Source organism: Candidatus Pseudothioglobus sp. Uisw_041 (genome assembly GCF_048087625.1).
Lineage (GTDB): Bacteria > Pseudomonadota > Gammaproteobacteria > PS1 > Pseudothioglobaceae > Pseudothioglobus.
Genome location: NZ_CP159805.1, coordinates 576716 through 807401 on the forward strand (window position 1 = coordinate 576716; position 230686 = coordinate 807401).

Genomic DNA, 230686 nt, shown 5'->3' on the forward strand with positions numbered 1-230686 from the left:
AGTTGATGGTGATAAGATTTTTGTGCCACTTTGTGGTAAGAGTGTTGACATGATCTATCTATTAAAAAGAGGCCTTAAAGTTGTTGGTATAGAGATGAGTGAGATTGCTATTGAGCAGTTTTTTAGTGAGAATAAATTAGAATATTCTGTTTCCAAAGTTGATGATTTAATGCTTTATGAGGGTGATGGAATTCAAATATTCTGTGGTGACTTCTTCACGTTAAAAGCAAACCACTTAGTTGACGTTAAAGCAGTTTATGATCGTGCATCACTTATTGCCTTAGATAAGGCGTTAAGACAGAAATATGTTAATCATTTAAATGATATAATATTAAAAGATGTCAGGGTGTTATTGTTAACTTTAAACTATCCTCAACATCAATGGGTTGGCCCGCCTTATGCTGTAAGTAAGTTGGAGGTTGACTCACTTTATGGTGGTTCGTTTCAATGTCAAGAACTTCAAAATATTAGTGATATTGAAAATGAGCCAATGTTCCTACTTCAAGGAGTAGATTTTGTTGAAAAAGCAGTATATTGTCTGCAAAAAGTGAGAATGTAATGGCTAAAAAAATGACGGGCATAGTCGCCCAATTTGGTACAAAAGGTTATGGATTTATTACGGGAGATGACAATGAAAAGTATTTCGTTCACCAGAAAAATGTTTTTAATAAATCACGTTTAAGAATTGATACTAGGGTTAAATTTAAAGTTGAAAACTCTGATAAAGGTTTAGTTGCTATTGATGTTAAGTTAGAGAAGGTTGTTGAAGAGTCAGAACCTTTAACTGACAATGATATTAAAGCAATGTTTGGTGTCTTATTGGTTTTTCAGTTGATTATTGCTTATTTTGTTTTTATTGCTTAAATGAAAAAACTGTTTGTCCTAAGTTTGTTAGTTGTAATTTCTGTTTCTGGGTGTTTTTCAACGCCTGCTAGAGAAGTTACTAACATCTGTAATTTGCTTGATGAGAAGGTGAGTTGGTATCGAGCAGCTAAGCTCAGTGAGGAGAAATGGAAAGTGCCGATGCATTTGCAGATGGCAATCATTCATCAAGAGTCTCGCTTTGCTTCAAAAGCAAAACCACCACGAAATAAAATTTTTGGAATCATACCTGGCGCAAGGCCAACAGATTCATTTGGCTATACCCAAGCTAAAAAAGCGACTTGGGACTGGTATCAACTTAAAACTGGCAACAAGACTGCTAAAAGAGATGATTTTGCTGATGCGATTGATTTTGTTGGCTGGTATGCTAACCAGTCTTCATTACGCTCTAAGATTAGTAAAACAGATGCATATCGCCAGTATCTTGCATATCACGAGGGACATGGTGGCTTTAATAAGAAAAGCTATGAAAGTAAAGCTTGGCTGATTGATATCGCAAAAAAAGTTGAAAGTAAATCTAACACCTACAAGACTCAGCTCTCCCAGTGCAGAGATGAGCTCGATAGTAATAGAATATGGACGCTTTTCTAGATCACATTGCTAAGGCGGCTTAATACATTAAAATCCCCACCGCTACTTAATCTCATAGAAGAGATTTATCAGACGCACTAGATCGAATAAAAGACAATGAAAGTTAGTTTATTAAAGTTGCTGCTGGTTAAGCTTTGCATATTCCCCAGAGGCCTTAATGAGCTCTTTATGAGAGCCTTCCTCAATAATTTCACCCTCCTTTAAAACGATAATACGATCTGCATTTTGAATTGTGCTTAATCGATGAGCAATAATGATTGTGGTTCGTCCTTTCTGCATTTTAGTGATTGCTGACTGAACAAGTTTTTCAGTTGCAGAGTCGAGCGCTGAGGTTGCCTCATCAAGAATTAAAATAGCACTGTCTTTTGCAATTGCCCTAGCAATGGAAAGCCTTTGGCGCTGACCACCTGATAAGGTTACGCCGTCTTCACCTATGTCAGAGTCAAATTTATTAACTAGTTTTTCAATGAACTCAATTGAATTGGATACGTTTGCTGCATTAATAATTGAATCCATAGACATCTTATCTTTCTGTCCAAAGGCGATATTACCACTAATAGTGTCATTAAATAGTCGTACATTCTGATCGACAAAAGAAAAGTTTGATCTATATGACTCTAAATCGAAGCTATTAATATCTTCATTATTTATAGCAATTTTGCCTTTGGTTGGGCTATAAAAGCGAGTTAATAGATTAACCAAAGTTGTCTTTCCACTTCCTGTGGAGCCAACGAGTGCAACTGTCTCACCTTGCTTAATACTTAAAGTGATATTTTTCAATGAGGGTTTATTGTTGTCATAAGAGAAACTTACATTATCAAAATAAATATCTCCAGTTGTTTGATCCATTTTTTTATTACCAATATTAGCTTCAGGTTTTTCATCAATTAAATTAAAAACACTAACTCCAGCTATAATTGCTTGTTGTAAAGGTTTGTTAATATTTATAAGTGTCTTGGCAGGTTTAATTAGCATACCCATTGCAGTAAAGTAAGCTAAAAAATCACCTGCACTCATGATTAGGTAAGTGGATGATAAATAAACAACACAGCCTAAAGCTAGTCCAATTAAAGCGTTTACTATCGAAGTATTAAGACCGCTTGCCATATCAACTTTAAATCTTTGCTGGCGAATCGTATTAATAATATTAAAAAAATTGTTTTGCTCACTTGCTTGGGCGTTATATATTTTGATTAGATCATTTCCTGAGATATTTTCATCAAGAAGATGTGTCATTTTGCCCATTGATTCTTGAACTTTTTTTGAACCTTTTCTGATTCTAGCGGTAGATAGCTTTACTGCAAAATATACAAGCGGAAGAAGGATTAAAAGAATAAGGCTTAGTAGAGAATTTTTATAGAATAGATAAGCTGTTAATATTACAACAGTAAATGAAGACTTTATAAATTCTAGCCAAATAGTTGATGCTGCAGCAGAGATTTGCTCAACATCAAAGGTTAACTTAGAAAGTGTCTCTCCAGTTGTATTGTTATCAAAGTAAGACTTTGGAAGTTTAAGAAGTTTTTCAAACATATTAACTCTCAGGTCTAATATTACTTTGTTAGAAATCCAAGAGCTTGCGCTAATTGATATCAAGGCAAATATAGAGCTAGTTGCTATAACAGTGAATAGAATTAATGAGTATGAAAACGCAGCATCACTCGAACGATTAGAAGAGAATAATGTATCAACTATTTGGCCAGTAATCTCAGGTATTGAAGTCTCCAATACCGTAGCAAAAACCATCATTATTGAAGTAAAGATAAGTTTTCCAATGTGATCTTTTAAATATGGAAACAGTCTCTTTACAAATTGTCTATAACCCATCGTGATTTGTTTGTTTGGATGTGACCATATTCTACCTAATTTTGTGTATCATAACTATTTCAAACTTTGTTAGTTTTACATGACAAAATACATCTTTATAACTGGTGGTGTTGTGTCTTCTTTAGGTAAGGGGATAGCTTCAGCATCTTTGGCTTCAATTCTAGAAACTCGAGGCCTCAACGTTACCCTTCTTAAATTAGACCCTTATATAAATGTTGATCCTGGAACAATGAGTCCATTTCAGCATGGTGAGGTTTTTGTTACCAATGATGGCGCTGAAACTGATCTAGACCTAGGTCACTATGAGCGATTTGTTCGAACTCAACTTGGGAAAAAGAATAACTTTACAGCTGGAAGAGTTTATCAAAATGTTATAGAGCGAGAGAGAAGAGGTGATTATCTTGGCGCAACGGTTCAAATCATTCCTCATATTACTGATGAAATAAAAAAATTAATGAAGGAAGGTGTTGAAGATGCAGATGTAGCCCTTGTAGAAATTGGCGGTACGGCAGGCGATATTGAGTCTCTTCCATTTTTAGAAGCAATTCGGCAGATGAGCTTAGAACTTGGTCGTGAGAATACCTTATTCATCCATTTAACGCTTCTTCCTTATATTAAAGTAGCAGGTGAGCTAAAGACTAAACCAACTCAGCACTCTGTAAAAGAGCTTCGTGGGATTGGAATACAACCAGACATCCTTATTTGTAGATCAGAATACCCACTTGAAGATTCAGATCGTAAAAAAATTGCCTTATTTACAAATGTTGCTGAAAATTCAGTTTTCATGTCTTTGGATAAAGACACCATTTATAAGGTTCCTGAAGACCTTCATGAGCAGGGTCTTGATGACGTTGTTGTATCAAAATTAGGACTTAAATGTGGTCCAGCAGATTTATCAGAATGGAAGAATGTTGTTTCTAGACTAGAAAGACCTAACCATAGTGTTGATGTTGCGATGGTTGGAAAATACATGGATTTAACAGAGTCTTATAAATCGCTTTCAGAAGCGCTAATTCATGCTGGAGTCCATACCCAAACCAAAGTAAATATTCATTATTTTGATTCTGAAGAGATCGAAAAAAATGGTGCTGGCGCCTTAAGTAAAATGAGCGCAGTATTGGTGCCTGGTGGCTTTGGATTACGCGGTATAGAAGGAAAGATTAAAGCAGTTCAATTTGCTCGTGAAAATAATATTCCTTTCTTAGGAATTTGCTTAGGCCTGCAAGTTGCTGTAATTGAGTTTGCTAGAAATATGGCACAAATGGACGGAGCAAATAGTACAGAATTTGATGAAAACACAGATTATCCTGTTATAGGACTTATTACTGAGTGGCAAGATGAAAATGGAGAAACTCAAAAACGTGATTCAGAGTCACACTTAGGCGGAACTATGAGGCTCGGTGGTCAAGAGTGTGAGCTAGTAAAGGGTACTCATTCTCAAAAAATTTATGGTTCAGATAAGGTAGTTGAAAGGCATCGCCATAGATACGAAGTTAATAATAACCTTATCTCTAAAGTTGAAGAGGCTGGCCTTAAAATTTCAGGAAGGTCTTCTGATGGCCTGTTAGTTGAAATGGTTGAAATTAAAGACCATCCTTGGTTTGTTGCTTGTCAGTTTCATCCAGAATTTACTTCTACGCCAAGAGACGGCCATCCTTTATTTGAAAGTTTTATCAAGGCAGCAAAGCAAGCTCATAATCTAATACTCTCTTAAGTTTTATTTGTATTAAACATTGTTAATCGTTATTAAAATCTTGTCCAATGCTAAAAACTGATGTAGTTATTTTGGGTGGAGGAGTAATAGGCTTATCCATTGCCCTAAAGATGCTAAATGCTGGTAGAGAGGTAATTCTTTTAGATCCTGAAGAGCCAGGAACTGGAACCTCGTACGGTAACGCTGGAACAATAGCTGAATATGCGGTTCTACCCATTGGCTCTCCTGAAATTATAAAAAAAATACCATCTTTATTGTTTAATAAAAATAGCCCTATTTCTATAAAGCGCTCTGAAATTCTCTCATTAGCACCATGGCTGATTAGATTTTTGTACCAATCCATGCCCAAGCAAGCTGCTAAAAACGCCCAGGCAATTACAGATCTTTTAGCAAATTCACGACTTCGTTGGGAAGAGCTTGCAGATCAGATAAATGGCAAATCTTTATTAAATAGGAATGGTAATATCTACTTATATAAAACAGATTCTTCCTATGAATCTGGCTTGAAGGATATTAATAATCGGAAGAAGTATGGTTTAAATGCCGAAATGTTAAACCCATCAGAACTTAATAAGCTAGAGCCAAATTTGAATTTTTCTGAGGGCGGCGCATCTTATTTCCCAGATGGATCTTATATGAGCGATCCTGGAAAAATGACAAAACTATTATTAGATGCAAGTGTTAAAAAAGGATGTCAGGTTATTAAGAAAGCAGCCAATGGAATTGAGAGGACTAGTGAAGGGGTTAAGGTAACTTTAGCAGATAAATCAGAAGTTATATCCAAACATCTAGTCATAGCGGCTGGTGCATACTCCAAGAAATTTGCAAAACAGGTTGGGGACAATATTCCTTTAGATGCTGAGCGTGGATATCATGTTGAATATGACATGAAAGATCCATTATTAAATAGACCTTGTTGCTCTGCAGAGAGTGGTTTTTATATGTCTCCAATGACTGGAAGATTAAGAGTTGTTGGTACTGTTGAGCTTGGAGGGCTCAGTCCAGAAATCTCTAGGCATAGAGTAAACCACTTAGAAAAAGGAGCTTTAAGTTTTTTTCCAGACTTAGGAAAACCAAGTAGGGAATGGCTGGGTTTTCGTCCATCAATTCCAGATAGTAAACCAGTTATTTCTCAATCTAGTAAAGGTAATGATATTATTTATGCCTTTGGACATGGTCATATTGGGCTAACTTTGGCGCCAGTTACCGCAGAAATTGTTGAGTCGATTATTACCAAGTCTAAGCCCCCAATTCCAATTTCTGAATTCTCAGTCAAAAGGTTCTAATAATAATCACACCTTTAACTTTGTTACATTTCAAGTTTTTATTTCTTTTTTACGAATCTCATTAGGCGTTTCTTTTTTTGGACTTGTCGGGCTGAAAGAATATTCTTCCTATCTTTAAATGGATTTTCACCACTCTTATACTGGATTTTTACAGGTGTATTTGTAAGCTTTAAAGATGTAATAAAGAAATTCTTTAAAAAACGTTCATAGCTACTTGGAACGCTATCAACATGATTCCCATGAAAGGTAAAAGTTGGTGGAAAAACATCTGATTGATTTACAAACTTTAATCTAAGTCGTCTGCCAGCAACAGGAGGAGGAGAGTGGGCTTTATTAGCCTGTTCTAGAATTCTATTAAGTTGTGAAGTTGGGTGTCTGCCTCCAGCATGCTCAAAAGATCTTTTAATGGGTCCAAATAATTTTCCAACACCAGATCCATGAAGGGCTGATATATAATGAACTGAGGCATAATTTATAAATGAAAGCTTTATATCAAGTTTTCTTTTTACTTCACTTTTTTGATAATCATCCAAACCATCCCATTTATTAATTACTATTAAAAGTGCACGACCTTTGTCGGCTATCATTCCTAAAAGAGTAGCATCTTGTTCAGTCACGCCTTCGTGTGCATCTAAAACTAGAACCACAACATGTGAATCTTCAATTGCATCTTTAGCTTTAATAATACTAAAAATTTCAACTTTATGGCTGACACTTCTTTTGCGCCTTATTCCAGCTGTATCAATTAAGGTGTACTGCTGACCTTCTCGCTCAAAAGGGATAAAAATCGAGTCACGAGTTGTTCCAGGAAGGTCAACCGCCATAACCCTTTCTTCACCCAATATACGGTTTATGAGTGTTGATTTACCAACATTAGGTCTGCCCAAAACAGCTACTGCAATTCCCTTAACTTCTGGGATTATGTCTTCTGTTGCAGCGGGAAGAAGAGGAATTGTTTTTTCAATGAGATCTGGAATTCCTTGATTATGCTCAGCTGATATAAGGCAAGGATCCCCTAGTCCGAGTTCATAAAATTCTGCAGCTGAACTTTTATTTAACCCTTCGGCCTTATTGCATACTAAGATAATGTTTTTTCGGAGTTTTCTCAGCTGAGAAGCAATATCTAGATCAAGAGAAGTAACACCATCTTTATTGCTGACAATAAAATAGATTACATCTGACTCATTAAGTGCATTGAGTACTTGAGCATGTATCCCAGAATCAATAATTGATTCTTCGTGTGTCATACCGCCAGTATCAACAATTGTGCAATGAATGTCATCTTCAAGCTCGATATTCACGTATTGACGATCACGCGTTAGACCTTCAAAATCAGAAACAAGCGCCTGACGAGACTTGCTAAGACGATTAAATAGTGTCGACTTGCCTACATTAGGCCTGCCAACCAATGAGATGATGGGGTAGCTCACAATTTTCTAAAAAATTTATATTAATTCAGATCGTCTAACTTAATCTGAATTAGTTGGGTAAGGCTTGAGTTAGCAGTAATATTTTCGATTGCAAGGCTATAGTATTTTTTAGCTTCTTCTTTGTTACTAAGATCTAAATAAATATCACCAGTGAGATTGTAAAATAGACCAGAAAATCCTTCCCCAGCATCAACATCAAGAATTGTAAGTGCTTCATTATGTTCACCAAGCTGCAAGTGAAGTGAAGCTGATCTTAAAATGGCAGTTGAAGCTATAACAACATTTTCACGACTTATTAAAGGCTTTAGAGCATCAAGAGCAAGAGCATAATTACCAGCTTCAAATAAATATTTAGCCATTAAGAACGTTGCTTGATCAGCATAACTGCTTGAAGAGTGGTCCTTAATAAGCTTATCGTAAGCCCCAATATTAGTGGAATCTGAAGCATAACTTAAATATAAAGTTCTAGCATTCAAAGCCTGATTATCTTGATAATCACCATATGAATTCCAGCCAAACACTCCTGCAAGACCAAGAACAGCTCCACCAATAATTTGCTTGCCGTTACTATTCCACCATTTTTTAATTTTGTCGACTTGCTCTTCTTCCGTGTCGCTAATTTCTATAAAATTTTTCATAATATCTCCTGAAGATGCTGAATGATACCCTCAAGCTCAATCGATTGCTGTACTCCTTGGCCTTTTAAGGGCTTAATACTCAACTGATTATTTGATAACTCCTCTTCTCCAAGAATTAAAGCAAAGTCAGCATTAGATTTATCTGCTTTTTTCATTTGGCTTTTCAAGCTCCCCATGCTTAAGTCATTACTAAGTGTGATGTTAGGGAGTGCCTGAAGAATTTTTTTGGACAGCTTCATTGACTCAATCTGCGCTTTATCACCTAGGGTAACAAAATAGAGTTGACATCTCTTGATAACAATCTGACTTTTTTTGTCTTGAATTAGAAGAGCTATTCTCTCTAAGCCCATTGCAAAGCCAATTGCTGGTGTAGGACTACCACCCATTTTTTCAACTAAACCATCATATCTCCCACCACCACAAATAGTGCCTTGTGACCCTAAATCGTTTGAAATCCACTCAAATACAGTTTGATTGTAGTAGTCTAATCCCCTTACAAGTTTTGGGTTAACCTCATAAGGAATATCTAGATTATCTAAATAGGTTTTTAAAATAGTAAAGTGCTCTTTAGATTCATCATCTAAATGATCAATCATTTTGGGGGCATTTGAAATTAATAACTCAAGGTCTTTATTCTTACTATCCAAAATTCTTAAAGGATTTGTTTTTAATCGACGCAAACTATCTTCATCCAGTTGGCTTATATTTTCATTAAAAAAGGCTGTAAGAATATTTCTATAAGCAGATCGACTTTCTTTTGAACCTAGTGAATTAATTTCTAATCTTGCATTGATTCCAAGAGATTTCCAGAGTGAATCTGTAATAGATATTAATTCAGCATCAATTTTGGCATCAGAAGCTCCAAAAACTTCTGCCCCTACTTGGTGGAATTGTCGGTATCTTCCCTTTTGAGGTCTTTCATGCCTAAACATTGGGCCATTATAAAAAACCTTTTGTATTCCTTCGCGCGGCAAATTATGCTCAATCATCATTCGAACTACGCTAGCTGTGCCTTCAGGCCTTAAAGTTAAAGAGTTACCATTATTGTCTTCCCATGTGTACATCTCTTTTTCTACAATGTCTGTAACTTCTCCAATTGCACGAGAAAAAGTTTCAGTACTTTCAACAATTGGAGTGCGGCAATATTTATAGCCGTAAGAGATAAGGAGATTACTAATAGTTTCATCCAAAGAACTCCAAAGGGTGGAGTCTGCTGGCAACAGATCATTCATTCCTCGAATGGCTTGGATTTTATTTGACATCAGTAAACTTTAAATAATAATAATTCGTATTTTACCAATTAAATCTCATGGTGAGTTTAAGCAATAATTAAGTTCTATTTAAAATGCTATAAATTTTTAATTCCACTTGGGACATGACCAGTAGAAACATACTGAGATGCTGAGTCACAATGCTGCTGCTGATCATCAAAAAAAATATCTGCTCCAAACTCTCTTAGAAAGACACCTTTTTCAAGACCACCAAGAAAAAATGACTCATCTATGCGTATCCCCCATTCTCTCATAGTGTGAATAACTCTTTTATGTGCTGGGGCCGATCTTGCAGTAACTAATGCAGTTCTTATAGGATTATTTTCTTCAGGAAATGTTGATTGAATTTTTTGTAAAGAGACCAGAAAAGATTTAAATGGACCAGCTTTTAATTTAATTTTTTCAGACAGGACTTCATTTTCATGAAAAGCTTCAAGACCCTTCTCTTGAAATATTTTTTCAGATTCATCCGAAAAAATAACTGCATCCCCGTCAAAGGCAATTCTGAGTTGTGAGGGATGACTATGGTTTGATTTTGACTCAATAATTGATGCAGCTGCATAGCCTGACTTTAAAGCTTTTTGAACATCATTATAGTTACTAGACAGAAACAAGTCCGCTTCAAAGGCACCAACAAAAGGGTGGGTACTTTCACCACGAGTAAACGCTGCTCTTGAAATATTTAAACCATAATGCTCGATTGAGTTAAAAATTCTTAGGCCTGTATCAGCACTATTTCTTGAAAGTAAGATGACATCAATTGGCGTTGTTTTACTATTTAATTTAAGTAATTTTTTAACCAAAGTAAACCCTACGCCTGGTTCAAGAACTACTTGCTCATTTTCTTGTTGGTGTTTTGCGTATGCCTTGATGCCTTCATTTTTAAAAATTTGGTGTGAGTAATCAAGATTAAACAATGCCCTTGAGGAGATTGCAATGACTAATTTCGTGCTTTCAGTTTTTATTTGCTTTTTGACCATTCAGCACCATTGTACCTTTCCAAACAATAATCTAGCCACCTTAGCATGAAGAGATTAAGCTCTAATTGAAAGGCTAAATCACTACAGTCAGTAATTAAAGGATGAGAGTCATTAATTCTTGTTTCTTTGCAGATTGAGGTAACCTCTAAAAGTCTTGCATCAAAATAAATTTTGAAACAAATATCTGGCCGGTTAATAATTACCTCTTGAGACTTAATCTTGTGAGTTAAAGTATATGTACCAGTATACGGGGCCTTATCATGACAAAGTAAAAACAGGTAATTAGATGGTTTTTTTATTCCAACAAAGTCATCCTTAATAGAAGGTAGAAGAGGTATAAGTCTAGAAATTTTTTTAAAGTTAAGTTCAAAAATGTCAGATATATTTGAGTAAGTTACTTTTTTTTGGTTATAAATTAATTTATTTAGTATTTGATCGTTTGTCATAGCCACACTGTCTCACAATTAATCTCACCTTTATCACTCAAATTGAAGTGGTTATAGCCAATCATTTCAGGACCATTAAATTGAAGAGTAGTCGATGGACATGAAAAGAGTTTTACATTATTCCTATTAAATTCAGAGCTTTGATGAGCGTGACCCCATATAACTGCCTTAATTTTACTAAACTTATCTATAGTATGAAAAAAATCATCTGAATTTTCTAAGGATTTTTTATCATCCCAATCACTTTCCATAGAAATTGGTGGATGATGAAGGCAAAGAACAATAAATTTTTTAGTTGAAGATAAAATTTTTTTAGTTAGTAATTTAAGTTTTGCTTTATTTAAAAAACCACTAGTTTTATTTTCTTGAACAGAATCTATAGAAATTATTTCCCAATCAGCAATTGTTAGTTTTGGTAAATAATGCTCACTAAATACTGAGGATAAATTTAATTTATTATCATGATTTCCTGGGAGAATAAATAGATTATCACTGATTGGCTGGATTATGTCTTTAAGTGTTGAGTAGGAAGAGGCAGTTCCATTATGAGCCAAGTCACCACTAATAATTAGTGCGTTATAATTTCTTTTAGAAATACTTTTGACTATAGTGCTAAGATTTTTTTGAGAGTCAGTACCCCATACATTTTTTTCATCATCTATGTGACAATCACTGATTTGAATAAAGGAGTAGTTCATGGAATCTAGTTTGAAAGGTTTTTTAAAGATGCTTTAGAAGTCGCCTTGATCAAAATTTGTCATATTTTTAACATAGGATGCGTCCATTTGATCATCACTTACACCCTGAAATCTATCTTCAAAAGCTAAATCTTCAAATTTAGAATACTGTCCTACAAAAGCTAGTTTTATATTACCAGTCGCACCATTTCTATGCTTCGCTATTCTTAAGTCAGCCTTTCCCACTTCTTCTGGATTAGTATAAGCATCATCATGATAAACTTCATCACGATATATAAATCCAATAATATCAGCATCTTGCTCAATGGAGCCAGATTCACGTAAATCAGCCATTTGAGGTATTCTTCCTTTACCAGTTTTTGTGCGCGACTCTACACCTCGATTAAGCTGAGAGAGTGCAATCACTGGAACATTAATTTCTTTAGCAAGTGCTTTTAATGAGCGTGAAATTTCTGAGATTTCTTGAACTCTATTTTCTGATTTTCCATGAACAGTCATTAATTGTAAGTAATCTATCATGATCAAGCCAAGGTCAGGATATTTTCTTTTGAGTCTTCTACATTTTGCGCGAATTTCAGTTGGCGTGATTGAAGGCGTTTCATCAATCAAAATTGTATTCTCTTCAAAGGCCCTTACTGCATGATTAAAGCTATTCCAATCAATTTCAGACATATCACCATCGCGTAACTTACTTGAGTCTATTCGTCCAAAAGATGAAATCATCCTTATTACTAATTGTTCCATCGGCATCTCAAGACTAAAAACCGCTACAGGCGTTGAATTATGAATAGCTACATGCTCTACAATATTCATTGATAATGCTGTTTTGCCCATACTTGGCCTTCCTGCAATAATAATAAGATCACCATTTTGAAGTCCTGATGTTAATTTGTCTAATTCAGAAAAACCCGTCTCAGTTCCCTTAAAGCCTTTCTTTTCTTGCATTTCATGAACGCGATTAACCACATCTTTAATAATATCTTTTACATTTGTAATTTCTTGTTTGTTACGACTTACCTGCTCTGCAATTTCAAAGATTTTTCTTTCAGATAAATCTAGTAAATTGTTTACTTCGATATCTTTTGGATGGAAGGCAGTATCAGCCAGCTCTCTTCCAATCTTGATTAATTGTCTAAAGATTGAAAGCTCTCTTACATGCTTAGCATAAGCATCAATGTTTGAAACGCTTGGCGTGTTTTCTGCAATTTGAGCTAGATAAGCAAAACCTCCAATAGATTCTTCATCATGTGTCTTAATAACCTGCTCTTTAACGGTAAGAATGTCTGCGGGTTTGTCATGCTCAAGAAGGATGACTATTGCGTCATAGATGATGCGATGAGAGGCTTGATAGAAGTCATCGGAGCTAATTATGTTAACTACATTGTCCCAAGAATCATTATGCAATAAAAGACCACCCAGAACTGATTGCTCAGAGTCAATTGAATTTGGCGGTATTTTTGGGTTTTCAATATCCATTAGCGCAGTTTAGAAAAATAAAAAGCCCTCAAAAAGGGCTTTTTATTTTAACTTACTTATGTGATTTGAATTAACTTATTCTGATTCGGTCGCAGCGATAACTATTACTTTAACTGTTACAACAACTTCTGCATAAAGAGAAACTGTAACTTCATATTCACCTATATTTCTTATGGCTTCAGGCATATTAATGTCTCTTTTTTCAACCTCAAAGCCTTGTGCAAGAAGATTTTCAGCAATATCGGCCGGACTAACAGAGCCGTAAAGTTTTCCTTCTTCACCTGCATTCGCTGTAATTGTACATACAACATCTGACATGGCAGTTTCTTTTGATTGAGCATCTGTCATTGCTGCAAGTTCTTTAGCTTCAAGATCTGCACGTATTGTTTCAAAAGTAGCCATATTAGCTTTATTTGCTGGCTTAGCTTTTCCCTGAGGAATTAAATAGTTTCGGGCATATCCAGACTTAACGTTTGCAATATCACCAAGGCTACCTAATTTTTCATTTTTTTCTAATAAAATTACTTTCATAAGGCCTCCTATTTTTTGTGTTTATCAGTGTATGGAATTAACGCCAAGAATCTAGCTCGTTTAATTGCAGTAGTAAGCTGTCTTTGGAATCTAGCGGTTGTGCCAGTTATTCTTGATGGAGTTATTTTTCCACTCTCGTCAATGTTTCTTAGTAAAGTTTCAACATCTTTATAATCGATTTCCTTAACACCAGCTTTTGTAAAACGACAAAAACGGTTGATAGGGATTTGAAATTTACGTCTTTTAGTTACTTGTTTTTTAGCCATTACAATCTCCTATTTCTTGTCAGCAACACGATCTTTGGTTTTGTCTTTACCATGATCTTTATCTTTGTCAGATTCTGTAACCATAACTGATGGTTCAGTGATAGCCTCTTTTTTAGAAATTATTAAGTTTCTAAGAATAGCATCATTGAATCGGAAGTTATAGTTCAATTTATCGAGAGTATCTTTGTCACACTCAATATTCATCATTAAATAATGTGCTTTATAGATTTTATCGATTGGGTAGGCGAGGTGTTTACGACCCCAGTCTTCATCTCTGTGAACCATGCCACCACCTGAAGTGATTAGTTCTTTGTATTTTTCAATCATTGTCGTTACCTGAGAGCTTTGATCAGGATGGACAATGAGGGTTATTTCATAATGTCTCATTACATCTCCTTATGGGTTAAAAAAAGCTTGCCAACGTAAGCTGATCAAGCAAGGAAGGGAGTATTTTATACTACTTAATCTATATTTATCAATTATTTGTTGTTGTTATCGTATTATGTAGGCATTGAGATGAACTGTTTAAAATAACTCTATTTATATTTGACTATATGGAAACTAAACTGGAAGTTTGCATTGATAATTTAGCTGGTTTAGAGGCCTGTATTCAGGGCAATGCCGATAGAATAGAGCTATGTAGCTCTCTAATTCATGGCGGACTAACTCCAGAAGCTAATTTAATGAAGCATGCTTCAAATGCTGAAATTCCTGTGCGTGTTATGGTTCGCCCAAAACGTGGTAATTTTCATTATTCATCCATAGATTTAAGACAAATGAAAAATGATATTGATATGGCTCGTTCTTTTGGCTTTGAAGGTGTTGTTTTTGGGGCTACGTTAGTCAATGGGGAGATTGACCAAACTTTTCTAGAGAAGCTTATCAAGCATGCCTTTGGATTAAAAAAGACTTTACATAGGGCTATTGATACAGTAGCTAATCCAGTCGCAGCAGTAAACATTGCTACTAATTTAGCTTTTGATTGTATTCTATCCTCAGGAGGTTTTAAAACGGCTAATGAAGGTCTATCAGTCCTCAATGATATGCACATAAGAGCTCTGGGTAAAATCGAAATTATGCCTGGCTCTGGTGTTAATCCAAAAAACGCTCACAAGATTGCTAAGAGCTCTAACTTTAAGTGGCTTCATTCTTCTTGCTCGAGCTTACTTGAAAATAGTGCGTTTACTGACGCTAATAAAATTATAAGTATAAAAAATGAAACCAATTACTAGTTCATGGATTAAACGAATACTTTTATTGTGTTTGGTCATTTTTATTTCGTATACTTTGTATTTAAATAGTTTAGTTAAGGCTGAATTTTCTTCAGATATAGAATCAATAGAGGATGTAATTCAAGCTCAGTATTCTTTTGATGATTATCCTAAAGACTTGGTTAATATGCTTTTATTGGTTGAGGATCAATCATTTTTTAATCATCACGGTGTTGACTTTAAGGAAATATTAAGAGTTTTATACGGGTATTTATTCGATGAAAAAGAGCTTAGAGGTGCAAGTACAATAACCCAACAGCTGATAAAAAATTCACTACTCTCAAGAGACCAAACATTAACAAGAAAAACTAAAGAGTCTTTGATGGCAATCTTATTAGAGCTCTCATATGACAAAAAATTCATTCTTGAAAGATATATGAATACTGTATATTTAGCCCAACAAGGCTCCACTGCTTTTCATGGCTTTGCTAGTGGAAGCTTGCACTATTTTAACAAAGATATAAGTAGCTTAAATTTAAAGGAAATGGCAACGCTTGTTGCCTTATTAAAAGGCCCTTCTTATTACAATCCTGCGAATTTTCCTGATCGCCTTAAAAAGCGTGTTGAAATGATTTTGTCCATGCATAAAAACTATAAAAAAATAATTTGATGAATATACTTGCTATAGATACTTGCACTGAGGTGGCATCGGTCACATTATATTCTTCTGGAGTAAGGATCAGTAGAGTCCTAACAAACGTTGAAAAAAGTTCTGGACACATCCTGAAACTCTGTGACGAAGTTTTTCATGAATCAGGAAGACAATTAAAAGAAATCGATTTAATTGCATATTCAAAAGGTCCAGGTGCTTTTACAGGCGTGAGAATGTGTATTGGCGTTGTGCAGGGGCTTTCGCTTTCTTGCAGTATTCCTACCATTGGTTTTTCAACACTTGAATTATTAGGATTTAGGGCATCTAAAATACTTAAAAAAGAGAAAATTGCCATTGCGCTTGATGCTCGTATGGGAGAGGTTTACTGGGCAGTTTATGATCATGGTGCTATTAATAAAATGAAAATTTGTGGCCCTGAAGATGTTGATTGCTTAGGAGATGATTTTGTGGGGGTAGGGACAGGATGGGCAGTTCATTATGATCAATTACATACAGCCTCTAATGTTGAGGTAACTGACCTTACTATATGCCCCGAGGCATCCGAATTGGTAGATTTGTCGATTCATGCAATTGAGTCGGGTCAAAACCCAACATTTGAACTCCCACAACCAATATATTTACGAAACAACGTCGCTCAAAAATCATTAAAATAAAATCTTTTTTTTAGCTTTTTTTAGTTATGTGGAAATGGATTCAAAGACAGTCTTCTCCTAAAATTTTTTACCAAACCTGCTCCAACTTAACCCCTTGGTTTTTTTGGCCATTTATTGGTTTTTTAGTTATTGGTCTATACTGGGCGCTTATCGTTTCTCCTGCCGATTATCAACAAGGAGATGGCTACAGAATTATTTTTATTCATGTACCTAGTGCGATTTTATCAATGATGGTTTATGCAATTATGGCTATTGCTGGAGGTATTGGACTTATCTGGCAGATTAAGATGGCTGAAGTAGTTGCAAAGGTTTCAGCCCCTATTGGTGCTGCCTTTACAATTATTGCATTAGTGACAGGAGCTGTCTGGGGAAAGCCAATGTGGGGAGCTTGGTGGGTTTGGGATGCAAGGCTAACCTCAGAGCTTATCTTGCTTTTTTTATATTTGGCTTATATGTCTCTAAATAATGCGTTTGATAACCCACGAACTGCGGCTAAATCAAGCTCAATCCTAGCGTTAGTTGGTTTGGTAAATTTACCCATTATTCATTACTCAGTTAAATGGTGGAATACACTTCACCAGGGTTACTCAGTTGGTACTGGTGGTTTAAAAGATCCTGATATGCAAATTGCTCTAGCGCTAATGTTCATTGCCTCTATATTCCTTTATGCATTATTAGTGGCTATTAAAGCTAGAACTGAAGTTTTAATTCGTGAGCAAAATTCGCGGTGGGTTCAAGAAGAAGTTACTGGAGCAGTCTCATGACAATGGTAGAGTATTTTTCCTTTCTTCCTTATGGTAAATATGCATTTTATGTGTGGCTAGCATATGGCGTGTCTGCTATAACAGTTATTACTCTGTTCTTAAGTGCGAATAGGAATCATAAAAAAGCCTTAATCAATCTACAAAATAAGTATTCAAGAAAATAATGACTCGAAGACAAAATCGTATGCTTCTTGTTGCACTTCTTTTATTTGGCGTGTTTTCAGCTGGCTATTTAGGAATCAAAGCGTTTAATGAAAATCTTTTATATTTCTATACGCCAACTGATGTAGCTAATGGGAAGGCGCCAATTGGAAAAAGTTTTAGAGTGGGTGGGCTCGTTGAAAAAGATAGTGTTCAAAGACGAGACATGATGGTAAGCTTTGTTGTGACAGATAATAATAAATCAATTGAAGTAAACTATCAAGGCATTCTGCCTGATCTTTTTAGAGAGGGGCAGGGGGTTGTTACGAGTGGATCATTGACTTCAAAGTGCGTTAAAAATTTGCTTGATAAGGAATGCAAATATACATTTCTAGCGACAGATGTATTGGCTAAGCACGATGAAAACTATATGCCGCCTGAAGTTGCCGCCGCATTACAATCGATTGAGGCAAAAGAATGAAAAAACTAATTCCATTAATTGTATTTATTATTATTGCAGTGTTTTTGTTTTTGAGTCTTAATTCAGATCCAAGCAAACTGCCTTCTCCACTTCTAGGAAAAATGTTTCCCAGTATTCAAGGTAAAGATTTTTACACAGATGAGACTATTGAAGTTTCAGATCTGCTAGCTAGTAATATGACTTTAGTAAATGTTTGGGCTTCATGGTGCACTACCTGTCGAAAAGAGCATCAAATGATTATGAATATTGCTGAAAATACAGACTTACAAATGATAGGTATTGACTACAAAGACACCAGGGAAAATGGTGCAAAGTATTTAGAAATTATGGGCAATCCTTTTGATGAAATTATATTTGATCCAACTGGTAAGATTGGAATGGATCTTGGAGTTTATGCAACGCCTGAGACTTTCTTAGTTAATGAAGAAGGCGTTATTCTGTATAAGCATATTGGTGAAATTGACCAAAATGTTTGGGATGAAAAATTTGCTATTCACTTGAAATCCATTGAAAGTTAAAGTATTTTTATGAAAATTGCATATTATGCAATATTTTATTTGTATTTTATTGCTAGATATGGCTTGAGACAGGGGTTTAATGATGTATAATCCATTTTGAACGCCATAATATATTTTGGTTTTTGTTAAATTTATAAACATATAAGGATTATGAAAAATGAATAAATCAGATTTAGTTTCAGCCATTGCTGACAACTCAGGTTTATCTAAGGCAGACGCAGCTCGCGCTTTAGATGCAACAACTAGCGCTATTACTGGTGCATTAGCAAAAGGCGATTCAGTTGCTATTACAGGTTTTGGTAGTTTCCTAGTTAGAGCGCGTGCAGCTCGAAGTGGCCGTAACCCACAAACAGGTGCTACGATTCAAATTAAAGCTTCAAATGCTCCAGCATTTAAAGCAGGCAAATTATTAAAGGAATCTGTTAACTAGATAGATTTTTGTCAGTATAATATGCCCGATTCCTGAAGTGATTCGGGCATTTTTTTTGGGCGCTTAGCTCAGTTGGGAGAGCATCGCCCTTACAAGGCGAGGGTCACAAGTTCAAGTCTTGTAGCGCCCACCAAAAAATTGGAGCGGTAGTTCAGTTGGTTAGAACGCCTGCCTGTCACGCAGGAGGTCGCGGGTTCGACCCCCGTCCGCTCCGCCATTTTTTAATAGATTACAAGCTCTAATTACTTTGAGTAAATTGTGTGAAAATGGCATTCAATTAAAACATAGATTCGAATTCCAATGAATGCTGATTTCAGTAAAGATAATGACGCTCTTAATGGCGAGATTTTCCCTACGTTCGTTAGGTATCTGATTCCTTCTGTTCTCGGCTTAATTGCCATGACATCTTCCTCATTGGTGGACGGCATTTTTATTGGAAACTATGTGGGTATTACTGCTCTAGCTGCAGTTAATCTTATTATTCCAATAATTACTCTGCTATTCGGCGTTAGTATGATGATGTCGATTGGTGGCTCAGTTCGAGGTGGAAAATATCTTGGCGAGGGAAATAAGTCAGCTGCATCTTCAATCTTCAGTAAGTCACTCATTTTTATGACTCTCTATGGTATTGCGTCTATTACTCTGACCTTAGTATTTGAAGGGCAGATATTTGCGAGTCTTGGTGCTACTAAAGAGCTGTTTCCAGTGATGAGTGAGTATTACCGCATCATCATGCCATTTGTCATTTTTCAGTTGATTATTATCCCTCTGTATTTCTTTATCCGTTTGGATGGCTTGCCAAATCTTGCGGCCATTGCGCTCGGAGTTGGTGCAGTAGTTAATATCGCACTCGACTATTTATTTATTGCAGTTTATGATTGGGGATTAGCTGGCGCAGCGTGGGCAACAGGTATATCAGAAGTTTTATCGCTATTAGTTATTCTGTTTTATTTTTTCATGCCAGAGAGGACCTTAAGTTTTAGTTTTCGACAGAACAAATGGATGGAAGTATTTCAGGCAGCATACAACGGCATTTCTGAATTTATTAATGAAGTTTCTGGCGCTATTATTGCCTTTATTTTTAACTGGATGCTTATTCAGAGGGCTGGAGTTGATGGCGTTGCTGCGATTACTGTTGTAAACTATATGTTGATGACAGGCTTTATGATGTTCTTTGCCATCGAGGACACAAGTCAGGTGATGATTTCTCAAAATTATGGAGCTCAAAATGCACAGCGCACTCGAGCCTTTCTTAAAACTGCTTGCGTTATAGTTGCCTTATTAAGTTTATTTTTTATAACTATATTGCTTACAGCAAGTGAGCCTTTGATTTATCTATTTGTTAATGAGAAGGATAGCGATCAGACTGTAGCATTGGCTTTGGAATTTGTGACTTATGTTTGGCCAATTTTTATTTTTGCTGGCTTTAATATGATGATAACTGGCTACTTAACGGCTATTCATTTGCCTTTTCAGTCTGCGCTTCTAGCTATGAGTCGGGGATTGATTCTTCCAACTGGTCTTTTAATACTTTTTTATAGCTTACTATCCGATTTCCGTTTTATTGCCGCTCTTTCAATTGCGGAAGGTGTTGCTTTTATCCTTGCTATAGCTCTATTCCTTCGATACAGTCCTCAAAAAGCAATCTCAGCTCCCAGAGGTTAAGTATTTGAAAAGAGTTTAGACTTTGTTCAGATTTATCTAAATAGTCATCTTTATCTAAATAACTCCTAATCTTCATCTATCATTTATATGTTCCATTTAGAATAATCACTATGAAAAATAAACTACTATTATTATTGTCTTCTCTAATACTCTCATTTAATGCTTATGGTGAGTGGACAACTGTTCTGCCAGGTAATAATTCCTCTTTATATATCGACTTTACAACACTGGAAGAGCGAGAAGGCTTCATTTATTGGCTTTATATGGATTCATGGACTGATGGGAGTGCTAAATCTAATGCTCAGGGTGATTGCAATTTAAAGGGGTTTAAAGTTAATAAAAGAGTTAATTTTTCAATGCCTATGGGAGAGGGTGAAGGCATTGAAAATAATATGATTAGTTCTTGGGAATACTATGAGCCAAACACTGGTTATGAAATCTTATTAAATTTCATATGTCAAATGTCAAAGCTAAATCCTGAAGAACAAGCAATTCGTATTGAGGCATTAACAAAAAGAAATGAAGAGTTTGAAAGACAAAGGAACAGCCTTAATAAAGATTCTGAAGTAGAACAAAGCTCATCTCAAATGAGTACTTTAAAGTCACCCTACATTAAGAGTGTTGAAGCAAATATAAAACAATTTTGGCGCTATGAAGGTGCAGAAGACAGTTGGAGTTGCGATGTTCTAATTAATCAAGCTGAGAATGGTGCTGTAGAGAGCGTAAAAATTCTAGGGTGTGCTTTACCTTTAATTTCAAAAAGCAATGCACAAGAATTTGGGGCGTCCATCAGAAGAGCAGTCTTCAAATCATCGCCTCTTCCACTTCCTCTAGATGAGAGAGCATTTGATAGAGAGATTGTATTTAAATTTAATGTTAAATAATCTTTAATCGCTTATTCATCAAGTGAAAGTAAGCTTCTAATTCGTTTGTCTGAACTGGTTTATTAAGTTAGTTTAGGCTTGGTTAGGAAAGTTTTTAAGGCAAGTATTATTCCAACAAGGATGATCAACCAAGTCAGGCCTGACATTGTCAATTTAAATATGTTAAGTCCAGAGCCCAATGAAACCAGTGTTTCAGATATTGCGCCTGAATTTGAATAAGTTTTTAACATCAATAATTCAAGAAAATTCTCAGACCAATCGGCGATCATACCAAGGACAGTAGGAGCTACTAATAATAGACGCTTGCTTTTAAAGAAATACACAATCCAAGAGCCAAACATCGCAGTAGAAATAACGGCAAAAATTACGTCCCAAAACTTAAGGAATTGGCTATAGCAAAAAAGTTGAGCCTGGTCCCTTGCCTGAAAAAAACCTTGAACCATCTCTATATTATAATTAGCAAGACCAAGTGATTTTATCCCAATATCTATGCTGAAGCAGCTACTTAGAGGCACCCAAACAAATGATATGTACAAGATAAATACTAAAGTAAATCCTATAGCAAAATATAGATTTTTGTGATTCTTTGGATTAATTATTTTGTTCATATTCTTACCTATTAATGAGAATAGTTAATGTCAGCGCTCAATCTGACTTAAGGTAAATATACGCTATAACAATCTCAAATTTTTAATTTTTAGACACTATCAGAGGACATTAATCTGAGTAATCAACAATAACTTATTTCTCAAAAATTAAACTAAATTTTAAATCTAGTCCAAGTTGGCATATAATCCTATTTTTTCTAGGAAAGACTTGAGTGATGCGATTTGCTAAATATGAACAACAGTTGAAGTGGTTAGCATTATTCCTAGGCATTCTCAGTACAATTGCAATTATCAATGACTTGTATCCTTACACAATGTTTATTGGACTTCCTTTTTGCTTAATCTGGGTTTACTGTGCTTGGCTTCATACTGAAAAACAACTGAAATGGATTAATATAATCTTTACTGGGCTTTATACATACGGCATAGCTAATTATTATTTCTAGCATTGACAAATTTCCCCCTAGCTATAAGTTAGAGGGAAATTCGATGTTAATTAGGCTTAAACTTATTCTACTATCTTCACAATAACTTTCCCTTTGGCACGACCTGTTGATAGATACTCAAGCGCTTGGATGCTACTCTTAAAATCATACGTTTTGTCTATCACTGGCTTGATTAAGCCAGACTCATATAATTGCGCTATCTTTTTCAGCTGAGCGCCACTCGATGACATGAATAGAAACCGATACATTGCGTTCATTTTTGCAGCCGCCTTGGTAACTTTTCTAGCTTGAAAAGCTAAAATTAAACGTACAAACTTGTTTAGGCCAAACTGTTTTGCAGTAATGCTATCAAGAGCTCCTGATATAGATACTACCCGACCACCATCTTTTAAAACTTTAAATGCGTTAAGTGTGTGTTCGCCTCCCAAAGTATCAAACACAACATCAAACTTAGCACCTTCATCAAGGTAGTTGTGTTTGGTGTAATCAATAACCTTATCTGCACCTAAATCCTTCACCAATTTAACATTTTTAGTGCTTGTGGTAGAGGTCACATTTGCCCCTAGATGTTTTGCCAGTTGAATGGCAATAGTGCCAACCCCTCCAGATCCAGCGTGTATTAAAATACTTTCTCCAGAAGATAGTTTTGCCACATCTACAAGCGCCTGATATGAGGTAAGACCAGCCAAAGGTATACTAGCTGATTCATTAAAGCTAAGATTTGAAGGAATGAGGGCAGCGTCGTTGTCATTTGAAATCACATACTCTGCCATAGTTCCAACAAAGTCCTCTGCTATTCTTGAATATACTTTATCTCCAGCTTTGAAGTTTTTTACATTTTTCCCAACTTTTTCAACAATACCGCTGACATCTCTTCCAATGCCCTTGGGAAATTGTATCTTTCCCATAGCCTTAAAGTCACCTCTAAGAATCTTATAATCAATTGGATTAAAGCTTGCAGAATGAGTTTTAATAAGTATTTGATTTTTACCAAAATTAGGAATAGACACTTCTTGCACTTTTAAGCTTGTGCTTGCATCGCCATATTTTGTCATCATTAGTGATTTCATTTTTTATACCCTTATGTGTTGAATAAATTGTAAGATAGGTATTTTAGTGGTATATTACAAATATACAAGTACACATATTTTTAATACTACTATATAAAATCATACTAATATGAGTAAAAATATAAATAATGAATCTCCTACAACCGTTGCTATCAAGTTAATTGGTGGCAAATGGAAGCTTTGTATTCTATGGCATTTATCACAAAAAAAAATGCGTTTTGGTGAACTTCAAAGATCAATTGGGGGCATTACTCAGCAAATGCTTTCTAAGCAATTGAAGGAGATGGCAGAAGACAATCTTGTTAATCGTAAGGTTTATGAGGTTATCCCTCCAAAAGTAGAGTACTCATTAACCTCTTATGGAAAGTCGGGTATTCCAGTACTTACAAATCTTTGTGAATGGGCGAATAAATAACCCATCTAAAAGGTCTAGGCTTTAGTGGTGATAATTTGGTTTGTGCTGATTTAGGTAGCAATAACCTTCCTTAATAAATAAGGAAGGCTAATAAAAAAACTAATTAACTCTTTGCAGAATCGCCTAACTGATCTCTATAAAAATAAAGAATATAGGCAGCTAAAACCCCAAGTATGACAGGTGCAAATGCTCCAGGCATGCTTAACACAATGTGAGTAATAAAACCTCCAATCATGGTGCATACAAGAAGTGCCGCTCCAAAAACTTGTTTGTTTGGAAGCCATATCAATACAACTGCAGTAACTTCGATTAAACCTGTTACATACCTGAACCATTGACCCCACCCGATCATCTCATACATACCAACCATTTGCGCATCGCCCATAATTTTAAACGCGCCTGCACTTAAAAAGGCCAGCGACAAAAGAATTTTTACAAGCGGTATTAAATATTTATTTAATTTATTCATAATTTACTCCTATGATTTATAGAAAAAACTCTCTAAAAAGAGAGCCGTGTTATTTTTGATTAGTGCCTTTATTCAACCAGTGATGTGATTTTTAACGAAGCGTGATTAACGCCAGCATTCTTTCTACTTTCAATCATATTAGGCTCTTTTAATTGCTTATCCTCGATTGAATTCATTTCGACAACTGTATATACATTACTTTCATTGCCCTTTTCATGACCGTAGGCTAAAACTTTAACGTTATTTTTTTGTCTCGTAGCCTCATTAGATTCGAATGCTTTCTTCCAGACCTCATAACCTTTAGTCACTTCAAAGTTTGATATTACTTTCATATATCCCCTAATTTTTTATTAATAGCCCTCAAAAGAGGGCTACACTATATTTACTTACTTTGAGTCACCAAACATCGCCTCTTTATCAGCATCAGTTTTTGCCTCATATTGCTCTGGCGTTAGCTCATGCCAACCAACACAATCTCCAGTTGGTGATCTACCGCATCCACACGTACCATTTTCTTTTTTAACGTTATCCATCATTTTTTCCTTTAATGTTATAAAAACCAGATTGTGATTATCAGTTCTGGCGGACTAATTAAAGAAGATGCCTGCGCGCATAAATAGCATCTAATCGTGTCAATTCTTTATTTACTTATTATTTATTGTTTCTAATAAATAAACAATATAGTAAAATATTAAAACAATGTTTTTATATGTAAACAATAAAATAGGCTATGGATTTAAATAAACTACTAATTTTTGCAAGAATAGTGGAGCATAAAAGCTTCACTAAAGCTGCGCATCATCTAGGTATGGATAAATCCACTATCAGCACAAAACTCTCACAGTTAGAAAGCCATCTGGGTGTTCGGTTATTAAATAGAAGCACTCGAACGATTACACTGACTGAGTCTGGTGCAAAATACTATGAATATTGTAAGCAGGTAGTTGAAATAGCAGAGGAGGCTGATAGATTTTCATCGTCTTTGGGGGTTGAGGTGTCAGGTACTCTTCGAATTTCAGCTACAAATACTTTTTCTCAAACATTAATCGAGTCAGCAATAAAACCATTTATGGATACACACTCAAAGATTAGTGTTGAATTGGTTATTGAAAATCGAACTACTGACTTTTATAAAGATAACATTGATGTAGCATTGAGATTGGCAATTGGACCTTTACAAGACTCATCTTTAATTGCAATAAAAATTTTTACTGGAGATATTGGACTTTATTGCTCCCCATCCTTTATAAAAGAGAATGGAATAATTCATAATTTAGATCAAATTGATCACGCAAATATGCTTGATCTTAATGTGCCTGGAAGACCTAAGATAACAGTTTCAAAGAATGGTATTTCACACACAATTCCCAATAAAAATAATCGGTTTAAAGTAAACGATGGACAGGTTATTAAGGAGGCTGCTATTGCCGGTATTGGTATTTGTTTTTTACCAAAAAATAGCGCATCTAACGCAGTAAAAAATAAAGAACTTGTGGAGATTTTTTCAGACTGGAAAATTGAGCCAGTCTCGGTTTATGCGGTCTATGCAAGTAGAGAGTGGATGCCTGAAAAACTCCGCGTATTTTTAAAATACTTAAAAGAACTTGATCAAAATTTATTGAAATAATTAGCTCTCATTAAAACAATTATTTCAATAAATTATGAAAAAAACACTCCTACTTCTACTCTCACTATTCTTTCTTAATTCTCCTGCAGTTTTTGCAGACCATTTTGCAAATTTCCAAGTTGTAGATATAAGACTTGGGGATAGTTTGCTAGTATTTGGAGTTATTGATGCGCCTTAACAGCAATATGAAAGGCGCTGCTCTGATGACGGCCTGTGTATCTGCATATGTTATCAATGATGCTTTTATGAAACTTCTATTTTCTGAGATTGCTTTATTTCAGGCAGTATTTCTACGAAGTATAATTACTATTCCACCAATTTTGATCATGGTGTGGATCACCAAAGTGGCGATACGCAATCTTTCAAAACAGGATAAGCGTCTCATATTGGTGCGTGTGGGTGCTGAGATTTTTATAACAATCACCTTCCTGACGGCCCTCAAGCATATGCCGTTAGCCAATGTCACCGCAATTTTACAGGCTTTACCGCTTGCTATAACAATGGCTGCCGCACTTTTCCTTGCAGAACCAGTTGGGTGGCGACGCTGGAGTGCCATACTTGTTGGCTTTGTTGGCGTTCTAATTGTTGTCCGGCCCGGTCTGGAAGGTTTTAATATTTATTCGCTTTCAGCTTTTATGGCGATTATTTTTCTTACTGTAAGAGAAATTGCCACCCGTAAACTAACAAGCGAAGTCCCGACCATCACCGTGGTTTTATCAACGGCTGTTGGCAGTGCCTTGTTTGCTGGAATTATGATGATTGGTTCAGAGTGGGATACTGTTAGCGCAGTGTCATGGTTGCTCATTCTTGGTGCGGCTGTTGCCATTTTGATCGCTACTTTATTGAGTGTCATGGCTATGCGAATTGGCGACATTGGCTTTGTTTCTCCTTTTCGGTATACCTCTATGCTTGGAGCGATTGGGTTGGGTATTTTGATGTTTGGCGATTGGCCTGACCAACCGACTTTAGTTGGAACCGTTATTATAGTCAGTACAGGCATTTATACTTTTCATCGAGAACAAAAGGTTAGTAGAAAAGCAACAACACAATAAATTGCTTTCCAGGTTTTGAAATATAAAAGAATATCACGTAATGAAACTGTTAAAATAGTTAGTAATTAACATCCAATGCTGGTTGTTAAGCAAGAACAATGACGTTTATTTGGGTTTATTCCTAGGTAAGCGTTTTTTTTCGTCAGCTTAAAGTTGAGTTGAACTGGTATAGAAGCCCACTTTCTTTTTTTAAGGAAGTGGGCTTTTTTGATTTTATTATATGGAGTATTAATATGAAAATGGTAACAGCGATTATTCAGCCAAAGCGATTAAGTGACGTAAGAGAAGCTCTTTCTGAGATAGAAGTAACTGGAATTACTGCAACTGAAGTTAAAGGTTTTGGTAGACAAAAAGGGCACACAGAGCTCTATCGAGGGGCAGAGTTTGTGGTTGAATTTTTACCCAAAGTAAAACTAGAGATTGCCATCACTGATGAGCAGCTCGAGCAGGTCATTGAAACCATCATTAAAGCATGCAAGATCAATGGTGGAAAGATTGGCGACGGTAAAATTTTTGTATCAAGTCTAGAGCAGGTCATCCGTATCCGTACGGGCGAAACTGGTCCTGAAGCGGTATAGGGGGAGGTAGCTATGGAAAATCAAATATTAGAATTACAGTATGCTATGGATACTTTTTATTTTTTAGTCATGGGTGCTCTAGTCATGTGGATGGCTGCGGGTTTCTCAATGCTTGAGGCTGGCCTGGTTAGGAGTAAAAATACAGCAGAGATCTTAACTAAGAATATTGGTTTATTTGCTATTGCATGTACGATGTACATGGTTTATGGCTATGACGTAATGTATGGCGGTGATGCATTCTTATCAGGGATTAGCGGGCAAGGTGAGTCCTACTCAAACGCAGCAGATTTTTACTTTCAAGTAGTGTTTGTTGCAACCTCAATGTCAATCGTCTCTGGAGCAGTGGCAGAGAGAATGAAGCTATTTGCTTTCTTTGCTTTTGCAGTAATTTTTACAACAGTCATCTATCCATTAGAAGGTTCATGGACATGGGGCGGAGCAAGCGTTTTCGGTCTATATTCATTAAGTGACTTTGGATTTTACGACTTTGCCGGTTCTGGAATTGTACATATGGCAGGCGCTTCAGCAGCACTTGCAGGCGTTCTATTGCTTGGGGCGAGAAAAGGTAAGTATGACAAAGATGGAAAATCAATGCCAATTTTAGGTGCAAACCTACCTTTAGCAACTCTTGGAACATTTATTTTATGGATGGGTTGGTTTGGCTTTAATGGTGGCTCGGTATTAGCAATGGCGAGTAAAGAGAGTGCAGATGCAGTTGCAATGGTATTTGTTAATACTAATGCAGCAGCAGCTGGCGGAGTAATTGCAGCGCTTCTTTTTGCGAAATTGTGGTTTGGAAAAGCAGACTTAACAATGACACTAAATGGAGCCTTGGCAGGGCTTGTAGCAATTACTGCTGGTCCAGATACGCCGAGTGTTTTAGTGGCAACATTCATTGGAGCTGGTGGTGGAGTAATAGTCGTCTTGTCAATTGTCTGGTTTGATAGAAAACTCAGAATTGATGATCCAGTTGGCGCAATTTCAGTTCATGGAGTTGTTGGTTTGTTTGGTCTATTAGTAGTTCCACTTACTAATAATGATGCGACATTTTCTGGACAGTTGATTGGAGCACTAACCATTTTTGCCTGGGTATTTATCTCCTCTGGAATTCTTTGGTATGTTCTTAAGTCTATTATTGGAATTCGTATTAGTAAAGAAGATGAAGATGAGGGCGCTGATATTTCTGAGTGCGGCTTAGAGGCTTACCCAGAGTTTGTAACTAAGTAGAGGAGTTTTAAAAACTTGCCAGTGGATTTTTTTGTCCACTGGCTAACCGCCACGCAAGATTGATAATATTAAAGCGCTCTAGTACAATGACGCTATATTATTTTTTACATCTTAATTAGACATGAAAGATAGTCCAATAAGTTCAACCGTTGACTTTGAAAAAGATGGGGTTCAACATGGCTTTCTAAAGCTTCCGCATTCTCATGACGATTCTGCTTGGGGGTCAATTGTAATACCTATAACGGTTGCAAAAAATGGCCAGGGTCCAACCATTCTTTTTACTGGCGCAAATCATGGCGATGAATACGAAGGTCCAATAGCTCTGTTTGATTTAGCGAGTCAAATCAAAGCTGAAGATATTTCTGGGCGCGTCATCATTGTTCCTGGAATGAACTATCCTGCTTTTCAAGCAGGCAAGAGGACATCCCCAATTGATGGCGGTAATATGAACCGAGTTTTTCCTGGAGATCCTGAGGGTACTTTTACTGAGAAAATTGCGGACTACTTTAATCGCAACCTTCTTCCGCTTGCTGATTTTGTTCTAGATTTTCATTCTGGGGGAAAGACGCTTGATTTTCTGCCTTTTTGTTGTGCTCATGTATTGGAGGACAAAGAGCAGCAGTCTAAATGCATCGCAGCTATGAAAGCCTTTAATGCCCCACACTCAGTAATGCTTTTAGAGATAGATGCGGTTAATATGTACGACACCGCAGCTGAAAATATGGGTAAAGTTTTTATTAGTACCGAGCTGGCTGGAGGCGGAACGACCTCTGCCTATACTGTCGGTATTGCTAAAAAAGGAATTCGAAATATTCTTCGTCATGCCGGCATTACTAAAGGCGAGATGGAAGTTGATGAAACGCTGAATTTAGATATGCCTGATGAGCGCTGTTATGTTTTTAGTGAAACAACGGGACTGGTTGAGCACTGCGTTGATCTTGGTGATAAAGTAAAGAAAGGTCAGCTTGTCGCTAAAGTCCATAATATAGAGCGAACAGGAACAGAGCCTGTTGAGTATTTTGCTGGAATTGATGGCATATATACGGGCCGTCATTTTCCAGGACATGTTGTTAATGGAGACTTTCTTGGTATCGTTGCAGTGCCTGTCTAGGACTTATTCATCTCAAGTAATAAAAAACATTTTTATGAATTACACTTTAAGGAGTTTTGAATGAATGCATTATTTGCATCCGATAACGTAACGAGCGCTTGCCCTGAGGTCATGGACGCCGTCATAGCTGCTAATTCAGGAATTGCTGGATCTTATGGTGATGATGAATGGTCTCTCGCATTAAAAAATAGATTGTCAGAGATTTTTGAAACTGAGGTAGAGGTTTTTCTTGCGGTGACTGGAACAGCCTCAAATGCCTTAGCGCTCTCTGCTCTTGCACCAGTCTTCGGAAAAATTTATTGCCATGAGCTATCTCATATTAATACGGATGAGTGCGGCGCGCCTGAGCTTTTTACGGGCGGCGCTAAGTTAATTCCTATGCGCAGTAGTAATGGAAGAATTGATGCCAGTGATTTAGCCGAAACCATAAGAGGGTCTGGCAATGTCCACGTTACGCAGCCTTCTGTGGTTAGCGTTACTATGTCCTGTGAAACGGGTACTGTATATCAGCTGGATGAAATAAAAGCTATTTCTAAAATAGCCCATGACAATAAAATGAGCGTGCATATGGACGGCGCTCGATTTGCCAATGCTCTGGTCTCTCTTGACGTAAGTCCTGCAGAGATGACCTGGAAATCTGGAGTGGATGTTCTTACGTTAGGCGGCACAAAAAATGGCTGCCTCGCTGCTGAAGCGGTTGTATTTTTTAAACCTGAGATGGTTGGTAATTTTCCATTTCTTCATAAGAGGTCAGGTCAGCTGCTTTCAAAGATGCGTTTTATCTCTTCACAGCTTGAGGCTTACTTAACCGATGACGTATGGCTTAGAAATGCTCGCCACGCCAATGCTATGGCAAAAATTCTGAGTGAGGGTTTGGATTCATTTGCAAATATTAAGCTGGCATATCCAACTCAGTCCAATGAGGTTTTTGTTCATCTTCCCCGTGATGTTATAGATTATTTAAATAGTGCTGGTTACGATATTAATGAAGAGGAGCTTGATGGTAAAGCGGTTCGGTTTGTAACTGCGTGGAATTCTGAGGTCAAGGATATTAATGATCTTTTAGATACTTTAGCTCAAAAATACTGAAATTGATAAAGGATTAAATCTTTTATAGATAAAGAGCCTAGCCTTGTATAATGCATCTGAACAAGTTTAGAGAGATGGGTAATATTGTAAGTTCCTCCTAGCTAGTAAATTAATAATTAAGGGTTAACTATTAACTCTTTAAAGGGAGCTCAATTTGTTTTTTTGAGTTAAAGTTTAAATGTTTGATGGCGTTATGTCTCAACACTATTGGTAGATAAAATAATTATGTTAAGTGCAATAAGAAACAAATCTAAAGGTTGGGTCGCGTATCTCATAGTAGGTCTTATAACAGTTCCATTTGCGTTATTTGGCATACAGGACTATGTAAGTAGCTCTGCGAATTCGTCGATTGCAACAGTTGACGGTGAAGATATTGACGTAAATGTTTATTATCAAGAATTAAATACACAGCAAAGAAACCTACAGCAGCAACTGGGCGCTGCGTATTCGCAAGAGATTGATAATGCGATCAAGCAGTCACTTCTTGATTCAATGATTAACGAAAAACTCATTGAGAATTTTGCGAATTCTTTAGGTATTGTGACTCTAGATGATGAGGTTCGCTCTGTTATTGAGATGAACCAAGCATTTATTGTTGATGGTAAGTTTTCTGAAGACCGTTATAGTCAGCTTTTAAGACTAAATAGTTATTCACCAGCTGGCTATGAAATTGCTCAATCAAAGGCGCTAACGCGTGACCAAATTAAGCGTAATCTGAGCGGCTCTGCGTTTATTTCAACAACTCAAATTAAGCAGCTTGATAATCTTGCATCTCAGGAGAGAGAGGTTTCATATATTGCCCTTAATACTTCAGATTTTGAGAGTCAGGTTTCTGTTTCAAAAAGTGAAATTTCAGACTATTTCAACGAAAATCGATCAAACTTTATTGAAGGCAAAAAAGTCAAAGTTGATTTTGTGGAGCTTTCATTAGGAGACATGGAGGAGCCTGCAATACCAGACGAGGAAACACTCCAAAGTCTTTACGATGATAATGCTGAGCTTTATACGAATCCAGAAAGAAGGCGCACCCAACATATACTTGTTGAGAGTGAGGATCTTGCGAATGATTTACTAGAGCAAATCACTCAGGGCGCTAATTTTGATGAACTTGCAGCTGCTAATTCAGTAGACACCTCTTCTAATGAAAAGGGCGGTGATCTTGGATTTAATGAGAAAGGCCTAATAGGCGCTGAGTTTGATGAGGCTGCATTTTCTATGAATATAGGAGATGTCAGTGAGGTTGTCGCTACGGATTATGGTTTTTTCCATATCATTAAACTTACTGATATTGAGGCCGAAACAGTCCAGTCTTTTGACGCTGTTACCGAGCAGTTAGTAGCTTTAAATAAGAACAATGTTAGTAAAAAAATGTTGTTTGATTTATTGGAAGAATTTACAAGCCTAGCTTATGAAGAGTCTCTTGATATGGTTGCTGATCAGTTTGGCCTAAAACTTCAAACAAGTGACTACTTTGCAAATGGCAGTCAGGCTTACGATGATGCGTTTGTATCTGCTGCGTTTAGTGAGGCGGTTATTGATGAGGGCGAGAATTCAGAGGTAATTGAGCTTAGCGCTGAAAAGTTTGTCGTTCTTGCTCTTTCATCTTTGCAGCCTGAGCGCGAAAAAGAATTAGATGAGGTTGAGGATCAAGTTGCATTGATTTTAAATAACATTGCTGCAAAAATATTGATTGAAAATTTATCACTTTCAATTGCCACTGCGCTAGTGAGTGGTGACGAGTTGATGACTAATAAGTTATTAACTGATAATGGGCTAGAGTGGAATAACGAGGGCTGGATTTCAAGAGCTACAGAGCTGCCTTTTAACGTAACAAGTTTCGCTTTTTCAATACCTAAACCTATTGATTCAGAGCACACTTATAGTGCTCGAAATGTTAATAATTTAACTTCTTTAGTTATTGATGTAAGTGGTGTTAGACTTCCAGAAGAAGTTGCAGATAGCGGCGTTGCAGAGCTTTACCTTAGTCAAGAAAACAGTGAAATGTTTGCATCTTTGATTGAGCAGCTAAGAGAGAGCGCTGAGATAAGAATATTTTCTGATCTTCTTTAAATTATCTCTATCAATTAAAGCTTGATCCTTTAAAGGTCAGGCCCTTTTTCGTAAAAGTTGTAACCTGCATCAACATAGGTGACTTCACCTGTGATTCCAGATGCAAGGTCTGAACATAAAAATGCAGCAGCATTTCCAACCTCTTGAATACTTACATTTCTTTTAAGGGCAGAGCTTTCAGCCGCGTGATCAAGCAGCTTACCAAAACCCTTAATGCCGCTTGCAGCAAGCGTTTTTATCGCGCCAGCAGATACTGCATTAACCCGAATGCCTTTCTCACCACCCAAGGCCGCAGCCATGTACCTAACGTTAGCTTCAAGTGATGCCTTTGCAACGCCCATGACGTTATAGTTTGGAATTGCCCTAAGAGCACCTAAATAGCTAAGTGTTAATAACGCGCCATTTTCATTAAGCATTGGGAGGGCGGCTTTTGCAATAGCCGTAAAGCTGTATGATGAGATTTCATGAGCCTTAAGGAAGCCTTCACGCGTTGTCACTTCAACATAATTACCATCTAGCTCTGCTCTATCTGCAAACGCAACTGAGTGAACGATGATGTCAAAATTAGCCCAAGACTTCTTCAGTTCAGCAAAGGTCTCATTAATTTGTTCATCACTAGAGACATCACAGGGAATGACAATTGAGGAGTTACAGATCTCAGCGCATTTTTCGACGCGACTTTTGAGTTTGTCAGTTTGATAGGTAAAGGCAACTTCACAGCCATTTGCCGCCATAGATTCAGCAATACCCCATGCAATTGAGCGATTAGATGCAACGCCAATGATTAGTGCTTTTTTACCCGTTAAAAACCCCATAAAATCTCCGCAATATTTATAATACAATTACTGATAAATTATAAACACATTGATTACAGTGGTGATGTTTACTTAGCCATTGCTGGTCAAGATTTAAAGTAAACTTTTTAATAAATCTATTTTTTTTTATGTTATTACTAATGAAGCACAAACTTTACTACCTCTTATTCCTAGTATTAGTATCGCTTGATCAGATTTCAAAACAAATTTTTATGTCTTCTTATGATTTAGGGCAGTCAGTTGCCGTTAACTCATATCTTAGCTGGACGTATCTTCAAAATACAGGCGCCGCTTTTAGTATTATGGCTGATGGCGGAATTATCCAAAAAACCTTTCTGCTGTCGGTATCTGTTTTAGTTTCTATTTGGGTCATTTTTTGGATTCAAAGAACTTCAAGCTCTCACCTGCAAAAATTATTTGGTCAGTTTCTTTTGCTATCTGGAGCCGTTGGAAACCTAATCGACAGAGCCCAGTTCGGCTTTGTTATTGACTTTATTGATGTGCACGTGAATGGCTTCTACTGGCCGGTCTTTAATCTAGCGGATAGCTTTATTTTCCTGGGCGTTATACTTCTTTTATTTGAGAGGAAATCACCTGCTTAGGGGGATTATCTTTGGGTAATGATCTTAACTGGTAGAATATTAACTTACGTTTTATGCAAACTACTTTTTCATGAAGACAGGCCTCCTACTTTCATTACTTTTGCTCACCAGCATTTCTGTAAGTGCAGAACTTCAGAAGATGTCTGATGAAGGAGAAACCTTAAAGTCTGACAGCTCAGAGTGGTCATGCGTGCTGGATGATAAAAACTCCCTAGTCTGGGAAGTTAAAAGTGCAGACGAGGGATTGCAATACGCACTTAATTCCTACACTTGGTTTGATGGACAGAGTGGAAGAGATAGCGGAACATTTACTAAGAATTGTTATTGGGGTAAAAACTGCAATACAAAATCTTTTATCGAGGATATTAATAAGCGTGAGCTTTGTAGCTTTTCTGATTGGCGCCTGCCAACCAGAAGTGAATTAAACTCGATCGTTGATTATTATGGCGATAGCGATGCGCTCATAAATACTGATTTTTTCCCAAACACTCAAATAGATACTTACTGGACTTCAACCTCGTTAAAAGATAATCCATCGCTTGCTTATGAGATCCCCTTCTTTTTTGGCGGCTCAACAGCTCGAGATAAAACAATCGATACTTTTGTAAGACTTGTAAGAAGTGCTGACTAGAGAGCTTGATAACGAACTGTTTGAGTCGTACTCTGACGACATACCTCTAATTCTGAAGAGGGTCTATGCAGCTAGGTCTGTCTCTGAGTCACAGCTTTCAATGGCGCTTCCAGGACTCCTTAAGCCGAGCTTTGATCAGTTAAACATTGCGCTCGACCTTCTTGAGAAATGCATTCTTGAAGACCGCCGTATTCTCATCGTTGGAGACTTTGATGCCGACGGCGCAACAGCAAGTGCTGTAGCAATTAAGGCTCTGCGCTTAATGGGAGCAAAGCATGTTGACTTTTTAGTTCCGAACCGCTTTAAGCATGGATACGGTTTAAGCCCGGAGATTGTTCAGGAGGCAAAGACGGACAAAGGCCCAAATCTAATTATTACTGTTGACAACGGCATATCCAGTAATGAGGGCGCGGCGCTCGCAAGGTCACTTGCTATTGATGTCATCATTACCGATCACCACCTGCCGCCTAAAGTTCTTCCTGAAGCCAACTCAATCATTAACCCGAATTTAAGGGGCTGCGACTTCCCTTCTAAAAACTTAGCGGGCGTTGGCGTTTGTTTTTATTTGTTTTCAGCGCTTAAGACTCACCTGGTTGCTAAGGGTTATTTTGAAGCGCACAACATCCAAATTCCAGACCTTCGTGAACTTCTTGATCTTGTTGCTCTTGGAACCGTTGCAGACGTTGTGAAACTCGATCAAAACAATCGAATTCTAGTGAACGAGGGAATTAAGCGCATTCGCCAAAAACACTGCTCAAAAGGCATTCTAGCGATACTTGAGCTGACCAAGCGTCCTATTGAAACCTTGCAGGCTTCAGACCTTGGATTTACAGTAGCTCCCCGAATTAATGCAGCAGGTCGCTTAAGTGACATATCACAGGGAATCCGATGCCTCTTATCTGAGGATATGAATGATGCCAGAAGGTATGCCCAAACGCTTGAAGAGTTTAATATTAAAAGGCGTGAGGAGCAGACCCGAATGCAGGATGAGGCGCTAGCCATTGTTGAGGGCCAGACCATCGATGAGAGTCAGTTTGCAATCGTTCTTTATGACGAGACTTGGCATGAGGGAATTGTCGGTATCGTTGCGGGGAAGCTCAAGGAAACGTATCAGTGCCCGTGCGCCGTATTTGCAAAATCAGGTAGCGTACTAAAGGGCTCAATCCGCTCAATACCTGACGTACACATTAAAGATTTACTGGATCTAGTTGATCGCGATAATCCAGGACTGATTGATAAGTTTGGGGGACACGCGATGGCCGCCGGTTTGGCACTCTCATCAGAGAACTTTGAAAGCTTTAGTGAGGCCTTTTCAGAGGCGATTAAAAAACATCTCGAGGGTAAGAAACCAATTATTGAGCTGATGACCGATGGCGAGCTTGAGGCTTCTGAGATAACGCTTAAGAACGCAGAGCTTCTTCGTAGCGCTTCTCCATGGGGTCAAGGATTTGAAGAACCAATTTTTTATGGCGACTTTGAGCTTATAGATCAAAAAATTGTTGGTGAAAAACATCTCAAGTGTTCTCTAAAACTTGTAGGCGCTAGTTCGATTTTTGAGGGTATTGCTTTTTTTCAAGGCAAGCTTGAAACGAAGCAAGTTAAGGTTGCTTATAAGTTAAATGTTAATTCATTTAGAGGCAACGAATCCCTTCAGCTTATGATTGAGTCAATCGCCAATTAATGGCTAAAAATTCACAACCACAAATTCCCCCCATAGCGTTCAAAGTCTGAATAAATATCCGAGGGATAGTAGATATTAATGAACAGATATGCTGTCTATTTAGCTATCGATCAACATTTGATTTAAGGTAAGAGGTAATACTTGAAGAGGCAGAAAGGATTGCTCTATATAAATTTTTGGCTTCTGAGTTGGTTATGTTGTTAAAAAAATCAAAGTAACATTTTTGTGTTTTAGCGATTTCAATATCAGTAGTCGAGACGACAAAGGATAATTTGTCCCACCAAAAACCTGGAAGTTTGCCGCAATATTCAATGGCAGGCTTTGCAAATTCTTTTAATGGATCCATTTGCACATCCTCATCTTCAGCTACGCTAACCACTAGGGTTAATTGATTATCATTTTCACGCATTGATACGAGTGTTTTAAGCCCAATACTTTGATCTAATGAACTAGTGTTGATTGTTCCATTTATGTGCGCTTTGTGAAGTTCATCATCATGAAGTTTTTTAGAGTCCTTGGGAGTAGACTTTGCTTCAAAGACTCCATCTAAATAGTTGATTGAAAAGACTATATCTGGCCCTGCAACTTTTGATTCATATATCTTACCAATAAGTTTTAGCTCCATTTTATTTTTGGCCAGAGAATCTTTATATAGTTTTTCAGCTTTTTCTTTGGCGGACTTATTTATTTGAAGCTCTTCATTGTCTTTACAGTTAAAGACATACATGATGCCCCCAGCCCAATCTTCAACATCAATCCAGAATTCAGCAGAATTATCAAGATTAATATTTTTATAATTTAATGGCTTTGTTTTTGGGTGCTTTCTAAGCTCTATAAACAAAGGCCTTCTAGGAGCTTCATCGCTACCGATGGTGTGAGTAAAGTAAGCCATCTTTCCTATAAGATGACCGTCTTTTGTAAGCTTTATATTGATTTCATCGTTAAAATATCTGGAATCACTTGAGAGTCCTCCCATACTCTTTGACCAGGTGCCTTTGAAGTCAGTAAGTAGCCCCCTAAAAGTTATTGAGCCATAGGCCATATCCCAACTTTCAATCTCTCCTTCGGCTTTACTCTCATAGACAACTCGCTTAAGATTAAAGCCACAAATTATTTCATCTTGAATAAAGGCTAAGCGATAATTTTTAAAGTTTCTAGTAAAGTCTGAAGCCTTCTCTTCTGGAGATATTTCCAGAAGCTCTTGCAAAATCTCATCACTAAATATAATGTCATAAATTTCAATGCTAGGAGTTGAACTCGACTGCACATTTTCAATTAAATGTTTTGATGCAACTTCTCCTGGACAGCTGATACCTCTTTTATTGGCTTCCTCAATAATATGTTCAGGTGGAGAAGCACTGTCAAGCCATCCACACAATGCCTCATCTGGCCAGTCATCAAGATACCCAGCATTGACATTACCAATAATACAGCTGAGTATTAGAAAACTAGTAAGGATTTTGATTATTGTCATTTAGTTAAATGAATATAAGACTCTTTAAATCTCTTTGAGAATCACGAAAAGAGATAGTCAAAAACTCTTGGCAGTTTTGGTTCAAAGAATACCTTGCTTGCAATGAGGTCGTGATCCAGCCCTAAAGATTTTTCAATGCAGGCAGCACACACCGATCGGTAATCAATTGTTGACATTAAATCCCTCTGCTCATACTGCTCATTTTTTGCAAGACCCGGCCAGTCACATATAACTCTTGATTTAGAGATTGCACCACCTGCAATTATTCCAGCAGAGCCGTACCCATGATCTGTTCCCCTTGTACCGTTGACAGCAACCGTCCTTCCAAACTCAGTGATAGTAAGAATAATGCTATTATCCCATGCGCCTCCGAGTCCTCTTTTGTAAGCGGCAATAACCCCGTCAATTTTTGCTAAATCAATCCCATGGTCATTACCGTTCCCGTCATCTTGAGAAGCGTGCGAGTCAAATCCACTCAACCTAATAACTGAGGCTGTAGGTCCATCTTTTTTTGCCATAGCCTTGCCCGCATACTCCGCTAAACTTTGAGGATCTCTTGGCATATTTTCTAAAGTTAGTAAACTTTTTTGCTTAACTTTTTCAAATACATCACTTCCCAGCTTTCCATGCGCCGCAGTCAGTTTTTCAACTAAATTAATATTTATTTTGCTAGAATTATTAATTTTTGCTGGAAAAAAATTATCGTTTTCACCATATCCTCTAAGTATCAGCGGCATTTCTAGTGAAAGGGCTCTACCTGGAATCTTTGCAAGCTCCAAAGATCGTCCAAGCCAGCCTGTCTTTTCAGAAAACGGAGTCAAGCCGCCTCCTTGAATTAAATTCTGACCTTCAAAGTGCGATCTTTTTTTATACGGGAAAGAGGTTGCATGAACAATTGAGGCGTTATTGGATGCCATCAAGGAGGAAAGATTTTTGAGAGAGGGGTGTAGGCCAAAAAATGAATTCAGTTTTAAATAATTTTCAGGGACAAGTATACCTCTCACCTTTTCAAAATTTGGGTCACCAAAGGCAGGAACAGCACTTAAACCGTCCATCCCACCTTCAAGAATAATGATCGAGATTTTCCCGGGTGGCTTGTCTTGAGTAAATCCTTGAAGTGGAATACCTGCTAAGAACAGAGACGCTCCAGAGGCCTTTAAAAAATCTCTTCTTGTTAATTTATAGTTAGGCATTTTCAAGTCCCATGAGTTCAGGGCTACACATTAGTGCAATAAATTGATTCTTTTTAGACCTTGAAGACATTCCATGAAGACTCTCAACTAGCTTCCGTGTCTCTTTACTTGCTCCAATTCGATCCATAATGACACTCGTTGATTGTATTTGGCTATCCGAAGTCCAAATAGAGTCAGCAAACCTAATTCGCCGCTCAAACATTTCGCCAGACATCCATTCCTCTTTTTTACTTGAGTAACCATTGGGCTGTCTTTCTGCCCATAAATTTTGTCCTAGCTCATCAAATATTTGCATAGGCTGCATATTAAACTTCAAGCTATTATTTGAAGTATTAATCTCATTCCAGCCCATAAAGTATGTGGCATTGCTCAGCCTTAAGACTTGAAAAAGCCAAGTCATCGGCAACTGAAATTTTGGCTCCTTTGATGCAAAAGCTCTTTCTATAACCGCTGTATGGATTTGGTCTAGGTTGCCATTGCTCTGTCTCCAGGCGCTTGCAATGTAATTGACATCCTTTTTATTGGGAACATCGCTAACAAAATGCTCGGCTAACTTTGTTGAGAGATGCATTACCGTATGCTCATGAGCGGCCAGGAAATCTGTCAACTGTTTGAGGCCGCCTTTTCCTGTACCTATCGTTTTTCCAAGGACCATCTTATTGCCTGGCTCGGCCCAGTTCCTTTTATACATATCCCAAAGGTTAGTTGTACCACCTTGCTCCATTAAAGAACTTAAAGGATTACCTTTAATGTCAATGCCCCAACCAGCTAGAACCTTCGCTGCATTTCTAATATCGGTCTCTGTATAGTTTGCGCTTGGTGAAACGGTGTGAAGTTCTAGTAGCTCTCTTCCAAGGTTGTCATTGAGACCAGCCTGCTCTCCGTTTGCTTTGGCCCACCTAACTTGATTTGAATTGGGTCCGGCACTAATATGGTTATCCAGGTAGCTCAACATTCCTGGATGCGTGGTGACCTTGTATAGCATGGTTGAAAACGAGTCATTAAAATTTGCTAATATTGCCTCCTCCATTGCATGCCCAATTACTTCCCTAGAATCAAAACTACCTATTGTAAAGTGGTTTGCCCAGAACGTCATAAGACGAAGGCGAAGCTGGTCAGAGCCATAGACATTGCGATGTGAGAATCTAAGAATGTCTTTTTTATACATTAAGTTATCCCTATCATTTGCTCGTTGAGCAGCTTCGGTGAAGCCACCTTCTTTCTTTCTTTCTCTTTTGGTTGTTTCCCAGTGGATTCTTAGTTTTACTGCTTTCTCATCTAGGCTCGGTTGGAATATTTTTGGCCAGGGCTTAATGTCAGATCCAACATTACCAATACCAAGGGAGGGGGAGGGGAATTGGAGCTGTTTAATTGCCCATCTTTTAATGTCTGTAGGCAATGTTTCTTCTGGCCGAAACATGAGTCCAAGTTTTTGGGCAATTCTAAAGTGTTCGTTCATTTAATTTTCACTAAGTACTAGAATCCTTATAAGAGAAGCAAGATAGAATTAAAAAGTAAGAGTAGTTTTTTATACTGAAATTATAGCTCAATATTAACTAAGGTTAAAAATTTTAAGAGAAGAATTTTTTAGTCAATCTTAAATAACTTTATTACATTATTTCAACAGCATCAACTCTAAATTCAAATATGATTTGTTCACTAAATGCATCCTCAGAAAGTGCTAAAGGAAGTGGAGACGCGTTATAAACAGCTTTTTCAATTGAGTTTTTAAATGAGTTTAGTTTTGGATTGGCATCTATATTCATTATCGAATCTCCACAGTTATCAACATCTACAGTATTGACGTTTCCATTTCTATCTTGAGTGATAAAAACGTAACAAGACCAATCACTTCTTGCGCCTGAGTAACGCCAGTATGTGTTTATTTTTGTAATAACACTTTCAACCCAAGTATTTCGTGAGATGTTTAACTGATCGTCAAGCATTAACGATTCATTACTATCAGCTTGGGCATTTAGAATAAAGACAAAGCATATTGTTAGGAGTATTTTTTTCACTAATTTATTATATGGCAAATTAAACTAAAAAATAGCTATAAAAAAAGGTCCTAAGATTAGGACCTTTTTTGATCTAAACGACTTTTAGTATCAGCGAGATTTCCAGAAGAATAGAGCTCCCAGAATTACATCTGGCCCTAAATTAGCAATAAGATTTACTGCATCTGAAGGAAATGCACCAACACTAATTTGGTAGCCACTTACAAGTGCGTATATTAAATGCCATACGGCAAAAAATTTACCCACATTTTTAAGATTATCACCAGCCCAAGTTGGCATCTGCCAGCTTATATATGCAACCGCAATCACCATTAATGACATGCCTCGCATTATATCAACTGCCCCAGCAGTAGCCTCAACATTAAAGCCTCCCATCATTGAAGCAGGAGCCAATAAAGCAGCTGCACCAAATATTCCCATTATTACAGCTTGAATTCTAAATACTAAAGATAAAGTCATTTTTCTCTCCGTAAAATTTTAAAAAACTACTATAAAAGTATATCATTTTGAACTATATAGTTCAAAATTATTTTATAAAAAAATAAGTTATTAGGAAAATTTACCTAATAACACTTCATTACCAGCTGCTGGTTTAGCCGGCATATTTAGAGCAAGAAGTAGTGATAAGATTGCCATTCCAGCGCCTGCAAGAAAAACTAGGGATGGCGAATATAGCCAGATAAGGCCAAATACAACTGGTATGAAAACGGCCGCTATATGATTGATTGAAAAGGACACTCCTGCGCTTGATGCAAAATCTGCAGGGTCAGCAATTTTTTGAAAATAGGTCTTAAGGGCAATAGCGATAGAGAAGAATAAGTGATCAGCAATGTATAAAAATACTGCAAAGGTACTACTTTCAACTACTGCATATCCAATAAATATAAAAACCAGTCCAATATACTCAAAAATTAGAGAATTTCGCTCACCAAATTTATGAATCAGCCTTCCAATCTTTGGAGCCAAGACTACATTAATTGCTGCATTTGCCAATAATAGTAATGATATTTCACCAACACTAAATTCAAATTTCTCGACCATTAGAAAGGCTGCAAAAACGACAAAAATTTGCCTTCTTGCGCCTCCCATAAATTGAAGGGCATAGTAAAGCCAATACCTCTTCCTCAAAACAATTTTTTTGGTTTGGGTTACCTTTTGTGGAAAGAAAGGAAAGTGCTGCCAACAGAAAAGAGCTCCAATTACTGCAAAACTTCCACCAACGATATAAAGCCAAAAATAATCAATATTGAACTGTTCAAACATAATCCAAACTAAAGCAAATCCCGCAATTGAGGCAGCTGAGCGCGTAGCAATGACCCTGCCTAAAAACTCCGCGGTCTTATCTTTGTCAATCCATTGAAGGGTCAGTGAGCTAGAGATTGTCTCAAAGTAATGAAAGCCAATTGACATGACAATCGTTGCTAAATAAAAGGTCATATTTATTTCAACCAGACCCGTTACCATAACTCCAAAACCCATTAAAGCTATAGAGATATAGGCTAGTTTTTGCTCTCTGACAAAGGCTAAAACAAAAATGACAGTAAAGGCTAGAAACCCTGGGACCTCTCTTAGACTTTGCAATATCCCCATCTCTGCACCATTGAAGTCGATTTTTTCTATGGCAAAGTTATTAAGCAGGTTGAGCCAGACAGCCCAACTTATTCCTGCACCAATGGTCATAATGAGGATCAGTAATTCGGGAGATTTGCGAGCAATTTTCATAGCGTGTTAATATACCTTTAAAGTAAGCTTTCAAAAGTTATTTAAAGTCTTAATTTTGACTTAGACAACGGCGCTATCAAGGTAAAATTGATTTTTTTGTTTTTAATATTGTAGTATGCCAAACGTAACTCTGCCTGACGGCACAGTCAAATCTTACGAGCAAGCGCTTACCGTTGCTCAGGTTGCATCTTCAATAGGCTCTGGTCTCGCTAAGGCTGCTATTGCTGGTGAAATTGATGGCCAAATGGTTGACATGTCTTTCCTTATTGAGAGCGATGCAGCGCTTGCAATTATTACTAATAAAGACGAGAGGGCGCTTGAAGTTATTCGTCATTCTACTGCCCACCTATTAGCGCAAGCCACTCAGCAGCTCTATCCAAAGGCCCAGGTAACTATTGGCCCTGTCATTGATAATGGGTTCTATTATGACTTTGCTTATAAAGATGGTTTTTCAGAGCAAGACCTTGCAAAGATTGAAAAAAAGATGAACGCGATTGTTAAGCAAAACCTACCGATTGAGAGAATGGAAATGAGCCGTGAAGAGGCGGTTAAATTTTTCAAGTCAAAGGGTGAACTTTATAAAGCAGAGATTATTGAATCGATTCCTTCTAATGAGGCTTTATCGCTATACAAGCAGGGTGACTTTGTAGACCTTTGTCGCGGCCCTCATGTACCCTCAACCAGTAAACTTAAAGCGTTCAAGTTAATGAAGCTCGCTGGCGCTTATTGGCGTGGTGACTCGAACAATGAAATGCTTCAAAGAGTTTACGGAACGGCTTGGGAAAATAAGGATGACCTAGAAACTCATCTGCATCGTTTGAAAGAGGCTGAAAAAAGAGACCACAGGAAGATTGGTAAGACTCAAGATCTTTTTCATACTCAGGAGGAGTCCCCAGGTATGGTTTTTTGGCACCCTAAGGGATGGACTCTGTATCAAATAATTGTCCAGTATATGAGCCAAGTTTTCAAAGACAATGATTATCTTGAGGTTCACACACCTGAGGTGATGGATAGATCAATGTGGGAAAAGTCAGGCCACTGGGATAAGTTTGGTGATGCAATGTTTACAACGCACTCAGAGAATCGTGACTACGCGATTAAGCCAATGAACTGTCCTGGCCATGTCCAGATTTATAAGCAAGGTCTTAAGTCATATCGTGATCTACCGTTGCGCTTAGCTGAGTTTGGGTCGTGTCATCGCAATGAGCCTTCTGGAACACTTCACGGACTTATGAGGGTTCGAAATTTTGTTCAGGATGATGCTCATATTTTTTGCACAATCGATCAGATACAAGACGAAGTCTCTAAATTTATTGATCTTACGTTTAAAGTTTATAAACAGTTTGGTTTTGAAAACATTGATATTAAACTCTCAACCAGACCCGAAAAGCGAGTCGGCTCTGACGAGGATTGGGATAAAGCAGAAGCATCATTGTCTGAAGCATTAGATGCAAAAGGAATAAATTGGGAACTTCAAGAGGGTGAAGGCGCCTTTTATGGCCCTAAAGTAGAATTTGTTTTGAAAGACTGCTTAGATCGTGAATGGCAGTGCGGCACAATACAGGCTGACTTTTCCATGCCAGGTAGGCTTGATGCTCAGTATATTGCTGAAGATGGTACTAAACAAGTACCCGTTATGCTTCATAGAGTAATTGTTGGCTCAATTGAGCGATTTACAGGAATGTTAATTGAACATTACGAAGGTGCATTTCCATCATGGCTTTCGCCAATTCAAGCTGTTATTCTTAATATTTCTGAAAAACAAGAAGAATTTAGTAAAAATGTAGAGAAGAATCTAAAAAAACAAGGACTTAGAGTCATTTCAGACTTGCGTAATGAGAAGATAGGCTTTAAAATACGCGAGCACTCGATGCAACGCTATCCTTATATTTTAGTTGTTGGCGATCGAGAAGTAGAAAATAACCAGGTGTCTGTTCGCCGAAGGGGTGGAGAGGATCTTGGTTCAATGTCTTTAGAGGCGTTGATTGAATTAATAAATCAGGAGTAATTATTAAAAGACCAAATAAGGTAACGACAAGGATTAACGAAAAAATTGTTTCACCAACACTCAGAGTCATCAATGATAAGGGTGAACAAATGGGAGTCCTTAGTAACGTAGAAGCTCTTGAATTAGCAGTAAGCGTAGGTTTAGACTTAGTTGAAGTTTCACCAAGTGCAGATCCACCAGTTTGTCGTGTTATGGACTTTGGTAAGTTTCAATATGAATTAAAGAAGCAAAAGAATGACGCTAAGAAGAAACAGAAAAAAACTCAAGTTAAGATGATTAAGTATCGTCCAGGAACTGAGGAAGGAGATTATCAGATCAAGTTTAGGAACTTGACAAAATTTTTAGGAAACGGAGACAAAGTAAAGGTCGTTATTTGGTTTCGTGGACGAGAAGTGCAGCATAGAGAGATTGGTGCGCTTATGTTAGATAGAATTGAAAAGGATACTGAAGAATTTGCCGTTGTAGAACAGCGTGCAAAAATGGAGGGTCGCCAGCTTGGCATGATGCTAGCACCCATATCGAAGAAAAGTAAGGCGCCTGTCGCCCGAAAAATTGAACCCGAAAAGGGTGAAGGAGTAAATGATGCCGAAGTTAAAGACAAATAGAGGTGCTGCAAAGCGCTTCAAAAAGACCGCTAGCGGTCAGTACAAAAGTAAACACTCGCACTTGAGGCATATTCTGACCAAGAAGAGTACTTCTAGAAAACGCTCATTGCGTTCACCAGACTTCATTGAGAAGGCTGATGTTCCAATGGTCAAAAGAATGTTACCGTACAGCTAAACTAGGAGTATTACTATGGCAAGAGTTTCAAGAGGTGTGCAGGCGCACGCCAAACATAAAAAAATATTAAAGAAAGCCAAAGGTTACTATGGCGCTCGTTCAAAAGTCTATCGCGTTGCTAAGCAGGCGGTAATTAAAGCTGGACAGTATGCCTATCGTGACCGTCGTCAACGTCGTCGTCAGTTCCGTAGATTATGGATCGTACGTATCAACGCTGAGGCAAGGAATAATGGCTTAAGCTACTCACAATTTATCAATGGCCTTAATAAAGCTGGTGTTGAGATTGATCGTAAAGTTCTTTCTGATATTGCCATCTTTGATAAAGATGCCTTTGCAAAAATTGCAGATCAAGCAAAAACTGGTTTATCTGAGTAGTAAAATCTTACTAAAAGGCTGTAACTTAGGTTACAGTCTTTTAAACCGAATAACAAAGCAGGCATTTTGATTAAGAAGATTATCACCGACGCCAAGAAAGCTATAGCTGATGCTATGGACTTAAAGGCTCTTGACGATTCAAGAGTACTCTATCTGGGTAAGAAAGGTGCACTAACCGACCTATTGAAAGGATTGGGTAAGCTCTCTAAAGAAGAGCGTCCAGTCATGGGTGAGGCAATCAATGAAGCCAAAGTTCAAATTCAAAAGCTTTTAGAAAGTCGTAAGAGCGAGCTTGAAGAAATAGCTCTAACGAAACGACTTCTTGATGAAAAAATTGATGTCACGCTTCCAGCAAGAAATTTTGAAAAAGGAAGCCTACATCCGATTACTCAAACACTAAACCATATACAAGACATTTTCACAAAGGCCGGCTTTGAAATAGAAATTGGCCCTGAAATTGAAGATGATTTTCATAACTTTAGTGCACTAAATATTCCAGAGCATCACCCTGCAAGGGCAATGCATGACACGTTTTATTTTGATTCAAATACCGTTTTAAGGACCCACACATCACCCGTTCAAATAAGAACTCTAGAGAGGCAGCAGCCTCCCGTTAGAGTTATTGTCCCGGGCAAAGTGTATCGTAATGACTCGGATGTGACCCATACTCCTATGTTTCACCAAGTAGAGGGCCTCATTGTAGACAAAGAGGCTTCTTTCTCTCAGCTCAAGGGTTTATTGATTGACTTTTTAAGAGCTTATTTCGAAAAAGATGACCTTAAGGTTCGATTTCGTCCATCATACTTTCCATTTACAGAGCCTTCGGCTGAGGCAGATATTGAGTGCGTAATCTGCGGCGGAGAAGGGTGTCGCGTTTGCAAGAAGTCAGGGTGGCTTGAAGTTCTTGGTTGCGGCGTTGTTCATCCAAACGTTCTAACTGCAGTTAACATAGATCCAAACGAATTTTCAGGACTGGCTTTTGGAATGGGCGTTGAAAGATTGGCGATGCTAAGATATAGCGTGAACGACTTAAGATTATTCTTTGAAAACGATGTTCGTTTTTTAAATCAATTCTAGTGCAAAGGAATAAAGTATGAATATTTCAACTAGATGGATAAGAGAGTGGGCTAACCCAGACGTTAGTGATAGTGAACTTTCTGAGAAGCTAACTATGGCAGGTCTCGAAGTAGACAGGATTGCCCCCGTTGCCCCTCCATTTGAAGGCCTAGTTGTTGGCCATGTTGTTAATTGTGATAAGCATCCAAACGCGGACAAGCTGAGCCTATGTGAAATTGATATTGGTGATGGCAGCAATCTGCAAATAATTTGTGGCGCTCCTAATGTAAGAAAAGACTTAAAGGTCGTTGTTGCAACTGTTGGCTCGGTGCTTCCAAGTAAACTCAAAATTAAACGCGCAAAACTTAGAGGCGTTGAATCCAACGGTATGCTTTGCTCAGAATCAGAAATTGGCCTTTCAGAAAGCCATGAAGGGATTATAGAGCTAGATATGACTGCTACTCTTGGGGAGAATATTCGATCTGTCCTTGATCTTGATGATCAAATCATTGAGCTGGACATTACGCCTAACAGGGGCGACTGTTTCAGTGTAATGGGCGTTGCAAGAGAGGTTTGTGTGAACTACAACCTATCAATGCCATCAACAAATTATAAGGCAGAGCAAAAAGGCTCCAGGCCATTTACTTCGAAAGTCGTAAATCCTAGTGAGTGTGCAAAATACCTAACAAGAGTCATTGAGGGTGTTGACAATAGCGCGGAAACTCCAAAATGGATGGCTCAAAAACTATTAAGAGCCTCTCAGCAATTACATTCGCCCATAGTAGACATAACAAATTATGTGTTACTAGAGCTTGGACAGCCGATGCATGCCTTTGACCTTGAAACAATCAACGGCGACATTGAGGTTAGATCTGCACATAAAAATGAAAAACTTGAACTCTTAAATGGACAAACGGTTTCATTAACTGAAAAAACCCTGGTCATAGCTGATGAAAAATCAGCAATTGCAATTGCTGGAGTTATGGGCGGAATGAAGACTGCTACTCTTGAAAATTCATCTGAAATTTTATTTGAGAGTGCCTTTTTTGATCCAATATCTATTGCAGGTATAGCAAGGTCATATGGCCTTCATACTGAAGCTTCTTTGCGTTTTGAAAGAGGAGTCGACTTTAATATTACTCGACAGGCTATTGAAAGAGCAACTGAGTTAGTGCTTGAGATTTGCGGCGGCACTGCTTCTGAAATTAATGAATGTGTTGATTCTAAGTCACTTCCAGTACTAGAGCTAATTGAAATTTCTAATGATAAGATTTCAAGAGTTTTGGGTTTTGACCTAGAGCCTTCTTGGATTAAATCTAAGTTTAAATTTCTTGAATTTGAATTCACAACCAATAGTGGTAATTCATGGACGATTAAGCCGCCAAGTTTTCGCTTTGATATTCGAATTCCTGCCGACATAATTGAAGAGCTAGCGAGGCTTTATGGGTATGACAAAATTCCAGTTCAAAGGCTCTCTATTAATGCTAATATATCACCGTCATCACAAGCAACGATAAGTTCAAGTGACTTTTCAAGCTCTTTAGTTAATCGAGGCTATAAAGAAGTCATTACCTATAGCTTTATCTCAAACGAGATGCATGAGCTGGTTGATCCTAACTCAACAAAAATATTACTTAAGAATCCAATCTCTGATGATATGGCGGTTATGCGCTCAAGCTTGTGGTCTGGATTAATCCAATCTGCTAAATCAAACATTAGAAGGGGGCATCATAACGCTAGATTCTTTGAATTAGGTCAGTGCTTTAAAGGGACTTTGGTTGAAGATCAAGTTCAAAAAATTGCTGGTATTATTTGCGGCAACCGCCATGATTCTCAGTGGGCTGAAAGCGACAGCGAGGTTGATTTTTTTGATGCAAAAGCGGATGTTGAGGCGCTATTATTTCATAGCAAGAATGTATACACCTTTGAAGCAGCTGAGCATCCTGCCCTTCAACTTGGACAGACAGCTAAAATTATTAAAGGTAATAAAATTATTGGCTGGGTTGGCGCACTATCCCCTAAAATTCAAAAGTCGCTATCAATGCCAAATTCCTTTCTTTTTGAGGTTAATCAAAAGGACATCGAGCAGGGCGAAATTTCATGCTATGAGCCTTTTTCATCTTTTCAAGCATCGCAAAGAGATATTGCAATTGTAGTATCTAAAGAGATTACTGCGGATCAACTTATCAATTCAATCAGGTCTTTAAAACAGGACGACCTTGTTGACGTTAACCTGTTTGATGTCTATGAAGGTGAGCATATCGATGAGGGCAGTAAGAGTGTTGCTTTGAACCTGACATATCAATCGATAGAAGTTACATTAACTGATGAACAATTGGCCGAAAAAGTTAGTAAAATAGTGGCTCATTTAGAATCAAAATTTTCCGCTAAACTTAGATAAAAAACATGTCTCTTACAAAACAAGATATTGCAAACACCCTCGTTAAGAAAACTGAGCTGACTCAAACTCAAGCGTTGGCACTAGCCAATCAGTTTTTTGACCAAATTATTGAGACTCTTAAAACCGGTGAAGAGATTAAATTGTCAAGCTTTGGTAATTTTGTTGTTCGAGAAAAAACGTCGCGACCTGGAAGAAATCCAAAAACTGGCGAAGAGGTTACGATCAGCGCTAGAAAGGTTGTAACTTTTAAGGCCGGCCCTAAGCTAAAGCTAGCAACGCAGCTCGGTAAAAAGTAAGTCTAGTCGCTTATTGCGATCATAAATCCCTTTAATATTGGAATGACGCTCAGCATTACAAGTTGCTGAGCATTTTCATCAGCTGTCTTTCCACTCGCAACTCTTTTTTTGAGTGAAGGCGCGTAGTCATCATCGATAGAAAATGATACAAATAATAGCTCCTTGTCATCATCTGGCACACCATCATTTTGAATCATCTCAACGTCATAAATTGAATTTGGCTCTTCCGTTAGCTTGTTAACAAAAAGAATGGTTTCATTGAAGTGTAGAAAAAATCGTTCAGCAGGACAGCTTGAAGATTTTTTAAGCTCTAACTCACCTTCTGCCATAGCTCCCGCTATTTGGTCATAGTGCTGCTCGGTTAGTCTTACGTACCTTGTATCAAGGTAATCACCAAGATCGTTGTCGCCTTCGTATTCTTTTATATATTGAATTAACTCTTTAAGCATAAATTGGTAATTGAGAAAAGTAAATGGGAATTTTATCGAAAAACCACTACAAAGTTGAGTCAAAAGTATATTAATTGACAGATTTATTACAAATTTAAATTAGATACTTTCCAATTATTGCTATAGTATATTTTTGTCATACTGTATCCTACTCGTTAGATTAATTATAGATAAGTAAAAAATGGCAGATCAGAAATACTTTTATCAAGATGGCTATTCAGCCCAAGAAGAAAAAAAATTAAAGCGTTATGAAGAATGGGCTCAGAAATCTCTAGAAGAGGTTAAAGAGGGGGTCATTGATGGCTCATTAAACGAAGAGCAATACGGCGCTTTTTCAATAGAGTTTTGGAAGGATGAGTCTCTTATATGGTCCTGCTTAAAGGCAGAGCATGATATTGAGATAGTTTTCAACCATGTCCGTAAGTTTTTATGGCGTGATAAAGAGTTTGTTCTCGGCGCAATGAGTGAAAAATGGTACTACCCTATGACAAGTATAGAATTTCAGGACCAAGAATTTAATTATTTTGAGTACATTCATGAATCCTTAAAGAATGATGAGGATGTTGTTAGTGCTTTTAGTAAATTAAAGAATCTTGAATCTTCATGATGCTAAAACCTAATATGTAGGATTTTTATTGAGTTATTTTTTTATTCTAAGCTTAGATAAGAATAAAATTACTTCATTGTCATTCTATATTATTATGGAGAATTAAATGAAAAAATTAAAGTCAAACTATTCATTCAAGGAGAGGGCTTTAATTAGCTTTTCATTTTGGCCAACACTTTTTATTGGCATTGCTTTTGGATTGAGCATTAGTCTTCTATTAATTAATACTTCATATTCTTTTAATTACTTATCAATGTTAATTACCAATTCAATTATAGTTTTGGTAATTTTAGGAGTGGTAACAAGAATTATTAGTATTTTTTACTGGAAAAAATATAATTGGACATTTAAGTCTGACCTTAAGTAAGTTGACTATTATTTACTTATAAGTCAAAAGAAGAATTACCTATAAGTGGGTTTATATAAAATTTCTTTTTAAAGAAAAATTAATAGCTCAAAATGAAGTATTTTATTAAAAATTTATTTCTATATAATTGATTTTTTATTATTTTTTAATATTTTTAATTATGAAATTTAAAAAAATATTATTACCCATAACCCTTTTAATTTGTTCTCTAGGAATTATAAGTCCAGTTAATGCTGACTTTAATGATGGATGGATTGCTTATACTAATGGTGATTTCAAGTCTGCCTCAAAACAATGGCGACCTCTTGCAGAAAAAGGAGACGCAAAATCACAAACGAATTTAGGCATTTTGTACTTTAATGGTAAAGGCGTGCTTAAAGATTATAAGCAGGCAGTAGAGTTATTTAAAATGGCTGGTTTACAAGGAGAGGCTGAAGCCCAGTTTATCCTTGGTAAGATTTATATTGAAGGCGACGGTGTGAGCAGATCGTTTAAGAATGCAAAGTTTTGGGTAAGTTTGGCGTTTGAAAATGAATTTGATGGCGCTGAAGCTCTTTGGAATGACTATAAGTTATGGAAATACTAGCTTAATCAGGCTTAAATTTACCAATAAAGCTTTAAAACAAACTGAATAGATTAAAGCCACTAAAAAGAGTAATAAATAGCCCTAAAGACAAAAATGGGATAAAGGCTGTCTCTATTTCTTTTTTTGAAAATAAGTTATAGATTGCAGGTAAAAAGGCCAGTAAGGCCGCTAAAAAAATTGCTGATACGCCTAACTGAATTCCAAGTAAGCCCCCAATAACACCCGCAATTGGCATATCTCCCTCTCCAAGGGCGCGCTGAGTTTCTAGTTCTTTGTTGCCGGTAATTTTTGCTTTAATATTTTGAATATAAAAGGTTATTATGAGCTCAAGTAAAAATAGTCCTCCTGTAAACATCAAGACGCTAATTATGTCTCCAACAACAACAGCAAGAATTACAGCAATAATTAGGAGGTAGTCTGGAACTGCTCTATATTTCAGATCAATAAAAGACAACACAATAAGCGTATAGAAAAGAGCAATTATTGCTATCAATTCCCAGTTCAACAAAAAAATTGAGTAAATCGTTAGTGTAACTATTGCAGTTATTATTTCAACAATGGGGTAAATGATTGAGATTGATTCAGAGCAGTTTGAGCAGCGACCTTTAAGAGCTAGATAAGAAAATACGGGAATATTTTCATACCACTTGATGCCATTATTGCAATGGGGGCAGGCAGAGCCTAAAGGGTTGACTAAGGATATGCTTAATGGAAGTCGATGAATCAAAACATTTAGAAATGAACCAAATACAAGACCAATTAACAGAATAATTAAATATATTATCATCTCAACTATTTTAACTTAGAACGGTTTTTTTTAAGGAAATATTAATAGCTCAAAATGAGGGATTTTATTAAAAAAGCTATTTCTATATAATTGTTTTTTTATTTGATAAGATTTATGTGGAGTAGTTTGTGAACGAAATCATACAAAGATATATTGAGCAATATAAATTTTCTGATATTCATCTTAAGGAAAACCAGCCAATAATGCTGCGAGTTAATGGTGATATGATAACCCCTGAAGAGGATATTATTTCATCCTCAGAGCTTAGACTATTTGCTAATGAATCACTTACTGAGGGTCAATTAGCACACCTTACAGAGGTTCGTGATGTCGATCTTGCAATTGTGGTAGGCGATTATCGTTTTCGAGTAAATTTTTTCTATACTTCAGATGGGCTGTCTGCAGTTTTAAGAAAAATTGAAACGGACATTCCTGCAATGTCTGATCTAAACCTGCCTTATGTAATTCAAGAGATTGTTGACAAGCCAAATGGCTTGGTTCTTATTACTGGCCCAACTGGCTCAGGAAAGTCGACAACACTGGCATCAATCATTGATGCGATTAATGCCAGTAGACCAGGTCATATTTTAACAATTGAAGATCCTATTGAATACATTCATCATTCAAAAGAGTGCTCTATATCTCAGCGTGAAGTTGGAAGAGATGCCAAATCATTTGCTACTGCTCTTAAGGCCTCACTTAGAGAGGATCCAGATGTTATTCTTGTTGGAGAGCTGCGTGATCTTGAAACGGTTCAGTTAGCAATTACTGCTGCAGAAACTGGACACCTTGTATTTGGCACGCTTCATACTTCTGGGGCCCCCAATACCATTAACCGTCTTATTGACGTTTTTCCAGCTGCACAGCAGGGCCAGGTTAGGTCTCAGCTTGCTGAATCATTAAGGCTGGTTGTTACTCAGCAATTAGTTAAAACAGCTGATGGCAATGGAAGAGTTGCTGCATTTGAGATTATGGTTTGTAATCATGCTGTCAGGAATCTTGTGAGGGAAGGAAAGATTTTCCAGATTGCAGGTGTTATGCAAACGGCAAGAGGGGAGGGTATGGTTACTATGAACCACTCTGTGGAAGAGCTTGTTTCCTCTGGAAAAATTAATTACGACGATGTTGAGCTAAGAGACTAAATAGTGAGGCCTGCAATTACGCTTATTGAACTCCTAATTGTTATTGCTTTAGTTGGAATTATTGCAGGTACTGGCTGGCCAACTCTTACTGGATGGAATTGTAAACAAGAGCTTCGTAATGAATTTGAGTCATTAAATAATGTTTTTGAAAAAGCACGTGTAGAGGCAATCAATAGAAATAAAATGATTCTTGTGCAGCCAAATAAAAGTCTACCAACCAATGGCGCTACTTATTCTGTATACCTTCTTGATAATAAAATTTGCAGTGCGACGCAGGGTCGACAATCATTATCAAATATTATTCCAAACTTAACTATATCAGATAAATATAAACTGCTTGGTGCTGCCTTCCAATGTTTTGATGCAGATGGCAGTGCAACAGCGAGCCAAGCAACTCAGGTTCACCAAATTCAAAGAACTTGCTCTGGTCAAACCCATAGTTATCAGACTTTAGTTTTTGGCGCTACAGGTTTGTTTGAAAAGAAAGTTTTTTTTGCTGGCACTACAGGCTTCCTGGATTTATAAAGCTGACAAGGTTATGAAAAATAATAAAAACGCATTTACTCTTATTGAAGCGCTGGTTTCAGCAGCTATCACTGCAATTGGTTTTGCCGGGGTTTATGGACTCGTTGCAACTTCAAATACGGTTATGAGCGATACCATAGATAAAGAAAAACTCAAATTTCAAAATACAGAGATCATTGAGTCTATAGGAGCTGATCAGGCTAATATTATGCAGTATCACGGCAAAGATTTAAGCAATTGCACGGCTCTTACTACAGCTACAGGAAAAGATGATCAGCTTATAAAGCTTAAAAATTGGTGCAGTAAAATAAATGGTGAAGTAGGCACTAAGAGGGCAAATGATAAGCGCATTATCCGAGTCGAAAAGAAGCAAGTTGGGTCAAACTTTGTCTATATAGTTTCACTAGAGTTTAACGGAAAAAATGATAAAAAATCAGTCTTCATGAAGCAGGTGTTTTATGCGCCATAATAAAAAAGCCTTTACCTTGGTTGAAATGTTGGTTGCTCTTGCAGTTAGTGCGGTCATAGTTTCAGCGACCTATGCTTCATTTGAGCTCATTAAAAACCAATACAAAAAGAATGTAGATGTCACTCTGCTTCATACATCAGGAAGAGCTATCATGCAGGTTCTTGAACGCGAAATTCGCATGGCTGGTTATGAGTATCGTGATGGTAATGGTGTCATGACGTATGGAACTATTATTGGACCCCTTGTTATAACTGATAGCGGGAATAAGTGCTGTGATGAAGTAACAATAATTTATGATGAAGTTACGGATACTTTAAATGCTCAAGGCGTTGTAACTTCTAGCATAGTAGATAGAATTAAAACCCGTTTCTGGACTGAGGCTTATTCCAGCACAAAGCGGGGAAGTCGTTTTCGATTATTTAAACGCAGAACTATTCTAGGGACAAATAACCAACTCCTTCAAACTCCTCAGGTTGGTGCTAAAGAAGTGATGGCAGATTTTATCGAGGATTTGCAGCTTATTAATACCTCTGGTAAGGAGTTTCTTTATGCTGCAGGTCGGGCTCGGGTTCATAAATATGATACAACTACCTATGAGTGGATTGAAAGTTTTGCTGTTGGTTATTATCCCCACATAGGTGCTATGGATATTGGTTCTGATGGAAAGCTTTATTCGGTGGTTGCAAAAAATGGTCCAAATAGCATTCAAATTGTCAATCTTGATGCGCAAACAGCCACCTTTATAGATCCACCAGGAGGTAACAATAGGTTTAACCCAGGTTTAGGATTTGGGCCAGATGGAAGTCTTTATGTTAATGCTGGGAGTAGTGAAGTTGATGTATATGACATCTCAACTAAGCAGCTTTTAAGAACTGAAGCTAATCCTAATTCTTCGATAACTAATTTAACTAACGGCAGGATTGATGTAAGTGCGAGTGGACAAGTGTGTCAAGTGCCATTTGGGACACCAACTATTAATTGCACAAATCCTACAATGAGTATGGGCAGATCTGGGCCCTATAATATAGTTAAGTTTGATACTCAAGAAAGAGTCTATGCCACTAAAGACTCTACGGGAACAGATATTGATGTTTTTAATGTAAGTACTGGTGCTTATATAGACAGTATTAAGGTAGGGATTAATGGCCAATCAGGAAGTAGCAATACTCATGGTTTGGCAAATCTTTCTAATATAAAAAAACTCTCTACCGTAAATATTGTTTTGAGTTTAAGAACAAAAGAAAAATATGGCAAGAATAGACAAGTTGATAAGAAGGATTACCATTCTGGTAATTTTATCTTTAGCAAGAACGATCAATATCAAAGAGACACTTTTTCATCGACTGTTGCAGTGAGGAACTTGTAATATGAATACCCCTTTAAATTCAGGCAATCGCAAAGGATTTATTATTGTTATCTCGCTAACCTTGATGCTAGTGATGATGACAATGGGTATTGGGCTTTATTATTCATCTAAACAATCCGCAGAGCTTGTTGGTGCAAATGTTACCAAGGCAGATTCTTTTTACTCTGCAGAGAGCTGTATTGCTGAGGCTAGGTTATGGCTGAAGGTTCAATCTGCTTCTGGAGCGCCATGCAAAAATACTGCTGCTGGAACAATATGTCATTCTATTTCGAGTGCACAAATGAGTAAGTGGCAGTTAGCTGCGGAAAGCCAAACCTTTAAAAATAGATCAACAAACCAGCTCTATCAATGTAGCATCGCTTTATTAGGGAGGCTTGCTTATGAGGGCGGTGAGGGCGTTGGTTTTGATGTTGGAGAGGGGAGCGGTTATGGCTCTGCTGCAACACAAACCAAATATATGTATAGGATTAGGTCAAAAGGAAGCTTGAATTCTAATTCCGGAATGCATAATTTTTTAAGTCAAGTTGAAGTTATTGATTCAATGATTTTTTAATCTATAGAATAAAAATGAAAAAAAATAAGATATTAATTGTAGTTTTGCTAGCTCAGCTATTTTTTATAGGGAGTGTGCAGGCGGCATGTGATTTGCAATCGTTTCGTTTTGGGATTTCTCACAAAGCTCTAATGGATAAATTAAAGCTCGATGATTTCTATGTGATGCCTAAGATAGTTGGCGCCTCTAAACAGGAAGTTTATGCCCCTGGAGAGAAGGTCTGCAAGAATGAAAAGAGCTTTGAAGGAGCTGGAATTGAGTTTGTGCTTCTTTATGACAAGCTCGTTGAAATACAAATCAGCAAATTATCAGAAAGCCCTTCACTGGTTAACTGGGCGGAGTCTGTTTTTGGGGTAAAGCCTGACAAGCCAACTAATTTTTATGATTCAAAGCCAAATGCTCAATGGCTTTGGGTAGATCCAAAAAGCGTTGTTTATTATTCAATTGAGCCAGATGCCAACTCACTCCTAGAGATGGTAGTCATTCAATCACGAAACCATCAGTCTTACTTTAGTAAGTTTGGTAAAGAGCAAGAGGAGCAATAAAAAATGAAAAAAATTAGTTTATTATTTAGCTCACTCTTACTATTAACTACTTTTAATTCTGAAGCAAAGCAGCCCCCACCTGGAACTGGAGTGGCAGATGTTAAGGCGAATATTTACCTTATGCTTGATAATTCAGGCTCAATGGGGTTTGAGGTTCGTGGAAGATCAAATGATAAATTAAGCAGGCCTAGAGATGTTGCTATTGATTTGCTTGGTAATATGTATGTGACTGAGTACACAAACCATCGAGTCAAAAAATTTGATTCTACTGGGACTTATTCCAAATCTTTTGGAGGTTCCGGAACTTCAAATGGTAAGTTTCAAAATCCAAACTTTATAGTTACTGACTTTAATAACAATGTTTATGTTAGTGATGCCACTCAGCGAATCCAGAAATTTAATAGTGAGGGTGTTTGGCAAAAAACTTTCAACCTTTCATCTATTGCTAGGGGCCTTACAATTGATTCATCGAACAACCTATATGTGAATTCAGACACTTCTATTTTTAAGTATGATGTTAATGGCACCCAAACTGCAGTGGTCACGGGTCAATCTAGCCTAAAGGGGGTTGATTGGTATGGGGGTTTTATTTATGCACTTGAAAATGGCACCAAATCTTTCAAAAAATTTAATGCTTCGTTAGTCCTTCAGTCTACTCAAGCTACTCCAGGTATTCCAACTTCGTATGATATTAAGGTCACCTCTAAGGGTATCTATATAAGTACTGGAGCTAATACTAAAATTCATAAGTATGCACTTTCCAATATGGCATGGATTAAGTCATGGGATGCCTATTCAGCATCAGACTCAAGTAAAAGTTCTTTTAATACCTATGGTTTAGGTGGAAGCGCTACTGGCGATATTTTTGTAGCTTCTTATAGCAAAGATATTGTTGTAAAATTTAACTCTGAGGGGCTGTCTCAGGATAGATTTGGTGAAAAGGTTCGATTGATGCCGCTGGCAATGAAAGTTATTAAAAATATTGTCAGCGATACAGAGTTAACAGACGGCGCAAACTTTGGCTTGCAGATGTGGAATACAAGGCCAACACAAAGGGTCAATATAAGCCCAGCTGGAGCCGGAACAATTCAAAAAAGTTTGGATATTAATAATGCAGCTTATCAGTGCCATATACAAAATGGGCCTTGTTGGTATTCTCCTGGAGGCGGTACTGATATGAGAAGAGCTATGCAGGAGGCAAGTGACTACTTTAAGGGTGCTAAAAGTCCGATCGATCCTGCTGCCGGTTGCCAGAAAAACTTTTTAATTGTAATTAGTGATGGCGAATGGCAAAACGAATCTCAGGCAAATGCAATTGCAACAGATCTTCTTGCCAGTAAAAATATTCAAACCATTGTTATAGGTTTTGGTTCAGCTGTAGGTGTTGGTTCAAGGTCGCATGCCAGATACGTAAGTCTAGCTACAGCAGGTGGAACGTTTCCAGAGTCGCCATTGTACTCAGAGAACTATCAGCACTTGTCTGAGTCCTTAGCGCGCTATATTAGCTCAGCAATATCCTCTAAATTAACCTTCTCAGCCCCAGTGATAATGCCTAATATTGCTAGCGGAGACCATATCTTCCAATCAACTTTTACTTATGAGCAGGATCATCAGTGGAAAGGCCGACTAGCAAAATATGCGCTAACAGCTTCGGGCGCTGTTGGCGCTCTTAAATGGGATGCGGGAGCTAAGCTAAACGCTAAGAGCGAATCTAGCAGAAATATTTGGACAGTCGCAAACCATTTTGGTCTTAGTACTTCGATTAATAACTTTAGCCTATCTAATCTTGCTAATTTGAAAGACGCGTTATGGGAGGGTAGTGGGGAAAGTCCAACGGACCTGAAAGCAACGAATTTAATTAATTTTGTGCGCGGTATTGATGCTTATGATGAGAATGCGAACAATAATAAAACTGAAAAACGCTGGAAGCTCGGTGATGTCTACCATTCAAGGCTTGTAGTCGTTGGACCGCCAAAATCAAAAACTACAAGCGCAGCAACAAAATCAAATACAGAGGCATATTATCGTGATCAAAATGGCTACTCTAGCTTTAAGAGTGGAAGTAGTTGTGGTGCCAATTGTGGAGCGCGTAAGGAAGTTGTATATGTAGGAGCAAATGATGGCATGCTTCATGCTTTTGATTCAGAAACAGGCGAAGAGATGTGGGCGTTTATTCCACCAACAATGCTCCAGTCCTTGGACAAAATGATTTCATTTTCGGCAAATAAAACTAATAGTATTTATGGAGTGGATGGCTCGCCGATTGTTAAGGATATATTTTATGACAATCGTTGGCGAACAGTTCTGCTTTCTGGAATGGGTCTGGGAGGAAATGGCTACTTCGCGCTAGACATAACTAATCCATCAATTCCTTCATTTTTATTTGCTTTTGAAAATCAACCCTTAAATAAAAAGATTTATCATTGGGACTCCTCTGGAACGAGAATAGAAAGGGGGTATGCGATTAGTATCAGTCCTGAATATGATTATTCAAGATTAGGGGATTCTCTTTCTACTCCAATAATTGTAGCTATGCCTAATGGAACAGATACAAAATGGGTGGCTGTTTTTGGCGCTGGTTACTCAGCCACAGATAACACTATTGGATCTTCTATTTTTGTTGTTGATCTTGAGGACAGTGCAAAGATTTTGCAGAGAATTGATTTAATGGATACTGGGTCCGATAATATTACGAACTCAATGCCTGCTGATCTGGTTGCTATTACCCCAGACACGACCAGTATTGCAAAGTATAGAGGCGCTATGATTTATGGGGCTGATGTTGAGGGAAAGCTTTGGAAACTTAATCTAACTAATACGGGCACCCTCTATGAATTTACATCACTTTTTACTGCAGATGCGACGTTAGCAAATGATCGTTTGGAGTTTTTTCAGGTAACTCCTGGTATGGGGGCAGATGGGAATTTATGGGCTTTTTATGGCACAGGTAATCAAAAAGATTATCAGCGGATTTCGAGCGACATTCAAAATAGAATTTTTGCTTTAAAAGATAAAAATTTTCCAAACTATTTAGCTGTTAATGGTCAAACCCCTAACTCATCTTCACTAGCAAATGCAGCTAATGCATCGTGCCCAACTGGTGCTGAGTTAGGTTGGTATGACAACCTAGGCGCTAGTGAAAGGATAACTGGAAAATTAGGTCTTTATAATTCAAAAATCTATGCGACCAAATATGTTCCTAAACAGGGGCAACTATGTTCTCCTGGGTCTGCCTCTGTTAGTGAGCATGCTATGGCATGTGGAAGTAAAGACAGAGAAATACTGTTAGGAGATGGCATTGCTACCGGAGTAGTAGTTTATAAGGATAAAATCTATGTTGGTATCGGCGGCTCTGGCTCTGTTGATGTGAAGGATGAACAAGGTAATGTTGTTGGTAAGAGACAAGGCAATATAATTACAATAGAGCCGCCATCGGGCGGAGCTGGTGGTGGTGGAGTTATTACGCAAGAGTCATGGAGGGAAATTTTTTAATTTAAATTATTGAAAGATTTGTATCTTTAAATTAACTGTTAATCATTAAGCAGTTGAAGGGATTGATGCAGCTGAATTCTCTGGAATAAGAATCAAATTTAAAAACATTAATTTAAAACTATTGAATTAATGTTTCTTAATGAACTATTACTAAGGATCAAAAAAAACCACTGTTAAATCCGGGTTTATTAATAACCTTTAAAGGTATATTTGCTAACGGGAAGTTCTACTTAAATATTTAAAAAAACAAAACAAAACAAAATTATCTAGTCTTGCTTTACTTGATGAAATTTTCATTCAAGAAAATGAGTATTGGCAGGAACAATGAATTATAAAAAAATAATAAAATCAATTGTAGGGTATCTCAGTAAGCTTACGGTTGAACAAGAAGATGTTGTTGGTGTTGATATAACTCCAAACTGTATACGAGTAGCACAGTTATCTTCAGCTAAGAAAAAATGGACCTTAACCAAGGTTGGTTATAAATACATCGATGGTGGCTCAAATTATTCAATTATTGAAAGCCCTGAGGGCTATGTTAATAAACTTGTTCAGCTTATAACAGCCAGTAAAATTAAGACCAAGAATGCTGCAGTTTCGATTCCTGTTAGCAGTGCAATAATTAAAGTAGTTCCACTTCCGCTGATGACAGATGAGGAGTTAAATGTAGCCATTGCATCAGACTCTCTCTGGGAGAATGCGGTACAGCTGGCAGACAACCTAGAAGACTATTCTATTTTTTGGCAGGTGCTAAAGAGAGATACTGCTGAAAATCAAATGCATTTATTATTCGTAGCATCTAAATTAGATGATATTGATAATTACCTTAACATTGTAAGGCAGGCCGGCCTTAACCCAGTCGTTGTCGATGTTCGCTGCTTTGCAACTCGAAATGCTCTTGCACTAAGATCTGACTTAACCAAATCGGATTCCCCTGTTGCTATTGTTGAGTTTGGAGCGTTTGAAAATTATATTTTAATTCTTCATAAGGACTCACCATTCATTTCTGATATATATTTGTCCGAGAAAGATAGAAACACTCTGATGGATCAAGATTCCACCGACGAGCAAATGATGGGGATAAGTAATCGTTTCTCAATGCAGGTTAACCAAATGATTTCCTCGTACACTGCAAAATATAAAACGCAGCCAATTGAAACCTTGCTGATCTCATCATCAATGCCAAATATTCAGAGAACTGTTGTAAATTTTAATGAAGCGCTTCCTAAAATCAATGTTGAGGTTTTTGACTCATTACTGAATGTAGAGGTACCTGAAAATTTACAAGAAAAATCATCTGCCGAACTCAACAGCTCAATATTCTCATCTGCCTTAGGTTTGGCCACAAGAAAATTAGATGTCTTTGGCTATTATGAGTATGTTACAGGCACAAATAACATTAACCTATTGCCCAATAGGGATAGCGTAAAAAACCAAGAAAAAATGAAATTCTTGTCACGTTGGGGCGTAGTTATATTTGCAGTTTTTGTGGTTGCATTTGGGTTATGGAATTTTCTTGCTAGTGGAACTGAGGTTGATAGAGTCGATAACCTCATGATTGAATATAACGAGCTAGAGCCTATAAGAGCAGAAAAACAAATTATATTTGAAGATTTAAATATTAAAAAACAATCACTTGAAACTATCTTAAATGCTACAAGCAATTTAACTTCAAACCAAAGGTTTATGTACTCAGTATTGGTTGGTATTAATTCTGCAATTCCAGGTAATTCTTTAAAATTAACTAAAATTGATTACAGTGGTGCTAGTGATATTGTGATTAGTGGTATTTCATCAAATGATGGGAGTATCTTAAGCTTTATAGATAACCTAGCCATAATTGATGTAATTGATAAAGCTTCACTATCAACCATGTCTGTTAAAACTGTATCGAATCAAGAAGTTAAGTCATTTGTTATTAAAATTATTTTAATTGAGCAAGAAACTATTGACTCAAGGGGAAAAGATAATGGCGCTTGATATGAATGTTGATGTGGGCTCTCTAATCAAAGGTCTTTTTTCAAAGAAAGATGCAAAAGAAGGTGCTGAAAGTGCCCCTAACCCGCATACTAAAACAATACTAGTAGTTGTTGCTGTCTTTGTTTTTATTACCTTGTATGTTTATTTTGTATACCTTCCAACGAAAGAAGATTTAAGAATTAAGAATAATAAAATATCTCAAATTGAATCTATTAAATTTGAAATTAATGAGCTTTCAGTGAATATTGAGCAAATTCAAAAAGATCTAAAAATAGCTCAAGCCGAGTATGAAAGGCGCTCTACTTTATTTTATACTAACAAAGAATTGGAAGATCTTTATGGTCAAATCAGCTTACTTGCTATGAAAAATAAGTTGACTATAACTAAAATTGAAAAGGGTATTGAAAAGCCGATTTTTTCAGATGGTAATTGTGCAAATAATTCCATGGGCAATGAAGATGAGATTATTGATGAAGAGCAGTTTATAGATGAAGAGCAGTTTATAGATGAAGAGATGGAAGGAGCGGGGCAGCTTCAACAAGTCGGATATTATGATTTTTCTGTCAATCTTGAAATCACTGGGAACTATTCGCAGTTCACTAATTTCAGAAATGGCTTAGCACAACTCAACAAAATTATGAATATAAACAAAGAGTCAATTGTGGTTGGGTCAGAATCAAAAGGTGGTGACGTTAAAGTTGTAATGATAATTGCAACATATCGTCTTCCTAAGAATGAGGCAGAACAATGTGCAGATCCAACAGTTGAAATAAATGAAGAGGAATTCTAATGAAAACTAAATTTGTAAGTGTCTTATATTTAATATTATTATTGGCATCATTGGCTAGTATTTCTTATGCAGCAGAAAATGCATTTGGCTCGCTTCCTTCGACTAATAATAATTCATCCCAAGGGAGTAGTTTATCGAGTGAGCCGATAGATCAAAGCCTTCACCCACTTCTTCAAAACGCAATTAGATCAAATACTATAATTGGTATTATGATCTCCCCATCGATGAAAACTGCTTTCATAAGGACGTTAACTGGCGATGAATACTTTGTGAGAATTGGAGATAAGCTAGGTAACGCAAATGGGTCAATAACAGGTATTAATTATGAAGGAATTGAGGTAACTGAAGATAGTAACGTTACATCTCTAGCTGTAAGGAATAGGAGTGTTTCAAATGCAAATTCAGAGTAATAAATTAATATTAGGACTACTAGTAATTTTTCTGTCATCTTGTGTGCCATTATCTGGCCAAACATTTCCATCATCTGACCTCAATAAAGGTGCTTTATTAGAGATTAATCAGGGTTCTTTATTAATCGATTCAGAAACTTTTATTGCAGATAGCAAAGAGCAGGTTAAAAATTCTGCTGAGACTGGTCCAGTTTTAGATTCTGATGCTGCTTCATATAATATTACAAAAGCAACAAATAGAAGACAAATTGATAAAGAAGAGAAAGAAAATATACTTGTTGCGGACCAAATAGCAGATAGTAATGCTATTTTTCCTATAACAGTAAATTTTGATAATATCTCAATTCATGATATGGCAATAATGTTTTCTGGCGCAACTGGTGTGAATATTTTAATAGGAGATGAAGTTAAAGGTGAAGTCTCTGCAAAACTTGAAAATGTGCCTTGGGATAGTGCCCTTGATTCAATTCTAAAAATTAAAGATTTAGCTAAAAGCGTAGATCCTGTTGGGAATATCATACGTATCCATAGTCGAGAGAATATTGTAGCCCAGGAAGCATTTGCTCTTGCGAGCGTTGCAACAGAGACGACATTAAGACTATCTCAACGTAGTCTTGAACCTCTTTATACTGAAATCTTTAAGTTGTACTATACAGATGCCAGTACTATCAGCAAAGAAATCCAAAGTATTCTTAATGGCTCGTCTAGTGAAGCTGAAGAGGGCACAAGTTACGGTATCGAGATTACTATTGATGAAAGACTTAATTACATAATCGTTAAGGCAACCAAAGAAGAGTTAGATTTAATTGAAACATTAATCGCTGAATTAGATGTAAGAATAAAACAAATTTTAATTGAAGCCTTTATTGTTGAGGCTTCAGAGAGCTTTGGTCAGGGTCTTGGAGCAAAATTTGGAATTACTGGGCCTGACGCTAATATCTTAGGACTTAGAGATGAAGGTAGCACTGATACTGTTGATGTAACTGGTTTGTTTGAGAATCAAGGAACTATTAATGGAAATTTGCTGGGATTAGTCCTAGGAACTTCCACTAAAAATTTAGCGATTGAATTAAAAGCAGCAGAAAGCAAGGGTATTACCAAGGTTCTATCGAACCCAAGAGTATTTACACTTGACGGGCAGAAGGCAGAAATTAAACAAGTAGATGAGATACCGTATACATTAGTTGAAGATGGAGTGGCGACGCTTGCGTTCAAGGATGCAGGGATCACATTGGAAGTAACGCCAGTGCTTGTGGGTGACGGGAATATCATCCTTACAGTTGAAGTTGAAAAATCAACCGCTGATCAAACTCAATCTGAACCATCAATAAACAAAAGCACGATCACAACAAAATTACTAGTTCAAGATCAAACTATTGTTGTAATTGGTGGGGTGTTTACACAAGATGTCCAAGATTCAAGATCTCAAACTCCAGTATTAAGTGACCTTCCTTTAATTGGAAATCTATTTAAAAAAGTAGATAAAAAAGAAGTTCGAAAAGAGATCCTAATTTTTCTTGCTCCTACCATAATTTAATACATTATTCATATGGCGACTCTCGGTATACCATTAGAATCAGCTGAGCAAATTGCTAGCTTACTTCATAGCAATAGTTTGATAAGTGAGAGTGACTTAAAAAGCGCTATGGTTTCGAGTGATGAGGGTGAGAAGTGCTTGATTGAAACCCTTATTGATTTTAGATTTACGGATGAAAAGACCATTGCTAATGCCATCTCAAGTAGTTATGACATTGAGTTCTTACCCAGCCTTGATACAGAAAATATAGATTTTTCTACTTCTGATATATTACCTAAAAAATATATAACTGAAAATAGAATAGTCCCAATTAGCATTCATGGGCACACTTTAGATGTCGCTATCTCTGAGCCATCTGCACTCAATCAAATGCAAAGTATTGCGTTGCTGACAGATAAGAAGGTTAACCCTTATCTGGTAACTATCAGTCAAATCACTAAAATTTTAGATAGCTTTAACACGATTGATCCATCATCGGCGTCAGCTCCAAGAACTCCGAAGCCTTTAAAAACAAATAGCTCCAACCAGGCAGCTGAAAAAGAAAAAGCTATTGCAGCTGCAAAAAAATCTGAGCCTCAAATACCGACCCCACTAGCTAAGAAAGCCAAAGAGCCTGCTAAAGCTAAAGCTGCCATGAGTGATGAAGAGGTTGATGAAAAATACTCCGCTGTAGTTGTTCAATTTATTGATACAAACCTCAAAAAGGCAATCAAAGAAGGCGTCAGTGATGTTCATTTTGAGGTTTTTAAGCATTCTGCTAGGATGCGCTTTAGGCTTGACGGCGTGTTAATGGAAGAGCCTGGAACCAGTAAAGTGTTATATGAAAATTATTCGAAAATTATTACGCGTATCAAGATTATGTCAAAGCTTGACATTGCTGAGAGAAGAAAGGCTCAAGATGGTGCTATTACTCTAAAGGTCGATGAAAAAGAAGTCGATTTTCGAGTGTCCTGTATGCCAACAAGTTTCGGTGAAAGAGTTGTAATGCGTATTTTAGATACCGATGGAATTGACCTTTCTATCGAAAAACTAGGGTTTCATGAGGATGATGAAAAAGCATTTATTGATGCAATCAGTTCGCCCCAAGGGATGGTTCTTGTGACCGGTCCAACTGGCTCAGGTAAATCAACAACCCTTTATGCAGCGCTTAATAAAATAAACAAAGAAGATATTAATATTCTTACAGCTGAAGATCCTGTGGAATTCACACTGAATGGTGTTGGCCAGGTGCATGTTAAGCCAGACTATGGGATGACCTTTGCTTCTGCACTGCGATCGTTTCTAAGGCAAGACCCTGAAGTTGTAATGGTTGGTGAGATCCGTGATCAAGAGACGGTTGAAATTGCGATTAAAGCTGCCTTAACTGGTCACCTAGTACTCTCTACGCTTCACACCAATGACGCCGTAAGTACAATTACTCGAATTCTAAATATGGGGGTCCAGCCGTACTTAATTACGTCTGCCCTAACTCTAATTGTGGCTCAGCGTTTAGCAAGAAAAAATTGTTCAGAGTGTCTTATTGAAGACGAAGATGTTAATGAAAGTCAGCTTCGAGCTGTTGGTTTTTCTGCTGAAGAGTCTACAAGGGTTACCTTGTTTAAAGGGGGTGGGTGTGATACTTGTAATGGTACTGGCTACAAAGGTCGAAAAGGTATCTATGAGGTGCTAAGAATCTCTGAAAATTTAATTGAAGGGATTCTACAAGAGAAAACTACTCCTGAACTGAAAAAGATTGCATTAGAAAAAGATAAATTTTTAAACATGCAGGAGATTGGTAGAACTTTTCTTAAAGACGGTTCTGTTTCCATCGATGAATACAAAAGAATACTGATACTCGATTAATTGGATTATATATGGCAGTAACGTACTCTTATAAAGGCATACTTGGTAATAAATATACTGAAGGCAAGGTTGTTGCTATCAATAAAGATGAGGCAGCTTTTAAGTTAAAGGAGGATAAGATTATTATTACTTCTTTAGAGAAAATATCAGGAAAAGAAGACGTCATTAAGGTAAAAAAAGAGGCAAAAGAGTCAAAAAAAGTAAAAAAGATTCCAAAAAAAGTTCCCATCACAGAGGTCATTACCTTTACCAAAAAGTTCGAAACCATGGTCCGCGCTGGATTGCCGATTCTTGAAAGCATTAAGATGATCGAGCTCCAAACAGAGCATAAAGGCTTTAAGTTGATTGTCAATGACATCCATCAATCTGTTGAGACAGGTAACACACTGTCTGACTCTTTTGAGAAATTTCCTGGAGCGTTTGATAATATCTATATCAATCTTCTTAGGGCTGGAGAGTCGAGTGGTAAGGTGCAGCTGTTTTTGTCTAAATTAGTAATTAATATGGAGAAGCAGGAGAAAATTAAAAGCAGTATTAAGGGCGCAATGATGTACCCAATGATTCTTCTAATTGTCGCCATGGCGGTGGTTACTTTGATGCTTGTTTTTGTTGTTCCTGTATTCGAAGAAATGTTCGAAGGTAAGGCTGGCGGCCTTCCAGCTGCAACGCAGGCCGTTGTTAACATTAGTAACTTTCTTCGAAACCCACTAAAAGGCGGCGTCCTTGCAATTTCAATAGTGGTTATATTCATGTCTACATCATTTGCAATCAATAAAAACTTTAAGATTAAGATGGCGTGGCATAAATTAGTCCTTAAATTACCCCTATTTGGGGGTTTAGTTCTTAAATCATCTATTTCTAAGATTGCGATGATTCAGGGCAACTTGAGAGCGGCAGGGGTTCCTGAAATGGAGGCTTTGGATATTGCAGCGAGTGCCAGCAATAATCTTGTGATCAAGGAGGCGATGGTGAACGTGCGTCGCGGCGTTTTTTCAGGGGAGCCGTTATCTCAGTTGTTTGAAAAAACCCCAAAAATCTTTCCTGCTTCTTTTGTGGCCCTTGTTTCAGTTGGTGAGAGGACCGGTAATATGGAAGAAATGTACGGCTCAATTGCGAGCTATTATGAGGGTGAGATGGATATTGTAATTGAAAAATTGACCGCTATGCTTGAGCCAATAATGATGGTCTTTATGGGCGTTACGGTAGGCGGGATATTGGTTGCGATGTACACCCCAATGTTTGCAATGGGAGATACATTTTAAGTATCTACCTTTGGGCTATCTAAATCCTAAGGGCACTGACCACCACTCTTTAAATCATTGTTCTCAGTGAGGCAGAACCTCGTTACGTTTTGCCCGCTTTTTTCCACTGCAACTGCCTGAAACCCGCTAGGGTGATTTAAAACCCGGTAATTATAGGGACCATTGAGGTCTAGTGTATTTTTGTTAAATAGATTGGTATTAATGTTTGCAGTACTAGTAGAATAATAGTAACTATTATTATCAGAAAAGTAGCTAGCCTCCATCAATGCAATTGACCTCAGATTATTCTTGGCGACATCTTCTTTCGAGCCTTGAATATAGCCGTTGTACATTGGCACGCCAACACCCGCTAAAATACCAATTATAGCAACCACAATAAGAAGCTCTATAAGTGTAAAACCCGCCATAAAGCGGGTTTTAATATTTTCTTTAAAAGTGATAATCTTACTCTTTTGTAATATAATCATAGCCACTAACTGGAGCATAGCCACTACCAGTATCTGTTCTTATCCAAATGCGATTTACACCTCCAGCAGTAGTAGAACCGATGGCAGTTTGACCATCTGCAGGACTTGAAGAAGTTGTGGTAGCGATTCCACCATATGGGTTCTTGCTAATACTGTTAAAGTATGTTCTGAACCAACTAGCCCACGAGGACACACTTCCACTACAAGCTCGGGGAGTACTACCCAGCTCAACAGATGTAGAACCTGTAGCACATTTAGTAAGCGTTGCTGCTACAAAAGATTTTACGTTTTTGTGGTTTGTTGCAGCACTTTTCACTTTGGCATCCGCCATATAGCCGTTGTACATTGGAACACCAACTCCAGCAAGAATTCCAATAATTGCAACTACGATTAAAAGCTCAATTAACGTAAAAGCTTTTTTCTTTGTATCTTTAATCATACTAGTAATAGTTTTCATTTTTTCCTTTTTATAATTCATTAATTATTAACTTTACTCAATTTATTTTCTGGAAATTCACCGAGCAAAAAAGACTGTCTATTTTTTTTTTGAAAAAATAATCATCCAGATCCTTAATGAAGGGAATATACCTTTAATGGTTGTTTATCAACCCGGATTTAACAATGGTTTTTATTGACCCCTTATAATGATTCATTATTAATTAAGTGGTTTAAACAAAGAATCAATATTTCCAAAGTTGATTATTATTCCAGATCGTTTCAGCTTCATCAATCCCATTCGCATAGGATAACTGAAGCCATTTCTTGGCCTCATCATAGGAATTGTCTACACCAGTACCAAGTAAGTACATGACGCCTAAATTATACTGAGCCCTAGGATGGTCTTGTTCTGCTGCCTTTGTGTACCAGTAAACTGCCATTGCATCATCCATCTTAACCCCATAGCCCTTTGCATACATTCCGGCTAAGTTATATTGCGCTTGAGGGGCGCCCTGTTCTGCAAGGGGGAGCCATTCAACCAGTGCTTTTAAATAGTTTTCTTTTTTATAGGCATCCCAGCCATCGGAGTAATCAGCTGAAACGGCACCTATTGGTCCAAAAGACAATACAAAAAGTAATAAAGTAAACGCTGCTTTCATAATGAATAAAAACTAAATGAATAAATAAATTAAAAAATCCAGAGACCTCATGATGCCAAGGATTCATTACTAACAATTTTTATTAGTGAGCCTTTTTCTAACTGAGGTTTTTTACGTGCTCAACAGTTTTTTTATAAAGATATTCTAGATTATCTTTATGGGTTCGGTCAACAATTCTTTGGTCATTTTCGACATGATGAAGTATGTCATGGATTAAGCCATACACCGATTTCATATTTTTACGATCTTTGCTCTTGAGGTTGTAGTCAGAGACATTGAGCCATCTGCCATCTTGTGATGTAATAACCTTGTCAATCTGAGTGATAACTTCACTAATGTCTGTATTTAATCCCATTCAATTATTTTACTGTTATAGTCAGATTTTTAGTTAGTTTTTTAGAAAATACCTGTCCGTTAGATAGCAGTATTGTTTTTAAACTTTAAGGTGTTTCTTTTGTTTTTCTTTTATCCAGCGCACTCGTTTACGCCATAGTCTATAAGATCCTGGCTTCAAGTTGCTTTGCATGATGCGTTTGACCTCGGGCTCTTTGATGCCAAATTCTCTTTCAATATCTGAAAAAGTTGCCTCATCGCTCCAGGCCATTTCAATTAATCCATTTACATTCATAGTTTTACGTTATTTATTAAGAAGAGCGCTCAGGGCTACCAAATTGAATCTGATAAATCTCAAATATAGTAATCGACATTGCAGCAATGATTGGCCCAATAAAGAGGCCTAGAATGCCAAACTTAATTATTCCAGCAAACGTTGAAAGGACAGTAATCAGAGTATGGTTTAACGCGCTTTGTTGATTCATAGAGCTTGATAGCTTCTTAATAATAATAGGCCTTAGAAAATTATCAATGAGTGTGCCTGCTAAAATTGCGCCAAAAAAGACGATGATTAGTGCATTAACGGTTTCGCCTGTTGCAAACAAATAGATAGACAACGGCAGCCAGACTAGGACTCCTCCTAGTACCGGAATAAAGCTTGCTAGAGCCATCGCAACCCCAAAAAACAAGGCCGGCAATCCAACAATCATTACCCCTATTGCAAAAGCTACTCCTTGAGTGATTGAAATTAAAAAGACGCTGCCTACAAGCGTTAAAGATAATCCAGAGAACTGATTAAGAAGTAAGTTGTCAATTTTTTTATCTAAAGGGGATGCCTTTTTAATTTTCTCAATGAACGATGGCCCATCAATATAAAAGTAGTAAAGCGAGAAGATTGTAATAATCACGAAAAAGATAAACTGACTAGAGAGCGTAGTAATGCTTTTCAAAATTACAATCGAAAAGTCTTTAATGGTAATTGCAATTGATTCGAGGTTGTTGCGAAGAGAGCTGTCAAGAAACTCACGTATCGAGTCTGACAAAGGCAGTCCCATAATTATTTCATCGGTTATTCTGCTGATTTCACTCATCTGAAAGTCGTTTTGCAGTTTGTTAATCAGAGCTGTAACCTCTATTCCGCTAACCAGCAGAATGTATCCAAGGGGCAGTATTAGGAGCGTAGTCACAAGCAGCGTCATTAGTATCGCAGCACGATTTTTTGAGTATTTTTGAGACAGATTTTCAAAGCTACTGAAAGTCGATATGCAGATCAATAGGGACAGGAAAAGGTAGGCAATGAAGGGGGTAAATAGCCAAACTAAAGCAAGTATAGCGAGCGCTAAAAGAATTAATACTAGGCCATTACCATGACTTTTGTTGATGCTTCCTTGCAAAACCACTCCTATAGACTATATATATCTTATTGAGAATTATAGACACTCAAATGCATATCTTAAAGTAGTTATAGGATTTTGTGCGGAGATTTAGTTTGAAAAGACTTAGTAAAGGCATTTCAATTAAATCGTAGCCGAGCTCAATGAGCCTCCCCCCGTACCTTCAAAGTCTGTATATATACGAGGGATGGTTGCTCTGAAGTTGGTATGGATAGCTATAAATTATTATTTATACATATGTAGTTCATTATGATGTTTATCTTTCCCTAGCTATAGATTAAAATTCCTTTTTTTTCTAACATAAAAATCATGTATTTACGCCTATTACTATCTAGTATATTTTTAATCTTAACTCTCACCTCAACAGTTGCCAATGCCAATTGTGTAGTTGATGGAGCAGGAGCAATTGTTACACCTGCAGATATAAGAACTGCCCCAACACCTGGCCTTGCTGTTAATAATGGAGATAGCGCTTCTTCCTCCTGCACAATAACCCCAACTGCCACTAAATTCACGATTTTTAAAATCGCACTTTGCACCGCGGATACTTCCTCTAATGATTTAAGCTCTTGTCAGTATATTTTAGATTCAGCTGCTGGAATAGAGCATATTCTTACGCAAGGACTATCGAGCGCACTGGCAACACCAGGATTCGGGGTGGCCCCTGGCTCCTATAACTATATAGCGTTTGTCCTTAGCAGTAAATATGGAACTCTGGCCTCGTGGAGAACTACCAATGATGTGTTGTCGAGGTGTTCAGATTATGGAAGTGCTCAAGCTGAAGCGGACTTAGATGATAGTAGTTGTCAAACTCGGTCAAAAGGGACATATTGCTGGACCGATCATCCAGGACCAACGACATACAATAATAGAGCAACTCTCTCTCTTGCTCACGGTCAGGCAGTTTCAGGTGGTTTGATGTTAGTTGCTTGTGACTCATCACCAGGGACAGCACAATGGACTTATGAGCTTACAAATATCTTACAAGATCATAATGGAAGTGATGCCTGTTACGATGACAGTGATGTGAGTACTTTTCTTGCAAATGGTGATCGATTCGCCTTTACAGCAACTGATGTTGATGGCGTCAACTACAATATAATTAGCAACCTTTTGCAGAGTGACGACACGTTTGCCACAACCTGTGAGAATACAGCAAAGGTTCTATTTACCGCTATTCTGCCAAGTCCTGTAGTGGTTACTGCAAACTCTCTCTTTGATCTAAAATTTAAGCAAGAAGAGATTTCTCATTTAGAATTTGGGGGTTCAGGTGTGGATTGGAATGATTCGGAATTCACATATGAGGGCCCCGCATGGATGTATAAGGTTGGAATTTCTGCCCCACAACTTTATTTAACAACCTCAGAGCCAGCAGTAGTTCCTTAAGAGGCCTATTAATTAGGTCTTAAGGAAAGTTCAGCGCCTCCAGAACCAGTTAAAATCTTACTTGGATTTATTAAAATGAATCTGGTAAATATAAGGGGACTCCCCCCCGAACCCTTCAAAGTCTGAGTAAATATGCGAGGGATAGTAGTTCTTTAATAGTATTTAACTAAACCACTAGTTAAGGCGTATTAATTAGAAAACAATTATTAAATATATAATTATTACCGATTAAGTGGGTTAAAGAAGAAGGGTAGAAATCTGCATTAATGAACCGGTTGAGTACCAGTACATTTATTTGACTTAAGTGGATTGTCTGAAAGCTAAGATTTAGAGTTCATTTATTCATTTTTTTGTCATCATAAGTTATACTATATTCTTTTAATAAACGACAATTAATTATGCAAACAGCTTACCTTGCAGGCGGTTGCTTTTGGTGCGTAGAGGCAATCTTTCAGCGCGTTAACGGCGTCAAAGAAGTAAAAAATGGCTATTGTAATGGGTCGACTCAAAACCCGACGTATGAGGCAATATGTACAGGCCAAACTGGACACGCAGAAGTCTTAAAAGTTGACTTTGATGAGAGCGAAGTCAGCTATGAATCTTTATTAGAGGTTTTTGTTGAGACTCACAATCCAATGACCCTAAATCAGCAGGGCGCAGACAAAGGAACACAGTACCGATCGGCTATCTTTTATACCAGTGATTCACAGAAGCAAATTGCAACTTCAGTTATTGGAAACATAAAGGGCGCAGTAACTGAAATTACAGAGCTTGATGTATTTTATCCTGCGGAGGCTTATCACCAAGATTACTTCAACAACAATGTTAATCAGCCCTACTGTCAAATGGTAATTTTGCCAAAAATTAATAAGTACTTTAAGTAATAAATTAATGAAAGACCAAGAGCTACTCAGATACTCTAAGCAAATTATGTTGCCTCAGATTGATATTGAGGGGCAGCAAAAAATTATGGACTCTACAGTACTAATTATTGGTATGGGCGGTCTTGGATCTCCTACAGCTCTTTATTTAGCAGCTGCGGGAGTTGGCCATATAATAATTGCTGATTTTGACCAGGTAGAGCTTTCAAATCTTCAGCGTCAAATCATTCACCAAACTAAAGACATCGGTGAAGACAAGGTCAATTCTGCTAAAAATAAATTGATTGAGCTTAATCCAGAAATTAAAGTAACGATTGCAAACGAGCTCGTTCATATGGGTAATCTTTCTTCATTAGTTAAAGATGTTGACCTTGTTCTTGACGGCACAGACAACTTTGAAAGTCGCTTTGAAATTAACAAGGCCTGCGTTGAGTTTGAAAAGCCTCTTGTTTCAGCTGCGGTGATTCGTTTTGAAGGTCAGGTCTCTGTTTTTAAGGGTTACGAGAAGGACCAACCTTGCTACCAGTGCCTCTATTCTGAAGAGGGAGATGACAATGAGAGTTGCGTTCAAAATGGTGTTTTAGCGCCTGTAGCTGGACTCATTGGGACTATTCAGGCTTTGCAGGCTATCAAGGTTATTTTGAGCTTAGGGGATGAGCTATGCGGAACACTTCTCCTCGTTGACGGCTTAGATTTAAGTTTTAGAAAGGTTAAAATTGGTAAAGATTTAAAGTGCCCAATATGTAACGCAAGGTAGACCTAATTTTTTATATTTTCGGAGATCTAAAAAATGATTAATTTTATAAGTATTCTTGTTTCAGTTGGCTTTGGGTATCTTTTTTTTAAGATTGCTAGACCTAGGTTTGATTCAGAAAATAGACCTATTTATTTTGCACGAACTTTTTTTGCTTGGAGCCTATTCGCTTCGACTTCCTTTTATATTCGCCCTTTTGTTGTTGATCAGAGTGTCAATAATATAATTTATTGGCTTATGATGTCAGCTCCATTTGCTATTTTTGCAACAATCGCTGGCTATATTTATGGAAGGTTTAGTAAGTAATCTTTATGATCTAAAGTTCACTATTTAAAGAGCTAATACAAGAAATATAATTATCCCATCTAGTGCTTGAAAATTCCGTGCCATTCTCTACTTGAGGACCTATATTTCCAAGATAGCCGCCTAATAATGCTTCGTTATATAACTGAATATTAATTTCAGATAAACCTAAAGTAGATCTACATAAGTTATGAGTTTCCCCAGTTATTGTTATCTCTACACCAGTAGATTCCTCTAAGAGCTCTTCCATTAATTCGGCTTCAAATTCATCAATTTCTCTTTCTATTGCTTCTGAAGAAAGTTTTGCCTGATAAGCAGCAGTTGACGCAGAAGCTGCAGCTTTTTCATCCGCTAGTTTTGCTTGGAAGGCTTCAAGGGCAGCTTGTCTTGCCATCTCTGCTTGTATTTCAGCCATCATTTCTTGAGCAGCTAATTCAGCCTCAAGTTTCGCTTCGAAGGCAGCAAGTTCACTTTCAAGCTTAAGTTCAGCTCTCTTGTTCTTTAATCGTTCATCGCGTGCTACCTTAGCTTGGTAAGCGGTAGTTGATGCTGCAGCTGCAGCTTTATCCGCAGCTAGTTTTGCTTGGAAGGCTTCAAGGGCAGCTTGTCTTGCCATCTCTGCTTGTATTTCAGCCATCATTTCTTGAGCAGCTAATTCAGCCTCAAGTTGCGCTTCAAAGTTTGCCAATTCTTTTTCGGTATTGAGCTGGTCCATAAGCGCAGCAATCCTTGCATCATTTGCACGTTTAGATTGATAAGCAGCTGTAGACTTGGCAGCAGCAGCTTTATCCGCAGCTAGTTTTGCTTGGAAGGCTTCAAGGGCAGCTTGTCTTGCCATCTCTGCTTGTATTTCAGCCATCATTTCTTGAGCAGCTAATTCAGCCTCAAGTTGCGCTTCGAAGGCAGCAAGTTCTGATTCTATAAGACTATCTTGATAGGCAGCTGTAGACTTTGCAGCAGCAGCTTTTTCATCCGCTAGTTTTTGAAGGAATGCATCAAGAGCAGCTTGTCTTGCTGTCTCTGTTTCTTTTTCCTGGAGGGCAAGTTTAGCAACAAGTTCGGCTTCAAATGCAGCAAGCTCTGCATCGAGAAGTTCAGCTTGCTCAGCTGACGCTGATGCAGCAGCAGCCTTTTCATCTGCTAGTTCATAATTATAATAAACACTAACTAACCCAACAGATATTACTAAAAAAAGTAGAATTTTTTTCATTCTGATATTGTAGTATATTATTAAGTTAAGTGATGCTTATTAATCTATTGTCTGCTATATTTTTTAAAGACTAATACATAATTAACTTTATCACTCTGACTTGTATAATGCAGTTTATATATTCATCCCAAAGAAATTTATGAAAACTCAATTATCAGGAAAGGTTTTGTTTAATGAAGAGTGCAGTATCTGTAACTTTGAAATTAAGCACTACAAAAAACGCTCACATCTCGAATATGAAAACTGCAGTCAGAAGGGTGATAAGTACTTAAAAGCGCTTTATGTTGAATTTCCAGATGGCTCGGAAATAAAAGGCGTTGAAGCTTTTATCTATGTGTGGAGTAACACCAAGGGCTATAACTGGCTCGCAAAATTTGTAAGCACTCCAGGTGTCTTTGTTGTTGCTAAGTTAGTTTATGCTTTCCTTGCATTTATTCTGTACTGGCGATTTAAGCTCTTTAATCAAAAGTTTAAAAAAGAAGTCCATTAACGGCATCAATTAAACCCTAAAAAATGCAAACTAAATCTACAGGCCTTTCGCATAAGAGAGTCTTGGGTGTGGCTATTCCAATCGTATTGGCTAACGCTACAATCCCAATTTTAGGCGCTGTCGATACTGCGGTTGTCGGGCAGTTAGGCTTAGCTGTTCCTATCGGCGCTGTCGGTATTGGCGCAATCATCATCACGGCAATCTACTGGCTGTTTGGTTTTTTGCGAATGGGCACAACAGGCCTTACCGCCCAAGCCATCGGCTCTGGTGACAAGCCTGAAACATCAGCCCTTCTAGTTAGAGGAGTCATTATTGGTTTCACAGCTGGCCTGATATTAATTATTGCCCAGGTACCTATTTTTTTAGGGGCTCTGCAGTTATCTCCAGCCTCTATGGAGGTAGAAAGTTTAGCGCAAAAATATTTACAGATTAGGGTCTATAGCGCGCCTGCTGCTATCGCTCTTTTTGGCATTACTGGCTGGCTGATTGCTAAAGAAAAAACGCGAGCAGTTCTGCTACTTCAATTGGTTCTCAATGGGATTAATATTGCATTAGATTTAGTTTTTGTTTTAAAGCTTGGATGGGGCGTTCAAGGGGTCGCTATTGCAACTCTGATAGCAGAATGGTCAGGCCTTATATTTGGACTCTGGCTTGCACGTGAAGGCTTTAATAATGGCTACTGGAAAAACTGGCTGCAGATATTTGATAGAGTACGCCTAATTCAAATGGCCAAAGTAAATAGCGACATAATGATTCGCTCTATTTTGCTAGAAATTAGTTTCGTTAGTTTTTTGTTTCTAGGCTCAAGTTTTGATGATGCGACGCTAGCTGCCAACCAGGTACTGATTCAATTTTTAAATATTACTGCCTACGCTCTTGATGGGTTCGCCTTTGCAGCAGAGGCTTTGGTAGGGCAGGCTCTTGGCGCTAAAAACAGACCACTATTTCGAAGGGCAGTGGTAATGACAAGTCAATGGGGTCTTGGCTCAGTGATTCTAATGGCGCTTGCATTTTTTGTTTTTGGTAATAGTATTATTAATATCATGACAACTGCGCAGGATGTGAGGACTGTTGGCTATGAGTATCTGCCTTGGATGGTGATCGCTCCTTTGGCTGGGGTTGCGGCGTGGATGTTAGATGGAATTTTTATTGGCGCTACAAGGACCGCTGATATGCGCAATATGATGTTTATTTCTTTTTGTGTTTATTTGATAGCACTCGCCATTTTGCTTCCTAAATATGGCAATCATGGGCTTTGGGCTTCGTTGATTATATTCTCCTTAGCAAGGGGAATTACTTTAGGTTTTAAATATCCTAGGCTCGAGGCATCAGTGGGGCCTAACTAACCTAATAAATTAATAATTTTAATTTTTATAGTTATAAATTATTATTTATAACTATGTGGCTCTATTTGAATTATAGACGCGATGCACCTTTAACTATATAATTGGCATCTTACAAATTTATCATTACAAGGAAGCATGATATGAGTTTTTCAAATTCAAATCTAACCAAGACCGCGCTGAGCGCACTCTTAACCATGTCACTCGGTTTTTCCCTGAGCGTCAGCGCGGATGACTCAGAGCAAATTAAGTCTACGCTGATGAGCAGAATGACCAGTTCGACTGGCTCGTTTATCTCAACAGGTATTGGCGCACTACTGAGCCCCAACTTTAATACCGTTGAGGTTAGCACTAACCTTAAAGAGGGTGACTCATCGGTTGACATTGGCGTCCTTAGAGCTTTTGGTGACAACCCAAACTCATTTATCTTTAATCAGATCAATCTTAATCGTTTTGATGATAGAACCACTTTAAACCTTGGTCTAGGCTATAGAAGACTCAACGCTGACGAGACTTGGATGGGCGGCGTTAACGCATTTTACGATCACGAGTTCCCGAACGATCACAAACGTAACGGCGTTGGCTTTGAGCTTATTAGCTCCGCCTTTGAGGCAAGGGTGAACTCATACCACGGCACCACAGGCTACATTAAAGACAAGAGTGGTACTAACTCGAAAGCACTTGACGGCAGAGACATGGGCTTCAAGGTAGCGCTGCCTTACCTCCCCGGAATGATGTTTGGCATGAACGCAGTGCAGTGGAAGGGTATTGACGGCATGAAGGACAAGAAGAGCAGGAAGTACACGCTCGGCGGTTACCTCTCTGACAACGTCTCGATTAGCTTTGAGCGTCATGACTATAAAAACAAAGCGACTAAAGATAACAACAGCATTAACCTGAACTACACGTGGGGCTTTGGCGCACAGAATACAAGACCTAAACTCTTAGAGTTTGCAAGCTCGGCTTACGAACTTAAGAAGCTTGGCGATCAGCGCTATGACCTTGTCAAGCGTGAGAATCGAATCGTTAAGAAGAAATCTGGCGTTCTAACAGTGAGTGGGTACTAATATGAAAACATTAAACGTAAATAAACTAACAATCCTGCTTGGACTGTTTTTAGTCTCAGCCTTTTTTACAACTGGTGCGAATGCGCTTTGTACCGTTAATGCAGACGGTGAGATTATTACACCTGCAAATGATAATGAAAATAAGGTGTCGGACGATACCACAACCTATGATGCAGAGGGTAATGAGGATTATCCGGCCGGTCGTGCAGATAATGTTTGTTTGATTACCCCTGCCACATACAAGATAGTATTTTACAAGGTTGGTGTCTGCACAGCAGATCCTGATCTAAACGATTTGTCGAGCTGTGAGATGTTCTTTGAGGATGCTGCGGGTATTACGGTTGATATCAAAGCAGGTGTCAGCTCTACATTCGACATTCCAGAGTTTACAATTACCCCAGGAACCTACCCCTTTCTATATGTTCAGCTTAGCAATAAACTGGGTATGAAGTGGCAGGGAAGTATGTCCAATAACGTAACTGGGTCGTCTGGAGCAGGCAAATATTGCTGGACTAACAATGCCGGCTTTCACTCTATGGCAGCTCAATCAAATCCAGGCGCTGACCCTACTGTAACGGTAGAAACGGCTTATGGAACCTCTTTAGCTTACAATGCCGTGACAGTGGACTGCGGTACTCTCGCAGAAGCGAATGCTGGCGTGATATTTAATTATGAGGTAATGACTAGGTTTAGTGAAGCTTATTGTTCAGCTAATCTACTGGCTAACGGTGATAAAATGGATATGACAGAAAAAGAGGGTGTAGGGGCTTCACGCGGACAACCAACGATTAGTCTACTTACCTCTGCGGATGTATTTGCTACAACCTGCACAAATTCAGCAAAAATTGCGTGGACAACGACCCTTGATACTGCATATATCATCACTGAAAACTCCTCATTTGAGATGAGCATTGCGGCAACAGCGGCAAATGAGATCCAGTTCGATTCGGAAGAAAACTTAGAGATTTTCAAAGTGGGTTCGGGTGCACCTAAAATCTCCCTGAACGTTACTGACTAAAATATAGGACAGTTGCATTATTAGTTTATGAAAATATTAGTTCTAAATAAACTAATAATGCTTGTGAGGCTGCTCTTACTCTCAGTGCTATTTTCAACAAGCGCTGTTGCAGAGGATACTTCTGTTCAAAGCGTTAATGAGCTCTCATTCGGCGTCACAGTTTCCGCTAACGGCTCCCTCACCTCTGCAAGCGGTATGCATACCGCTCTTCCATTCAACCTGGGTACAAACGTTAAAAAAGGCACGCTCAACAACAACACTGTAACTAATAAAGACTATGCTATCAGTGTTGATTACTATAGAAAAATTAGCGACAACATATACTTTAATGCCGGAATTACTGAAAGCAGCATGAAGACTAAAGACACGAAGGCTACTTTTGAAGGTGGATATGTTGTTACGCCTTTTCCAACATTCACAACAAAGGGTACCATTCTTAATTTAGGTCCAAGCTATAGGTTTGATACTTCGTCAAGCTTTACCCCTTATATAGGTTTAAATGTTTCATATTTTTCTGGAAAAGTAACGAATACTAATTACCCAACTGTTTCTGGAACTGGCACCTATGGTGTGGGGGGTCCAGAGACAAAGGCTACCTGTTGGGGTCTGAATCCTAATCTGGGTATGTATGCTAATTCAGGGCTATTAAAGGGTTTTGGGGTTTCAGTTAAGTCTCAAAATCTTGATTGTGATGGCGACTCTTTTCGCAGTTTCACTAAAGGCTACAAGACAGAGTTTAAAAATATCCTCTATTCAGTGGACTATCGAGTCTTCTTTTAAACCTTTTGTAAAATTTAATTCTTACAAACCTATACTGTCAATTTTTACAGACACTTAATGGCACATCTTGTGCTATTTCGCCTTGCAATGTATAAAGCTGAATCATGATTTCAGGCTAGTTTCTTTTGACTTGGTTAAGTCAAATGTCTCAAAATAGAGTTAGTCTTATAATTAGCTTTAAAATAGTTACTCAAAGATGACAAAATCTAATCAGTAATCGTAATCTGAACTTTTACATGGTATGGGGTAATCGCACAACTTGCTCCATTATTATAATCAATAGCGCTCAGAGACATACTTGTGCCGAATGCCATATTTATTTTTGGCGCTACTTCAGAGACCGTATATGGTTTGCTTAATGCATATATAATTGAAAATTCTTCATCTGAACTGGTTACATCTTCAACGCTTATTCCAAAAAAACCTTCTTCAGTAACAGGCAGAGCAACGTTATAGGTTGACCAAGTATAGGTAGAAGTGCAGTCAGTACTTAAACATAGTTTAAATAAATTTGCTGCATTTTGACTAAGACCACCGCTACTCGTAGAAAAATAATAGGAAGCTAGAGTTGGACTGCCAGTCATTTTTCCAGCAGGCACTCTTTCATACTTACTAGCACCGTTAAGGCCTGCATTAGAATCAGTATGACAAGTATAAGTGACCCCCCCACTAGAAACAGGGACTGATCCTTTAAGCTTGATTTCTCTTGAAAGTGTTGGCTTAATATGAGTAAAGGTCGTTCCAATTGGAAGGCCTTTCGTCGAAGCAAATGTTGCAATCTTTTGTCCTTCTAACACTGAAGTAACATCAAACTCTAAGGAGCCTGTTCCTACTGTAACTGCATCGTTACAAGTAACATCGTACACAGATGTATTTGGAGCGCCGGTACAAAGCTCCAGCTTTTTCAGAGTTAATATATAAGCATCAGGTCGAGCACAATATCCCACGTCATCATCAATACACCCTGCAGCTTTAGCTTGAAAAGAAATTACGATCGATAATAATAAAACCAATAAAGGAGATTTATTCATAATTTCCCCGATGGAGTCAAAATCTAATCAGTAATAGTTATTTCAGTTTTGACATAATATGGTGAAATAGCGCAAGAAGTTCCATTATCTGTTTCTGCATTCAGAGACATTTTTGTACCAAACGCCAAATCTATTTTGGGTGCAACTTCAGAAACCGTATACGGCTCTTTTAATGCAAATATCATCGAAAAGTCATCATCAGAGTTGGTAATGTCTTCAATGCTTAAACCAAAACGAGAATCAGTAGAAGTAGGCAGATCTTTATTATAGTTATCCCAATTATAAGTACTAGTACAATCTTGATTTCGACACAATTTCATTAAATTCGCTGCATTTTGACTAGTGTAAGTAACCCCATTTCGAGTTTGTTCACCACTGTCAGTATTCAAATAATAAGTCATCAAAGTTGCGGGAGCACTTGTTTTTCCAGCAATAATTCTATTATATTTATTACCGCCATTTAGAGTTGCAGAAGAGTCTGTATAACACCTGAATGTTGTAAAGCCATTTCCTGAAACTAAAACCGATCCTTGCAACTGAATTTTTCTTAACATTGTTGGCTTAATATGGGTAAAGGTCGTTCCAATTGGAAGGCCTTTTGTTGAAGCAAATGTTGCAATAGCCTGTCCAGCGGCTACTGAAGTAACATCAAACTCTAAGGAGCCTGTTCCTACTGTAACTGCTCCATTACAAGTCACGTCATAAGGACCAGTATTTGGAACGCTAGTGCAAAGCTCCAGTTTGGTCATAGTTAAAATATACTTAGAAGGTTCGTCACAATTACCCTCACTAGTTGCGCAACCTGCAGAATATACTTGCAATGAAATTAATCCTAAAAATAATGGAAGAAGTTTATATGTTTTATTCATTAGTCAAGCCTCGAAATAGTTACGCCAACGCCTTCAGACTCAAGCGTAATTTTGTTTGATCGCTTTACCTTTGATAGGAGCTGTGAGCTCATATCACCCTCTGGGAATGCTTCATCTGATATAAATTCTGTTGATGCTGTAGGGCCTTCTCTGGGAGGGAAAACAAAGGATATTTTTACAAAGTTATCTTTCTTTTGGATGTTGTTATCATCAACACCTAACTCCATAATTACATTGGGAGTAAGAAGCAAGTCAAAGCTTAATTTATCACCCTTGGAGTTTTTAGAATTATTAACCTTCTTCCACTCATAATGCGTTAAATTAATTTTTGCCCAAGGAAGATAGGGGATCTGACCACTGACACTCATGTCATTACCATCAAGCGCCCTTTCTTTAAAGTCACCCACCGTCTTTTGTCCAGAGATTGCTTCGTAGTGGTTAATTAAAATGTCAAAGACTGCGGTCCTGAATTCAAAACCTAGACTGTATCTTGAATTACCCTTCGCGTCATAATCTATAAAGACGTTACCACCAATCATTGATTTTTTATCATCCGTTAACGTTCTGTAGCCTAGACCAATGTTGGTTGTCATTCTACTTTTACTTCTAATTAGAGTATTACTCAGTTGCAGCTGAACAAACCAAGCATCTTTGCCAGGGTGAACAGATATTGGCCTTACCGTCATAATTGAAAATTCAGGCTTGTTATTTTCTTTAGCGCTAAACTGAACTTCAGTATCACCCTGTCCGCCAATAACGCCAGCGATAGAAGAGGCAATGCCCGAGGACATACTTGAAAGTAAGCCTTGCTTTATAGCGTCAGATTCATCTGCGTTTGCATTTGTACTAAAAGCAAACACTATAAGAAGAAGTGCTTTTGATAAATTATTTTTCATGGGAAGGTTAGTAATTTTTAAGAGTAGGTAATTATATAGAGTTTTTTTTAAAAGTAAATAATTCAAAATGATCCATTTTTTAATTAGTTGCTAGTCTAAATACCCAAACTTGCCGCTATTAAAGTCATCAATTGTTTGTTTTATCTCTGCATTGGTGTTCATCACGAACGGGCCATATGAGGCAATAGGCTCATCGATAGGCTCGCCGCTAAGAATCAGAATGGTTGCATCTTCATCTGCCCTAATGGTGAACTCTTTGCCGTCATTTTCAAAGAGGACAAAGTGGTTTGCTGGGGCTTTTTCAATGTTGTTGATTGTAGCGCTTCCTTTGGTAATTAGAAGTCCTGTGTTGTGACTAGCGGTAAAGCTAAAGCTAGTTCCCTTGCCTTTATTTAGGTGAACGTTGTATAGACTTAAAGGGGTAAAGGTAGAGGCTGGGCCTTTACTGCCTTCAAAATCACCGGCGATAATGTCCACAGAGCCCGCATTATTTTCTAGCTCAACTTTGGTGAGGTCATTCTTGTTAAGATTCTGATATTTAGGAGTTGTCATTTTATCTTTAGCAGGCAAGTTAACCCAGAGCTGAACCATCTGCATTTCGCCGCCTTTTTTACCAAAGTTTTTCTCGTGATATTCTTTGTGAAGAATGCCAGAACCAGAAGTCATCCACTGCACATCACCTTCACCGATAATTCCACCGCCGCCACTACTATCGTGATGCTCAACCTTTCCTTTGTAAGCAATCGTAACGGTTTCAATGCCTCTGTGAGGGTGTGATCCAACACCTCTTGGGGCTCCATTATTTGGTGGGAAGTAATGCGTTGGACCATAGTCCATTAATAGAAATGGACTCAAACGTTTCATTGTTAGAGGCTCCTCTCTTCCAAGAATTCCATGAACCCTAAAACCGTCCCCTACAAAATGAAGATTGCCTGGAGGTATTACTGCCTCTATTGTTCTAAATGCCATTGTATAAGTTGTATTCTTAAAAGATAAAATTATAAATGTATTCTATTAATCACTCTGTTTATTTATTGAAACAGTGTGTTTTGCCTTTCATAAAAAAAAGCACTTTTATAGCTAATGCTTAAACTCAATTCAGCGTATATTTACCGTGACTCAATTCAGCGTATATTTACCGTGACTCAATTCAGCGTATATTTACCATTATGTGTTATAAAAGTATTTGTCTTATTTCAACACTTTCATTACTTCTTGCTGGTTGTTTTGGAGGCAGCAGTGGGACTGCAGCAGCTGTTGTTGCTTCAACTCCAAGTTTTCTGGATTCAGGCACATCTCTTACCTATAACTCAACAAATGCATCAACGTTAGCAGCTACAACAGAATTTCAAAAATTTAATTACAATACTATAAGCTCTCAAAATCCACTAGAGGTAATTAATGCTCATAAAGCCCATGGATATGGCTTGACTGGCGCTGGACAAACTATAGCAATAATGGATACAGGTTTTTCTACAACACATAAAGATTTTAGTGCTAAAACTATAGCAACATTTGGAACATTAGATCAATCAAATGGTTCAGGTATCTCAAATGGCCATGGTTTGTTCGTTGCAGGAATTGCTACAGCTGAAAATGATGATACTGATGGCTCTACAGTTCAAGGAGTGGCTCCTAGCGCTAATCTTCATTTTTCAAGCTATAATAAAATTAATGGAAATTCCTATTTCCCAACGCATTGGGCTAATGCAACCGATAATGCAAGCTCTGCGGTGGTTCAAAATAATAGTTGGGGAATTAATTATCAGGTTGACACACTTAAATCAGATATCAGTTCTAATGGCTGGAGTAACGCTCATGGTGTTGCGCAAAAATGGAACTCAAGTGGTTATACTGCAAATGCAGCTTCTGCTTCTGCCTATATTACAGCGCTAAATAACTTTCAAGATCACGGCGTCATTGTCTATTCGCTTTCTAATACATTTTCCTACTCAGATGCTGACTTTCAGGCCGCACTTCCAGAACTTTTCTCTCAGCTTAATGAGGCATGGATAACAGCCGTTAATGTCGAAATTACAGGCTCATTAGGAAGTGAAACCTATACGAGAAAATCTGCACCCTGTGGCTCAACTGGAGCTTACTGCCTTGGCGCTGATGGTTATGGAGTAAATGGCCTTAAAGGAGCTCAAGGAAATACAGGGAGTTATTGGGAAAATGTAAGTATTGGCGGTATTGATTATGTTTCTGGAACCTCTTTTGTTGCGCCTCAAATATCTGGTGCAGTTGCATTATTATCAGAAGCCTTTCCTAGTCATACGCCAGCGCAAATAACAGATAGACTTTTAGCCTCGGCAGATAACACGTTCTTTAATCATGACGCTGTAGTTACTTTTGGTAACGGAATTTCACATGGCTATGATGATGAGTTTGGACATGGAATACTTGATATTTATGCAGCTCTTCAGCCAATTACTTCTTCAAGTGATAATAGGTCAATGAGTCTGTATACAGGAGACTCTATTAATGATAATCACTCTTTTCAGTTTGGTAATTCTCGGCTCTTAACATCAAGCTCATTTGGTGACTCACTCCAAAGAGGTTTAATCAGTGAAGTTGGTTATACCTATGATGATTTAGATGGCGGCTTTAAGTATGATTTGCACTCTCATATTAATACCTCAAATAAAGGCGCACCTTCAATTAGTCTCTCAAATGAACTAAAAAGTCTTTCAAATTCTTTAAATACTTCACTCATTCCAAATCATAATGATCATTTTAATCAGATAGCTGGAAGCTTTTTAATAAGTGATGATTTGAATACATTTGTGACACTAGGCGCAAGCTCAATCCCAGTTCAAAATTTCTTTGAATTAAATAGTGATTTGCACAATTTATCAATTTATCAAACATCATACTTGGAGGCTAATGAGGGGGGAATTGGTGTTAATGCTAATTATCAGCTTTCTAATTCTCGACTTCTAATAGGAGCAACTATTCCTATAGAGCAAGATAATGGTCAAACTATAGGCACTAGAAAAAGTCTTGTAAGTTCATTAGAGTTAGGAGATTCTTCAAATCAGATAATAACTTTGATGGCTGGAATTACCGAAGATAAAGACAGTCTTTTAGGGTCAAAGGGTTCCAGTGCATTTTCTCTTGAAGGATCAAACTCAATCACAACTTTTACAGCCCTTAAAGCACAAAAGCAGTTTTATGATAATTTTTCTTTAACTGGTATAGCAACATTTGGAAATACAAACATGTCGAGTCCAAATAATAGTTTTGTAGATTCTGCAAGTGATGTTAAGTCTTCAAGTATTGCTTTAATTGCAAATATGAAAAATCTCTCTAAAGATGATAGTTTATCTTTTTATGTCAATCAGCCTGACCGCGTAGAAAATGGCTCAGTTGCAATTAAAACCTCAAGCCTAGCTGACTCTAATCAAAATATAATGCAAACAATTAAAAATATTGACCTTGAGTCATCAGCAAGACAAATCAATATGGGCTTCTCTTACAGAAAAGACTTATCTAAAGATTTTGCTTTCTCGCTTAAGCATTTAATTACCAATAATTTGAACCATAGCAATACATCAAACAGGCTTCATTCAAGTTATGTTGGAATGGACTATAAAGACTTAAAGCTTGGTATAAGCTCTAATCCAAATGACTCCTCAATAGAAAAACAGATTTCATATGCAATTGCTTTATAAATTCAAATATAAGATTCTTCTGTCTTTTTTAGTAATCGCGCTAAGCTCGTGCTCAGTTATTTCTGAAGAGCTCTCGTGTAAGTTCTCTGAGATAGATTGTTATCGGTTTAATTACACATCTGTCGATAGCTTTAACGATTCAGTGCTCAAGTATTCTGAGCAGTGGAGTTTGTCTGACCCTACGAATGCTTTAATTAAAATAACTCCAAAAGAGAAACTATCTATTAGCTCCTCAGTTGAAGCTGAAAATCTAATTCTAGAAAGTCCTGAAAGTATTTATGCTCTGGGTATTTATATTAAGAATAATCAAAAGCCAAGGGAGTGGTTATTTGTTGCTGAACAGGCTTATTTGCGAAGCTGGAATAGCTTAGGCAGATAAATCAAATAATTCTTAGAATTGAATTTTAATAAATCTAATCACTAAAATAATAACCAATTACTTTAGAGTTCATAAATTAGAATATAAGCATTAAATTAAAAATTCTTTATTTTGAAAAAAAATATTCTTGTCTTTAAACACATGACTTCTCAGAATCCTGGAATCTTTCGAGATTTTGCTGATATTCAGAATATTCGTTTTCATGAGATTGACCTTCATGCTGGCGACAAAATACCAAATTTAGAAAAGTTTGATGGTCTCTGGGTGATGGGAGGCTCGATGAATGTCTGGGAAGAGGAGGAGTTTCCTTGGCTGATTGAGGAGAAAGAAGCTATTCGCCATGCGGTTGAAGATTTAAATATGCCGTTTTTAGGCATCTGCCTTGGGCATCAGCTCCTTGCGGTAGCAATGGGTGGTAAGGCGGTCAATACTGGAAGGTATGAGGTAGGACTATTTGAAATTGAGCCCACTCAAGCAGGACTAAATCACCCACTCCTTAATAACCTAAATGCTTCTGAAAAATGGGTTAATGCGCACTTAGTTGAGGTAATCGAGCCACCTAAGAACTCTGTTATATTAGCAACCTCTAAGGCTTGTCAAAACCACATTATGCAGGTTGGCGAGAATGCCTATTCATGCCAGTTTCATCCTGAGGTCTGCAGTCACACTTTGGATGGCTGGATGAAAATTCCTGGCGTACCTAACTTTTTTGAAGAGTTAAGTGTTAATGGCCTTGAAGATTTAACGAGCAGTATTACTGATAATTTAGCGGTTAATAATAGGGCTTCATTTACCCTCTTTAAAAATTGGTGTGACTTAGTGTTTGACTAAAAAAACTTACTATTTAAAGTGATAAACATATTGTTGTTGCATTGCAATAGAATCAATGTCAAAATCTAGAATCAATTAATTTTTTTTATAACTATGACTGCTAAACATTGCTCTAAGTGCAATCAATCATTTGGTTGTGGTTCTGGGACCGGCAACTGCTGGTGTATGAGTTTTCCTGCAATTATGTCTCCAACTTTAGAGCAAGACTGTTTTTGTCCATCTTGCCTTGGAGATGCAATTAACAATAAAATTGAGGCACTTATAGATGAGAATGGTATGGAGAGTTTTCAAAAACTTGCTGAGCCATATCGCGCTCAACCTAAGCTAATTAAGAATGTGGACTTCACTATTGAAGACGAATTGTATGTATTTAGTAAATGGTATCTAATAAAGCAGGGGAGTTGCTGTAAAAATGGCTGTAAGAACTGCCCTTATTAAAATATGCATAAATTTGATGATAAAGCCTCTAAGATATTATTAAACGTCCTTTCTCATACCATTGAGCGCTTAAGTATGGATCCGCCAACTTTGGATTATCCAAAGTCCGTTAATTTTTTTGAAAAAAATGCCAAAAGCCTTATCTCAGAAATGGGAAACTCTATTGACACTGTTTTTGATCAATATAAGAATACTATAGAGCAAAGCATTATTTCAGTGGACTCACCACGGAACTTGGCCTTTATACCTGCCGCGCCTACCAAAGCATCTATGATTTTTGATTTAGTGGTTTCTGCCGGATCACTTTGCGGAGTTTCTTGGCAAGAAGCGAGCGGGGCGGTCTGGGCTGAAAACCAAGTCATACGATGGATCGCTCGATCTTGTTGGATTGCCTGAGAGTGCTGGAGGCTGTTTTGTTGCTGGAGGAACTAATGGAAACTTATCTTCATTGGTCGTTGCAAGAGAGGAGTTTCGTAAAAAGAATCCCGGCACGTTGAAACGCTTGGCTATTTTGTGCTCAGATCAAACCCACTCTTCAGTAAAAAGTACCGCCCTAGTAATGGACTGTGAAGTCATAGTTGTTGCCACAGCTGATTCATATCAATTAACCCCTGAGCTTATTGAAAATGAACTTAGGGAGCATTCAAAAACGTATGAGAGTCTTGATATATTTGCTGTTGTTGCAACAGCAGGGACGACAAATTTAGGGGTAATAGACGACATCAATGGTATATCTGATTTCGCAAAAAAGAACAAAATATGGCTTCATGTCGATGGCGCTTATGGAGGCGCAGGCTTGCTTTCAGATAACGTTAAAGATTTATTTAATGGAGTTGAAAATGCGGACTCATTTATCGTTGATCCCCATAAGTGGCTTTTTGCACCGCTTGACTGCGCGGCGGTTATTTATAGAGATAAAAGTTTAGCAGCAGAGGTGCACGCTCAAAAGGCGAGTTATTTGGATATTCTTCATGACGATGAGGAGGGTGACAACCCTTCAGATTATGCCTTTCATTTGTCAAGGAGAGCGAGAGGTTTGCCGCTATGGTTTTCTTTATCCGTATACGGAGTAGAGGCATATCGAAATGCTGTAGAGAGTTCACTTAATATTGCGAGCTACGCGTCAGGCGTAATTAAGGAGTCGTCACATTTATCCTTGTTGATTGAGCCTACGCTTTCAATCGTTGCTTTTGAGAGAATAGGTTGGGACTGGTCAGATTATAAGAGTTGGTCAAAAAAGCAACTTAAAAAACAAATCTGCTTTGTTGTTCCGTCTTCCGTAAGAGGTAAGCCAGTTTTGAGGTTTGCTTTTGTAAACCCGGGAACCACAGAGGCAATCGTAGATGAGATCTTATTAAGCCTAAAGTAAACCTTCGCAATAATATTTACTTTATTGGTTTATCTTTTTTTGGTTTTTTCTTTTCTTTTCTAGAGTCTTTTCCCTTAGCCATGTTTCCTCCCTTTAATGGTAAATATCTTACAGTATTTTCGATTGCATCTTTAGAGCCTTATTAATATAATACTGGTATGACAAAAAATAATCCTATTACATATGACTGATAGATCTGAGATCGTAATTGTTAATGAGCGTCTCTACCACTTGGGAATAAAAAAAGGAGACCTTGCGCAGAATGTCTTTATCGTTGGAGACCCGGCGCGTGCAATTCGCGTTTCTAAAGAGTTTGATACGATTGAGCGAGAGATTTCAAATAGAGAATATCTAACGTTTACAGGAACATATAAGGGAATTCCAGTATCTGTAATTGGTACAGGAATTGGCACAGACAACGTCGAAATTGCCTTAGTTGAAGCCTTCATTGCCCATGAGTTTAACCTTAAAGATAACACCCGTAAAAGTGACTGTCCGCCGATGACATTTATAAGGCTTGGAACGTCTGGCGGCGTTCATCCAGATATAGCTCCTGATACTCTTGCAATATCTTCCTATGCGCTTGGTTTAGATAATACTGGGCTCTACTATGATGAGGCTCCCGTAGATGAAATAGTTGAAAGAATTGAGATTAAAGCAAGAAAAATTTTGACGGATGCAGCGCTTAAAGACTCAAGATTTAGAGGAAAAATTATTCCCTATGCATCAAAGGCATCTACCGAAATTACAGAAGCATTGGCAAAACAAGCAGCACAGCAAAATGTTAAATTTGAAGTCGGGATAACAGTCTCCTCTCCAGGCTTTTATGGCCCGTCCTCGCGCTTTATTGAGGGCCTAAAATATACCTTTCCTGACATTAAGGGTAGCCTTTCAAAGCTTGAAGTCGATGGTCTTCGGGTGCTCAATATGGAGATGGAGTCCAGTCTATTTTTTCACTTATGTGGCCAGATGGGATATCGAGCTGGGACAATTTGTACGGTGATTAGCGCCTCTACATCGAGCGATGATGTTGTAGACTATGACGCTGCTATAGGAAATGCAATTAAAATTGGCCTGAAGACGCTAGTTGACCTTAATAAAGCAAGCTAATTTAGAAGCTTAATAACTACATTTAAAATTCACTTAACTTATATTTCTTTAGAGTAGACTCACCCCTATGAAAATATTTATCATTTCCATAATTGCGATTTTAGCCGGGTGTAGTTCTGGAGAAAAGGAAAAGAGCCTAGAGCTAAATGTAGCACTTGGAGAAGACGTTTTTAATCAAAACTGTGTCAGTTGTCACGGCTCAAAAGGAGTCGGCCTTGCCAAGGATTGGAAAGTTAAAGATGAGAACGGTAACTTTCCAGCGCCGCCACTGAACGGCACAGCACATACTTGGCATCATTCACCTTCTGACCTGCTTTATACAATTAATAAGGGCGGGGGAGAGATGGGCGGAATGATGCCTGGATTCGAACAAAGACTTTCTGAAGAAAAAAAATTAGCTCTAATAGATTATATTTATAGTTTGTGGCCAAGTGAAATTCAATCAAAATATGACAAGCGGTTTAAGTAGTTAAAAATTCTATTTAAGTAGTATTTTAGTAGTTAAAAATTCTATATAAATCCAATTTTTTCGAACTATTCGCATCAATATCCTCAAATTCAGCGCATTATTTTCTATAAAATAATATATTTTTCCAGTTTCGGAGTTTTTAATTATGAGTAATAGATTTCATCTGGCTGTTGAGGCCGGAGATTTGTCGGTAACTGTTGAATGGTATCAAGAGGTTCTTGGATGTAAGTTAGATATGTCGGAGTTAGGCTCAGAAGAAGGGCTATGGCAAGATGTTGACTTTTGGGGAAACGAATTAACGCTTCACAGCTCAACTCCTAGGAAAGCAAAAAACTTAGATATGAATAGACATGATGTTGCAATGGGTAATGTTGTTGTTCCTCATTTCGGCGTCCACCTAGAAATGGATCAGTACACTCAGGTTCGTCAAAATGTTCTTAATAATAATGGCTTCTTAGATAAGCCATATATCCGTTTTGAAGGAACAGACTACCAACAAGAAACATTCTTTGTCGAAGATCCAAATCATAATGTCTTAGAGATTAAACATATGGTTAATCCAAGAAGCCCTCAATAAGGAGTATAAAATTGAACGATGAACAGGTAGAAAAAATACTAAAAGAGCTCAGAGATATTCGTGGCGTTATGAATAAGGCTTATCAATTATTTTGGGGCGCAAGCATTTTGCTTTTATTAATTCTTGTTGTGAATTTTATTTAAATAAATGATTAGGCAAATAGTACAAATTGGAAATCCAGCTCTGCGCTTAATTGCAAATGCAGTTGAAGAAAGCCAGATTGCTTCAAAGGAAATTCAAAGTCTTATTGATGATCTTATTGAAACAATGAGAGATGCAAATGGCGCCGGCTTAGCGTCAACTCAAATTGCAGTTCCTTACCGGGTATGCGTTATAGAGGTCAATAAAAACCCTCGCTATCCCTACAAGCCAGATATTCCTTTGACGGTTTTAATTAACCCTAAAGTAACCTTTTTAACAGAAGAAAGAATCAATGTTTATGAGGGCTGCCTGTCGGTTCCAAACTTAAGAGGAAGGGTTGATCGGTGCCCTGAAGTTCTAATTGAAGGCCTTAATCGAGAGGGCCAAAGCCTCAGCTTTATTGCAAAGGGCATAAGTGCTGGAACCTTTCAGCACGAGCTTGATCATCTTGATGGTCTTGTCTTTACTGATCGAATGAACGATGCCAGCTCACTGACAACTATTGATGAGTTTTTAGAAAATCAAGAAGAAGAATTTAAGCAACAAGTCATCAGTATCGTTAAAAATTATGGCAGTTAATTGAAGTCATAGATCACTATGAGCTTTAACTAAGCCAATTCTACTAGATTTATTAAATTAATTATCTTCCGTAAGTATTTGTTATTTATTAACTTACTTTGAAAACCTTCTGTAATTGACTTAATTTAGAGATAAATTTGATAGATTTGTCGTTTTGAATTGTTTATACTCGAGAGTGTAAGAGCAAAAAGTTCTTATAAGTAAAAAGGAGAGAGTTTACTTACAACAAAAAAAGGAGAAATTGTTTTGGAAGATCAAATCTTAGCTTTAACGGCAGAGTTAGCTGCTGTCAAAAGTGCGGCTCAGGTCACAAACACCATGTTTGCTGAAGCGTACTATTACTTAACAATTCCTTTGATGGTTCTTATTCATGCTGGCTTCCTTCTCTATGAGATGGGCCAAACTCGTGTGGCAAATGTACTATCATCAGGAATCAAAAACTTACTTGCGTTCGCGTTTACAATCGTAACATTTTATCTGTTCGGTTGGTGGTTCTATTGGGCCTTACCAACGTTTCCAGTTACGTCCCTAGTATCAGGTGCCGGTTTCATGGGAACTTCAGGTTTAGAGTATGCAAGTGCTATAGCATTACCATGGGGCGAATCAGCTCAGTATATGGGTCCAAATATGGGTGATCATGCTTCAGGTGTATTCTGGGGTGCTTTTGCTTTATTTGCTGCAACGACTGCGTCTATTGCTTCTGGCGCGCTAATCGAGAGAATACAAACTGTAGGTTGGGTAATCTGTGCGATTGTCCTTGGTTCTTTTGCCTGGGTTGTAGCTGCTGCTTGGGGCTGGCATGCCGATGGTTGGTTAGTAACAGAGTTCGGTTTTCATGACTTTGGTGCTGCTGGACTGGTTCACGCCGTGGCCGGATTCTTCGCGCTTGGTATCCTATTAAATTTAGGTCCTCGTGTTGGAAAATTTAATGCAGACGGTTCTGCAAATAAAATTGCGGGTCATAACATCCCACTAACAATCACCGGCTTAATGCTAATTATTGTTGGTTTCTTCGGCTTCCTAATGGCATGTATCATTCTGCCTGGTGAGGGTTGGAGTTGGTATGGTGATGGTTCTGCAACTATTTATGGAACGCCAATTACGCTTTCGGCTCTAGCATTTAACGTAACTTTAGCTGCATCAGGCGGAATTATCGGTGCATGGGTATTTACTAGAGACCCTTTCTGGATGATGTCTGGCTGTCTAGCAGGTATTATTTCAGTCGCCTCTGGCCTTGATGTTTACTTCGGTTCACACGTAATTATTATTTCAATTGTTGCGGGCATGATTTTAAAACCATGTGCAGACTGGCTAGAAGGCTTAGGTATTGATGATGCTGTTGGCGCTGTTACGGTTCATGGAACAATTGGCCTGTTTGGCGTTGTTGTTCTTGGCGTGTTCGGTTCTGGTATACCAGGACTTGGTGCATTTGCCCCAGAAGATACAGTTGCAATTAGTCTATATGGTCAGATTGTTGGCGCTGTAGTTATGTTCTTGCTTGGATTCGTTCCTGGATATGTTGTGTCCTGGTTGGTTAACAAAGCTGGAATGTTACGTATTCCAGATGCTGTCCAAATCAAAGGTCTTGACTCAGTCAAGGTTCCTGCTCAGGCTTATCCTGAGTCAATGGTTAGTGGCGATTCTGATTCTAAATAAGGAGGAATAATATGGGATATTTTATTGAATCTTTTACTGAACTACATGCTGATGGTGCTTGGATGGATATGGGTATGTATATTGGTGCGGGCAGTTCAATGCCTGGATGGTATACGGTCATTGCATCGGTTATGTTAGTAGCGATTTTAGTCAAAGGAAACAATGACGAACAAGATCACTACAAATAGTAATCTGTAAAAGTAATATACTAAAAAAGGCGGTATGAAAATACCGCCCTTTTTTTTATCTGAAATAGCTAGCTCTTTATACTTTTAGTAATAGCCTGGCTGGATCCTCTAAGGCGTCTTTGATTGAGATCAAAAACTGAACCGCCTCTTTGCCATCAATAATTCTATGGTCATAGGAGAGCGCAAGATACATCATCGGCCTGATGACTATTTCGCCGTTAACAACGACTGCGCGCTCTTGCGTTTTATGCATTCCAAGGATTGCGCTCTGAGGTGAATTCAAGATTGGTGTTGACATTAACGAGCCAAAGACGCCGCCATTGGATATAGTGAAAGTTCCGCCGCTCATCTCTTCAATTCCCAGGGTTCCGTCCTGAGCTCTAACTGCGTAATCAACGATGCCTTTCTCGATGTCGTGCATTCCCATCTTATGAGCATCACGAAGCACAGGAACAACCAGCCCTCGATCTGAAGAGACAGCTACTGAAACGTCGCAGTATGCGTGATAGACAATGTCATCGCCATCAAGGTATGCGTTTACTGTTGGGAATTTTTTAAGTGACTCAACTGCCGCTTTAACAAAGAACGACATAAAACCCAATTTAACGGAGTACTTCTTTTCAAAAGCCTCTTTGTAGCTTTTTCTCATAGCCAGTATCTCAGTCATATCAACTTCATTAAACGTTGTCAGCATGGCTGTATTTTGAGTCGCAGAGTGAAGTCTTTTGGCTATTGTTTTGCGAATGCGGTTCATTGGAACTCTTTCTTCCATTCGATTACTCGTTGGCTTAGATACGCTTGGCTCAGGAGAGCTAATAGGCTCCTCTTGAACATTCTCCTGAAGGTTTATTTCAGGAGGCTCTTCATTCGCTTCAACTGGAGGCTCTATTGCTTCCTCTATTGGAGCTTCTTTAATTATCTCTTTAGGCGCTTCAGTTTTTTCAGCCGTCATTTCAGCGTCATCATCTAAAAGAGCAAGAACCTGCTGAGCGTTAACCGTTTCACCTTCCTCCGCTAAGATTTCAGTGAGAATGCCTGCCTCTTCAGCAGGAACCTCTAAAACAACTTTGTCTGTTTCAATTTCAACGATTACGTCATCAACCTCAACATAGTCTCCAGGCTTTTTATGCCATAAAGCGACTGTCGCTTCGTTTATAGATTCAGGGAGGACCGGTACTTTTACTTCTTTCATTTTTTAATGCTCCTAGCAGTACCCATAGTTTGAATACCTAACGCTTTCTCAATGATATAGCTTTGGTTAATGTTGTGCTGCCTTATGCTACCCTCTGCAGGAGCCGAGTAAAGGTCTCTCGCAACGACATGAAGTGTTTGTCCTTTAACAATGCTTTGCATAAAGTTGTGCCTGGAAGAGTACCACGCGCCCTGATTAATTGGCTCTTCTTGGCACCAAACTATATCCTTTGCATTTGTAAACTTTTCAAGCTCTTTGATAAGCTGCTCTTCTGGGAATGGGTAGAGCTGCTCAAGTCTCAATATTGCAACGTTATTAAGCTGCTCATCTTGGCGGCGCGTTAATAATTCATAAAATAGTTTGCCGCTACACATAATAACGCGGTCAACTTTCTTAGGCTTGATATTGTCGTATTGCTCTTCGTAAACATCTCTAAATTTGCCTTCAGTAAACTTATGCAGTGGTGAAGCCGCCAGAGGATTCCTTAAAAGACTTTTTGGCGACATAATAATTAGAGGTGCTCTAAATTTTCTTAGTATTTGACGTCTCATCAAATGAAATATTTGCGACGCGGTTGACGGCACGCAGACCTGCATATTGTGACTCGCACAAAGCTGAAGGAAGCGCTCAAGCCTTGCAGATGAGTGCTCAGGCCCTTGACCTTCAAGTCCATGAGGGAGAAGCATAACTAGGTTAGATAGGCGCCCCCATTTGGCCTCGGCTGAGGCAATAAATTGATCAATAATCGCTTGAGCGCCATTAACGAAGTCGCCAAACTGAGCTTCCCAAATAACCAGTGACTCAGGGTTCGCAGTGGCGTAACCATACTCAAACCCAAGGGCCGCCTCTTCAGATAGAATTGAGTCAAATATTTGAACTCTTCCTTGCTTGTCACTAATGTTTTGTAGCGGCGTGTAGTCTTCATTTGCTAGTTGATTGTGAAGCACTGCGTTACGATGAAAAAATGTTCCTCTTCCAGTGTCCTGACCTGTAAGGCGAATTGGCGTTCCAAAATCAGTAAGACTTGCGTAGGCTAGAGTTTCAGCAAAACCCCAATCCGCATTAATTTTCCCATCAGCCATCTTTTGTCTTTCGGACATCATCTTCTTAACGCGAGGGTGAATCTCAAAGTGACTCGGGACTTTTTGAAGTTTTTTGTTTAAGTCTTTAATTTGCTTTTTACTGATAGCGGACTCGTAAGGGTCGAGCCAAGTAGCATCAAAGTAATCTTCCCATAGCATTTCCCAGGCTCTCTTGTTTTTATCTTTGGGCTGAATAATATTGTAAGCAACCCTCTCGCCCTCTTTTAGTTCTTGACGGTAATCGCTGATCATTGCATCAACTTCTTTTTGCTCAACGACGCCTTGCTTCATTAGAGTGGTCGCATAGTTTGCGCGCGTAGTCGGTTTCTTTCGAATTGCCTCATACATCAAGGGCTGAGTCACTGCTGGCTCATCGGCCTCGTTGTGGCCATGTCTTCGATAGCACATCAAGTCGATAACCACATCTTTTTTATACCTCATTCGGTAATCGAGCGCCAACTTGGTTATAAAGCTAACCATTTCTGGATCTTCAGCGTTCACATGAAATACTGGCGCATTAATCATCTTGACAACGTCAGTACAATAATCTGTTGACCTTGCGTCATCCTGCTTGGAGGTGGTAAAGCCAATCTGATTGTTGATAATAATATGAACCGTGCCCATCGTTCTGTAGCCTCTTGACTGAGACATATTTAAAGTCTCCATCACGATTCCTTGGCCAGAAAAAGCGGCATCTCCGTGGATAAGCACGGGGAGAATTTGTTGACGCTCAGCATCCTCAATCTTATCCTGGTGATAGCGCGCATAGCCCTCAATCACTGGGTTCACTAATTCAAGGTGAGAAGGGTTAAACATGAGCGCAAGATGCACATCTTCTTTGCTCGTTTTAATGTCTGATGAAAAACCTTGGTGATATTTAACGTCACCTGTTTGATTCTTTCCAAGTCCAAGCTCTCCCGCGAACTCTTTAAATAAGCTTTCAGCCCTCTTACCCATAATATTAATTAGTACATTAAGGCGTCCTCTATGGGCCATGCCTAGGCATATCCTTTTCATTGAGTGCTCTCCTGAGTGCTCAATTAAAACGTTTAATAGTGGCACTAAGGTGTCACTCCCCTCTAAAGAGAAGCGTTTTTGACCGACATACTTATTATGTAGAAATTTTTCGAACACTTCGGCCGCAGTTAGCCTTTGAAGTAACCATTTTTTATAGTCCGCTGAATTTTCTTTTTCAAGAGACATGGTTTCAATTTTAGTTTGAACCCACTTTCTCTCTTCAAGGTTGGGAATGTTCATATACTCAACACCGAGACTGCTGCAATAAGTTTTATTAAGAGAAGTAAAAAGATCTCTCAAGGTGCTGCAGTTTGGGCCTTGGTATGAGCCCATATCAAAAGTCTTATCAAGGTCAGAATCACTTAAGCCGAACTCTTCAAGAGTGAATGGAGGCGTTGAGTGATGCCTAGGTCGTTGCAAAGGGTCTAGCCCTGCTCTAAGGTGACCTGAAAATCGAAAGGCATAAATTAAACGAAGAACTCCAAGCTGAGCAGCACTTTGACTGACAACTTTAGTATTGGAGGTTGATTCAAAATTGTTTTCACCATAATCAATAAAGCGGTTAATCACATCATCATGTGAGGTAGAATTATTATTCATTATTTGGAAGAATTAAGTGATGGAAGAGGGGGAGATTTAAATTTATTTTTGACTGAACAAGGTCAGTTATATTACTAATTAATAGTATGCAATTTGGCACTTGCTTTGACATCAAAATATTCACAATTTGTGACTTAAATATTTAACTTGAAATTATATAGAGAATAGGGTTTGTGAGTAGTTAATTATTAAAATAAATAATTACTATTCTTGCAATAAATTTTAGAATTCAAAATGAATTCTAGTTTATATTAAAAATATTTTTCTACTGGATGAGCTATTAATAGAATATTGTTATAAGAATGATGATAAATCTAGATTGAATTTGTTAAAATTGAAATTATTTAAGGCATTGGTTAATCCGAATTAAAATTCTTGAAGAACTATCATTAATAATTCTTCTAACTAGCCTAATGAATAATTTTTTAAAAATTCTACAAGACAAAGATCATATCCTGGCAGATGGCGCAACGGGTACAAACTTATTTGAAATGGGGCTAGAGACTGGAGACCCACCTGAGCCTTGGAATTTAGATTATAGAGACAGAATCCGCTCCCTTCATCAAGGCTTTGTTGATGCCGGCTCTGACTTATTTTTAACCAATAGTTTTGGTGGCACTTCTTTTCGGCTCAAACTTCACAATCTTGAAAGCAGAGTATTTGAATTAAATAAAGCTGCTGGAACTGTTGCAAGAGAGGTTGCCGATCGTGCAGACCGGTTAGTCATTGTTGCAGGGTCAATGGGGCCAACAGGTGAAATGATTGAGCCTCACGGCTTAATGACCTCTGCTGAGGCGACTGAGGCTTTTAAAGCCCAAGCTGAAGGTCTCGCTGAAGGAGGCGTTGACGTTTTATGGCTAGAAACTATGTACTCAATGGAAGAGTTGGAGGCTGCTCTTGATGCCGTTAAAGATATTGGCTTACCAGTCTGCGCGACTATGAGTTTTGATACTGCAGGTAAGACAATGATGGGCATTACTCCTGCAAATCTTGCGCTTAGATCAAAAGAGTTTAACCTTGCAGGGTTTGGGGCAAATTGCGGCGTTGGGGCGCCAGACTTGTTAGCAACAATTAATGACATATCTCGAAATGTTGAGTCAGGTACGGTTGTAATTTCAAAAGCAAACTGCGGCATTCCTCAGTTTCATGATGGGAAAATTCTTTATTCTGGAACAGAGAAACTAATGGCTGATTACGTTCAAATTGCTATGAACTCTGGCGCAAAAATTATCGGTGGCTGCTGCGGAACAACGTATGCCCATGTAAGGGCAATGCGTAAAGCAATGGACCAGCATCAAGTAACCTTACCTCCAACTTTAGCTGAAATTGAAAAGCGAGTTGGAGTTATGTCGGATGGCTCCAGAGCTATCTTTAAAGGTGACGACTCAAAGCCTACTAAAGAGCGCAGGAGCAGACGCTCAAGGTCTTAAAAGCAACAATTCATTTAATTAATTAGTTGTTTTTGTGATAAGATAATTTTCTTTATAGTGTAATTTTATTTATTCTAAGTAAATTATTAATTCATGGCTTCAATTAAAAATACTGCGCAAAAAGCACAAAGCGTCTCCATAGTAAACAAAAATCTTCCTAGTTTTGGAACCGATAAGCAACTAGAGGCTTCGATTGGAAAGCAAGTCAGAATCTCTCGAAAAAATGCTGGCGTTACTTTGCAGCAACTCTCAAAGCAGTCACTCTTATCTGCAAGCATGCTCTCAAAAATTGAGAATGGTCAAATTAGCGCTTCCTTAAAAACAATTCAGCTGATCTGTCATGCACTTAATATTTCAATTACGTCACTATTTAAACAGCATGACAAGGACGTAGAGCCAACCTTTATTAAGTCAGGCAATGGTTTAACAATTGAGAGGGCAGGATCAGATGAGAGTAGGCACTACCAATTGCTCGGTCACAACGTCAGCGGCTCTCTTAAGGTAGAGCCTTGCCTTATTACGGTAACTTCAAGAGATTATGATTTTCCTGACTTTCAGCATAAAGGGGTTGAATTTATTTATATGCTCAAAGGTAAAATGGATTATTACTATGGAACTGAGATATACCACTTCCAGAAGGGTGACTCGATATACTTTGACTCTGACAAACCTCACGGCCCTAAAAAAATCATTAGTGATGAGTGCCAGTTTCTAACGGTTATTTGCTCAAATAATTCTGATTAGGTTGGCTTTAAGTTTTAATAATTTAAACTTTCTTTTTCTAAAATTATCCTTCCCTAAACCCTCTCTAAATTAAAACTTTTTTCTTGTTTTTCTGTAATTATTTAGAAGAAAATCAACGCTTTATTATATTTCTTTAAAATCAATAAAATTTCTTGACAATGGAATATCTTTAGGCGTATACTCAAACTTTAATTTGCTGTTTCTCCATCTATTTGGAGTCAAAAAGAGTCATTTATATAGTAATTTATTTGACCTCTATTACTAAAACGGCAGCAAATTCATTAGTGTTTCTGTTTTGGTTTATATCTTACGAATCAAAATAAAAGCATGCATAGGGGGTAAATCTTTAATAGAGATTTTTTTTATTTTTTCGGAGAGATTAAATGACAGATTTAGAACAGCACGTTAACGAGCCCGGTCGCGACAAACTTGTAAAAGAAGTCAAGGCTAAGATCGAAGCATTGGGCGTTACATATGTATATTATCAATTTGTTTCAGTTACAGGCCGCATTGTAGGTAAAGGTATTCCTGCCCGCCATTGGGAGAGATTAGCTGAAAAAGGATTTCAACTAGTTTATGGCTCGACAGCCAACTTATTCGTAGATCGTCATGGAGACTATATTGGTTACGGCCCTGAGTCTTCTGAGCTTGTAGGTCTTCCAGATCCTGACACATTTTGTCAGCTTCCATGGGACAAAAGAGTAGCGCGCGTTTTTTGTAGACTTTATAGAAACCGTGAAGAGCGTGAAAATCCAGGTGAAGCATTAACATCAGATTGTCGTGGTAACTTATATAGACAACACAAAGAATTCCAAGACCAGTATGGTTTAGACATGCGCTGCGGCACTGAGCCAGAAATGATGTGGCTTAAGCGCGGTGAAGATGGCCAGCCAAACGGCGGAGTAACAAAGCCGAACTGTTACCACATTGATCAGTTTGAAGAGTTACGCCCTGTGTTTATGAAAGTTATTGAATATTCAGAGCAAATGGGTCTTGATATTATTCAAGGGGACCACGAAGATGCGCCGGGTCAATTAGAGCTTAATACCCAGTTTGATGACGTATTAAGAAATGCCGACCGCTTGACGACTTATCGCCAAATTTGTGCGCAAGTTGCTCGTGAGTTTGGTTTGATTGCATGCTTTATGAGTAAGCCTTTTATGGGAGTATCTGCATCAGGCTGTCACCATAATATGTCTTTATGGGAAGGCGGCAAAGATGTATTCCATCCAGAAATTGCTGGCGAAGGAGAGCTTCCAGGAATGCCAGGGAACTTTATGTATAAAGAGGGCGGCAAGAATACATTTATGCCGGACCCTTCAATCGATGAAAAGATGCCTGGTCCAATCGGCCTTCAGTCAATCGGTGGTGTTATTAAACATTTACCAGCGCTAACTTCAATTGGATCTTCTACAGTGAATTCTTATCGCCGTCTTTGGGATACTGGCTTTTGGGCGCCAATTTTTGCAGATTGGGGTTATCAAAACCGTACATGCGCACTACGCGTTTCTGCGCCAGGGCGCTTTGAATACCGCTCAGTTGACTCAATGGTTAATCCTTACTTAATGGGATCAGCGCTATTAAAAGCGATGGGTGACGGTATTGATAATAACCTTGATGCAGGTGAGCCTGAAGAGCGCAATATTTATGCAGCTATGGAGGCAGGAAAGCAAGTTAAGAAGCTTCCTATGTCTTTAGGTGAAGCATTAAATGAGTTAGAAAATGATGAGGTAATTAAATCATCGATGCCAAAAGAAATGTATAAAGTTTTTCATCATTATAAGAAAGATGAATGGGAAAGATTTAATGCCACAGTTACAGATTGGGATTTAGAGACTTATATAGACTGCTTGCCATAGGGTTAAGTTTTCTTAAGGTTGTTTTAGAATGCCCACTTAACGGTGGGCAATTTTTCGGGAAAAGGGAGATTATTTTATGTGCGGAATAGCAGGAATTATTCATAAAAAAGCTGGAAAAGGCGTAAACATTGGTCAGCAGATGACATCAATGCTTCAGGCTTTAAAGCATAGAGGTCCAGACTCAACTGGATATGCAATGTACGGTAAAGACAATGGAAATCAAATATTAAGATTCAAAGTTGCTGAAGCTGCTGATCTGGAAGGTAGCTATGATATTCATGCTACTATCAAAGATCGCTTGGAGACAGTCAACTCAAGACTTACTGAATTAGGCGTTAAGGTTGTTAAGAAAGAGAGTCCAACTGAGTATGCCCATCGTTATGAGGTAGAGTTTTCAGGTGACATGAAAAAAGTTGCCGACTTTGTCGAAGATGTTGAAGGTGTTGAGATTTTATCTATTGGTAACTCACTTGAGTTAGTTAAAGACTTAGGAGATGCATCGGTTGTTTCTAACCAGTATGGCTTAAATGACTTTAATGGCACTCACGGAATTGGACACACCAGAATGGCGACAGAGTCTGACGTAGATATTCGCTCAGCCCACCCTTATTGGGCTTATCCTTTTAGTGACGTTGCAGTTGTTCATAATGGACAGCTCACAAACTACTGGACAAATAGACGCTCACTTGAGCGCTCTGGCCACCGTTTTTCATCGAACTGTGACTCAGAACTCATTGCTGTTTATCTTGCAGACAGAATGAGTCAAGGTGACGATTTAGAAACTGCTATGAAAGGCTCAATAGACTACCTTGATGGCGTTTTCACTTATTTGGTTGCAACAAAAGATCAACTTGGTATGGCCAAGGATGTTATGGCTGCTAAACCAATGGTTGTATACGAAGGCGAAGATATGATTGCGTTAGCTTCTGAAGAGGTTGCAATTAGAACTCTATTTGATCATCGTATTGATACATTTGACCCATATCACGGAGAGGTAAAAGTATGGCAGAACTAAGGAAGGAAACGTCCCAAGAAATGGGACTTCACGATGAGCAATTAAAAGGAAGAACTCAGAAAAAATTCTTCTCTGTTGATGAAAGTGAAAATTTAACATATTTTCACTCATTTGATGTTGATACTAGCAAGACTGCTACGATTGATGCACTTGAAATGACGCCAAGAGAGATTAATCGTGAAATCAGAGAATTAATGGAAAAAGGTATTGGTGACATTACTGTTGATAACCCTATGTCAAGGCATGGCGTTGGCGTTGGCATCTTAAACAGACTTAACTTAACTTTCTCAGATAGCTTAGGCTATTTTGGTTGCGGCTTGATTGATGGACCTAATGTTCATATTAAAGGTCGTGTTGGTTGGTCATGCGCAGAAAATATGATGGCTGGAACTGTTGTTATTGATAAAAATGCTGGCTCAACTTTTGGCGCTGCTATTCGTGGAGGCGACCTTGTCTGTAAAGGCAGTGTTGGCGCTCGTACTGGTATTGATCAGAAGGGCGGCACAATTATTGTTGGCGGTAAGACAGGCGCGTTTTCTGGATTCATGATGCAGCGTGGTCGTATGATTGTTTTGGGTGATGCTGGAATGAACTTAGGTGACTCAATGTATGACGGCACCATTTATGTTGGTGGTGAAGTTGAAGAACTTGGAGTTGACTGCGTGCAGGCTGATATGACAGAGCTTGACGTTCGCTACTTAACAGAGAAATTAGCCCTTTATGGAATGAAGAGTCCTAGAGGCGTTGAGAAAATGCAGAAGCACGTTTCTGGAAAAATGCTATGGAACTACGCTAACTTAGAGCCTAATGAGAAAAAACTAATTCTTTAATAGTGCTTTTAACAAATTAAACAAAAGGAAATATTATGAGTGATTCGGAAAAACATAGACTAGGTAAAAGTTTTATCTTCCCTAAAGCAGTGATGGATGATATTCACATTAAGTCTGATTTGGGAAGATATAGAATGAGAGGATTCTCTCTATTTAAAAAAATTCCAACATGGGACGACTTAACATTTATGCCAGGAACATTAACCCGTTTTGTTATTGAGGGTTATAGAGAAAAATGTTTAACTAAAACAATTATTGGGCCAGAGGCTCCAAGACCACTAGAGCTCGACATTCCAATTTATATTACAGGAATGAGTTTTGGTGCGTTGAGTTATGAGGCTAAAACTGCTCTAGCTCGCGGCGCTACGATGGCAGGAACAGCAACTTGTTCTGGTGAAGGTGGAATGATTCCAGATGAGAGGCGCTACTCAAGTAAATGGTTTTATCAGTGCATCCAGTCTCGTTATGGCTTTAATCCACAACATTTACGTCTAGCTGATAGTGTTGAGTTTTTTATTGGCCAAGGTTGTAAGGTTGGATTAGGTGGACACCTAATGGGTCAAAAAGTTACAGACCAAGTTGCTGAAATGCGTTCTTTACCTGCTGGTATTGATCAGCGCTCTCCTGCGAGACATCCAGACTGGCTTGGGCCAGATGATTTGGCGCTTAAAATTGAAGAAATTCGTGAAGCGACAGATGGTCAGATTCCAATTCAGCTAAAACTTGGTGCAGCGCGTGTATACGATGATGTAAGAATGGCTGCTAAAACTGGTTGTGATAGTATTTATATTGATGGTATGGAAGGCGGTACTGCTGCTGGACCACATATTGCAACAGAAGAAACTGGAATTCCAGGAATTGCTGCAATTCGCCAAGCTCGAAGAGCAATTGATGATGTTGGAATGAGCGGCAGAATTTCTTTAGTTTATGCTGGCGGTATTCGAAATGGTGGTGACGTTGCTAAAGCGGTTGCACTTGGTGCTGACGCGGTTGCGATTGGCCACTCATCGCTTATGGCACTTAACTGTAATAGAGATATTCCTGAGGCTGATTTTGAAGCTGAAATGGGCGTTAAAGCCGGTGAATGTTATCACTGTCATACTGGGCGCTGTCCGGTTGGTGTGGCAACTCAAGATCCTGAGCTTAGAAAGCGTCTAGATCCGGATGAAGCATCAGAGCGTGTATACAACTTCTTACATACACTAGCAATCGAGACACAAATGATGGCTCGTGCATGTGGCAAGACAAATATACACTCATTAGAGCCAGAAGATTTAGCTGCGCTTACTATGGAGGCTTCAGCTTGTGCACAAGTTCCTATTGCAGGTTCACAGCACACGGTTGGCCGTCCTGATATGACACGTTTTTAAGATAAGGAGTTATTATGAGTAAAAATGAAGAAACATTTGAAGTTGGTGCTGATGGCTTAGATACCGATCGCGAGCAAATGATTGGACAGCATATCGGTTATAGATATGATGTAAACCTTGTTCCTGATCTTAAGTTTATAACCCCTTTTTTACAAAAATATATTGAAAAAATGGGCTGGAAAGATCTTAACTGGTTAGAAGATATTCATATGGGTTATGAGGGCGATCAAGCTGCTGTTTTTGATAGAAATATTAATGGTTGGGTCACTATTCCGGACAATATAAAACTTCCAAATAACCAGCAAGAGCGAGATATGATTGCTCGTGAATTATTGGTTAAGTTTCAAATGTCAGAAAATCATCCGATGGTTGACCTAAATAATGCTTACCGTAAATTCTAACTACTGTAAGTGATTTCAAAAGGGGTTAGTTTAGAGTAAAGCTCAAAATCTTAACTCCTTAGTTTGTCGGCATTCCACCCCCTGGAGTGCCGTATAAACTACCTTTCTATTTTTTAATTTATTTCATTGGTGCTTGAATATTTTCAAATTGACCTATAAATTATTCTATGTATACTCAAACTATCTGTTAAATTAGTCTACTAAATGAGAGTTTCTAATATTAAATATGATGGAGATTTTGAAACCTACCAAATACTTGGAGGTGAGGCAATATCAATTGACTTAAAGAGTGGTGATTCAGTAGAAATAGTTGATGTAGAGGGAGATCAGCAGTGTAGTGTTTTGGCTTTTGATTCTAAAAGTTCATCTGTATTGCCCTCGTTAAACTGGGTTACAAAACCCACAAATAAAACCCACGAAGTTAATTCTGATGATTGCTCAGATATGCTCAAAGCAATTCTAAAACAGAACAAGATAAAATCTAAATCTCTAACGGGCGCTGAACTTTTCTCATCCTCTAATCCTGCTGATTCTCGCCAATCTTTCAATATTAAAAATGATGCCTTATGCGTATTTGATGCTAAAGGTGGACCAATGACAGTAGATAAGCAGAATTCTCCCACTGAAATTTTGATTAATGTGTCTCGCTCAAATCCAACAATCCCATCTGAGCGTCTTCCAGAACCTTTAGCTAAGACCTCAAAGGAGATTAGGGTCAATCATAGTAGTGCAGTTGCCTACAAGGTAAAGGCTGGAGAGTATATTCAGGTTATTGATGTTGAAGGCCAGCAATGCTCTGATTTTCAAGCATTTTTACAGGAAGATTTAAATAACAGTTTAGAGTTGTGTCTTGACCCAACTGTGACACGGTCTCAGATGATGGCGAGTTATCCAGCTCCTGGAACCCACGATAAATTTTATAATCAAAACTCAGTGCCGCTAGTAGAAGTAATTCAAGACACTGTATGTAGGCATGACACTTTTGGCCTTGCATGCAACGCAAAATATTATGATGACAGGGGATTCCCTGGTCATATTAGTTGTACTGATAATTTTAATAAATCACTTTCACAGCATGGAGTTTCGCCTCGAAAAAATTGGGCGGCTGTTAATCTCTTTTTTAATACGGCAATTGAAGAGTGTCATTCACTAACCTCAGATGTTTCGTGGTCTAGGCCTGGCGATTATGTATTATTTAGAGCAGTTGATGACCTTGTGTGCGTGTCTTCAGCGTGCCCAGATGACACAACCTCCTCTAATGGATGGAATCCAACGGACATACATGTTAGGATTTATGACAAATCTAATACTTTCCCATCGGCGACGGCTTTTAGGCCTGACCCACAATCAATACCGACTATGACTAAAGAAACTGGTTTTCATAAAAATACCTCTAAATTAACTAAGAACTTTGATAACTATAATGGCTATTGGCTGCCACTTGAGTACGATAATTTAGGCGCCATTAAAGAATATTGGCAGTGCCGTGAAGGCGTCGCAATGATAGACCTTGCCCCTCTTAGGAAGTTTGAAGTTTATGGCCAAGATGCTGAAGCTTTAATGCAATATGCAATTACCAAAGATGTTCGAAAACTTGCAATTGGACAGGTCGTGTATTCTGCCATGTGCTATGACAATGGCTGTATGGTTGATGATGGAACGCTATTCCGTATGGATGAAAATAACTTTCGTTGGATTGGTGGCTCTGACGATGGTGGTAAGCTGCTTCGAAAAATTGCAGATGAAAAAGGATTTGATGTCCGCGTTAAATCATCTACAGATCAGCTTCATAATGTCGCCGTTCAAGGTCCAAAGAGCCGTGAAACTCTAGAAAAAATTATTTGGACGCCAAAACTACATACAAATCTTGTTGACCTTAAGTGGTTTCGATTTACGATTGGTAGAATTGGTGGTGAGTTTGGAATACCCGTCATGGTATCAAGAACTGGATACTCCGGTGAGCTAGGTTATGAAGTGTTTGCACACCCTAATGATTGTGAAGCCGTTTGGGATGCTATTGCAGACGCAGGTAAAGAATTTAGTATATGTCCTTTAGGATTGAATGCTCTTGATATGCTAAGAATAGAGGCAGGTTTAATTTTTGCAGGCTATGAATTCTGTGATCAAACAGACCCATTTGAAGCGGGTATTGCGTTTACGGTTCCATTGAAGACAAAAGAGGAAAATTTTTCTGGTAAGGAATCATTAATTCTTCGTAAGAATTCTCCCCAGAGAGTTCTGGTTGGGTTAGAATTAGGTTCAAATGAGCTTGCACTTCATGGTGATGGGGTGTATATTGGGAAACAACAAATTGGAATAATTACAAGTGCGACACGCTCTCCGATTTTAAAGAAGAACATTGCACTTTGTAGAATTTCAGTATCAGAGTCAGAAATTGGTAATGAAGTTGAGGTAGGAAAATTAGATGGACACCAAAAGCGTATATCAGCAAAAATTATACGTTTTCCGTTTTATGACCCTGAAAAGACTCGAGTAAGAATGTAGTTATTTTCAGGCAAAAGAATGCTTTAGATTAGTAATTAAGTCTAAAGCTGTAAGTATGGTTTTTATGGCAGTATTTGTTAAAAAAATCATTTTAAAGTTGAATTTTTTGAGATTTTTTTATAATTTTCTTAAATAGATTTGATTAAACAATAAAAGGAGAAATAAATGAATAAGTTTACAAGTAAGGTGGCTGCTGCTGCTTTAACGATGACTTTAGCTTCTGTCTCAGGTCAGGCTCTTGCAGCTGACTCTTCGAAGCCAATTGTCATTCCAACACATAACTGGTCAAGTCAAGTTGTAATGGCTTATGTTATTGGTGGTATTTTTGAAAGCATGGGCAACAATGTTGAATATGTTCCAGCTGATTCTCAAGCTGTTTATGAAGCTATTCGTAATGGAGACGTAACTATTTCACACGAGGTATGGCAGTCTGCATTTGGCGCATCTTTTTATAACGCAATGGAGAAAGGTGGAATTGTCGATGCAGGTAATCATGAAGCAATGACTCTTGAAGAAATGGGTGTTCCACAATGGGTTGTGGACGAAAACCTATGTCCAGGACTTCCAAACTGGGAAGCACTTAAAGACTGTAAAGATGTCTTTGTTACTGCAGACTCAGGTGGTAAAGGTCGTTGGTTAGAAGGACCACAAAGTTGGCATGGTAACCTTATGCCAGAGCGTATAGCTGCGTTAGGTCTTGGTGATGACTATATGGTTAAGTTTGCTGGTGGTGCAGATGCACTATGGGCTGATTTAGCTGCTGCTAAAAAAGAAGGCCGTGGAACAATCGTCTTTAACTGGACTCCAAACTTTACAGATGCTGATGGATTTGCATTCATTGAATTCCCTGAGTACTATGATGGTTGTAGAACAGTTGATGGTGGTGATGGTGCTTGTGGATCTCCTAAAGGTTGGTTGAAAAAAGCTGCTAACTATAAGTTCCCTAAGACACATCCAGCTGCTTATACAGCTTTCACAAAGATGTCTTTCTCAACAACTCATATTGGTCAAATGGCCGCACTTGTTGACGTTGATGGCATGAGCCATCAAGATGCTGCATCTGCATGGCTTGCTGCTAATCAGGATGTTGTTTCAGCATTTAAATAAGGCTTCTATAGCTTAGACTTCTTAATTTTTTAAGGAGTTTGTTAATGTTTTAAATATCTCCCCTGGGCTTTCTCAGCTAGGGGAGTTTTATTATGCCCTTGAAAAACTTTAGATAGAATTACTCACTAATAACTTTCAGACAGAAGATATTTTTTGTATACTACAGTTATAAGATTTAAATCAATTTTGGAATTTTTATATGACACCTAAAGGAACTACCATTCAAAGCAAACAACCTGTCATCAAGTGTGACTCGGTCTATAAAATTTTCGGTGATAATGCAAAAAAATTATTGCAAGAAGCCAACGGTAAGGTTGATGCTCAAGAATTCCAGGATGCTGGCTGCGTAGTTGGTGTGAATAGTGCTTCATTTGAAGTGTATGAAGGTGAGATGCTGGTTGTAATGGGTCTTTCAGGTTCTGGAAAATCAACACTACTTAGATGTATTTCTAGGCTAACAGATACAACAGCTGGAAATATATATATTGATGGAGAGGATCTTCTTGCACTTAATTCTAAAGAGCTTATCGAACTTAGAAGAAATAAAATGGGAATGGTTTTTCAAAGCTTTGCACTACTACCCCATAAAACCGTACTAGAAAACATTGCATTTCCCTTACAAGTTAAAGGAAGTAGTACTAACGATAGTATGAAAAGAGCAATGGAAATGGTTGAACTTGTTGGTCTGACAGGCCGTGAAAATTACTTTCCTAGAGAGCTCTCAGGTGGTCAGCAACAAAGAGTTGGAATTGCTCGCTCATTAGCGGTTGAACCAGATATTTGGTTTTTAGATGAGCCATTCTCTGCCCTGGACCCATTAATTCGAAAAGAAATGCAAGATGAATTTTTGAGATTACAAGGTGTATTAAACAAAACAATTCTATTTGTTACTCATGACTTCGATGAAGCATTAAGACTCGCTGATCGAATCGCAATTATGAAAGATGGCATTATTGAGCAGTTAGATACCCCAGCTAATATTGTTCTTAATCCAGCAACTGAGTATGTTCGTAAGTTTACTGAAGAAGTTCCTAGAGAAAAAGTTCTAAAGATTGAGTCAGTCATGGATCCTGTTGGCAGCTCTGATGAAGAGTTGAGTGAACTTCAGGTTTCTAAAGACGCAATTATTGAAACTGTTGCGGAAGCAGTGCTTAGTGAACAAAAGCCGGTAGCTGTATTGGATGAAAATAATAATATAGTTGGCGTTTTAAATTGCTCTACTATTATTCATGTCCTTTTTGGTGATCGCTCTAAATCATAATACTTAGATAAACTGACTATGGAATTTCTTAAAAATAATCCTAAACTACTTCAATTTGGCATTGTTTTAATTGTTTTTTTTATTCTCATGTCTATGACGGGAGAATATCACGATATTATTTTGCTGCGTGATGGTTTTGCTAATAAAGTTAATTCTGGAGAAATTGATGCCGTAGTTGGTTTATCGGAGTCATTTAGAATGATTCTAAGTGGTCAGCTCCCACCCCAATTAGTAAGACTTCCAGAATTAAACTTCTTTAACCCAGTTACTGATACTTCAATAGTATTTAAACTCATAGCTCTCTTAACTATTCTTGGCTTGCTATTTAGAAACTTTCTTTTTACTACTAAAGAAACTAGAGATCTTCCAATTGTCTGGTTTAAACAAAACTGGACAAAGTTATTTGTTTATATACCTGCCGGAATTATTGTTGGCTTTCTAATCCTACCAACACTATTGAATTGGTTTTTTGGTGACATCACCACAAGTAGTTTTTGGACAATGAACCAAATCATTAATGATTCTGCAGAATTTGTAATGTACGAATGGTGGCCGGTTGAAATTTACGATCCAGATATTGAAGATTATGACGAATCTGCAATGGTTAAGGAGATAACTAGAGGTTTTTCTCGCTCTATTCTTTTTGCTATTGAGTTTATTCGTGAGATCTTATTGGGTGGAATTAAAACAATTGTTGCCTTTACAAGCTGGGAGTGGTCTGATGCGAATGAGTGGGCAGTTTGGCCCGGACTTCCTTGGACTGTTGTGTCCGCCTCAGCGATTATGATTGGCTATTTTTTAAGTGGAAGAGGTTTGGCAATATTGGCTGCTTTTTCTACTATATATATCAGTGTTTTTGGTCAGTGGGAGCCTGCCATGGAAACGCTCTCATTTGTTCTAGTTGCTGCTCCAATATCTTTTATTTTAGGTCTTAGTCTGGGTGTTTGGGCCTATAAGAGTAAAACTACTGAAACAGTCTTAATGCCTCTGCTAAACGTAGCACAGACAATGCCCCATTTCTCTTACCTTGTTCCAGTCATGGTTTTCTTTGGTGTAGGCGATCATGCAGGCGCTATAGCAACTATTATATTTGCAACGCCGCCGATGATCAGACTGACACTTCTTGGCTTAAAAAAGGTTTCTCCTGAAGTTATTGATGCGGGGATGATGAGTGGCTGTAATAACTTTCAACTGATGTCTAAAGTTTTAATTCCTTCAGCTAGAAGAGATATTCTGATTGGCGTAAACCAGGTAATTATGCAGTGCCTAGCGATGGCAGTAATTGCTTCATTTATTGGCGCAAAAGGTTTAGGTTTTAATTTACTTCTTGCACTAAATCAGCTAAAAATAGGCCAAGCTTTAGAGCTTGGTATTTGTATTGTCCTTATTGCGGTATTTTTAGATAAACTTTCTCTGGCATGGGCTAATAAGCAAACTGATTATTTTGCTGACCTACCTTTCATTGAAAGACATAAGTATGCGGTATCTTTTGCTGCCATTCTTTTCGTTGGAACTTTGTTGGCATATCTTGGAACGTTTTTGTTTAGGGACGGAATCAATTATCTTTATATGATTCCACACAACAAGGGTTACACATCTCAACTTTTTTGGCAGTCAGGTGTTGACTGGATTTGGGATACTTTTTTCTTTTCATTGCAGGGGTTTAACACTTGGTTAATTCAGGATGTCCTTATTCCAATGAAGACGGCTTACCTCTCGATGCCAGTCATAGCGACCTTTACACTCGTCATGGGCGTTGGCTATATTATTGGTGGGATAAGGTCTGCGCTGGTCGTTGGTGGTTTTTTACTGGTTATTGCTCTTTTACAATGGTGGGAGAGAGCTCTTATTACAGCCTATATGGCAAGTTTTGGCGTTATTGTATCTGGTTTAATTGGAATAACCGTTGGCTCTCTTTGTGCCAGAAACAAGATTGCAAGTAAGATTATTTTGTTGGTTTGTGATACCTTTCAAACCTTTCCTTCGTTTATCTACTTGATACCAGTTATTATGCTTTTTGGTGTTACAGACACCTCTGTACTAATTGCTGTAATTGTGTATGCGACTATTCCAGCAACTCGATACACAGTAGAGGGCCTCACAAGCGTTCCTCAAGCACTTCAAGATGCTGGCTCAATGTCTGGCGTTAATCGGATGCAGAGATGGCTTAAAATAGAAATGCCTCTTGCATTACCTCACATCATGTTGGGCCTTAATCAAACTGTTGTTTTTGCCCTATTTATGGTCATCATTGGTGCAATGATTGGAACTGATGATTTAGGACAATTTATATTGAAAGCTTTATCTGATAAACAGGGTATTGGTAATGGCTTGTTGCTAGGTTTATGTGTTGCTTTTATTGGACTTGCTGTCGATCATCTTATTCAAACATGGGCAACACAAAGAAGAAAATTACTGGGCATAGATTAAAACTAATCTAAGGTGATTTAAAGACTCTTTTTTAAAATTCAAACCTAATTGAAATTAATTACTAATTTAAATGTTGTTTGCCACGATAATATTACTTTTGTATTTATAAAATCTGGAGAGTTGTTAAGATGAAGATTATAGATGGCAGAGTTCTTGCTGAAAATCTTAGAAAAAATATTGCTAATGAGGTTAAGCAGTATTCTAGACCTCCCGGACTAGCAGTCATTTTAGTTGGTGATGATGAAGCTTCTAAGGTCTATGTAAGAAATAAATCTAAAGCTTGCGTCCAGGTTGGGTTTTATTCAGACCAAATTCATAAATCATCAAATATTACTCAAGAGGAGTTATTATCTGAAGTTAAAAGGCTGAATGAAAATAATAATATTGATGGCATCTTGGTTCAGCTTCCTTTGCCGGCTCACATTGATGCAAATGTCATAATTGAGTCGATTATTCCCGAAAAAGATGTTGACGGCTTTAGTAGTGAAAATATTGGCAAGTTAAGTTTAAAAAAACCGTTCATTAGTCCTTGCACTCCAAGAGGCGTTATGAAAATGTTAGCCTCTATCAAGTGTGACTTAAGGGGTAAGGATTGCGTAATCATCGGCGCTTCAAATATTGTTGGAAGGCCAATGGCAATGGAGCTTCTTAATGCTGGTGCTACAGTTCAAGTTTGCCACAAGGAAACAAAAGATATTAAGCTTAAAACTAAGTCAGCAGATGTTATTGTTGCCGCTGCTGGAGTTGCAAACTTAGTTAATGCTGACTGGATAAAAGAAGGCGCCGTTATTATCGATGTTGGTATTAATAGACTTGAAGATGGATCTCTGACGGGTGATGTGGATTATGAAGCCGTCAAAGGAATAGCCTCTGCTATCTCTCCTGTTCCTGGAGGTGTTGGTCCAATGACTATTGCAGTTTTGCTTGAGAATACTTTAACAGCCTACAAAGCAAGGTTATAAATTAGCTTACTGTTTTTCCCTAAAGTCTTTTAAAAGTTTAGCTACCCACTGATGAAAGCAATGGGTAGCGCTGTCCATTACTGGTGAGAATTTTCCGCCATCAAACATTAATCCACTTCTTCCGCGCTGCATTCCTTCTACAACTCCAACATCCTCTTTAAATACAGTTTTCCAAAATGAGGCATTAGAGTCTATAAGTTTTTTTAGTTCTGGCATTTCAGAAGGATTTTTTGCATAATAAAGTGAGACATGCTCAATTGTTTTATTTGTAGAGATCGGCTCTATAATTATTGAGTAGAAGTGATCTCTATGGATTCCCAAAAGTACGTTTGGATACAAGGCTATGTATTCACTTTTCGTATCCCACTCATCTGACAAATTTTCAAAATCTGGAAATATGTTGCCATCATCACTTTTCATTTGGTTATAGACATGAGAGCCTTGCCCAGAGAAATGACCCATCTCCTCAATATGATAGTGATCTTCTATGCTTGAAGTAACATTAAGCTCAGGGTGGACCCAAGGAAGATGGTAGCTTTCACAATAGTTTTCAACTGCTAGCTTCCAGTTAGTATCTAGATTAAGTTTGAATGAAGAGCTCTCACCTCCATGATGAAGGGGTTTTTCAAACTCAGACCATCTCGCCATTGCTTTTGAGGCGTATTCATTAAACTCCTTAGAAGAATTAGAAATATTCACAAAGATAACATCTTGCCAGACCGCAGATCGAATTTTAAAGAGACTAAGCTCTTCATTTTTAATAGAATCATGAGTATTTATATCTGTACCTCCAACCATGGGTGTTGCACACAAATCACCATCAAGATTGTAACACCAGCTATGATATGGACAGCTTATCACTCCTTTTATGTTTGTTGGCTGATCAATTAATATCATTCCTCTATGGCGACAAGTATTTTGAAATACATTAATATCTCCACTTGAGTTGCGAACCAACATCAAAGGCATTCCAACAAAGTTCAGTGGCTTTATATCGCCTGGATTTGGTATATCACTACCAGTGCCAATTGCTGACCAATTGTCAAACAAAATTGCTTTTTTTTCTTCTTCAAATACAGCATTACTGACATAGTGCTCGTTAGGTAGTCCTTTAGCTTTATCAGTTGATGTTAGGACAGAGTCTAAGTTACTAAGTGGAATAGACATGAAGAGAAAGTTGAAGTAAAAAACGCTATGATACTATCAGCGTAAAGAAATTATTCTTAATAAAATTACTCTAAAAAATTGAATATATTTCAATTAATTTATGATTTTGAAATTAGAAAATCTCTTAAAATTTTAACATTTTCAGGGAGCAAATCTTCTTTTTCACTCATAATATATATCGCCGACGGCGCTGGTATTGATGTGTCGCCCAGAACAACAAGCTCTCCACTATCAATTTTAGGCTTACACAGACGCTTCCAACCTAAGACTATTCCCATTCCATCAGAAGCAGCTTGAAGGGCAATCATATAATTATTGACATGAGTTCCTGGTGAGATTTTTCCTTTGTATCCAAGAGCATTAAACCAAGAGAACCAATTTGACCAATTTTTATCTTTTGCTCTGAGATGAATGAGAGGCGCTTGCGCTAGATCTTCAACAGTAATATTTGGGTATTCTTTGGCAAAACTAGGGCTACATACTGGAACAAGTTCATCTTGAAAAAGAGTGTGCTTTTGATTTGACTCATTCTCAACAAAACCATAGCAAATTTTTAAATCAACAGCAATCCCTTGAGAATCAGGATTATCAGTTACATGTTGATTAACAGGTATTTCTGGATGTTGTTTCCAAAACTCTGCTAAATGAGGCGGGAGCCAAAGAAAAGAAATGGCAGTAGTAGCGCTAATAATTACCTCTTTATCTGTAGCAGAGCGCCTAAGATTTGCAAGTGTTGAAGAAATTGCTGTAAAGCTACTTTGAAGAACAGCAAATAAAGATTCTCCGTGATCGGTTAAATTATTACCATGGTGTTTCCTATCAAATAACGAAAGACCAAGTTCGGTTTCTAAAAACTTAATTTGGTGGCTAACTGCACCTGGAGTAACTCCAAGTTCTTCAGCAGCACCCTTAAAACTTCTATGACGAGCAGCAGTCTCAAAGGTTGCAAGAGAGGTTAGTGGCGGTAATTTATAGTATCTACGAGACATAGTTGTTTCCTAAATGTTGAATCCAAGTATACTTTCTTTTTGTATATGCAGCCTTCATAATAGACCTTTTTTAACTATATTAGAGCAAATATTCATAATTAAATATAACTGATACTTATTAATACATGTTTTTTCAAGCTCTATTTAGCGCCTTATATTGCATAATTAGCTAAATATATTTAAAATATTATTAATTTCTGGCACATTAACAAAACTTAAATAAAGTATATTATTATTTTTTGTATAACTATAGAATTATTTTCACTTTAGTTTGAATTTTTTAACTACTTAGTGCTTTCAATTTAAAGATAATAATGATAACTAAAAAACTAGATTTTATTTAAATTTAAGCTTTCATTTCTATAAACAAAAAAATACAAGGAGTTTTAGTATGTCTTTACCAAGTCAAGCCGAATATGTTATTGCTGGTGCAGGAATTCATGGATTATCAACTGCATGGAGATTAGCTGAGCGACTCACTGCAAATGGAGAGGGAGTTAATGGTCGTATTGTCATAATTGATAAGGCAAATAGAATTGCAGCCGGAGCAACTGGAATTGCTTGCGGTGTTGTTCGTAATAATTATTTTCAACCTGCTATGAGAAAATTGATGGCCCATTCAGTTAGTATCTGGGAAAGTGATCCAGATGCTTTTAGTTATCATCCAAACGGATATATGCAAATTTCATGCGAAAAAATGCGTGAGGATGTTAAGCAAATCCATGCTGAACAAGCTGCAATTGGCTATGAAAGTGTTTTTATTGAGGGTGAGGAAGAGTCGCGTGATTACATGCTAAATATGTTTGATGATTGGCAAGCGCAAGGAATTACTTCAGTTCTTCATGAAAAGCCAGGTGGCTATGCAAATAATGTTAAAGCGATGGAAGGTCTTTCTAAAAAAGTATTGGATTTAGGCGTTACTGTTGTTCTTGAAACTGAGATAACAGGTTTTGTTTCTGAGGGAAATGGTCAAAGAGTTACTGCGGTTGAGACAGATAAAGGAACAATTGCATGCGATAATTTAATTATTGGAGCTGGCCCTTGGGTTCGTGATTTTTGGCGTATGTTAGGCCTTCCGTCTCAAATTGAATTAAAGGATCTTGAAGGTGAGGTTCATCAAGATATTGATATGTGGCGTTTTTGGCAGTTAGAAGAGGGTGTCTTAGAAATTGATCCTGAAACTTTAGTAACCAATGATGGTAAGATTCCGCCAGTTCTTCATATTGATACTGATGCGCCTTTGTATTCTACTGTAGATGGCTCACTTATTACGGATGAGCTATGGGGAATCTATTACAAGCCTGATTGGAGCTTTGGTGGCATCCAGGGAGGGGCTTCACCTTATACAGTTGATACACCTGTTAATGAAGTTGCTATCGATCCATATGGCCCTGAAAGTAAAGAGTTTACAGCAAGTAAAGATTTCCCTGAAATGTGGGTTTCTGCTCTTGCGCATTGTCATAAAAGATTTGAAGGTATGATGCCTCATTATCATAAAGAGGCATCAGGCGGAATTGGTTGCTTTACTCCAGATAGTTTCCCTGTAATTGATACTTACAATGAAAATGTAACAATAATTGCAGATAGTAATCATGGATATAAAATGCTTGGTGTTGGCTGTTTAGTTGCTGAAGAGTTATTAGGTGAAAAGCAAGAGCTTCTAGAGCCGTTTAGGTTTAGCCGCTTTCAAGCAGGCAAGTTACACCCAGTTTCTAATAGCCCTTATCCTTGGAGCTAAAAAGTGAGTAAAACACCTTTTTCTGGCTTTAAGGTTCTCAAAGAAGCGCTAACTGGTCATAAAGGCTGGGAGCCAACTTGGCGTGATGCTGAGCCAAAAGCTGATGGGTATGATGTTGTCATCGTTGGTGGAGGCGGTCATGGTTTAGCGACTGCTTACTATTTAGCAAAAAATCATGGTATTACCAATGTTGCTGTTGTTGAAAAAGGCTGGATAGGCGGTGGTAATGTGGGAAGAAATACAACCATTATTAGATCAAATTATTTACTGCCTGGAAATGAGCCTTTTTATGAATTTTCACTGAAGCTTTGGGAGAATCTTGAGCAAGATTTAAACTATAACGCAATGGTTTCTCAGCGCGGTATTATGAATTTAATCCATTCTGATGCTCAGCGTGATGCATTTATTCGAAGAGGCAATGGTATGTTATTTGCTGATGCGGGCTGTGAATTTATAGAAGCAAAAGAAGTAAAAGAAAGGTATCCATTTTTAGATATGGATAACCCAAGATTCCCAATTAAAGCTGCTTTAGCTCAGCCTCGCGGAGGCACTGTTCGTCATGATGCCGTAGCTTGGGGATACGCAAGAGGCGCTAGTGATCTTGGAGTGGATATTATTCAAAACTGTGAGGTTACAGGCTTTAACATTGAAAATGGTAAATGTTTAGGCGTTCAAACAACTAAAGGTGAAATTAAAGCTGGAAGAGTTGGAGTTTGCGTTGCAGGCTCATCTGGAAGAGTAATGGCTAAAGCAGGAATTAAACTACCCATTGAAAGTCATGTTCTTCAAGCTTTTGTAACTGAAGGCCTTAAGCCAGTAATAGATAATGTAATTACTTTTGGTGCTGGGCACTTTTACTGTTCTCAGTCTGACAAAGGCGGTCTTGTTTTTGGTGGTGATATTGATGGCTATAACACTTATGCTCAACGTGGAAACCTGCCTGTTGTTGAAGATGTTTGCTCTGGCGGCATGGCTATTATGCCGATGATTGGCCGAGCTAGATTGCTTAGAATGTGGGGAGGGGTTATGGACATGTCAATGGACGGCTCACCATTTATAGATAGCACTGAAATTGATGAATTATTTTTTAATGGCGGTTGGTGTTATGGTGGTTTTAAAGCAACACCTGCTAGTGGTTACTGTTATGCCCACTTACTTGCTACAAACTCATCGCACGAGGTAGCAACGGCATATAAGCTTGATCGATTTAGACGCGGCGCAATGATAGATGAGAAAGGTGTTGGCGCTCAACCAAATCTGCATTAGGAGGACATAATATGATAATAAATCATCCATTACTTGGCCCTCGTGATTCTGAAGAATTTGTTTACCTAGGTTCAGCTGATCTTATAAAACGTCCCACTAATTGGGAGCAAGATGCATCTGCTGAAGACTTTTACCAATACCAATACATTAGAGAAAATATTGCTGGTGATCATCGTGAGCTTTGGTACCACGAGCAGGGCGATCAGTCTTGGTTGGTTGTTACTAGAAATACTTTATCACATGAAATTCTTAATGTTGAGTTAGCTCAAGATGTTTCAAGAGTCATAGGTAGAGGAAAATGAGACAAATTAATCGAATAAAAGACGGCTTAGTAAATCAAAAAAAATCTATAAGCTTTACTTTTAATGGCCATATATTAACTGGTTACGAAGGTGATACGCTTGCATCAGCCTTACTTGCGAATAATAAAAAATTAGTTGGGCGCTCTTTTAAGTACCATCGTCCGCGTGGTATAGTTACTGCCGGCTCTGAGGAGCCAAACGCAATTATGGAGATTGGAAATGGTCCCTATAAAGATCCAAATACTAGAGCAACTATTACAGAGTTATATGACGGATTAGAAGCAAATAGTCAAAACCATAAAGGCCCATTAGGTTTCGATCTTATGGCTATTATAGATTTTTTATCTCCGCTTGTTGGTGCTGGTTTTTATTATAAAACTTTTATGTGGCCTAAAGCTTTTTGGGAAAAGTTTTATGAGCCTGCAATTCGAAATGCTGCTGGACTAGGAACTCTCTCTACTGAGCCTGATCCAGATACTTATGATAAAGGTTTTCGTTATTGTGATATTCTAATTATTGGTGCTGGCGCAACTGGGTTATCAGCTGCAATTACTGCTGCTAGCTCTGGCGCAAAAGTTATACTTGCTGATGAAGACTTTTTAATGGGTGGAAGGCTAAATACTGAGTCCATAAAAGTTAATGGTATGTCTGGCAGTAAGTGGGCAAAAGATACAGTTGCTGCATTGAGCGCAATGGAAAACGTTACATTGATGTCAGATACGACTATTTTTGGCGTTTATGATCATGGCATTTATGGCGCAATCGAAAATAGATCTTTAGAGGCTAGGGAAGATAAAGATAAGCCTCGTCAGGTTAACTGGAGAATCTATGCTAAACGCTCAATTCTTTGTGCTGGTGCAATTGAAAGATCAATAGCTTTTGGTAATAATGATCGTCCTGGCATAATGCTCGCAAGCGCTGTTAGATCTTATGCAAATAGATTTGCAGTTACAACAGGTGATAAAGTTTCAGTCTATACAAATAATGATGATGGCTGGAATACTGCGAGAGACCTAGTTTTAAAAAATATAAGAGTTGTTGCTGTAATTGATTCGCGCTCAATTAAACCTGTTTTAAGAGTTCCAGGTGCTGAAATTTTTATGGGTACAGACGTTGTTGACACTAAGGGGCGAAAAGCACTTAAATCAATAAAGCTTTCTAATGGAAAAATAATTAATACGGATTGCCTAGCTGTCTCGGGTGGATGGAATCCAAACTTACATTTAACTTGTCATCACCGCGGCATTCCAAAGTGGAATGATGAGATTGCTTCTTTTATTCCAGATGAATCAAATCCACCTGGTATGTCAGTTGCGGGAAGAGCTAAAGGAACAATGGTACTATCTGATGCAATTGTTGAAGGGCACAATGAGGGCTCTTCTGTTGCTTCAGATCTAGGCTATAAAGTTAAAGAATCAGATCCAGCTGAAACTCCTAAAGTTTTATATAGCGTAACTGCAAACTGGGGCGTCCCAAGTGGAAAAAATCGTGCTTGGGTTGATCTTCAAAATGACGTTACTGCAAAAGATATTAAGCTTGCAAACCAAGAGGGATTTAAATCAGTTGAGCATGTTAAGCGCTATACAACCTTAGGTATGGCTACTGATCAAGGTAAAACTGCTAACGTTCTTGGAATTGGTATTATGGCTGACAATATGGGCCAAACCATGGAACAGACTGGAACTACAATATTTAGGCCTCCCTATTCTCCAGTAGCAATTGGAGCATTTGCTGGAAGAAGGCGTGGAATGGAATTTTATCCAACGCGTTATACTCCAAGCCATAAATGGTCTGTTGAGCAAAATGCTATTTTTGTAGAGGTTGGAATGTGGTATCGCTCTCAATGGTTTCCACTTCCAGGCGAGACTCATTGGCGTGAATCTGTTGATCGTGAGGTAAAACAAACAAGAGCATCAGTTGGTATTTGTGATGTAACAACTCTCGGTAAGATCGATATTAAAGGTGCTGATGTTTCAGAGTTCCTTAACAAAGTCTATGTAAATGCTTTTGCAAAAGTGCCAGTGGGTAAAACTCGTTATGGCCTAATGCTTCGTGAAGATGGCATGGTAATGGATGATGGAACAACTGCGAGGCTTTCTGAAAATCATTTTGTAATGACTACAACCACTGCAAATGCTGTTAACGTTTATCGTCATTTACAGTTTTGTCATCAATGCTTATGGCCTGATCTAGATGTTCACATGATTTCAGTTACGGAGCAGTTTGCACAGTATGCAGTTGCTGGTCCAAACTCGCGAAAGTTACTGCAAAAAGTTGTAGATTCTGATTGTGATATTTCAAATGAAGCATTCCCATACATGGGTGCTGGTGAGATTACAGTTTGTGGCGGAATACCAGCAAGGCTCTTTAGAATATCATTTTCAGGTGAATTGGCGTATGAAATTGCTGTTCAAACTCGCTATGGCGACTCACTCATGAGAGTCCTAATGGAGGCAGGTGAAGAATTTAATGTTGTGCCTTATGGAACCGAAGCCCTAGGCGTAATGCGAATTGAAAAAGGTCACGCTGCTGGTCCAGAGCTTAATGGTCAAACTAGCGCTTATGACTTAGGAATGGGTGGGATGATTTCTGGCAAGAAAGACTTTATAGGTTACAAGCTTGGATTGCGTGAAGACCTTCTTCGTGACGATCGCATGCAGATGGTTGGTTTTAAGCCAGTAAATACTCAAGATCTTCTTCAGGCTGGCTCACACCTCCTTAATTTAAGAGATAAGCCATCGACTGAAACAGATCAAGGTTGGATTTCATCTTGTATTTATTCACCAATATTAGGTCACTATATTGGTATTGGTTTTATTAAGAGCGGACACAGCCGTAAAGGCGAATTTGTTCGAGCAGTTGACTTAGTGAGAGGCAATGATATTGAAGTTGAGATATGCAGCCCTCACTTTGTTGATCCAGAAGGAGAGCGTTTACGTGTCTGATTATGAATTAGTAGTAGAATCCGCACTTGATGGTGCTGAGCATCAGTTTGAGGGAGTAACTGTCTCAGAAGTTGTTGGTAAGTCATTAGTTATGGTTGCATTACCAAGGTCCAAATTTAAAGAGATTGAGTCATCAATGACAAAGTCTTGTGGCCTATCGCTTCCTGAAATGGAACAATCAACTCAATCTAAAGACTCATCCATAACGCTTTGGCGTTTACAGAAAAACCAAGTTCTAGCTTATTTTTCTTATGAAGGAAATGATGCGGAAGCAAATATTGTAAACAGATTAAATGCTCCTGCCTACTATACTGATCAATCTGATACTTGGGCGATGATTAGGGTTAATGGCCCAAGAAGCAGAGATGTTTTGGAACGAATTTGTCCAATCGATCTAAGTAAAAATGTATTTTCTGTTGGTAATGTCTCTAGAACTATTATGGAGCATATTGGAACGATAATTTATAGAGATAAAGAAGACTCCTATGTCCTTCTAACGATGCGATCTTTCGGAGTCTCAATGCTGCATGCTATAGAAGTATCAGCGAAGAATGTTTTGTAATTAAATTTAGTTTCATTAGTAGTTTCAGAAAAATCAAGTCTCTAAACGATAACGATTACCTGGATGCGTTAATCTGCTAAAGGTAACTGGGATGTTATCACTCCATGTCACTCTAGAAATTAAAATACAAGGCATTAACGGTTCAATTTGTAAATATTTTGCAGTCACTTTATCTGCAGCAATAGCTTCAACAATATGCTGAGCTCCAGACAGAGGAAGTATTTTTTTGAGATAGTGATTTGCCGTTACTTTACTAAGATCAATATCTAAATAGTCAGGAGCCGAGTCTTTATTGATATAACGCTCCTCTAATTGAATAGGCTGGTCATTTTCAAAATGAAGAACCAGTGAGTAAAATATGTGAGACTCAGACTTTAGGCTAAGGTGATGACAGGCTTGTAATGGTGCAACAATTTCTTTTTGTTGAAGTGCTATCGAGTGAAAGCGATTTCCACGTGACTTGACCTCTTTAGCAATATCTCTAATCTGTAAGGCAGATTTAATGGGCTTGTTTTCGTTAACAAAGGTGCCTAAACCTTGAATACGGTACAAGACGCCTTCTTCAGTAAGCTCTCTTAGAGCTCTATTGGCCGTCATACGACTTACTCCAAACTGCTCACAAAGTTTATTTTCCGAAGGCACTTGGCTGTGCTCAAGCCATTGTTGGCTACTTATGCCTTCAATAATATGACGTTTTAAGGCTTGATAATGAGGAGTATTTTTTTTCATATTTCTATTATACGCAACTCTTAAAAAATTGATTGTCTATACTTGTATATACAAGTATACTTTTGGTATATAGATAATTAAATAATAGGAACCAAAATGATTAAAGCACCACATGGGAATAAATTAAGTTGCAAAGGATGGCATCAAGAGGCTGCTATGCGTATGCTAATGAATAATTTAGATCCTGATGTGGCAGAACATCCAGAAGATCTTATCGTCTATGGAGGTAATGGAAAAGCAGCTCGTAATTGGGATTGTTATCATAAAATTATTTCTACATTACAACGACTAGAAAATGATGAAACACTTTTAATTCAGTCGGGTAAACCTGTTGGTGTTTTTAGAACGCATGAAGAGTCACCACGAGTTATTATTGCAAACTCTCACTTAGTCCCTAGATGGGGGACTTGGGATAAATTTCGAGAATATGAACAAGCTGGCTTAACTATGTATGGACAAATGACTGCTGGCTCATGGATATATATTGGCTCTCAGGGAATTCTGCAAGGTACTTACGAAACTTTTGCTGAGTGTGCTAAACAAAATTTTGATGGTGAGTTAGTGGGTAGATTAGTGGTTACAGCAGGTCTTGGCGGTATGGGCGGAGCTCAGCCGTTAGCTGCAACCATGAATGGTGGCTCTTGCTTAGCAATTGAAGTTGATGAGTCTCGCGCACAAAAGCGTTTAGAGAAGGGTTATGTTGATGAAATATGCTATAACCTCGATGAAGCATTAGAAAAAGTACTAAAAGCAAAAGAGCAAAAGCAACCTTTATCGGTAGCTATTGTTGCCAATGTTGCCGACGTTTTGCCTGAAATGTTAAAGCGAGGTATTATTCCTGATGTATTGACAGATCAAACATCTGCCCACGACTTGCTGTTGGGTTATCTTCCATCGGGATATAACGTTAAAGAGTCTGAAGAGTTTCGTACTAAAGATCCAAAAGGTTATCAAGAGGCTGTATTGGATTCGATGCAAGTTCATATTGGTGCAATGCTAGAAATGCAAAAACAAGGTGCTATCACTTTTGACTATGGCAATAACATCCGCGGCCAAGTTGCTGATCATCGTGGAATGAGTGAGGCTTTTGATATTAAAGGTTTTGTACCACTCTACATTCGTCCTTTATTTTGTGAGGGATCTGGACCTTTCAGATGGGCTGCACTCTCAGGTGACCCTAAAGATATTCACGTTACTGATAAGGCTATTTTAGAGACTTTTCCTCAAAATGAGTCTCTTGCTAAGTGGATTCATAAGGCACAAAATCAAATTCAATTCCAAGGTCTTCCTGCTAGAATTTGTTGGCTTAAGTATGGAGAGCGAGAAGAAATGGGGCTTAAATTTAATTGGTTAGTCAAAAAAGGTAAGGTTGCTGCTCCAATTGTAATCGGAAGAGATCATTTAGATTGTGGATCAGTTGCATCACCGAATCGAGAAACAGAAGGTATGAAAGATGGTTCAGACGCTATTGCAGATTGGCCACTATTGAACGCTATGCTTAATACTGCTTGCGGTGCTAGCTGGGTTTCTATTCACCATGGCGGCGGCGTGGGTATTGGTTATTCAATTCATTCAGGTATGGTAAGTGTTGCTGACGGAACGGCAATGGCTGATCGCCGGTTATCTCGAGTTCTTTCAGCGGATCCAGGAACTGGTGTCATGCGTCATGCAGATGCAGGTTATGATGTTGCTATTAAAACTGCGAAAAACAAAGGCGTTGATTTGCCAATGATAGGGTGAAAAATTGATTACTTTAGATAATATATACCCAGACCTTGAGCGAACGATTGACGCGCTATATCAAGATAAGAGTGCACTAGAAAAATCACGCGCTATAGTTGATCATGCTCTTGATGATGGTAATAGCTATTACGGAATAAACACTGGGTTTGGTTTTTTAGCAAATAAAAAAATTGACGCAGAGCAGCTGGAAAAATTACAGCATAACTTGTTATTAAGTCACGCTGTTGGTCTTGGAGATTCTATTCCAAAAAATATTACTAAGTTAATGTTACAACTTAAAATTGTTGCTCTTAGTTTGGGTTATTCAGGTGTTTCAGTTGAGGTTGTAGAGCGTCTCATGCTATTTTTGAAAAATGACTGGATACCAGTTGTACCTTGCAAAGGTAGTTTAGGTGCTTCGGGAGATTTAGCGCCTTTGGCGCATTTAGCTTTACCATTATTAGGAAAGGGCTACTTTTGGAGTGCTAAAGACAACGAGCAACTTAGGGCAAAAACGGTCCTTAAAAATGCAAATTTAGAGCCAATTAATCTTAAGGCAAAGGATGGCCTTGCACTTATTAATGGCACTCAAATGATGACAGCCTATGGTGCGCATATTTTGGAGAGAGCAAACAGCTTATTAAAAAATGCCGATATTTTAGCAGCTATTTCTTTAGAAGCCTTGATGGGAAGTGCTCGTCCCTTTGATGAGCGCATTCAGGCTATAAGGCCTCATCCAGGGCAAAAGGCTGTAGCTTCGAATATTCGCCTACTGTTAACCGACTCTGCGATATTGGAAAGTCATAAAAATTGTGATAAAGTGCAAGATCCTTATTCACTTCGATGTATTCCCCAAGTGCATGGAGCTACTCGTGATTTATTGGAGTACGCATCTGGAGTAATTGAGCGAGAACTTAATTCAGTAACGGATAATCCTTTGGTTTTTAGTGATGGCGACATAATCAGTGGGGGTAATTTTCATGGACAGCCACTTGCTCTAGCTATGGATTCTGCGGCTATTGCAATAGCAGAGATTGCTAGTATTGCTGAGCGTCGAATTTATTTATTATTGCGCGGTCTGGATGGACTCCCAACTGTATTAGTGAATGACTCTGGTATCAATTCTGGTTTTATGATTCCACAATATACTGCTGCCTCATTAGTTTCACACAATAAGGTGCTTTGTCATCCTGCATCTGTTGACTCTATTCCATCGTGCTTAGGACAAGAAGATCATGTGAGTATGGGCAGTATTTCTGCTATTAAGCTATTGGAAGTGTTAAATAATGTTGAGCAAGTTTTAGCAATTGAAGCTTTTACTGCAGCTCAAGCACTCGACTTTCGTAAACCTTTAAAAGCTGGCAAAGGAGTGGAGGCAGCGCATCAGGAGATTCGCAAAAGAGTGTCTCATAAAGATGCAGATGAGTTTTTTGGAGATGATATTGATGCTTGTATTGATATGCTAAGAGGTAATCACATCCTTAAAGAGGTAGAAAAAAAAATAGGTAAGCTTCAATGAATCGAATTGAAAATATTACAATAGCTCAATGCTTAGATCAAGGTGTTCAAAATGATGTTCATTTGATTGAAAATGCCACAGTTGTCTGGCAAGAAGATATTATTGTATGGGTTGGAAAAACAAAAGAAATGCCAGAGCAATATGAGCATAGCAATATTGTCCTTCAAAATGGAGGTTTTTTAGTTCCAGGATTGATTGATTGCCACACTCATTTAGCTTTTGGTGGCTGGAGGGCAGATGAGTTTGGTGAGCGAGTTTCTGGCACTCCTTATGCTGAAATTACCAAGCGAGGTGGAGGTATTTCATCAACTGTTGCCGATACACGAGCAGCCAGTAAAGAAGAATTGATTGAAAAAGCGAATGGGTTTTTAACTGAAATGACAGCTTTAGGAGTCACAACTGTTGAATGTAAGAGTGGTTATGGACTCAATATTGATGATGAATTTAAGATTTTAAGTGCTTATGATGATCTAAAAAAAATTACCTCTTTGACCTTAGTGTCGACCTTTTTGGGCGCGCATTTAGTTCCAAAAGAAACGTCAAGAGAGGATTATTGTCGAATGATAATTGAAGAAATGATTCCTAAAATTGCAGAGCAGAAGTTGGCTGAATTTTGTGATATATTTATTGATGATCATGCTTTTACTCAGACTGAAGCTCGACCAATTATTGAGGCTGCCAAAGCACATGGCTTAAAAATAAAACTTCATGTAGATCAACTTAGTGGGGATGGCGGTGCAGAATTTGCTGCTGATTGTGGAGCCTTTTCAGCTGATCATTTGGAATATGTGTCTGAAGAGGGCATCAAAGCACTAAAAAAATCAGGAACTATAGCTGTTACCCTTCCTTTAGCTAGTCTTTATACCTTTCAAAAATCTCTTGATGCAAGAATGCTCATTGATGCTGGGGTAGAGGTTGCTTTGGCAACAGATTTTAATCCCGGTTCAGCTCCAAGTAATCACTTACCATTAGCTATGATGTTGGGTTGTACGCTTAACCGGATGAGCCCTAAAGAAACGTTAAAGGCGGTAACTCTTTATGCAGCTAAAGCTTTAGATAAGGCTGATAAAATTGGCTCTATAGAAGTTGGAAAGTGCGCAGATTTTGCGTTAATAGACACGCCATCAATTGAGCATTGGATGTATCATTTTAAAGCCAATGCTAATTGTTTGACGGTTAAAAATGGACATATCATTTATCAACTGTAATACCATTAAAAGGATTTTTAGATGAAAAACTGGAAATTTAAAGGAATGTATCTTAAGAAGGGGTGGATTTCACCTGCCTATGTCAGCACTGATGATAATGGTAAAATTTTAAGCATTGACTCCCATTCTTCTGAAGCAGTTGATGAATCTGTTGAGGGTTACGCAATTGCTCCTATTCCTAATGCTCATTCACATGCCTTTCAATATGTTATGGCTGGCCTGACTGAGAATATTCCAAAAGGACACCAGGGAGATAACTTCTGGTCTTGGCGTGAGCGAATGTATGCAGTTGCAGACCAAGTAAATCCTGAACAAATGGAAGTTATTGCCTCAATGCTTTATGCTGAAATGTTAAGGTTAGGATATGATCAAGTAGTAGAATTTCACTATTTAAATAAAGATTCAAATGGCCAGTCTTATAATAATCCAAATGAAATGGCTGAGCGATTAATTAGTGCTGCAAAGCGAGTAGGTATGAAAATTACAATGACTCCTGTTTACTATCGTACTGCCGGTTTTAATCAGGGGCCTTCTGAAGCGCAGCGTCGCTTTCAGTATGAGTCAACGGATGCTTATTTTTCTCAGATTGAGGATTTAATAAGCAAATACCAGGATGATTCTGAAGTCAAAATTGGTTATGGGCAGCATTCTCTTAGGGCAGCCGACGTTGAGGAGACTAAAGAAATTTTTGCATATAGCTCCCAAATGCCATGCCATATTCATATTTCAGAGCAAACTCAGGAGGTTGAAGGTTCTTTGAAGCATCTTGGTGCTCGTCCAGTTGAGTGGCTAGCAAATGAAGTAGGTATGGGCAAAAATACTAACTTAATTCATAGTACTCATATAACTGACAATGAAATGCAAAGCATAATTAGAGCAAAAGCTAATGTGGTGATTTGCCCAAGTACTGAGGGTAATTTGGGTGATGGATATTTCCCAATTTCAGATTTTATTGAGGCAGGAGGTCGTTGGTGTATTGGATCTGATTCTCACATTGGTATTAATCCTTTTGAAGATTTAAGATTGTTAGATTATGGCCAGCGAATGAGTAAGCAGAAACGAAATATTATGCTTAATGGTAGGCCAGGTGATAGTGCGGCTATTTCTTATGACACTATTTTTGATAATGGTCATTTGGCCTCAGGTGAGAGTAAAAATGATTACTTTCAAGTGGGAGATGATCTAGATGCTTTAATTATCAACTCTCACTCGCCTTTAATGACAAGAGATGCGAATGATGGTCGGTTATCAACAATTGTCTATGCGCTCGATAATTCTGCTATTTACGGTCGTATAAAGTCTGGTGAATGGTTGGTTAAGAAGGGTGTTCACATCATTCATGACGAAATTACTCAAGATTTTAGCAAAACTGTAAATGACATTAATTAATTCTGAGACATTAGCATATGTTCAGATTTATTGTGAAAATTAGCTTGAAGTGATTTATTTTGAGATAAGAGCTCTCAATGCCCTTAAGAAATCATGATGAAGCCATTTAAAATATATTCACCTCAGAGTTTTCAGACACTCCCCTGGAGAAATGGTTTAGGCTCAACTGTTGAACTATTGGCTGAAACTCCAAATAAAAACGAGGCCTTTTCTTGGCGCTTAAGTATTGCATCAGTTGCCAACGATGGCCCTTTTTCTGATTTCAGTGGTTATGATCGTACTTTGTTATTACTCGAAGGTTCTGGGATAACCCTCAATAAGCCTAATGGAATCTTTAAAGTGCTAAATTCATCACTTGATTATGCAAATTTTAAAGGTGAGGATTTGATTGACGCTACTCTTCATAATGGCCCTATTAAAGATTTTAATATTATGACTTTACGTTCGATTTGTACCTCAAGTGTCACAGCTATTGATGAAACTAGCGAGTCTTTACTTAATATTAATGCTGATAAATTACTTGTGTACAGTATCAAGCCAGTCAATATTCAAATTGGGTTAGAGGCAAGTATTAGTCTTGAAGCCAATCATTTGTTGCAATTTAATTACTATATAAACAACACAATGATATTAGATAAAACTCAGGCAATTGTGATTCAAATTAACTACAAAAAATAAGATATCAATTTGTTTATTTTGTTTCTACCCCTTTTTTGTATTGCGTCATATAATTAACGCTTACATCATCACCTAGTTTGTATTTTTTAGTAATTGGGTTGTAAGTCATTCCAATCATTGAGCTAATTGATAAATCCCAAGTTCGAGCCCAACCATCAATCTCACTTGGGCGTATAAACTTCTCGTAGTTATGAGTCCCCTTAGGTAGGAGATTTAAAATATATTCTGCACCAACAATAGCAAAGAAATATGCTTTTGGATTTCTATTAATTGTTGAGAAAAAAACCCTTCCATTTGACTTAACTAATTTAGAGCAAGCTTCAATAACTAATGATGGGTCTGGAACATGCTCTAGCATTTCAAGACATGCTATGACATCAAAAGACTCTTGTTCAGATTCTACTAATTCTTCTACAGATATAAACTTATAGTCAATATCAAGGCCAGACTCCAGCAAATGAAGTTTAGCAACTTCAAGGCCTGCTTCAGCTAGATCAATACCAACCACATTTGCGCCTTCAAGTGCTAGAGACTCACTCAGTATTCCACCACCACACCCTACATCAAGAATGCGCTTACCTTCGAGATTGCCTCCGCACTGCTCTTTGATATAGTTAAGACGAAGCGGATTAATATCATGAAGCGGTTTAAACTCTGAATTTTTGTCCCACCAGCGCGCTGCTAGGACTGCAAATTTATTTACCTCTTCGTGGTCAACGTTTGAGTTCATAGTGCCTTTATAAAGTCGAGTACTTCTTCAGCATGACCATCCACCTTGACTTTATCCCACTGCTTGAGAATGTCTCCGTCCGGGCTAATAACGAAAGTCGATCTGACGATACCGATGTGCTCTTTGCCGTACATTTTTTTAAGCTTTAAAACATCAAACTGCTTACACAAAGACTCGTCCTCGTCTGAGATTAGGTCAATTGTGTAGTTGAACTTTTTGATGAATTTATCGTGCGATGCAATGGAGTCTCTAGAGACGCCATAGATCACTGAATTATTTGCAGCAAAGTCATCATTGAGCCTAGTAAAGTCGTTGCCTTCAATGGTGCATCCAGGGGTGTCATCTTTTGGATAAAAGTAGAGAACAATGTTTCTTCCCTGGTTGTCAGGAATGTCAATTTTTAGATTACTTGTGGCGACACATGTAGTGGGGTTTATTTTATTCATATACGATATAATCTCATGGCTTTAATTTTAAAGCAGTCATTTTATCATTGTTATGCAAAACATCCGAAATTTTTCTATCATTGCGCACATAGATCATGGCAAGTCAACAATTGCTGATCGCTTTATTCAGCATTGCGGTGGACTCAGTGATCGTGAGATGTCGTCACAAGTTCTTGACTCTATGGATATTGAGAAAGAAAGAGGGATTACGATTAAATCACAAAGCGTTTCTTTGCAATACAATGCTAAAGATGGTCAAACATATCAATTTAATTTAATTGACACGCCAGGACATGTTGATTTTTCATATGAAGTTTCTAGATCTCTTTCGGCTTGTGAGGGGGCACTATTAATTGTTGATGCCTCTCAAGGTGTTGAAGCTCAAACAGTCGCTAATTGTTATACTGCTTTAGATCAAGGTCTTGAGGTAGTTGCGGTTCTTAACAAAATTGATTTGCCCGCTGCTGAGCCAGAAAGGGTTGTGGATGAGATAGAAGATGTGATTGGTGTAGAAGCTCATGATGCGGTCCATGCAAGTGCTAAATCTGGTATTGGAATTGAAGAAATTCTTGAGCAGATTGTTGAAAAAATTCCTGCCCCAGAAGGCAATGTAGATGCCCCAATTAAAGCGCTCATAATTGATTCATGGTTTGATAATTATTTAGGTGTTGTCTCTTTAATCAGAGTTATTGATGGTGAAATTAAAGCTAAAACAAAGATTAAAATATTCTCCAATAAAAACGAACACTTAGTTGACGAAGTTGGTATTTTTACACCTAAAAGAACTAAGACCGATAGCTTAAAGGCTGGAGAGGTTGGTTACTTAATTGCCAGTATCAAAAATATTGATGGAGCTCCAGTTGGCGACACCATAACTAGTAGTAAAAATCCAGTTGATCAGCCTTTAGATGGTTTTAAACCTGTACAGCCAAGAGTTTTTGCAGGGCTTTTCCCTACATCCGGTGAAGACTATGAGAAATTTAGAGATGCGCTAGCAAAACTCCGCTTAAATGATGCGGCTTTACAGTATGAGCCCGAAAACTCCGACGCACTTGGGTTCGGCTTTAGGATTGGCTTTTTAGGCCTTCTTCATATGGAGATTGTTCAGGAGCGTCTTGAGCGTGAATATGACTTAGACTTAATTACGACTGCGCCAACAGTAATCTATGAAATTCTTGATACTAAGGGCAATGTAACAAAAATCGATAGCCCATCAAAACTTCCTCCAGTTCAGACTATAGCTGAATTTAGGGAGCCAATTATTACAGCAAATATTTTAGTAACTAGTGAGTATGTTGGGCCAGTAATAAGCCTTTGTGTTGAAAAGAGAGGTGTTCAAAAAAATATAAACTATATGGGTAGGCAAGTCTCTATTGTTTATGAACTCCCATTAAATGAAGTAGTTTTAGATTTCTTTGATAAACTTAAATCTGCATCAAGAGGTTTTGCCTCTATGGATTATCATTTTGAGCGTTATCAGGCTGCTGATTTAATACGCTTGGATATATTAATAAATAATGAAAGTGTTGATGCTTTGGCTTTAATTATCCATCGTGATAACTCTACTTATAAAGGCCGAGAAATTGCTGAAAAAATGAAGGAACTTATCCCTAGACAAATGTTTGATGTTGCAATCCAGGCATGCATTGGAGTTAAGATAATCTCAAGAACAAATGTTAAGGCACTTAGAAAAAACGTTACGGCAAAGTGTTATGGTGGTGACATTACTCGGAAAAAGAAGTTACTTGAAAAGCAGAAGAAGGGTAAGAAGAGGATGCGTTCAATTGGGAGAGTGGATATTCCGCAAGAGGCTTTTCTTGCAGTTCTTCATATTGATTAAACTATCTCATTTAATTTAGTAAACCATTCAGTATGGTCTTCAATCTGAACTAAAGTAGGCGTAATGTTGGGTGCTTCCATTGTGCTGCCTAACGGTAATAACATCCAACCTTTTGCAGTTTGCCTTGGGACTCGTGATCCACATTTGTTACAAAACGCATTGCCAAAGGTATTTGGCAGAGGTAAAGTGTATTCGCCCCTTTTATTCTCACCTGAGCGCCATAAAAATTGCTCAGGCTTGACAAAAAGATTTGTTGCAAATGCTGCCCCAGTTACTTTTCGACATCGGGAGCACTGACACATTCCAAAGAACTCATAAGGCCCTTTCATTTGCCATGAGACTATGCCGCAAAGGCATTCTCCATTTAAAGTTTTTATACTCATAATATCTCTAAAAAAAACTTGGTACCAAAGTAAGATAAAACCAATATGGAAAAAGCAGTTTGAGTTGATACTGCTATAAGTTTTCCTCTCCAGCCAAAAATCTTACGCCCAAGCAGAATCCCAGCAAAACCAATCCAGGCAATGATTGAGAGGATGGTTTTATAGGTAAGTTTTTGCGTAAAAAAATCATCGATATAGAGATAACCTGAGATTAAAGAGAGGGTGAGGAGCAAAAACCCCATCTTTAATGTTTGATAAAGGAACGCTTCCATAGTTTGAAGTGCTGGAAGCTTATCGACAAAAGTATTAAAGTTATGTTCATGTAAAAAACGCTCTTGGATACTTACAAGGACAGATTGAGCAACTGCAATGGCAAGAAGAGCATATGCACCAATTGACAGAAAAGCATGAGCTGCAATTGACATAGAAATAAGCTTACCTTGGGTTCCTGGAAATAAAAAAGCAATAATGACTGCAAATGCACTTAGAGGGTATACAAGGATCCCTAGAGAGTGAATAGGCTTACTGAAAGAGGTTAGAAATAAAAGTGTAGCTACAACCCATGCTACAAATGAAATGCTCACAGTTAGTCCAAAAAATACACCATCCTGCTGCCACAACTCAAACAAAATATAGCCATGTGAAGAGCAAGCTATTAGAAGCATTAAATTCACAATTGTTCGATGTTGATTTGTTACTGAATCTAAAACAAAATATCTGGTTAGTAATAGACCAGAAAGTAGATAAGCGATAAATGGTAGAGCGTGAAGTAAAGGCATCTCTAGCTTTGTCTTTGCAAAAGATTATATAATACGATATTTCACCCAAGTAGAACATAATGTTTGATAATTTAACGGAACGACTATCCAATAGCTTTAAAGCCATTCAAGGCAAAAATAAGCTGTCTGATGAAAACATTAAAGAGGCCATAAGAGAAGTCAGAAGATCTCTCTTGGAGGCTGATGTTGCGCTTGATGTAATTAAGTATTTTATAGAGCGAGTTCAAAGTAAAGCAATTGGACTTAAAGTAGGGGAGGGGCTGAGTCCATCTCAAGCCTTTATTAAGTTAGTTGAAGCTGAGTTAACAGAAGTAATAGGTGGCCAGAATGAATCTCTAAACCTTGCAACTCAGCCACCAGCAGTTGTAATGGTAGCAGGCCTTCAAGGCTCAGGAAAGACTACCTCGATTGCCAAGTTAGCGCGCTATTTAAAAGAAGAACAAAAAAAGAAAGTTCTTGTGGTCAGTGCAGATGTTTATAGGCCTGCTGCTATTGAGCAGCTTCAAATTCTTGCTGAGCAGATAGGTGTTGATTTTTTTCCTTCAACTGTGGATGAGAAGCCAGAAAAAATAGTTGCAGATGCAAAAAAACAAGCTCAATCACAGTTTCATGATGTTCTTCTAGTTGATACTGCCGGAAGACTTCATGTTGATGAGCAAATGATGTCTGAAATTCAAATTCTTCAGAAGCAAGTTAATCCAATAGAAACGTTGTTTGTTGTTGACTCAATGACAGGGCAAGACGCTGCGCATACTGCAAAAACATTCTCAGATATGCTTCCACTTACTGGAATCATATTAACAAAGACCGATGGTGATGCTAGAGGCGGCGCTGCTCTATCTGTAAAACATATAACTGGAAAGCCTATTAAATTTATGGGTGTTGGTGAAAAGACTGACGCTTTAGAGCCATTTTATCCAGACAGACTTGTTTCTCGTATTCTTGGTATGGGTGATGTTCTTTCTTTAGTTGAAGAGATTTCAAAAAAAGTTGATCATAAAAAAGCTCAGAAGAATGTCCAAAAAATGGCGAAAGGCAGATTCGATCTTGATGATATGAGGGATCAGTTAATGCAAATGCAGCAAATGGGCGGAATGGGAGCTTTAATGGATAAAATGCCTGGAATGGGGCAGATACCTCAAAGTGTTAAAAATCAAGTAATCGGGGATACTGAAAGCAGCCGGATGGTTGCAATTATTAACTCAATGACTCCAAAAGAAAGAAATCACGTTAATTTAATCAAGGGCTCTCGTAAAAAAAGGATTGCTGATGGGTCTGGTACAGATGTTCAGCAAGTAAATAAATTGTTAAAGCAATTTGAAAAGATGCAAAAAACAATGAAGAAGATGAAGGGCGGTAAAATGAAAAAAATGATGCAGCAAATGGGTGATATGCAAGGCGAAGGTGGAATGCCTGATTTTTCAAAGATGCCTGGACTTGGAAATAAAAAATTTCCATTCTAAGCAAATTACTTGTTTTTGCTTGTTGACTATTGCAGTTTATTGTTTTTGATATAAAATCCGAGCTTTTATATTGCCATTTTTAATTGAAATGAAATTTAATCTAAAACTTCTAGCCATAGTTTTTCTTGGCTCTCTCTTTCTTCAGCCTTCATTATCTTTTGGTGATGATTCCGTTGAATCTATTCAGCTTTCATTAGTAATTACTTCTGCAGATGAGTTGAGTTTAACGGCGATTAAACAAGTTGATAAGGGGCTTAACGCATACGAAGCTATAAGTGAGTTAGTTACTATTGGCGTAAAAGATACAAGTTTTGGTCCTCAAATCATGTCTTTAGCTGGGGTTGAAGCAGTTGGAAATACTTATTGGGCATTGTACGTTAATGGCTTAATGTCAATGGTTGGAGCGCAAGATGTTATACTTTTAGAGGATACATTTATTCGCTTGAATATGGAAGCATTTTAATATATTATTGTTTGAAAAATTTAGGAGAGAAATGATGAGCAATCAAGATCACAAACTTAATTCAAGTTTCAGTTATTTAGTTATTCTAGCAGTATTAATTTCATTAGGAGTTGCAGGAAGATTGCTACCTCATCCACCTAACTTTACACCGATGGCCGCAATAGCATTATTTGCAGGATTTATTTTTGTAAAAAGGTACATGGCTATCGTTGCTGTTATCGCCACTATGCTTCTTTGTGACTATTTTGCTTTTGGCTCACTTTCAGCAAGTTGGTTTGGCTCTAAGTCTATGTTTGTTGTTTATCTTGCCCTCCTATTTCCAATTGTATTTAAAAACTTCCTACAAAAGAAACTTAGCGTATTAAAAATTGCAGGAGCTGCTTTAGCAAGCTCTATTGTTTTTTTCTTAGCAACTAATTTTGCAGTTTGGGCATTTTCACCAATGTATGCAAAAACTCTTGAAGGTCTTATGCTTTGTTTTACGATGGCAATTCCATTTTTTCAAAATACAGTGGCAGGTAACTTAGTATGGTCAGGTGTTATATTTGGCGTCTACTTTGCTTTACGTAACTTCTCAAACTTAAGAATTTTGAATCAAAAAGATAAATCAATCTTTAGTTAGATTTTTTTTGCCTTAAAGCTTATCTAATGGTCATTAATAAAAGTGAATTTATAGCTTATGTCTAGGCATCTAAAAGGACTTCTAATGACCGTTTTTGCGGTAATTCTGTTAAGTCCAGATTCTGTTCTTATTAGGTTAGTTGAGGAGGCTTCTCCAGAGGTTGATAGCTGGACAGTTCTTTTTTGGCGAGGGCTCTTATATGCCGTAGGGGTTTCTTTATTAGTCTTTATAAAGTACCGCTTAAAGACGTTAGAAGAATTCAAAAAAATTGGAAGAGGAGGCTTATTAATAGGCTTTTTTTCCGGAATCAGTACAGGAACGTTCGTATTCGCAATTGTTTATACATCAATTGCCAATGCTCTTGTTATTATAAGTACTGGCCCAATAATGATAGCAATTGTCTCTTGGTTTCTACTGAAAGAAAAATCCAGTCTAGTGACCTGGGCTTCTATGATCATTGTTTTTATTGGAATTTACATTGTTATGAGTGGAAGTCTTGGGGGTGAAAATCTTATTGGTGACTTTTTTGCCTTGATTACAGCAGTAATGATGGGATTTACTTTTACTTTGACTCGCAAATATAAAGATGTCAATATGGTGCCTGTAAATGCAATTGGTGGGGTAATTGCTGCCCTTATAGCCTATGTAATGGCCAGTAAAATTTCAGTTCCACCCGAGGTGGTAAAATACATAATCGCTATGGGGGCAATACTTTCAATTTCATTTAGTTTAATAACAATTGCGCCAAGATATATGCCTGCAGCTGAAGTTGGAATGATTATGCCTCTAGAGACAGTGTTGGGAACTTTAATAGCTTGGTATGTTATAAATGAAGAGCCATCAACGAATGCTTTAATTGGTGGAACGATTGTTATTGTGACTTTATTCTGTCATTCTTGGTATAGCACTAAGCTGGCAAGAGACCAGCTAACCTGACACCTAATAATCTTACTAACGTAAACTTCCGCAAGCTTTAAATATGAATAATCATTTAAAAGGACTGCTCATTGCTTTTTTTGGAGTTTTGATGCTGACTCCAGATCCAGTATTAGTGAGGCTTGCAGATGCAGACACCTTTACTATTCTTTTTTGGCGTGGGATATTCTATGCACTTGGCGTATTGGCTATTTTGGTTGCTACATACCGTAAAAACACATTTAAAGAGCTAAAAAATATAGGTAGGCCTGGAATCTGGATTGGCATCCTTTCAGGAATTGGTGGCGTTACATTTATTGCTGCAATTCAATACACTTCAATTGCTAAAGTATTAGTTATTATTAGTACAGCACCAATGGTTGTTGCAATTATTTCATGGGTCATAATAAATGAAAAGCCTAAGCTTTATACATGGATTTCAATGCTAATTATTGTTACTGGTATCTACATAGTAATGAAAGGAGATACAGGGACCCTCAACGTTATGGGGAGTTCATTGGCAGTTATATCAATAATTGCTGGCGGTTATTCATTTGCACTTACGCGAAAATACAGTAACGTCAATATGGTTCCAGCTATGATAGTTAATGCGCTCGTTGTTTCTTGTGTTGGACTGGCATTTTCAAGTTCCTTTTATTTGCCATTTGATTCACTAATGTATGTCATTGCAGGCGGCATATTGCTTGCGATTGCCTTTAGCCTAATTACGCTTGCTCCAAGATTCATACCTGCATCAGAGGTGGCTATGTTTATGCCTTTAGGAACGATTTTTGGAATAATAAGTGCGTGGCTAGTGATTAATGAGCAGCCTTCCAGTAGCTCAATTTTAGGTGGGTCTATAGTTGTTATTACTTTATTTTTTCATGCATGGTACAGCTCCAAGCTGCAAACCAAATGATAATATTAGGCAAAAATAAAGCATTGAGGGCTGACATTATTATGCTCATTGCAGCAGCTATTTGGGGGTTTGCATTTGTCGCGCAGAAAGATGCGGCAGAGACAATGGAGCCATTTTTCTTTAATGCAGCTAGATTTTTTATTGGAGCTTCAGTATTAATGCCATTAGTTTGGTATTTATCTAAAAGAAACACAACGCCAATTAAGAAAGAGGTTTCAACTAAAAAATTACTCTTTGCTGGGACTGTTGCTGGATTATTTTTATTTACTGCTTCAAGTTTTCAACAAGTTGGTATTGAATTCACAACGGCCGGAAAAGCTGGCTTTATAACGGGCTTATATATCTTTTTTGTCCCATTAATTGGAATTTTCTTAGGTCAAAAAACTAACTCTGGAACTTGGCTTGGAGGATTTCTTGCAATTATTGGGTTATTCCTTTTAAGCATCAATGAAGACTTTAGTATTGAGAAGGGTGATTTATTTCAACTTATTTGTGCCGTATTTTTTGCAGCTCACATTTTGGTGCTAGGTTATGTTGCTAAAAGGATGGATCCTTTGAAGCTATCACTCATTCAGTATATTGTTTCTGGGTTTTTAAGTCTTATTATTGCAATTGCCATAAAAGAAAACATTGGGTGGGATGCTATTATCATTACAGCAGTTCCACTTCTCTATGCTGGCGTTATGTCAATAGGCATTGGATATACGCTTCAAGTTATTGCCCAGCAACACGCTAAATCTTCCCATGCAGCAATAATTTTAGGACTAGAAGGGGCATTTGCTGTGCTTGGTGGGTGGCTTATTCTTGATGAAACACTAACAACAAAAGGTTTTATTGGATGCATGCTGATGTTAATTGGAATGCTTTTATCGCAACTACTCCCAAATCTGAGTTTAAAAAAAGCAACTTGAGAACTTTTCCATTCTACTGGTATGATTGTTAAGAGTTATTAATATAGGCTTAACTTAAATATAATGAATATTATTGAACTTCAAAATATCACAGTATTCCAAGAAAGCAACAAAGTATTTGATGACTTCTCTTTTACCATTGATGAGAGTCAAAGTACTGTTATCTTGGGGCCAAACGGCTCCGGTAAAACAACCCTCCTAAAGTTACTAAATCGTGAGCTCTATATTGTTGAAAGCGAGGGTAGCAGTATTAAAATATTTGATAAAGAGAGGTGGAATGTTCAGGAGCTAAGGTCCAATCTTGGCGTTGTTTCGCCGCACCTTCAAAACAATTACTCTGATAGTGCTATTGGGTTACATGTTGCACTATCTGGTTTTTATTCTAGTGATGGAATATGGAGGCATCAAAAGTTTGATACTGAGAAGTTAGACCGTGCAAATGAAGTTATGGAGCTTCTCTCAATATCAAGCTTAAAGGATAGAGAATACTCATCCATGTCGACTGGCGAGCAGCGAAAATTTCTACTTGCAAGGTCACTCGTTAATGACCCAGCAGTATTGGTTTTTGATGAGCCAACAAGCGGGCTGGATATAAGTACTTGTTTTCAGTACCTTGAAATAATGAGAGAGCTTATGAGTATGGGCAAGAAGGTAATATTAGTAACGCATCACGTGCATGAGATTCCACCAGAAATATCAAGAGTAATTTTATTGAAGAAGGGAAGGGTAGTTATGGATGGCAATAAAGATGAAATTTTAACGAATAGCAACCTTACTAATCTTTTTGATTGGCCTATTAAAGTTGTCAAAGAAAATGGCTATTATCAGGCGCTACCTGGATAATTATTTCTTATCTGTACGATAAAGCGCGGACATGGCATGAGCCTGAAGGCCTTCACCATAAGCCAGTGTAGCTGCAGTTTCACCTAAATTTATAGCGCCTTCTTTTGATGCCATTATTATACTAGAGCGTTTTTGAAAATCATAAACACCTAGTGGTGATGAGAATCTTGCAGTACTTGAAGTTGGCAGGACATGGTTTGGTCCAGCGCAATAATCACCCAAAGCTTCAGAAGAGTATTTACCCATAAAAATCGCTCCAGCATTCTTGATGTCATCAAGAATAGATTCTGGATTTTCAACAGAAAGTTCAAGATGTTCTGGGGCAATTTTATTGGATATTTTAATTGCTTCATTTATATCTTTTGTCAGAATTAATGCGCCTCTATTTTTAAGTGCTGTTCGAATAATAGGCTCCCTATCCATCGTAGGAAGTAGCCTTTGAATGCTATTTCTAACCTTTTCAATAAAGCCTTCATCAGGGCAAAGTAGAATGGATTGAGCTTCTTCATCATGCTCTGCCTGAGAAAATAAGTCCATTGCAATCCAGTCAGGGTCTGTTGAGCCATCACAAATGATAAGTATCTCAGAGGGTCCAGCTATCATATCGATACCAACTTGCCCAAATACTTGTTTTTTTGCAGTAGCAACATAAATATTACCAGGGCCAACTATCTTATCAACTTTTGGAATAGTCTCAGTTCCATAAGCAAGTGCTGCAATTGCCTGAGCTCCGCCAATAGTAATAACCATGTCGACATCTGCAATATGAGCTGCTGCCAATACCAGTTCATTGGAAACTCCTCTTGGGGTGGGAACAACCATAATTAACTCATTCACACCTGCTACTTTTGCAGGAATGCTGTTCATAAGTACAGAGGATGGGTAGGCTGCCTTTCCGCCAGGCACATACAAACCGACGCGATCTAAAGGACTAACTTTTTGACCTAATACTGTGCCATCATCTTCAGTATAATCCCACGAATCTTGTTTTTGTTTTAGATGATAAGACTCAATTCTTTGAGCGGCAATATTAAGGGCATCCTTTTCCTTTTTGCTTAAGTTATCGAATGATTTTTTAAGACTTTCTTTTGAGATTATTAGCTCTGAGATTGATTTTGCGTTAAGTGAATCAAACTCTGAAGTAAATTTTAATACAGAGCTATCCCCTTTATCTTTAACTTCCTTAATAATTTTTCGAACAGTGTTGTTGATCTCTTCATTAGAATTACTCTCCCAAGTGACGAGAGAAGAAAGTTGAGCATCAAAATCCTCACTATTTGAAGACAATAAGCTGATCATAACTTTTTTTCTATGCTTTTAATCCAGTCATTAATTTGACTATGTTTGGTATTAAAGGCAGCTGAGTTTACAATAAGCCTTGAGCTAATATCACAAATTAACTCTAGCGGGATTAAGTTGTTAGCTTTCAAAGTATTGCCAGTATCAACTAGATCCACAATGCAGTCTGAAAGGCCAACTATTGGTGCAAGCTCCATGGCGCCAGAAAGTTTAATAACTTCTACTTGCTGGCCTTTTCTAAAGAAATGTTCTTTGGCTGATTTGACATATTTTGTTGCCACCTTCAAAGTACTTTTGTTTAAGTTTTGGTTTTCCTTTGATGCAACCATAAGGCGGCATTTAGAGATTCCAAGATCAAGTAATTCAAAAATACCATTGGCTCCATGCTCTATCAAAACATCTTTTCCTGCAATTCCAAGATCTGCAGCCCCATGCTGTACAAAAACAGGAACGTCGCTTGCCCTGATAACTATAACTTTAATATCTTTTAGATTAGTATCTAAAATTAGTTTTCTACTTTCAAGTTCTTTTTTAGATACAGAAAGGCCAGCTTTCTCAAGAAGAGGGAGTGTTTGGTCTAATATTCGACCTTTAGAAAGTGCGATCGTTAACATGTCAGTATATCAATTATTAGTTTAGTGCTGAACGCGTTCTATGTCTGCTCCCAGCATTTTAAATTTTTCTTCAATCATCTCATAGCCTCGGTCAAGATGATAGACGCGCTCAATTGATGTTGACCCATGTGCAGCAAGCCCAGCTAACACTAGACTAGCAGAAGCCCTTAGATCGGTTGCCATAAGATTTGCGCCAGTTAATAATTTTACTCCTTTGCACACAACTGTGTTGCCCTCAAGCTTAAGATTTGCTCCCATACGGCTGAGTTCAGGAACATGCATAAAACGATTTTCAAAAATAGTTTCTGTAATAGTACTACTTCCATCAGCGATAGAATTCAGAGCCATAAATTGAGCCTGCATATCCGTTGGAAAATTTGGGTAAGCACTAGTACGAATATCAACGGGTTGAGGTCTTTTCCCTTTCATGTCGAGTTTAATTGAGTTTTGATTTGTTTGAATGTCCGCGCCAGTTTCAATAAGTTTACCAATAACGGAGCGCATTGAGTCAGGCTCAATATTATTAACAACAATTTTACCTCCAGTTATTGCAGCTGCAACTAGGTAGGTTCCTGCTTCAATTCGATCTGGACAAATGGAGTAATAAATACCACTGAGATGATCGACTCCTTGAATTACAATGGTAGAGGTATTTTCACCTGTAATTTTTGCGCCCATTTTATTTAGGCATTTTACTAAATCCGTTACCTCTGGCTCTTGTGCAGCATTGTTAATAGTAGTTGTTCCCTTAGCAAGAGTTGCAGCCATTATTATATTTTCAGTCGCCGTTACAGAAATCATATCAAAATTAATTTGCGCACCAACAAGCTCATTAGTGCTCGCATAAATATATCCATTTTTAACTTCAATTTTAGCGCCCATTTGTTCAAGTGCACTAAGATGAAGATTAACTGGACGTGTTCCAATAGCGCAGCCACCAGGAAGTGAAATTTTAGCTTTCTTATATTTTGCAAGCATTGGGCCTAAAGTTAAGATCGATGCCCTCATTGTTTTGACTAGTTCATATTCTGCTGTGAGTTTTGTAAGGCTTGATGAGTCAATTGAGATTGAACTGTCTTCCTCTAGGACAAAGCTAGAGCCCATATCCATTAGAAGTCTAAGCGTTGTTGAAACATCACTTAATTGAGGGGTGTTTGATAGCTTTAATGGACCGTCAGCAAGAATTGTTGCAAAAAAGATGGGTAAGGTGGCATTTTTAGATCCAGAAGTTTTCATACTTCCATTTAACGGAGTTCCGCCATTAATTACTAATTTATACATATACTAAGATTTTGATAGCATTTTTTGAATTAACTTTTCAATACCTTGGCGCTTTATTTTAGAGTCATAGCCAACTCTTTCTATATCTAATATGCTGATAGATTGATACTCTAAATCATAGATTTTCCAGCGGTTTTTACGAATCAATTTAAGAGTAACTGTGGCGCTTGAATTATCCTCTTCCAGCGATACTGATACTTTAACTCTAGCAAGATTTCCATTTTGACTGAAGTCTTCATTGACAGATATTGTAATATCTTTCCAAATTGCTAAATCAGACAAAATTCCAACATATTCATTAATTAGAGAACTCTTCATGTCACGTTCAAATATTTTCTTTTGTCTTGAATCTAGCTGGTCCCAATAACTAACTAAGGCCATTTCAGTACTATATTCAAGATCAATGTAAGGAATAATTTTCTTTTTAGTGAGGTTTAGAGTCGATGCCATAGTTCCATTACTATTAGACTGCAATTCAATAAAAGAGCAGACAATATCACTAGCAATTGCCCTCACTTGCTCTACTGGTGTATTTCCAGCATTTTTTGGCGAAATAGAGGGGCAAGATTCTGAGGCAAGTATAATCCCGATAAAACATAAGTTGATCAGCAAAGCCTTTAAAATATTAGGTAAAAATTTCATTTTGCTATTGTACTATATCTGTTAAATAAATTAACTAAATGCATAATCAAAATTTAAAAATAAAACTTAAAAATCTGACCAAAGAGCCAGGCGTCTACAAAATGCTTGATAAGACAGGTGATGTTATTTATGTCGGCAAGGCAAAAAATTTAAAAAACCGTGTTTCAAATTATTTTATTAGTTCAAATCATAATACAAAAACTCAGCTCCTCCAGAAAAACATAGATGATTTTTCTATTATTATTACAAAAACTGAAACTCAGGCACTGCTCCTTGAAAATGAGCTTATTAAGCAGTTTAAACCTAAATTTAATATACTTTTAAAAGACTCTAAAAGCTACCCTTACATTTTTCTTAGTAACGATGTCCATCCTCGCTTAGGAATGTTTAGGGGTAAAAAAAATAAAAATTATCATTATTTTGGGCCATACCCATCTTCGCATATTGCTCGTGATGCTTTAGCTCTTCTTAAAAAGATATTCAAAGTAAGGCAATGTACGAATAGTTTTTATAGGGCTCGCTCTCGGCCTTGTCTAGAGTATCAAATTGGCCTTTGCAGTGCGCCTTGTGTTGGAAAAATTTCAGATAATAAGTACCAACAAGATGTTGATATGGTGTCACTTTTTTTGAATGGTAAGGCGAGTAAGCTTTTAAACCAGGTTTCTCAGAAAATGAAACATGCTTCGGTTGATCTTGATTTTGAAGCTGCCGCTAAATATCGAGATCAACTTATTGGCTTAAGAACAATTCAAGAGAGGCATGGTTCTCAATTTAGCTCTGATATGGATGTTGTAAGTATTATAAATGATGCTGATACTCATTGCATCGAATTAGTATTTGTCCGTGGAGGCAAACAAGTTGGTAGTGAAACTTTTTTTCCAAAAAATGCAAAAAATGATTCTTGTGAAGAGGTTTTAAGTGCATTCCTGCCGCTATATTATTTGGGCACAAAAACGCCTAAAGAGATAGTTTTGAGCCACAAGTTGGTAGATAAGCTTATATTGGAAGCAGGCCTATCTACAAAACTTATTCAATCTCCTAGAGTAGATAAAAAACATTATTTAGAGATGGCTACGCTTAATGCTAAAGAAAATTTAAAACAACATCTACTATTAAGGTTTACTAAGATGAAGCAACTCGAAGGAATTCAAAAAACATTGGCATTAAAAATGATACCAAAAGTTATGGAGTGCTTTGATATAAGTCATACTATGGGAGAGGCAACAACTGCTTCATGCGTAGTGTTCGAAATGGGACTCCCAAAGGTCAGCAGTTACAGGCAATTTAATATTAAAGACATAACACCGGGTGATGATTATGCTGCAATTAACCAGGCAGTATATCGAAGATATTCGCGCCTCCTTAGTTCAAAAAAAGCTATGCCTGATATAGTATTTATTGATGGCGGCTTAGGTCAGCTTAACCAAGCAATTATGGTTATGAACTCAATTGGAGTGGATTCAGTAATGTTGGTTGGAGTTGCTAAAGGTGAAGGAAGAAAAGCAGGGCTAGAGACTCTTATTAGAGTTGAAGATGAAAAGGTAAAAAAAATAACACTCTCTCCCTTTGATCCAGCGCTCCTTTTAATCAACCATATTAGAGATGAATCTCATAGATTTGCAATAAAAAATCATCGTAAAAAAAGAGCAAAGAAACGTACTACGTCTTCTTTGGAGCTAATTAAAGGGGTTGGTATAAATAAAAGAAGTGCTCTCTTAAACCATTTTGGAGGTCTTCAAGAAGTGCAAAATGCAAGTGTCGATGAGTTACAAAAAGTAGTTGGGATTAATTCTAAATTAGCGATTAAAATAAACCAATCATTTAAAAAATAAATCTGGCTATGTTTATATTAAGACTTTTAATTGCAGCGATGGTAGTAAGTTATGTTATTTGGCTTTTCTATAATCGAGTAATGGGAAAAAACCTTGGGTTATCAAAAGTTGCAACATGGGTTTTAGCAGCAACATTTTTGATCTATCTTATACTTTCGGGGTTATCTTATTTTGTAGAAGGTTTTTAAGCTTTACTTGATATAACGAGAGTTTTTAGATGTTTTGTGTTTGCTATTATGCGACTTGTTGCATTAACAATGATTGATAGTCTTGATACTTCCCATACAGGAAGGTCTCTCATGTGATCCCCCATATAATCAAATTTTCTCTCACCAAAGCGCTCCACCAGAGTGTCTGCTTTATTGTGACTCGATAAGTTAAAGTCTTTATTGCTAGCCATAACATCATCAAAAATCTTAAGGTGCTTAGCAACTGCAAAAGCATAATTTTTATGTGAAGCAGTAGCAAGGACTATTTTTGAGCCTTCTTTTTTTCGCTTCATTATGTAGCTTATAACATTATCATTGTAGGGTAGCTCAGGGATATTAATTTCAAACCTTCTAACCAGTTGATCTTTTAAATATCCCTTTCCCTTCCATAGCCAAAAAAAATAATGTGCAATAAGCCATGGACTTTTGCTTAACACGCCTAAAGAAGATAGGAATAAAAGATCCGTATCAATTAGTGTGTGATCTAGATCTACAATTAATGGGATAGAGTTAGTTTCCACTGTCTAATTCACTCCATTTGTCATATAGTAATCCCACTTCTTTTTCCATTGAGCTTAATTTGATTGTCAAGTTTTGTGCATCAGGGTTTTGATAAAAGTCAGGGTTAGATAGTAATTTTTGTGACATTGAAATTTCATTTTCGAGATCTTCAATCTTTTCAGGTAATGATTTTAATAGTTGCTGTTCGTTGAATGATAGCTTTTGTGAAATATTTTTAGATTTAGATTTAAGTTCTACATCTTTTTTAGGTTGAGTATTTATTTTTTCATGTTTTTGCAGAATATAGTCATCATAACCACCAACATACTGATCAATAATAGCGTCACCCTCCATAACGATTGTTGAGCTTACAATGTTATTTAAAAAAGTTCTGTCATGTGAGATCAGTAAAAGTGTTCCGGCATAGTCGACTAACATTTCTTCTAATAATTCAAGCGTTTCGACATCTAAATCGTTGGTTGGCTCATCAAGAACTAAGAGGTTGGCTGGTTGAGATAGTATTTTGGCAAGCATTAAACGATTTTTTTCACCACCAGAAAACATCTTAATCGGAGCCATTGCTTGTTTTCCTGTAAATAAAAACTGACGCATATAGCCAATTACATGTTTACTTTTTCCATTAATATCTATGAAATCTTTGCCTCCGGATACAAAATCCATAGCCTTCATGTTAGGGTTAAGTGACTCTCTCATTTGATCAAAGTAAGCGAGCTGAATAGTTTTTGATCGACGGATATTTCCTACATCTGGAGTAAGTTCGCCGAGAAGAAGTTTAATTAATGTTGATTTTCCTGATCCATTGCCTCCAATAATTCCTATTTTTTCACCTTTTAAGACTAAAAGAGAGAATAGCTTTACGAGCTCGAGTTGACCAATTTTATAACTTACATTCTTAACTTCAAAAACTAGCTTGGAGACTCGTTTCTCATCTTCTAACGCATGAATTCTAACTTGACCTTGGTGTTTACGTTTATTTACAAACTGTTTTCGCATATCCTCAAGAGCTCTGACGCGCCCTTCATTCCTTGTTCGTCTTGCCTTTATTCCTTGACGAATCCAGGTTTCTTCTTGAGCAAGTTTTTTATTAAACCTTGCGTTTTCCAGCTCTTCACTATTAAGAAGATTTTCTTTTCTTTTTAGGTAGTCTAAATAGCCACAGTCAAATATTGAAAGTTTTCCCCGATCGAGGTCAAAAATCTTATTAACGATGCCGTTTACAAATGATCGATCATGGCTGATAAGAATTAGTGTCCCATGAAAGTCCTTGAGCATTTTCTCTAAATCAAGAATTGCAGTGATATCCATATGGTTTGTTGGCTCGTCAAGCAAGAGAAGTTCTGGCTCTTGAACAATCGCCTTTGCAAGCATTACTCTTCTTTTCCAGCCGCCAGAAAGTGTTGTGAGTTTTGCTGTTGGTTCTAATTTAAAGCGATTTAAAATTGTTTCAATTTGGTGTAAATAGTGCCACAAATCTTTACTTTCTATTTCATTTTGCAATTGAGCACTTTTTTCAATATTGCCTACTTGTAATGAGTCGTGATAGTCAGCAAGAAGTTTTCCAGTTTCACCGAGTCCTCGGGCGACAATATTAAATAGCGAATGATTATTATCTTCTGGAGGTTGTTGCTCTAAGTAGCTTATCCTAGTGTTATTTTTAACCTTTAAATTACCATCATCAGCATGAATCAATCCTGCTAAAACCTTCAAAAAGCTTGATTTCCCCTCGCCATTGCGACCAATTAAGCCTATCTTATCGCCTTTGAGGATGGTCGCATTAATTTCATCTAAGATAACTTTTTCAGAAAATCTAAGGGAAATATTGTCTAAGGTTATAAGTGGCATACGTTAAAATTAAAATTTTAAATAACAGCTATGTGAATGCGTTATTTTATTCAATTTGTGCTTGCACTTTTACTTATTCAAGGAGCTTTAGCTGAAAGTATTGAAGCAAAAGACTTTGAAACACGTGATCAGGAAAATCGTTACACAGTTTTAATTGAAAATATTCGATGCCCTGTATGCCAGGGCCAGAGCATTGGTGGTTCAAATTCTAGTCTTGCTAGTGACCTTCGTGAACAAGTTCGCACAATGATATTAGATAATAAATCTGACAAAGATATTTATTTATTTATGGTCGAGCGATATGGGGACTTTGTTAACTTTAAGCCGCCAATTAATAGCAAAACATATCTATTATGGTTTGCCCCTCTCCTCTTGCTATTTTTATGCTTTATTTATTTATACAGGATAACAAGAAGTAAAAACACTTACCTTTCCAGTTCAGATAACGATATTGAAAGAGCTAAAAAATTATTAAAGTGATAAATTAAAGTACTTCTATGAATAACAATACTGAAATTAGTGATTTAATTGTGAAGGCTTATACGCATCAAAAAAATGGTGAGATTTCTATGGCGATACAAGTATGGAATGAGCTAATAAACCATAGTTTAGTCACGCAAGAGTTGTCCTCTAATTCCCATTTAAATCTTGGTAATTTACACTTGCAGCAGGGTAATAATGATATTGCTTATGAAAGCATGACTAAAGCAATAAGTTCAAACCCAAACAGCTCTGAAGCTTTTTTCTGTTTAGCTTATATGGAGCAAGAAAAAGAGAATTTCCATGAGGCAATTAATTTTTTTGAGGCTGCATTAAAGATTAAGCCAGAAGATGTTGGCGCTATAAATAACTTGGGCAACTGTTTTGATCGGTTAAATAAAAGTCATGACTCAATCAAAACTTATTCAAAGGCAATTTCTTTAGATTCAGAATATATTGCAGCTTACTATAATCGAGGCAATGCTTACTCTAAAATAGCAAAGGATAAGTTGGCTTTGAAAGATTTAAATAAGGCGATTGATTTAGACAATACTTTTTATCAAGCATATTATAATCGTGGCTCAGTATATGGGCGATTAGGAAAAATTGAGCTAGCTGAAAAAGATTTTAAAAAAGCTAAAGAGCTTGCAAAGTTAGAGATTGAACAATCAAACAAATAATAGGATTAAAGTGAGTGATCTAGACGAAAATAAATTAATAGCAGAAAGAAAATCTAAATTAGCATTGCTTAGAGAGTCAGGCAATCCATATATTAATGATTTTAAGCCTCAAAACCTAGCAAGCTCTATTCATGAGAAGTTTGATAGCTTTTCAAATGAGGATCTTCAGGAGGCGGGGGAGTTTGTAACTGTTGCTGGACGATTAATGCTCAAGAGAATAATGGGTAAAGCAAGCTTTGTTCAGCTTCAAGATACTTCAGGTCAAATTCAACTTTTTGTGACTAGAGATGAGCTGGAAGAGGGATTCTACAATGAGCAATTCAAGAAGTGGGATATTGGTGACATAATTGGAGCATCTGGCGTTCTTTTTAAGACTCAAACCGGTGAGCTATCTATTCGAGTGGGTGATATTAAATTATTAACAAAATCATTAAGACCTTTGCCAGAAAAATTTCATGGACTAACTGATCAAGAAACAATATATCGCCAAAGGTATGTTGATTTAATTATGAATGAAGGATCGAGAAAAGTTTTTCAGAGAAGATCTGAAATAATTTCTTACATTAGGCAGTTCTTTATTCGTCACAGTTATCTTGAGGTAGAAACCCCTATGATGCAAGTCATTCCAGGAGGCGCAGCAGCCAAGCCTTTTGTTACTCATCATAATGCTTTAGATATGGATTTATTTTTAAGAATTGCTCCAGAACTTTATCTTAAAAGGTTGGTAGTTGGGGGGTTTGATAAGGTTTTTGAGATTAACCGTAATTTTAGGAATGAGGGGCTCTCGCCACGGCATAATCCTGAATTTACAATGATTGAGTTTTATGAGGCTTATGCAAATTATCATGACTATATGGACCTAACTGAAAAATTATTTAAAGGTATTGCGATTGATGTTTGCAAATCAGCAAAAATAAAATTCCAGGGTGATGAGTTCGATTTTTCAAAACCGTTTGAACGATTAAGTGTGTTTGATTCAATTTTGAAATACAATTCTAAGTTATCAACTTCTGACCTTTCAGAAGATAATATTAGGACTACTGCTAGCAATTTGGGAATTCATCTTAAAGAGAACTGGGGTTTAGGAAAGATTCAAATTGAAATCTTTGAAGCAACTGTTGAGGAAAAGTTAATTCAACCAACTTTTGTTACTGAGTATCCTACAGAGGTATCTCCTCTGGCTAGGCGCAATGATCAAAATTCATTTATTACTGATCGCTTTGAACTCTTTATTGGTGGCCGTGAAATAGCAAATGGATTTTCGGAGCTCAATGATCCTGAAGATCAGGCCCAAAGGTTCAAAGACCAGGTTAGTGAAAAAGATGCAGGAGACGATGAAGCAATGCATTATGATGCTGATTATATTAGAGCCCTTGAGTATGGAATGCCCCCAACTGCAGGAGAAGGTATTGGTATTGATCGTTTAGTTATGCTATTCACAGATTCAGTGTCAATTAGAGATGTTTTATTATTTCCTCATATGAGACCTGAGTATGAGAAGTAGTTTAAGAATTTCTAGTTAGTATTATGATTCCAGTTTTAACTATTGATGGACCTAGTGGAGTAGGGAAGGGGACTGTAGCAAATATCATGGCTCATGAGCTGAAATGGAATTTGTTGGACTCTGGAGCAATATACCGGGCTTTTGCTTTGGCGGCTTCTAAGCGAAATATTAAGATTGATAATACTGATGAACTGCTGAAGTTAGCATCCAATCTTGATTTGAAATTTGAGTCAGACCCCCATAAAAATAAACTCAGTGTTTATCTTGATAATATTGAAGTTTCAGCCGAACTTCGAACTGAAGAAACTGCAGAGCTCGCTTCAAAATTTGCGATGATTGGCCCTCTTCGGGAGTCACTCCTATTAAGACAACAAAAGTTCAAGCAGCCTCCAGGATTAGTTGCTGATGGCCGAGATATGGGAACTGTTGTATTCGAAAGCGCACCCTTCAAGGTATTTTTGACAGCAAATGTGGAAGAAAGGGCACAAAGACGACTAAAACAGTTGCATGACAATGGTATTGCTGGTATCCTTTCGCAAACTTTGGAAGAGGTTAAAAAGAGAGATGAGAGGGACGTAAGTCGCAAAAATTCTCCTTTAATTGCTTCAAAAGATGCATTAGTTATAGATACATCGAATCTAACAATTAATGAAGTCGTTGCAAAAGTGATGGCGTTAGTTAAGACTTGAGCGGTCAAGTCTTTATTTTTTAATTAACCCGATATGATTTAAGCTTAAACCGACACAGCTTAATAATTACCGGTCAACATCGAGATAAATATGTCAGAATCATTTTCCGAGCTATTTGAAAATAGCGAAATACAACAAAACGTAAAACCTGGAGCCCTTTTAATGGGAACTGTAGTCAGCATGAATCGCGAAAAAGCGATTATCAATGTGGGACTAAAGTCTGAAGGTTTTATTTCATTACACGAATTTAAAAATGCTAAAGGCGAGCTTGAGATCACTGAAGGTGATGTTGTTGAAGTCGCACTTGACTCAATTGATGATGGCTTAGGTCACACTCTTTTATCACGAGAAAAAGCGAAACGCATTAAGATGTGGCAAGAGCTTGAAAACGCGATGAATACTAAAGAAGTTGTTAAAGGTATTGTTACAGGCTCAGTTAAGGGTGGTATGACAGTTGATATTGGTGTTATCAAAGCTTTCTTACCTGGTTCTTTAGTAGATATAAGACCTGTTAAAGATTTTGATTTCTTACTAGGTCAAGAAATTGAGGCTCTTGTTATTAAAATGGACGAAGTTAGAAATAATATTGTTATTTCTAGAAAGGCTGTTATGCAGGAAGTTAACTCAGCTGATAGAGAGGCTTTAATTGAAAATCTTGATACTGGCAAAGAAGTTGAAGGAATTGTTAAAAACTTAGCTGATTATGGTGCATTTGTTGATCTTGGTGGTGTAGATGGGTTACTTCACATTACAGATATATCGTGGCAGAGAGTTAACCACCCGTCTGAGAAGCTATCTATAGGTGACAAGATTACAGTAAAAATTCTCAACTATGATAAAGAGAAAATGAGGGTTTCTTTAGGACTTAAGCAGTTAACACCAAGTCCTTGGGATAATATTTCAGAGCGTCTTCCAATGGGCAAAAAAGTTTCGGGTGTGGTTTCAAACCTAACTGACTATGGTGCATTTGTAAGAATTGAAGAGGGTGTTGAAGGACTTGTTCACGTGAGTGAGATGGACTGGACAAATGCTAACGCTAGGCCTTCTAAGTTTGTTAAGCTTGGCCAAGAAGTAGATGTTGTAGTTCTTGATGTGCAAGAGTCTAAACATAGAATTTCTCTTAGTATGAAGCAAGCAAAAGAAAATCCTTGGGAAGCATTCGAGGGAACGCATAATAAAGGCGACATGATTAATGTAACTGTTAAGTCAATTACTGACTTTGGTCTTTTTGTTGGTCTTCCAGGTGGAATTGATGGGCTTATTCATTTAGCAGATATCTCATGGGAGAAGCAGTCTGCAGATCAAATTGTCTCAACTTATTCAAAGGGACAAGAGCTTGATGTTGTAATTCTTAATATAGATGCTGAAAAAGAACGAATTTCTTTAGGAATTAAACAGTTGACTTCAGATGATTTCTCTCAATATGCAACTGCAAACTCTAAAGGCTCGATTGTCAAAGGTGTCATCCAAGAAGTTGATGCAAGAGGCGCTGTTGTATTATTAGCTGCCGGAATTACTGGTTATCTTAAGGTGTCTGAAATTTCTCAAGATAGAATTGATGACGCATCAACTGTACTAAAAGAAGGTGCAGAGGTTGAAGTCGCTATTACTTTAATTGATAAAAGAACACGAAAAGTAAATTTAAGTATGAAGGCTAAAGATTCAGTTCAAGAGAAGGCAGTCATGGATGACTATAACAGTCAATCGACTCAAACTTCTGGATCAACACTTGGTGATCTCTTAAAAGAAGCTAAAGATAAATAATTAATTAAAGCTGCTATGCCAAGGTATAGCAGCTAATTATATGAAAAAAATCGACCTTATTGATGTAATATCTAAAGAAACTAGAATTACACGCTCAGAAGCAAAACAATCTGTTGAAATTATCCTTGAAGAAATTAGCTTAGCAGTAATTTCTGGTAAAGGCGTTGAAGTAAGAGGTTTTGGTGGTTTTCAAAAACGTCATCGTAAAGGCAGAATGGGCATTAATCCAAAGACTGGCGAAAAGACTGAAGTTTCTGAAAAATTTGTTCCTTTTTTTAAGCCTGGAAAACTTCTCAAAGAGGCTGTTAATAAAGGCTAATTTACGATTGATTAATGAACATTAGTTCAGTATAATTTCTCGTTTTTATATGGGGCGTTAGCTCAGTTGGTAGAGCATCGGACTTTTAATCCGCTGGTCGAGCGTTCAAGTCGCTCACGCCCCACCATATTCTTAAAAGCTTGCAGTATTGCAGGCTTTTTTGTTTTCTAAGGTCTTAGATTGAATGGAAATTTTGAGAAAATATAGAAAATTTCTATGATTAAGATATAAATGTTCAAAAACCAACTACTATTAATCTTTAGATAACCAATGTTATTAAATCATTTAGCTCTATGGGGATACCTATGTTTTTTTGTTTGTACTTCAATCTTTCTTTGGATTAAGTGTCGAAAGATTGGAGCGCCATTACTAATCCTGATTATTGTTATATCATTTATATATTCTTTTGGAATGGCTAAACATTCAATTCTTGGATCAATGAGGCTTAATTCCATTCCAAAAGTCATGAATTTAGAAGCTGATTCTAAATCTATTAGTAGGGGTGAAGTAATCCTAGATTCACTTAAAAGCTGGAATAAGATACTTAGAGGAAAAAAACCTATTTATATAACTTCAGGTGGATCTCAAATTTCAGTGGATCCAATTGGTGATGAAAAAGCTATAAAACTTTTTAAACGTTTCTGATAGAGAAATAATTCATAAAAAATCTCAATATTAATAAAAATAAGTATAAACTTTCATTAGTCCTCATTTCATTATGACGGATTTTTAATTTTTTTAATATTAAGGAGAAAAAATATGAATTATTTGCCTAAGTCATTGGCAGTGGGATTTGTATTGGCGTCTTTTGCTTCAGCCTCAGTGCTTGCAGTAACTCACCCAGTAACAGGCGAAACCCTAGCTGATGATCAGACATTTACATATAGTTTGTTAGATGAATTTAGTTCAGCTGACCCTCAAATCGTTGAGGATGTCTCAGGAGCTGATATTGTTCGTGACCTTTTTGAAGGCCTGATGAATCAAGATGCAGATGGAAATCTTGTCCCAGGTGTTGCGACTGGCTTTACAACAAATGATGCAAAAGATGTCTATACATTCACGCTTCGTGACAATGCAATGTGGTCAGATGGTAACCCAGTTACCGCGCACGACTTTGTATACTCATGGAGACGTTTAGCAGATCCTGCTACAGCCTCACCTTACTCATGGTTTGCTGAAATTATGGCTATTGAAAATGTCGGAGCTGTATTATCTGGCGATGCTTCACCTGAAACTCTTGGAGTTACTGCTCTAGATAATCATACTCTTGAGGTTCGTTTAACAGCTTCATTGCCATATTTTGCTGCAATGACTACGCATAGCTCAACTTTTCCAAGTCCTGAGTGGATAGTTAGAACATCTGGTAATGATTGGACTAAGCCTGAAAATATTGTATCTAATGGTGCATATATTTTAACTGAGCATATTCCTAATGAGCGTTCAGTACGTGAGCGTAACACTATGTATTGGAATAACGATGCAACAATTATTGATAAGGTTGTTGGATTAGTTATAAATGATGAGAATACAGATTTGACTCGTTATTTAGCTAATGAACTTGACAAAGGAACTGTGCCTTCAGGTCAGTATATTCGCCTGAAACAGGACTATCCTAATCAAGCAACTTCTTTTCCAAGACTTTGTAACTACTACATGACTTTTAATATGTCACCTAGTGGTCCTGAAGCATTTAAAGATGTGCGTGTTCGTCATGCTCTAGCCTATGCTATAGATCGCTCAGTTATTACTGAAAAAATCTTACAAGCTGGACAAATCAACGCATTCACATTTACTCCTGGAGCGACAGCTGGATTTGACGTTCCTTCAGTTGCATTTGGTCGTATGACTCAAGATGAGAGAAACGCTAAAGCAGTTAAATTGTTAAATGAAGCTGGTTATGGACCAAGTAATCCTTTGAAGTTTGAGTATTTATATAACACTTCTGAAGGCCATAAGAAGATTGCAATTGCAGCCCAGCAAATGTGGAAAGAAACACTTGGTGTTGAAGCTACTCTTGCTAATCAAGAATGGAAAACTTTCCTTAAAACTCGTGGCGGCCAAGGTTTTGAACTTGCACGTGGAGCTTGGTGTGGTGACTACAATGAAGCGTCTACTTTCTTAGACCTTCTAACTACTCCTTCTGGTTACAATGATGGAAAGTATAGTAATGCTGAAGTAGATCAGCTTATGTTAGATGCAAGGACTATGTCTGACGCATCAGGTAACTACACGCGTATTGAGGAGATCCTAGCAAATGAAATGCCAGTGATTCCTATTTATCATTACGCTGGTGTATTTATGCTTAAGACTAACGTAAAAGGTTGGCCTTATAACAACGTTGAACAAAACGTATATTCTCGCAATTTGTATAAGATTGCGCAGTAATAGTTAGTTTGATTCTAAGAGCACCGCACAGATATTGTGCGGTGCTTTTTTATTTGTACGGTACAATAATTTATTAAATTTTTTCTAGTCAATTTCGGATATGATCAACTACATAGTTAAGCGAATTGGAATTGCTATTCCGACTCTGCTTGTTCTTATTGCGGTTAGTTTTTACTTAATGCATGCAGCTCCTGGTGGGCCATTTACATCGGAAAGACCACTGCCACCGCAAGTACTTGCAAATATTGAGGCAAAATATGGCCTAGATCAGCCAATTTGGCGACAGATGTTTAGTTATCTATGGGGAGTTTTAACTGAATTTGATTTTGGACCCTCCTACAAATATCATGACAGAAGTGTAAACGAAATTATTGCACAAGGTTTTCCAATTACTTTGAAATACGGTTTTTGGTCATTTATTGTTGCTGTTGGAGTTGGCATACCATTAGGCGCAATTGCTGCAATACGTAAAAATACTTGGATTGATTACTTAGCAGTAGGAGTATCAATTGGCGCGCAAGTGCTCCCAAATTTTGTGATGGCACCATTACTAATTATCGTCTTTACTTTATGGCTTGATTGGCTACCTGGCGGCGGCTGGAATGGAGGATCGTGGCAGTACCTTATAATGCCAGTCATTGCGCTTTCAACGAGCTATATGGCATCTATTGCTCGAATAACTCGCTCATCTATGCTTGAGGTTCTAAATACGAATTACATTAGAACAGCAAAATCTAAAGGACTTCCAACAAAAATAATATTCTTCCATCATGTGTTAAAGCCCTCCCTTCTTCCAGTAATTTCATACCTTGGCCCAGCATTTGTTGGATTAATAACAGGATCTGTAATCATTGATATGTATTTTTCAACTGGTGGCATGGGCTACTTTTTTGTTAATTCAGCTTTTAATAGGGACTACTCAGTAATGATGGGAATAACTATTGTAGTTGGCGGCCTTACAATTTTATTTAGCTTAATCGCAGATCTTTTGTACGCTTGGGTTGATCCTAAGATTAGATACTAAAAAATGATTGCAATAAATAAAAATAAGATAAAAAAGATGGCGGATAATCTTTCTGATTCTGGAACTGGCCGTTCATTATGGAAGGACGCACGAATAAGATTTATGCAAAACAAGGCTGCAACAGTTAGCCTATTTATTCTTGCAGCGATAGTGCTCTTTTCGTTTATTGGACCATATTTTGCTGTTTGGAGCTATGAGAAAATTGACTGGAATGCAATGGGCTCTGCAGCCAGAGTTGGAATGCCATCAATTGAAAGTGGACATTTTTTTGGGACCGATGATCTGGGTCGAGATTTGTATTCGAGAGTAATACAAGGAACACAAATCTCACTAATGGTTGGCTTCTTAGGGGCAACAGTAGCTGTTTTTGTGGGCACCTTATACGGTGCTACCTCTGGATATTTAGGGGGTAAGACTGATCAAATAATGATGCGTATTGTTGACATATTGATGTCAATTCCGTACATGTTTGTTTTAATACTTTTGCTAGTTGTATTTGGCCGCTCAATTGGAATGCTTTTTATAGGAATTGGCCTGCTATCTTGGTTAGATATGAGCCGAATTGTTAGGGGCCAAACCCTTAATCTTAAAAATAAAGAATTTATTGAAGCTGCAAGGGTAACCGGGGTTAGTGACTTTAAAATTATAACGCGTCATATTGTTCCTAACCTTCTAGGTATTGTTGCAGTATATGCGACTTTATTAGTGCCTGGAATAATATTAGCAGAAAGTTTTATATCCTTTTTGGGTCTGGGAGTGCAGGAGCCATTAACAAGTTGGGGCGCTTTAATTAAAGAAGGTGCTGGAACAATTCGCTACGATACTGAATGGCAACTTCTATTTCCGTTAGCATTTTTTGTTGTCAGCTTATTCTGCTTTTATTTTATTGGTGATGGCTTGCGCGATGCACTTGACCCAAAGGATCGATAAACTACTATGAGCTTTTTAGAAGTTAACAATTTAAAAGTAGAGTTTGATACTGCGGATGGCATAGTAAGTGCAGTTAACAATGTTAGCTTTTCACTTGATGAGGGAAAAATTTTAGCGATAGTTGGTGAATCTGGAAGTGGAAAAAGCCAAACTGTTTTTGCTATGAATGGCCTCCTCGATCACAATGGCAGGGCAAGTGGTAGCGTTAAATTTGAAGGCAAAGAGATACTTAACCTTCCTAGCAGAGAGCTCAACCTTATTCGGGCTCAAAAAATTGCAATGATTTTTCAAGATCCAATGACCAGTCTTAATCCCTATGTAAGAGTTTCAGAGCAAATGGCTGAAGTACTTGTTCACCATCAAGGAGTCTCAAAGTCGGATGCTATTCAACAATCAATCAATATGCTCGATGCTGTTAAAATTCCAGATGCTAAAAATCGCATAAGGATGTATCCACATGAGTTTTCAGGTGGAATGCGCCAGCGCGTTATGATTGCAATGTCTCTACTTTGTCATCCTAAGCTTCTAATCGCTGATGAACCAACGACTGCTTTAGACGTTACTGTGCAGGCTCAAATTATGCAATTGCTAGCTGATATTCAAAAAGAATTTAGCATGTCAATTATTTTAATTACTCATGATCTTGGAGTTGTAGCTGGAAATAGTGATGAGATGCTTGTTATGTACGGAGGAGAAGTAATGGAGATAGGTAAAACAGAGCATCTCTACTCTAATGCTACGCACCCTTACACTCAAGGCTTGATGAGCGCGGTGCCAAGGCTTGATGACTCAGCAGATAGATTAGTGACAATTCCTGGAAACCCTCCAAACATGATGCTAACGCCAGTTGGCTGTCCATTTTCACCGCGCTGTAAGTTTGCAAATACCACATGCTCCTCGCAAACTCCTATCCTAACTAAAGTTAATGATGATCACTATAGAGCTTGTCACGTTGCCATAGAGGACACATTATGAGTGAGCATACAATTCTTCAGGTTCAGAATTTAAAAGTAAATTTTGATGTTTCCTCCGAAGGGGATATGCTATGGACTAAGGCCAAGAAATTACAGGCAGTAAATAACGTTTCGTTTGATTTAAATTCAGGTGAAACCCTTGGCGTAGTAGGGGAGTCAGGTTGTGGAAAGTCTACTTTGGCGAGAGCAATTGTTAAAATGGTGCCCGCTGATTCAGGAAAAGTAATTTGGTTTGGGAATGACTTGTTAACTCTAAACAAGTCTGAAATGAGGCAGCATCGTAAACAAATTCAAATGATTTTTCAAGACCCTCTTGCAAGTCTAAATCCTAGAATGAATATTGGTGAAATTATTGCAGAGCCATTAAGAACACATTACCCTAAAACACCAGAGTCCGATATAAAGGAGAGAGTTAAAGACGTAATGAATAAAGTTGGTTTATTGGATAATTTAGTGAATCGTTACCCTCATGAGTTTTCGGGTGGACAGTGTCAGCGAATTGGTATTGCAAGAGCTTTAATTTTAAAACCAAAGCTTATTATCTGTGACGAGCCAGTGTCTGCACTTGACGTCTCAATTCAAGCTCAAGTCGTTAATCTCTTGATGGATTTGCAAGAAGAAATGGATTTAACTTTAATTTTTATTGCCCATGATTTAAGTATTGTCAAGCACATCAGTACTAAGATTATGGTTCTTTATTTAGGCAATATGGTTGAACTTGCAAACAGTGATGATATTTATACTAAGCCAAGACATCCTTACACCCAGGCTCTTATCTCTGCAGTTCCTATTCCTGACCCAAGTATTGAGAAAAGTAAAAAAATAATATTAATAGAAGGTGACTTACCATCACCAGTAGACCCACCCTCAGGTTGTGTTTTTAGAACAAGGTGTCAAAAAGCTCAAGATATTTGTGCAATAGAAAAGCCTGAGTTTAAAGAGGTATCAAGCAATCATGAGGTTGCTTGTCATTTTCATGATTAAGTTTCTTAAAAAACGAATTAAAAATAAGTGGATGCTTATTATTTTGCCTTTTCTATTTTTTCTAATAAAGGGCTTAATATGGCTTGCCATATTTTATGGGTTATGGGACGTTATTAAATCGACCTTCTAAATTTTGATACCTTGGAAGATTTACTTAACTTTAACGTGCGATAAGATTTCTTTCATATCTTTCTTATTTTCAAAGATTTCTTGTTCTGAAAGTCCATCCATCTCATGAGGAAAGACTAGCCAATCATCAGTCTCATGGATATAGTAATCTGGCACAGTATCTATTATATTTCTTAAAGGCTTGTACCAAGGCATAGCCATGCGAATATCATGCGGTATATTTTTTCTAGATTTTTCATTCAGAGTATCTAAGATCGCTTTAATACTTCTACCCGAGTCAAAGACATCATCAACAATAAGAAGCTTGTCTTCAGCATTCATATGACTGATTAGATAGTCGATACCATGAACCCTAACCTCTTTTGCTTGTTTATTAATGCCGTAGTATGATGAAGTTCGAATTGCAATATGATCAGATTCATTACCCAAATACCCAAGAATCTCTTGAATGGCTATACCAACTGGCGTTCCACCTCGCCAAACTCCAACAATAAAGTCAGGTTTGAAACCACTATTGTGTATTTGAACTCCCAATCTAAAAGAGTCAAGTAGCAACTCGTCAGCTGTGATGTATTTTTTTGATAGAGACATTTTTTTATTAGTTATTATTTAAATAATGTGACTTGAATGAATTATAAAGCATCTTTCTTATTTGAAATTTTATAGAGGTTTCGTCATTTATATTTATAGAATTCTATTTTTTCTTAATTAAGACTATGAAATTTTACTAAGAAGGTGTAGCTTTGTCTCAGGGTCTGCAAAAGAAGCGTTAATAGCCATTATTGAGATAGATTTAAGGCGGTTAATTTCAAAGCCAAGTTGATCAGCGCATCCTTGATATTCTTGACCAACACTAGTATGAAAAAATGGTGGATCATCTGAATTAAGGCTAACATTTATCCCTTTAGACATAATGAGTTTGATTGGATGACTCTCCCAACTAGGGTATATCGAAAGAGCTAGATTACTTCCAGGACAAATCTCTAAGGCTATATTACGATTTTTTAGTTCATCTAGTAGATGCTCATCTTCCACGCTTCTAACGCCATGACCAATTCTACTAATGGGTAAATAATTTATGGCATCCCAAACACTTTCTGCACCGCATATCTCACCTGCATGAACTGTGCAAGGATAGTTAGCTTTAGCTGCAATATTAAAAGCAGGGGCAAAATCAATTAACTTGAATGCATTTTCATCACCGCCCATACCAAACCCAATAACATAAGGATGAGGGTTATCAACCATTTTTTGTGCAACATCAACCCCTTTTTGAGGTCCTAAATGCCGTACGCAAGTTACAATAATTCGCCCAATAATACCGAAATCTAACTGCGCATCATCTATTCCTTTTGCGCACCCACTAATCAAGTCATTATAGCTAATACCACAATCGCTAGCGTGATCAGGGGATATAAAAGTTTCAGCATATATTACATTTTCAGACGCACAATCTTTAAGATATTCATACATAATATCCCTGTAATCATTAGCATTTTTAAGGCATGAACTTACTGAGTCATAAGCGTTAAGAAAGCTTGGAAAGTCAGTCCAGGCATAACCGCCATCTTCATCAAATATATTTTCATCAAAATCAACGTTATTACGTTTGGCAATTTCATGAAATAATTTAGGATTAATAGTTCCTTCTAAGTGGCTATGAAGCTCAACTTTGGGAAGCTTTTGAATTTGATCTTGCATAATAATTAACTTAAGTTACAAGCTTTACCATGAAGTAAAGGCTCTATTTCAAGGTGTTGAGCAATAGTTTGTCCCATATCGCAGAAGCTTTCTCGCTCCCCTAAGTTATTGTTCTTTATTGATTTTCCATAAAAAACAACTGGAACATGTTCACGGGTGTGATCATTACCAGGCCATGTAGGGTCGCAGCCATGATCTGCTGTTATTAGCACTAGATCATTGCTGGTTAGTTGCGCCTCAATTTCAGGTAATCGGGCATCAAATTGCTCGAGTGCTAGAGCGTAACCTGCAACGTCACGTCGATGACCAAATTTGGTATCAAAATCAACTAGATTTACAAAGATTAGTCCTTCATTAACTTTTTTCATTTCAGATAATAATTGATCAACCAAGCCCATGTTATTAGCTGCCTTAACGGTATAGCTGACTCCTTGGTTAGAAAAAATATCTCCAATTTTTCCAACTGAGATAACATCTCCACCACCATCTTGAATGTTGTCTAACAGTGTTGGGCCATTGGGCGGCGTTGTAAGGTCTTTTCGATTAGCACTTCGCTCAAAGCCATCTTTAGAGTTCCCAGTAAATGGCCTTGCGATTACTCTTGTAATTTCTAGTGGATCAACCAAGCGTTTTGCGATGGTGCATAATTCATAAAGCCTATCTAATCCAAAATGCTCTTCATGGGCAGCAATTTGAAATACTGAGTCAGCCGAGGTATAACAAATAGGAAATCCACTATCTATATGCTCTTGACCAAACTCTTCAATTACTTGAGTACCTGATGCATGTTTGTTTGCAAGTGTCCCTCCTATTTTTCCTTCCTCTATAAGGCTAAGAAGGAGTGATTCAGGAAAGCAGTTTTCAGTTTTTGGAAATGTTCCCCATTCAAAAGGAACTGGCAGACCACAAATCTCCCAGTGACCACTCGGGGTGTCCTTGCCTGCGCTAACTTCTTTCGCATAACCAAAAGCGCCCTGAGGCTCAACTCGAGAAATTGGTAAGGGCTTTTTACGGCTTGCAATTGCAGCCTCCCCTAAACCCCATCGAATCAAGTTAGGAATAACTAGGGGGCCATTTCGCTCAGAATTATTAGCGCTATCAGAATCACAAGACTCAATAATATGACCTAAAGTGTCCGCCCCTGTATCACCGTAAAGATGCGAGTCCTTAGTTGAACCTAAACCCAAAGAATCTAAAACTAAAATAATTGATCTTTTCATCTATAAACCTTCTAATTTGAGCCTAGTATTTCATGAATTAGGGTTGGCGGCTCTATATGTTTAGCTCCTAATGAAATAAATCCAGGAATAGTTTCTTGGAGATAGCTCAATTGTTCTTTATCTCGCATATGTGCAATTGCAAGTGGCTCACCTTTATCAATCCATTGACCGATTTCAACAATATCACTTAATCCAACGCCATGATCTATTGGGTCACTAGATTTAGTTCTGCCAGCTTTCAAATGTATCATACTAAGACCAATAGCGCGCGCATCCATTTCCAAAACATATCCAGAAGAGTTTGCTGCTATAGGTCTAATAATGGGCATAGGGACTAAGTGTTTATGAGACTTTTCTAATAAATCACTTGGCCCACCAAGAGCAGAAATCATTTGTTCAAATATTGCAGCTGCCTTGCCAGACGATAGCGCATCTTGAGATTTCACTCGAGCAGTCTCAAGGTCACTTTCAATTCCACTTAGCTGCAACATATGAGCTGCTAATTCAATGGTAAGCTCAAATAGTCTAAGATTAGCATTTTCAGGTTTGATTAAAAAATTTATACACTCTTTGACTTCTATAGCATTACCTACACTATGACCAAGAACCTGACTCATATCTGTGATTAAACAGCTAGTTGGCACGCCAGATTTACTTGATACATTGGCAATACTTTGGGCTAATTCTTGCGCCATTGAATAGTTTGCAGCAAATGCACCATTACCAGTTTTAATGTCCATTACAAGGGCATCAAGTCCAGAGGCTAGTTTTTTTGATAAAATTGACGCGGTAATAAGGTCAATTGACTCAACTGTTGCGGTGACGTCTCTAGTAGCATAAAAACGCTGGTCTGCTGGAGCAAGTTTGGTAGTTTGCCCAATAATAGCGCAGCCAACTTCCTTAACAAGCATTCTAAATTTTGTATTATCAGGAGTTCCATTATATCCTGGAATGCTTTCAAGTTTATCTAGTGTGCCACCCGTATGTCCCAAGCCGCGACCAGAAATCATTGGCACATAGCCTCCACAAGCAGCAACTATTGGAGCCAATATTAAACTTATCTTGTCTCCTACACCGCCAGTTGAATGCTTATCTACTACTGGACCATCTAAGTTAAGGTCTTGCCACTGAAGCGTATCTCCTGAGTGCATCATGTGCTGAGTTAAACTAACGCGCTCATCCATAGTCATGCCACATTTAAAAACTGCCATTGCAAATGCGCCTAACTGAGCATCCGTCAAACTGCCATCAGTAATTCCTTGAACTAAAAAACCAATTTCATGGTCATTCAGTATAAGGCCATCACGTTTTTTTCTAATTAGTTCTTGAGGAAGGAATAATGCGCTCATAAATTAGTCACCGTATGGAGTCCAAATATTTTTCACTTCAGTTGCATTTCTAAGGAATTCTAAGCTTTCACCCTGATCAGGATTAAGCCAATCTCGATCACTATCTTCATGAACCCACAAGCGTTTTAAGTCAATAGCACTAATAGCTTCAATAGAGGCAATAGTCTCTTGATCCGCCCAACACCATGTTCCATCAACTTCTGCATGACCAATAATTTGCTCAGCAAGCTCACGCTTATTACCGCTAACTATATTTACAACGCCAGCTGGTACATCTGAAGTTTCAATTGTTTGTACTAACTCCAAGGCAACACTTGGAAATCGTTCACTAGGAATTAAAACAACTCGGTTTCCCATAGCTATTGCTGGGGCAACTAAAGAGATTGATGTAAGTAATGGAAGCTCTTCAGGAGCAATTTGAGCAAGGATACCTATGGGCTCTGGAAGTGCCATTGTAATGCCCCTATAAGGCGCACTATGAACTGCTCCGTCATACTTATCTGCCCAGGCAGCATAACTAAAGAGTCGACTGATGCTCTCATCAAATTCAGCTTTAGCTTGTTTTTTTGAAACCCCACAAAGAGTTATAAGTCGTTGAATCCATTCAGATTCGCGTACCGATAAATTTTCAGCAAGAAAATAAATAATTTGAGCTCTACCGTGACCGCTTTGAGAGCTCCAGGATGATGCTTTTGAGGCTGCACTTACAGCGTTTCTTACATCCTTTCTGTTACCAGCACCAACGAAAGCTGCATGACTTCCGTCAGCATTGAAAGTTGCAATACTATGACCACTATCTGGCCTTACCTGCTTTCCGCCAATATAAAATTTTAATGTTCGGTCAATAGCATTATTTTTAGGATTTTTAGTAATTAAAGCAGCAGTAGTCTTCTTTGATGACTTTAAACCGTTAGGCTTAAGGTACTCATAAAGACCTTCTTTTCCACCTTCACGGCCAAATCCAGACTCTTTGACGCCGCCAAATCCACAAGACGCATCAAACTGATTATGACAATTAATCCATACAACACCGGCTTTAATTTTAGGAGCAACATCCATTGTGCGATTAATATTTTCACTCCAAATACTTGCCGCTAATCCGTATCTACTATTGTTAGCTAACTCAACGGCCTCGGATTGAGTTCGGAAAGTCATTGAGACTAAAACAGGTCCAAAAATTTCTTCTTGGGCTAACGGGTGACTAGAATCAATATTTGTAATAAGAGTTGGGGGATAGAGGTTACCCTCTGACTCAATATCACATGCCTGATAAATTTCTCCACCATGTTTTAAGCCATCTTTGACCATTTCATTCACTCTATTAAACTGGGTCTTGCTAACTAAACTGCCTAAGTCTATTGATTTATCAAGAGGAGAGCCTAAGCGTAATTGTTTAATTCTTTCTTTAATCCTTAGATGAAGGTCTTCAGCAACTTCAGCCTGAACCAATAATCTTGATCCAGCACAACAAACCTCTCCTTGGTTAAACCAAATTGAATCAACTAAGCCTTCAACTGCAGCATCAAGATCTGCATCTTCAAACACAATAAATGCAGATTTTCCGCCAAGTTCGAGTGTAAGTTTTTTACCTTGTCCAGCTGTACTTTTTCTGATGGACTGACCAACAGCAGTTGAGCCAGTAAATGCAACTTTATCAACGCCTTTATGAGCTGCAAGTTCAGCGCCAATATTTCCATCACCATTGATCATATTGACAACGCCAGGTGGAACTCCTGCCTGCTCGCATAAGTGCGCAAAAAACATTGCTGAAATTGGAGTTTGCTCTGCAGCCTTAAAGACAATAGTATTACCCATTGCAAGAGCTGGAGCAATTTTCCAAGATAACATTAATAGTGGGAAGTTCCATGGAACAATTTGAGCAACAACACCAATTGACTGGTAACTAGAAAACTCTTTGCCTTGAAGTTGTGCCCAGCCAGCATGGTGGTAAAAATGCCTTATTGCAAGAGGTATATCAATATCACGACTTTCACGAATTGGCTTTCCATTATCAAGTGTTTCAAGTACAGATATTAATCTCGAATGTTTTTGTAGTAATCTTGCTAAGGCATAGAGAATTTTAGCTCTTCCATGGCCTCCAAGCAACTCCCACGAGGGCTGAGCTTTTCTAGCAGCTTCTACTGCAAAATCTAGCTGTTCAGAACTTGCAATTTCAATATTGGCTAGTAACTTACCATTTGAGGGATTTAAACTAGCAATTAATTTAGATTTTTTATTAGATATAAATTTTCCATTAATCAGCTGACCAAAGTGGTGATCATTAAGTTTAAGCCACTCATGCGCCTCTTTATCACTTTCGAGAGCTTCGCTATAATCTAGATCTTTGAATGATTTTAAAAGTGTCATTGTTAAGTCCTATGCTAATGGATGTCTATAAGATGCCGAGTAATAACCACTAGAGAAGTGGTCTAATTGGCGTTCAATATCGCCGAGTAAGCTAGATGCTCCAAAACGAAATAAATCTGGCTCTAACCATCTGCGACCGAGCTCTTCTTGGATCATTGTCATATATAAAAGTGCAGTTTTAGTGTCACTAATTCCACCAGCAGCTTTAAAGCCGATTCGAATACCTGTTTCATTATAAAAATTACGTATCATTCGAACCATAACTAAACTTACTGGAAGGGTTGCGTTAGTAGGCTCTTTACCAGTAGACGTTTTAATAAAATCAGCCCCAGCCATCATACAAACCTGAGAAGCTTTAGCAATATTACTAAGATTTCCAAGTTCACCCGTAGCTAAAATAGTTTTCATATGCGCATCGCCACATTTTTCACGAAACATTTTTACCTCTTTATACAGTTCTTTCCAGTTTCCTTCTAAAACATGTCGGCGGCTTATAACTATATCAATTTCATTAGCACCCGAATCTACTGAATACTCGATTTCTTTAAGTCTTAATGGAAGAGGGGAGAGGCCTGCTGGAAATCCTGTGGATACAGCGGCTAAATTAATCTTTGAATTATTCAATGCTTTTTTGGCAGAAGCAAGCATGTCATGGTATACGCAAACAGCAGCAACACTTAAATCTAAAGATTCAGCGCCCAGTATTTTTTCAAGCTTATTGCTAATAGGCTGTTTTGCTTTACTGCAAAGGCGCCTAACACGAGCATCTGTGTCGTCTCCAGAAAGGGTGGTTAAGTCCATTAAAGTAATGGCTTTGAGAAGCCATGCAGCTTGTTTATCTTTTTTTATACTTCGCCTTGTGCCATAATTAGTGCAGCGCCTTTCAACGGCGCTTTTATTAATTGCTATATTTGATATTTTATCAAGTCTAAAGTCTGTCCCTGGATTTCTAATAACACCAGAGTTTTCCTTTAAGCTTTCTGAATCAACTAAATTTGGATAAGAGATAACTTTGCTATCTTTTTGAGGTATTTGAGCTTTAGTAATATTTTTAGTCATATTCTTTGATGCTTAATAAAATTTATAGACTCTTTAGGTATGAAATTAAAACTTTTTCGACAGTGTCTGCAGCCTTTCTTGCAAAGGCAATTGTTTGTTCATGACTAAGTTTTGTGGCACTCATTCCTGCTGCATAATTAGTAATAACTGAAAGAGCACATAGTGGAAGCCCTTGATGGCGAGCTAAAATAACTTCAGGAACTGTAGACATTCCTACAGCATCTGCGCCTAGGGTTTTGACAGCTTTAATTTCAGCAGGAGTTTCAAATTGCGGCCCACTAAACCATGCATAAACTCCTTCATGTAGGGTTATGTCATTCATTTTAGCTGAAGAACGCATATTATCATTTAGCTCAGGATTGTAGGCATCACTCATATCCACAAAGCGCTTATTACTTTCAGCACCAAACAAGGGAGAAACTCCCGTCATATTAATATGATCTGTTATAAGCATAACGCTTCCTGGCGATGCTTCTTTAACTAAACTTCCAGCAGCATTAGTTAGTACCAGGCTTTTGCATCCTATTGCGCTAAGTGTTTGAATGGCAACAGCCATTATGTCTGCTCTTCCGTTCTCATAATAATGAGCTCGACCTTGCATTACAACAACATTGGTATCTTCAACTTTACCAAATAAAAGTCTTCCAGCATGGCCGCCAACACCGGCAACTGGAAAGCCTGGAAGTGAGTCAAAATCTAGACTAGCTATCGTATTGATATTATCGCAAAACTGACCTAAGCCAGATCCAAGAATAAGACCAACTTCAGGCTTAAAGCTTGCAATTGTTTGATTTATGATACCAACACAATCATCAACTTGACTCATTACAGATGCTCCGGCCCAAAAGAATGAGGTAATAATTCAGCAAGATTCATATGGCTCTGAACTCCGCTTGGAGAGCACAGCATAATTTTTGTATTTTCATCCGAAAATTCTCTTATTCTCTGTCTACATCCACCACAAGGTATTCCGCCTTCATCATTCTTTGTCATAACATATATTGTTTTAATTTTTTTCTCACCACCCATTATCATTGATGCAATAGCAGATGCCTCAGCACAGTTTCCAAGCGGGTAGCTAGCATTTTCAACATTACAACCTGAATAAGTATTCCCTTTGTCAGTTATTATTAAAACACCAACAGGATAGTTAGAGTAGGGGACATAGGCCTTGCTCATGGCATTTTTAGTAGCTGCAATATGACTTTCTTCATTCATACTTATAACTCCTTAATATAAGGTTGGGCAGATGCCTTAGGAGGCACTGCTTTACCAATAAACCCTGCTAATAAAATAATAGTTAAAATATAAGGGGCTGCATCAATCAATTGAACCGGAATTTCACCAATAACAGGAAAGACAACGCCTTGTAGCCTAATAGATAATGCCTGTAAAAAGGCAAACAAGAAGCATGCAGCTAAAACCTTGTATGGGTGCCACTTTCCAAAAATTAGTGCAGCTAAAGCAATAAAGCCAGCACCTGCAGTCATCTCTTTTGTGAATTGTGCAGTATATGCAGTTGAAATATAAGCGCCACCAATCCCACACAAAATACCACCAACTAATAATGCTCTGTAGCGCAGACCCTCAACTGATAATCCAGCTGTATCAACCGCTTTAGGATTTTCTCCTACCGCTCTAAGGCGTAAACCAAATCGAGTTCGGTAAACTACCCACCAAACAATTGGAACAATCACAAAGGCTAAGTAAACCAAGATATTATGGCCACTAATGAGTTCCCTATAAATTACACCAATAATAGGAATATGATCAATAATATCAACTCCAGGAAGGGTAATAGAAAGAAATCTTTCATCATTTTGAAGGGTTGGCGTAATGCCGCCTCTTTTAAACCAGGCTAACGTTAGAATCATTGTCAGTCCAGACGCCAAGATATTTATTGCAACTCCACTAACAATCTGATTGCCTTTGTAGGTAATGGATGCAAAGCCATGAATCATTGCTAATACCGAGGATGCAAGCATACCCGCAATTAAACCAAGCCAGGGTGAGCCAAAAACACTTGCTGCACTTGCAGCAATAAAGGCTGACATCAAAAGCTTTCCTTCCAGACCAATATCTACAACACCTGCTCGCTCAGCAAACAAGCCAGCCATAGAAGCAAAAATAAGTGGAACACAGATTCTAACTGAGGCGTCAAATGTCAATACTGTAGTTAAAAAGAAGTCACTCATTCTGAAGCCTCAACTGGTGCTAAATAGCGCATTAAAACAGGCCTATATAAATACTCCAAGCCACCACAAAACAAGATGACTAGGCCCTGCATAACAACAACAATGTCCCTTGATACGTTTTGTAATTCAAAGTCTAATTCTGCACCACCCTGATAAAGTATTCCAAACAAGAAAGCTGCAATAAGAATACCAACAGGATGGTTGCGGCCCATTAAGGCAACTGCGATACCACCAAATCCATAACCATAATTAAAATTTAAGAATAGGCGGTGCTGAACTCCCATAAGTTCATTGATACCAACTAAGCCGGCCAGTGCTCCCGAAATACACATGGTTACAACAATAATTTTTTTTGGATTAATTCCACTATAAATTGCAGCTTCATTGCTTTTTCCTGCAGCTCGAATTGCAAAGCCCCATCTAGTATGCCATAGGAAAAACCAGACTACAGCTGAGAAAAATAAAGCAACAAATATCGACATATTAAGGGGTGACCTTGTAACTTCATAACCAAAATTTGCTAATACATCATGCACAAAAGGGATCCATGAGGCCTCAATAAAATCCCCACTCTCTGGTGACATCTCGCCAACCTCACGAAGCACATTGACCAAGACGTAAACCATTAATGAGGAGGCTATAAAGTTAAACATTATTGTGGTTATAACAATGTGGCTTCCACGATAAGCTTGTAAGTAAGCAGGAATGATCGCCCATAATGCTCCAAACAGCAAGCCTCCTGAGATAGCCAGTGGAATAACAATCCATGCGCTAAGGGCAGGATTCATATATAAGGCAACTAACGCAGTTCCAAGACCTCCAACATATGCCTGACCCTCGCCTCCAATATTAAATAATCCAGCGTGAAATGCAACAGCTACAGCAAGGCCAGTAAAGACAAAGTTTGTCGCGTAATACAGAGTATAACCAAGACCTTCATCGTAACCAAGTGCGCCATAGATTAATATTTTAGTTGCCTCTATTGGATCGACTCCTATAAATAGAAAAACAATACCGGTAGCTATAAATGCAGTTAAAACATTAAAGAGAGGCAGTAATAAGCCATTTATCCATGATAATCTTCTGTCACGTGTCATATTTCAACTCCTTTGGCTTCTGCCGGAGATTCAAGCGCATTGGCCATCATCATGCCGAGTGTTGCTTCATCTGCATCTGCGCCATTAACAGTTCCAGTAATCACTCCATCACACATCACTATTATTCTGTCACTGAGAGACATGATTTCCTCTAGCTCGACAGAAATTAGGACAATAGCTTTGCCAGCATCTCTCATTTGAATAATGCGTTTTCTAATAAACTCAATAGCACCTATATCAACACCGCGTGTAGGTTGGCCAATAATTAAAACTTCTGGGTCGCGTTCAAATTCTCTTGCTAGAATAAGTTTTTGTTGATTGCCCCCTGAAAAGTTTGAAGACATCAAGTTTGGATTTGGTGGGCGGACATCAAAGGCCTCCATTATGGAAGCACAATTAGCCTTAACTAGTGATTTTTTTAGCCAAATACCTTTATTTAGATCCTTATCATTTTGGTATCCCATTAGGGCAGTTTCACTAGCACTAAAGTCAGCAATCATACCCATTTTTTGACGATCCTCAGGGACATGAGCAACACCAAGATTTCGCAATTGCTCAGGATTAAGTCGACTTTTTGGGGATATGGTTTCACCCATAATTTCAATAGAGCCTTTTGTTAATGGGAGTATTCCAGCTAGTGCCTTTAGAAGTGTTCCCTGGCCATTGCCGGTGACGCCTGCAATTCCAAGAATTTCACCAGAGCGAGCCTCAAAGCTTACTTCTGATACGCGCTTTAATCCTTGTTCATTATTTATTTCGAGATTTTTTGCAACTAAAAGGGGCTTACCAATTTTTGCTTTAGACTTCTTAATATTTAGCAGTACTTTTCTACCAATCATTAACTCTGCAAGTTCTTCAGGGTTGGTTTTACTTGTCTCTCTATGGGCTACCATCTTGCCCGCTCTCATGACCGATACATGGTCTGTGATATTCATAATTTCTCGAAGCTTGTGAGTAATTAATATAATCGTAACACCTTCATTCTTAAGAGCTTCAAATATACGAAATAACTCATCAGACTCTTGAGGCGTTAAGACTCCTGTGGGCTCATCAAGTATTAAAACCTTTGCGCCCTTATAAAGGCCCTTTAAGATTTCGACTCGTTGCTGCATTCCAACAGAGAGCTCTTCTACTGCGATATCTAGTTCAACTTCCAATCCATATTCTTTAGCAAGTCTAGTCAGCTCAATTCGAGCATTTGCTAGGCTTTCTGTAATCAATGCACCACCCTCACTGCCAAGAATGACATTCTCAAGAACGGTAAAATTCTCAACCAGCATGAAATGTTGGTGAACCATTCCAATTCCTGCTTCAATTGATTGTTTTGAGCTGGTAGCTCTAAAGTCTTTATCAAAGACTTTAATTTGTCCAGAGTCTGCCTGATAAAAGCCGTACAAGATACTCATTAGAGTGGATTTACCCGCTCCATTCTCACCAACAATGCCGTGTATTGTTCCAGTTTTAACGCTCAGATTGACCTTATCATTTGCATGCACAGCACCAAAATGTTTGTCGACATTTATCAGTTCAATAGCAATGTTTGACTTAGTCATAGATAATATTTATATAAAAATATGTAATTATTATAGTTGTATGAATTTGTAACTTTAATATATAGTTTTATAAAAAATACATATTAAAGTTTAAAAAAAAACATCCGGCCCTAGAGCCGGATGTTTTTAAGAATAAAAACTGCTTTTTATAAAGGGCAGGTATTATCACTCATGTAGTCATGGACCACAATAGAGCCATCAATAATTCCAGCTCTTGCAGTTTCAACTGCGGCAAGCATTTCAGCAGAAACTAAATCTGCATTGTACTCATCCATTGCAGCGCCAACACCGTCTTCAGCAACACCGTTCACTTTAAAACCAGCTTCCCAAGTGCCGTTCATAGCAGCTTCAAAACTCTCATAAGCAGCTAATCCAACTTTCTTGTACATAGAAGTAAGCATTGTTCCAGGTTGAATGTAGTTTTGGTTAGAGTCTACACCAATTGCTAATACACCCATGTCTGCAGCAGTTTGGTAAACACCCATTCCAGTTCCACCAGCAGCAGCATAAACTACGTCAGCACCATTTTCAACTTGGCTACGAGTAATTTCACCACCTTTAGTTGGGTTACCCCAAGCAGCTGGAGTTGATCCAGTCATCTGTGCTAATACATTCATTGAGCTGTCTTGATGAGCAACACCTTGCTTATAACCACACTCAAAGCGACTAATTAATGGAATATCCATACCACCAACAAAGCCTACAGTGCCTGTGCTTGATGCCATAGCAGCCATAATACCAACAAGGAATGATCCTTCTTGCTCTTTAAAGACAACATTTTGAACGTTTGGAGCATCTACAACACCATCAATGATAGTGAACCAAGTGTCAGGATACTCTGCAGCAGCTGCAGCAACAGCATTCGCCATAGTAAAACCTACAGCTACAACTGGGTTGTATCCACGTTGTGCAAACTTCTTAAGACTTTGCTCCATCATAGCTTCATTAGTAGGCTCTAGCTCAGTAACAGCAATACCAGTATCATTAGCAAATCTCATGATGCCGTTATAGACCGCTTCGTTAAAAGACTTGTCATTCTTACCAGCAGTATCATAAACTACAGCAGGCTTAATATCAGCAGCTTGAGCAATTGACGCTGATAAAGCAATTGTTGTAGCTATTATTGCTAGACCAGTTTTTTTGATAAATCCACCAAAATGTGAATGTTTCGTGTTTTTCATTGTGTACTTCTCCTTAGTTGTTAATCTTAATTTTTTTTCAATAGAACAAAAACCATCTTTAAAAAAAGATAGTCTAAAAATATCTTTTGTTGTTAACTCAAGCTTTATATTAAAAGTATATAGAAATAAAATCTTAAGTTGTTGATATTCTATTCTCGATGATGTCCTTTGTCAAAAATTTTTCAATGTATTTTCAATCTATTTCTGATAGCTCTAATAATTAAATATTTATAGTTTAAGTATACTTGTCTATACAAGTACAAATAATCATTTTTAAATTCAAGATGAAAAATAAATGTTTACAACAATCATTAATACATTTATGCATATAATTAAATAATTATTTAAATATCTATATGTACACCACTTAAAAATAATAGTTGTATTCGCATACTTAGCTAAAAATTATTATGAATAAAAAAATCATTCAAAGCCTTAAAAGCTACCCCCGAAATATGGTGGGCTATGGGAAGGGTTCAATCCACCCCAAATGGCCAAATAAAGCCCGTATTGCAGTTCAATTTGTGTTGAATTATGAAGAAGGCGCGGAAAACTCAATTTTGCATGGAGACAATGCATCTGAAGCTTTCCTTTCAGAGATTGTTGGTGCTAAGGCTTATGAAGGTGCAAGGCATATGAGTATGGAGTCCATTTATGAGTATGGCTCAAGAGCAGGAGTTTGGAGAATATTAAACCTTTTTAAAGAGTTCGATGTTCCAGTAACTATCTTTGCAGTGGCTCTTGCAATTGCTCGTAATCGAGAACTTGCAGATTATTTGGTAGAACAAAATTATGATATTTGTGCGCATGGATTTAGATGGATAGATTATCAATTTGTTGATGAAAAAACAGAGCGAGAGCATATTAAAGACTGTATTTCTGTTTTGACAGAATACTTAGGAAAAAGGCCAGAAGGATGGTACACCGGAAGAAATAGTCCAAATACAAGAAGGCTGATTGTTGAAGAGGGGGGTTTTCTTTATGATAGTGACACATATGACGACGACTTGCCTTACTGGTCAAATGAATTTGGTGCTGAAAAAAAGCATTTAATTATTCCCTATACTCTCGATGTAAATGATATGAGGTTTGCTTCACCACAGGGGTTTAATTCAGGAGACCAATTCTTTAACTATTTAAAGGATACTTTTGATGCGTTATATCTTGAAGGTGAGGTAAGTCCAAAAATGATGTCAGTTGGAATGCATGCGAGAATATTAGGACGCCCTGGAAGAATTATGGCTATGAGGCGATTTTTAGAGTATGTTAAAACGTTTGATAATGTTTGGCTTTGCTCGCGCAGAGAAATTGCTGACCATTGGTATAAGAACTTTTAAAAAGGGCAAGAGATGGAATTACCATTAAATTTAGCGCAGCAATCTGCAGAAGCCTTTTTAAAAACCTTTGAAAACTTGTATGAGCATACTCCTTGGTTTGTAGAAAAATCGTTACCTCTAGTTTTAGCTGATAAAAAATATAATAGTTTAGAAAAATTTCATGAGCTACTTTCAAATATTATGCTTAATGCAGATTCTGACTTACAGGATAACTTGATAATTGCACATCCAACCTTGGCAGGCAAAAAAGCCCAAAATAACGAACTTACTGATTTCTCAACTACTGAACAAAAATCTGCTGGATTAAGTGATTGCTCAGACTCTGAAATCGAGCTTTTTGAAGAGCTTAATAGAGAGTACTTTGCTAAATTTGACTTCCCCTTTATTATGGCAGTTAAAGAAAAAAATAAATCTGACATCATTTCGCAGTTTAAAGAGCGAAAAGACAATTCAAAAAATCAAGAAAGATCAAATGCTCTCGATGAGATTAATAAAATAGCATGGCTAAGAATTAAGGAGATTTATGGAATCTGAAAACCAAATTGATGTTGCTAGTGCAAGTTTTGGTACTAAAGTTGTTTATTGTAGTGATGAATTTTTTGCAGACTCAGGCCGAATGCTTCAATCAAGTGAGCCTGTTTGGATTGAAGATAAATACGATATAAATGGTAAGTGGATGGATGGCTGGGAGAGTCGAAGACGGCGAGATGGGAAAAATGACTTTTGTTTTATTAGGTTAGGAGCTGAATCTATTATTAATAACTTCAATATTGATACAACTCACTTTACTGGGAATTTTGCACCTGGAATTTCTGTTCAAGGTTGCTCTGTGCCAGGAGGAACTACTGATGACTTAGTTGTTGATGGCACTGCAGTTTCAGAATGGTTTGATCTCGTTACCAAAGAATCCCTAGAGGGTGACTCAAAAAATTTATTTAATAGTGCTTCATCAAAGCCAATTACGCATTTAAAAATTACATTACTCCCAGATGGAGGAATTGCTCGTTTCAGGGCTTATGGTGAGATATGGGTTGATGAGAAGAAGTATGAAATTAATGGTACGAACGTAATATCCAAAGAAAGTGGCGCTAAAGCGATCTTTGCAAATGACGAGCACTTTGGAAGCTTAAGTAATGTTTTAGAAAAGCATGAGCCTTTAAGTATGGCTGATGGATGGGAAACAAGGCGGCGAAGAAAGCCCGGAAACGACTGGGGAATTATTGCCCTCTCTAAGCCTGCAACTGCTGAGGAAGTAGTAGTTGATACTCAATTTTTTAAAGGTAATTTTCCAGATACTTTCTCAATATCAACTTCCAATTCACCAGACGAAGATGATAAAACTTTGAAAGAAAATAGTAAAACTTGGAATAAACTTATTGAAGGAAAAAAATTAAAGATAAACCAAATGCATGTTTTTAAAGGTTCGGACATACTTCATAATGATGTGTTTACTCACATCCGTGTCGATATATATCCAGATGGCGGCATTGCCAGGTTAAAACTTATTGGAAAATTTACCTAGATATGAATACTTTAAAACTAACTCCTGAAGTACTAACTACAGATAATTTTCAACTATTTGGCGAAGTGCTTAGTACTGAAAACAAAGAATCTATTACAATTAATGATGGTTTTGCATCCAAGTTTCCTGATATTGTAAAATTAGATACTAAGGAGGCAGAGGGGGAAACAAGTGTCCATATTTTTGTTGCTAAGAAGAGGCAGTTTCCTCTTCAAATTACTATGCTCGAGAATCATCCTTTTTTTAGTCAGACATTTATTCCAAAAAATAACACGCCATTTATAGTTGTTGTCGCGCCTCCATCACAAGAACCTGTAATTGAAAATATTAAGGCTTTTATTACTGATGGTGATCAAGGCATAAGTTATTCAAGAGGAGTTTGGCACTTTCCTTTAATTAGTTTAAAAGATAACGCTCAATTCGTTGTGATAGATAGGAAACACAATGTAGATAAAGACAGCATGAAGCAGTGCACTGTTAGTAAAATTGAAGAGGTTAGTATTTATGTGGAGCTAAGCTTATGATGCAAATATATCTAATGGACTGGCTCAGCCTAGTGTTGAAATTACTTCATATAATTGCAGGTATAGCCTGGATTGGTGCTTCCTTTTATTTTAATTGGCTTGAAAATAAACTTGATCGATTAAATAATAGAGACGAGATAGCTGGCAACTTATGGGCAGTTCACGGCGGCGGCTTTTATCATTTAGAAAAATATAAGAAATATCCTCAAACCCTCCCAGAACCTTTGCACTGGTTTAAGTGGGAAGCTTACGTTACTTGGCTTTCTGGAATTTCACTGCTTTCAGTTATCTATTATTTTAATGCTAGCACTTATCTGTTAGCTTCCAATAGCTCAATATCTGCATTATATGGCGTTGGTTTAAGTCTCTTAGGGTTGATACTTTTTTGGCTTATCTATGATCTTTTATGTAAGTCAAAGTTGGTAACTAAATCCGCAATTTTTTTAGCTATTATTTTTATAGTAATTGCATTGTTTGCATATTTTTATAGCAATATTTTTAATCCTAGAGCCGTGTATATGCAAATTGGCTCAATGATTGGAACGGTAATGGTTGCCAATGTTTTCTTTGTAATTATTCCAGTTCAAAAAAAATTAGTTGATGCTTGTGAAAACTCTACTGAAGTTAGTTTAGAACTGGGAAAAATAGGCTATCTTCGCTCTCGTCATAACAATTACTTTACCTTACCCGTTTTATTTATGATGATAAGTGGCCATTACCCTACAATTTATAGCGGAGATTATGGCTGGCTAATATTAATGGCTGTTATTGGGATTTTGGTAATGGTTCGCCACTACTTTAATTTAAGAGGAGTTGGTAAAGCTAAAAATAGTCTAATCGCCATTATAGTTATCTCAACCTTTACCTTGATTTATGCTCTAGCGCCATCACCAATTAAGATGCAAGATAATAGCCAAGAGATCGTAACTATTGCTGAGGCCCAAGCCATCATTGAAAAACATTGCGTGAGTTGTCATGCTGCGGAGCCTGCAAACAAAGCCTTTGCGATTGCGCCTAATGGGATTATGCTGGATACTAAAGAAAAAATTATTGCCCATAAGAATCAGATATATCAGCAGTCCGTTTTATCTAAAGCAATGCCCTTAATTAACAATACAAATATGACCGATGATGAGAGAGCGAAATTAGGGATTTGGATTGAGGCAAATCAGTGAGCGAATATAATCATTATCGAGGAGCAATTTACCACTGCACTGAAAGTAATGGGGTGCTAGAGCCAAACTATTTTGTTGATGGCCTTATGGTTGTTGATAATGATTCTGGAAGCATCATTGAGGTTGGAGACTTCAATCAAATTTCTTCAAAGTGGCCAAACGCTAAATCATCTACTCACTTTAAGGATAGCTTGATAATGCCTGGCTTCATTGACACCCATGTGCATTATCCTCAATATAAAGTTATAGCTTCCTATGGAGCAAGCCTTATAGACTGGCTTAATAAGTATACATTTATTGAAGAGCAAAAGTTTTCAGATGAGACTTATGCCGCCAAGGTCGCAGATTTGTTTCTTGATGAGCTTATTAAAAATGGCACTACAACAGCAATGACTTTTTGTACCTCACACAAGCAATCTGTTGATATTTTTTTTACGGCAGCAGAAAAGTTGAAGCTTAGAATGGTGGCCGGCAAAGTTATGATGAATAGAAATGCACCAGAGGCTCTTTGTGATAGTGTGGACGGTAGTTATTTTGATTCGAAAGAACTGATTGAAAAATGGCACAATAGAGGGCGAATGAGTTACGCCGTTACGCCTAGATTTGCTCCTACATCTTCTTCTGAGCAATTAGTACAGGCTGCTAATTTATTAGAAGAATATTCAGATAATAATGGAAATAAAGGCGTTCTTCTGCAAACACATCTTAATGAAAATATTGATGAAATTGGCTGGGTAAAAGAGCTTTTTCCAGGCTCAAAAAACTACTTTGATGTCTATGATAATTTCAATCTATCAGGACCTAATTCAGTTTTTGGTCATTGCATCTATAATACTGATGAAGAATATAAACGTATTGCTGATTCAGGCTCTAAGGTGGCACTATGTCCAAGATCCAATCTATTCCTTGGTAGCGGTCTATTTGAACTTGATAAATTAGAGGCTTTTGGAATAGGTACTGCACTTGCATCAGATGTTGGCGGCGGTGACAGCTTTTCAATGTTTCAGGTAATGAATGAAGCTTACAAAATATGTCGACTAAATAATTATAATTTAGATCCTGTTAAAGCTTTTTATCTGACAACTCTAGCTGCAGCGAAAGTACTTGATATGGATAATCGTATCGGTAACTTTGAGCCTAATAAGGAGGCAGACTTTATTGTTATTGATTTAAAGGCAACAGAATTAATAAAAAATAAACTCGAAACCTCAGATGATATTAACGATATATTATTTAATTTAATGACTTTAGGTGATGATAGACTAATTAAAGAGGTTTATATTTTAGGTCAAAATATTTACCAAAAATAAGGAAGGCATAATGGGACAACTTACAACACATATATTAGATACCTCTGCAGGAGTTCCTGCAAGTGGTGTAGCGATAAATTTATATCGAAGAGATGGTACAAATTCAGTACATCTTAAATCATTAAAAACGAACTTAGATGGCCGTTGTGATAAACCTTTGTTGTCAGAAGAAGAATTTGATGAGGGTTGTTATGAGCTTGAATTCATAGTGGATGATTATTATGAAGCTAAAAATATTAAGTGCCCTTTTTTAAAAGATGTCATTATTCGTTTCTATATTAGTGAAAAGAGTGAAAACTTCCATGTACCTCTTTTAATTTCCCCTTATAGTTATTCAACCTATCGAGGAAGCTAATGTATTTTTTGCTGAATCAAAACTCTACGCCAACAGATCTTGGCGCAATAAATCCAAATACTACTGTACTAGAGTGGTTAAGAGATAATCAGCTTGTTGGAACTAAGGAGGGCTGCGCTTCTGGAGATTGCGGCGCTTGTACTGCAGTTATTGGTGAGATTGTTACTAATAATAAGTCTAGTAAGGTTGAGTATAAAAGTATAAATACATGCATGGCATTGGCTTATGGACTAGTTGGCAAACATTTAGTTACTGTTGAGGGGTTGGCTGAGGAGGGCAAGCTACATCCTTCTCAAAAAGCAATGGTGCTAGAAAATGGTTCACAGTGTGGCTTTTGCACGCCTGGCTTTGTTATGTCGTTATTTGCCTTATATCAAAATAAAAACTCAGTAGATCTGCATCAAATAAACGAAGCTCTATCCGGTAACTTGTGCAGGTGCACTGGCTATAAACCAATAATTGCAGCTGCATTTTCAATGTTTAATGAGAAAAGTGACGAACCCTTAGACTACTATAAAAAAAATCAGAAGAATATTACTAAGATTTTAGGAGAATTAAATAATCCTAAGCACATAAGTTTTAGTTATAAAAAGAGTAATAAAACAATTAAATATGATGCTCCCTCAACGATAAATGAGCTCTCTAATGTTCTAATTAATAGCACTTCAGCAAATATTATTGCCGCAGGAACCGATCTTAGCCTAGAGATTACTCAATCAATGAAAGAGTTTTCACATATCGTTAGCGTTAATCAAGTTATTGAATTAAAGGAGATTAAAGATAACGCTAAAGAATTAGAGATTGGAGCTGCAGTAAGTTATGAGGATGCCGCATCTAGTCTTATAAGTAACTGGCCTGACTTAGGTCCTTTTTTACAACGCTTTGCCTCTTTACCCATAAAGAATTGGGCGACTATTGGAGGCAACATTGCTAATGCTTCACCTATAGGAGATATGCCCCCAGTCTTAATTGCTTTAGATGCAAAATTAAAGCTCAGAAAAGGCCCTGTTAGCAGAACTATTAATTTAGAAGATTTTTTTATTACCTATAAAAAAACTGTTATTCAGCAAGGTGAATTTATTGAAAGTATTGTCATTCCAAAGCCTAATGAAAATCAGCGTCTTATTACTCATAAAATGTCTAAAAGATACGAGGATGATATTTCAGCTGTATGCATGGCAATAAATATTACGTCCATAAATAATAAACCAGAATCATTTAAGATCGCCTTTGGAGGCATGTCAGGAATACCTCAAAGATCAAATATACTTGAAAATTTTTTATTAAAGAATTGGCAAGAAGACAACATAGCTGCATTATCTTATAAGGTTTTGAAAGAAGAATTTTCTCCATTTACTGATGTCAGAGCAACTTCAGAATACCGATTGCAAGTATCAGCAAACTTAATTAAAAAAACTATATTGATGTATCAAGATCAGCCAGTTGAAAATCTTGCAGAATATTCACAATCAAGTTAATTCAAGGAGTAAGCAAAAATTAATAAAAATATAAAAAATTCTGCTCAACTTAAGGGCTCAATAATTGGCGACTCAATTGCTCACGATAGTGCTCATATGCATGTCCAGGGAAGTGCAACTTATATTGATGACATGCCGGTCCCAAAAGGCACTCTTCATGTTGCATTTGCGTTAAGTAATGTTGCGCGTGGAAAAATAAATAAGATTGATATTACAGATGCTCTAAAAGCTGACGGCGTTCATAGTATTCTCCTGGCAAAAGATATAGAAAATCTATATATAGGAGCGATTAAACATGACGAGCCTATTTTGGCTGATAAAGAGGTTTTATTCTTTGGCCAAGCAATTGCTGCTGTCTTAGCAGATAGTCATGAGAATGCAAGAACAGCTGCGCTCTTAATCATCTCAAATGTAACGGAGCTAGAGGCTATTGTTACTATTGATCAGGCAATGGCTAAAAAAAGCTTTCTTGATGAACCACTAGAAGTCTCTATAGGAGATTCAAATAAAGCTATAGATTCATCAAAAAATAAGCTAAATGGAAGTCTATCTATTGGCGGTCAAGAGCATTATTATCTTGAGGGACAGGTTGCTCTGGCAATTCCAACAGAGGACAACGAGATGGTAGTTCATTCTTCGACTCAAAACCCTACAGAAGTCCAACATCTAGTTGCGCATGTTTTAGATGTTCCTCAAAATGCAATCGAAGTAATTACTCGGAGAATGGGTGGCGGCTTTGGTGGCAAGGAGACAGATTCATCTCAACTTGCGTGTGTTTGCGCTATATTTGCAAAGCAAACTAAACTTCCTATAAAGGCTCGGCTCTCTAGAAAAGATGATATGTTGCTCACTGGAAAGAGGCATGATTTCAAGGCAGACTATAAAGTTGGCTATAGTGGTGATGGGAAAATTTTGGGGATTGAGATAGATCTTGCAGCAAGATGTGGCTACTCACTTGATTTATCTAAAGCAATAGTTTCTAGAGCTTTATTCCATGCTGATAATACATATTTTTTGCCAAATGCTACTTTTAGGGGTTTTTTATGCAAAACAAATACCGCTTCAAACACAGCATTTAGAGGCTTTGGTGGACCTCAAGGGATGCTTGCTATAGAAAATATTATTGAAGAAATAGCCATGAATATTGGTGTTGATGCTCTTGAAATTAGAAAATTAAATTATTATCAAAAGGATACAAATAACGTAACGCCTTACGATCAAGTTGTCGAAGATAATATTATTAATGAGATCTCTAGTGAACTTATAGAAGACAGTAATTACTTAGTTAGAAGAAAAAATATTGAAAAGTTTAATAAAACAAGTAAATATCTTAAAAAAGGATTGGCATTTTCTCCTGTGAAATTTGGCATTTCTTTTACTACTCAATTATTAAATCAAGCCGGCGCATTGGTAAATGTATATAAAGATGGAAGTATATATATTAATCATGGAGGGACTGAAATGGGCCAAGGCCTATTTATTAAAGTTGCGCAGGTTGTTGCTAATGAGTTTGGTGTTAATCTAGAGCGAGTAAAGGTCTCAGCTACTTCTACTGCTAAAGTTCCAAATACATCACCAACTGCAGCATCTTCTGGTTCAGATTTAAATGGTATGGCTGCCAGAGAGGCATGCTTAAGAATTAAGAGAAATTTAACTACTTTTGCGAAAGATTTCTATGGCGAAGGTAATAGTGATATTGAGTTTAAAGACTCTTTTGTTATTATTGGTAAGAAAAAGATAGCGTTTGATGAATTTGTGTCAACAGCATATTTAAATCGAGTAGAACTTTTTAGTAATGGTTTTTATAAAACACCAAAAATTTTCTTTGATGCTGTTAAACAAAAAGGCCATCCTTTTTACTATTATTCATATGGTGCCTGCGTTAGTGAAGTTGTAGTTGATTGTTTGACTGGTGAGTATAAGTTGTTAGCAGTTGATATTTTGCATGATGTTGGCGCATCACTTAACCCGGCAATTGATATGGGGCAAATAGTTGGAGGATATATTCAGGGTATGGGCTGGCTCTGCTCTGAGGAGCTCAAATGGAATGATTCTGGGGCACTTTTAACGATGGGCGCATCGACCTATAAAATCCCTGCAATCGGAGATACGCCTGAGCATTTTGAGGTCAAAATTAAGCCTAATATTTCTAATCATGAAAATACAATTCATAAATCTAAAGCAGTTGGAGAGCCTCCTCTGATGCTCGCAATATCAGCTTGGCTTGCGATAAAAAATGCTATTTATAATGCAGATAATGAAATGCAAACTGGCCTAAATGCTCCTGCAACTTTTGAGCAAGTATTCTTTAATCTCAATAAGAGTCTTAAGTAATAGGTTATGAATAGTTGGTTGAAGCCAGTTAAGACGGCAAGTGCTTTAAATAATGGCTTTGTATTGTTAACAATTATTTCAACTAAGGGCTCAACCCCTTGCTCTAATGGAGATAAGATTGTCTTCTCTGGAGCTGAGTCAGTTTTTGGCAGTATTGGTGGTGGTAATTTAGAATTTAAAGCCTTATCTTTTGCTGAAGAATTATTAAGTCTTAATTCTAATGGTACTTATTTAAAAAAATATCCTCTTGGCGCCTCACTTGGGCAGTGTTGTGGAGGCTATGTAAATGTCATGTTTGAAAGTTTTATTCAGTCTGACGCAACAAATTCATGGATCGAAACAGTATCAAACTTACTTCAAGATAATGAAGATTTTATAGTTGCTACAATTGTAGATAGTAACTCTGAAATTGAATTTAGCAGTAAAAAATTTGTCTACCTAGATGGTAATTTATCTCCAAATATTGATGACAAAAAAATCTCTAGCTTGATTACAAAAAGCGCTAAAGATCTTTTGTTACTTTCTGATAGTCCTACTATAGTGCAATTTGAAAATCAGTCAGGCGCTTTAACTGAAGTCTGCTTTGAAAAAGTCTTGACTAGCGAAGTTCAGCCAGTAGTCATTTTTGGAGCTGGACATATTTCAAGAGCTCTGATGCCAATTTTAATTAATCTACCTATTAAGATTTATTGGGTTGATGATAGAGCAGAACAATTTGATAAATATCAAGGAGATACATCTCAAATAGATATTATTTGTGATGACTTTGTTCAGAGCATTCCTGACTTGCCAGACAGTAGCTATTGTCTTGTAATTACATACAGCCATCAAATTGATTTCGAGATTTGTGAAAAAATGATTACTCAAAATAACTTCAGTTATTTGGGTATGATTGGTTCAGAAATTAAGGGGAAAAAATTTAGAGATCGTTTTCATCAAAAGAATTTTTCTGAGGAAGTGATTAATAAATTTATCTGTCCAATAGGAGATAAGCAAAAATTCTTAAAATCACCTGCTGCAATTGCCGTAACTATTGCAATGGATTTAATTAACTTTATAGAACATAAAAGACATCCTGAATCTGTATGAAATATCAATTAGAAGTATCCAATATTACTAAGTCTTATGGAGATTTAAAGGCTAATGATAATGTTTCGCTTAGAATTAAGGATTCAAGTATCCATGCTTTGCTTGGTGAAAATGGTGCTGGTAAGTCAACTCTAGTTAAAATTATATATGGCTCGTTATCACCAGATAGTGGTGAAATGAAGTGGGCTAATAATGAATATAGTCCTAAAAGCCCTTTTCAAGCTCGAGAAAATGGAATAGCAATGGTCTTTCAACACTTTTCACTGTTTGAATCGTTAACTGTTGAAGAAAATATAATTCTCGGACTTGATAGTGTAGGTCTAAATGATAATTTTTCTGAGCAAATAATTAAGTACTCAAAGCAATATGGCTTAGATATTAACCCACAACAAGTTGTTGGTGATCTGTCGGTTGGTGCGCGCCAACGCGTTGAAATTATTCGCTGCCTAATGCAAAACCCAAAGTTACTTATTATGGATGAGCCTACTTCAGTCTTGACGCCTCAAGAAGTATCTGATCTATTTGTAACTCTTAAAAAACTTGCAGCAGATGGATGCGCTATCTTATATATTTCTCATAAGCTTGAAGAAGTCCGTGAAATATGCAGTGAAGCAACAATCTTAAGAGATGGTAAATTAGTTCAAAGCTGTATACCTCAGGAGCACAGCCAAAAAGAACTTGCGGAAATGATGATTGGAAAAAAACTAACCGAACTCGCCAGAGCTAATATAGCTGTTGGTGAAAATATTTTCTCAATCGATAATTTAAGTCGAAAGAGTGATGATATTTATGGAGTTAATCTTGACAATATCGCTTTAAAAATCAACAAGGGGAGTATTGTTGGTATAGCAGGCGTTGCTGGAAATGGCCAAGATGAGTTAATGGAGCTGCTTATTGGTGAAATTTCGTCACCCAAAACAACTTTGAATTTTAATGGTCAAGATATTGGCACTCTAAACTCGCATGAAAGAAGACAGCTCTCTATGTTCTTTGTTCCTGAAGAGAGACTTGGGCACGGCGCAGTTCCAGATATGTCGTTAGATGAAAATATGTTACTAAGCAGGCCAGATTCAACTGAAATGACGAGCAATGATGTCATTGACTGGAAAAAAGTTGCAACTCATTCAAAAAATGTTATCGATACCTTTGATGTGCAAACACCTTCGAGCAAAATGTTAGCCAAATCGCTTTCTGGAGGAAACCTACAAAAGTTTATGGTTGGAAGAGAGCTTATTCAAAATCCAGAATTATTAATTGTTGCTCAGCCTACTTGGGGGGTCGATGCGGGCTCTGCTAACAACATTCATCAGGCTTTGATTGAATTGGCTAATAAAGGCTCAGCTATATTGATTATCTCTCAGGATTTAGATGAAATATTAAGTTTGTGTGACAAAATCCATGTCCTATCTGAAGGAAAGCTTTCTGATGCTGTGGACATGAAGAGTAAAGGGTTAGAGAAGATTTCTCAGCTCATGGTTGGAGGAAAAACCCAATGATTAGACTTATTCCAAGAGTTGAGAATTCTACAGCAATGGTTCTGTTATCACCTCTATTGGCTCTAACGCTTACTGCTCTTTCTGCTTATTTAATATTTATTTTTGTTTTGGTTGATATTCCAGTCTCAAGCGTCTTCTTCACCTTATTTGTAGAGCCTTTAATTGATTCTTACTATTTTTCAGAGCTGCTCGTTAAGGCAGCACCTTTGATGATTATCGGTCTTGGCTTGTCAATTGGATTTAGAGCGGGTATTTGGAATATTGGTGCAGAAGGCCAATTCGTTATTGGAGGAATTGCAGGAAGTGCGGTAGGACTATATTTTTATAATGTTGAGGCTTTTTGGTTGCTTCCATTGATGACGATAGCGGGTATTCTAGGAGGTATGTTTTATGCGGGCATTGCAGCCTTTCTTCGAATTAAGTACCAGGTCAATGAAATCCTAGTAACTTTAATGTTGACCTATGTTGCCGTTTTGTTTTTAAGCGCAATGCTTCAAGGACCTCTTCGAAACCCATCAGGCTTTAACTTTCCAGAAAGTAGGATTTTTCATGATAGCGCTATGCTACCTATTATTTGGGAAGGTACTCGATTACATATTGGTTTGATTGTCGCAATTATTCTCTCGCTTGTTGCTTGGTTTGGAATTAAAAAGCATATGTTTGGTATGCAAATAAAAATATCAGGTAGCGCGCCTCGAGCTGCAAAATTTGCTGGATTTGATGACAATAAAACTGTTTGGTATTCACTGCTTATATCGGGCGGACTGGCTGGTCTTGCGGGTCTCTTCGAGGCAGCCGGCCCTGCTGGGCAGCTAACTCCGGGATTGCCCGCATTTTATGGCTTTACTGCAATCATTGTCGCATTCTTGGCCAGACTTCATCCGGTAGGAGTTTTATTTTCAGCGCTACTAATTGCCCTTAGCTATGTTGGCGGTGAGAATGTGCAAATTGAATACAATTTACCAAGCTCGATAACGCAAATTTTTCAAGGCATGCTTTTGTTTTACTTCTTGGCCTGCGATATATTAATTAAATATAAAGTTGTACTTTTTAAAACTAAAAACTAAAGATTATGAATGAAAGTCTATTTATTAACATCATTATTGGAATAAGTATTGCCTCAGTACCTCTTATTTTTGCCGCTATTGGTGAATTATTAGTAGAGCGCTCAGGTGTTCTAAATTTAGGAGTTGAAGGCATGATGATTGTTGGAGCGCTCCTAGGCTTTGTTGTTATGTCTCATACTCAAAACCCTTATTTAGCTGTTCTGTCTGCCATGCTTGGGGGGATGGCCATAGCATCCATTTTTGCTTTTTTGACTCAATTTCTGCTTACAAATCAGGTTGCAACTGGGCTTGCTCTAACTCTTTTTGGCTTGGGTTTTGCTGCTTTTGCAGGAAGAGGTTACACAGAGGAAACAATTCAACTCATCACGGCAGTTCCAATTCCATATTTATCTGATATACCTTATTTAGGGCCTTTACTTTTTTCATTTAATCCTCTTGTGTATTTGGCATTTTTTATGGTTTACTTAGTTTGGTGGTTCCTATTTAAGACTAAGCAGGGTTTAATATTACGCGCCATTGGCGACAATCATGATGCGGCCCATGCTATTGGCCATAACGTTGTTCGATACAGAGTGATGGCTATTTTATTTGGCGGTGCTATGGCGGGAATTGGAGGCGCATTTTTATCACTCGTTCAAGTGCCCATATGGGGAGAAGGTATGACTGCTGGAAGAGGTTGGATCGCTTTAGGTCTTGTTGTTTTTGCCTCGTGGCAACCTTTTAGAATTATATTTGGAGCAATTTTATTTGGAGGAATAACTATTCTGCAGATTCATGCACAAGGATTAAACATCAATGTCAGTGCGCAATATCTATCAATGCTTCCTTACTTGGCAACCATTGTTATTCTTGTTAGTCTTAGGATGAGATTAAAAAATAAAACAAATCGCACAGTTCCTAATTGTTTGGGTAGAATATTTCATTCAACAACTTAGTTTGATAAATAAAGTTTTGTAAGAAGTAAAAAAGTAAGAAAATTGTTAAATAACTTAAAGGAGAATAAGTATGTCTAATCGAAGTTTGTCGAGTGTTGTGAAGCTCTCGATATTAAGCGTAGTTTTAGCATTTACTAGTAATGTTTATGCTGACCCTGTTAAAGCTGCTTTTGTATATATTGGCCCAACAGGAGACCATGGGTGGACTTTTGCACATGATCAAGGCGCAAAATATGTAAAAGAAATGATGGGTGACGACGTAATCGTTACTACTGTTGAGAGTGTTGAGGAAAACTCAGATTCAGAGCGTGTTATTACGAGTCTTGCCAGAAAAAATGATATTATTTTTACAACATCATTTGGTTACATGAACCCAACAGTAAAGGTTGCGGCGCGTTATCCAGATGTTAAATTTGAACACGCAACGGGCTATATGCGTCCTACTGATAATATTTCTACTTATTCTGCGAGATTTTATGAAGGTAGACACGTCATTGGTAAGATTGCTGGAAGAATGACTGAGACTAATGTTATTGGTTATATTGCATCTTTCCCAATCCCTGAAGTAATCAGAGGAATTAACTCTGCTTACCTAGCTGCTAAGTCAGTAAATCCTGATATTGAAATCAAGATCGTTTGGGTTTATTCTTGGTACGATCCAGGCAAAGAAGCTGACGCTGCCAATGCTCTTATAGCTCAAGGTGCGGACATTCTAATGCAACACACTGATTCAACTGCTCCTATGACAGTTGCTGAAGAGAAAGGTGTCTTTGCTTTTGGCCAAGCTTCAAACATGCGTGAGTGGGGTAAAAATGCTCAATTAACTGGAATTATTGATGATTGGGGTCCTTATTACTTAGAGCGTGTTCAGGCTGTTAAAGATGGTACTTGGACTTCAACTGATGTATTCCATGGAGTTGATTCAGGAATGGTTAAGTTTGCTCCTATGAATAATTCAATGCCTTTTGAAGTTAGAAATGAAGCCTCAAAAGCAATTATTGATTTGTCAATGGGCGCTATTCATCCATTTACAGGTCCAATCAATAAGCAAGATGGTAGTGCATGGTTAGCAGAAGGTGAAACTCCACCTAACTTTCCTGACCTACTTACAATGGACTTTTATGTAGAAGGTATTGACGCTAAGTACCCTAACTAATAAAGGTTTATTAAGTAATATTACTAATCGCGTCCTAGGCTTTGCTTAGGGCGCGATTTTTTTTAGAAAAAAATTATGTCAGAGATTTCTCACAAGTGGCTGAATGGCCTTCCAAAAATTGAACTTCATCTTCATATAGAAGGTACACTAGAGCCAGAACTATTATTTAAGCTGGCAAAGAGAAATTCAATCCAATTGCCTTTTAATAGTGTCAACGAGGTAAAAAACGCATATCAGTTCTCAGATCTTCAAGATTTTCTAGATATTTATTATCAGGGCGCTGAGGTTTTGCTCCATAAGCAAGATTTTTATGACCTGACATGGGCTTACTTATTGATGTGTAAGCAGCAGAATGTGATGCATGTAGAGCCGTTTTTTGACCCTCAAACGCACACTGTAAGAGGCGTTCCTTTTGAAACTATAGTAAGCGGCATTGCAGAGGCGCTAGCGGATGGAAAGGGGAAGCTAGGTATAACCTCTAGATTGATTATGTGTTTCTTAAGACACCTTAGCGAGGAAAGCGCAATTGAAACTTTAAAATCTTCAGAGCAATTTACCGATGTTATTTATGGTGTTGGTTTGGATAGCGCGGAGATGGGAAACCCACCAGAAAAATTTATTAATGTTTTCAGAAAAGCAAAAGGTATGGGTTATAAATTAGTTGCCCATGCAGGGGAAGAGGGCCCTGCTAGTTATATATGGAGCTCTTTGGACGTTTTAAATGTTCAAAGAATTGATCATGGGATAAGAGCAATCGATGATCCTGACCTAATGCTTCGTTTGATTGAGTCTCAAATGCCCTTAACTATCTGCCCACTATCAAATGTAAAGCTTAGAGTTTTTGATACTATGGCAAGCCATACAATACTTGATATGCTTGACTTAGGAGTTTGCGTAACGGTTAACTCAGATGACCCTTCTTACTTTGGAGGGTACATGACAGAAAATTTCCTTGCACTTTATGACAGTCTAGAGCTTTCAAGAGACCAGGCAATTAGGCTTATTAACAATAGTATTGATGCAAGTTTTGCTGAAGATAGTCGAAAGAAAGAGCTTTCTAACTTGTTGCAAAGGTATATTGCTGATTAGTAATACTAGTTATCTTTTTCTTCCTTACCAATTACTTTGCTGTTCATCTCAATTTCAATATCATCCATCATCTCATTGTGTGACTTGTCAGTCCAGTCCTTGGATTGATTTTTTTTAGCAGCGCTCATTTCTGGTTTATTTTTACGGACTTTAAAGAAAGAGGAAAAAAATAAGCCAGCTTCAAATAGCAGCCAAATAGGGATTGCAATTAAAAGTTGTGAGATAACATCTGGAGGAGTTAATACCATTCCAACTACAAAGGAACCAATAAAGATATAGGAGCGGTTTTTTTTAAGTTTCTCAGCAGTAGTTACTCCAAAGACTATAAGTAGAATTGTCACAATTGGGACTTCAAAGGCAGCTCCAAAGGCGAATGAGACTTTCAAGATAAAATCAAGATAGTACTGAATATCAGGGGCAAAGTTAACTGATTCAGGGCCAACACTCGCTAAGAAGTTAAATATAACTGGAAATACAATATAAAAAGAGAACAGAAGACCAACATAAAAAAGTATTGTTGATGAGATGACCAAAGGCAGCACTAGCCTTTTCTCATTGCGATAGAGCGCTGGGGCTATAAACATCCATAGCTGATAAAGCAAGTAGGGCATTGCAATATAGATTGCCAGTATCAATGACATCTTTAAGGGTGTTAAAAAAGGAGAGATTACACCAATTGCAATTAGATTGGAGCCTGGTATTGCTTGAACAATTGGTGCCGCTATGAAGGTGTATATTTCATCAGCAAATGGGAATAATATTAGGAAAAAAATAACTATTGCAGTAACTGAATGAAGTAGTGATCGCCTTAATTCAATTAAATGCTGAACTAAGGGTAGTTTTTCAGATGCCTCATTATGTATAGTCATAACTTTGAATCATCCTGCTGAGCATCATTTTGATTAAAAAGGTCAACACTTGATTTGGCTTCATTGCTAATGTCAGAGATTATTGATTTTTCATCAGCCATAGACAAGTGATCTTTAAGTTCATCTGTCTTTAGCTCTTCATTTATATCTGCTTTAACTTTGTTGAGGAACTTATTAAGCTTGCCCATAATAACACCGGCTTTTCTTGCCAGTGCTGGTAACCTTTCAGGGCCCACTACAATAAGGGTAATAACACCAATAATGGCAATTTCCCAGAAACCAAAATCAAACATATCGCTTTATAAAAAACTGGTTTTTAGGATTTTTTATCAGAGCTTTCATCATCAGCTTCAACTTCAACTTTAGCTTCAATAATATCTTCTTTCTTTTCGCCATGAGTATCTTTCATAGATGACTTGAAGCCTTTAATTGCGCCTCCAACTTCATTGCCAATATTTTTAAGACGTTTGCCGCCAAAAATAAGTAACACAATAACTAAAATAATAATCAGTTCGAATGGTCCTGGCATTCCCATATTTTTCTCCTAAATAATTAATAAAGCTATGTTTATTTTCTAACAATAGTTACAGATTCTTTGATTGTTTATATAGACATACTGTCAATCTGTGTCCTTGATAAACAGAGTCATATGTATTTTACACTTTAAAGTTTGTTTTTTTTAAGAAGCTGATTGTCCCTATATCAGTGCCTTCTTTTACTTTAGTTTCATATAGTGGAACGATGTGCTATTATTTGGACAAATGTATGCACATGAATACATATTTATGTATACTTTAAACTGATTTGACATATAGGTGTATCTACGTCACAAGAGGTATGCAATCAAAGAGGTTTTTTATAATTTAGGAGAAAAAATAATGAAAAAAATATTTAAAAATCAAATAGCTCTTGCTCTAGCCGGTATATTGGCTGGAACCTCTGCTATTGCTGGAACACTTGTCATTAATGGTGACACGTCTGATCCAGCGCCAAAGGCGGCATTTCAAGCTGTTATTGATGGCTTTGAAGCTGAGAATCCAGACGTAAACGTTGTTTACAATCTTTTTGATCATGAAGGCTATAAGGCAGCTATCCGTAACTTTTTAACTGCTGACGCTCCAGATATAGCTTTCTGGTATGCAGGTAACAGAATGGCTCCATATGTTGATGCTGGGCTTTTTGCTCCAATTGATGATGTTTGGGCTGAGCAAGGTCTTTATACTCTAATGAAATCATCAGCTGCAGGTATGACTATGGATGGTAAGAAATGGGGTATTCCATTTTCATACTACCAGGTAGGAATGTACTATCGTCAAGATATCTTTGAAGATTTAGGTATTGCTGTTCCTAAAACTTGGGATCAGTTCATGTCAGCTAGTGCCACACTTAAAGCAAATGATATTACTCCAATAACAATTGGTACTAAATATTTATGGACTACTGGTTGTATCTTTGATTACTTAAATCTTAGAACAAATGGCTATGATTTCCATATGGATCTTGCAAATGGAAACGTTGCTTGGACCGATGACAGAGTGCGCGCTACTATGGCTAAATATAAAGAGCTTGTAGATAAGGAATACTTTGATGAAAATCATGCTTCATACACTTGGCAAGAAGCCTTAGGTCCTCTTGCTTCTGGTGAGGGTGCAATGGTTTGTATGGGTAACTTTGCAGTAGCTCCATTACGTGAATTAGGTTTGGATGATTCTCAGTTAGGTTTCTTCCAGTTTCCAGAAATTACTCCAGGAATTCCTATGGCAGAAGAAGCTCCAAGTGATACACTTCACTTAACTGCGAATGCTAAAAACCCTACTGATGCTAAGCGTTTTCTAGCTTATGCTGCGCGTGCTGATGTTCAAACATCATGGAATGCAGCGCTTGGTCAGTTGCCTACTAATTCAGGTGCTGAAGTTGCTGATGATAAGTTTATTAAAGCTGGATTTGAACAGCTAAATAATGCGTCAGCTCTTTCTCAGTATTTTGATCGTGATATTCCTGCTGAAATGGCTGCATTAGGTATGGAGTCTTTACAAGAGTTCATGGTTAAACCTGAGCGTCTAGAGAAGATTCTAGAGCGTTTAGAAAAAGCTCGTCAAAAACTTTATTAAGCAATAAAGTTTTACTATGTCCCGTGTTCAAGTATTCTTGGCACGGGACTTTTTTTTAATATTTTTAATATTAAATAGTTATGTATTCTTATTGGAAAAATAATCAATTAAAGTTAACACCTTGGATTTTTCTAGCTCCTGGCATTTTTATGTTTTGCCTGTATGTTATTTTTCCAATTTTTCAATCTATAAGTCTAAGTTTTTATGATTGGGACGGGCTTGGTGAAAAGACTTATATTGGTGTTGAAAACTATATAGAACTTCTCGATGATGAGGATTTTTATACATCTTTAAAAAATAATTTAATATGGTTGATTCTAACCTTTGTTGCAATCCCAGCAGGCTTATTTTCAGCGCTATTTTTAAACCAAACAGTAAGAGGCATAAGATTTTATAAGTCTCTATTTTTCTTTCCATTTGTAATTTCTCAAGTTGTTGTTGGCATGGTTTTTAGTTGGTTTTATGATCCTACAAATGGACTTTTGAATCAAATGCTTGAAGGAATGGGATTTAATCCAGTGGCGATATTGGCAGACGAGGATTATGCTACTTATGGAATTATTGCTGCTAGTTTATGGCCCCAAACTGCATATTGTATGATTTTGTTTTTAACAGGACTTAATTCTGTAGATCCAGAACAAATTGAAGCAGGCCGAATAGATAATGCAAGAGGCTGGAGAATGTTGTGGTACGTAATCTTGCCCCAATTAAAGCCTGCAACTTTTATTGCTGTGGTTGTTACAGTAATTGGAGCACTAAGATCATTTGATTTGATTTCAGTTATGACTAGGGGTGGTCCATGGGGATCAACACGTGTTTTAGCTTATTTTATGTACGAAAAAGCTTTTTCAGAGTATGGATATCGAATGGGCTATGCGGCTGCAATTGCTGTTATTTTGCTTGCTATAATGATGGTTTACATTGCAATAATTCTTTATAGAATGTACCGCACTGAGAAAGGAGTTTAGCAATGTTTCCAACCCCAATTGAAAGAACAAAACCATTAACACGAAGACTCTATAAAATTGCATTACCTATTTCAATTATTATTTGGCTGCTTCCACTTATTGCAGTTGCTTTAACTTCAATTCGATCTGGGGCAGATATTAATTCTGGCAATTATTGGGGAATGCCAACTTCCTTTAATTTAATTGAAAACTATACTTTTATATTTACTGACTCCCCAATTGCATACTACATTCTAAATAGTTTTAAAGTTACTATTCCAACTGTTATTGGTGCTTTAGCTATTTCAAGCCTTACAGGTTTTGCGCTAGGTGTTTATAAATTTAAACTTAATTTATTAGTATTTTTTATGTTTGTAGCAGGAAACTTTATTCCTTTTCAAATACTGATGGTGCCAGTTAGAGACTTGTCACTCTCCCTCGGGCTTTACAACACAATATCTGGTCTTGTAGCTTTTCATATTGCCTTTCAATCTGGCTTTTGTACTTTTTTTATGCGTAACTTTATACGTGCACTTCCTTTTGAGTTAATTGAGGCTGCAAGAGTTGAAGGTGTGTCGGAGTTTAAAATTTTCTGGTACATCGTATTGCCATTAATGCGCCCTGCATTAGCTGCTTTATCAGTACTAATTTTTACTTTTGTGTGGAATGATTTTTTCTGGGCATTAGTTTTAACTCAAGGTGCAGACACTATGCCAGTTACTGCTGGCATAAATTCTCTTAATGGGCAATGGATTACCAATAACCATTATGTTGCAGCTGGTTCAATAATTGCTGCACTTCCACCAGTTGTGATGTTCTTTTTGATGCAAAAACACTTTATAGCTGGACTAACGCTTGGATCTGTTAAGTGACTAATCAATGGCGCCTTGATACTCTTGATCAAACTTTGGTTTTATTATCTTTGAATAATAGGCTTCCATGCCTTATATATTGGGGTCGTCGTTTACCTGACAATGAAAATCTTAACTCCTTATCTACTGCAGTGGCTAAAGATTGGGGGGACAACTTGCTGGATAAAGTTCCAGAGTTATCTGTCTTACCTGAGCAGTCTGCAAATTTTCCAGGACAGCTTGGATGCAAAATGAGAGGCCTTGATGGAATGATTCTCTCTAGTAACTTTGTTTTTCTAAAAGATGAAGCAAAAGACAACTCATTGTCCTTAGTTTTTTTGGACAAAGCCATAGAGCAAACATATACATTGACAATCATTTCCTTTGAAGAAAGTAATACGTATAGCCTTAGTGCCAAAATTGACAGCAAAAAGCCAATATTTATGGACTGGTTTTCTGCTCCAGTAATTCTAGCACCTCAAAATAGTAATGAAATGATTGACTATGGAGGTCAATGGGGTGGTGAATTCAGAAGCCAAATAACTCCATGGGTAACTGGTACTCATCTGCGTGAGTCAAGGTCTGGAACAACAAGTCATGCAAATTTCCCTGGCCTTCTTATTCCAACCATTGAAAGCTCAGAGAATTCAGGGTCTTGTTATGGTTTTCACTACGGCTGGTCTGGAGGTCATCGTATGATTGCAGAGCAACTTCCAGATGGTCGTAGGCAAGTTCAATTTGGCAATACTGAAAATAGTGATTTAATTTCTGGAAATAGCTTCGAAACAGCAAAGCTATATATTAGCCATTCTAGTAACGGAATTAGCGGGGTTGGTAAGTCATTTCGATCTCACGTAGCTAATTCAATTATTAAGGCACCTAAGGACAATGTTAGGCCTGTTCATTACAATTGCTGGGAGGCTATATATTTTGATCATAATATTGACCAATTAAAAGAAATAGCTAGCCTTGCTTCTGAAATTGGCGCTGAAAGGTTTGTGCTGGATGACGGCTGGTTTAAAGGACGTGATAGTGCTAACTCTAGTCTTGGTGACTGGGATGTTGACAAGAATAAATATCCTTCAGGATTGCAACCATTAATTAGCCATATCCATTCTCTTAAAATGTCTTTTGGTTTGTGGTTTGAGCCTGAGATGGTTAGCCCTAATAGTAATCTTTATCGACAGCATCCTGAATGGATAATGGGCCACAAAGATCAAACTCTTGGACGAGATCAGTTGGTTCTTAATATTGCCATTAAAGATGTTGAGGATTACCTTTTTAAGAAAATTTCAGCATTGTTAACTGAGTACCCAATTGAGTATATTAAGTGGGACCATAATCGAGTTCTGCCTTATCCTGACGCTTCGCAAACAAAAAGCCTGTATGTTCTTCTTAAGCGAATTAGATTGGCGTATCCAAAAGTTGAGATTGAATCCTGCTCATCAGGAGGTGGACGAATAGATTATGGTATTTTAGAAAATACACAAAGGGTTTGGTTGTCTGATAGTAATGATGCAATTGAAAGGTTACGTATTCAGCATGAGGCAATTTTGTGGCTGCCTACTTCGATAACGGGCAGTCATGTTGGGCCAAAGGTTTGTCACACTTCTGGGCGTGAACTTCCACTAGCTTTCAGAGCGTGGGTGGCAGCGCAAAGGCATATGGGATTTGAGATGGATCCTCGTGAACTCTCACCTTCAGATAAAGCACTCCTAAAAGCCGTTACTAACTGGTGGAAGGAGAATCGTGAGTGGATGAAAGATGCAAATATTTTACGATTACCTTGTGTCGATAAAAGTATAACCGCTGAAATTCAAATTAATTCAAGCGAGAATCACTTTGTTGTTTTTGCTGGCCAAAATGCCTTATCAGAATTTAGCTCACCAGTTCCATTGGTCCTATCTGGGCTAGACTCAATGGCAATGTATAATGTCTCGTTATACAACAAAAATCATATCAACTCTCTTAGTAAATCAAATGGTGGTCTTTTGCAAAAAACATTTAAGCTTAGTGGGCAATTTTTAATGAACCATGGACTGCAGTTACCTAAAGCTTTTCCAGCTAGCATGATGGTAATAGAAGGGGATAAAGCTGCATGAGTAAAGCTAACAAGCATCGATCATCGAATTGGTATGGAAAAATGGATAAAGATGGTTTTATCCATCGCAGCTGGATGAAAAGCCAAGGATTCCCAGACCATGTTTTTGATGGACGCCCAATAATTGGCATATGCAATACTTGGTCTGAGTTAACCCCATGTAATGCAGGTTTAAGAACTTTAGCTGAAGGCGTTAAGAGAGGTGTTTGGGAGGCAGGAGGACTGCCACTTGAGTTTCCTGTAATGTCATTAGGTGAAACCCAAATGAAACCAACCGCAATGCTTTTCCGAAATCTTTTGTCTATGGATGTCGAGGAAAGTATTCGCGCTTATGGAATTGATGGCGTTGTTTTACTTGGTGGTTGTGATAAAACTACCCCAGGACAATTAATGGGGGCAGCAAGTGTCGATTTGCCGACAATTGTTGTTTCTTCTGGCCCAATGCTTAATGGTAAATATAAAGGCCAAGATATTGGTTCTGGAACTGATGTTTGGCGCTTTTCTGAAGATGTTAGAGCTGGTGATATGTCTTTACAAGATTTTATGTCTGCTGAGACAGGAATGAGCCGCTCATCGGGGGTTTGCATGACAATGGGGACTGCATCCACAATGGCAAGCTTGGTTGAAGGGATGGGCTTAAGTTTACCAACGAATGCGGCTATTCCAGCCGTTGATACAAGGAGAATGGCTCTTGCGCATATGACAGGAAAGCGCATCGTAGAAATGGTGGAAGAGGGTTTGAACTTATCTAAAGTTTTAACAAAAGAGAGCTTTCAAAATGCGATTACATTGAACAGCGCAGTTGGCGGTTCAACGAATTCAGTAATTCACTTGTTGGCTTTAGCGGGAAGAGCTGAAATTGAACTTACTTTGGAGGACTTTGAGAAAGCGGCAGATATACCGCTTCTTGTTAATTGTATGCCTTCAGGTAAGTATTTAATGGAAGATTTTTGTTATGCTGGTGGAGTTCCTGCAGTATTGGAGCAAATTAAGAATCATATAAAACCTGCAAATACGATTTTAAATAAAGACATAACTAATTACTTTAAAGGCGCTGAAACATTCAATGAGGACGTTATTCGGCCAATAAATAACCCACTGAAGCCTGCTGCAGGTTTAAAAGTCTTGAGAGGGAATTTAGCTCCAAATGGAGCAATTATTAAGCCTGCTGCTGCAACAGAAGAATTGTTAAAGCACGAAGGTTTGGCTTATGTATTTGAAGACATTGAAGATCTAAAGGCTAATATTGATAGACCTGACCTTGCAGTAACAAAAGATTCTATTCTAGTTTTAAAGGGGTGTGGGCCAAAGGGCTATCCAGGAATGCCTGAGGTTGGTAATATGCCAATACCAAAGGTATTAATTGAGCAGGGTGTTCGAGATATGATACGTATTTCAGATGCTCGAATGTCAGGAACTGCCTTTGGAACTATAGTGCTTCATGTGTCTCCTGAGGCAAATGTAGGTGGCCCTATTTCAATAGTTGAGACTGGTGACCTTATTCGGCTTGATGTTTTTAATGGAGTACTTGAGCTTTTAGTTGCAGAGTCTGAAATTGATAAACGTCTTAAGGCAAGGAAGGAGCCAAAAGTAAATTACACCCGTGGATACGCAAAACTTTATATTGATCATGTCATGCAAGCTGACAAAGGTGCAGACTTAGACTTCCTAGTAGGCAAAGACACTCGCCTTCCAACACGAGAATCTCATTAATGAATAATTACGCAATTTTTAAAGATTTAGAGGATGCTTCAGTTTTTATAACTGGAGGTGGATCAGGAATAGGGGCTTCATTGACTGAAGGCTTTTTAGCCCAAGGCGCTAAAGTTGCTTTTGTACAGAGATCAGATTGTGATGAATTTCTAGATGAAATTTCCTCAAAATATAAATATAATCCCTTATTTATTAAATGTGATATTACTGATATTGATGCTCTAAAGTCTGCAATTTCAGATGCTAGCAAGGCTAATGATGGAATTAATGTGCTTATAAATAATGCCGCTAATGACACACGCCACACCCTTGATGCTATGACAACAGAAGAATGGGATCAGTCAATTAATATCAATCTAAGGCCTCATTTCTTTACAGCACAGGCTGTGGCTCCTTTTATGAGAACTCAAGGTGGCGGCAGTATTATTAATTTTTCATCAAACTCTTACATGATGGGCAATGCAGGCTTGCCTGCTTATGTTACTTCTAAAGCTGGTATTACAGGCCTAACAAGAAGTTTAGCGAGAGAACTTGGTGTTGATGGTATTAGAGTGAACACATTAATCCCAGGTTGGGTTTTAACTGAAAGACAGCTAAAGCTTTGGGCAAATGAAAAAGATTTAGCAATTCACATGGATAAACAATGCATTAAGGAACACTTATTGCCTAACGATTTAATTGACTCCACTTTATTTTTAGCTTCGAATGCATCACGAATGATGACTGGCCAGGCTTTAGTGATTGATGGCGGCGTAGTAGTTACAGGATAAAAAATAATGAGAGATATTAAAGCTAAATGGATTGCTGCAGATTGGGGGACAACCCATATGCGCGCTTGGGCTATTGACAAAAAAGGCGAAGTTCTTGCTTACAGTGAATCGAATGAAGGCATGAAAGATCTCCAGCAGAATGAGTTCGAGCCAGTATTATTGCGTCTTATTGAAAGCTGGCTTGATAGCGAAAAAGTAACGTCTGTTATGGCCTGTGGAATGGTTGGTGCTCGTCAAGGGTGGGTTGAAACGCCGTATTTAAAGACTCCATGCGTTCCTATCGATAAAGATCAACTTACAGTTGCTAGGACCAAGGATTCACGGATACAAGTTAACCTAGTTCCTGGAGTAATGCAGCATAAGCCTGCAGATATTATGAGGGGTGAGGAAACTCAAATTGCTGGATTTATTAAAGAAAATCCAAGCTTTGATGGTATTGTTTGCCTTCCTGGTACGCATACCAAATGGGTAAATGTAAGGGCAGGTCAGATAGAAAATTTTAGAACTTTTATGACGGGTGAGCTTTTTGGCGTAATTTCTAACAACACTTTAATTAAGCACTCAATTGACTCAGAAGGGTGGGATCAAGTTAGTTTTGATAACGGAGTTATCAAGGGTTTTGACAACCCAGGTCTAATTGCTTCGGATCTTTTTTCATTACGATCTGAATCAATAGTTAATGATTTAGATTCTAATTCTGCAAGAGCAACTCTTTCTGGATTGCTATTGGGAGTTGAGCTTAACGGAGCAATAAGCTACTGGAAAGATAAAAATGTCATCCTTATTGGCTCTGAGCTTCTAACTAATAATTATCAAGAAGGATTAAAAATACTTGGTGGTGAAAGTCATGCTTTCAGCCTTGAGGCTGCTACTTTATCAGGACTGACCTCTGCTTATATGGAGTTGCACTCTGAATAAGAGTAAGAATATGAATAGAAATATAATTGCTATATTACGAGGTGTTAAACCAAAAGAGGTTCTTGATATAGCTCATGTTATTGTTAAAGCCGGAATAAGCCAAGTCGAAGTGCCTCTTAATTCACCTAGTGCTTTTGAAAGTATTGAGCTGCTTCGTGATGAATTTGAAGGATCAATTCAATTTGGTGCTGGAACAGTAACAGATATAAAGCAGGTTGAAGTCCTTGCTAAAATTGGTGTAAATTTTATTGTTTCGCCTAATTTTAATCCTGATGTTGTTAAAGCAACTAAAGAGGCAAATATATTGAGCTATCCAGGAGTTATAACTCCAACAGAGTGCTTCTCTGCAATACATTGTGGGGCTGATGGTTTGAAGTTTTTTCCAGCCTCTCTTATTGGAGAAGACAATTTAATCGCATTAAAGGCTGTTTTGCCATCAGATATGCCTCTTTTCATGGTTGGCGGTGTTGGTAAAAAAAACTTTTCATCTTGGATCAAAGCTGGTGCTACTGGTTTTGGAATAGGCTCAGGGTTATACAAGGCTGGCGAATCCCCAAACATAGTTTCTAAGAAGGCTGAGTCGATTGTTTTGGCTTATGATGAAGCGCAATAATGATAAGTGACTATCTTCCCTTAGATTCGTCTGATTTGGGTGAAGGCCCATTATGGCATCCAAAACTAAAGTCTCTATTCTGGTTTGATATAAATTCCTTTAAGATGCATAACTGGAATAATTCTGAACTTAAAACTTGGGTATTTTCTGAGCCAGTTTCGGCTGCAGGATGGATTGATGAGGAGCATTTAATGGTTGCGACTGCATCCTCATTAAGTAAACTTACCTTAGCAACTGATGAAAGAGAAGTGATCGTTGATTTAGAGGCTGATATGGTTCACACCCGATCAAATGATGGGCGAGCTGATCCATGGGGCGGTTTTTGGATTAGTACAATGGGACTTAATGCGCAAGCAGATGCTGGTTCTATTTATCGCTTCTATAAAGGTGAGCTAAGACAGTTACACCAGAATATTACAATCCCTAATAGCATTTGCTTTTCCCCAGATAAAAAGTTTGGATATTTTGCAGATACACGTAAACAGAAAATTTGGAAGCAGAAATTAGATGAATCTAATGGCTGGCCTGCTCATGAACCAGTTATTTTTGTTGATCTGGAGCCTCAAGGTCTTCGTCCTGATGGCTCAGTATGTGATAGTGAGGGGTTTCTATGGAATGCGCAGTATGGCGCCTCTAGGCTGGCAAGATATAGTTCTAATGGTCAATTAGATCAAGTAGTTAACTTTCCAGTTTCTCAGGTTACTTGTCCTGCTTTTGGCGGCGACTCATTAAATACTATTTATACTACTTCGGCCTATCAGAATTTAAATAATGAAAATTTAAAAGTTGAGCCTTTAGCTGGTAAAGTATTTTATTTTCAATCAGAGATAACTGGTTTAGCTGAATATCAAGTTAAATTATGAGAATACTATGATTCCAAAACTAGGTAGTTGTTATTATCCAGAACATTGGTCAGAGACTCAATGGGAAAAAGATGCTAAGGATATGATAGAGTCAGGCTTAACTTGGGTTCGAATAGGTGAATTTGCCTGGAGCCGATTAGAGCCTGAAGAGGGTGCTCAAAATTTTAAATGGCTTGACCAAGCTATTGAAGTATTAGGAAATGCTGGATTGAATGTGGTTATGAGCACTCCAACTGCAGCTCCTCCAAGGTGGGTTGTAGATAAATGGCCGGATATGCTACTAGTTGATTCTGATGGACGTTCTCGTAAATTTGGCTCAAGGAGACATTACTGTTTTTCTCATCAAGGCTATCTCCAGCAGTCTTCAAGGATTACAAGGCTTGTTGCAAAGCGATATGGAAAAAACCCTTATATTAAAGCATGGCAATTAGATAATGAATATGGATGTCACAACACTACGTTGTCTTTTAGTACTTCATCAGAAAGCTCGTTTAAACTTTGGTTATCTAATAAATATAAGACGATTGAAAATCTTAATGAGTCTTGGAGTAATGTTTTCTGGTCGATGGAATATAATAGTTTTGAGCAAATTGATTTACCAAATTTAACCGTTACTGATGCGAATCCAATTCATGAATTAGACTTCAGAAGGTTTAGCTCTGAGCAAGTAGTTAAGTTTAACCGCGCCCAAGTTTTAATAATGCGCGAACATACAAAAATGCCACTTATTCATAACTATATGGGAAAAATTACAGATTTTGATCATTATGAAGTAGGTAATGATTTAGATATTGCTAGTTGGGATAGCTATCCTTTGGGCTTTTTAGAAGATCGATCGACTCAAAATGAAGACTTTAAACTTAAATTTATGCGCTTTGGAGATCCTGATTTTCAGGCATTTCATCATGACCTATACAGGACTGTTGGGCGCGGCCGTTGGTGGGTAATGGAGCAGCAACCAGGACCAGTGAATTGGGCTCCTTACAACCCTGAACCTGCTCGTGGAGCGGTTAGGCTTTGGTCTTGGGAGGCCATTGCTCATGGCGCAGAAGTGGTAAGTTATTTTCGCTGGAGACAAGCTCCTTTTGCTCAGGAACAAATGCACGCTGGCCTGCAAAGACCTGATGGTGAAAGCGCACCCGGTTTAACTCAAGCTTCTCAAGTTAATTCTGAGTTAAAAGAATTTGATGGCATTCAGCAAGTTCAATCAAAGGTCGCTATAATTTTTGATTATGAAAGCTGTTGGGCATGGGAAATTCAGCCTCAAGGTAAAGACTTTAGTTATTTTGAATTAGTTTATGAATACTATAAGGCTCTTAGAAGCCTTGGTTTATCAGTTGATATACTCCCTCCAAATCAAAAAGATTTAACTGGATATAAAATTGTACTTGCTCCTGGATTAATGCATTTTGATACAGGTCTTAAGGTGGCAATTGAATCCTTTGAAGGCGTTTTAATTTCAGGTCCAAGATCTGGCTCAAAAACATTAGATATGGCTATTCCAAAAGACTTACCACCAGAAGTTCCTGGCGTTGTTGGCACCGTTGCTAGTGTTGAGTCTTTGAGGCCAAATGCCAGTATTTTAATTAAAGCTGGAGGTAGTTTTAATCGCTGGATGGAAACTTTAGTAGATTGTGATAATGTTATTGAGGAATGTGAGGATGGCCGTCCAGCACTCATTGGACAAACAAATAGACTATATTTAACGGGTTGGGGTAATCAGGAGGCGTTAACAAGAATATTTAGGGATGCTTGTTTATCTCAAAATATTTCTACAATGGATCTGCCTGATTGCGTAAGAGTACGTGAAACACATAAACATCGATTTTGGTTCAACTACAGTGAGAAAGAAACGAATGTCAGTTCAGTTAGTCTTCCTCCTTCTGGGGTTTTCTGGGAACCTCTTTAACAAAAGGTTATTTGACTCGAAGTTCGGTTTTAGGGTCAAAAAATAGGGCTGAAGTTGTGTTTGCTTCTATTCCAACTTTTGATCCTGTTAAGGGCAATTTTTCCTCTCTTGACTCTACAACAACTCTTTCACCACTCAAGGTTTTTAAGTAAACATACGAAATGTCTCCAAGAGCTTCAGTGAATTCTACTTCAAGATCTCCTGACTTAGTGAGCTTTAATTGCTGAGGCCTTAATCCTACAATTAACTCTGACTTAGATGAGGCAACTGCTTTACTTACTTTGATTTTTGAGGACTTAAGATTAGGTATTGTTAGCTTTGAATCAACAATATTTCCTTTTAAAAAATTGATTGTTGGTGAGCCAATAAAGCCTGCAACAAAAATATTTTGTGGATCTTCATATAACTCTAATGGTTTACCTACTTGCTGAATTAAACCCTCTTTTAGAACGACTATTTTATCGGCGAGCGTCATTGCTTCTACTTGGTCATGGGTGACATAAATGATAGTTGTCCCTAGTTCACGATGAAGACGAGAGATTTCAACGCGCATTTCAACCCTAAGTTCTGCATCAAGATTTGATAAAGGCTCATCAAATAAAAATACTTCTGGACCCCTTACAATTGACCTTCCAATGGCAACTCTTTGTCTTTGTCCACCTGACAAGGTTTTAGGCTTTCTATCCATGTAATCTTCAAGGTGCAAAATACTCGCAGCATCATTAACTTTCTTGTTAATTTCATCAGTAGGAACTTTTGTCATTTTAAGACCAAAGCCCATATTTTCTCTAACCGTCATATGTGGATATAAAGCGTAAGATTGAAAAACCATTGCAATACCCCTGTCCGCTGGATGCATGGTAGTGACATCTTTATCACCAATATGAATCTCACCAGTGGTTACTTCTTCAAGGCCAGAGATCATTCTGAGTAATGTTGATTTTCCACAACCTGATGGCCCAACAAAAACACAAAATTCACCGTCCTCGATTTCTAAATCAATTCCATGGATAACTTGCAATTTGTCGTATTTCTTTGTCGCTTTAGATATCTTTAATGATGCCATATCAAAGGTGTCCTTATATTAGTTGTTTTGTTCAGGAAAATTCCATGCACCAGCTTCTTTCCCAATTAGTTCTGAGGTCTTAAGTAGTTGAGGCTTGAATTCTTGAAGGCTCTCTAAGCTGTGAATGTCAATTGAGCTGGTGATTGATAAGCCGCCAATCACTCTCCCTTTTGAAGACAAAATAGGAGACGAAATACAAATAATTTTTACTTCATGCTCCTGTTTATCAAAGGCTATTCCTTGCTTTTTTATTATAGTTAGTTCTTTGCGAAGCTGTTTTTCAGAGGTGATTGTAAAGTCAGTATATTTAAAGAATGCTTGTTTAGAAATAACTCTACTTAGCGCATCTTCATCTAAAAATGCCATCATTGCCTTTCCTACTCCAGTGCAGTATGCAGGACCAACTTTGCCAGCTTGAGAGTACATTTCAATTGGTGAGCTAGGGTTTCTTTTGTCAACATACAATACTTGGCCATTATCAAGCTGTGCCAAGTGAACGGTTTCACCAACTTTCTCAGACAATTCATCAATAAATGGAAGGGCTATCGGGGCGAGAGAGCTCTGAAGCCAGGCTGCGTGTGCCATACGAACCAACTTTAGTCCTAGCTTGTAGGTTTGCTCCTCATCATTGTAGCTCAGCATATCTTGATTCAGGAGGGTTTGGAGAAGTCTATATAGGGTTGCCTTAGGATATTTGCTGGTTTTTAAAAGGCTTGAAAATCGAACTGGTGAGCCAATTTCTGCAACTTCATTTAAAACATCAAGTGCTTTGCCAACAGTTCCATCGCCCCGTTTCTCTTTTGCCATAACTTTTCTAGATAATAAATAAATAAATACATTAAATCAACTGTTGTATATGATTAACAGCTCATTTATTGATATAATTTTAGCAGATAATGTATACTATTTTGAATAAGTTTACAATAGTAGAACTAAGTTCCATTATTTGGAAATAGGAGTTTTTAATTATGTCCAAGTTAGATAAATATATTCTATCAATTGATCAAGGAACTACTTCATCAAGGGCTATATTATTTGATTCAAATTATCAAATTGTATCAATTGGCCAAAAAGAGTTTACTCAGTTTTTTCCACATTCAGGCTGGGTAGAGCATGATCCAGAAGAAATTTGGTCTTCAGTGCTTGATAGCTGCAATATTGCAATTAATAAGGCAAAAATTAATTCTAACCAAATTGCTTCAATAGGTATTACAAATCAACGTGAAACTACTGTTGTTTGGGATAAGGAAAGTGGGGTGCCTGTATATAAAGCAATTGTTTGGCAAGACAGAAGGACCTCTGATGAGTGTCAAAAACTTCGAGATCTTGGACATGAGGAAAGTGTCACTAAAAAAACTGGACTTGTACTTGACCCATACTTTTGTGCAACCAAAATCTCTTGGATTCTTGACAATGTAGATGATGCAAGAAATAAGGCTAATTCTGGCAAGTTACTTTTTGGAACAATAGACAGTTTTTTACTATGGCGGCTAAGTAATAAAAAAGTCCATTCAACGGATGCTACAAATGCATCTAGAACTCTTTTGTACAATATCCACGAAAGCCGGTGGGATGATAATTTATTAAGACTTTTTAATATCCCTAAATCAATGCTGCCAAAGGTGCTTGATAGCGCTTCTAATTTTGGTGATACCGATAAGTCTTTTTTTGGCTCTTCAATTCCTATCTGCAGCCTTATTGGCGATCAACCCTCAGCCTTAGTTGGTCAGGCCTGCTTTAAACCAGGTATGGTTAAGTCTACTTATGGTACTGGTTGTTTTGTTCTAATAAATACTGGAGAGGTTCCAGTTGAGTCAAATAATAAATTATTAACAACAATTGCATATCAAATTAACAATAAGCCATGCTACGCTCTTGAAGGATCAATTTTTGTTGCCGGCGCAGCCATCCAGTGGCTCCGTGATAAGCTTGAGTTTATAGATGCAGCTGATCAATCAGATATTCTAGCTATGAATGCTGATCCAGGAGAAGATGTTTATTTAGTGCCTGCATTTGTCGGTCTTGGTGCGCCTTATTGGGACTCTGATTGCCGAGGTGCTTTATTCGGCCTTACAAGAAATACAGGGCCTGCAGAAATAACAAAAGCCGCGCTAGAGTCTGTGTGCTATCAAACTTGTGACCTTTTGAATGCAATTTCTAATGACTTAGGACATGATATGTTAAGTACTATTAGAGTGGATGGTGGTATGTCGGCTTCAAATTGGACTATGCAGATGCTTACAGATTTAATAAATTTACCGGTTGAGCGTCCAAAAAATTTAGAAACTACTGCATTGGGAGCGGCTTATTTTGCTGGAATGCAGATAGGTTTTTATCCTTCTATTGAAGAGTTTGCAGAATCATGGGAGACTGAAAAACAATTTAGTTCAAAAATGTCTGATGCTAAAAGAGAAAGAAAGCTATTAGGCTGGAAGGATGCAGTGAGTCGAACTCTTTCTAAATAAGTAGCCTAGTTTAATTTCTTAATTATTAGACATTTTTAGCTGCTCTATTTTAAAGCTACTGCCTATATTTTCTGCTTCCACCCTGACTCTAGAATCTCACCTGAAGCAATTAAAATTGGATAAGCCACTGAAGATAAAAGACTATTTACTTTCTTGTAATCACGGATTACATCAATATGCATAGAGCTGGTTTCTAAACTATCAGTAATGCCTTTTCCAATCCTCTGAAGATGTTTAGTGACAGAGCGTTTTTCAAGATTATGGAGCTCTTGTTTCTTCTCATAAAGCACTCTTGCAAGCTCACAATCATCAGAGACAAAGGTATTAATAGCTAGATCATAATTTGAACAAACAACCTCATGTATAGAGATGATTTCATTTAATCCTTCTTTTGAAAACTGTATATGTTTATCAATTTTTTTCCCAGAAATATCCATTAAGCTGTTATTAATAATGTCGCCAATATGCTCCATGCTTGTTGTAAAGTTAAGGATATTTAAAGCTTTTTGAGTCTCTGTAGGCGTTAATTCTTCTTGTAAGATCCTTGCTATATAGAGTTTTATTGAATCAAATATGTTATCTACTATATCCTCATTTTTAATTACTTCACTGCGTAAAGCGATATTGTCATCTCGAAGAACAGCGAGTGAAGAGACAACCATTTTTTGTGAAATCTCAGCCATATGAATCGCTTCGCGTTTTGCACTAGCAAGAGAAATTGCTGGCATTGCAAAATTATTTGCTTCTAAAAAACTAGGCTGACTAAGCTCTTTCTCCTCAAGATTAGAGAGCATTTTTGCTGCAAGCATAAGAATATTTTTAGAAAATATAACGCCTACAATAGCCACAATCAAATTCAAAGACAGGTGATAAATTGCGGGGAATAACTCAATAGAAACAAACTTTAATCCAAATGTGGCAACGAAGTCAACAAATGGATAAAAAGCCAAAATACATACTACTCTTACAATGAGATTTGCCAATACTGGCGTCAGCTCTTGTATGGATCCTCTCCAGTTTGAGATAAGAGGAAGCATCCCACTTCCTAAATTTGCACCTAACACAAGGTATAACCCCTCACTTACTCCAATCACACCTGTGGCTAGAAAGCTCACAGACAGCAAAACAATTGCTAAACTTGAGTATGAAAGATAAGTCAGAATCAATGCCAAAAGAATAAAGAATATGGGCTGATCCTCAAATATATTTAACAGCGCAGTAAATTGTGTTAGTTCTGATAGGCCGCCAGCAGTTGATGCAATTAATGAAAGAGCGAATAGAATTAATCCTAGTCCACTGATTGCCCTAAAAACATTTTGCCATTTGTTGACTTTAGAGCCAATAAAACCAAAAACGCCCATCGCTAAGAGCAGGGGGGCTAGAGTCGTAAATTTTTGAGAGGCAATAAGAACCGCTACTGAGGTTCCAACATCGGCTCCTAACATTGTTATAAAAGCAGAGCCAACACTGATAAGTCCCTGACCTGCAAATGATGCAGATATTAAAATGGCTGCTGTGCTGCTTTGCAGCAAAGCCGCAACCAGTAATCCTGATGTAAACGCGGGCAGGGTTTTGCCTTCTGATCGACGCGCTAAACTCTTTAGGTTGTTACCATAGGAGCGCATCACTCCAGTTCGAACCATTCGAAGACCCCACAACAGAAGTGCAATTGATCCTAAAAGTTCAATTAGTAGACTCATGCCTTAAGAACCTCTTTATTTTCTGAAGGTACTATATTTTCTGAGGATTGGGATTTTGTATTATTTTTTTTCAAAAATAAGTTAAGGTTTTCTATTTCTGTCTCAGAAAGTATTAATCCAAGCTTTGAGCGCCTAAAAAGAATATCATCTGAAGACCTAGCCCATTCATTGTTAATTAAGTATTGAACTTCAGCTTCATATAATCCACCTCCAAAATTTTCACCTAACGCATCTAAACTATCTGCATCACCAAAAATATCAAAAGAAATTTCTCCATATGACCTTGCAAGTCTTCTTATAAGTTCATTCGTAAAGAAGCTATATTTATTTTTTAACTTTGCTTCAAATTCAGAAAGAGTTGCAACTTTGATTTCTCCTCCAGGAAGGCGAGAATTTTCAGTCCATGGTTTGCCTCGTTTACCAAGGAAGTTCTCGATATGTTCAAGAATTGTTTCTGATAATCGACGGTAAGTTGTAATTTTTCCGCCAAAAATATTAATCATTAATGAGTAGTCATATTCCTTGGCTGAAACAACATAATCTCTAGTTGCCTCTTGAGCTTTACTTGCACCATCATCATAGAGTGGTCTCACCCCTGAATAACTCCAGACTATATCATTTGTTGTAATTTCTTGTTTTAAATAACTACTTGCTGACTCGCAGATATATGATTTTTCTTGCTCACTTATTTTTACTTGATCAGCTGACTTACCATGATCAATATCTGTTGTACCAATCAATGTGAAATTATCTTCATATGGAATTATAAAGAAAATGCGCCCATCTTTATTTTGGCAGATATATGACTTGTCACCCTCATATAGTTTGTTTACAACAATATGACTCCCTCTGACAAGACGAACATTTTTTGAATCTTTAACTTTAAAAGATTCTTTTAAAACCTTATCAACCCAGGGTCCAGATGCATTAACAAAAGCTTTTGCCTTAACAATTTCTACTTTACCATTTAAAGAGTTTTTTGTTGAGATTGTCCACAGGCCATTTGAACTAGTTGCATTTGTTACCTTTGTATAGTTTCTTAATGAGGCTCCTTTTGAGGCAGCGTCAACTGCATTTAATATGACCAATCTGGAGTCATCTACCCAACAATCTGAATACTCAAATCCAGACTTAAAAGTATCTTTAAGTGGAGAATTTGTTTTTTGACTGGCAAAATTTACATTACTTGTTCCTGGTAAAATTTTTCTGTGTCCTAAGTGGTCGTAAATTGCTAACCCCAATCTTAAGAACCATCTAGGTCTCATTCCTTTTGTATGAGGAAGAATAAATCTCATTGGCCAAATTATATGGGGAGCCATATTTAATAAAATTTCACGCTCCTTTAGAGACTCCTGAACTAGCCGAAACTTATAATGCTCAAGATAACGAAGACCTCCATGAATGAGTTTAGTTGAGGATGATGAAGTGCCAGAAGCAAAGTCATTCATTTCGCATAGACATACTGAGTAACCTCGCCCAGCAGCATCTCGAGCTACTCCAACGCCATTAATGCCTCCACCAGCTATAAATACATCATAAATTTTATCGTTTATATTTGACATTTATTTTGAACAAGTAAGTTTAAAAAACTATCTCCTTAAAAGTAAATCAGCAAGCTCAACAAACCCATCACCAGAGTGCTTTGATGTTATATATTTTGGTGGTTGATTTAATTCATCAATACAATTCATAACATTCGCTACTCCAACTGATTTAGCGAAATAATCGAACATCATTGAGTCATTTGGCGAATCACCAATAAAGAGAACTTCATTTTGTATATTTGATTTACTGATTCCAAATACTTGATCGAGTGTTGATAGGCTTGTCGATAGTTTGTTGTGGCTTCCAATCCAACAATTTATATGGATTGAACTAACCTTTGCCATTGCTCCAGCTTTTTCAGCAATTTTGACAATATCTTTAATCTTCTCAGGTGATAATAGTGATACGTCTTCAGCAAAATCAATAGCTAGGTCTGTGTGCCGATAATCCTGATCAGAAGCTAAGGCAGATCCAGAGACGTTTTTAAGGATGGAATTTTTAATATCATGAAGAGCTAGATGATTCTCTTTTCGCTCTATTGGAGTCTGACAATAGGTCTGCTGCATTTTTTTAGATTCATGGTTATAACTAAAGAAAAAAGCACCATTCTCTCCAACTACACCATTAACTGGCCACATCCTTGCAATGTGATCACACAAGCCTGCGCATCGACCCGTTACTGGAATAACGATAAAGCCAGAATTTGATAAATTCTCTAGAGCGCTATAAGCATTACTTTTTAGCCTCCCATCAGTGGTCAATGTGTCGTCTATATCTGTAAGAATGATTTTTACCTCATTCAGTTGCTGCTTAGACATAGCAGAAATATTATCCATTTGATCTCCTGATTCTTTAGTAGTAAGTAATTAGATTTGGCTTATTGATAAATTGGAATAATAATGCAATAAATAAAGACTTTTATTAATTATATGTTCATGTGAACAATTATATTGATATTCTACCATAATTAACCAAAATTCATGTGATTATTAGTGAAATATATCGCATAAAGACCTATTTTTTAATGGTTTGAATAATAATAATATTCAAAGTAATAATATTTAATGTTTATTTGTGGTATATTTAATTTGTAACAAAATAACTAATATTTAGCTGAAGTCATATCTTTAGGCTTCTTTTTTAACTAAGCATCTACAATGATGCAACGGAGAAAAAAATGAAAAATTATCTTTCAGGAGCATTGGTTGCTGCAACCTTGTTCTCACCAATATCATCAGCAGAGCCAACCGAAGTCCATTTTTGGCACGCGTTTACTGGTCGCTTAGGGGAGCTTGTCGCGACACAAGTTGGAGATTTCAATGCAAGTCAAACCGACTATACAGTCGTTCAAACTCATAAGGGCAACTATTCTGAAACTCTCAATTCCGGCATTGCAGCGTTCCGCGCGAACGAACAACCTCACATCCTTATGGTGTTTGAAGTTGGTACTGCAACAATGATGGCAGCCCGTGGTGCAGTCCGTCCACTGCATGAAGTAATGGAACTAAGTGGAGCATCGTTTGACCAGGATGCATATATTGGTGCGGTCAAAGGATATTATACTTCTACTGAGGGTGACATGCTATCCCTACCTTTTAATGCATCGACGCCAGTACTTTGGGTAAACCGTGATGCAATGGCGGCAGCTGGTGTTGACCCAGATACTGATCTATCGACATGGCAGAGCGTTGGTACAGCGTTGACTGCCTTAAAAGCTGGTGGGGAAGAATGTCCACTTGTTACTGCTTGGCAAAGCTGGATTCATCTTGAGAATCTCTCAGCCTATCATGACGTGCCTTTTGCCACTCAAGATAATGGCTTTGCAGGTCTTGACACTGAGCTGACTTTGAATGGTGAAGCACAAGTCGCACACCTTTCTGCAATGGGCCAATGGGCTAAAGATGGGAAGTTCATTTATACTGGACGTCGCAATGAGGGTGGAGCTAACTTCCGTTCTGGTGAATGTGCGCTGTTTACAGAAAGTTCGGCTGGATATGCGGGCATCAAAAAAGAAGCTACATTCGACTTTGAAGTTCGTCCATTGCCATATTGGAAAGGCCTTGGAAACAGTCCTCAGAATACAATCATCGGTGGCGCATCATTATGGGTCATGGAAGGTCATAGCGATGCTGAGTATACTGGTGCAGGTGAATTCCTAAGCTTCTTGTCATCAACCGATGTTCAGGCTCAATGGCATCAAGACACGGGATATTTGCCTATTACAGCTGAGGCAGGCGATGCAACGCGTGCGTCTGGTTTCTATGCTGCAAACCCAGGCACTGAAGTTGCTGTAATCCAGATGACGGCAAATAAACCAACGGCTAACTCTAATGGTCTACGTCTTGGATCTTTTGACCAGATTCGTGGTATTATCGACGAAGAGCTTGAAGGTATTTGGTCTGGAGATAAAACAGCTCAAGAGGCGATGGATAGCGCAAAAGAGCGTGGTGATGCATTACTGCGTCGCTTTGAGTCTGCAAATCGTTAAGACTTAAAAAACAACGGCAGGCCTCCTTTTGGCCTGCCTATCTTAAAAAGGAAGAGACTATGAATCAACGCGTCACGTTTCGTGGCTGGTGGTTGCCCATTTTACTTATTGCTCCACAAGTTCTTGTCTCTGCTGTTTTCTTTTACTACCCCGCCGGTCAGGCGATTTGGCAATCACTCTTCATTCCTGACCCCTTTGGCCTATCGTCCAGATTCGTGGGACTAGGTAATTTTGAATTTCTTTTTAGTGATAAATATTATCGTGCGTCCTTTGTGACGACTGCGGTGTTTTCAATCCTCGTATCGCTTTGCTCGATGATTCCAGCACTATTTCTTGCTGTGATGGCAGATCGGTTAATCAAAGGGTCTGGCGTCTACCGCACAATGCTAATTTGGCCCTATGCTGTGGCGCCAGCTATTGCAGGTGTATTATGGTTGTTTATGTTCAACACTCGCGTTGGAGTCGTGTCCTGGTATCTTGGACATCTTGGATATGATTGGAACCATGTCTTGAATGGAGGCGAGGCCATGGGCCTTGTCGTTATAGCCTCAGCTTGGGGGCGTATTAGTTATAACTTTCTGTTCTTTTTAGCAGCGCTCCAAGCGGTGCCCCGATCCGTTATTGAAGCAGCAGCAATTGATGGTGCTCGGTTCTGGAAACGATTTTGGACAATCGTTCTCCCTCTTTTGTCGCCAATTGCTTTTTTCTTGCTGGTTGTAAATATCGTTTATTCCTTCTTTGAGACCTTTGGCGTGATTCATACGATTACATCCGGTGGACCTCAGCAATCAACAACCGTATTAGTCTATAAAGTTTTTTCTGACGGGTTTATTGGTCAGGATCTTGGTTCGTCAGCAGCACAATCTGTTGTCTTGTTGTTTGTGGTGGGTCTGCTGACCATTATCCAATTTAAGTATATTGAAAAAAGGGTACATTACTGATGGCTAAAGACATACATGGAATGGTTGAAAAACGGGGTTCCGGTTTATGGCTAACTCATGTTTTTATGATTCTGGGCGTTCTGATTATTTTCTTTCCAATTTGGCTAGCTTTTGTAGCTTCCACCGTAACCCAACCTGAAATTGTGAAGCCGCCGATGCCGCTATGGCCAGGAGACCAACTTTGGGAGAATTACTCCAAGGCACTTTTCTCTGGTATCAACGTTCCTGTCTCAACGATGTTGGTCAACAGCTTTATAATGGCAATCAGCATAGCAGTTGGCAAGATTATCATCTCGCTGCTTTCAGCTTTTGCAATTGTGTATTTTCGCTTTCCAGGCCGCAATTTTTTCTTTTGGATGATTTTTTTAACTCTAATGTTACCTGTTGAAGTTCGCATTGTGCCGACATACGAAGTTGTTGCAAGTTTTGGCATGCTCAATAGCTATAGTGGTCTAATTTTCCCCTTGATTGCCTCAGCCACTGCCACATTCCTGTTTCGTCAATTTTTCTTGACAATCCCCGATGAGCTCGCCGAGGCCTCACGCGTTGATGGCGCAAGCCCAATGCGATTTTTTTTGGATATTGTGTTACCAATGAGCCGGACAAACATCGCAGCATTGTTTGTAATCTTATTTATTTATGGTTGGAACCAATATCTATGGCCTTTACTCATCACCACAGAGCCCGAGATGAATACGATTGTCATGGGAATTAAACAAATGTTTCCATCGGGTGATGACGTGGCTGAATGGCCCGTGATTATGGCTACTTCAATCCTCGCGATGATCCCACCTGTGATTGTCGTCGTTAGTATGCAACGACTGTTTATCCGTGGCCTTGTCGATAGTGAGAAATAGAGTACATTAATTAATAATAGGATCAAATATGGCTACAGTTTCCCTTAAGGACGTCAAGAAAAGCTTCGGTGTAACAGATGTTATCCAAGGTATTTCAACCGACATTGCAGATGGTGAGTTCATCGTAATTGTTGGACCTTCTGGCTGTGGTAAATCCACGTTGCTACGTATGATTGCTGGATTAGAGACTGTCTCGGCGGGAGAAGTCTTTATTGGTGGTGACCTTGTTAACGAAAAAGAACCTATGGATCGAGATATCGCCATGGTTTTCCAAAACTACGCGCTTTATCCACATATGACTGTGCGCCAAAATATGGGCTACGGACTCAAGATCGCCAAAATGCCCAAAGAGCAGATTGACGCCAAAGTTGTTGAGGCCGCCAAGTTACTGCAATTAGAGCCATTGCTAGACCGAAGGCCCAAACAACTGTCAGGCGGACAACGGCAGCGAGTTGCAATGGGCCGTGCGATCGTGCGCGAACCAGCAGTATTTTTATTTGATGAACCCCTCTCGAACCTTGATGCTAAACTTAGGGTCCAAATGCGATTGGAAATCCGCGAATTACAAGAAAAGCTTGGAGTGACATCACTTTATGTAACGCATGATCAAGTCGAAGCGATGACTATGGCAGATCGAATGATTGTTATGCGGGATGGGATTGCCGAACAAATTGGCACGCCCCTTGAGGTATATGAAACGCCAAGCTCAGTCTTTGCGGCGCAATTTATTGGAAGCCCCGCAATGAATATTTTTGAGGGAAGCTTAAATAGCCAAGACATCTATATTCGTGATACTAAAATTGGTCATGGGCTTAATAATGTAAATGGTCCAGTGAAAATTGGCCTACGCCCGGAACATTTGATTCAAGACCCTAATGGGCCGATGGAAATTGTAATCCAGAACTCTGAGCCGCTTGGAGCGAATACTCTCCTACACGGAAAACTGACGGCAACAGACGATACCATCACAGTCAGTATCCCTGGCGTATATTTTCCCGAAAATAAGAACACTAAAATGCGGTTTTCCATCGATCTAAAAAATATTCATTTGTTTGATCTGATTAGCGAAAAGCGATTAACGGTATGAGTATTTTTCGCCAGGCCAAGAGCTCATTAGTATTGAATCTACTTTTATTACAATTTTAGTCGCTGTGTTGGCAGACTTTTTCTTTATGCCTGCAATAATGAAGTTAATTATTAAAGACAAGACCAGTATGTAAGTATTATAAATTTTAAGTATAAAAAAGGTGCCTTAGGTACTATAAATTTTTAAATGCCTATAACAAATATAATTTGTTTATACATGGTAGAATTATAGTTCAAATGAACTTTTTTGATTATAAGAATGGATTTAACTGCTCGACAAGCTGAGATCTCAGACCTTCTTCGTCAAGAAGAGTTTATTACTGTTGAGACTCTGGCTGAGCGATTTGATATTACCACTCAAACAGTTAGAAGGGATATAAATGCACTTTGTGATTTTGGTCAAGCGAGACGAAAACATGGTGGTGTTGAATCCATATCAACTGAAGGTAATCTTGCTTATGGAACAAGGCAGGTTCTTAACAGAGTCGCTAAAAGAGCCATAGCAAAACATGCTGCCAAACTAATCCCAAATAGTAGCTCAATATCCCTTGGCCTTGGAACCACTCCTGAAATGGTTATGAGGGCACTTTTAAGACATAAAGATTTAAAGATTTTTACAAACAATTTAATAATTGCACAAACTGCAAGTACGAACTCTACTTTCGAAGTTAATTGCTCTGGTGGACGCATTCGTAGTGGAGATTTTGATATGATTGGAAGTCCTGTAGAGAGCTTTTTTAGTTCTTATATGACTGACTTTAGCGTATTTGGTGTTGGTGGAGTTGATATGGATGGAGTCCTTTTAGACTTTGATGATCAAGAGGTTCAGATTAGAAGGGCGATACTTAATAACTCACGAGAAAGTCTTTTAGTTTTAGATCACGAAAAGTTTGGTCGTTCTGCACATGTTCGTGGTGGACAAATTCAAGATGTGTCAAAAGTTATATGTGATCAAGAACCACCCAAAGAGATATGCCGGATTTTGAATGATTCTGAATCAGAGCTAATTATTTGTGAGAAGGAGGAATTATGAGTTTAATTGAAGTTAATGAAGAAATAGATGCTTCTGATCATCAGCTAGGTTCTGATAGCTATCTTTATGGTGAAACAATAGACAATCAAGAAATCTCTATAAAATTAAATACTCAAACCATTATCAAGAGCGGCGAGTCTGTTAAAGTTGGTTTTAGTAAAAAAGACACACACTGGTTCAATGAAAAAGGTGTTTCCCTTAATTTTTGACTGTGTATCATCAATTAATTAAGGTTAAGCAAATGCTGTTATGGTCGATATAAATGAGCCCGTTATTTGGATTAAAAACCCAGCAGCCGTCTTCGCACAGAATTGTGAGGGTGGTGTTGTTATTCAGGGCCAAAAAATTATTGAAATTGTTAAGTTAGGGCACAGCCCTAAAACTCAAATTGATGATACTTACGATGCGAGTGAAAGTGTCTTGCTTCCTGGTTTAATAAATACGCATCACCATTTTTATCAAACACTAACAAGAGCCTATCCAGAAGCCCTAAATAAAGAACTCTTTCCATGGCTTAAGAGCCTATACAAGGTTTGGGCTAATATTCAGCCTGAGATGCTGGCTGTTTCTACAGAGCTTGCGTTGTCTGAACTTCTCCTTTCTGGCTGTACTACCGCGAGCGACCATCATTACTTGTTTCCAAGCCAACTGGAAAATGCTATCGATATACAGGTGGAAGAGGCTCAAAAGCTCGGTATGCGCGTTGTTTTAACGAGAGGCTCGATGAGTCTTGGAGAAAAAGATGGTGGCCTTCCACCGCAATCTGTTGTTCAGACCAAAGAGCAGATACTGTCTGATAGTGAGCGACTCATTAAAACATACCACGACAATCAGGAAGGCGCAATGATTCAAATAGCTTTAGCTCCTTGCTCTCCTTTTTCAGTGACCACTGATTTAATGATAGAGACTGCAGCGCTTGCTGAGCAGTATGATGTTAGATTGCATACGCACTTGGCGGAGACGATAGATGAGGAAAAATTTTGTTTAGAGAAATTTGGCTTAAGGACGGTAGATTACCTTGAAAGTGTAGGGTGGTTGTCAGATCGTACATGGCTAGCTCATGGCATACACTTTAATAAGCAAGAGATAGAAAAACTAGGCCAGAATGGTGTTGGTATTTGCCACTGCCCAACTTCAAATATGATGTTGGCGTCTGGCATTTGTCACAGCCTTGAACTTGAAGAGGCCGGATCCATTATCGGTCTTGGCGTTGACGGCTCTGCCTCTAATGATGGCTCTAATATGATTGCTGAACTTAGACAAGCAATGTACTTACAGCGCTTACGATATGGCGCTTCCAAGATTACCCATCAAAAGGCATATGATTGGGCAACTAAAGGCTCAGCTGCGCTTTTAGGTAGGTCTGATATTGGTGAAATTGCAGTCGGAAAACAGGCAGACTTAGCTTTGTTTAAATTAGATGAACTTAGATTTTCAGGTAGTCATGACTCTTTAGCAGCGCTACTTCTGTGTGGTGCTCAAAAAGCAGATAGAGTTATGATTGCTGGTCAGTGGAAAGTTATGGATGGAAAAATTATTGGGCAAGATGAGTCTGAATTAATCAGTCGCCATAGCAATGCAGCAAAAAAATTACGCCAATTAGCTAGCGCATAATTTTTTTCTTAATACTATCATTGACTTGCACTATTAGTTAATTTATAATTCCAACTTGAATATTGTTACATAAATCAAGTTAGTTATGAATACACCCAGTCATGGAGGCGCCCGAAAGGGTGCTGGTCGTAAAAAAAACTCAGGCAGCTTTAACGAGGAAACCAAAGTAATTAGAGTACCTATCAGTCTTGTAGATTCGCTTATTCCTACGATTGAAGTTTACAAGTCTCAAGTTAAATCTAAAGTAGAAGTCTTTTTAACTAAAGACAATCCAACGGAGCTTTCAATTCCAATTTTTACTTCCCGAGTACAAGCAGGATTTCCATCTCCAGCAGATGATCATTTGGAGGATGCACTTGATTTAAATACACATCTTATCCATCATAAAGAGGCTACTTTCTTTGTTAAAGCGCAAGGAGATTCAATGCTAGGTGCTGGCATCCAGCAGGGCGATATACTAATTGTTGATAAGTCTTTAAGTGCTAAAAGCGGAAAGATAGTTATTGCAGTTGTTGATGGTGAGTTCACTGTTAAGCGTCTACATAAATATAAAGGAAACATAACTCTTAAAGCTGAAAACCCTGATTTTGAAGACATCAAAATTGGAGGTACTGACGAACTTATTATATGGGGAGTTGTGACATCAGTTATACATCAGTATGAATAACCGAGCTAAGTTCGCGTTGGTCGACTGTAATAACTTCTATGCTTCTTGTGAAAGAGTTTTTGAGCCAAAACTAGAAGGCAAACCAATCGTTGTTCTTTCTAATAATGACGGCTGCATTATTGCTCGTTCTAATGAGGCTAAAGCACTGGGCATTAAAATGGGAGCCCCTTACTTTAAAGTAAGGAATTTGATTGCTAATAGGGGCGTTGTAGTTAAGTCTTCAAACTATCCTTTGTATGGAGATATGTCGTCTAGAGTAATGAAGGTTATTGGTCAATTTTCTCCTATCCAAGAGGTGTACTCTATTGACGAGAGTTTTATAGATTTAGCAGGACTTCCTCTTAATTTAATAGATCACATGCAGTCTCTAAGAGTCCAAGTTAAAAATTGGACGGGGGTTCCAGTGTGTATTGGTATGGGCAGTACTAAACTTCTAGCAAAACTTGCTAATCGTATTGCTAAAAAGTATTCAAAATTTAATGGCGTTTTTGATATAGATGACCTTCCCCATGAGAGATATTGCAAATTACTGCAATCGGTCGAAGTAGGTGATTTATGGGGAATAGGTAGACAAAGCGCTAAAAAGCTTAACCATATTGGAATTAATACAAGTTATGACTTTTATCAGTCAGATATTGGCGTTATTGAAACTCTTTTAGGCGTTAATGGAAAAAAGATTTATCAAGAGCTTCGTGGCAAATCGTGTATTCCTATCGAGTTGATTCCTCCAACAAGGCAGCAGATTGTCTCCTCTCGCTCTTTTGGTATTGATTTAAGCGACTTTGATGAATTAAATCAAGCTTTAACTGCTCTTACTAGAAAGGCTGTCAATAAGCTTAATAATCATAAGCTTGCAATGACTACTATGACTGTCTTTATTTACACGAATCCCCATAAAAAAAATACACCCTGCGTGCATCTATCAAAAACTGTAGGAATGCCAATTGCTATTGAGGATGAATCGCAAATTATTCCATTGGCATCTCAAATATTAAGACTTATCTATAAGCCTGGTTATTCTTTTAATAAAGGAGGGGTAGTATTGAGTAACTTAACCAAAAACTACCGACAGCAAGATCTTTTTTCAATAACTCAAAATAGTCAACCACAGGTGTTAGCTCGTCAAAAATCTAATGCTATAAAGAGTGCTAATAAAAGATTTAATGAGTCAGTTAAGTATGCCAGTGAGGTGGGCAATGATAGATGGCTCCCAAGAGCTAATTTTCGATCAAATAGGTATACAACAAGCTGGAGTGAATTATTAATAATTTAAGGCTCAAAGGTCATTTTTTTTTACTGAAATTGCATAAATATGCTCATTGTCTATAATGAATCCTTTTTTTGCTGAATAATGTTGAGGAATGAAACAACTTGCAATTATTGATGATGATCCAGAAATTCTTAAATTATTAGATCAATATTTAATAAAAAATGGATTTAAAGTTGAAGCTTTTTCTGATGGAGAATCTTTCTTAGCAAGTGATGAATCAAAATTTAGTTTAGTGGTTTTAGATCTTGGTCTGCCCGGGATTGATGGCCTTGAAGTTTGCAGAAGATTGAGGCAAAAGTCTAACGTTCCAATTATTATGCTTACTGCCGCTAGTGATGATTTAGATCGCATATTAGGTTTAGAGTTAGGCTCTGATGACTATATGGGTAAACCCTTTAACCCAAGAGAACTTTTAGCAAGAATTAAGGCTCTCTTGAGACGCTCGGAAGTAAAGGAAGAAGATGTAGATAACCATATAGTAATGAATTTTGCTGCAAGAAGTGCATTTGTTGATGGTAAGCAGCTTGATTTAACTGGAACAGAGTTTGACCTACTTTGTGTTTTTCATAAACAGATAGGTGAGGTCTTAAGTAGAGATGAAATAGGCGAACTTCTTCATGGCAGGAAGATAGATCCATTGGACCGATCAATCGACACAATTGTAAGTAGGCTGCGTCATAAACTTAGCAATCACTTTGATGGTGAAATCATTCAAAGCGTAAGAGGCAAGGGGTATGTTCTCCTTTTAAAAAGTTGAATATAAAAGCCTCTACCTTAAGCTCTTTAATGCCTAAAACTGTTGTAGCCAGGATGACTTCTGTCCTATTTATTGGAATACTTGTAGCACAGGTTCTAGGAACATGGCTTTGGGTTGAACAGCTAAAGTCATCAGAAAAAGAAAAAATGACTGAAGTTTCTCAAAATTTAGGCTCACAAATTGCTCAAGCAGTTGGTTTTTTTGAAAAACTTCCAAACCAATACCGACAACAAACCTTGACTCAACTAAGACAAAATGGCGGCACATTTTTAGATTTTGGCGCTGAATTTTTTGTCTCTGTTAATAAGGATTATGTCCAATCTAATTCAATTGCAAGTTCTGAATTTTCAGAGCTAGTTCGTAGCAACTTGGAAAAAACTTTGTATTCTCAAATTGGTCAAGTTGAGGATTTGAATATTAGATTTGTAAGCTTTAGCAATACTAAAATTACAACGCCTAATGGGCCTGGTGAAGGTCTTACCAATAATCAATTAATAGTCTCTCTTGCACCAATATGGAAAAGCTTAGGCCTTATTGCTCCGAGGGAAGAGAGTCCCATTGCCATAATTCAATTTAGGTTAAAACAGCAAAATGAGTGGATGTATTTGGCAACAATAATTCCACAAGGAGAGTTATTGCTCAGTTTTGACTGGATCAATGGTGAGCGTATTTTTACCTCTGCAGCAGTTTCGGTTACGATGCTTTTAATCACCTTCTTATTTGTTCGTTGGCTGGTATACCCCCTTCAATTATTGGCCCATCAAGCAGATTTATTAGGTAAAGGGCGATTTCCTAGACAGCTTGATGAAACTGGCTCTAAAGAAATGGTGGCTACTATCCGCGCCTTTAACTCTATGGCTAAGCGGATTCAAAAGTTTATTGCTGACAGAGAGCGATCATTTGCAGCAATCTCTCATGACTTAAAAACACCTTTAACTAGAGCACGCCTTAGAGTAGAAAGCATTGAAGATGGATCAATAAAAGAAGATTTAATTGGAGACTTAGACTACCTTGAAACCATGGTGAAAGGAAGCCTTCAAATTATGACTGATGGTGCTGAACATGAAAATACTAGTAAAGTTAACATTACAAATATGCTAACTGCAATCTTAAAAAAAGAAGAAATCCTTGGCTTGCCTATTAAGATGAATATTAAAGAAAACATTGTCATGAAAGGAAGAGCTTTAGCTATTGAGCGCTTATTCTCAAATTTAATTAATAATGCACTTAGTTATGGCAAAGGAGTTGAGGTTACCGGTCAAAAAAAGAAAACAGGTATCTTTATTCAGATTAAAGATAGAGGGCCAGGCTTGAGTGATAAAGATAAAGAAAATGTCTTTAAGCCATATTACCGCTTAGAGCATAAACTAAATGATGAACATTCTGGCTTAGGGATGGGTATTGCTCGTAATATTGCAAATATCCATGGCGGCGAACTTGAACTTAAAGATCGAACTGGTGGTGGACTAATTGTCGAAATTTACTTTCCTAATTTATGAATTTAATAAGTAATCCAATATTTAAAGATAAAGAATTTTTAATTAGTCATATTAAATCGATTATGAGGTTTTATCACCCTCATTGTATCGATAATGAAAATGGTGGTTTTTTTCAGCACTTTCGTGATGATGGAAGTGTTTATGATTTTGATACAAGACACTTGGTCAGCAGCACCCGTTTTATATTTAATTATTCAATGGCTTCAATTGAGCTTGATAATGATGAATATAAAGACGTGATAAGGCATGGAATTGAATATTTAAGACAGTTTCATTTAAATACAAAAACTGGAAGTTATGCTTGGATTCTAGAGGGAAAAGACGTTCAAGATTCTACTAATTATTGTTATGGTTTCGCATTTGTGTTGCTCGCATATTCAACTGCACTTAGGGCGGGTATTTTAGAGGCCAAAGACTTCATTGATGAAACTTTTGATGTAATGGAAAAACATTTTTGGTCAAAAGAGCATGAACTTTATTCTGATGAAATTTCTGCTGATTGGCAAGTAGTTTCTAGTTATCGTGGGCAAAACGCAAATATGCATTCCTGTGAAGCCCTTATTATGGCTTTTGAAGCGACAGGTAGTCAAAAATATTTAGATCGAGCGCTTATCATTGCAAAAAATATATGTATTAGGCAAGCTAGTCTCGCAGAAGGCTTAATTTGGGAACATTACGATAGTAACTGGGAAATTAACTGGGTTTATAATAAAGATCGTCCTGATGATCTATTTCGTCCTTGGGGCTTCCAAGTTGGTCATCTTACCGAGTGGGCAAAATTATTGTTAATTCTTGAGAGGCATATTAAAGAGGATTGGTTGCTTCCTAGAGCAATAGAATTGTTTGATGACGCAATTGAGATGGGTTGGGATGCAGAGTCAGAAGGTTTATTTTATGGGTTTTCACCAAATGGAGATATTTGTGATAAAGATAAATATTTTTGGGTTCAAGCAGAGTCTATAGCTGCAGCTGCAGTATTAGCTAATCGAACAGGCGATGATTATTATTGGGAGTGGTATGATCGAATCTGGAGTTACAGCTGGAAACATATGATTGATCATAAATATGGCGCGTGGTTTCGCATTTTAGATTCAAATAATAATAAATATGATAACCTTAAAAGTCCAGCCGGAAAAACGGATTATCACACAATGGGCGCTTGCTATGAAATTTTAAAAATAATCTAAGAAACCTTGTTTAAAATACTTAATTAATTTATTAAGATTTATATATTTATGACACCTGAAAATATAATTGAGCAATGGGCAGACTTTTTTAATAATGCTGATATGAAAGGTATTTTGAACTTATATCATGATAATGCAACTCTTTTACCGACCTTTCTACCAAAACTTTTAGCAAGTAATAATGAGATTAAAGGTTATTTTGAAGTTGCTTTTAATGGAGGTGCTTCTGTAGAGATTAATGTTGAAGATGCTATATCCAAGGAGTTACCTGGAAATATTTTTTTAATGACGGGTAGCTATGTTTTTTGTTTAGGCAGTAAAGCAGACAAAAAATATTTATCTTGGTACAGTTTTTTAATTGATCTGTCAGATGATTCACCAATTAAACATCATCACTCCTCTAGAGTGCCATTTGAGTTCGACCTAAGTCAGACAACTGATCAATAGAGAACCTTCCTTTAAAGTCTACTTCGTAGTCTTCGGAAGCAAAATCAGGAGGACTTTTGCCAAGCAAAAAGTTTTCAGTTTGTCGCTTTGTGTAGTCTAAATTTTTAGCGCATTTTGGCGAAGCTCCTATAAACATTACATTTGAGTAATCTTTTCCTGTGTGCTTATCAGCCACTGAGTGAGTCAAATCAGGGTGCCACCAGACTGTATCTCCAGGATTTACCTCCTGAATTGTTACCAAGCCAGATAATAGGTCTTTGTGATAATCGGGTGATATTAAGAGCGGTCTTCCTGGCGTGGCATCACAAAGATTATCAGCAGGGATGTCATCCTGCAAGGCGCGCAATAAAAGGTACCCCATACTGTTAGCAATTGGAATAAGAGACAGAGTTCCATCAGATGGCCCTTGTGAAGTAAGCGCAGTCCACCCTTGAAATGTTCTAAACATTGAACAAACTGCAGGAGATTTGTATTCCTTTGTGTGAGTTCTAAATGCTGCATTCCAGGGGTCATAAGAATCTAGTTCGCCATTAAATACAGAGTGGTATACTTTTTGAAATGCTGGATCAGTCCAGCGTTCAAATGAGCCGCCATCAATATGGGGAGATAATCCTAAGGTTTCATCGCCAGGCTCGCGTCGACGAATTCTATCAGCATACATATAATCGTTATTTGGATCAAACTCATCTCCATTTGGGCTCGAGACATCCCACATTGAGTTTAGGAATTTTTTAGTAATTGCCATTGATTGGGATTGTCTTGCAAGCATCTGAGGTCTTGACCAATAAAGTCCAAAGATTTGTGGCGCTCCTGACTTTAATTGTGAGAAATAATTATCCATACCTTGTCTATCAATTGACTTAGTAAAGTAATCATTAGATGTAATATATTCACCTATTTCATCGTTCCATTCGCTTGCCTGCTGCTTATCAAAAACATTGCGAATAATTACAGATCCCCTTTGTTTTAAGTTTGCAATATCAGAGCTTGAAACATCTCCATCAACAATCGACTGAAAGTCAATTTCTGGAATTACTGGAATTTCTTTGTGCTGTAACTCAAGAATAATATCAACTTCTTTTTTAATGTTTGATTGGGCGATATTGAAACTTTTTTTGACATTATATTGTTCTATTAGAAGTTTTTTACTAGTAATTATTGACTGCTTAATTTGTTCCATTATGATAATACATATTAAATATTTGTAACAGTATATCTATATATTTTATTAAATTTTTGGTTTAATTATTTCTCTTTGTAACAAAGTATTACAAATTGTATCAAACGATTGACACTCAAAAAAAGGATAACTATAGTGCGAGTCTAGTTCTAGATATTTAACAAAAATTTATTTAGAATCTATGGTCTATTTTTTGTGTTAATTTAACACTCTAAATAGTTTTTTTTGTAATAAGGAGAAACAAAAATGGTAAATAAATACTTTGTAAAAAGTGTAGCAGCCAGCTTAGTTCTTTCATTTAGTGCATCTCAGGCTTTTGCTGACGACGTAGAAGTTCTACATTGGTGGACTTCTGGTGGTGAAGCTGCAGCTGTTGGTGTATTAAAAGATGATCTAGCAGGTAAAGGAATTGGCTGGAAAGATATGCCTATAGCTGGTGGTGGTGGTGATGCTGCTATGACTACGCTTAAGGCTCGTGTTACAGCAGGTAACGCGCCAACTGCAGTTCAAATGCTTGGATATGCTATTCAAGATTGGGGTGATCAAGGCAAACTAGCTAACTTAAATGACCTAGCTGCTTCTGAAGGTTGGGATGCAGTTGTTCCATCAGCACTTCAAGCTTTTTCTAAGCACAATGGTGACTGGGTAGCAGCTCCTGTAAACGTTCACTCTACTAACTGGGTTTGGATCAGCAAGTCTGCTCTTGATGCAACTGGTGGAAATGCTCCAACTACATGGGAAGAGTTAGTTTCTGTTCTTGATGCTATGAAAGCAAATGGAATTACTCCATTAGCACACGGTGGCCAAGCATGGCAAGATGCAACTATCTTTGATGGTGTTGCACTAAGCCTAGGAAATGGTTTCTATAAGTCAGCTTTGATTGATTTAAATGAAGACGCTCTTGGTGGTCCATTAATGGTAGAAGCATTCAACAGAATGGCAACTCTTCGTTCATACGTTGATGATAACTTCTCAGGTCGTGATTGGAACCTAGCTTCGGCTATGGTAATCAATGGCGAAGCTGGTATGCAAATGATGGGTGACTGGGCTAAAGGTGAATTCCTTAAAGCGGGTCAAAAGCCAGGTTCTGACTTTGTATGTGTTCGCTTCCCAGGAACTCAAGGTTCTGTAACTTTCAACTCTGATCAGTTCGCTATGTTCAGTGGTGCTGGAAGTTCAGCTGCACAAGAAGCTATGGCTTCTTCTGTAATGAACCCTGTTTTCCAATCAGCATTTAACGTTGTTAAGGGTTCAGTACCTGCGCGTACTGATGTTCCTGACATGATGTTTGATCATTGTGGAAAGAAAGGTATGGCAGATCTAGCAGCAGCTAACGCAGCTGGAAGCTTGTTTGGTTCAATGGCGCACGGTCACACTGTCCGTCCTGCGATTCAATCAGCTATTGTTGACGTTGTTTCAGCTCATTTTAACGGTGAGTTTTCAGCTGAAGAGGCTGCAGAAGAAATGGTTGCAGCAGTTGCGGCAGCAAGATAAATTAAATATCATCTAAACTTGCTTTAGATTTTTATTAAATTTGTTTATTTATAGTTGGCGAATTTATAGTTCGCCAACTATTTTTTTGATTAGAATTGTATTAAATGAAAAATTATCTCCAACTTTTACTACCTAAAATTGTTTTAGCGCCAAGTTTTTTCCTTATTCTTGTTTTTGTGTATGGGTTTATTATATATACGGGATATTTGTCGCTTACAGATTCGCGCATGTTGCCAACTTATGAGTACATGGGGTGGAGCAACTATACTAAACTTTTTGGACTAAGACATTGGAAAATTGCAGTAAATAACCTAGCAATTTTTGGAATTTTATATATATTAATCTGTACAGTGCTCGGTCTTTTCTTAGCCATCTTATTAGATCAAAAAATTAGAGCAGAAGGCCTGCTTCGACCTATTTTTCTTTATCCAATGGCGTTATCTTTTATTGTTACTGGAACTGCATGGAAGTGGTTTTTAGACCCTGGGATAGGTCTTGAGCATATTATGCATCAGTGGGGGTGGGAGAGTTTTGAATTCGACTGGATTAAAAATCGAACCTTTGCAATTTATACAGTAGTTATTGCTGCAGTATGGCAAAGCTCGGGCTTTGTTATGGCAATGTTTCTTGCTGGATTAAGAGGCATTGATGGTGAGATAATGAAGGCTGCTCAAATTGATGGAGCGTCCGGTTTTCGTATGTATAGACGTATAATTATTCCCTTGCTCCGACCAGCATTTTTATCAGCTTTTGTAATACTCGCGCATTTATCTATTAAAGCATACGATTTGGTTATTGCTTTAACAAATGGTGGCCCTGGAAGGGCGACTGAGGTGCCAGCAACATTTATGTACTCTTACACCTTTTCTAGGAATCAGATGGGTATTGGAGCAACCTCTGCAATGATTATGCTTCTTATGATTTTTTCTATCATTATTCCTTACCTTTATAGTGAGCTAAGAAGTGAGAAGTCATCATGAATATAATTCCT

Annotated in this window: 231 protein-coding genes and 3 tRNA genes (2 of these 234 cut by a window edge); 162 read left to right on the top strand and 72 right to left on the bottom strand. The window is 37.7% G+C overall.

Features of this window, described 5'->3' with window-relative positions:
- The 3 genes in view from ABXT44_RS02895 to ABXT44_RS02905 are tightly spaced (each overlapping or abutting the next) and all read left to right on the top strand, a layout consistent with a single transcriptional unit that may run on beyond the window.
- A protein-coding gene (locus tag ABXT44_RS02895; RefSeq protein ID WP_416687993.1) for a thiopurine S-methyltransferase crosses the window boundary here: on the top strand, positions 1-559 show its 3' portion. 98 nt of this gene lie to the left of the window's left edge; the window shows 559 of its 657 coding nt (coding positions 99-657); its start codon lies off the left edge, out of view; its stop codon occupies positions 557-559.
- Positions 559-864, top strand: a complete 306-nt coding sequence (locus tag ABXT44_RS02900) for a cold-shock protein (RefSeq protein WP_416687995.1) — start codon at positions 559-561, stop codon at positions 862-864. Before ABXT44_RS02895 ends, ABXT44_RS02900 begins: the two co-directional genes overlap by 1 nt.
- Entirely contained in the window at positions 865-1473 is a 609-nt protein-coding gene (locus ABXT44_RS02905) for a transglycosylase SLT domain-containing protein (RefSeq protein ID WP_416687996.1), read from the top strand.
- A 111-nt stretch (positions 1474-1584) separates the two neighbouring features.
- Here ABXT44_RS02905 and ABXT44_RS02910 read toward each other — a convergent pair whose 3' ends face one another.
- Complete coding sequence (locus tag ABXT44_RS02910) at positions 1585-3300, bottom strand: ABC transporter ATP-binding protein (protein WP_416687998.1); 1716 nt, start codon at positions 3298-3300, stop codon at positions 1585-1587.
- 79 nt (positions 3301-3379) lie between these two features.
- Here ABXT44_RS02910 and ABXT44_RS02915 point away from each other — a divergent pair, with 79 nt between their 5' ends.
- Both ABXT44_RS02915 and ABXT44_RS02920 read left to right on the top strand, forming a co-directional pair.
- The gene (locus ABXT44_RS02915) at positions 3380-5014 is read left to right on the top strand and encodes a CTP synthase (protein WP_271541163.1); all 1635 of its coding nucleotides are present in this window, start codon (positions 3380-3382) and stop codon (positions 5012-5014) included.
- Between the two features lie 47 nt (positions 5015-5061).
- Positions 5062-6300 carry an NAD(P)/FAD-dependent oxidoreductase gene (locus ABXT44_RS02920; RefSeq protein WP_416688001.1) on the top strand — a complete coding sequence of 413 codons (1239 nt, stop codon included), beginning with the start codon at positions 5062-5064 and terminating at the stop codon, positions 6298-6300.
- Between the two features lie 38 nt (positions 6301-6338).
- Here the strand turns inward: ABXT44_RS02920 and der are convergent, their stop codons facing one another.
- The 10 genes from der to rpsF form a co-directional block, all read right to left on the bottom strand.
- Positions 6339-7730 (bottom strand): ribosome biogenesis GTPase Der, encoded by a 1392-nt coding sequence (der, locus tag ABXT44_RS02925; RefSeq protein ID WP_416688003.1) that lies wholly within the window; start codon positions 7728-7730, stop codon positions 6339-6341.
- 20 nt (positions 7731-7750) lie between these two features.
- Complete coding sequence (locus ABXT44_RS02930) at positions 7751-8368, bottom strand: YfgM family protein (RefSeq protein WP_416688005.1); 618 nt, start codon at positions 8366-8368, stop codon at positions 7751-7753.
- The gene (hisS, locus tag ABXT44_RS02935) at positions 8365-9630 is read right to left on the bottom strand and encodes a histidine--tRNA ligase (RefSeq protein WP_416679111.1); all 1266 of its coding nucleotides are present in this window, start codon (positions 9628-9630) and stop codon (positions 8365-8367) included. Before hisS ends, ABXT44_RS02930 begins: the two co-directional genes overlap by 4 nt.
- Positions 9631-9716: 86 nt before the next feature.
- The gene (locus tag ABXT44_RS02940; RefSeq protein ID WP_271541173.1) at positions 9717-10619 is read right to left on the bottom strand and encodes a 5'-nucleotidase; all 903 of its coding nucleotides are present in this window, start codon (positions 10617-10619) and stop codon (positions 9717-9719) included.
- On the bottom strand, positions 10601-11065 hold the full coding sequence (locus ABXT44_RS02945; RefSeq protein WP_416688007.1) for a DUF1249 domain-containing protein: 465 nt from the start codon (positions 11063-11065) through the stop codon (positions 10601-10603). The genes ABXT44_RS02940 and ABXT44_RS02945 overlap by 19 nt, the downstream gene beginning before the upstream one ends.
- Positions 11062-11763, bottom strand: a complete 702-nt coding sequence (locus ABXT44_RS02950) for a metallophosphoesterase family protein (protein ID WP_416688009.1) — start codon at positions 11761-11763, stop codon at positions 11062-11064. The genes ABXT44_RS02945 and ABXT44_RS02950 overlap by 4 nt, the downstream gene beginning before the upstream one ends.
- Positions 11764-11796: 33 nt before the next feature.
- Positions 11797-13239 carry a replicative DNA helicase gene (gene dnaB, locus ABXT44_RS02955; RefSeq protein WP_271537521.1) on the bottom strand — a complete coding sequence of 481 codons (1443 nt, stop codon included), beginning with the start codon at positions 13237-13239 and terminating at the stop codon, positions 11797-11799.
- A 75-nt stretch (positions 13240-13314) separates the two neighbouring features.
- Positions 13315-13770: a 50S ribosomal protein L9 gene (rplI, locus tag ABXT44_RS02960; RefSeq protein ID WP_416688011.1), complete on the bottom strand. Its 456-nt coding sequence runs from the start codon at positions 13768-13770 to the stop codon at positions 13315-13317.
- 8 nt (positions 13771-13778) lie between these two features.
- Positions 13779-14036, bottom strand: coding sequence for a 30S ribosomal protein S18 (rpsR, locus tag ABXT44_RS02965; RefSeq protein WP_271537519.1), 258 nt, complete (start codon positions 14034-14036; stop codon positions 13779-13781).
- Between the two features lie 9 nt (positions 14037-14045).
- Positions 14046-14423: a 30S ribosomal protein S6 gene (gene rpsF, locus ABXT44_RS02970; protein ID WP_271537518.1), complete on the bottom strand. Its 378-nt coding sequence runs from the start codon at positions 14421-14423 to the stop codon at positions 14046-14048.
- A 167-nt stretch (positions 14424-14590) separates the two neighbouring features.
- Between rpsF and ABXT44_RS02975 the strand changes: the two genes are divergently transcribed.
- The 12 genes from ABXT44_RS02975 (at position 14591) to ABXT44_RS03030 (ending at position 21456) form a co-directional block, all read left to right on the top strand.
- Positions 14591-15268 carry a copper homeostasis protein CutC gene (locus tag ABXT44_RS02975; protein WP_416688013.1) on the top strand — a complete coding sequence of 226 codons (678 nt, stop codon included), beginning with the start codon at positions 14591-14593 and terminating at the stop codon, positions 15266-15268.
- Positions 15252-15917 carry a transglycosylase domain-containing protein gene (locus ABXT44_RS02980; RefSeq protein WP_416688015.1) on the top strand — a complete coding sequence of 222 codons (666 nt, stop codon included), beginning with the start codon at positions 15252-15254 and terminating at the stop codon, positions 15915-15917. The genes ABXT44_RS02975 and ABXT44_RS02980 overlap by 17 nt, the downstream gene beginning before the upstream one ends.
- Positions 15917-16573, top strand: a complete 657-nt coding sequence (gene tsaB, locus ABXT44_RS02985; protein WP_416679124.1) for a tRNA (adenosine(37)-N6)-threonylcarbamoyltransferase complex dimerization subunit type 1 TsaB — start codon at positions 15917-15919, stop codon at positions 16571-16573. Before ABXT44_RS02980 ends, tsaB begins: the two co-directional genes overlap by 1 nt.
- Positions 16574-16599: 26 nt before the next feature.
- Positions 16600-17337 carry a heme ABC transporter permease gene (locus ABXT44_RS02990; RefSeq protein WP_416679127.1) on the top strand — a complete coding sequence of 246 codons (738 nt, stop codon included), beginning with the start codon at positions 16600-16602 and terminating at the stop codon, positions 17335-17337.
- A 2-nt stretch (positions 17338-17339) separates the two neighbouring features.
- Complete coding sequence (gene ccmD / locus ABXT44_RS02995; RefSeq protein ID WP_271537513.1) at positions 17340-17501, top strand: heme exporter protein CcmD; 162 nt, start codon at positions 17340-17342, stop codon at positions 17499-17501.
- Positions 17498-17959 carry a cytochrome c maturation protein CcmE gene (gene ccmE, locus ABXT44_RS03000; protein WP_416688409.1) on the top strand — a complete coding sequence of 154 codons (462 nt, stop codon included), beginning with the start codon at positions 17498-17500 and terminating at the stop codon, positions 17957-17959. Before ccmD ends, ccmE begins: the two co-directional genes overlap by 4 nt.
- On the top strand, positions 17956-18477 hold the full coding sequence (locus ABXT44_RS03005; RefSeq protein WP_416688016.1) for a DsbE family thiol:disulfide interchange protein: 522 nt from the start codon (positions 17956-17958) through the stop codon (positions 18475-18477). Before ccmE ends, ABXT44_RS03005 begins: the two co-directional genes overlap by 4 nt.
- Before the next feature lie 157 nt (positions 18478-18634).
- Entirely contained in the window at positions 18635-18907 is a 273-nt protein-coding gene (locus ABXT44_RS03010; protein WP_271537511.1) for an HU family DNA-binding protein, read from the top strand.
- 57 nt (positions 18908-18964) lie between these two features.
- A tRNA-Val gene (locus ABXT44_RS03015) sits at positions 18965-19040 on the top strand.
- A 7-nt stretch (positions 19041-19047) separates the two neighbouring features.
- A tRNA-Asp gene (locus ABXT44_RS03020) sits at positions 19048-19124 on the top strand.
- A gap of 83 nt (positions 19125-19207) precedes the next feature.
- The gene (locus tag ABXT44_RS03025) at positions 19208-20572 is read left to right on the top strand and encodes an MATE family efflux transporter (RefSeq protein WP_416688018.1); all 1365 of its coding nucleotides are present in this window, start codon (positions 19208-19210) and stop codon (positions 20570-20572) included.
- A 110-nt stretch (positions 20573-20682) separates the two neighbouring features.
- A complete protein-coding gene (locus ABXT44_RS03030; RefSeq protein ID WP_416688020.1) occupies positions 20683-21456 on the top strand; it encodes a surface-adhesin E family protein in 774 nt (257 codons plus the stop codon).
- Positions 21457-21518: 62 nt separating this feature from the next.
- Here ABXT44_RS03030 and ABXT44_RS03035 read toward each other — a convergent pair whose 3' ends face one another.
- The gene (locus ABXT44_RS03035; protein ID WP_416688022.1) at positions 21519-22064 is read right to left on the bottom strand and encodes a hypothetical protein; all 546 of its coding nucleotides are present in this window, start codon (positions 22062-22064) and stop codon (positions 21519-21521) included.
- A 215-nt stretch (positions 22065-22279) separates the two neighbouring features.
- Between ABXT44_RS03035 and ABXT44_RS03040 the strand changes: the two genes are divergently transcribed.
- Positions 22280-22510 carry a peptidase gene (locus tag ABXT44_RS03040; protein ID WP_333907962.1) on the top strand — a complete coding sequence of 77 codons (231 nt, stop codon included), beginning with the start codon at positions 22280-22282 and terminating at the stop codon, positions 22508-22510.
- Between the two features lie 62 nt (positions 22511-22572).
- Here the strand turns inward: ABXT44_RS03040 and ABXT44_RS03045 are convergent, their stop codons facing one another.
- Entirely contained in the window at positions 22573-23580 is a 1008-nt protein-coding gene (locus tag ABXT44_RS03045; RefSeq protein ID WP_416688024.1) for an NADP-dependent oxidoreductase, read from the bottom strand.
- A gap of 109 nt (positions 23581-23689) precedes the next feature.
- On the opposite strand from ABXT44_RS03045, the gene ABXT44_RS03050 reads away from it, so the two are divergent.
- Positions 23690-23995: a winged helix-turn-helix transcriptional regulator gene (locus tag ABXT44_RS03050; RefSeq protein ID WP_271541207.1), complete on the top strand. Its 306-nt coding sequence runs from the start codon at positions 23690-23692 to the stop codon at positions 23993-23995.
- Positions 23996-24098: 103 nt separating this feature from the next.
- Here the strand turns inward: ABXT44_RS03050 and ABXT44_RS03055 are convergent, their stop codons facing one another.
- The 3 genes from ABXT44_RS03055 to ABXT44_RS03065 all read right to left on the bottom strand — a co-directional run bounded on the left by ABXT44_RS03055 (position 24099) and on the right by ABXT44_RS03065 (position 25000).
- Entirely contained in the window at positions 24099-24464 is a 366-nt protein-coding gene (locus ABXT44_RS03055; RefSeq protein WP_416688026.1) for a DoxX family protein, read from the bottom strand.
- A gap of 68 nt (positions 24465-24532) precedes the next feature.
- Entirely contained in the window at positions 24533-24796 is a 264-nt protein-coding gene (locus ABXT44_RS03060) for a hypothetical protein (protein WP_416688027.1), read from the bottom strand.
- Between the two features lie 54 nt (positions 24797-24850).
- The gene (locus tag ABXT44_RS03065) at positions 24851-25000 is read right to left on the bottom strand and encodes a hypothetical protein (RefSeq protein ID WP_416688499.1); all 150 of its coding nucleotides are present in this window, start codon (positions 24998-25000) and stop codon (positions 24851-24853) included.
- Between the two features lie 194 nt (positions 25001-25194).
- Between ABXT44_RS03065 and ABXT44_RS03070 the strand changes: the two genes are divergently transcribed.
- The 8 genes from ABXT44_RS03070 (at position 25195) to ABXT44_RS03105 (ending at position 33218) form a co-directional block, all read left to right on the top strand.
- Positions 25195-26091 (top strand): LysR family transcriptional regulator, encoded by an 897-nt coding sequence (locus tag ABXT44_RS03070; protein ID WP_416688029.1) that lies wholly within the window; start codon positions 25195-25197, stop codon positions 26089-26091.
- Positions 26092-26125: 34 nt separating this feature from the next.
- Entirely contained in the window at positions 26126-26269 is a 144-nt protein-coding gene (locus tag ABXT44_RS03075) for a hypothetical protein (RefSeq protein ID WP_416688030.1), read from the top strand.
- A complete protein-coding gene (locus ABXT44_RS03080) occupies positions 26259-27143 on the top strand; it encodes a DMT family transporter (RefSeq protein ID WP_416688032.1) in 885 nt (294 codons plus the stop codon). The genes ABXT44_RS03075 and ABXT44_RS03080 overlap by 11 nt, the downstream gene beginning before the upstream one ends.
- A gap of 233 nt (positions 27144-27376) precedes the next feature.
- Positions 27377-27721: a P-II family nitrogen regulator gene (locus ABXT44_RS03085; protein ID WP_416653118.1), complete on the top strand. Its 345-nt coding sequence runs from the start codon at positions 27377-27379 to the stop codon at positions 27719-27721.
- A gap of 12 nt (positions 27722-27733) precedes the next feature.
- A complete protein-coding gene (locus ABXT44_RS03090; protein WP_416688033.1) occupies positions 27734-28948 on the top strand; it encodes an ammonium transporter in 1215 nt (404 codons plus the stop codon).
- A 121-nt stretch (positions 28949-29069) separates the two neighbouring features.
- Positions 29070-30059 (top strand): N(2)-acetyl-L-2,4-diaminobutanoate deacetylase DoeB, encoded by a 990-nt coding sequence (gene doeB, locus ABXT44_RS03095; RefSeq protein ID WP_416688035.1) that lies wholly within the window; start codon positions 29070-29072, stop codon positions 30057-30059.
- A 60-nt stretch (positions 30060-30119) separates the two neighbouring features.
- Complete coding sequence (locus tag ABXT44_RS03100; protein WP_416688037.1) at positions 30120-31148, top strand: threonine aldolase family protein; 1029 nt, start codon at positions 30120-30122, stop codon at positions 31146-31148.
- A gap of 225 nt (positions 31149-31373) precedes the next feature.
- The gene (locus ABXT44_RS03105) at positions 31374-33218 is read left to right on the top strand and encodes a SurA N-terminal domain-containing protein (protein ID WP_416688039.1); all 1845 of its coding nucleotides are present in this window, start codon (positions 31374-31376) and stop codon (positions 33216-33218) included.
- 29 nt (positions 33219-33247) lie between these two features.
- On the opposite strand, the gene ABXT44_RS03110 is transcribed toward ABXT44_RS03105, so the two are convergent.
- Entirely contained in the window at positions 33248-34033 is a 786-nt protein-coding gene (locus ABXT44_RS03110; protein ID WP_416688041.1) for an enoyl-ACP reductase FabI, read from the bottom strand.
- A 140-nt stretch (positions 34034-34173) separates the two neighbouring features.
- Between ABXT44_RS03110 and lspA the strand changes: the two genes are divergently transcribed.
- The 3 genes from lspA (at position 34174) to recJ (ending at position 36947) form a co-directional block, all read left to right on the top strand.
- On the top strand, positions 34174-34635 hold the full coding sequence (gene lspA, locus ABXT44_RS03115; RefSeq protein ID WP_416688043.1) for a signal peptidase II: 462 nt from the start codon (positions 34174-34176) through the stop codon (positions 34633-34635).
- A 70-nt stretch (positions 34636-34705) separates the two neighbouring features.
- Complete coding sequence (locus tag ABXT44_RS03120; RefSeq protein WP_416688045.1) at positions 34706-35266, top strand: DUF1566 domain-containing protein; 561 nt, start codon at positions 34706-34708, stop codon at positions 35264-35266.
- A complete protein-coding gene (gene recJ, locus ABXT44_RS03125) occupies positions 35256-36947 on the top strand; it encodes a single-stranded-DNA-specific exonuclease RecJ (RefSeq protein ID WP_416688047.1) in 1692 nt (563 codons plus the stop codon). Before ABXT44_RS03120 ends, recJ begins: the two co-directional genes overlap by 11 nt.
- Positions 36948-37050: 103 nt before the next feature.
- Here recJ and ABXT44_RS03130 read toward each other — a convergent pair whose 3' ends face one another.
- The 6 genes from ABXT44_RS03130 to ABXT44_RS03155 all read right to left on the bottom strand — a co-directional run bounded on the left by ABXT44_RS03130 (position 37051) and on the right by ABXT44_RS03155 (position 43354).
- Positions 37051-38421: a hypothetical protein gene (locus ABXT44_RS03130; protein ID WP_416688049.1), complete on the bottom strand. Its 1371-nt coding sequence runs from the start codon at positions 38419-38421 to the stop codon at positions 37051-37053.
- Between the two features lie 41 nt (positions 38422-38462).
- The gene (locus ABXT44_RS03135; protein WP_416688051.1) at positions 38463-39614 is read right to left on the bottom strand and encodes a DUF1501 domain-containing protein; all 1152 of its coding nucleotides are present in this window, start codon (positions 39612-39614) and stop codon (positions 38463-38465) included.
- Positions 39607-41073, bottom strand: coding sequence for a DUF1800 family protein (locus ABXT44_RS03140; RefSeq protein ID WP_416688053.1), 1467 nt, complete (start codon positions 41071-41073; stop codon positions 39607-39609). The genes ABXT44_RS03135 and ABXT44_RS03140 overlap by 8 nt, the downstream gene beginning before the upstream one ends.
- A gap of 151 nt (positions 41074-41224) precedes the next feature.
- Complete coding sequence (locus tag ABXT44_RS03145; RefSeq protein ID WP_416688054.1) at positions 41225-41632, bottom strand: hypothetical protein; 408 nt, start codon at positions 41630-41632, stop codon at positions 41225-41227.
- Positions 41633-41722: 90 nt separating this feature from the next.
- Entirely contained in the window at positions 41723-42091 is a 369-nt protein-coding gene (locus ABXT44_RS03150; RefSeq protein ID WP_416688055.1) for a hypothetical protein, read from the bottom strand.
- Between the two features lie 90 nt (positions 42092-42181).
- The gene (locus ABXT44_RS03155; protein ID WP_416688057.1) at positions 42182-43354 is read right to left on the bottom strand and encodes an MFS transporter; all 1173 of its coding nucleotides are present in this window, start codon (positions 43352-43354) and stop codon (positions 42182-42184) included.
- Between the two features lie 115 nt (positions 43355-43469).
- Here ABXT44_RS03155 and thrS point away from each other — a divergent pair, with 115 nt between their 5' ends.
- The 7 genes from thrS (at position 43470) to ABXT44_RS03190 (ending at position 50270) form a co-directional block, all read left to right on the top strand.
- Positions 43470-45362, top strand: coding sequence for a threonine--tRNA ligase (gene thrS / locus ABXT44_RS03160; protein ID WP_416688059.1), 1893 nt, complete (start codon positions 43470-43472; stop codon positions 45360-45362).
- A complete protein-coding gene (gene infC, locus ABXT44_RS03165; RefSeq protein WP_416688412.1) occupies positions 45362-45967 on the top strand; it encodes a translation initiation factor IF-3 in 606 nt (201 codons plus the stop codon). Before thrS ends, infC begins: the two co-directional genes overlap by 1 nt.
- Positions 45945-46142 (top strand): 50S ribosomal protein L35, encoded by a 198-nt coding sequence (gene rpmI / locus ABXT44_RS03170; RefSeq protein ID WP_271541908.1) that lies wholly within the window; start codon positions 45945-45947, stop codon positions 46140-46142. Before infC ends, rpmI begins: the two co-directional genes overlap by 23 nt.
- A 15-nt stretch (positions 46143-46157) precedes the next feature.
- Entirely contained in the window at positions 46158-46517 is a 360-nt protein-coding gene (rplT, locus tag ABXT44_RS03175) for a 50S ribosomal protein L20 (protein ID WP_271541909.1), read from the top strand.
- 114 nt (positions 46518-46631) lie between these two features.
- Positions 46632-47594 (top strand): phenylalanine--tRNA ligase subunit alpha, encoded by a 963-nt coding sequence (locus tag ABXT44_RS03180; protein WP_416653521.1) that lies wholly within the window; start codon positions 46632-46634, stop codon positions 47592-47594.
- A gap of 16 nt (positions 47595-47610) precedes the next feature.
- Positions 47611-49974, top strand: coding sequence for a phenylalanine--tRNA ligase subunit beta (gene pheT / locus ABXT44_RS03185; protein WP_416688060.1), 2364 nt, complete (start codon positions 47611-47613; stop codon positions 49972-49974).
- 5 nt (positions 49975-49979) lie between these two features.
- Positions 49980-50270, top strand: a complete 291-nt coding sequence (locus ABXT44_RS03190) for an integration host factor subunit alpha (RefSeq protein ID WP_416688061.1) — start codon at positions 49980-49982, stop codon at positions 50268-50270.
- A 2-nt stretch (positions 50271-50272) separates the two neighbouring features.
- On the opposite strand, the gene ABXT44_RS03195 is transcribed toward ABXT44_RS03190, so the two are convergent.
- Positions 50273-50719 carry a hypothetical protein gene (locus ABXT44_RS03195; RefSeq protein ID WP_416688063.1) on the bottom strand — a complete coding sequence of 149 codons (447 nt, stop codon included), beginning with the start codon at positions 50717-50719 and terminating at the stop codon, positions 50273-50275.
- 181 nt (positions 50720-50900) lie between these two features.
- Between ABXT44_RS03195 and ABXT44_RS03200 the strand changes: the two genes are divergently transcribed.
- The 3 genes from ABXT44_RS03200 (at position 50901) to ABXT44_RS03210 (ending at position 52279) form a co-directional block, all read left to right on the top strand.
- Positions 50901-51326 (top strand): hypothetical protein, encoded by a 426-nt coding sequence (locus ABXT44_RS03200; RefSeq protein ID WP_416688065.1) that lies wholly within the window; start codon positions 50901-50903, stop codon positions 51324-51326.
- 106 nt (positions 51327-51432) lie between these two features.
- Positions 51433-51693, top strand: coding sequence for a hypothetical protein (locus ABXT44_RS03205; protein WP_416679190.1), 261 nt, complete (start codon positions 51433-51435; stop codon positions 51691-51693).
- Between the two features lie 160 nt (positions 51694-51853).
- On the top strand, positions 51854-52279 hold the full coding sequence (locus tag ABXT44_RS03210) for a tetratricopeptide repeat protein (protein ID WP_416679192.1): 426 nt from the start codon (positions 51854-51856) through the stop codon (positions 52277-52279).
- Between the two features lie 31 nt (positions 52280-52310).
- Here ABXT44_RS03210 and ABXT44_RS03215 read toward each other — a convergent pair whose 3' ends face one another.
- On the bottom strand, positions 52311-53066 hold the full coding sequence (locus tag ABXT44_RS03215; protein ID WP_416679195.1) for a prepilin peptidase: 756 nt from the start codon (positions 53064-53066) through the stop codon (positions 52311-52313).
- A gap of 128 nt (positions 53067-53194) precedes the next feature.
- Here ABXT44_RS03215 and ABXT44_RS03220 point away from each other — a divergent pair, with 128 nt between their 5' ends.
- The 13 genes from ABXT44_RS03220 (at position 53195) to ABXT44_RS03280 (ending at position 68979) form a co-directional block, all read left to right on the top strand.
- Positions 53195-54208 carry a type IV pilus twitching motility protein PilT gene (locus tag ABXT44_RS03220; RefSeq protein WP_416688066.1) on the top strand — a complete coding sequence of 338 codons (1014 nt, stop codon included), beginning with the start codon at positions 53195-53197 and terminating at the stop codon, positions 54206-54208.
- Between the two features lie 3 nt (positions 54209-54211).
- Entirely contained in the window at positions 54212-54733 is a 522-nt protein-coding gene (locus ABXT44_RS03225) for a pilus assembly FimT family protein (RefSeq protein ID WP_416679198.1), read from the top strand.
- Positions 54734-54746: 13 nt separating this feature from the next.
- Positions 54747-55202 (top strand): type IV pilus modification PilV family protein, encoded by a 456-nt coding sequence (locus ABXT44_RS03230; RefSeq protein ID WP_416679199.1) that lies wholly within the window; start codon positions 54747-54749, stop codon positions 55200-55202.
- On the top strand, positions 55192-56568 hold the full coding sequence (locus tag ABXT44_RS03235) for a prepilin-type N-terminal cleavage/methylation domain-containing protein (protein ID WP_416688067.1): 1377 nt from the start codon (positions 55192-55194) through the stop codon (positions 56566-56568). The genes ABXT44_RS03230 and ABXT44_RS03235 overlap by 11 nt, the downstream gene beginning before the upstream one ends.
- Position 56569: 1 nt before the next feature.
- Complete coding sequence (locus ABXT44_RS03240; RefSeq protein WP_416679203.1) at positions 56570-57121, top strand: hypothetical protein; 552 nt, start codon at positions 56570-56572, stop codon at positions 57119-57121.
- Between the two features lie 14 nt (positions 57122-57135).
- Positions 57136-57666, top strand: a complete 531-nt coding sequence (locus ABXT44_RS03245) for a hypothetical protein (protein WP_416679204.1) — start codon at positions 57136-57138, stop codon at positions 57664-57666.
- 3 nt (positions 57667-57669) lie between these two features.
- Entirely contained in the window at positions 57670-61158 is a 3489-nt protein-coding gene (locus ABXT44_RS03250; protein ID WP_416688069.1) for a PilC/PilY family type IV pilus protein, read from the top strand.
- Positions 61159-61482: 324 nt separating this feature from the next.
- Complete coding sequence (gene pilM / locus ABXT44_RS03255; protein ID WP_416679207.1) at positions 61483-63138, top strand: pilus assembly protein PilM; 1656 nt, start codon at positions 61483-61485, stop codon at positions 63136-63138.
- Positions 63128-63928, top strand: coding sequence for a type 4a pilus biogenesis protein PilO (locus tag ABXT44_RS03260; RefSeq protein WP_416679209.1), 801 nt, complete (start codon positions 63128-63130; stop codon positions 63926-63928). The genes pilM and ABXT44_RS03260 overlap by 11 nt, the downstream gene beginning before the upstream one ends.
- Entirely contained in the window at positions 63928-64338 is a 411-nt protein-coding gene (locus ABXT44_RS03265) for a hypothetical protein (protein WP_416679210.1), read from the top strand. The genes ABXT44_RS03260 and ABXT44_RS03265 overlap by 1 nt, the downstream gene beginning before the upstream one ends.
- A complete protein-coding gene (gene pilQ / locus ABXT44_RS03270; RefSeq protein ID WP_416688071.1) occupies positions 64322-65875 on the top strand; it encodes a type IV pilus secretin PilQ in 1554 nt (517 codons plus the stop codon). Before ABXT44_RS03265 ends, pilQ begins: the two co-directional genes overlap by 17 nt.
- Positions 65876-65887: 12 nt before the next feature.
- Complete coding sequence (locus ABXT44_RS03275) at positions 65888-67717, top strand: GspE/PulE family protein (protein ID WP_416688073.1); 1830 nt, start codon at positions 65888-65890, stop codon at positions 67715-67717.
- 11 nt (positions 67718-67728) lie between these two features.
- Positions 67729-68979, top strand: coding sequence for a type II secretion system F family protein (locus tag ABXT44_RS03280; RefSeq protein ID WP_416679216.1), 1251 nt, complete (start codon positions 67729-67731; stop codon positions 68977-68979).
- Between the two features lie 26 nt (positions 68980-69005).
- Here the strand turns inward: ABXT44_RS03280 and ABXT44_RS03285 are convergent, their stop codons facing one another.
- The 6 genes from ABXT44_RS03285 to ABXT44_RS03310 all read right to left on the bottom strand — a co-directional run bounded on the left by ABXT44_RS03285 (position 69006) and on the right by ABXT44_RS03310 (position 72270).
- Positions 69006-69386: a type IV pilin protein gene (locus ABXT44_RS03285; RefSeq protein WP_416679218.1), complete on the bottom strand. Its 381-nt coding sequence runs from the start codon at positions 69384-69386 to the stop codon at positions 69006-69008.
- Between the two features lie 37 nt (positions 69387-69423).
- Positions 69424-69903 carry a pilin gene (locus ABXT44_RS03290; protein ID WP_416688075.1) on the bottom strand — a complete coding sequence of 160 codons (480 nt, stop codon included), beginning with the start codon at positions 69901-69903 and terminating at the stop codon, positions 69424-69426.
- A gap of 223 nt (positions 69904-70126) precedes the next feature.
- Positions 70127-70543, bottom strand: a complete 417-nt coding sequence (locus ABXT44_RS03295; RefSeq protein ID WP_416688077.1) for a tetratricopeptide repeat protein — start codon at positions 70541-70543, stop codon at positions 70127-70129.
- A 97-nt stretch (positions 70544-70640) separates the two neighbouring features.
- Entirely contained in the window at positions 70641-70898 is a 258-nt protein-coding gene (locus tag ABXT44_RS03300; RefSeq protein ID WP_416679223.1) for a hypothetical protein, read from the bottom strand.
- Between the two features lie 78 nt (positions 70899-70976).
- Positions 70977-71171, bottom strand: coding sequence for a TIGR03643 family protein (locus tag ABXT44_RS03305; protein ID WP_416679224.1), 195 nt, complete (start codon positions 71169-71171; stop codon positions 70977-70979).
- A gap of 16 nt (positions 71172-71187) precedes the next feature.
- Entirely contained in the window at positions 71188-72270 is a 1083-nt protein-coding gene (locus tag ABXT44_RS03310; RefSeq protein WP_416688079.1) for an AI-2E family transporter, read from the bottom strand.
- 309 nt (positions 72271-72579) lie between these two features.
- Between ABXT44_RS03310 and ABXT44_RS03315 the strand changes: the two genes are divergently transcribed.
- The 4 genes from ABXT44_RS03315 (at position 72580) to ABXT44_RS03330 (ending at position 75597) form a co-directional block, all read left to right on the top strand.
- A complete protein-coding gene (locus ABXT44_RS03315) occupies positions 72580-73656 on the top strand; it encodes a hypothetical protein (RefSeq protein WP_416688080.1) in 1077 nt (358 codons plus the stop codon).
- A 398-nt stretch (positions 73657-74054) separates the two neighbouring features.
- Positions 74055-74540: a peptide-methionine (S)-S-oxide reductase MsrA gene (msrA, locus tag ABXT44_RS03320; RefSeq protein WP_416688082.1), complete on the top strand. Its 486-nt coding sequence runs from the start codon at positions 74055-74057 to the stop codon at positions 74538-74540.
- Positions 74541-74547: 7 nt separating this feature from the next.
- The gene (locus ABXT44_RS03325; RefSeq protein WP_416688083.1) at positions 74548-75294 is read left to right on the top strand and encodes a HesA/MoeB/ThiF family protein; all 747 of its coding nucleotides are present in this window, start codon (positions 74548-74550) and stop codon (positions 75292-75294) included.
- Between the two features lie 33 nt (positions 75295-75327).
- The gene (locus ABXT44_RS03330) at positions 75328-75597 is read left to right on the top strand and encodes a hypothetical protein (RefSeq protein ID WP_416688085.1); all 270 of its coding nucleotides are present in this window, start codon (positions 75328-75330) and stop codon (positions 75595-75597) included.
- A gap of 10 nt (positions 75598-75607) precedes the next feature.
- Here ABXT44_RS03330 and ABXT44_RS03335 read toward each other — a convergent pair whose 3' ends face one another.
- Positions 75608-76804: a hypothetical protein gene (locus tag ABXT44_RS03335; RefSeq protein ID WP_416688087.1), complete on the bottom strand. Its 1197-nt coding sequence runs from the start codon at positions 76802-76804 to the stop codon at positions 75608-75610.
- 139 nt (positions 76805-76943) lie between these two features.
- On the opposite strand from ABXT44_RS03335, the gene ABXT44_RS03340 reads away from it, so the two are divergent.
- The 5 genes from ABXT44_RS03340 to ABXT44_RS03360 all read left to right on the top strand — a co-directional run bounded on the left by ABXT44_RS03340 (position 76944) and on the right by ABXT44_RS03360 (position 81502).
- Entirely contained in the window at positions 76944-77294 is a 351-nt protein-coding gene (locus ABXT44_RS03340) for a DCC1-like thiol-disulfide oxidoreductase family protein (RefSeq protein ID WP_416688089.1), read from the top strand.
- 23 nt (positions 77295-77317) lie between these two features.
- A complete protein-coding gene (locus tag ABXT44_RS03345) occupies positions 77318-78640 on the top strand; it encodes an MATE family efflux transporter (protein ID WP_416688091.1) in 1323 nt (440 codons plus the stop codon).
- Between the two features lie 140 nt (positions 78641-78780).
- A complete protein-coding gene (locus ABXT44_RS03350; protein WP_416687171.1) occupies positions 78781-79704 on the top strand; it encodes an inverse autotransporter beta domain-containing protein in 924 nt (307 codons plus the stop codon).
- Positions 79705-79999: 295 nt separating this feature from the next.
- A complete protein-coding gene (locus ABXT44_RS03355) occupies positions 80000-80722 on the top strand; it encodes a hypothetical protein (RefSeq protein ID WP_416688093.1) in 723 nt (240 codons plus the stop codon).
- Positions 80723-80749: 27 nt separating this feature from the next.
- On the top strand, positions 80750-81502 hold the full coding sequence (locus ABXT44_RS03360) for an opacity family porin (RefSeq protein ID WP_416688095.1): 753 nt from the start codon (positions 80750-80752) through the stop codon (positions 81500-81502).
- A 206-nt stretch (positions 81503-81708) separates the two neighbouring features.
- Here the strand turns inward: ABXT44_RS03360 and ABXT44_RS03365 are convergent, their stop codons facing one another.
- The 4 genes from ABXT44_RS03365 to ABXT44_RS03380 all read right to left on the bottom strand — a co-directional run bounded on the left by ABXT44_RS03365 (position 81709) and on the right by ABXT44_RS03380 (position 85267).
- On the bottom strand, positions 81709-82533 hold the full coding sequence (locus ABXT44_RS03365; RefSeq protein WP_416688096.1) for a hypothetical protein: 825 nt from the start codon (positions 82531-82533) through the stop codon (positions 81709-81711).
- Between the two features lie 23 nt (positions 82534-82556).
- Positions 82557-83402, bottom strand: coding sequence for a hypothetical protein (locus tag ABXT44_RS03370; RefSeq protein ID WP_416688098.1), 846 nt, complete (start codon positions 83400-83402; stop codon positions 82557-82559).
- Positions 83402-84298 carry an inverse autotransporter beta domain-containing protein gene (locus ABXT44_RS03375; protein ID WP_416688100.1) on the bottom strand — a complete coding sequence of 299 codons (897 nt, stop codon included), beginning with the start codon at positions 84296-84298 and terminating at the stop codon, positions 83402-83404. The genes ABXT44_RS03370 and ABXT44_RS03375 overlap by 1 nt, the downstream gene beginning before the upstream one ends.
- Positions 84299-84388: 90 nt before the next feature.
- On the bottom strand, positions 84389-85267 hold the full coding sequence (locus ABXT44_RS03380; RefSeq protein ID WP_416688101.1) for a pirin family protein: 879 nt from the start codon (positions 85265-85267) through the stop codon (positions 84389-84391).
- A 200-nt stretch (positions 85268-85467) separates the two neighbouring features.
- Here ABXT44_RS03380 and ABXT44_RS03385 point away from each other — a divergent pair, with 200 nt between their 5' ends.
- The 13 genes from ABXT44_RS03385 (at position 85468) to ABXT44_RS03445 (ending at position 95709) form a co-directional block, all read left to right on the top strand.
- The gene (locus ABXT44_RS03385) at positions 85468-87972 is read left to right on the top strand and encodes a S8 family peptidase (protein WP_416688103.1); all 2505 of its coding nucleotides are present in this window, start codon (positions 85468-85470) and stop codon (positions 87970-87972) included.
- Positions 87956-88351: a hypothetical protein gene (locus ABXT44_RS03390; RefSeq protein ID WP_416688105.1), complete on the top strand. Its 396-nt coding sequence runs from the start codon at positions 87956-87958 to the stop codon at positions 88349-88351. The genes ABXT44_RS03385 and ABXT44_RS03390 overlap by 17 nt, the downstream gene beginning before the upstream one ends.
- Before the next feature lie 111 nt (positions 88352-88462).
- Entirely contained in the window at positions 88463-89182 is a 720-nt protein-coding gene (locus tag ABXT44_RS03395; RefSeq protein WP_416688106.1) for a type 1 glutamine amidotransferase, read from the top strand.
- A 93-nt stretch (positions 89183-89275) separates the two neighbouring features.
- Positions 89276-89620 carry a DUF5522 domain-containing protein gene (locus ABXT44_RS03400; RefSeq protein WP_416688108.1) on the top strand — a complete coding sequence of 115 codons (345 nt, stop codon included), beginning with the start codon at positions 89276-89278 and terminating at the stop codon, positions 89618-89620.
- 3 nt (positions 89621-89623) lie between these two features.
- The gene (locus ABXT44_RS03405; protein ID WP_416688109.1) at positions 89624-90016 is read left to right on the top strand and encodes a hypothetical protein; all 393 of its coding nucleotides are present in this window, start codon (positions 89624-89626) and stop codon (positions 90014-90016) included.
- Entirely contained in the window at positions 90009-90989 is a 981-nt protein-coding gene (locus ABXT44_RS03410; protein WP_416688110.1) for a pyridoxal phosphate-dependent decarboxylase family protein, read from the top strand. The genes ABXT44_RS03405 and ABXT44_RS03410 overlap by 8 nt, the downstream gene beginning before the upstream one ends.
- A gap of 183 nt (positions 90990-91172) precedes the next feature.
- Positions 91173-92099, top strand: a complete 927-nt coding sequence (locus ABXT44_RS03415; RefSeq protein ID WP_416688112.1) for a nucleoside phosphorylase — start codon at positions 91173-91175, stop codon at positions 92097-92099.
- Positions 92100-92166: 67 nt separating this feature from the next.
- A complete protein-coding gene (locus ABXT44_RS03420; RefSeq protein ID WP_416688113.1) occupies positions 92167-92568 on the top strand; it encodes a c-type cytochrome in 402 nt (133 codons plus the stop codon).
- A 145-nt stretch (positions 92569-92713) separates the two neighbouring features.
- A complete protein-coding gene (locus ABXT44_RS03425; RefSeq protein WP_416688115.1) occupies positions 92714-93145 on the top strand; it encodes a glyoxalase in 432 nt (143 codons plus the stop codon).
- Between the two features lie 11 nt (positions 93146-93156).
- The gene (locus ABXT44_RS03430; protein WP_416688117.1) at positions 93157-93288 is read left to right on the top strand and encodes a hypothetical protein; all 132 of its coding nucleotides are present in this window, start codon (positions 93157-93159) and stop codon (positions 93286-93288) included.
- A 4-nt stretch (positions 93289-93292) separates the two neighbouring features.
- The gene (gene def, locus ABXT44_RS03435) at positions 93293-93865 is read left to right on the top strand and encodes a peptide deformylase (protein WP_416688118.1); all 573 of its coding nucleotides are present in this window, start codon (positions 93293-93295) and stop codon (positions 93863-93865) included.
- Positions 93866-94111: 246 nt separating this feature from the next.
- Positions 94112-95521 (top strand): ammonium transporter, encoded by a 1410-nt coding sequence (locus tag ABXT44_RS03440; protein WP_416688120.1) that lies wholly within the window; start codon positions 94112-94114, stop codon positions 95519-95521.
- Between the two features lie 11 nt (positions 95522-95532).
- On the top strand, positions 95533-95709 hold the full coding sequence (locus ABXT44_RS03445; protein ID WP_416679257.1) for a hypothetical protein: 177 nt from the start codon (positions 95533-95535) through the stop codon (positions 95707-95709).
- Between the two features lie 76 nt (positions 95710-95785).
- Here the strand turns inward: ABXT44_RS03445 and sucB are convergent, their stop codons facing one another.
- Positions 95786-96901 carry a dihydrolipoyllysine-residue succinyltransferase gene (gene sucB / locus ABXT44_RS03450; protein ID WP_416688122.1) on the bottom strand — a complete coding sequence of 372 codons (1116 nt, stop codon included), beginning with the start codon at positions 96899-96901 and terminating at the stop codon, positions 95786-95788.
- Positions 96898-99600 (bottom strand): 2-oxoglutarate dehydrogenase E1 component, encoded by a 2703-nt coding sequence (locus ABXT44_RS03455; RefSeq protein ID WP_416688124.1) that lies wholly within the window; start codon positions 99598-99600, stop codon positions 96898-96900. Before ABXT44_RS03455 ends, sucB begins: the two co-directional genes overlap by 4 nt.
- A 413-nt stretch (positions 99601-100013) precedes the next feature.
- Between ABXT44_RS03455 and bmt the strand changes: the two genes are divergently transcribed.
- From bmt to folD, 12 genes are all read left to right on the top strand, one after another.
- Positions 100014-101030 (top strand): betaine--homocysteine S-methyltransferase, encoded by a 1017-nt coding sequence (bmt, locus tag ABXT44_RS03460; protein WP_416688126.1) that lies wholly within the window; start codon positions 100014-100016, stop codon positions 101028-101030.
- Between the two features lie 93 nt (positions 101031-101123).
- On the top strand, positions 101124-101774 hold the full coding sequence (locus ABXT44_RS03465) for a helix-turn-helix domain-containing protein (protein WP_416688128.1): 651 nt from the start codon (positions 101124-101126) through the stop codon (positions 101772-101774).
- Positions 101775-102157: 383 nt separating this feature from the next.
- On the top strand, positions 102158-103633 hold the full coding sequence (locus tag ABXT44_RS03470; RefSeq protein ID WP_416688130.1) for a glutamine synthetase family protein: 1476 nt from the start codon (positions 102158-102160) through the stop codon (positions 103631-103633).
- 76 nt (positions 103634-103709) lie between these two features.
- A complete protein-coding gene (locus tag ABXT44_RS03475; protein ID WP_416688132.1) occupies positions 103710-104648 on the top strand; it encodes a glutamine amidotransferase in 939 nt (312 codons plus the stop codon).
- Positions 104636-105478, top strand: a complete 843-nt coding sequence (locus ABXT44_RS03480; protein ID WP_416653214.1) for a GXGXG motif-containing protein — start codon at positions 104636-104638, stop codon at positions 105476-105478. Before ABXT44_RS03475 ends, ABXT44_RS03480 begins: the two co-directional genes overlap by 13 nt.
- A gap of 35 nt (positions 105479-105513) precedes the next feature.
- A complete protein-coding gene (locus tag ABXT44_RS03485; protein WP_416653217.1) occupies positions 105514-106848 on the top strand; it encodes an FMN-binding glutamate synthase family protein in 1335 nt (444 codons plus the stop codon).
- Between the two features lie 14 nt (positions 106849-106862).
- Entirely contained in the window at positions 106863-107249 is a 387-nt protein-coding gene (locus ABXT44_RS03490; RefSeq protein WP_416653220.1) for a hypothetical protein, read from the top strand.
- Positions 107250-107453: 204 nt separating this feature from the next.
- Positions 107454-109754, top strand: a complete 2301-nt coding sequence (locus tag ABXT44_RS03495; protein WP_416688134.1) for a DUF1989 domain-containing protein — start codon at positions 107454-107456, stop codon at positions 109752-109754.
- A 165-nt stretch (positions 109755-109919) separates the two neighbouring features.
- Positions 109920-110861: an ABC transporter substrate-binding protein gene (locus ABXT44_RS03500; RefSeq protein ID WP_416653225.1), complete on the top strand. Its 942-nt coding sequence runs from the start codon at positions 109920-109922 to the stop codon at positions 110859-110861.
- Between the two features lie 199 nt (positions 110862-111060).
- Positions 111061-112122, top strand: a complete 1062-nt coding sequence (locus ABXT44_RS03505) for a quaternary amine ABC transporter ATP-binding protein (RefSeq protein ID WP_416688135.1) — start codon at positions 111061-111063, stop codon at positions 112120-112122.
- 18 nt (positions 112123-112140) lie between these two features.
- Positions 112141-114552, top strand: a complete 2412-nt coding sequence (locus tag ABXT44_RS03510) for an ABC transporter permease (protein WP_416688137.1) — start codon at positions 112141-112143, stop codon at positions 114550-114552.
- Between the two features lie 128 nt (positions 114553-114680).
- The gene (gene folD / locus ABXT44_RS03515; protein WP_416688138.1) at positions 114681-115514 is read left to right on the top strand and encodes a bifunctional methylenetetrahydrofolate dehydrogenase/methenyltetrahydrofolate cyclohydrolase FolD; all 834 of its coding nucleotides are present in this window, start codon (positions 114681-114683) and stop codon (positions 115512-115514) included.
- Between the two features lie 6 nt (positions 115515-115520).
- Here the strand turns inward: folD and ABXT44_RS03520 are convergent, their stop codons facing one another.
- Together ABXT44_RS03520 and ABXT44_RS03525 are read right to left on the bottom strand one after the other, a co-directional pair.
- Complete coding sequence (locus ABXT44_RS03520; protein WP_416688140.1) at positions 115521-116681, bottom strand: aromatic ring-hydroxylating oxygenase subunit alpha; 1161 nt, start codon at positions 116679-116681, stop codon at positions 115521-115523.
- A 98-nt stretch (positions 116682-116779) separates the two neighbouring features.
- On the bottom strand, positions 116780-117670 hold the full coding sequence (locus ABXT44_RS03525) for a LysR substrate-binding domain-containing protein (protein ID WP_416653235.1): 891 nt from the start codon (positions 117668-117670) through the stop codon (positions 116780-116782).
- A gap of 391 nt (positions 117671-118061) precedes the next feature.
- Between ABXT44_RS03525 and ABXT44_RS03530 the strand changes: the two genes are divergently transcribed.
- From ABXT44_RS03530 to ABXT44_RS03550, 5 genes are read left to right on the top strand one after another with little or no spacing between them, the layout of a single operon-like run.
- Positions 118062-119408, top strand: a complete 1347-nt coding sequence (locus ABXT44_RS03530; RefSeq protein WP_416688141.1) for an NAD(P)/FAD-dependent oxidoreductase — start codon at positions 118062-118064, stop codon at positions 119406-119408.
- A gap of 3 nt (positions 119409-119411) precedes the next feature.
- Positions 119412-120674: a sarcosine oxidase subunit beta family protein gene (locus ABXT44_RS03535; RefSeq protein ID WP_416688143.1), complete on the top strand. Its 1263-nt coding sequence runs from the start codon at positions 119412-119414 to the stop codon at positions 120672-120674.
- A gap of 11 nt (positions 120675-120685) precedes the next feature.
- Entirely contained in the window at positions 120686-120976 is a 291-nt protein-coding gene (locus ABXT44_RS03540) for a sarcosine oxidase subunit delta (protein ID WP_416688145.1), read from the top strand.
- Entirely contained in the window at positions 120973-123921 is a 2949-nt protein-coding gene (locus ABXT44_RS03545; protein ID WP_416688147.1) for a sarcosine oxidase subunit alpha family protein, read from the top strand. Before ABXT44_RS03540 ends, ABXT44_RS03545 begins: the two co-directional genes overlap by 4 nt.
- Complete coding sequence (locus ABXT44_RS03550) at positions 123914-124483, top strand: sarcosine oxidase subunit gamma (RefSeq protein WP_416688149.1); 570 nt, start codon at positions 123914-123916, stop codon at positions 124481-124483. The genes ABXT44_RS03545 and ABXT44_RS03550 overlap by 8 nt, the downstream gene beginning before the upstream one ends.
- Before the next feature lie 33 nt (positions 124484-124516).
- Here ABXT44_RS03550 and hutC read toward each other — a convergent pair whose 3' ends face one another.
- Entirely contained in the window at positions 124517-125212 is a 696-nt protein-coding gene (gene hutC, locus ABXT44_RS03555) for a histidine utilization repressor (RefSeq protein ID WP_416688151.1), read from the bottom strand.
- Between the two features lie 96 nt (positions 125213-125308).
- On the opposite strand from hutC, the gene hutU reads away from it, so the two are divergent.
- From hutU to ABXT44_RS03580, 5 genes are all read left to right on the top strand, one after another.
- Positions 125309-126952, top strand: a complete 1644-nt coding sequence (gene hutU, locus ABXT44_RS03560) for a urocanate hydratase (RefSeq protein ID WP_271558782.1) — start codon at positions 125309-125311, stop codon at positions 126950-126952.
- Between the two features lie 7 nt (positions 126953-126959).
- On the top strand, positions 126960-128453 hold the full coding sequence (hutH, locus tag ABXT44_RS03565; RefSeq protein ID WP_416688415.1) for a histidine ammonia-lyase: 1494 nt from the start codon (positions 126960-126962) through the stop codon (positions 128451-128453).
- Entirely contained in the window at positions 128450-129661 is a 1212-nt protein-coding gene (gene hutI / locus ABXT44_RS03570; RefSeq protein WP_416688153.1) for an imidazolonepropionase, read from the top strand. The genes hutH and hutI overlap by 4 nt, the downstream gene beginning before the upstream one ends.
- Positions 129662-129682: 21 nt before the next feature.
- A complete protein-coding gene (gene hutF, locus ABXT44_RS03575) occupies positions 129683-131050 on the top strand; it encodes a formimidoylglutamate deiminase (RefSeq protein WP_416688155.1) in 1368 nt (455 codons plus the stop codon).
- Positions 131051-131143: 93 nt separating this feature from the next.
- The gene (locus tag ABXT44_RS03580; RefSeq protein ID WP_416688157.1) at positions 131144-131728 is read left to right on the top strand and encodes a HutD family protein; all 585 of its coding nucleotides are present in this window, start codon (positions 131144-131146) and stop codon (positions 131726-131728) included.
- 13 nt (positions 131729-131741) lie between these two features.
- On the opposite strand, the gene ubiG is transcribed toward ABXT44_RS03580, so the two are convergent.
- A complete protein-coding gene (gene ubiG, locus ABXT44_RS03585) occupies positions 131742-132458 on the bottom strand; it encodes a bifunctional 2-polyprenyl-6-hydroxyphenol methylase/3-demethylubiquinol 3-O-methyltransferase UbiG (RefSeq protein WP_416688159.1) in 717 nt (238 codons plus the stop codon).
- Positions 132455-132904 carry a peroxiredoxin gene (locus tag ABXT44_RS03590; RefSeq protein ID WP_416688161.1) on the bottom strand — a complete coding sequence of 150 codons (450 nt, stop codon included), beginning with the start codon at positions 132902-132904 and terminating at the stop codon, positions 132455-132457. The genes ubiG and ABXT44_RS03590 overlap by 4 nt, the downstream gene beginning before the upstream one ends.
- A 52-nt stretch (positions 132905-132956) precedes the next feature.
- On the opposite strand from ABXT44_RS03590, the gene lepA reads away from it, so the two are divergent.
- A complete protein-coding gene (lepA, locus tag ABXT44_RS03595; RefSeq protein ID WP_416688163.1) occupies positions 132957-134744 on the top strand; it encodes a translation elongation factor 4 in 1788 nt (595 codons plus the stop codon).
- Here the strand turns inward: lepA and ABXT44_RS03600 are convergent.
- Together ABXT44_RS03600 and ABXT44_RS03605 are read right to left on the bottom strand one after the other, a co-directional pair.
- A complete protein-coding gene (locus tag ABXT44_RS03600; RefSeq protein WP_416688165.1) occupies positions 134741-135127 on the bottom strand; it encodes a GFA family protein in 387 nt (128 codons plus the stop codon). The two genes, lepA and ABXT44_RS03600, sit on opposite strands and share 4 nt — an antisense overlap.
- Positions 135124-135906 carry a cytochrome C assembly family protein gene (locus ABXT44_RS03605; protein WP_416688167.1) on the bottom strand — a complete coding sequence of 261 codons (783 nt, stop codon included), beginning with the start codon at positions 135904-135906 and terminating at the stop codon, positions 135124-135126. Before ABXT44_RS03605 ends, ABXT44_RS03600 begins: the two co-directional genes overlap by 4 nt.
- Before the next feature lie 59 nt (positions 135907-135965).
- Here ABXT44_RS03605 and ffh point away from each other — a divergent pair, with 59 nt between their 5' ends.
- The 7 genes from ffh to ABXT44_RS03640 all read left to right on the top strand — a co-directional run bounded on the left by ffh (position 135966) and on the right by ABXT44_RS03640 (position 142042).
- Positions 135966-137369, top strand: coding sequence for a signal recognition particle protein (ffh, locus tag ABXT44_RS03610; protein ID WP_416688169.1), 1404 nt, complete (start codon positions 135966-135968; stop codon positions 137367-137369).
- Between the two features lie 88 nt (positions 137370-137457).
- Entirely contained in the window at positions 137458-137832 is a 375-nt protein-coding gene (locus ABXT44_RS03615; protein WP_416688170.1) for a DUF4430 domain-containing protein, read from the top strand.
- A 34-nt stretch (positions 137833-137866) separates the two neighbouring features.
- The gene (locus ABXT44_RS03620; protein ID WP_416688172.1) at positions 137867-138454 is read left to right on the top strand and encodes a DUF6580 family putative transport protein; all 588 of its coding nucleotides are present in this window, start codon (positions 137867-137869) and stop codon (positions 138452-138454) included.
- An 84-nt stretch (positions 138455-138538) separates the two neighbouring features.
- Complete coding sequence (locus ABXT44_RS03625; RefSeq protein WP_416688173.1) at positions 138539-139390, top strand: DMT family transporter; 852 nt, start codon at positions 138539-138541, stop codon at positions 139388-139390.
- Between the two features lie 43 nt (positions 139391-139433).
- Positions 139434-140288: a DMT family transporter gene (locus ABXT44_RS03630; RefSeq protein WP_416688174.1), complete on the top strand. Its 855-nt coding sequence runs from the start codon at positions 139434-139436 to the stop codon at positions 140286-140288.
- On the top strand, positions 140285-141199 hold the full coding sequence (locus ABXT44_RS03635) for a DMT family transporter (protein WP_416688175.1): 915 nt from the start codon (positions 140285-140287) through the stop codon (positions 141197-141199). The genes ABXT44_RS03630 and ABXT44_RS03635 overlap by 4 nt, the downstream gene beginning before the upstream one ends.
- Before the next feature lie 63 nt (positions 141200-141262).
- Positions 141263-142042 carry an ABC transporter ATP-binding protein gene (locus tag ABXT44_RS03640; RefSeq protein WP_416688176.1) on the top strand — a complete coding sequence of 260 codons (780 nt, stop codon included), beginning with the start codon at positions 141263-141265 and terminating at the stop codon, positions 142040-142042.
- On the opposite strand, the gene hisD is transcribed toward ABXT44_RS03640, so the two are convergent.
- Genes hisD through ABXT44_RS03660 form a run of 4 tightly spaced genes read right to left on the bottom strand, consistent with a single transcriptional unit; the run spans position 142043 to position 145878 of the window.
- Positions 142043-143341, bottom strand: coding sequence for a histidinol dehydrogenase (gene hisD, locus ABXT44_RS03645; RefSeq protein ID WP_416688177.1), 1299 nt, complete (start codon positions 143339-143341; stop codon positions 142043-142045).
- Entirely contained in the window at positions 143338-143955 is a 618-nt protein-coding gene (gene hisG, locus ABXT44_RS03650; RefSeq protein WP_416688178.1) for an ATP phosphoribosyltransferase, read from the bottom strand. Before hisG ends, hisD begins: the two co-directional genes overlap by 4 nt.
- A 21-nt stretch (positions 143956-143976) precedes the next feature.
- Positions 143977-145236 (bottom strand): UDP-N-acetylglucosamine 1-carboxyvinyltransferase, encoded by a 1260-nt coding sequence (gene murA, locus ABXT44_RS03655; protein ID WP_416688180.1) that lies wholly within the window; start codon positions 145234-145236, stop codon positions 143977-143979.
- A 3-nt stretch (positions 145237-145239) separates the two neighbouring features.
- Entirely contained in the window at positions 145240-145878 is a 639-nt protein-coding gene (locus tag ABXT44_RS03660) for an MlaC/ttg2D family ABC transporter substrate-binding protein (protein ID WP_416688182.1), read from the bottom strand.
- A 38-nt stretch (positions 145879-145916) separates the two neighbouring features.
- Between ABXT44_RS03660 and uvrC the strand changes: the two genes are divergently transcribed.
- Together uvrC and ABXT44_RS03670 are read left to right on the top strand one after the other, a co-directional pair.
- On the top strand, positions 145917-147710 hold the full coding sequence (gene uvrC, locus ABXT44_RS03665) for an excinuclease ABC subunit UvrC (protein ID WP_416688183.1): 1794 nt from the start codon (positions 145917-145919) through the stop codon (positions 147708-147710).
- Positions 147711-147718: 8 nt separating this feature from the next.
- Entirely contained in the window at positions 147719-147898 is a 180-nt protein-coding gene (locus tag ABXT44_RS03670; RefSeq protein ID WP_271537817.1) for a hypothetical protein, read from the top strand.
- Here ABXT44_RS03670 and ABXT44_RS03675 read toward each other — a convergent pair.
- Positions 147895-148440, bottom strand: coding sequence for a hypothetical protein (locus ABXT44_RS03675; protein ID WP_416679327.1), 546 nt, complete (start codon positions 148438-148440; stop codon positions 147895-147897). The genes ABXT44_RS03670 and ABXT44_RS03675 overlap by 4 nt on opposite strands.
- Positions 148430-150283 carry an ATP-binding cassette domain-containing protein gene (locus ABXT44_RS03680; RefSeq protein WP_416688185.1) on the bottom strand — a complete coding sequence of 618 codons (1854 nt, stop codon included), beginning with the start codon at positions 150281-150283 and terminating at the stop codon, positions 148430-148432. The genes ABXT44_RS03675 and ABXT44_RS03680 overlap by 11 nt, the downstream gene beginning before the upstream one ends.
- Positions 150284-150319: 36 nt before the next feature.
- Between ABXT44_RS03680 and ABXT44_RS03685 the strand changes: the two genes are divergently transcribed.
- From ABXT44_RS03685 to oppF, 13 genes are all read left to right on the top strand, one after another.
- Entirely contained in the window at positions 150320-150763 is a 444-nt protein-coding gene (locus ABXT44_RS03685) for a cytochrome c-type biogenesis protein (protein ID WP_271558534.1), read from the top strand.
- 17 nt (positions 150764-150780) lie between these two features.
- Positions 150781-151443 (top strand): tetratricopeptide repeat protein, encoded by a 663-nt coding sequence (locus ABXT44_RS03690; RefSeq protein WP_416688187.1) that lies wholly within the window; start codon positions 150781-150783, stop codon positions 151441-151443.
- A 10-nt stretch (positions 151444-151453) separates the two neighbouring features.
- Entirely contained in the window at positions 151454-152947 is a 1494-nt protein-coding gene (gene lysS, locus ABXT44_RS03695) for a lysine--tRNA ligase (protein WP_416688189.1), read from the top strand.
- A 23-nt stretch (positions 152948-152970) separates the two neighbouring features.
- Positions 152971-153636: a (d)CMP kinase gene (cmk, locus tag ABXT44_RS03700; protein WP_416688191.1), complete on the top strand. Its 666-nt coding sequence runs from the start codon at positions 152971-152973 to the stop codon at positions 153634-153636.
- A gap of 90 nt (positions 153637-153726) precedes the next feature.
- Positions 153727-155400, top strand: coding sequence for a 30S ribosomal protein S1 (gene rpsA, locus ABXT44_RS03705; protein WP_416688192.1), 1674 nt, complete (start codon positions 153727-153729; stop codon positions 155398-155400).
- Between the two features lie 40 nt (positions 155401-155440).
- The gene (locus tag ABXT44_RS03710) at positions 155441-155719 is read left to right on the top strand and encodes an HU family DNA-binding protein (protein WP_416653297.1); all 279 of its coding nucleotides are present in this window, start codon (positions 155441-155443) and stop codon (positions 155717-155719) included.
- 51 nt (positions 155720-155770) lie between these two features.
- A tRNA-Lys gene (locus ABXT44_RS03715) sits at positions 155771-155846 on the top strand.
- A gap of 284 nt (positions 155847-156130) precedes the next feature.
- Entirely contained in the window at positions 156131-156364 is a 234-nt protein-coding gene (locus ABXT44_RS03720) for a hypothetical protein (protein ID WP_416688194.1), read from the top strand.
- Positions 156365-156478: 114 nt separating this feature from the next.
- On the top strand, positions 156479-158104 hold the full coding sequence (locus tag ABXT44_RS03725) for a peptide ABC transporter substrate-binding protein (RefSeq protein ID WP_416688196.1): 1626 nt from the start codon (positions 156479-156481) through the stop codon (positions 158102-158104).
- A 100-nt stretch (positions 158105-158204) separates the two neighbouring features.
- The gene (oppB, locus tag ABXT44_RS03730; protein ID WP_416688198.1) at positions 158205-159128 is read left to right on the top strand and encodes an oligopeptide ABC transporter permease OppB; all 924 of its coding nucleotides are present in this window, start codon (positions 158205-158207) and stop codon (positions 159126-159128) included.
- Positions 159129-159131: 3 nt separating this feature from the next.
- Positions 159132-160058 (top strand): ABC transporter permease subunit, encoded by a 927-nt coding sequence (locus ABXT44_RS03735; protein ID WP_416688200.1) that lies wholly within the window; start codon positions 159132-159134, stop codon positions 160056-160058.
- Between the two features lie 6 nt (positions 160059-160064).
- Positions 160065-161033 (top strand): oligopeptide/dipeptide ABC transporter ATP-binding protein, encoded by a 969-nt coding sequence (locus ABXT44_RS03740; protein WP_416688202.1) that lies wholly within the window; start codon positions 160065-160067, stop codon positions 161031-161033.
- Positions 161030-162016, top strand: a complete 987-nt coding sequence (gene oppF, locus ABXT44_RS03745) for a murein tripeptide/oligopeptide ABC transporter ATP binding protein OppF (RefSeq protein ID WP_416688204.1) — start codon at positions 161030-161032, stop codon at positions 162014-162016. The genes ABXT44_RS03740 and oppF overlap by 4 nt, the downstream gene beginning before the upstream one ends.
- 150 nt (positions 162017-162166) lie before the next feature.
- On the opposite strand, the gene ABXT44_RS03750 is transcribed toward oppF, so the two are convergent.
- From ABXT44_RS03750 to ABXT44_RS03805, 12 genes are all read right to left on the bottom strand, one after another.
- A complete protein-coding gene (locus ABXT44_RS03750; RefSeq protein WP_271556279.1) occupies positions 162167-162736 on the bottom strand; it encodes a phosphoribosyltransferase family protein in 570 nt (189 codons plus the stop codon).
- 123 nt (positions 162737-162859) lie between these two features.
- The gene (add, locus tag ABXT44_RS03755; RefSeq protein ID WP_416688205.1) at positions 162860-163846 is read right to left on the bottom strand and encodes an adenosine deaminase; all 987 of its coding nucleotides are present in this window, start codon (positions 163844-163846) and stop codon (positions 162860-162862) included.
- 5 nt (positions 163847-163851) lie between these two features.
- Complete coding sequence (locus ABXT44_RS03760; protein ID WP_416688207.1) at positions 163852-165066, bottom strand: phosphopentomutase; 1215 nt, start codon at positions 165064-165066, stop codon at positions 163852-163854.
- An 11-nt stretch (positions 165067-165077) separates the two neighbouring features.
- Positions 165078-166415, bottom strand: a complete 1338-nt coding sequence (gene deoA / locus ABXT44_RS03765; RefSeq protein ID WP_416688209.1) for a thymidine phosphorylase — start codon at positions 166413-166415, stop codon at positions 165078-165080.
- Positions 166416-166418: 3 nt separating this feature from the next.
- A complete protein-coding gene (locus ABXT44_RS03770) occupies positions 166419-168782 on the bottom strand; it encodes an aldehyde dehydrogenase family protein (protein ID WP_416688211.1) in 2364 nt (787 codons plus the stop codon).
- A gap of 9 nt (positions 168783-168791) precedes the next feature.
- Positions 168792-169841 carry a deoxyribose-phosphate aldolase gene (gene deoC, locus ABXT44_RS03775; RefSeq protein ID WP_416688213.1) on the bottom strand — a complete coding sequence of 350 codons (1050 nt, stop codon included), beginning with the start codon at positions 169839-169841 and terminating at the stop codon, positions 168792-168794.
- A 22-nt stretch (positions 169842-169863) separates the two neighbouring features.
- Entirely contained in the window at positions 169864-170667 is an 804-nt protein-coding gene (locus tag ABXT44_RS03780; protein ID WP_416688215.1) for a purine-nucleoside phosphorylase, read from the bottom strand.
- Positions 170667-171059: a cytidine deaminase gene (gene cdd / locus ABXT44_RS03785; RefSeq protein WP_416688216.1), complete on the bottom strand. Its 393-nt coding sequence runs from the start codon at positions 171057-171059 to the stop codon at positions 170667-170669. The genes ABXT44_RS03780 and cdd overlap by 1 nt, the downstream gene beginning before the upstream one ends.
- Before the next feature lie 2 nt (positions 171060-171061).
- Positions 171062-172036, bottom strand: a complete 975-nt coding sequence (locus tag ABXT44_RS03790; RefSeq protein ID WP_271540889.1) for an ABC transporter permease — start codon at positions 172034-172036, stop codon at positions 171062-171064.
- A complete protein-coding gene (locus ABXT44_RS03795; protein WP_271556264.1) occupies positions 172033-173133 on the bottom strand; it encodes an ABC transporter permease in 1101 nt (366 codons plus the stop codon). The genes ABXT44_RS03790 and ABXT44_RS03795 overlap by 4 nt, the downstream gene beginning before the upstream one ends.
- Positions 173130-174686 carry an ABC transporter ATP-binding protein gene (locus ABXT44_RS03800; RefSeq protein WP_416688217.1) on the bottom strand — a complete coding sequence of 519 codons (1557 nt, stop codon included), beginning with the start codon at positions 174684-174686 and terminating at the stop codon, positions 173130-173132. The genes ABXT44_RS03795 and ABXT44_RS03800 overlap by 4 nt, the downstream gene beginning before the upstream one ends.
- Before the next feature lie 146 nt (positions 174687-174832).
- Positions 174833-175867 (bottom strand): BMP family ABC transporter substrate-binding protein, encoded by a 1035-nt coding sequence (locus tag ABXT44_RS03805; protein ID WP_271558513.1) that lies wholly within the window; start codon positions 175865-175867, stop codon positions 174833-174835.
- A gap of 410 nt (positions 175868-176277) precedes the next feature.
- Between ABXT44_RS03805 and puuE the strand changes: the two genes are divergently transcribed.
- The 15 genes from puuE to ABXT44_RS03880 all read left to right on the top strand — a co-directional run bounded on the left by puuE (position 176278) and on the right by ABXT44_RS03880 (position 192734).
- Positions 176278-177204, top strand: a complete 927-nt coding sequence (gene puuE, locus ABXT44_RS03810) for an allantoinase PuuE (RefSeq protein ID WP_416688219.1) — start codon at positions 176278-176280, stop codon at positions 177202-177204.
- Between the two features lie 12 nt (positions 177205-177216).
- Positions 177217-177738 carry a 2-oxo-4-hydroxy-4-carboxy-5-ureidoimidazoline decarboxylase gene (uraD, locus tag ABXT44_RS03815; protein WP_416688221.1) on the top strand — a complete coding sequence of 174 codons (522 nt, stop codon included), beginning with the start codon at positions 177217-177219 and terminating at the stop codon, positions 177736-177738.
- The gene (gene alc / locus ABXT44_RS03820) at positions 177728-178726 is read left to right on the top strand and encodes an allantoicase (protein ID WP_271540876.1); all 999 of its coding nucleotides are present in this window, start codon (positions 177728-177730) and stop codon (positions 178724-178726) included. The genes uraD and alc overlap by 11 nt, the downstream gene beginning before the upstream one ends.
- A gap of 2 nt (positions 178727-178728) precedes the next feature.
- The gene (locus tag ABXT44_RS03825; RefSeq protein ID WP_416688223.1) at positions 178729-179250 is read left to right on the top strand and encodes an ureidoglycolate lyase; all 522 of its coding nucleotides are present in this window, start codon (positions 178729-178731) and stop codon (positions 179248-179250) included.
- On the top strand, positions 179247-180425 hold the full coding sequence (locus ABXT44_RS03830; RefSeq protein ID WP_416688225.1) for a urate hydroxylase PuuD: 1179 nt from the start codon (positions 179247-179249) through the stop codon (positions 180423-180425). Before ABXT44_RS03825 ends, ABXT44_RS03830 begins: the two co-directional genes overlap by 4 nt.
- Positions 180422-181735: a guanine deaminase gene (guaD, locus tag ABXT44_RS03835; protein ID WP_416688227.1), complete on the top strand. Its 1314-nt coding sequence runs from the start codon at positions 180422-180424 to the stop codon at positions 181733-181735. The genes ABXT44_RS03830 and guaD overlap by 4 nt, the downstream gene beginning before the upstream one ends.
- A 10-nt stretch (positions 181736-181745) precedes the next feature.
- Entirely contained in the window at positions 181746-182090 is a 345-nt protein-coding gene (uraH, locus tag ABXT44_RS03840) for a hydroxyisourate hydrolase (RefSeq protein ID WP_416688229.1), read from the top strand.
- Positions 182090-183568, top strand: coding sequence for a xanthine dehydrogenase small subunit (gene xdhA / locus ABXT44_RS03845; RefSeq protein WP_416688230.1), 1479 nt, complete (start codon positions 182090-182092; stop codon positions 183566-183568). The genes uraH and xdhA overlap by 1 nt, the downstream gene beginning before the upstream one ends.
- Before the next feature lie 96 nt (positions 183569-183664).
- On the top strand, positions 183665-185902 hold the full coding sequence (gene xdhB / locus ABXT44_RS03850) for a xanthine dehydrogenase molybdopterin binding subunit (RefSeq protein ID WP_416688232.1): 2238 nt from the start codon (positions 183665-183667) through the stop codon (positions 185900-185902).
- Positions 185903-185908: 6 nt separating this feature from the next.
- Entirely contained in the window at positions 185909-186991 is a 1083-nt protein-coding gene (locus tag ABXT44_RS03855) for an XdhC family protein (RefSeq protein WP_416688233.1), read from the top strand.
- On the top strand, positions 186988-188487 hold the full coding sequence (locus ABXT44_RS03860; protein ID WP_416688235.1) for an ABC transporter ATP-binding protein: 1500 nt from the start codon (positions 186988-186990) through the stop codon (positions 188485-188487). Before ABXT44_RS03855 ends, ABXT44_RS03860 begins: the two co-directional genes overlap by 4 nt.
- Positions 188484-189554, top strand: a complete 1071-nt coding sequence (locus ABXT44_RS03865) for an ABC transporter permease (RefSeq protein ID WP_416688237.1) — start codon at positions 188484-188486, stop codon at positions 189552-189554. Before ABXT44_RS03860 ends, ABXT44_RS03865 begins: the two co-directional genes overlap by 4 nt.
- 5 nt (positions 189555-189559) lie before the next feature.
- Complete coding sequence (locus ABXT44_RS03870; protein WP_271558741.1) at positions 189560-190489, top strand: ABC transporter permease; 930 nt, start codon at positions 189560-189562, stop codon at positions 190487-190489.
- Between the two features lie 70 nt (positions 190490-190559).
- The gene (locus ABXT44_RS03875; RefSeq protein ID WP_416688239.1) at positions 190560-191645 is read left to right on the top strand and encodes a BMP family ABC transporter substrate-binding protein; all 1086 of its coding nucleotides are present in this window, start codon (positions 190560-190562) and stop codon (positions 191643-191645) included.
- Positions 191646-191720: 75 nt separating this feature from the next.
- The gene (locus ABXT44_RS03880) at positions 191721-192734 is read left to right on the top strand and encodes an adenosine deaminase (RefSeq protein WP_416688241.1); all 1014 of its coding nucleotides are present in this window, start codon (positions 191721-191723) and stop codon (positions 192732-192734) included.
- A 5-nt stretch (positions 192735-192739) separates the two neighbouring features.
- On the opposite strand, the gene tatC is transcribed toward ABXT44_RS03880, so the two are convergent.
- From tatC to tatA, 3 genes are read right to left on the bottom strand one after another with little or no spacing between them, the layout of a single operon-like run.
- Positions 192740-193603 (bottom strand): twin-arginine translocase subunit TatC, encoded by an 864-nt coding sequence (tatC, locus tag ABXT44_RS03885; RefSeq protein ID WP_416688243.1) that lies wholly within the window; start codon positions 193601-193603, stop codon positions 192740-192742.
- A complete protein-coding gene (tatB, locus tag ABXT44_RS03890; RefSeq protein ID WP_416688245.1) occupies positions 193600-193896 on the bottom strand; it encodes a Sec-independent protein translocase protein TatB in 297 nt (98 codons plus the stop codon). Before tatB ends, tatC begins: the two co-directional genes overlap by 4 nt.
- Positions 193897-193919: 23 nt before the next feature.
- The gene (tatA, locus tag ABXT44_RS03895; protein WP_416688247.1) at positions 193920-194138 is read right to left on the bottom strand and encodes a twin-arginine translocase TatA/TatE family subunit; all 219 of its coding nucleotides are present in this window, start codon (positions 194136-194138) and stop codon (positions 193920-193922) included.
- A 343-nt stretch (positions 194139-194481) separates the two neighbouring features.
- Between tatA and ABXT44_RS03900 the strand changes: the two genes are divergently transcribed.
- The 10 genes from ABXT44_RS03900 (at position 194482) to ABXT44_RS03945 (ending at position 206399) form a co-directional block, all read left to right on the top strand.
- A complete protein-coding gene (locus tag ABXT44_RS03900) occupies positions 194482-195714 on the top strand; it encodes an ABC transporter substrate-binding protein (RefSeq protein WP_416679409.1) in 1233 nt (410 codons plus the stop codon).
- Between the two features lie 80 nt (positions 195715-195794).
- Positions 195795-196682 carry a carbohydrate ABC transporter permease gene (locus tag ABXT44_RS03905; RefSeq protein WP_114115398.1) on the top strand — a complete coding sequence of 296 codons (888 nt, stop codon included), beginning with the start codon at positions 195795-195797 and terminating at the stop codon, positions 196680-196682.
- 2 nt (positions 196683-196684) lie between these two features.
- Complete coding sequence (locus tag ABXT44_RS03910) at positions 196685-197533, top strand: carbohydrate ABC transporter permease (protein WP_114115399.1); 849 nt, start codon at positions 196685-196687, stop codon at positions 197531-197533.
- Positions 197530-199614, top strand: a complete 2085-nt coding sequence (locus ABXT44_RS03915; protein WP_416688249.1) for an alpha-galactosidase — start codon at positions 197530-197532, stop codon at positions 199612-199614. The genes ABXT44_RS03910 and ABXT44_RS03915 overlap by 4 nt, the downstream gene beginning before the upstream one ends.
- Positions 199611-201326 (top strand): IlvD/Edd family dehydratase, encoded by a 1716-nt coding sequence (locus ABXT44_RS03920; RefSeq protein WP_416688250.1) that lies wholly within the window; start codon positions 199611-199613, stop codon positions 201324-201326. Before ABXT44_RS03915 ends, ABXT44_RS03920 begins: the two co-directional genes overlap by 4 nt.
- Positions 201326-202096 carry an SDR family NAD(P)-dependent oxidoreductase gene (locus ABXT44_RS03925; RefSeq protein WP_416679414.1) on the top strand — a complete coding sequence of 257 codons (771 nt, stop codon included), beginning with the start codon at positions 201326-201328 and terminating at the stop codon, positions 202094-202096. The genes ABXT44_RS03920 and ABXT44_RS03925 overlap by 1 nt, the downstream gene beginning before the upstream one ends.
- A 6-nt stretch (positions 202097-202102) precedes the next feature.
- Entirely contained in the window at positions 202103-203014 is a 912-nt protein-coding gene (locus tag ABXT44_RS03930; RefSeq protein ID WP_416679417.1) for a 2-dehydro-3-deoxygalactonokinase, read from the top strand.
- A 10-nt stretch (positions 203015-203024) separates the two neighbouring features.
- A complete protein-coding gene (locus ABXT44_RS03935) occupies positions 203025-203627 on the top strand; it encodes a 2-dehydro-3-deoxy-6-phosphogalactonate aldolase (protein WP_416688251.1) in 603 nt (200 codons plus the stop codon).
- On the top strand, positions 203627-204490 hold the full coding sequence (locus ABXT44_RS03940) for an SMP-30/gluconolactonase/LRE family protein (RefSeq protein WP_416688252.1): 864 nt from the start codon (positions 203627-203629) through the stop codon (positions 204488-204490). The genes ABXT44_RS03935 and ABXT44_RS03940 overlap by 1 nt, the downstream gene beginning before the upstream one ends.
- A 7-nt stretch (positions 204491-204497) precedes the next feature.
- Positions 204498-206399, top strand: coding sequence for a beta-galactosidase (locus ABXT44_RS03945; RefSeq protein WP_416688255.1), 1902 nt, complete (start codon positions 204498-204500; stop codon positions 206397-206399).
- 7 nt (positions 206400-206406) lie between these two features.
- Here the strand turns inward: ABXT44_RS03945 and ABXT44_RS03950 are convergent, their stop codons facing one another.
- Both ABXT44_RS03950 and ABXT44_RS03955 read right to left on the bottom strand, forming a co-directional pair.
- Entirely contained in the window at positions 206407-207465 is a 1059-nt protein-coding gene (locus tag ABXT44_RS03950; RefSeq protein WP_416679425.1) for an ABC transporter ATP-binding protein, read from the bottom strand.
- 18 nt (positions 207466-207483) lie between these two features.
- Positions 207484-208272: an IclR family transcriptional regulator gene (locus tag ABXT44_RS03955; protein WP_416688256.1), complete on the bottom strand. Its 789-nt coding sequence runs from the start codon at positions 208270-208272 to the stop codon at positions 207484-207486.
- Positions 208273-208433: 161 nt separating this feature from the next.
- Here ABXT44_RS03955 and glpK point away from each other — a divergent pair, with 161 nt between their 5' ends.
- The gene (gene glpK / locus ABXT44_RS03960; RefSeq protein ID WP_416688258.1) at positions 208434-209930 is read left to right on the top strand and encodes a glycerol kinase GlpK; all 1497 of its coding nucleotides are present in this window, start codon (positions 208434-208436) and stop codon (positions 209928-209930) included.
- Between the two features lie 62 nt (positions 209931-209992).
- On the opposite strand, the gene ABXT44_RS03965 is transcribed toward glpK, so the two are convergent.
- The 3 genes from ABXT44_RS03965 to ABXT44_RS03975 are packed head-to-tail and all read right to left on the bottom strand — an operon-like array spanning position 209993 to position 214011.
- Positions 209993-211630, bottom strand: a complete 1638-nt coding sequence (locus ABXT44_RS03965; protein ID WP_416688259.1) for a Na/Pi cotransporter family protein — start codon at positions 211628-211630, stop codon at positions 209993-209995.
- Positions 211627-213192: a glycerol-3-phosphate dehydrogenase gene (gene glpD / locus ABXT44_RS03970; RefSeq protein WP_416679434.1), complete on the bottom strand. Its 1566-nt coding sequence runs from the start codon at positions 213190-213192 to the stop codon at positions 211627-211629. Before glpD ends, ABXT44_RS03965 begins: the two co-directional genes overlap by 4 nt.
- A gap of 27 nt (positions 213193-213219) precedes the next feature.
- Positions 213220-214011, bottom strand: a complete 792-nt coding sequence (locus ABXT44_RS03975; protein WP_416679436.1) for an HAD-IIB family hydrolase — start codon at positions 214009-214011, stop codon at positions 213220-213222.
- A gap of 341 nt (positions 214012-214352) precedes the next feature.
- Between ABXT44_RS03975 and ugpB the strand changes: the two genes are divergently transcribed.
- The 13 genes from ugpB (at position 214353) to ABXT44_RS04040 (ending at position 227021) form a co-directional block, all read left to right on the top strand.
- A complete protein-coding gene (ugpB, locus tag ABXT44_RS03980; protein ID WP_416679438.1) occupies positions 214353-215663 on the top strand; it encodes a sn-glycerol-3-phosphate ABC transporter substrate-binding protein UgpB in 1311 nt (436 codons plus the stop codon).
- 59 nt (positions 215664-215722) lie between these two features.
- Positions 215723-216604 (top strand): sn-glycerol-3-phosphate ABC transporter permease UgpA, encoded by an 882-nt coding sequence (gene ugpA, locus ABXT44_RS03985; RefSeq protein ID WP_416679440.1) that lies wholly within the window; start codon positions 215723-215725, stop codon positions 216602-216604.
- Between the two features lie 20 nt (positions 216605-216624).
- Entirely contained in the window at positions 216625-217461 is an 837-nt protein-coding gene (ugpE, locus tag ABXT44_RS03990) for a sn-glycerol-3-phosphate ABC transporter permease UgpE (RefSeq protein WP_416679545.1), read from the top strand.
- 28 nt (positions 217462-217489) lie between these two features.
- A complete protein-coding gene (locus ABXT44_RS03995; protein ID WP_416679443.1) occupies positions 217490-218548 on the top strand; it encodes an ABC transporter ATP-binding protein in 1059 nt (352 codons plus the stop codon).
- A 258-nt stretch (positions 218549-218806) separates the two neighbouring features.
- Complete coding sequence (locus ABXT44_RS04000) at positions 218807-219580, top strand: DeoR/GlpR family DNA-binding transcription regulator (RefSeq protein ID WP_416679446.1); 774 nt, start codon at positions 218807-218809, stop codon at positions 219578-219580.
- Positions 219577-219789 carry a hypothetical protein gene (locus ABXT44_RS04005; protein ID WP_416679448.1) on the top strand — a complete coding sequence of 71 codons (213 nt, stop codon included), beginning with the start codon at positions 219577-219579 and terminating at the stop codon, positions 219787-219789. Before ABXT44_RS04000 ends, ABXT44_RS04005 begins: the two co-directional genes overlap by 4 nt.
- 40 nt (positions 219790-219829) lie before the next feature.
- A complete protein-coding gene (locus ABXT44_RS04010; protein ID WP_416688261.1) occupies positions 219830-221194 on the top strand; it encodes an 8-oxoguanine deaminase in 1365 nt (454 codons plus the stop codon).
- 85 nt (positions 221195-221279) lie between these two features.
- Positions 221280-221861 (top strand): LexA family protein, encoded by a 582-nt coding sequence (locus ABXT44_RS04015; RefSeq protein WP_416679452.1) that lies wholly within the window; start codon positions 221280-221282, stop codon positions 221859-221861.
- Positions 221854-223134 (top strand): Y-family DNA polymerase, encoded by a 1281-nt coding sequence (locus ABXT44_RS04020; RefSeq protein ID WP_416679454.1) that lies wholly within the window; start codon positions 221854-221856, stop codon positions 223132-223134. Before ABXT44_RS04015 ends, ABXT44_RS04020 begins: the two co-directional genes overlap by 8 nt.
- Before the next feature lie 88 nt (positions 223135-223222).
- Positions 223223-223888: a response regulator transcription factor gene (locus ABXT44_RS04025; RefSeq protein WP_416653430.1), complete on the top strand. Its 666-nt coding sequence runs from the start codon at positions 223223-223225 to the stop codon at positions 223886-223888.
- A gap of 29 nt (positions 223889-223917) precedes the next feature.
- Positions 223918-225387: an ATP-binding protein gene (locus tag ABXT44_RS04030; RefSeq protein WP_416679455.1), complete on the top strand. Its 1470-nt coding sequence runs from the start codon at positions 223918-223920 to the stop codon at positions 225385-225387.
- A complete protein-coding gene (locus tag ABXT44_RS04035; RefSeq protein WP_416679456.1) occupies positions 225384-226574 on the top strand; it encodes an AGE family epimerase/isomerase in 1191 nt (396 codons plus the stop codon). The genes ABXT44_RS04030 and ABXT44_RS04035 overlap by 4 nt, the downstream gene beginning before the upstream one ends.
- A gap of 48 nt (positions 226575-226622) precedes the next feature.
- A complete protein-coding gene (locus ABXT44_RS04040) occupies positions 226623-227021 on the top strand; it encodes a hypothetical protein (protein ID WP_416679458.1) in 399 nt (132 codons plus the stop codon).
- Here the strand turns inward: ABXT44_RS04040 and ABXT44_RS04045 are convergent.
- Entirely contained in the window at positions 226975-228201 is a 1227-nt protein-coding gene (locus ABXT44_RS04045) for a YbiU family protein (protein ID WP_416688263.1), read from the bottom strand. The genes ABXT44_RS04040 and ABXT44_RS04045 overlap by 47 nt on opposite strands.
- A 246-nt stretch (positions 228202-228447) precedes the next feature.
- Between ABXT44_RS04045 and ABXT44_RS04050 the strand changes: the two genes are divergently transcribed.
- The 3 genes from ABXT44_RS04050 to ABXT44_RS04060 form a co-directional block, all read left to right on the top strand.
- Entirely contained in the window at positions 228448-229695 is a 1248-nt protein-coding gene (locus ABXT44_RS04050; RefSeq protein ID WP_416688265.1) for an ABC transporter substrate-binding protein, read from the top strand.
- Between the two features lie 104 nt (positions 229696-229799).
- Positions 229800-230675, top strand: a complete 876-nt coding sequence (locus ABXT44_RS04055) for a carbohydrate ABC transporter permease (protein ID WP_416688267.1) — start codon at positions 229800-229802, stop codon at positions 230673-230675.
- Positions 230672-230686 carry the 5' end (the start) of a carbohydrate ABC transporter permease gene (locus ABXT44_RS04060; RefSeq protein ID WP_416688268.1) on the top strand. Its footprint extends 867 nt past the window's final position, so the window shows 15 of its 882 coding nt (coding positions 1-15); its start codon is at positions 230672-230674; the stop codon falls past the right edge of the window. Before ABXT44_RS04055 ends, ABXT44_RS04060 begins: the two co-directional genes overlap by 4 nt.

Coding starts and splice junctions, on each gene's coding strand:
- tsaB (WP_416679124.1), top strand. CDS start 15,917: ATGAATATACTTGCTATAGATACTTGCACTGAGGTGGCATCGGTCACA.
- ABXT44_RS02980 (WP_416688015.1), top strand. CDS start 15,252: ATGAAACCAATTACTAGTTCATGGATTAAACGAATACTTTTATTGTGT.
- rpsR (WP_271537519.1), bottom strand. CDS start 14,036: ATGGCTAAAAAACAAGTAACTAAAAGACGTAAATTTCAAATCCCTATC.
- ABXT44_RS03005 (WP_416688016.1), top strand. CDS start 17,956: ATGAAAAAACTAATTCCATTAATTGTATTTATTATTATTGCAGTGTTT.
- ABXT44_RS03930 (WP_416679417.1), top strand. CDS start 202,103: ATGAGAGATATTAAAGCTAAATGGATTGCTGCAGATTGGGGGACAACC.
- ABXT44_RS03740 (WP_416688202.1), top strand. CDS start 160,065: ATGAGCTTTTTAGAAGTTAACAATTTAAAAGTAGAGTTTGATACTGCG.
- ABXT44_RS02930 (WP_416688005.1), bottom strand. CDS start 8,368: ATGAAAAATTTTATAGAAATTAGCGACACGGAAGAAGAGCAAGTCGAC.
- ABXT44_RS03455 (WP_416688124.1), bottom strand. CDS start 99,600: ATGAATAATAATTCTACCTCACATGATGATGTGATTAACCGCTTTATT.
- alc (WP_271540876.1), top strand. CDS start 177,728: ATGGAATCTGAAAACCAAATTGATGTTGCTAGTGCAAGTTTTGGTACT.
- rplT (WP_271541909.1), top strand. CDS start 46,158: ATGGCAAGAGTTTCAAGAGGTGTGCAGGCGCACGCCAAACATAAAAAA.
- ABXT44_RS03490 (WP_416653220.1), top strand. CDS start 106,863: ATGAGTAAAAATGAAGAAACATTTGAAGTTGGTGCTGATGGCTTAGAT.
- ABXT44_RS03345 (WP_416688091.1), top strand. CDS start 77,318: ATGCAAACTAAATCTACAGGCCTTTCGCATAAGAGAGTCTTGGGTGTG.
- thrS (WP_416688059.1), top strand. CDS start 43,470: ATGCCAAACGTAACTCTGCCTGACGGCACAGTCAAATCTTACGAGCAA.
- ABXT44_RS04045 (WP_416688263.1), bottom strand. CDS start 228,201: ATGGAACAAATTAAGCAGTCAATAATTACTAGTAAAAAACTTCTAATA.
- ccmD (WP_271537513.1), top strand. CDS start 17,340: ATGGTAGAGTATTTTTCCTTTCTTCCTTATGGTAAATATGCATTTTAT.
- pilM (WP_416679207.1), top strand. CDS start 61,483: ATGAATTATAAAAAAATAATAAAATCAATTGTAGGGTATCTCAGTAAG.
- hutC (WP_416688151.1), bottom strand. CDS start 125,212: ATGAAAAAAAATACTCCTCATTATCAAGCCTTAAAACGTCATATTATT.
- ABXT44_RS03865 (WP_416688237.1), top strand. CDS start 188,484: ATGATTAGACTTATTCCAAGAGTTGAGAATTCTACAGCAATGGTTCTG.
- ABXT44_RS03805 (WP_271558513.1), bottom strand. CDS start 175,867: ATGAAAAACACGAAACATTCACATTTTGGTGGATTTATCAAAAAAACT.
- ABXT44_RS02915 (WP_271541163.1), top strand. CDS start 3,380: ATGACAAAATACATCTTTATAACTGGTGGTGTTGTGTCTTCTTTAGGT.
- ABXT44_RS03200 (WP_416688065.1), top strand. CDS start 50,901: ATGGCAGATCAGAAATACTTTTATCAAGATGGCTATTCAGCCCAAGAA.
- ABXT44_RS03830 (WP_416688225.1), top strand. CDS start 179,247: ATGATGCAAATATATCTAATGGACTGGCTCAGCCTAGTGTTGAAATTA.
- ABXT44_RS03795 (WP_271556264.1), bottom strand. CDS start 173,133: ATGACACGTGACAGAAGATTATCATGGATAAATGGCTTATTACTGCCT.
- ABXT44_RS03060 (WP_416688027.1), bottom strand. CDS start 24,796: ATGAAAGTAATATCAAACTTTGAAGTGACTAAAGGTTATGAGGTCTGG.
- uraH (WP_416688229.1), top strand. CDS start 181,746: ATGGGACAACTTACAACACATATATTAGATACCTCTGCAGGAGTTCCT.
- ABXT44_RS04015 (WP_416679452.1), top strand. CDS start 221,280: ATGAATACACCCAGTCATGGAGGCGCCCGAAAGGGTGCTGGTCGTAAA.
- ABXT44_RS03590 (WP_416688161.1), bottom strand. CDS start 132,904: ATGAATAAAATAAACCCCACTACATGTGTCGCCACAAGTAATCTAAAA.
- ABXT44_RS03210 (WP_416679192.1), top strand. CDS start 51,854: ATGAAATTTAAAAAAATATTATTACCCATAACCCTTTTAATTTGTTCT.
- ABXT44_RS03935 (WP_416688251.1), top strand. CDS start 203,025: ATGAATAGAAATATAATTGCTATATTACGAGGTGTTAAACCAAAAGAG.
- ABXT44_RS03685 (WP_271558534.1), top strand. CDS start 150,320: ATGCGTTATTTTATTCAATTTGTGCTTGCACTTTTACTTATTCAAGGA.
- deoC (WP_416688213.1), bottom strand. CDS start 169,841: ATGACTAAAAATATTACTAAAGCTCAAATACCTCAAAAAGATAGCAAA.
- ABXT44_RS03390 (WP_416688105.1), top strand. CDS start 87,956: ATGCAATTGCTTTATAAATTCAAATATAAGATTCTTCTGTCTTTTTTA.
- folD (WP_416688138.1), top strand. CDS start 114,681: ATGAAGATTATAGATGGCAGAGTTCTTGCTGAAAATCTTAGAAAAAAT.
- ABXT44_RS04055 (WP_416688267.1), top strand. CDS start 229,800: ATGAAAAATTATCTCCAACTTTTACTACCTAAAATTGTTTTAGCGCCA.
- def (WP_416688118.1), top strand. CDS start 93,293: ATGATTAGGCAAATAGTACAAATTGGAAATCCAGCTCTGCGCTTAATT.
- ubiG (WP_416688159.1), bottom strand. CDS start 132,458: ATGAACTCAAACGTTGACCACGAAGAGGTAAATAAATTTGCAGTCCTA.
- ABXT44_RS03275 (WP_416688073.1), top strand. CDS start 65,888: ATGGCGACTCTCGGTATACCATTAGAATCAGCTGAGCAAATTGCTAGC.
- ABXT44_RS03030 (WP_416688020.1), top strand. CDS start 20,683: ATGAAAAATAAACTACTATTATTATTGTCTTCTCTAATACTCTCATTT.
- ABXT44_RS03325 (WP_416688083.1), top strand. CDS start 74,548: ATGAAAGACCAAGAGCTACTCAGATACTCTAAGCAAATTATGTTGCCT.
- ABXT44_RS03260 (WP_416679209.1), top strand. CDS start 63,128: ATGGCGCTTGATATGAATGTTGATGTGGGCTCTCTAATCAAAGGTCTT.
- glpD (WP_416679434.1), bottom strand. CDS start 213,192: ATGTCAAATATAAACGATAAAATTTATGATGTATTTATAGCTGGTGGA.
- lspA (WP_416688043.1), top strand. CDS start 34,174: ATGAAGCACAAACTTTACTACCTCTTATTCCTAGTATTAGTATCGCTT.
- dnaB (WP_271537521.1), bottom strand. CDS start 13,239: ATGGATATTGAAAACCCAAAAATACCGCCAAATTCAATTGACTCTGAG.
- rpsA (WP_416688192.1), top strand. CDS start 153,727: ATGTCAGAATCATTTTCCGAGCTATTTGAAAATAGCGAAATACAACAA.
- ABXT44_RS03500 (WP_416653225.1), top strand. CDS start 109,920: ATGAATAAGTTTACAAGTAAGGTGGCTGCTGCTGCTTTAACGATGACT.
- ABXT44_RS03130 (WP_416688049.1), bottom strand. CDS start 38,421: ATGACAATAATCAAAATCCTTACTAGTTTTCTAATACTCAGCTGTATT.
- puuE (WP_416688219.1), top strand. CDS start 176,278: ATGAATAAAAAAATCATTCAAAGCCTTAAAAGCTACCCCCGAAATATG.
- ABXT44_RS03640 (WP_416688176.1), top strand. CDS start 141,263: ATGAATATTATTGAACTTCAAAATATCACAGTATTCCAAGAAAGCAAC.
- ABXT44_RS03905 (WP_114115398.1), top strand. CDS start 195,795: ATGTATTCTTATTGGAAAAATAATCAATTAAAGTTAACACCTTGGATT.
- ABXT44_RS03070 (WP_416688029.1), top strand. CDS start 25,195: ATGGATTTAAATAAACTACTAATTTTTGCAAGAATAGTGGAGCATAAA.
- ABXT44_RS02905 (WP_416687996.1), top strand. CDS start 865: ATGAAAAAACTGTTTGTCCTAAGTTTGTTAGTTGTAATTTCTGTTTCT.
- xdhA (WP_416688230.1), top strand. CDS start 182,090: ATGTATTTTTTGCTGAATCAAAACTCTACGCCAACAGATCTTGGCGCA.
- ABXT44_RS03180 (WP_416653521.1), top strand. CDS start 46,632: ATGGACTTAAAGGCTCTTGACGATTCAAGAGTACTCTATCTGGGTAAG.
- ABXT44_RS03465 (WP_416688128.1), top strand. CDS start 101,124: ATGGCTTCAATTAAAAATACTGCGCAAAAAGCACAAAGCGTCTCCATA.
- ABXT44_RS03965 (WP_416688259.1), bottom strand. CDS start 211,630: ATGAGTCTACTAATTGAACTTTTAGGATCAATTGCACTTCTGTTGTGG.
- ABXT44_RS03300 (WP_416679223.1), bottom strand. CDS start 70,898: ATGGGATTAAATACAGACATTAGTGAAGTTATCACTCAGATTGACAAG.
- ABXT44_RS03530 (WP_416688141.1), top strand. CDS start 118,062: ATGTCTTTACCAAGTCAAGCCGAATATGTTATTGCTGGTGCAGGAATT.
- ABXT44_RS03870 (WP_271558741.1), top strand. CDS start 189,560: ATGAATGAAAGTCTATTTATTAACATCATTATTGGAATAAGTATTGCC.
- ABXT44_RS03540 (WP_416688145.1), top strand. CDS start 120,686: ATGATAATAAATCATCCATTACTTGGCCCTCGTGATTCTGAAGAATTT.
- sucB (WP_416688122.1), bottom strand. CDS start 96,901: ATGAAAGAAGTAAAAGTACCGGTCCTCCCTGAATCTATAAACGAAGCG.
- bmt (WP_416688126.1), top strand. CDS start 100,014: ATGAATAATTTTTTAAAAATTCTACAAGACAAAGATCATATCCTGGCA.
- ABXT44_RS03110 (WP_416688041.1), bottom strand. CDS start 34,033: ATGGGGTTTTTAACGGGTAAAAAAGCACTAATCATTGGCGTTGCATCT.
- ABXT44_RS03100 (WP_416688037.1), top strand. CDS start 30,120: ATGAATGCATTATTTGCATCCGATAACGTAACGAGCGCTTGCCCTGAG.
- ABXT44_RS03605 (WP_416688167.1), bottom strand. CDS start 135,906: ATGCCTTTACTTCACGCTCTACCATTTATCGCTTATCTACTTTCTGGT.
- ABXT44_RS03690 (WP_416688187.1), top strand. CDS start 150,781: ATGAATAACAATACTGAAATTAGTGATTTAATTGTGAAGGCTTATACG.
- ABXT44_RS03295 (WP_416688077.1), bottom strand. CDS start 70,543: ATGAAAGCAGCGTTTACTTTATTACTTTTTGTATTGTCTTTTGGACCA.
- ABXT44_RS04030 (WP_416679455.1), top strand. CDS start 223,918: ATGCCTAAAACTGTTGTAGCCAGGATGACTTCTGTCCTATTTATTGGA.
- ABXT44_RS03760 (WP_416688207.1), bottom strand. CDS start 165,066: ATGAAAAGATCAATTATTTTAGTTTTAGATTCTTTGGGTTTAGGTTCA.
- rpsF (WP_271537518.1), bottom strand. CDS start 14,423: ATGAGACATTATGAAATAACCCTCATTGTCCATCCTGATCAAAGCTCT.
- tatC (WP_416688243.1), bottom strand. CDS start 193,603: ATGACTATACATAATGAGGCATCTGAAAAACTACCCTTAGTTCAGCAT.
- ABXT44_RS03365 (WP_416688096.1), bottom strand. CDS start 82,533: ATGAATAAATCTCCTTTATTGGTTTTATTATTATCGATCGTAATTTCT.
- ABXT44_RS03335 (WP_416688087.1), bottom strand. CDS start 76,804: ATGAAAAAAATTCTACTTTTTTTAGTAATATCTGTTGGGTTAGTTAGT.
- ABXT44_RS03750 (WP_271556279.1), bottom strand. CDS start 162,736: ATGTCTCTATCAAAAAAATACATCACAGCTGACGAGTTGCTACTTGAC.
- ABXT44_RS03150 (WP_416688055.1), bottom strand. CDS start 42,091: ATGACTTTATCTTTAGTATTTAGAATTCAAGCTGTAATAATGGGAATA.
- ABXT44_RS03155 (WP_416688057.1), bottom strand. CDS start 43,354: ATGAAAATTGCTCGCAAATCTCCCGAATTACTGATCCTCATTATGACC.
- ABXT44_RS03520 (WP_416688140.1), bottom strand. CDS start 116,681: ATGTCTATTCCACTTAGTAACTTAGACTCTGTCCTAACATCAACTGAT.
- ABXT44_RS03475 (WP_416688132.1), top strand. CDS start 103,710: ATGTGCGGAATAGCAGGAATTATTCATAAAAAAGCTGGAAAAGGCGTA.
- ABXT44_RS03385 (WP_416688103.1), top strand. CDS start 85,468: ATGTGTTATAAAAGTATTTGTCTTATTTCAACACTTTCATTACTTCTT.
- ABXT44_RS03290 (WP_416688075.1), bottom strand. CDS start 69,903: ATGAAAACTATTACTAGTATGATTAAAGATACAAAGAAAAAAGCTTTT.
- ABXT44_RS02920 (WP_416688001.1), top strand. CDS start 5,062: ATGCTAAAAACTGATGTAGTTATTTTGGGTGGAGGAGTAATAGGCTTA.
- doeB (WP_416688035.1), top strand. CDS start 29,070: ATGAAAGATAGTCCAATAAGTTCAACCGTTGACTTTGAAAAAGATGGG.
- ABXT44_RS03190 (WP_416688061.1), top strand. CDS start 49,980: ATGTCTCTTACAAAACAAGATATTGCAAACACCCTCGTTAAGAAAACT.
- ABXT44_RS03880 (WP_416688241.1), top strand. CDS start 191,721: ATGTCAGAGATTTCTCACAAGTGGCTGAATGGCCTTCCAAAAATTGAA.
- ugpE (WP_416679545.1), top strand. CDS start 216,625: ATGGTTGAAAAACGGGGTTCCGGTTTATGGCTAACTCATGTTTTTATG.
- ABXT44_RS03250 (WP_416688069.1), top strand. CDS start 57,670: ATGAAAAAAATTAGTTTATTATTTAGCTCACTCTTACTATTAACTACT.
- ABXT44_RS03875 (WP_416688239.1), top strand. CDS start 190,560: ATGTCTAATCGAAGTTTGTCGAGTGTTGTGAAGCTCTCGATATTAAGC.
- ABXT44_RS03825 (WP_416688223.1), top strand. CDS start 178,729: ATGAATACTTTAAAACTAACTCCTGAAGTACTAACTACAGATAATTTT.
- ABXT44_RS03245 (WP_416679204.1), top strand. CDS start 57,136: ATGAAAAAAAATAAGATATTAATTGTAGTTTTGCTAGCTCAGCTATTT.
- murA (WP_416688180.1), bottom strand. CDS start 145,236: ATGTATAAATTAGTAATTAATGGCGGAACTCCGTTAAATGGAAGTATG.
- ABXT44_RS03680 (WP_416688185.1), bottom strand. CDS start 150,283: ATGCCACTTATAACCTTAGACAATATTTCCCTTAGATTTTCTGAAAAA.
- hisD (WP_416688177.1), bottom strand. CDS start 143,341: ATGATCAGCTTATTGTCTTCAAATAGTGAGGATTTTGATGCTCAACTT.
- ABXT44_RS03040 (WP_333907962.1), top strand. CDS start 22,280: ATGCGATTTGCTAAATATGAACAACAGTTGAAGTGGTTAGCATTATTC.
- ABXT44_RS03360 (WP_416688095.1), top strand. CDS start 80,750: ATGAAAATATTAGTTCTAAATAAACTAATAATGCTTGTGAGGCTGCTC.
- ABXT44_RS03415 (WP_416688112.1), top strand. CDS start 91,173: ATGACTGATAGATCTGAGATCGTAATTGTTAATGAGCGTCTCTACCAC.
- ABXT44_RS04040 (WP_416679458.1), top strand. CDS start 226,623: ATGACACCTGAAAATATAATTGAGCAATGGGCAGACTTTTTTAATAAT.
- ABXT44_RS03525 (WP_416653235.1), bottom strand. CDS start 117,670: ATGTCTCGTAGATACTATAAATTACCGCCACTAACCTCTCTTGCAACC.
- ABXT44_RS03405 (WP_416688109.1), top strand. CDS start 89,624: ATGCATAAATTTGATGATAAAGCCTCTAAGATATTATTAAACGTCCTT.
- ABXT44_RS04000 (WP_416679446.1), top strand. CDS start 218,807: ATGGATTTAACTGCTCGACAAGCTGAGATCTCAGACCTTCTTCGTCAA.
- uraD (WP_416688221.1), top strand. CDS start 177,217: ATGGAATTACCATTAAATTTAGCGCAGCAATCTGCAGAAGCCTTTTTA.
- hutI (WP_416688153.1), top strand. CDS start 128,450: ATGAATCGAATTGAAAATATTACAATAGCTCAATGCTTAGATCAAGGT.
- uvrC (WP_416688183.1), top strand. CDS start 145,917: ATGCATAATCAAAATTTAAAAATAAAACTTAAAAATCTGACCAAAGAG.
- ABXT44_RS03950 (WP_416679425.1), bottom strand. CDS start 207,465: ATGGCATCATTAAAGATATCTAAAGCGACAAAGAAATACGACAAATTG.
- ABXT44_RS03910 (WP_114115399.1), top strand. CDS start 196,685: ATGTTTCCAACCCCAATTGAAAGAACAAAACCATTAACACGAAGACTC.
- ABXT44_RS03380 (WP_416688101.1), bottom strand. CDS start 85,267: ATGGCATTTAGAACAATAGAGGCAGTAATACCTCCAGGCAATCTTCAT.
- ABXT44_RS03660 (WP_416688182.1), bottom strand. CDS start 145,878: ATGAAATTTTTACCTAATATTTTAAAGGCTTTGCTGATCAACTTATGT.
- ABXT44_RS03045 (WP_416688024.1), bottom strand. CDS start 23,580: ATGAAATCACTAATGATGACAAAATATGGCGATGCAAGCACAAGCTTA.
- ABXT44_RS03010 (WP_271537511.1), top strand. CDS start 18,635: ATGAATAAATCAGATTTAGTTTCAGCCATTGCTGACAACTCAGGTTTA.
- hisS (WP_416679111.1), bottom strand. CDS start 9,630: ATGTCAAATAAAATCCAAGCCATTCGAGGAATGAATGATCTGTTGCCA.
- ABXT44_RS03720 (WP_416688194.1), top strand. CDS start 156,131: ATGGCTAAACATTCAATTCTTGGATCAATGAGGCTTAATTCCATTCCA.
- ABXT44_RS03470 (WP_416688130.1), top strand. CDS start 102,158: ATGACAGATTTAGAACAGCACGTTAACGAGCCCGGTCGCGACAAACTT.
- ABXT44_RS03800 (WP_416688217.1), bottom strand. CDS start 174,686: ATGACTAAGTCAAACATTGCTATTGAACTGATAAATGTCGACAAACAT.
- ABXT44_RS03375 (WP_416688100.1), bottom strand. CDS start 84,298: ATGAAAAATAATTTATCAAAAGCACTTCTTCTTATAGTGTTTGCTTTT.
- rplI (WP_416688011.1), bottom strand. CDS start 13,770: ATGAAAGTAATTTTATTAGAAAAAAATGAAAAATTAGGTAGCCTTGGT.
- ABXT44_RS03315 (WP_416688080.1), top strand. CDS start 72,580: ATGTATTTACGCCTATTACTATCTAGTATATTTTTAATCTTAACTCTC.
- ABXT44_RS04035 (WP_416679456.1), top strand. CDS start 225,384: ATGAATTTAATAAGTAATCCAATATTTAAAGATAAAGAATTTTTAATT.
- pheT (WP_416688060.1), top strand. CDS start 47,611: ATGAATATTTCAACTAGATGGATAAGAGAGTGGGCTAACCCAGACGTT.
- ffh (WP_416688169.1), top strand. CDS start 135,966: ATGTTTGATAATTTAACGGAACGACTATCCAATAGCTTTAAAGCCATT.
- ABXT44_RS03505 (WP_416688135.1), top strand. CDS start 111,061: ATGACACCTAAAGGAACTACCATTCAAAGCAAACAACCTGTCATCAAG.
- ABXT44_RS03495 (WP_416688134.1), top strand. CDS start 107,454: ATGAGAGTTTCTAATATTAAATATGATGGAGATTTTGAAACCTACCAA.
- ABXT44_RS02990 (WP_416679127.1), top strand. CDS start 16,600: ATGTGGAAATGGATTCAAAGACAGTCTTCTCCTAAAATTTTTTACCAA.
- ABXT44_RS03955 (WP_416688256.1), bottom strand. CDS start 208,272: ATGGCAAAAGAGAAACGGGGCGATGGAACTGTTGGCAAAGCACTTGAT.
- hisG (WP_416688178.1), bottom strand. CDS start 143,955: ATGTTAACGATCGCACTTTCTAAAGGTCGAATATTAGACCAAACACTC.
- ABXT44_RS03545 (WP_416688147.1), top strand. CDS start 120,973: ATGAGACAAATTAATCGAATAAAAGACGGCTTAGTAAATCAAAAAAAA.
- ABXT44_RS02945 (WP_416688007.1), bottom strand. CDS start 11,065: ATGACAAACGATCAAATACTAAATAAATTAATTTATAACCAAAAAAAA.
- ABXT44_RS03725 (WP_416688196.1), top strand. CDS start 156,479: ATGAATTATTTGCCTAAGTCATTGGCAGTGGGATTTGTATTGGCGTCT.
- ABXT44_RS03860 (WP_416688235.1), top strand. CDS start 186,988: ATGAAATATCAATTAGAAGTATCCAATATTACTAAGTCTTATGGAGAT.
- lepA (WP_416688163.1), top strand. CDS start 132,957: ATGCAAAACATCCGAAATTTTTCTATCATTGCGCACATAGATCATGGC.
- ABXT44_RS03670 (WP_271537817.1), top strand. CDS start 147,719: ATGTTTATATTAAGACTTTTAATTGCAGCGATGGTAGTAAGTTATGTT.
- hutU (WP_271558782.1), top strand. CDS start 125,309: ATGATTAAAGCACCACATGGGAATAAATTAAGTTGCAAAGGATGGCAT.
- ABXT44_RS03510 (WP_416688137.1), top strand. CDS start 112,141: ATGGAATTTCTTAAAAATAATCCTAAACTACTTCAATTTGGCATTGTT.
- ABXT44_RS03055 (WP_416688026.1), bottom strand. CDS start 24,464: ATGAATAAATTAAATAAATATTTAATACCGCTTGTAAAAATTCTTTTG.
- ABXT44_RS03340 (WP_416688089.1), top strand. CDS start 76,944: ATGAAAACTCAATTATCAGGAAAGGTTTTGTTTAATGAAGAGTGCAGT.
- ABXT44_RS03205 (WP_416679190.1), top strand. CDS start 51,433: ATGAAAAAATTAAAGTCAAACTATTCATTCAAGGAGAGGGCTTTAATT.
- ABXT44_RS03350 (WP_416687171.1), top strand. CDS start 78,781: ATGAGTTTTTCAAATTCAAATCTAACCAAGACCGCGCTGAGCGCACTC.
- ABXT44_RS03485 (WP_416653217.1), top strand. CDS start 105,514: ATGAGTGATTCGGAAAAACATAGACTAGGTAAAAGTTTTATCTTCCCT.
- ABXT44_RS03770 (WP_416688211.1), bottom strand. CDS start 168,782: ATGACACTTTTAAAATCATTCAAAGATCTAGATTATAGCGAAGCTCTC.
- hutF (WP_416688155.1), top strand. CDS start 129,683: ATGAAAAACTGGAAATTTAAAGGAATGTATCTTAAGAAGGGGTGGATT.
- ABXT44_RS03285 (WP_416679218.1), bottom strand. CDS start 69,386: ATGGCGGGTTTTACACTTATAGAGCTTCTTATTGTGGTTGCTATAATT.
- ABXT44_RS03995 (WP_416679443.1), top strand. CDS start 217,490: ATGGCTACAGTTTCCCTTAAGGACGTCAAGAAAAGCTTCGGTGTAACA.
- ABXT44_RS03265 (WP_416679210.1), top strand. CDS start 63,928: ATGAAAACTAAATTTGTAAGTGTCTTATATTTAATATTATTATTGGCA.
- ABXT44_RS02940 (WP_271541173.1), bottom strand. CDS start 10,619: ATGGTCAAAAAGCAAATAAAAACTGAAAGCACGAAATTAGTCATTGCA.
- ABXT44_RS03635 (WP_416688175.1), top strand. CDS start 140,285: ATGATAATATTAGGCAAAAATAAAGCATTGAGGGCTGACATTATTATG.
- add (WP_416688205.1), bottom strand. CDS start 163,846: ATGCAAGATCAAATTCAAAAGCTTCCCAAAGTTGAGCTTCATAGCCAC.
- ABXT44_RS03135 (WP_416688051.1), bottom strand. CDS start 39,614: ATGCCTAACTATAAATTAACAAGAAGAGATTTTTTAAAGGCCTCTGGA.
- ABXT44_RS03065 (WP_416688499.1), bottom strand. CDS start 25,000: ATGATGGATAACGTTAAAAAAGAAAATGGTACGTGTGGATGCGGTAGA.
- glpK (WP_416688258.1), top strand. CDS start 208,434: ATGTCCAAGTTAGATAAATATATTCTATCAATTGATCAAGGAACTACT.
- ABXT44_RS04005 (WP_416679448.1), top strand. CDS start 219,577: ATGAGTTTAATTGAAGTTAATGAAGAAATAGATGCTTCTGATCATCAG.
- ABXT44_RS03105 (WP_416688039.1), top strand. CDS start 31,374: ATGTTAAGTGCAATAAGAAACAAATCTAAAGGTTGGGTCGCGTATCTC.
- ABXT44_RS04020 (WP_416679454.1), top strand. CDS start 221,854: ATGAATAACCGAGCTAAGTTCGCGTTGGTCGACTGTAATAACTTCTAT.
- ABXT44_RS03080 (WP_416688032.1), top strand. CDS start 26,259: ATGCGCCTTAACAGCAATATGAAAGGCGCTGCTCTGATGACGGCCTGT.
- rpmI (WP_271541908.1), top strand. CDS start 45,945: ATGCCGAAGTTAAAGACAAATAGAGGTGCTGCAAAGCGCTTCAAAAAG.
- ABXT44_RS03195 (WP_416688063.1), bottom strand. CDS start 50,719: ATGCTTAAAGAGTTAATTCAATATATAAAAGAATACGAAGGCGACAAC.
- ABXT44_RS03920 (WP_416688250.1), top strand. CDS start 199,611: ATGAGTAAAGCTAACAAGCATCGATCATCGAATTGGTATGGAAAAATG.
- ugpB (WP_416679438.1), top strand. CDS start 214,353: ATGAAAAATTATCTTTCAGGAGCATTGGTTGCTGCAACCTTGTTCTCA.
- ABXT44_RS03620 (WP_416688172.1), top strand. CDS start 137,867: ATGAGCAATCAAGATCACAAACTTAATTCAAGTTTCAGTTATTTAGTT.
- ABXT44_RS03050 (WP_271541207.1), top strand. CDS start 23,690: ATGAGTAAAAATATAAATAATGAATCTCCTACAACCGTTGCTATCAAG.
- oppF (WP_416688204.1), top strand. CDS start 161,030: ATGAGTGAGCATACAATTCTTCAGGTTCAGAATTTAAAAGTAAATTTT.
- ugpA (WP_416679440.1), top strand. CDS start 215,723: ATGAATCAACGCGTCACGTTTCGTGGCTGGTGGTTGCCCATTTTACTT.
- msrA (WP_416688082.1), top strand. CDS start 74,055: ATGCAAACAGCTTACCTTGCAGGCGGTTGCTTTTGGTGCGTAGAGGCA.
- ABXT44_RS02900 (WP_416687995.1), top strand. CDS start 559: ATGGCTAAAAAAATGACGGGCATAGTCGCCCAATTTGGTACAAAAGGT.
- pilQ (WP_416688071.1), top strand. CDS start 64,322: ATGCAAATTCAGAGTAATAAATTAATATTAGGACTACTAGTAATTTTT.
- ABXT44_RS03240 (WP_416679203.1), top strand. CDS start 56,570: ATGAATACCCCTTTAAATTCAGGCAATCGCAAAGGATTTATTATTGTT.
- ABXT44_RS03855 (WP_416688233.1), top strand. CDS start 185,909: ATGAATAGTTGGTTGAAGCCAGTTAAGACGGCAAGTGCTTTAAATAAT.
- ABXT44_RS03600 (WP_416688165.1), bottom strand. CDS start 135,127: ATGAGTATAAAAACTTTAAATGGAGAATGCCTTTGCGGCATAGTCTCA.
- ABXT44_RS03735 (WP_416688200.1), top strand. CDS start 159,132: ATGATTGCAATAAATAAAAATAAGATAAAAAAGATGGCGGATAATCTT.
- ABXT44_RS04050 (WP_416688265.1), top strand. CDS start 228,448: ATGGTAAATAAATACTTTGTAAAAAGTGTAGCAGCCAGCTTAGTTCTT.
- ABXT44_RS03630 (WP_416688174.1), top strand. CDS start 139,434: ATGAATAATCATTTAAAAGGACTGCTCATTGCTTTTTTTGGAGTTTTG.
- cmk (WP_416688191.1), top strand. CDS start 152,971: ATGATTCCAGTTTTAACTATTGATGGACCTAGTGGAGTAGGGAAGGGG.
- ABXT44_RS02950 (WP_416688009.1), bottom strand. CDS start 11,763: ATGAACTACTCCTTTATTCAAATCAGTGATTGTCACATAGATGATGAA.
- ABXT44_RS03305 (WP_416679224.1), bottom strand. CDS start 71,171: ATGAATGTAAATGGATTAATTGAAATGGCCTGGAGCGATGAGGCAACT.
- ABXT44_RS03445 (WP_416679257.1), top strand. CDS start 95,533: ATGGGATATTTTATTGAATCTTTTACTGAACTACATGCTGATGGTGCT.
- ABXT44_RS03975 (WP_416679436.1), bottom strand. CDS start 214,011: ATGGATAATATTTCTGCTATGTCTAAGCAGCAACTGAATGAGGTAAAA.
- ABXT44_RS03400 (WP_416688108.1), top strand. CDS start 89,276: ATGACTGCTAAACATTGCTCTAAGTGCAATCAATCATTTGGTTGTGGT.
- ABXT44_RS03790 (WP_271540889.1), bottom strand. CDS start 172,036: ATGAGTGACTTCTTTTTAACTACAGTATTGACATTTGACGCCTCAGTT.
- ABXT44_RS03090 (WP_416688033.1), top strand. CDS start 27,734: ATGGAAAATCAAATATTAGAATTACAGTATGCTATGGATACTTTTTAT.
- ABXT44_RS03925 (WP_416679414.1), top strand. CDS start 201,326: ATGAATAATTACGCAATTTTTAAAGATTTAGAGGATGCTTCAGTTTTT.
- ABXT44_RS03215 (WP_416679195.1), bottom strand. CDS start 53,066: ATGATAATATATTTAATTATTCTGTTAATTGGTCTTGTATTTGGTTCA.
- tatA (WP_416688247.1), bottom strand. CDS start 194,138: ATGGGAATGCCAGGACCATTCGAACTGATTATTATTTTAGTTATTGTG.
- ABXT44_RS03140 (WP_416688053.1), bottom strand. CDS start 41,073: ATGAACGAACACTTTAGAATTGCCCAAAAACTTGGACTCATGTTTCGG.
- ABXT44_RS03780 (WP_416688215.1), bottom strand. CDS start 170,667: ATGAGTCAAGTTGATGATTGTGTTGGTATCATAAATCAAACAATTGCA.
- deoA (WP_416688209.1), bottom strand. CDS start 166,415: ATGAGCGCATTATTCCTTCCTCAAGAACTAATTAGAAAAAAACGTGAT.
- ABXT44_RS03025 (WP_416688018.1), top strand. CDS start 19,208: ATGAATGCTGATTTCAGTAAAGATAATGACGCTCTTAATGGCGAGATT.
- ABXT44_RS03625 (WP_416688173.1), top strand. CDS start 138,539: ATGACCGTTTTTGCGGTAATTCTGTTAAGTCCAGATTCTGTTCTTATT.
- ABXT44_RS03370 (WP_416688098.1), bottom strand. CDS start 83,402: ATGAATAAAACATATAAACTTCTTCCATTATTTTTAGGATTAATTTCA.
- ABXT44_RS03900 (WP_416679409.1), top strand. CDS start 194,482: ATGAAAAAAATATTTAAAAATCAAATAGCTCTTGCTCTAGCCGGTATA.
- ABXT44_RS03230 (WP_416679199.1), top strand. CDS start 54,747: ATGAAAAATAATAAAAACGCATTTACTCTTATTGAAGCGCTGGTTTCA.
- ABXT44_RS03945 (WP_416688255.1), top strand. CDS start 204,498: ATGATTCCAAAACTAGGTAGTTGTTATTATCCAGAACATTGGTCAGAG.
- ABXT44_RS03075 (WP_416688030.1), top strand. CDS start 26,126: ATGAAAAAAACACTCCTACTTCTACTCTCACTATTCTTTCTTAATTCT.
- ABXT44_RS02975 (WP_416688013.1), top strand. CDS start 14,591: ATGGAAACTAAACTGGAAGTTTGCATTGATAATTTAGCTGGTTTAGAG.
- ABXT44_RS03035 (WP_416688022.1), bottom strand. CDS start 22,064: ATGAACAAAATAATTAATCCAAAGAATCACAAAAATCTATATTTTGCT.
- cdd (WP_416688216.1), bottom strand. CDS start 171,059: ATGAATGAAGAAAGTCATATTGCAGCTACTAAAAATGCCATGAGCAAG.
- ABXT44_RS03330 (WP_416688085.1), top strand. CDS start 75,328: ATGATTAATTTTATAAGTATTCTTGTTTCAGTTGGCTTTGGGTATCTT.
- ABXT44_RS03480 (WP_416653214.1), top strand. CDS start 104,636: ATGGCAGAACTAAGGAAGGAAACGTCCCAAGAAATGGGACTTCACGAT.
- ABXT44_RS03425 (WP_416688115.1), top strand. CDS start 92,714: ATGAGTAATAGATTTCATCTGGCTGTTGAGGCCGGAGATTTGTCGGTA.
- ABXT44_RS03085 (WP_416653118.1), top strand. CDS start 27,377: ATGAAAATGGTAACAGCGATTATTCAGCCAAAGCGATTAAGTGACGTA.
- ABXT44_RS03120 (WP_416688045.1), top strand. CDS start 34,706: ATGAAGACAGGCCTCCTACTTTCATTACTTTTGCTCACCAGCATTTCT.
- xdhB (WP_416688232.1), top strand. CDS start 183,665: ATGCATGTCCAGGGAAGTGCAACTTATATTGATGACATGCCGGTCCCA.
- tatB (WP_416688245.1), bottom strand. CDS start 193,896: ATGTTTGATTTTGGTTTCTGGGAAATTGCCATTATTGGTGTTATTACC.
- ABXT44_RS03280 (WP_416679216.1), top strand. CDS start 67,729: ATGGCAGTAACGTACTCTTATAAAGGCATACTTGGTAATAAATATACT.
- ABXT44_RS03940 (WP_416688252.1), top strand. CDS start 203,627: ATGATAAGTGACTATCTTCCCTTAGATTCGTCTGATTTGGGTGAAGGC.
- ABXT44_RS04010 (WP_416688261.1), top strand. CDS start 219,830: ATGGTCGATATAAATGAGCCCGTTATTTGGATTAAAAACCCAGCAGCC.
- ABXT44_RS03580 (WP_416688157.1), top strand. CDS start 131,144: ATGATGAAGCCATTTAAAATATATTCACCTCAGAGTTTTCAGACACTC.
- oppB (WP_416688198.1), top strand. CDS start 158,205: ATGATCAACTACATAGTTAAGCGAATTGGAATTGCTATTCCGACTCTG.
- ABXT44_RS03615 (WP_416688170.1), top strand. CDS start 137,458: ATGAAATTTAATCTAAAACTTCTAGCCATAGTTTTTCTTGGCTCTCTC.
- ABXT44_RS04025 (WP_416653430.1), top strand. CDS start 223,223: ATGAAACAACTTGCAATTATTGATGATGATCCAGAAATTCTTAAATTA.
- ABXT44_RS03710 (WP_416653297.1), top strand. CDS start 155,441: ATGAAAAAAATCGACCTTATTGATGTAATATCTAAAGAAACTAGAATT.
- ABXT44_RS03420 (WP_416688113.1), top strand. CDS start 92,167: ATGAAAATATTTATCATTTCCATAATTGCGATTTTAGCCGGGTGTAGT.
- ABXT44_RS03235 (WP_416688067.1), top strand. CDS start 55,192: ATGCGCCATAATAAAAAAGCCTTTACCTTGGTTGAAATGTTGGTTGCT.
- ABXT44_RS02910 (WP_416687998.1), bottom strand. CDS start 3,300: ATGGGTTATAGACAATTTGTAAAGAGACTGTTTCCATATTTAAAAGAT.